Below are 176,751 nucleotides of genomic sequence, written 5' to 3' on the forward strand. Positions count from 1 at the left end.
GGAGGTGTTCGACGGTGATGAACTCGTGGCGCTTCTGGCGCGCCTCGACAAAGGCCATGTGCAGGCTGACTTCGAGTTCCTGGGCAATCATCAGTTTTCCTCCATGATACAGGCGAGCGGGTGTTGATGCAGGCGGGCATGTTTGCTCACCTGATCAACCTTGGTGGCCGCAATGTCCCGCGGGAATACCCCGCAGGTGCCGCGACCTTCGTTGTGAACTTTGAGCATGATTCGCGTCGCTTGTTCAGTGTCCAACGAAAAAAAACGTTGCAGAACTTCAATGACGAACTCCATCGGCGTGTAATCGTCGTTCAGCAACACTACCTTGTACATCCGTGGCGGTTGCAGCTTGCTGCGCAGTGCAGCAAGCTCACCGCCTTCCTGAATTTTGGTGGCCATGCGCTCGATTCTATACAGTCCGCTCCAATCTGCAACATCCAGTGGGCGCGAGATCACGACATCTTCGAAGACGTTGCATGCAATTTTCCTGCCTGCTCGATTGCTGCACTGCGGCATGGAAAATTGTTGACGGAAAAATTCAAACGGCGTAAAAAATCGCTGTTTGGATTCAAACCGTCTTACGGGTACCACGCGTGCCAGGTTGTTGAGCTCAAACAGGGAGACGGGGAGACCCGGAAATTTTCAGGCTTTTTGTAGGGATGTAGCAGACATGGCAATCGGTACTGTCAAGTGGTTCAATGATTCCAAGGGCTTCGGCTTCATTACGCCGGATGATGGCAGCGAAGACCTCTTCGCCCATTTTTCCGCCATCAACATGAATGGCTTCAAAACCCTCAAGGAAGGCGAAAAGGTTTCCTTCGAGGTTGTGCAGGGCCCCAAGGGCAAGCAGGCTTCCAATATCCAGCGCGCCTGACCCGGCGCCGATCTTCGATCGCGCAACGACCGCCTGATTTCAGGCGGTTTTTTGTTTTCGGGTGTTGTGGCTTTAGCCGACGATAATCTCGTCGCGTTTTTCCTTGCCCGTGTTGTCGGTCCAGTGCACCGCCAGGTGATCGCCTGCCTTGAGGTTGCGCGCCTTGAAGGTAAACAGGGGGTTGGCGGAGATCGATGTATTCAGCTGGCCGTCGATCAGTGGCTGTTTGTTCAGCTGGACGGAGAAAGTCTGGATGAAGTGCGCGGGAATCACCTTGCCCGTTTCGTCGCGACCTTGTCCGCTTTCCATCGGGTGCTGCATGAGAACCCGGATCAGGGCGTTGTCGCCCTGAATTTGTGCGCGAATCCTGATTTCCGCACTCATTTCAACCACCGCATCCGCCCAGGGTGACCTTGACTTCCCGGATGGCGACGTGTGTCCTGCCGTCGCTGGTGCGGGCTAGTGCGCGAATCCGGGTGGTTTCCGCCAGCTTGATCTGTACCTTGGCATAGGGCAGGGCGTTGCCGGCAAAATTGATCTCGGCGCACAAGGGCATCGGGTTACGGTCAGCCAGTAGCAACAAGCTACGCGTGCCAGACAGATTGCTGGCGATCTCGATGTCCACCTTGGCGCCGTTTTCGGCGATCTCCGGTGCGTTGATGACGATGTCGCGGCTCTCGGTGGCGCCGGTAAGGGCGAGCTGCTGCAGCGCGTCCGAGGTGCTGCGGGCGGTGAAGGCGCGGGTTTTCCATTCGCTGGCGAGGACGCGTTCCGGGTGCAGCAATCCTGTTCCGAGCAGCGGCAGGAGGAGACTGGCGCTGATCCCGTCAGCGAGAAATCTCCGGCGTAGTTCCCGGTGTTTTTCCATGACTGGATTCAGGGGGCTTGCCAGTGGCCGGACTTGCCGCCCATTTTTTCCAGCAGGCGGACGTTGTCGATACGCATGCCGCGATCGACCGCCTTGCACATGTCGTAGATGGTCAGCAGGCCGACCGTGGCGGCGGTCAGGGCTTCCATTTCGACGCCGGTGCGGCCGCTGCATTCGGCGGTGACTGCGCAATGCACGACAGGGGCGTCGGCGTCGATGGTGAATTCGACGCTGACCCGGGTCAGTGCGATCGGGTGGCAGAGCGGGATCAGTTCGCCGGTGCGTTTGGCGGCCTGGATGGCGGCGATGCGGGCGACGCCCAGAACGTCGCCTTTTTTTGCCGAGCCGTCACGGATCAGCGCCAGGGTTGCCGGCTGCATGCTGATGCTGCCGGCGGCGCGGGCCAGGCGGGAGCTTTCCGCCTTGGCGCCGACATCGACCATGTGGGCCTGGCCGGCGCTGTCAAAATGGGTCAGAGGGGAGTCGCTCACGGTGGCTTACGTTTGGTTACCAGGCGCCGGTCAGGGCGGAAAGAAGGCTGCGCTATCATAGCACCATGTTTTCGCCGCACCGCCCTCTTGCCCTTCTCCTTGCCGCCTTGCTGACGGTGCCGCCAGCGGCCGCGCAAAATCTGCCGGAACTGGGCGAGGTCGCCAGCGAGGAGTTGCCGGTGGCGCTGGAAAAGCGCATCGGCCTGCAGATCATGCAGGAAATCCGCCAGCGCGAAATCAGCTATCTCGACGATTACGACATCGAGTCCTACCTCAACCAACTGGCCGGGCGACTCGCCGGCGTCAGCAGCGATCCGGGCTTCGGCTTCGAGATTTTTGCGCTGACCGATCCGTCGATCAACGCCTTTGCCATGCCCGGCGGCTACGTCGGCGTCCATAGCGGACTGATCCTGGCTGCGCAGAGTGAATCGGAGCTGGCCGGGGTGTTGGCGCACGAGTTGTCGCATGTGACGCAACGCCACATCGCGCGGCAGATTTTCCAGTCCAAGCGCATCGGCATCGCCTCGATGCTGGCGATGGGTCTTGGCTTGCTGGCGGCGCGTTCGAATTCCCAGGTGGCGGGGGCGGCGATCGCCACTTCGCAAGCCGGCGCCATTTCCGCGCAACTGGCGTATTCGCGCGACTTCGAGCGCGAAGCCGACCGCATCGCCTTCGACATGCTGGGCCGTGCCGGTTTCGACGAGCGCGGCATGGCCGGCTTTTTCGGCCGCCTGCAGCAGTCAGTGCGGCTCTACGAGAACAATGCGGTGGCCTATCTGCGCACCCATCCGCTGACCGGCGAACGTCTTGCCGACATGCAGAACCGTGAGATCGGGCTCAACTACCGGCAGGTGCCCGACAGCCTCGACTTTCACCTGGTACGCGCCCGCCTGCGCGCCCAGCAGGGGCGGCCGAGCGATGCGGTGAAGGAGTTTTCCGAACAACTGACGGCGCGCAAGTTCGCCAGCGAAGCGGCGGCGCACTATGGGCTGGCGCTGGCTTATTACCGCAGCCGCGCCTGGGCCGACGCGCAACGCGAGGTCGATGCCGCTCGCGCGCTGGGTGAGGTGTCGCCTATCCTCGAGCATCTGGCGGCCGACGTGCGGGTGGCGGCCGGTCACGGCGAGGAAGGGCTGCGCATCTACCGGGCGGCGATCAGTCGTTTTCCGCGCAACATGGCATTGGTCTACGGCTATGGTGCCGCCTTGACCGAGCTGCGGCGTTTCGGCGAGGCCCTGAAACTGGCCGACGAACAACTGCGGGTGCGCGCCGACGACCTGCGCCTGCATCGCCTGCGCGCCGCCAGTTATGCCGGGATGGGCCGGCCTGGGGCACAGCATCGGGCGCTGGCCGAGGTTTTCGCGCTGCAGGGGCAGACGGCCGGGGCGATCGAGCAGCTTGAGCTGGCGCGCAAGGCGGGCGGCGATTTCTACGAGATGTCGGCGATCGACTCGCGGCTGCGCGAACTCAAATTGCGGCGTCTCGAGGAACTGAAGGAAAAGAACAATTGAGAGTAGAATTCCCGGCTTGATCCAACTACACGACGACCATGGAATTTGATCGCGAACTCGACGTCAAGGGGCTGAACTGCCCGCTGCCCATCCTGCGCACCAAGAAGACCCTGGCCGAAATGGAATCCGGCCAGGTGCTGCGCGTTCTCGCCACCGATCCGGGCTCCCTCAAGGACTTCCCCGCCTTTGCCCGGCAGACCGGCAATGAGCTGGTTGCCAAACGGGAAGCGGACGGCGTCTTCGAGTATCTGCTGAAGCGCAAATAAGCCCCGGATTTGCCGCGTTTTTCGAGGATCGGCGGGCGCCAGCGGGCGAACCCGCCGCTTGGCGTTTCGCCGATTGCGTCGAATATCTGGAAGCGGCCGAGCGCGATGACCTGCCCGCCATCCTGGCGCGGATCGAAGCACGGCCGGCGTGGACCGTCGTCGCCCTCGACTACGAACTTGGCTACCTGCTCGAGCCGCGCTCGGCGCCGCCAGGCTGGCGGCCCGGCGCGAAGCCGCTGGCGCGCTTCTGGCGCTTTCGCGACTGCCATCGCCTGACGGGAGAGGCCGCCGGGCAATGGCTGGCGGCGCAGACGAGCGGCGCCGAAGCGGGCGTTGGCGACTTGCGTGAGGCGCTAGCTGAAGCCGACTATCACGTTGCGCTGCGGCGCATCCAGCAATGGATCGCCGCCGGCGACTGCTATCAGGTCAATTTCACCTTTCCGTTCGAATTCGACTGGTTCGGCAAACCGCTTGACCTGTACGCCCGCCTGCGTGAGCGCCAGCCGGTGCGCTACGGCGGTTTTGTCGGCGATGCGCGGCAGGGCATCGTCTCGTTGTCGCCGGAGCTGTTCGTCGAACGCCACGGCGAGCGCCTGCTGACCCGGCCGATGAAGGGAACCGCGCCGCTCGATTCGCCGCCGGAAGCGCTGCGCGATTCGCTCAAGGATCGCGCGGAAAACCTGATGATCGTCGATCTCCTGCGCAACGACCTCGGGCGGATCGCCGCCAACGGCAGCGTGCGCGTCGAGCGCCTGTTCGCGATCGAGGACTATCCGAGCGTGCGGCAGATGGTCTCGGAAATTTCGGCGACGGTGGCCGGGCGCAGCTTCGGCGAGATCCTGACGGCGCTCTTTCCCTGCGGCTCGATCACCGGCGCGCCGAAGATCCGCGCCATGCAGATCATCGGCGAGCTGGAAACGGCGCCGCGCGGCATTTATACCGGGGCCTTCGGCTGGCTGGCGCCGGATGGTGACTGCCGTCTCAATGTTGCCATCCGCACGCTTGAACTGGGCGCTGATGGGCGCGGGAAGATGGGCATCGGCAGCGGCATCGTCGCCGATTCCGAGGCTGCCGCCGAATGGGCCGAGTGTCGCCTGAAAGCCGCTTTCCTGCGCGACTGCGATCCCGGTCTGCAACTGATCGAGACCTTGCGCCGCGATAACGGGGTTTATCCGATGTGGGCCGGTCATTACGAACGCCTACGCCGTTCCGCCGCCTGGCTGGGTTTCCCGGTCGACGAACAGGCGCTGTTCAAGGCGCTCGCCGAGCAGCCGACCACCGGCACCTGGCGGGTCCGGCTGACGCTGGACAAGGCGGGGAAAATCGAAGTTCAGTCCTTTCCGCTTGCCGCGACGCCGCCGCAAGCGCTGGGCGCCTGGCTGGCCGCAACGGTGATCGATGCCGACGACCCGCTGCGTCGCCACAAGACGACTGCGCGCGCCGTGTACGACGCGGCGCTGGCCGGCTTGCCGGCGGACGTGTTCGACGTGGTTTTTCTCAACCAGCGCGGCGAGGTCGCCGAAGGCGCGCGCAGCAATGTCTTCGTCGAGCGCGATGGGGTTTTGCTGACGCCGCCGCTAAGTAGCGGCGCCTTGCCGGGGGTGCTGCGGGCCAGCCTGCTTGCCCGCGGGCGGGCGCGTGAGGCGGTACTGCGGCCGGCCGATCTGGTCGATGGCTTCTGGCTGGGCAATGCCCTGCGCGGGCTGATGCCGGTCCGCCTGCAATCGGACCGTTAGCCCTTGCTGCGGCGCTTGTTCAGGTAGAGCAGGGCGAGCGAGACGAGGGCGCCGAGCAGCGCGTAGAGGAAGACCTTGCCGCCGATTTCCTGGTATTCGACCAGCACCGGCTGTTCGTTGTCGATGCGGTAGCGCACCGTGGTTTGGAAATTCCAGGCCGAGGCCTTGCTCTGCAGGCCGCCGGGCAGCGTCTTCCATTGCACGGTGATCATTTCGTAGGCCGTCTCGCCGCTCTCCTCGGCGGGGATCAGCGAGCTCACCCGGCCGTCGGCGCGGGCGGCGGCCAACTGGCCGACCGGCATGGCGCAGGTCTGGCCGTCGGCGCAGCGCACGGCGAGCGGGTAGTCGGGCAGCCATTCGCCGCCCTTCTGCCACGGCCAGAACATGAACAGCCCGAGTCCCCACAGCCAGACCAGGACGCAAAACACCATCAGGGCGCTGAAGATCGCCGAGAAGCGTTGCGTGTGCTGCGGTGCGCTCATCTCAGTTACCCAGCTTGGCCAGTTGCGCCTGCAGCTTGGCGAGCGTGGCGCCGAAGTCGGCGACCCGCTGCTTTTCCTGCTCGACCACGGCGGCCGGGGCGCGGGCGACGAAGCTCTCGTTGCCGAGCTTGGCCTGGGCGGAGGCGATCTGCTTTTCCAGCTTGTCGATTTCCTTCTTCAGGCGCTCCTTCTCGGCCGCGACGTCGATCTCGACCTTGAGCATCAGGCGCGTCTCGCCGACGACGGCGACCGGTGCCATCGCATCTTCCGGCAGGTCGGCGAGGATCTGCACTTCGGACAGCTTGGCCAGCGCCTGCAGGATAGGCGCGAACTCGGCGATCTCGTCACCGCCGCCGGCAACCAGCAGCGGCGTGCGCTGCGCCGGGGAAATCCCCATCTCGCCGCGCAGGTTGCGGCAGGCATGGGCCAGCGCCTTCAGGCGGTCGACCTTGGCTTCGCTGGCGGCGTCGATCTTGTATTCCTCGGCGCGCGGGTAGGCGGCGAGCATGATCGAGTCGTGCGTCTTGCGCCCGGCAATCGGCGCCACGGTCTGCCACAGTTCCTCGGTGACGAAGGGAATCAGCGGGTGGGCCAGGCGCAGGATGGCTTCCAGCGTGCGGATCAGGGTCCGGCGGGCGCCACGCTGCTGGGCGTCGTTGCCAGTCTGGACCTCGACCTTGGCGATTTCCAGGTACCAGTCGCAGAACTCGTCCCAGACGAACTTGTAAATGGCCTGGGCGATCAGGTCGAAACGGTAGTCGGTGAAGTGGCGCTCGACTTCCTGCTCGACGCGCTGCAACTGGCTAACGATCCAGCGGTCGGCGAAGGAGAATTCCAGCGGTGCGTTGCCGCCGCAGCTAGGACCGTTCTGCTGGTGGTCGAGCGCCAGATCGTGGCCTTCGACGTTCATCAGCACGAAGCGGGTGGCGTTCCACAGCTTGTTGCAGAAATTGCGGTAGCCGTCGCAGCGATTCAGATCGAACTTGATGTCGCGGCCGGGCGAGGCAAGCGAGGCGAAGGTGAAGCGCAGGGCGTCGGTGCCGAAGGCCGGGATGCCTTCCGGGAATTCCTTCTTGGTCTTCTTGGCGATGCTTTCCGCCTGCTTCGGGTTCATCAGGCCGAAGGTGCGTTTTTCGACCAGCGCGTCGACGCCGATGCCGTCGATCAGGTCGATCGGGTCGAGCACGTTGCCTTTAGACTTCGACATCTTCTGGCCTTCGCCGTCGCGGATCAGGCCGTGCACATAGACGTGCTTGAACGGAATCTTGCCGGTGATCTGCTTGGTCATCATGACCATGCGCGCGACCCAGAAGAAAATGATGTCGAAACCGGTGACCAGCACCGACGACGGCAGGTATTGCTTGAGCAGCGGGTTGGCGGCGTCGACGGCTGCGTCGCCGGTCCAGTCCAGCGTCGAGAACGGCCACAGGGCGGACGAGAACCAGGTGTCGAGAACGTCTTCGTCACGGCTCAGGGCGCCACTGTAACCAACCTTGGCGGCGGCGGCGCGGGCTTCTTCTTCGCTGTGGGCGACGAAGGTCTCGCCGTTCTCGCCGTACCACGCCGGAATCTGGTGGCCCCACCACAGTTGGCGCGAGATGCACCAGTCCTGGATGTTGTTCAGCCACTGGTTGTAGGTGTTGACCCAGTTTTCCGGGTAGAACTTGATTTCGCCGGAGTGCACCACTTCCAGCGCCTTCTCGGTGATCGACTTGCCGTCGTCGCCGGGCTTGGACATGGCGACGAACCACTGGTCGGTGAGCATCGGCTCGATGACGACGCCGGTGCGGTCGCCGCGCGGTACCTTCAGCTTGTGCTTGTCGACCTTGACCAGGATGCCCTGTTCTTCGAGGTCGGCGACGACCGCCTTGCGGGCGTCGAAGCGGTCGAGGCCGCAGTATTTTTCCGGCGCGTTATCGTTGATCCTGCCGTCCAGCGTCAGGATGGAAATCATCGGCAGGTCGTGGCGCTGGCCGACCGCGTAGTCGTTGAAGTCGTGCGCCGGCGTGACCTTGACGCAGCCGGTGCCAAATTCGAGGTCGACGTAGCTGTCGGCGATGATCGGGATTTCACGGTCGGTCAGCGGCAGCTTCACCATCTTGCCGATCATGTGCTTGTAGCGCTCATCCTCGGGGTGAACCATCACGGCGGTGTCGCCGAGCATGGTTTCCGGGCGGGTGGTGGCGACCACCAGGCTATCCGAGCCGTCGGCCAGCGGATAGCGGATCTGCCACATGAAGCCGTCTTCCTCTTCCTGTACGACTTCCAGGTCGGAAACGGCGGTGTGCAGCTTCGGATCCCAGTTGACCAGGCGCTTGCCGCGGTAGATCAGGCCTTCGTTGTAGAGGCGGACGAAGGTTTCGGTGACGACCTTGTTGAGGCCGGCGTCCATCGTGAAGCGCTCACGCGTCCAGTCCGGGCTGGTGCCCATGCGGCGCATCTGCTTGGTGATGGTGTTGCCCGAGTATTCCTTCCACTCCCAGACCTTTTCCAGGAACTTCTCGCGGCCGAGGTCGTGGCGCGAGATGCCTTGCGCATCCAGTTGCCGCTCGACGACGATCTGGGTGGCGATGCCGGCGTGGTCGGTGCCCGGCTGCCACAGCGTGTTGTGGCCGCGCATCCGGTAGTAGCGGGTGAGCGCGTCCATGATCGTCTGGTTGAAGCCGTGGCCCATGTGCAGCGTGCCGGTGACGTTGGGCGGCGGCAGCTGGATGCAGAAGTTGTCCGACTTGCTGCCGTCGACGCCGGCGGCGAAGTAATTGCGGGATTCCCACTCGGGATACCAGCGACGTTCAATGTCGGCGGGTTCGAAGGCTTTGGCGAGTTCCATGGGCTTGTTGCAAAAGGAGAAAACCGGCGATTATACCGGAGCGCGCCCCGCCCTTCGCCGCCTTCTCAGCGCCGCCGGTGGCGTTTCTGCATTTCCGGGTCGCCGAGCAGTTCGGCGACGGTGCTGGCGACGATCTTCGGAATCTCGGCGAGCAGCCGGGCTTCGATGCGCCGGCCGAGTTCTTCGGCGAGGGCGGCGCCCCAGTCGGTATCGAGCGGCGGCACCGGCGTCGTCGCCGGATTGCCGGCGGCGGGCGCCTTCGGGGGTGTCGGGCGCGGTGCGGGTGGGGGCGGTACGGCAACGCTGGGTGCCACGTCGACCAGCACCGGGATGTCATTTTCGACGTCGATGGCGTCGGTGAGCAGCGGCACTTCCTCGCTTTCGCCGCTGCTGTGGCGGCGGTGCATCAGGGCGTCGGCGCGGGCCAGGATCGGGCTGGGCATGGCGTCAGCGGTCCTTGAGGTCGAAATAGCTGACCTCGCAGCCCTGTTCCTTGTAGTAGCGGACCCGTTCGCGCGCCGCCAGGCGTTCGGCCTCGTCCTGGCCGACCACCTCGATCAGGCTCTGGAAGCGTTCGTAGGCGCGCGGTACTTCGTTCGACAGGTTCATCAGCCGCTCGTCCTGATTGACCTCGTCCAGGCGGTCGGCGATCAGGATCGGGGTTTCCGCCGCCAGCGGCGAATCAGCGCGGCAGTGCGGCACGAAGGACAGTTGATCGCGGGTCCACAGCAGGCGGTCGACGCCGTCGGCGACCGCCCGGTCTGGCGCATAGACCAGAATCGGCTTGCGTTTGGCCCAGGCGCCGGCAATCAGCGCGCAGGCGGCGGCGATTTTGTCGGAGGCGCCGTGGTAAAAGAAGACCTTGGTCAATCGGGCGTTCCCGCGCGTTGCAGCAGATACTGGGTGAGCAGGGGAACCGGCCGCCCGGTGGCGCCCTTGTCCTTGCCCGAGGTCCAGGCGGTGCCGGCGATGTCGAGGTGCGCCCAGTCGTATTTCTTGGCAAATCGCGACAGGAAGCAGGCGGCGCTGATCGCACCGCCCCAGCGGCCACCGATGTTGGCCATGTCGGCGAACGGGCTCTTCAGCAGTTCCTGGTAGTCGTCCCACAGCGGCAGGTGCCAGGCGCGGTCGCCGGTTTCCTCGCCGGCTTCCTGGAGGTCGCGGGCGAGGCCGTCCTTGTTGGCGAACAGGCCGCTGGCGACGTGGCCGAGGGCAACGACGCAGGCGCCGGTCAGGGTGGCGACGTCGATCACCGTGTCCGGGTTGAAGCGCTCGGCGTAGGTCAGCGCATCACAGAGGAGGAGGCGGCCTTCGGCGTCGGTGTTGAGGATTTCGACGGTCTGTCCGGACATCGTGCTGACGATGTCGCCCGGGCGCGTTGCGTTGCCGTCGGGCATGTTTTCCGCCGCCGGGACGATCACCGTCAGGTTGAGCGGCAGGGCCATGCGGGCGACCGCCTTGATCGTGCCGAGGACGGCGGCGGCGCCGCCCATGTCGTACTTCATCTCGTCCATGTCGGCGCCCGGCTTCAGCGAGATGCCGCCGGAATCGAAGGTGACGCCCTTGCCGACCAGGACGACTGGTTTGTCCGACGCCTTGGCGCCCTTGTGGTGGAGGACGATCAGCCGGGGTTCGGCAGTGGCGCCGCGCGCTACCGCGAGCAGGGCGTTCATGCCGAGTGCGGCCATCGCGGGGCGATCGAGGATTTCGCAGCCGAGGCCGAGTTCTTCGGCCAGTGCCTGCGCCTGTTCGGCCAGGTAGGCGGGGTTGCAGACGTTGGGCGGCTGGTTGCCGAGGTCGCGTGCCCACTGGCAGCCTTCGCCGATCGCCAGTCCCTGGCGCAACGCCTCTTCGGCGGCGGCGAGTTCGCTGCGCCGTTCGACGATCAGGGTCAGCCGGCGCAGGCGACGCGGCTCGTCATCCTTGCTGCGGTAGTGGTCGAAACGGTAGCCGGCGGCGAGCGAGCAGACCACGGCCTGACGGATGCGCCAGGCGGCATCGCGCTTGCGGACGGCGATTTCGGTGAGGAACAGGGTGGCGTCCTGGGCGCCGGTTTCGCCGACGGTCTTCACCGCCAGACGCAGCGCGGCGCAGTATTCCTTCTCCCGGAAGTCCTTTTCCTTGCCCAGACCGACCAGCAGGACGCGTTCGCCCAGAGTGCCGGGGACGTTGTGCAAGAGCAGCGTGCTGCCAGCCTTGCCGTTCATGTCGCCGCGCCGGAGGATGTCGCTGATCATGCCGCCAGCGGCGTTGTCGATCAGTTCGGCCGACAAGGTCAGCCGCCGGTGTTCGAAAACGCCGACGACGACGCAGTTGCTTCGCTGCTTTTCCGGGCTTCCGCTTTTTATGCTAAATTCCACGCGCTGCTCCTGTCCCAGGGAAATATCGGCATCCCGTGGATTATCCACGCAATTTTTCGGTTTCGTCAAAGCATGATATTCGAACGCGCCGCGCGGCGCGAATTCGCCCAGGCAGCGGCCGGCATCGTCGTCGTTTTGCTGGCCATCGTCACTTCGATCCAGTTGATCCGCCTGCTCAAGGATGCGGCCGGCGGCGAGCTTGCGCCGGAAGGCGTGCTGGCCTTGCTCGGCTTCGCGCTGGTCAAGTTCCTGCCGATGCTGCTCAGCCTGACCCTGTTTGTTGCCGTTTTGATGTCGCTGTCACGAATGTACCGCGATTCGGAAATGGTCGTCTGGTTGAACAGCGGCATGTCCCTGACTACCTGGATTCGGCCGGTGTTGCGTTTCGCGTTGCCGATCATGCTGACCGTCGCTGTCTTGTCGCTGGTTCTGGCGCCCTGGGCCAATCAGGCGCAGAGTGAGTTTCAGGCCGGTCTTTCCGCCCGCTCCGAACTGTCTTCGGTATCGCCCGGTACCTTCAAGGAAGTACGCGGCGGCCGTCAGGTTTATTTCATCGAACGGCTCGACGATGTCGCGGGCAGGATCGGTAATGTTTTCGTGGCCTCGGTGCAGGAGGGCAAGCTCGGTGTCGTCATGTCCGATTCCGGTGCTCAGGAGATTCGGGAGGACGGCAGTCGTTTCCTGGTTCTGCAGCGCGGGCGGCGCTATGAAGTCGAGCCGGGGAGTGCGGCTTTCCGGATCATGGATTTTGAGCGCTATCTGGTGCGCGTCGAGGATGCCGAAGTCCAGCCGAAGGGGCCGTCGCCGCGCCGCATGCCACTGCTGGAATTGATTCAGGAAAGCGGGCCGGAAATGCGTGGTGAGCTGTTATGGCGGGTTTCGTTGCCGGTGGCGGCGGTCATCCTCGCATTGCTGGCGATTCCGCTTTCCTATGTCAATCCGCGCGCCGGACGTTCGGCCAACATGTTGATTGCCGTGATTGTTTATGCCATCTACAGCAACCTGATCTCGATCTGCCAGGCCTGGGTGGCTGGCGGCAAGCTGCCGTTCGCGGTCGGTGTGCTGTTGCCGCATCTGCTGATGCTGTTGCCGCTCGGACTGCTCTTCTATCGTCGTACTTTCGGGGCATTTACCTGGCGGAGGCAGCGATCCTGATGATGCGCGGCATGACCTATCAGCGCTATCTGGTGCGCGAGACGATGCTGGCCATCCTGCTCGTGCTGTTTGCCCTGGTCGCCCTGTTCAGTTTCTTCGATTTCGTCGAGGAACTGCGCTGGGTGGGGCGTGGGCGATACGGTGTCGGCAGTGCCATGCTGATCGTCACGGCGGCGTTGCCTGGCCTGGTTTATGAACTGATCCCGGTGGCCTGCCTGATCGGCACGCTGTACGCGCTGGCAACGCTCGCCCGGCATTCGGAAATCACCGTCCTGAGGGCTTCCGGCCTGACCACCGGACAATTGCTGCGCACCCTCTACCGGGCGGCGATCCTGCTGGCGCTGGCAACCTTCGTTCTGGGCGAGACGCTGGTTCCGCTGAGCGATCGTCTGGGGCAGGAGGTCAAGGCCGGTGCCATGAACAAGTCCTTTGCCCAACAGGGCTTCATCAGCGGTGTCTGGGTCAAGGACGGCAAGGATTTCATCAATGTGCGCAATGCGGTGAATGAAAGTTATCTGGAAGGCGTGCGCATCTATCGCTTTGATCAGGACAACGCGCTGCGCTCGGTGACCGAAGCGGCTTCGGCTTCCTACGTCGAACGCAGTGGCTGGCTGATGAAGGATGTCGTGCGGACCGAACTGACGGGCGATCAAGCAAGTGTCGTCCGCCTCGCCAGCGATCTCTGGCAATCGTCGATCACGCCGGCCTTGCTGTCGGTGCTGATGGTTGCGCCGGAGCGCATGTCGCTTTACGACCTGTTCGGCTACACCCGCCACCTGTCGGCCAACCGGCAGACCACTGAACGCTACGAGATCGCCATCTGGAAGAAGATCTTTTACCCGCTGGCCTCGCTGGTGATGGTGACGCTGGCCCTGCCTTTCGGCTACTTCCATGACCGGGTCGGCGGCGTCAGCCTGAAAATCTTTGGCGGGGTCATGCTTGGCATCGCCTTTTACGCGCTCAATGGCCTCTTTTCCAATCTCGGTGTGATCAACGCCTGGCCTCCATTCGCCAGCGCGGCGGCGCCGTCGGCGCTATTTCTTCTGGCTGCCGCGAGCCTGATCTGGTGGGTCGAGCGGCGCTGAGTCGGCGCGGACGATGCGGGTTCCGGCAATCCGGTCGTGCAGGAAGAGCCCTTCACGATCGATGAGCGCCCAGAAGATGCCGATGCCGAACAGGCAGATGCTGGGCCAGGCTGCCATGTAGCGCAGGATGGCCTGCAGCGGGCGCGGCGGCGCGCCGCTGTGGTCGACCAGGCGTAGTTTCCAGGTTTTCATCGGCAAGGTCTGGCCGCCGTGCAGCCAGCACCACACGAAATACACCAGCAAGACCAGGAAGATATGCAGCCATTGCTGTTTGCCGCTGGGTTGAAAGCCGAAACCCTGCAGTACGATTTGCGGAAACAGGAAAAAAGCGATCAGGATGGCGAAAACAGCCAAGCCTTCGTAGAGCATGGCGCCCAGGCGGCGGCCGATGCTGGTGGGGTCGTGAATCATCGTCGGGCGGCGGGGCTACTGCGGCAGCGGCGTTGCTTCCTCGCTGGCGGCAGGTTCCGGTGCGGGTGGCGGGGCGAGAAGGATAGCCGATTTGTGGCGTTCGCGGACGCCCTGTTTTTCCGCTTCCGGCAGGTTCTTGTAGGCTGTCCATTTCTTCTTGATCTGCTCCTGATGTTCGCTCGGCAGTTTGGACAGGTCGCGGTAATTGTCCCGCGCCCGGTTGCGCTGTTCCGGCGTCATCTTGGTCCAGTCGCGCATTCGTTTCTGGACGCGTTCCTGCTCCTTGGTGCCCATCGTCGGGTAACGGGAGGCGGTGCTCAGCCATTGCTTGCGGCGGATGTGCTCCATCTGGTTCCAGTCACCGGCGAGCGGCATCAGGATTTTGCGCTGCTCGACACTAAGCCCCGCCCAGTCCGGCTGCGGCGGGGTGCCGATCACTGCGCTGGTCGGAGGGTTGGCTTGCGCCGGGAGGGTGAAGGCCAGCAGCGCGGCCAGGATCATTCCTCCGAGAGCGCTTCTTCCGCCGTATCGTCCGTGTTGTCTATGAGCCATGCGAGAAATTCATTGTCCTGCAGTACATCCGGTGGAAGATCGTCGGCCAGCAGGGCGCTGTCCGTCGCGGCGATTTCGGCGACATACTGTTCGCTGTGCCAGTAAAAGGACATCCACATGCCCAGCAGCAGGCCAAGGATTGCCAGTCCTTGCCGGAGTCCGGCCGGTAGTGAGCCTCTGCCGAAGGCGGCGGGGAACGAGAATCCGCTCGTGGTATTCGCCAGCAACTGGCTTTCCGCCTGCTTCTGCCGCGCCAGTGCCAGATGGCGGGCAGCCTCCAGGCGCCGGGCGCTGGCCGGTGAAATGTCCTGCAGGCCGTGGTCGAGTGCCTGCTTGATGCGATATGCCTGTCTTTCTTCATTCATAACTTGATCCCCTTCGCCGACAAGGCGGCAGCCAGCGTGTGCGTGGCCCGCGAGCAATGTGTCTTGACGCTCCCCTCAGAGCAACCCATCGCGTTCGCCGTCTCGGCAACATCCAATTCCTCCCAGTAACGCATGACAAAGGCTTCGCGTTGACGTGGCGGCAACTTTTTTAGTTCATCTTCGATCAGTGCCAGCGTTCTTGCTTGGTACAGCTGGCTTTCCGGCGTTTCAGGGTGGTCGATTTCCTGGCTGGACTGGAGTATTTCAAGGGGGTCCTGGTCATCATCGTCGGAGGTGAAGGCCGAGAGTGCCGTGGTCCATAAGGCCCTGACCTTGCTGCGCCGAAAGTGGTCGCGGATGGTGTTCTGCAGGATGCGCTGGAAGAGCAGGGGGAGTTCCGTTTCCGGGCGGTCCCCGTATTTCTCGGCGAGCTTCATCATCGCATCCTGCACGATGTCGAGCGCGACTTCCTCGTCTCTGACCGCATACACGGCCTGTTTGAAGGCGCGCCGCTCGGTGTTCTCGAGAAAACTTGAGAGCTGGTACGGGGTGGCCAGGGTGGGGCTTTCTGACTGGGGGTTGGGGTCGTAGGGTCAAGGATTGAATCTTGACCGCACGGGGGGGTGTCGATTAAGGTTATGCCCTTTTAGGTTAACTGCTTTTTGGGCTCGAGTATGATGATCAGCGGTGCGGAAATTGTAATCAGGTGCCTGCAGGAAGAAAAGGTCGACTGCGTGTTCGGATACCCTGGCGGTTCCGTCCTGCACATTTACGATGCGCTCTTCAAGCAGGATCAGGTCAAGCACGTTCTGGTGCGCCACGAACAGGCCGCCGTGCATGCGGCGGATGCCTATTCGCGCTCCTCGCAGCGTGTCGGCGTGGCGCTGGTGACTTCCGGTCCGGGTGTCACCAATACGGTGACTGGGATCGCCACTGCCTACATGGATTCGATCCCGATGGTCGTGCTGTGCGGCCAGGTGCCGACTGCCTACATCGGCCAGGATGCCTTCCAAGAGTGCGACACGGTCGGCATTACCCGGCCCTGCGTCAAGCACAACTTCCTGGTCAAGGACGTCAAGGATCTGGCGGTCACCATCAAGAAGGCTTTCCATATCGCCGCCACCGGTCGCCCCGGTCCGGTCGTCATCGACATCCCGAAGGATGTCACGGCGCAGATGTGCGATTTCGAGTATCCGAAGACGATCCAGATGCGCTCGTACAATCCGGTCGTCAAGGGGCATCTCGGTCAGATCAAGAAAGCCGTGCAGATGCTGCAGGAAGCCAAGCGGCCGATCATTTACACCGGCGGTGGCGTGATCCTGTCCGACGCTGCCGACAAGCTGACGCAGCTGGCGCAGAAGCTCGACTTCCCGGTCACCAACACGCTGATGGGCCTCGGCGGCTATCCTGCCACCGACCGTCAGTTCGTCGGTATGCTCGGCATGCACGGCACCTTCGAAGCCAACAACGCGATGCACTACGCCGACGTGATCCTGGCTGTCGGCGCCCGTTTCGACGACCGCGTGATCGGCAATCCGGAGCACTTCGGCGGTGAAAAGCGTCGCGTCATCCACATCGACATCGATCCATCGTCGATCTCCAAGCGGGTCAAGGTCGATGTGCCCATCGTCGGCAACGTCGCCGACGTGCTCGACGAAATGCTCAAGCTGCTCGACGGCGGTTGCAAGACCGATCCGGAAGTTGCCGACTGGTGGAAGCAGATCGACGAATGGCGCGGCCGCAAGTCGCTGGCCTATCGTCAGACCAAGCACATCATGCCGCAGTACGTGGTCGAGAAGCTTTACGAAGTGACCGGTGGTGACGCCTTCATTACTTCCGATGTTGGCCAGCACCAGATGTTCGCCGCGCAGTACTACAAGTTTGACAAGCCGCGGCGCTGGATCAATTCCGGCGGTTTGGGCACGATGGGCGTCGGCCTGCCGTATGGCATGGGCGTGCTGATGGCCAACCCCGGGGCTCAGGTTGCCTGCATCACCGGCGAAGGTTCGATCCAGATGTGCATCCAGGAGATGTCCACCTGCAAGCAGTACGAACTGCCGGTCAAGATCATCAATCTGAACAACGGCATGCTTGGCATGGTCCGCCAGTGGCAGGAGATGTTCTACTCCAAGCGCTATTCGCAGTCCTACGTCACCTCGCTGCCGGACTTCGTCAAGCTGGCCGAAGCCTACGGTCACGTCGGCATGCGCATCGAGAAGCCGGAAGACGTCGAGCCGGCGCTGCGCAAGGCCTTCACCGAGCACAAGAACGACCTGGTCTTCATGGACTTCATCATCGACCCGGGTGCCAACGTCTTCCCGATGGTCGCGGCGGGCAAGGGCCTGACCGAAATGATCCTGGCCGAAGAACTGTAAGCAGGGAAAACGCATGAGACACATCATTTCCATCCTGATCGAAAACGAAGCCGGCGCCTTGTCCCGGGTGGCTGGCCTGTTCTCGGCCCGCGGCTACAACATCGAATCGCTGACCGTGGCACCGACGGAAGATCCCTCGCTGTCCCGGATGACCATCCTGACCTCGGGCTCGGACGACGTGCTCGAGCAGATCACCAAGCAGCTCAACAAGCTGGTCGACGTGGTCAAGGTGGTCGATCTCTCGGAGGCCGCGCATGTCGAGCGCGAGCTGATGCTGATCAAGGTCCGCGCCACCGGCAAGGACCGCGAAGAGATGAAGCGGATGGCCGACATCTTCCGCGGCCGCATCATCGACGTCACTGAATCGACCTACGTCATTGAACTGACCGGGGCGAGCAGCAAGCTGGATTCGTTCATCGCCGGGCTGGATGCCGGCCTGATTCTCGAAACCGTCCGTACCGGTGTCTGTGGCATCGGTCGCGGCGATCGCATTCTCAAAGTCTGATTTATACCCATAAGAGGATTCCATGAAAGTTTATTACGACAAGGACGCCGACCTCTCCCTGATCAAGGGCAAGAACGTCACCATCGTCGGCTACGGCTCGCAAGGCCATGCCCACGCCCAGAACCTGCGTGACTCGGGCGTCAACGTCACCGTCGGCCTGCGCAAGAGCGGTGCTTCCTGGGCTAAGGCCGAAGGCGCCGGCCTCAAGGTTGCCGAAGTCAAGGATGCCGTCGCTGCCGCCGATCTGGTCATGATCCTGCTGCCGGACGAGAACATCCCCGAGGTCTACAAGAACGACGTCGAGCCGAACATCAAGCCGGGCGCCACCCTGGCTTTCGCTCACGGCTTCAACGTGCATTACAACCAGGTCGTGCCGCGCGCCGACCTCGACGTGATCATGGTCGCCCCGAAGGGCCCGGGCCACACCGTGCGTTCCGAATACCTGAAGGGCGGCGGCGTGCCGTCGCTGATCGCCATCTACCAGGACAAGTCCGGCAAGGCCAAGGACATCGCCCTGTCCTACGCGGCTGCCAACGGCGGCACCAAGGGTGGCGTGATCGAGACCAACTTCCGCGAAGAAACCGAAACCGACCTGTTCGGTGAGCAGGCTGTTCTGTGCGGCGGCGCCGTCGAGCTGGTCAAGATGGGCTTCGAAACCCTGGTCGAAGCCGGCTACGCGCCGGAAATGGCCTACTTCGAGTGCCTGCACGAACTGAAGCTGATCGTCGATCTGATGTACGAAGGCGGTATCGCCAACATGAACTACTCGATCTCGAACAACGCCGAGTACGGCGAGTACGTGACCGGTCCGGAAGTCATCAACGCGCAGTCGCGCGAAGCCATGCGCAACGCCCTGAAGCGCATCCAGACTGGCGAGTACGCCAAGATGTTCATCCTTGAAGGCCGTACCAACTATCCTTCGATGACGGCGCGTCGTCGCCTGAACGCTGTCCATCCGATTGAAACGGTCGGCGGCCAGCTGCGCGACATGATGCCGTGGATCAAGAAGAACAAGCTGGTCGATCAGTCCAAGAACTAATTGGATAGTCGCCGGCTCCACGGAGCGTCGTTGCTTGGGCTCGCCGTACTAAGGTACTGTCTTCGCCCGCGCGCCTAGCTCCGTGTTCGCTTTGACACTTTGGGCGGTGTAGGAATCTGCACCGCCCAAATTGTTTGTGGGAAGGGTGTATCCTTGCACCGTTCCAGCTTTTCCCCCATTGTCCATGACCGAACTCAAACCCCGTAAGACCCTCTTCAATCCCGGGGTCAAGCGTCGCGGCATTTACCTGCTGCCCAACTTGTTCACCACGGCGGCGCTGTTCGCCGGCTTCTTTGCCATCGTCCAGGCGATGCAGGGCGACTTCGAGCGGGCAGCGATGGCGATCTTCATCGCCATGGTGCTCGACGGCCTTGATGGTCGCGTCGCGCGCCTGACCAACACGCAGTCGGCCTTCGGCGCCGAATATGATTCCCTGTCCGACATGGTCAGTTTCGGCGTCGCGCCAGCGCTGGTTGCCTATGAATGGGCGCTGCGCGACCTCGGGCGCATCGGCTGGATCGCTGCCTTCATCTACTGCGTCGGTGCCGCCTTGCGTCTGGCGCGCTTCAACACGACGCTGGAAGTGATGGACAAGCGCTTCTTCCAGGGCTTGCCCTCGCCGGCGGCGGCGGCGCTGGTCGCCGGCCTGGTCTGGGTGATGATCGTCGCCGGTGTGCCGGGCGGCGACGTGCGCTGGATCGCCTGCGCGCTGACCGTGCTGGCCGGCGTGACGATGATCTCCAACATCCGTTACTACAGCTTCAAGGACGTCAATCTGAAGAAGAGCGTGCCTTTCTTCTCGATTGCCGCGATCGCGCTGGTCTTCGCGCTGGTTGCCTACAGCCCGGAAATCGCGCTGTTCGCCTTCTTCGTCGGCTACTGCCTGTCCGGCTACATCCTGGCCGTCGTCGGTTTGTTGAAGCGCAAGCCGGTCTGAGACTCACGGAGTACCCATGAAACAACATCTGGTCATTTTCGACACCACCTTGCGCGACGGCGAGCAGAGTCCCGGTGCGTCGATGACGCGCGAGGAGAAGATTCGCGTCGCCCGCCAACTGGAAAAGATGCGCGTCGACGTGATCGAGGCCGGCTTCGCCGCCGCCTCGCCCGGCGATTTCGAGTCCATTCAGGCGATCGCCCAGGCGATCAAGGATTCGACGGTCTGTTCGCTGGCCCGCGCCAGCGAGAACGACATCGCCCGCTCCGGCGAGGCGATCCGCCCGGCCAAGTCGGGCCGCATCCACACCTTCATCGCGACCAGCCCGATCCACATGGAGAAGAAGCTGCGCATGAGTCCCGACCAGGTGGTCGAGCAGGCGGTCAAGGCGATCGGCTGGGCGCGGCAATATACCGACGACGTCGAATTCTCGGCCGAGGACGCTGGGCGTTCGGAAATCGACTTCCTGTGCCGCATCTTCGAGGCGGTGATCAAGGCCGGGGCAAAGACGATCAACGTCCCCGACACGGTCGGCTACAACATTCCCTCGCAGTACGCCGAGACCGTGCGCCAGTTGATCGAGCGCGTGCCGAATTCGGACAAGGTGATCTGGTCGGTGCACTGCCACAACGACCTCGGCCTCGCCGTGTCCAACTCGCTGGCCGCCGTGCTGGCCGGCGCCCGTCAGGTCGAATGCACGATCAACGGCCTCGGTGAGCGGGCCGGCAATGCCGCGCTGGAAGAAATCGTCATGGCCGTGCGTACCCGCGCTGACGTCTTCCCGGTCGAGACGCGGATCGACACGACGCAGATCGTCGCCGCCTCCAAGCTCGTCTCTCAGATCACCGGCTACCCGGTGCAGCCGAACAAGGCCGTCGTCGGTGCCAACGCCTTCGCCCACGAATCCGGCATCCACCAGGACGGCGTGCTCAAGCATCGCGAGACCTACGAGATCATGCGCGCCCAGGATGTCGGCTGGACGCAGAACAAGCTGGTGCTGGGCAAGCACTCCGGGCGCAACGCCTTCAAGTCGCGCCTGCAGGAACTGGGGATCGAACTCGACAGCGACGAGGTCCTGAATGCCGCTTTTGCCCGCTTCAAGGAACTGGCCGACAAGAAGCACGAAATTTTCGACGAAGACCTGCACGCGCTGGTCTCTGACGAAGTCGTGACGCCGGAGCAGGAGCATTACAAGCTGGTTTATTCGCGGGTCACTTCGGAAACCGGCGAGATGCCGCAGGCGACCGTCATCCTCAACGTCGGCGGCGTCGAGCACAAGGCCGAAGCCAGCGGTGGCGGGCCGGTCGATGCGACCTTCAAGGCCATCGAAAGCATCGCCGGCAGCGGTGCCGAGCTGCTGCTCTATTCGGTCAATGCGATCACCACCGGCACCGATGCTCAGGGTGAGGTGACGACGCGGCTGAGCAAGGGCGGTCGCATCGTCAATGGCAACGGTGCCGATACTGACATCGTCATCGCGTCAGCGCGTTCCTACCTGAATGCACTGAACAAGCTCGAATCGACGCTCGACAAGGTGCGCGCCCAGGGCGACGACATCTGAGTCACCGCGCCCCGGCGAAAGACCGCGTCACGACGACGCGGTTGCCGAGGGGTGGCGGGTGGCGCGCAAATACATCACCGCCGAGAAGAAGATGAGCACGGCGAGCACGGTTTCGCCGACAGCCAGCCATTGTGACAGGCCCTGCTCGCTGGTCGCCCGGGTCAGGCCTTCGAGCAGGTAGAGCTGGATCAGCAGCGACAGCCACTTGTAGGTGTAGCGCTTGCCGCGCAGGATGCCGAACAGCGGGGCCAGCAGGATGATGGCCTTGAGCGTCAGCCACGAGCCGCCCGGGCGCAAGGGCGCCAGCCAGCCTTCCCAGGCGAGGCAGAGGAAGATCAGGGCGATCAGCGCGGCGCTGGTCAGGTTCTGGTAAAAGCGCGCGTTCATGATTTCCCCAGTTGGACGACCAGTCGGGCCAGGCGCTGTCCCTGGACGAAGGCCAGGCGGCTTTCCTCCTCGCTCAGGGTCGGGTCACCGCTGCCGCCAGCAACATGGCTGGCGCCGTAGGGCGTGCCGCCGCTGCGCGTGGTCGATAATTCCGTTTCGGTATAGGGCAGACCCAGTAGCAGCATGCCGTGGTGCAGCAGTGGCAGCATCATGCTCAGTAGCGTGGCTTCGTTGCCGCCGTGCTGGCTGGCGCTCGACGTGAACACGCAGGCCGGTTTGCCGGCCAGGGTACCGTTCTGCCAGGCAGCGATGGTGCCGTCCCAGAAATATTTCATCGGTGCTGCCATGTTGCCGAAACGGACCGGGCTGCCCAGCGCCAGGCCGGCGCACTGCTCAAGATCGGCGGCCTCAACGTAGGGTGCACCTGCGTCGGGGATGCCGGGGGCGCTGCTTTCGCATACGGTGGAAACCCTGGGAACGGTACGCAGGCGGGCCTGCGCGCCGGCAACCGAATCGATGCCGCGGGCCAGGCGTTCGGCCAGGGCGCGGACCGAGCCACGGTGGCTGTAATAGAGGACGAGGATGTCGTGCATGGGGCGGATTATAGCCGCCGCGTTCAGTCCTCGCTGTCGGGCAGCAGGGTGAAGATTTCGACGATGCCGGTCTGTTCGCTCAGCGCGCCGGTCTGGACCTCCCGGATCTGCAGGTTGTCCTGTTCGATCAGCAGTACCATGCGTCGACGATTTTCCGCCAGGCTGCCCGCCGGGGTGATCAGCGATTGCGCCGGTCGTACCGGTGGAGCCTCCGGCAGGAGCAGGGCGGTGAGCGGGGCTAGTCCGCTTCGGCTGGGGTCGGCGATGCGAGCGGATAGTGCCCGCGTCGCCAGCACCTGCAGGCCGATTTCGATATGCTCGGGGTTTTCCGAAATTGCCCAGCGGACGATGCAGACATGCCAGTTGTCGACGCGCGGGGAAAATTCTTCGCGCGGCTGGATAGCGACGATGTCGCCGACGCGCAGCCGGGCCGTGCTGCCACTCATGTGCATCAGCGCATAGCCTTCCGGGCTTTCGTTGGTGACCATCCACTCGCTGACGTCGTCGCCGCCTTCCTCTCCTTGCAGCAGGCGGTGCAGCCCCTCCAGGCCAAGGCAGAGCCGGGCGCGATAGGCGTGGCGGCGCCGCGGAAAGCGGCGTCTGGCCGGGGCGCCCCAGAGTTTTTCGAGGCGGCGCATGACGCCGCGTCCGGCGGGTTCGTCTGCGATTTCCGGCAGGCCCAGGCTCTCGGCTGTGGTGCCGGCGGCGAGGGTGCTGGCGATGTTCCGTACCCCGGCGGCCAATTCACCTCCTGCAAAATACAAGGGTCTGATGCCTTCGCCGGGTTGGCGTCGCACCAGGGCATACGCCGGGCTGTCGCGCTCGAGGTCAATCCAGAAGACATCGTCACCGGGGGCGTCAGGCGGGGCCTCGGCGAGTTTGACCAAGTGTCCGAGGCGTTCGGTCAGGCTGCTGATCAGCAGCAGTTCGCCGGAGGAAAAGGAGGCTGGTTGGGCGATGGCCTGCAGCAGCGTGTCGGTGTACAAACGCTCGATGCTGGTGTTGCCGGCGGTGCCGCTGCGTTGTTCGATGCCGAGCCGGCGGGCGGTGCGGTAGGCGGCGTTGAGTTGCTGCCAAAGACCGTTGCCGGGTGGTGCTGCGATCAGGTGGTGGATGTGGATCTGGGTGGCTATCGTCTGGGCGGCGCGCCGCAGCGAAGCCTGCATGCGCTCGTCGGACAGATGGTCCTGCGGGTTGTAATGGGCGGCCAGTGAATTGAAATATTCCTGGGCCAGCATTTCGAGCAGTGTCAGCAGTGTCTTGATTTTCTGCCGGGTTTTGCGGCTGACCGGCAGAGCAGGGGGCTGCAGGCTGGGCAGTTCGGCTTGCAGCACGGATTCGGCATGGCCAAACAGCAGGTCGAGAAGTTTGACGTGAGGCGACGGTCCGATGGCGGCTTCACGCAGTTTGAGTACCTGCTGCAGAAGTTCGTCGGCGTCTTCGGAATGGCCGTGGGCGAGGGCCAGCCATTCCAGGATGCCCTTGACCAGTTCCTCGCTCTCCGGGGGAGCTTCCTTGTTTGTGCTTTTTGCCATGATTTGTAAAGAATAGCAAAAACTTACGCCCCCGACACCCGGTAGTGCTTGGGTATCTGGCGGGGCGGGTCTTAAGTGGCTTGTTTTTCATCGACAAACCGCTATAATCTCGCGTCTTTTTCCCAGCTTACGAAAGTATTCACATGGTCGTTATCCGTCTCGCACGTGGCGGCGCCAAGAAGCGCCCGTTCTACAACATGGTCGTCACCGATTCCCGCAATCGTCGCGACGGTCGTTTCGTCGAGCGCATCGGCTTCTACAACCCGGTCGCTTCCGGTGCTGCCGAGCAACTGCGCATTGCTGGCGATCGTCTGGCCTACTGGCTGGAGCAAGGCGCACAGCTGTCGCCGACCGCTGCCCGCCTGGTCAAGCAGAACGCCAAGCAGGCTGCCTGAGTTTCGTAACACCTTGTCCAGCAACGATATTGTCGTTCTTGGCAGACTTGCCGAGGCGTACGGAATCCAAGGCTGGATCAGGTTGCATCCTTACGGGGATGATCCGCTTGGCTGGCGTCGCATTCCGGTCTGGTATCTGGGCCGGGAAGGTGGGCCGTGGCGCGAGGCTGAATTGAATGGCCTGAAGGCGCACGGCGACGGCTTGGTGGTGTCGTTTGTCGGCATTTCCGACCGGACGGCGGCGGAAGGGTTGAAGGGTCAGTTGATCGGCGTGCCGCGTGAGGCCCTGCCAGAAACCGGCGACGACGAGTTTTACTGGGCTGACCTGCTTGGTCTGGCGGTGGTGAACGAAGAAGGCGCACTGCTTGGCAAGGTTGCCGGTCTGATCGAGACCGGTGCCAACGATGTGCTGCAAGTGGTAAATGAGGCCGGCGAGGAGAGGTTGTTGCCTTTCGTCGACGCGGTCGTGCTGGATGTTGACCGGCCGGGCGGCGTGATCCGGGTGGCCTGGGGTTGCGACTGGTGATCCGCTTCGACGGCGTGACCTTGTTTCCGGAGATGTTCGCAGCGGTCACGGAAAGCGGGATTACCCGCCGGGCACTGGAAGAAGGTCGTTGGGTCTGGCAGGCGTGGAATCCGCGCGATTACGCGGAAAACGCCTGGCGCCGGGTTGATGACCGGCCTTTCGGTGGCGGTCCGGGCATGCTGATGCAGGCGGCGCCGCTGGAAAAGGCGATCGCTGCGGCGAAGGCGGCTCAGGCTGCGGCAGGTTTCCCGGCGAGCCGGGTGATCTACCTGTCGCCGCAAGGTGCACCGCTGACCCATGAGCGGGTGATGCGCCTGGTGAGCGGTGGCGAAGGGCTGATCCTGCTCTGCGGCCGTTACGAAGGTATTGACGAGCGTCTGATCGAGCGCTGTGTCGATGAAGAAATATCGATCGGGGATTTCGTGCTCTCCGGTGGCGAGTTGCCGGCGATGGTGCTGATCGATGCCGTCGTCCGCCAGTTGCCGGGGGTGCTTGGTGATGCCGCCTCGGCGGTGGAAGATTCGTTTGTCGATGGTCTGCTGGATTGTCCGCACTACACCCGTCCCGAGGTTTACGAGGGAATGCCGGTGCCCGAGGTGCTGGTTTCCGGTGATCACAAGAGAATTCGTCGCTGGCGGCTAAAGCAGTCGCTGGCGCGGACCCGGAAGCGCCGTCCGGAGCTGTTTGCCGAATGGCTGGCGCAACGCAGTCTGACTGCGGAAGAGACGCAACTCCTCGCGGAAATTTCCGGTGCGGAGCAATGCGGTGAGTAATGTTTTACAAAAAGGATCTCACATGAACCTGATTCAACAGCTGGAACAAGAAGAAATCGCCCGCCTGGGCAAGACCATTCCCGAATTTGCCCCGGGCGACACCGTCGTCGTCCAGGTCAAGGTCAAGGAAGGTAACCGCGAGCGTCTGCAGGCTTACGAAGGCGTCGTCATCGCCAAGCGTAACCGTGGCCTGAACTCGTCCTTCATCGTCCGCAAGATTTCTTCCGGCGAAGGCGTCGAGCGTACCTTCCAGACCTATTCGCCGCTGGTCGCCTCGATCGAGCTGAAGCGTCGCGGCGATGTCCGTCGCGCCAAGCTGTACTACCTGCGCGAGCGTTCGGGCAAGTCGGCACGCATCAAGGAAAAGCTGCCGGCGAAGAAGGCTTCCGCCTGATCGACGGTTCGCAGCAATATCTGAAAAGGGGCTTCGGCCCCTTTTTTTGTTGACTGCGAACGATAAAAAAGGCGCCGCGGCGCCTTCGGGATGCTTGTCTCGGCGCGCTTCAGCCGGTCCGCTTGTCGCGCTCGATCAGCGCGTAGGCCGAGTGGTTGTGAATCGACTCGAAGTTTTCCGACTCGACCACGTAGCTGTCGATACGTGGCTCGGCGTTGAGGCGGGCGGCGACGTCGCGGACCATGTCTTCGACGAACTTCGGGTTGTCGTAGGCGCGCTCGGTGACGTACTTCTCGTCCGGGCGCTTCAACAGGCCGTAGAGTTCGCAGGAGGCTTCCGATTCCACTAGCTGGACCAGTTCCTCGACCCACATGAAGTCGTTGGTGCGGGCGGTGACGGTGACGTGCGAGCGCTGGTTGTGGGCGCCGCGCTCGGAAATCTTTTTCGAGCAGGGGCAGAGGCTGGTTACCGGTACGACGACCTTGACCGAGGTGACAATCTCGCCGCCACAGATGTCGCCGATGAAGGTGACGTCGTAGTCGAGCAGGCTCTGGACGCCGGAAACCGGTGCCGTCTTGTTGATGAAGTAGGGGAAGTTCATCTCGATGTGGCCGCTTTCCGCTTCCAGGCGGACGACCATGTCGCGCAGCATGGTCGGGAAGTTCTCGACCGAGATCTCGCGCTCGTGCGAGTTCAGTATCTCGACGAAGCGGGACATGTGCGTGCCCTTGAAATTGTGCGGCAGGCTGACGTACATGTTGAACACGGCGATCGTGTGCTGGATGCCTTCGGCCTTGTCCTGGACCTTGATCGGGTGGCGGATGGCCTTGATGCCGACCTTGTTGATCGCGATCTGGCGCGTGTCGGCGGAGCTTTGTACGTCGGGGATGGAAGTTGGGGTCATGGGGCTGTTCTGTCCGTTAGAGCGGGTTGTCGAGGCGTTCGCGCACGCGGTGCACGATGCCTTCCTTGTCGAGGCCAAGCTCGGCGAGGAGCTGGCCTTGTTCGCCGTGATCCACGAACTGGTCGGGAAGACCGAGGCGCAGCACGGCAGCGTTACTGCCAAGTTCGCCGAGCAGGCGTTCAATTTCCGAGCCGGCGCCGCCGATCACGGCATTTTCTTCGATGCTGACCAGCAGCGAATGGTTCCCGGCGAGTTCGCCGATCAGCGCGTTGTCGAGCGGTTTGATGAACCGCATGTTCACCACCGTTGCATCGAGCGCCTCACCGGCGGCGAGCGCCGCCGGTACCAGGCTGCCGAAGGCGAGCAGGGCGACCTTGCTGCCGCGACGCAGGACTTCGGCCTTGCCCAGCGGCAAGGTGTCGAGCTCGGACGCCGCTTTCTGGCCGGTGCCGCCCCCGCGCGGGTAGCGGACCAGCGTCGGGCCGTCGTGGGCGAAGGCGGTCGACAGCATGCGCCGGCATTCCGCTTCGTCGGCCGGCGCCATGATCGTCAGGTTGGGGATGCAGGCGGCGAAGGAGAGGTCGAAGCTACCGTGGTGGGTTGGCCCGTCGGCGCCGACCAGGCCGCCGCGGTCGACGGCGAAGACGACCGGCAGCTTCTGCAGCGCGACGTCGTGGATCAGCTGGTCGTAGGCGCGCTGCAGGAAGGTCGAGTAGATGGCGACCACCGGCTTCAGGCCTTCGCAGGCCAGGCCGGCGGCGAAGGTCACGGCGTGCTGTTCGGCGATGCCGACATCGTAGTAGCGGCCGGGGAATTCCTGGGCAAAGCGGACCAGGCCGGAGCCTTCGCGCATCGCCGGGGTGATCGCCACCAGGCGCGGGTCGGCGCGTGCCTGATCGCACAGCCAGTCGCCGAAGACCTGGGTGTAGGTCAGCTTGCCGCCGCCCTTGCCGGACTGGATGCCTTCGCCGGGCGCGAACTTGCCGACGCCGTGGTAAAGGATGGGGTCGCTCTCGGCGAGCTTGTAGCCCTGGCCCTTCTTGGTGATCACGTGGAGGAACTTCGGTCCCTTGATGCCCTTGAGGTTTTCCAGGGTCGGGATCAGCGCGTCGAGGTCGTGGCCGTCGATCGGTCCGTAGTAGTGGAAACCGAATTCCTCGAACAGTGTGCCCGGGGCGATCATGCCCTTGACGTGCTCCTCGGCGCGGCGTGCCAGTTCAAGCAGCGGTGGGGCGAAGCCGAGCATGTGGCGACCGGCGGAGCGGGCAGCGTTGAAGGTCTTGCTCGAAGTTAGCCGGGTCAGGATGTTGTTGAGCGCGCCGACCGGCGGCGAGATCGACATCTCGTTGTCGTTGAGGATGACCAGCATGTCGGCGTCGGCGACGCCGGCGTTGTTCAGTGCCTCGAAGGCCATGCCGGCGGACATCGCGCCGTCGCCGATGATGGCGATCACCTGGCGCGCCTCGCCCTTCTGCTTGGCGGCCAGCGCCATGCCCAGCGCCGCCGAGATCGAGGTCGACGAATGGCCGACGCCGAAGGTGTCGTATTCGCTCTCGCAGCGCTTGGGGAAACCGGCGATGCCGTGGCGCATGCGCAGCTTGTTCATGCCGGCGCGGCGCCCGGTCAACACCTTGTGTGGGTAGCACTGGTGGCCGACGTCCCAGACCAGGCGGTCTTCCGGCGTGTTGAAGACGTAGTGCAGGGCGATCGTCAACTCGACGGTGCCGAGGTTGGACGACAGGTGGCCGCCGGTGCCGGACACCGATTCGATCAGGAAGTCGCGCAGTTCGCCGGCCACCTGGCCGAGTTGCTTGCGCTCCAGGGCGCGCAGGTCGGCAGGGCGGTCGATGGTTTGCAGCAGCGGGTAAGTCATGTTCAGAATAGCCTGTGGCAGATGAAGTCGGCGAGCTGGATCAGCCGGTCGGCGCGCTGGCCGAAACAGGCGAGCGCTGCCAGCGCGTCGCTACGCAGTTCGTCGGCGTAGGCGCGGGCGCGTTCGAGGCCGAGCAGGGCGACATAGGTCGGTTTGTCGGCGGCTTCATCCTTGCCGGCGGTCTTGCCAAGGGTGGCGGTGCTCGCCGTGCAGTCGAGGATGTCGTCGACGACCTGGAAGAGCAGGCCGGCGCGCTTGGCGAAGCGGTCGAGCTGCAGCCGTTCGTTGTCGCTCAGGGGGGCGCCGGCCAGCGCGCCAAGCAACACGGCGGCGCGGATCAGGGCGCCGGTCTTCAGCGCGTGCATCAGTTCCAGTTCGACCTGTTCGAGCGGCTTGCCGACCGAGGCGAGGTCGATCGCCTGACCGCCGGCCATGCCGCGCGAGCCGCTGGCATGGGCGAGGAGGGTGATCATTTCCAGTTGGCGCTCGCCGAGCGGTTGGCTGGCGAGCAGTTCGAAGGCCAGCGTCTGCAGGCTGTCGCCGACGAGCAGCGCGGTTGGCTCGTCGTATTCGACGTGGCAGGTGGGCCGGCCGCGGCGCAGGACGTCGTCGTCCATGCATGGCAGGTCGTCGTGTACCAGCGAATAGGCGTGGATCAGTTCGACCGCGCAGGCGGCGACGTCAAGGCGGCCGGCATCGGCGCCGGCCAGTTCGCCGGCAGCGAAGACCAGCAGCGGGCGGACGCGCTTGCCGCCGCCCAGCGTGGCGTAGCGCATGGCGTCGTGCAGGCGTTGCGGAATCGTTTCGGCGGCGGGCAGGAAGCGCGCCAGCGCAGCTTCGGTACGGCCCTGCGTGGCGGCCATCCAGTCGGCAAAGGAAAGGCTCACTGGGCCTCCAGGGTGTTGCGATCGACGTCGCGGGCGACGCCGTTCTCGATGATGCGCACTTCTTCTTCGGCTTTCGCCAGCAGGTTCTGGCAATGCTGGATCAGCGCCATGCCGCGCCGATGCGCGGCAATCGATTCTGCCAGTTCGAACTGGCCGTTTTCCATGCTGGCGACGGTGGCTTCCAGTTCGGCCAGGGCGACCTCGAATTTCATCTCGGCTATCGGGGTGGGATCCATGACTTGGTCGTTCAGGAAACATATGAAAATACTCCATGCGGGGTATTTCGGTCAAATTCAGGATAAAATCGACATCCTTTTTTTAACCCGCTGGAGGCTAGGAATGTCCGACATGGCGACTTCGTCCCGGTTGGCCCCTGCAGTTTCCCAACTGCCGGTGGACTGGTATTTCGATGAACGGATTCATGCGCTGGAGAAGAAGCTCATCTTCGATGCCGGTCCGGGCTACGTCGGTCACCAGTTGATGGTGCCCGAAGCGGGGAATTACCGTACCCAGGAATGGAAAGACCACGGCCAGATGCTGCTCAACGGCGGCGCGGTCGGGCCGAATGCCGGCATCTGGCAGATGTCCAACGTCTGCCGCCATCGCCAGGCGATCATGCTGCAGGGCGCTGGCAAGCTCGACGGGCCGGTGGTCTGCCCGATTCACCGCTGGACCTATGAGCCGTCCGGCGAACTGATCGGCGCCCCGCATTTTCCGCAGAATCCCTGCCTCAACCTCGACAAGGTCAAGCTGGAGAACTGGAACGGCCTGCTCTTCAAGGGGCCGCGTTCGGCCAACGTCGATCTGGCCGGCATGCTGACCGCGCGTGATTTCGATTTTTCCGGCTACAAGCTCGACCACGTCGAGATGCACGAGTGCAACTACAACTGGAAGACCTTCATCGAGGTCTATCTGGAGGACTACCACGTCGTGCCCTACCACCCGGGGCTGGGCAACTTCGTCACCTGCGACGACCTGAGCTGGCAGTTCGGCGACTGGTACTCGGTGCAGAAGGTCGGCATCACCTCGCTGCTCAAGGAATCCACTTCCGGCGTCTATAACCGCTGGCAGAAGGTGGTCCGCGAATATTACGGCGACCGTGGGCAGACGCCGCCACAGGGCGCGGTATGGTTGACCTACTACCCGAACATCATGGTCGAGTGGTATCCGCACGTGCTGGTCGTGTCGACGCTGATCCCGCAGGGTGTGGACAAGACGATGAACGTCGTCGAGTTCTACTACCCCGAGGAAATCGTCGATTTCGAGCGCGAGTTCATCGAAGCCGAGCGCGCCGCCTACATGGAGACGGCGATCGAGGACGACGACATCGGCGAGCGCATGGACCGCGGCCGCAAGGCGCTGCTGGCCGACGGCAGGAACGAGGTCGGCCCCTACCAGAGCCCGATGGAGGACGGCATGCAGCACTTCCACGAGTTCTACCGGCGCATCATGCAGAAGGAAATCGAAGGCCGCTGAGCGGATTTTTCAGCCGCTTCCGCGGTCGACCGGGGCGTCGGGTAGAATCCGGCGCCCTTTTTCATTGTCTTTGCCGGTCGTGGCCCGAAGCCTGGCTGCGCCGTCCGAGTCGAGTCACGCATGCAATCCCTGTGGATGATCGCCGCCAGTTTCCTGTTCGCCTGCATGGGCGTTTGCGTCAAGCTGGCGGCGCAGACCCATTCGGCGGTCGAAATCACCTTCTACCGCAGTTTCATCGCCCTGCTGCTGATGTTCGGGCTGGTTCGCCTGCGCGGCGTCCGGCTGGCGACGCCGCACTGGCGCTGGCAGATCACTCGCGGTCTGGTCGGCTTCTCCGCCCTGTTCGCCTATTTCTACGCGATCACCCTGCTGCCGCTGGCGACCGCGGTGACGCTCAACTACACCTCGGCGATCTTCCTCGCGCTCTACCTGGCGCTCGCCGGCTGGCAGGTGCGACGCGGCATGCTCGGTGCGCTGGCGCTCGGTCTGGCCGGCGTCATTCTCTTGCTCAAGCCGACCTTTCAGGCCGAGCAGCTGGTCGGTGGTCTGGTCGGCCTCGCCTCCGGCGTGATGGCCGGGATGGCCTACTTCAGCGTGCGCGAACTGGGGGCGCGCGGTGAATCGGAAATCCGCACCGTCTTTTATTTCTCGCTCGTCGCCAGCGTCTGTGCCGCCGTCTGGCTCGCCTTCGGCGAGATCCACCCGGTCGACGCCGACAGCGGCCTGCTGCTGTTCGGTGTCGCCGGTTTCGCGACGCTCGCCCAGCTGGCGATGACGCGCGCCTATTCGCGCGGCAAGACCCTGCTGTCGGCAGCGCTGGCCTACTCCACGGTGATCTTTTCCAGCCTCGCCGGCATGCTGTTCTGGGGCGAAGTGCTGCCGGCGTCGGCGTGGGCGGCGATCGGCCTGATCCTCCTGTCGGGCATCGCGGCGACGCATTTTTCCCGTGCCAGCCCGGTGGAGCAGGATTAAACTGGGGCCACAACAACAACGGAGCAAACCATGATCGTCATCGACCACAAGGCCCACCGGGTCAATGTTTCGGTGTTCGGCGAATTCACGCTGGCCGACTATCGTGAATTCGAGGAAGTCGTCAATTACAAGATCAAGTTCGAAGGTCCGGTCGACCTGTTCTTCGACCTGACCAAGATGGGCACGCTGACGCTCGACGTCGCCTGGGAGGAAGTCAAGTTCTCGCGCGCCCATGCCAACGATTTCAATCGCGTCGCGGTGGTCACCGACAGCGAGTGGGTGACCTGGAGCGCCTGGATTTCGCAGACCTTCGTCAATGCCGACGTGCAGGTTTTCGACGATCCCGCCGCCGCCGACGAGTGGCTGGAAGGCGAGGCTTGAGCTTTGGTCCGCTGATCCGTCCGGCGCAGTTGCAGGCGCAGCTCGGCGAGCCCGGTTGCTGCATCGTCGATGTCCGCCATCAGCTGGCCGATGTCGGCTACGGCGAGCGGGCTTACAACGAAGCGCACCTGCCCGGCGCCTTCTTCCTGCATTGCGACCGTGACCTGTCGGGGCCGCTGAACGGCCGCAACGGGCGCCATCCGCTGCCCGATCCCGAGGTGCTGGCCGGCAAGCTGGCGGCGCTCGGCATCGGCAGGCAGACTCGGGTGGTCGCTTACGACGACGGCAACGGCATGATCGCCGGCCGTCTCTGGTGGCTGTTGCGCTGGCTCGGCCACGATGCCGTCGCTGTGCTCGATGGCGGCTGGGCGGCGTGGTGCCAGGCTGGCGGGGCTTTGAGTACGGCACGACCGAGTGCCGTGCCGGGCGACTTCCAGCCGCGTTTGCGCCCGTGGACGGTCGCTGTTGACGATGTCCTGGCCGGGTTGGGGGCGGCGGACCGGCGTTTGATCGACGCGCGAGCCGCCGACCGCTTTCGCGGCGAGAACGAAACCATCGATCCGGTGGCCGGCCATATTCCCGGTGCGAGCAATCGCTTCTTCGGCGACAACCTCGGCGCTGACGGCTTCTTCAAGCCGGCGGCCGAACTGGCCGCCGAATGGCGCGTGCTGCTTGCCGGCGATGCGCCGTCGGCGGTCGTTCATTACTGTGGTTCGGGTGTTTCCGCGTGCCAGAACATCCTCGCCATGGAAATTGCCGGCCTGCCCGGTTCGCGGCTCTACGGCGGCTCGTGGAGCGAGTGGTGCGCCGAGCCGGCGCGGCCGGTCGAGCGCTGAGCTTCTCGTTCAGGCCTGTTCGAAGAAGTGGTGGCGAACCCTGTCGTCGAGCAATCGGCGGCAGCCGGCTTCGTCGCAACATTGCAGCCGGGTGTGCAGCGTTTCGGCGATGTTCAGGAAGATGGCGGCGAGTGTCGGGTCGAAGTGGCTGCCGCTGTCCTGGCGAATGATCTCGATGGCGGCGGCGAACGGCATCGCCTCCTTGTACGGGCGGCGCGAGACCAGCGCATCGAAGACATCGGCAATGGCGAAGATGCGCGCCGCCAGGGGAATGTTTTCGCCACTCAGAGCGCGCGGGTAACCTTTGCCGTCCCATTTTTCGTGGTGGCCGGCAACCACGGCGGCCGCCTCGTCCAGCCAGCCGATGCCGGCGACGATCGCCTCGCCTTGCGCGACGTGGGTGCGCATGATCGTCATTTCCTCGGCGTCCAGCCGCCCGGGCTTGAGCAGGATGGCGTCGGGGATGCCGATCTTGCCGACATCGTGCAGGAAGCTGCCGACGATCAAGGCCTGCATTGCCGCTCGTTCCAGTCCCAGTGCTTCGCCGATGCAGGCGGCGATCCAGGCCACCCGGTAGTTGTGGGCGCCGGTGTCGGAATCGCGACGGGCGACGGCGCGGCCCAGCGCTTCCATCATCGACAGGTGCGATTCGAGCAGCGCTTCCGCCCGCCGCGAGTTTTCCGCCGACAGATGGACGACGAAGGGATAGATGGTCAGGCCGCAGAGCAAGGAGGCGGCGGCAACGATCAGAGCCATGGTTAGTGCGCCGCGCATCAGTTCTTCCTTCTGCCATTCCGGGACGATGCGCACGCCCTCGAAAAAGCCCGCCGGGCGCTTGGTATCACGCCCTTCCAGGGGGACGAAGATGCGCAGTATCCAGCCATGTTCGGGCAGCTTCAGGCTTTGATAACTGGGTGTCCGGTAATTCGGCCGGCCATGTTTGGGCAGCAGCGATTCGACGGCTTCGCCCGCCGGTGTTGTGGCCTCGGCCAGCTTGCGGCCGTCGGCATCGTAGATTTCGGCGATATCGAACAGGCCGCCGGTGATCGCCAGCGCCGCCTCGTCGGCACGCAGCGGCAACTGCTGTTCGGCGGGGAGGGCGAAGCTGTCGCGGTCGCCCAGGATGTGCCGGGATTCCTCCATGGCCAGGGAGACCATGTTTTCCTCGGCGATCTCGCGCGAAATCAGCCAGGCGAGGGGGGCGCTGATCAATGCGAGCAAGATGCTGATGGCGGCAATGCGGCGGGCGGCGCGTTGTTTGAAGGTGTTCATCGGAAGTTGGCGGCAGGCGAGCCCGGAAACGTTATCCGGTGATTACAGCACGCCAGCCTGAAAGGAAGATGAATGCGCCCAAGTCAGCCGCCGCTGCCGAGGCGTTCGAGGGCCCAGGCGACATGCTCGCGCACCAGCGCCGAATCATCGTCGGCGCGGGTGCGCAGGGTGGTGATCGCCTCGGCCGCGGCCGGGCCGTTGCCGAGCCCGACGGCGATGTTGCGCAGCCAGCGTTCGTGGCCGATGCGGCGGATCGGGTTGCCGGCCAGGCGGTCGTTGAATTGTTGTTCGCTCCAGGCGAACAATTCGATCAGCGTGGCCGAATCCAGACCGTGGCGCGGCGCGAATTCCGGGTCGCCGAGTTGGGCGAAACGGTTCCATGGGCAGCAGGTCTGGCAATCGTCGCAGCCGTAGATGCGGTTGCCGAGCAGCGGTCGGAATTCCTCGGGGATGGCGCCGGCCAGTTCAATCGTTAGGTAGGAAATGCAGCGCCGTGCATCGACCACGTAGGGGGCAACGATGGCGCCGGTCGGGCAGGCATCTAGGCAGGCGCGGCAGCTGCCGCAGTGCTCGTCGACCGGGGTGTCGGGCGGCAGCGGCAGGTCGCAGTAGATTTCGCCGAGAAAGCGCCAAGACCCCCGTTTCGACAACAGCAGGGTGTGCTTGCCGCGCCAGCCGAGGCCGGCCTGGCTGGCGTATTCGACTTCCATCACCGGTGCCGAATCGGAAAACACGCGGTAGCCGAAGGGGCCGGCGATTTCGCCGATGGCGGTGGCCAGCTTCTGCAAGCGGCTGCGTACCACCTTGTGGTAATCGCGGCCCTGGGCGTAGCGGGAGATCGCCGCCTGGCCGGGATCGTCGGCCGCTTTGTCGTGCGGCAGGTAGTCGAGGGCGGCGGCAATTACCGTGATCGTGCCGGCCTCCAGTTGCTGCGGCTGGGCGCGCAGTTCAAGGTGGCGCGCCATATAATCCATCTCCCCGTGCATGCCGGCGGCCAGCCATGCACGCAGCCGGTCGACGGCGGCGCCCGGTTCGGCGCGGGCCACGCCGATTTCGGCAAAACCCAGTTCCCGGCCGAGTTCGCGGATGCGTGCCTTGAGGGCGACGTAGTCCAGTTTGGAGTCCTGATCATGCATGGCACGGATGTTACCGCCGTTTTCGATCTGCCCGACGAGGCGGCGACCCAGCGCCTCGGCGCCGACCTGGCGCAGGCGCTGCAGCCAGGCCTGGTGATTTACCTCGACGGCGACCTCGGCGCCGGCAAGACGACGCTGGCGCGGGCGCTGATCCGGGCGCTTGGCCACAGCGGTCCGGTGAAGAGTCCGACCTATGCTTTGGTTGAAGTTTACGTAGTTTCGAGTTTATACTTGTATCACTTTGATTTTTATCGCTTCGAGTCACCAGAGGAATTCCTCGATGCGGGGTTTGGCGAATATTTCAACGAAGCAAGCGTTTGTCTGGTCGAGTGGCCCGACAAGGCGGCTGGCTGCGTTCCTTCGTCCGACCTGCGCATTCGCCTGCAACACGCTGGTGACGGACGGATTGCCGAACTCGCAGCCAACTCGGAAAGGGGGGCCTCGTGCGTAAGAACCATCGCCTCGATCCGCGCCGCCGGCAACTCCTGCGCTACGCCGGAACCGCGCTAGTCCTTTCGGTGACGCCGCTGTCCGGCCGGGCAGCCAGTCGGCCGGCGATCGTCGCCGTACGCATCTGGCCGGCCGCCGACTATACCCGGGTGACGCTGGAGCATGACGCGCCGCTCAAGTTCACCCATTTCACCGTTGAAAATCCGGATCGCCTGGTCGTCGATATCGAGGGGGTCGAGTTCAACGGTGTGCTCGAGAGCCTCGCCGGCAAGGTTGCGGGCGACGACCCCTACATCCGCTTGCTGCGTGCCGGGCGTTTCAAGCCCGGTGTCGTCCGTCTGGTGATGGAGTTGAAGACGCGGGTCGCGCCGCAGGTCTTTTCGCTGACGCCGGTTGGCGAGTATGGCCACCGCCTGGTGCTCGACGTCTATCCGGAAACGCCGCTCGATCCGTTGATGTCGCTGCTGGAAGGGCGCCAGGAGGCAGTCGAGCCGCTCAAGCCGGGGCAGGATCTTGCCGGCAGGGAGCAGAAGCCGGTCGAGGTTGTCGAAAGCCAGCCGGCGAAACGTTCTGGCAAGGCTGTCGTGGATCGGCTGGTGACGATCATGCTCGACCCCGGCCATGGCGGCGAGGATCCCGGTGCCGTCGGCAAGCGCGGCACCCATGAAAAGAACGTGACGCTGGCCATTGCCCGCCGTCTCAAGGCGCGCATCGACGCCGAACCGAACATGCGCGCCGTGCTCACCCGCGACGGCGATTTCTTCGTGCCGCTGCAGGTGCGCGTGCAGAAGGCGCGGCGCATCCAGTCCGACCTCTTCCTGTCGATCCACGCCGATGCCTGGATCAAGCCCGACGCGCGCGGTTCCTCGGTCTTCGTCCTGTCCGAGAAGGGGGCGTCGAGCACCCAGGCCCGCCTGCTGGCGCAGAAAGAAAACAGCGCCGACCTGATCGGCGGCGTCAATCTGGCGAAGACCAAGGACGTTTTCCTCGCCCGCACCCTGCTCGATCTGTCGCAGACGGCGACCATCAACGACAGCCTGAAGCTCGGCAAGTACCTGCTCGGCGAACTTGGTTCGATCAACCACCTGCACAAGACCAGTGTCGAGCAGGCGGGATTCGCCGTCCTCAAGGCGCCGGACATCCCGTCGGCGCTGATCGAGACCGCCTTCATCTCCAATCCGGAAGAAGAGCTGCGCTTGAAGGACGACGCCTATCAGGAGCAGATGGCCGACGCCATCATGCGCGGCATCCGCCAGTACTTCATCAAGCATCCGCCGGGACCGAAGGCGAGGATTGCCAGGGTTGGCTGATGCAGCCCGCGCTGTTCGCTGAACTGCGGCGTCTCTACGCGGCTGCCGATGTTGCTGGCGACGCCGTGCAGCTGCCGCTGCTTGACGCCACTGCCACGGCCCGGGCCTTGCTCATCGAATTCCCGCAGGCCAGCGACTGGCCGAGCGTTGGTGCAACCCTGAGTTATCTCGCCGACGAACTGGCCCTGCCACGGCCGGCCCTGTCGGTCTCTGCTGGCGGCGCGTTCACGCTCTGGCTGGCTTTCGCATCACCGCGGCCGCTGCCGCAGCTGGCGGCGTTTTTCGATGGTCTGCGGGTGGCCTGCCTGAGCGATCTGCCGGCTGACCGACTGCGCTGTCATCCCTTGAGCGGGCTTGCAACCGTGCCGGTGGTGCCCGCTTTTGACGCCGTGGTCGAGCGCTGGTCGGCCTTCATCGATCCCGGCATGGGCAGCATGTTCATCAGCGAGCCGGGCCTGGAGTTTCCGCCGAATTCGGAACGACAGGCCGAAATGCTGGCCGCTCTGCGGGCGATCGACGACCGCCAGTTTGCCAGGGTCATGGCCCAACTGCCGACGCCACCCCAGGCGGCTATGGACGCTTTGCCCTTGGCCGGGCATTTCACCGACCCGGCGGCTTTCCTGCTGGCGGTGATGAACGACGCAGCGGTGCCTATCGGCGAGCGGATCAACGCGGCCAGCGCCTTGCTTGTGGCAGGCCGACGCTGACGCCTTAGAACAGTTCGATCTCGCCCTTGGCGATTTCACGCGCAGCGAGGCGCCCGTCTTCAATCAGCTGTTCGTAGCAGGCGACCTGGTTGCGGCCGTTGCGCTTGACGTAGTAAAGGGCCTCGTCGGCGCGTTCGATGACGTCGCTTGGCGTGTCGCTGATCAGCAGGCGGCTGAAGCCGATGCTGACGGTGACGTGGCCGACGCGACTGAAAACGGTTTGCTCGACGTCGTGCCGGAAACGTTCCAGGCTCGCTGCTGCCGACTCGCGGTTGGTTGGCTGCAGCAACGCGATGAATTCCTCGCCGCCGAAGCGGAACAACTGGTCGTCGAAGCGGAAGCTCTGGCGCATCACCTGCGACACCATGATCAGCACCTCGTCGCCGATCAGGTGGCCGTGGGTATCGTTGACCCGCTTGAAATGGTCGATATCGCAAACCGCCAGCCAGTGGTTGCTATCCGCTTGTGCTTGGCGACGGGCCGGTTGCGGCGCGTTGCCGAGTCGGCGGTCGGTGCTGGCCTGACCGAGCAGTTCGAACAGGTGCTTGTCGAAGGTCTTGCGGCTGGACAGCCCGGTCAGCGTGTCGGTTTCGCCGTAGTCGAGAAGGCCGATGTGATTGCCGAAATATTCGATCAGTCCCATCAGCGTGACGCGCAGGTCGGCGGAAAAATCTTCAGCCATCTCCAGATCGATGAAATAGATCGGGTCGTCGAGACGCATGATGGGAAAGATCACCCGGTGCGAGCCATCGTCCAGGTGTTCGAGAACGGCGGAGAGTTCGCGTCGGCAGCGCAGTAGCAGGGGGTCGCGTTCGATCGGCTGGCTGAATTGTGCTTCGGGCAGGTAGGCGTTGCGCAGGAACTGGCCTTGCGGCCCGAAGCCGGCACAGGAGAAGACGACAGTCTTGCGTTTGCTGGCGTAGCAGCGGTAAATGCTCACCCGGCGTGGTGCAAACAATTCGGTCAGCGCATCAACCATGGCCGAATTGATTTCGGTGCGGTCGCGGCGCGCCGAAATGCGAAGGACATGGTTGATCAGGTTGAGCATCATCGGAAGAGGCCTGGCGGTTTTGCCGGATTATAGCGATGGCAGATCGGGCAAGGGGCTGTTTTTCCGTTGTTTTGTCGGCATTCAGGGGGCTAGCCGGTATAATCGCGGTTTTTTCCGCCAGCCTTCGATGCGCGTTTTTCGCGGTTATTCCCGTCCTGTTCCGGCACCCGTTGCACTGGCCATCGGCAATTTCGATGGCGTGCATCTCGGCCATGCGGCCCTGGTTGCCCGCCTGGTCGAGGTTGCCCGACAAGGCGGCGTGGTGCCGACGGTGCTCAGCTTCGAGCCGCATCCGCGCGAGTTTTTTGCCCCCGACTCAGCGCCGGCCCGGCTCAGCACCTTCCGCGAAAAACTCGAACTGCTGGCCGACAGCGGTATCGCCCAGGCGATGATCTGCCCTTTCAACCGCGCCTTCGCTGCGCTCAGCGCCGAGCAATTCATCGAAGCGGTGCTGGTGCGCGGGCTACAGGTCCGGCATCTGGTGATCGGTGACGATTTCCGCTTCGGCAAGGGGCGGGTCGGTGATTTCGCCTTGCTGCAGGCCGCTGGCGAACGTCACGGTTTCACGGTCGAAGCGATGGGCAGTGTCGTTGTCGACGGCGAGCGCGTCTCCAGTTCCGGCGTGCGCCAGGCGCTGGCGGCTGGCGACATGGCGCACGCGGCGAAGCTGCTTGGCCGCCCCTACATGATGGACGGTCAGGTCGCGCACGGCCAGAAGCTCGGCCGTCAGCTCGGTTTCGCGACCGCCAACCTGCGCATCAAGCACAATCCGCTGCCGATGACCGGCGTCTTCGCGGTCGAGGTTGCCGGCCTGGGGCCGACACCTTTGCCCGGCGTCGCCAACCTCGGCGTCCGGCCCACCGTCGGCGGCACGCGGCCGCTGCTCGAAGTGCATCTGTTCGATTTCGACCGCGACATCTACGGCGCCCACATTTCGGTGCGCTTCGTGCACAAGCTGCGCGACGAGCAACGTTTTCCCAATTTCGACGCCCTCAAGGCGCAGATCGCGGCCGATGCCGCGGCGGCGCGGGCTTTTTTTACCGCAAAGACGCAAAGGCGCTAAGTTGACGCAAAGATTTTTTGGCGATGCGCTGGATGAATTGAGCAAGCAGGTGATTGGTGCCGCGATTGAAGTGCATCGTCATCTGGGGCCGGGCTTGCTTGAAAGTGCCTATGCGGACTGCCTGATCGTTGAACTCGCGGAGCGCGGGATGGCGTCTGAGAAAGAGGTTCTGTTGCCCCTGCACTATAAATCTGTGGTGGTAAACAAGGCCTACCGAATTGATTTGCTGGTTGAGCAGTCGCTGATCGTCGAACTGAAAGCGTGTGATCAACTGTTGCCTGTACACTCCGCCCAACTTCTGACCTATCTCAAGCTGACAGGGTTGCAGTTGGGCTTGCTGATGAACTTCAATCACGGGCTGATGCATCAAGGGATCAAGCGCGTGGTCAATGGATTTTGAAAACTTTGCGTAAACTTTGCGCCTTCGCGCCTTTGCGGTGGATGTTAAAAAATGGCTGATTACAAAGACACCCTGAACCTTCCCGATACCCCGTTCCCGATGCGTGGCGACCTGCCCAAGCGCGAGCCGCAATGGGTCGCCCAGTGGCAGGAGAAGCAGTTCTACCGGAAGATCCGCGAGATTTCTGCCGGCCGGCCGAAGTTCATCCTCCACGACGGCCCGCCGTATGCCAACGGCGACATCCACATCGGCCACGCGGTGAACAAGGTGCTGAAGGACATCATCGTCCGCTCGAAGACGCTGGCCGGTTTCGACGCGCCCTATGTGCCGGGCTGGGACTGCCACGGCATGCCGATCGAGATCCAGATCGAGAAGACGCACGGCAAGGCCATCCCGCGCGAGCAGGTGCAGAAGCTGGCGCGTGCTTACGCTACCGAGCAGATCGAACGGCAGAAGAAGGACTTCATCCGCCTTGGCGTGCTCGGCGAGTGGGATAACCCGTACAAGACGATGAACTTCAAGACCGAAGCCGACGAGATCCGCGCCCTTGGCGCGATGGTCAAGCGCGGTTTCGTCTATCGCGGCCTGAAGCCGGTGAACTGGTGTTTCGACTGCGGCTCGGCGCTGGCCGAAGCGGAAGTCGAATACCAGGACAAGAAGTCGCCGGCCATCGACGTGGCCTTCGCCGCCGCCGAGCGCGACAAGCTGGCGGCCGCCTTCGGCCTGGCGGCCCTGCCGGCCGGTGAAGCCTATGCGGTGATCTGGACGACGACGCCATGGACCATCCCCGGCAACCAGGCGCTCAACGCGCACCCGGAAATCACCTATCACCTGGTGCAGACCGAAAGGGGTTGCCTGATCCTCGCCGCCGATCTGCAGGAAGCTTGTCTCGCCCGCTACGGCTTGACCGGTACCACCGTTGCCGCCTGTAAGGGCGCGGCGCTGGAACGCATCGCCTTCCGCCATCCGCTCTACGACCGCCTGTCGCCGGTCTTCCTCGGCGACTACGTGACCCTCGACGCCGGCACCGGCATCGTCCATTCGGCGCCGGCCTACGGTCTGGAAGACTTCCAGTCGTGCAAGAACTACGGCATGCACAACGAGCAGATCCTGACCCCGGTGCAGGGCGATGGGACGTTTGCCGCCGACCTGCCGTTCTTCGGCGGCATGAACGTTTGGAAGGCCAACCCGGTGATCGTCGACAAGCTGGCCGAAGTCGGTGCGCTGCTGAAGCACGCCACCATCGAGCACAGCTACATGCACTGCTGGCGCCACAAGACGCCGCTGATCTACCGCGCCACCAGCCAGTGGTTCGTGCGCATGGATGCGCCGGACGTCGACAGCCAGGGCGTCGCCGCCACCGAGCCGGCCGGCCACACGCTGCGCGAAGCCGCGCTGCAGGGCGTCGAGGACACCGCCTTCTATCCCGCCTGGGGCAAGAACCGCCTGCATGCGATGATCGCCAACCGCCCGGACTGGTGCATCTCGCGCCAGCGCAACTGGGGCGTGCCGCTGCCCTTCTTCACCCACAAGGCGACCGGCGAACTGCATCCGAACACGCTGGAACTGATGGAAGCCGTGGCCAAGCGCGTCGAGCAGGGCGGTATCGAAGCGTGGACGCAACTCGACGCGGCCGAACTGCTCGGCAATGACGCCGTCGACTACGTCAAGACCACCGACATCCTCGACGTCTGGTTCGATTCCGGCACCACCCACATGAGCGTGATGCGCGGCTCGCACGCCGAGCTGGGCTGGCCGGCCGACCTCTACCTGGAAGGCTCCGATCAGCATCGCGGCTGGTTCCATTCCTCGCTGCTGACCGGCGCCGCGATCGACGGCCGCGCCCCGTACAAGGCACTGCTGACGCACGGGTTCGTCGTCGACGGCAAGGGCCACAAGATGTCGAAGTCCAAGGGCAACGTCATCGCGCCGCAGCAGGTTTCGGACAAGATGGGCGCCGACATCCTGCGCCTGTGGGTGGCCTCGACCGATTACTCGGGCGAGCTGACCATCTCCGACGAAATCTTGAAGCGCGTCGTCGAAGGCTATCGCCGCATCCGCAACACGCTGCGCTTCCTGCTCGCCAACGTTTCCGATTTCGACGCCGCCGCCGACATGCTGCCGGCCGACCAGTGGCTGGAGATCGACCGCTACGCGTTGGCGCTGACCCGCCAGTTGCAGCAGTCCTGCCAGGGCGATTACGAGCGTTTCGAGTTCCACCGCGTGGTCCAGGCGCTGCAGGGCTTCTGCTCGGAAGACCTCGGCGGCTTCTACCTCGACATCCTCAAGGACCGCCTCTACACGACGGCACCCAAGTCGCTCGCCCGCCGCTCGGCGCAGTCGGCGTTGTGGCACATTACCCAGGCCTTCGTCCGCCTGCTGGCACCGATCACTGCCTTCACCGCCGAGGAAGTCTGGGCGGTGCTGACCGGCAATGCCGACGACTCGGTGATGTTCCAGCAATGGCATCAACTGCCGGAACAGACCGGCGAGAGCGAGCTGCTGGCGAAATGGGCGATCGTCCGCGAAGTGCGCAACGACGTGACCAAGGCGCTGGAGGCTCGCCGCGAGGCCGGCGAGATCGGCGCTGCGCTGCAGGCCGCGGTCGAAATCCGCTGCTCCGGCGACAAGTTCGCCGCGCTCTCGGCGCTCGGCGACGACCTGAAGTTCGTCTTCATCTGCTCGGCGACCTCGCTGATCGAGTCTGCCGAGGAATCGGTCACCGCCACGCCGCTGACGCACGCCAAGTGCGAACGCTGCTGGCACGTGCGCGAGGATGTCGGCGCCGATCCGGCACATCCCGGCCTGTGCGGGCGCTGCGTCAGCAACCTGCACGGCGACGGCGAGGTGCGCACGCATGCGTGAAGCCCGGCACTGGTACGCGCTGGCCGGCCTGATCGTCGTCCTCGACCAGATCAGCAAGTGGATTGTGCTCGGTACCATCGGGCCGGGTGAGGTCATCTACGTCGCACCTTTCTGGAACTGGGTGCTGGCCTTCAACCCGGGCGCTGCGTTCAGCTTCCTCGCCGACCAGCCGGGCTGGCAGCGCTGGTTCTTCACCGTGTTGGCGCTCGGTGTGTCCGGCTGGATTGCGCTTGAACTGCAGAAGCACCCGGAGCATAAGCTGATGGCGCTGGCGCTGACCCTGGTCATGGGCGGCGCGCTCGGCAACGTGATCGACCGCGTGCGCTTTGGTGCCGTCGTCGATTTCATCCAGTGGCACGCCGCCGGTTTCTACTGGCCGGCCTTCAATATCGCCGATTCGGCGATCACCGTCGGCGCCGTGCTGTTGATCGTCGCTTCGCTGACCCACAAAGAACAGAAAGAAAACGCATGAGCACCACCGTCCGCCCCGACAGCTACCTGACCCTGCATTACCGCGTCACCGCCCTCGATGGCGAGGAATTCCTGTCCACCTTCGACATGAGCCCGGCGACGCTGCAGATGGGCAGCGGCCAGCTCGCCGAAAACCTCGAAAGCGTCCTGCTTGGCCTGAATGCCGGCGAGCATTACGTGTTCGAGCTGGAACCGGAACAGGCCTTCGGTGTGCACAACGAACGCCTGGTCGAGCGCATCGCCCGCAGCGGCTTGCCTGCCGGCATGGAACTCAAGGAGAATTCCGTCGTCGAATTCACCGCGCCCAATGGCGCGACCTTCGCCGGTTTCCTGCGCGAGCTTGATGAAACCAGCGCCCTGTTCGACTTCAACCACCCGATGGCGGGCAAGACGATCCGCTTCGAGGTGAAAATCATCGGAATCATGTAATGCAGGTCATCCTTGCCAATCCCCGAGGCTTCTGTGCCGGTGTCGAACGCGCCATCACCATCGTCGAACGGGCACTGGAAAAGTTCGGTGCGCCGATCTACGTCCGCCACGAGGTGGTGCATAACAAGTTCGTCTGCGACGACCTGCGCGCCAAGGGCGCTGTTTTCATCGAGGAACTGGCTGAGGCCCCGGCCGGTAGCACGGTCATCTTCAGCGCCCACGGCGTTTCGCGCGCGGTGCGCGACGAGGCAGAACAGCGCGGCCTCAAGGTCTTCGACGCGACCTGTCCGCTGGTCACCAAGGTGCACCTGGAAGTCGGCCGCATGCGCAAGGGTGAGCGCGAGATCGTCATGATCGGCCACAAGGGCCACCCCGAGGTCGAAGGGACGATGGGGCAGAGCGATGGCGGCATGTATCTGGTCGAGACCGTCGATGATGTCGCGCAGCTGCAGGTCCGCCTGCCCGAACAGCTTTCCTACGTGACCCAGACGACGCTGTCGATGGATGACGCCCGTCGCGTCATCGACGCGCTACGCCAGCGTTTCCCGGCGATCCAGGGGCCGAAAAAGGACGACATCTGCTACGCCACGCAGAACCGCCAGGACGCGGTCAAGGCTTTGGCCGAACAATGCGATCTGGTCGTCGTCGTCGGCAGCCCGAACAGTTCGAACTCGCGCCGCCTGAAGGAAGTCGCCGCCGGCCGCGGCATCGACGCTTACCTGATCGACAGTGCCGTCGAGATCGAAGAAGCCTGGCTGGTCGGCAAGCAACGCATCGGCGTCACCGCTGGCGCCTCGGCGCCGGAAATCCTGGTCCAGCAGGTGGTTGATCGGCTCCGCGAGCTGACTGCTGCTGAAGTCGGGCAGTTGCCCGGCGGTGATGAAGGGGTTGCCTTCGCTTTGCCCAGGGAACTGGCCTGAAATCCGGGCGCCGGCATCAGCCGGCGCCCAAAGCACCCCATTACCAGCAATTTGCCGGCGTTTTGGCGCCAGTCTGATTAATGGTCAGGGTATCCTTGTTGCAGCCTTTCCCGCTGAGCTGATCACCAAGCGGTGTGGCCTGCAGGGCAAAAGTCGTGACGGTTGGAGCGGCACTGAATACAACGTTGTAAGAAGCTGCCGCAGTGCCCTGACAAGCTGGAGCTGGTGCTCCGACATAGGTCATGTTGGGCGTCTTGTAGCGTTCCATCTGTTGCGCATGTTCCATCAGGCAGGACTGGATCGCTGCCCGCCGTGACGTGCGTGTGTGCTCGTTGTAGGCGGGCAGGGCAATCGACGCCAGGATGCCGATGATTGCCACGACGATCATGATTTCCACCAAAGTGAAGCCCTTGTTTTGCTGTTTCATGTTCAATCAATCCCTGATGATTTCGCGCCAGGAGAGGCGACCGCGCGGCTGGACGCCGGTGTTGACCCGCTGATGTCCCATGGTGGCACCATCCTGACTGTTCGTCTTGCCGCTGCCGCCGACAACGAGTTGGCCGGTTGAGGAGTCGCCGGTAAAGATCGCTGCCTGACTGACCATGCCGATATCCATGTCGAGCGAGCCGATCGCCGTACTACCGCTGTAGCTGCTGAAGAGGAAGAAGCTTTCGCTCAGGCTGCCGCCGGTGAAGGCATTGATCGCGTTCAGATAACCTGTACCGCCGGGCTGGCAGGGGTCGTCGGCGACCGGGACGTTGGAACTGACCAGCAGCACCGGTTCGGTGAAGCGATAGAAGGCGGATGGGGTAGTGATGCGTTCGCCTTGTGCCGTATTGGCGGGAGGCGTCAGCCAGTCGATGTACCAACCCTTCCAACCTGCCATGTCGTGCGATATGACATTGCCGTTGGTGTCGAACTGGATCACGGCAGGCTTGAAGCTGCGCACCGTCTTGCCTTCGACCGTGAAGACCGAATTCAGACCGCGTGGTTTCAAAAAGTTGCGACCGGCAATCGTCGTGCCTTCGTCAATGATTGCGTACCAGCTTTGCACCGCCTTGTCGGTGGGGTCGCCGTTGCGGAAATAGGCGCCGGTGCCGAAGAAGAGGAACAGCTTGCCAAGGTTGGGGTCGGTCCGCAGATAATTTTTCGCCATCGTGATCTGCGACGTGATCGGTTGCAGATTGCCGGCGGCATCCTTGGCGACGAACATGGGGGCGCCGTTGTGGGCGACCTTCCACTGATTGTCGTTGCTGCTGGTGACGTCGAATTTCCAGACATTGCCCTTGAGGTCGCCGGCGTAGATGTAGTCGACATAACCGTCGGCATTGGCATCGTAGACGCCGGGAGTTGCCAGGCCGTTGTCACCGGCAATGCCGGTACTGATCTTGCGGACGGCACCGGTTTCCAGATTGATGATGTAGAGAACCGCCTTGCCGTCGGTGCTGTTGTAGCCGTTGCCGACGATGGCGACGGTGGTGTCGTCGTTCATCTGAGCAATGATCGGCTTGCCGAGCATGTAACCGAGATCCTTGTCCGTCGTGCTGACGTATTCCCAGATAACATTGCCGGTGCCGAAGCTGGCCGGGGTCGTGATGTCGAGCGCGAACAAGCCCTTGCCGCCGCGACCCAGCGTGGCGACGGCGTAGGTCTTGTTCAGGAAGGTCTGCGATTTTTCACCGATGGCGATCTCGCCATCGACGAAGAACTTGTGACCATAGGTGGTCTGACTCAATTGCTCCAGCTTGCTGAGCATGGGGCTGGGGATGTAGGCGAACAATTCGACGCCGGTGTCAGCGCTGAAACCGTGCAGCATGCCGTCGTTCGCGCCAACCAGGACCAGTTTGCTGTCCTTCGAGTAATTTGGTGAGGAGTGAACGATGTCGCCAAGCAGCGAACCGCGGTTGCGCATGGTGCCGCCGTTCTGGACTTCCTTGCTGCGGTCGCCTCGAACGAAGGCGACGACGTCGCTGCTGACGAGTGCAGTTTGGTCGGTGGGGCTGAGGTTGCTCCAGAGGAACTCCTTGGCCGCGCTCCCGGATGTCGTGAAAATCTTGCGCAGGTTGTGGGCCGGGATTTTTTCCGAGGACTTCCAGGTGGGGGTAGTGGCAACGCCGCTGTCAGTAACCGCGTAGGCTTCCAGCTCGCCGGTCCACTTGTTGGTGTTGAAGTTGGCGCCGAAGACCAGCGAAGATGTCGTCAGCTTCGTGCTGTTGGTAGCCACCGATGCGGAAGAGCTCTTGCGGTTCACGATGTCGTTCAGCATGTCGGTCAGCGCATCGGCAAATTCCACCGGGTTCTGGGCGCTGAAGAAGGCGCCCCGGCTATTGACCGCCGCATGCAGCAGGTCGTCAATCTTGCCTGGGTTGCTGCTGGCGGGGTTGTTGGGCCAGGTGATGTTCTGCGCCGGATTGCCGATGGCATTGAAGGCAGTATCCGGATCGACGCTGCCTTGCACCCCGAGGCCGACACCGAAAGTCACCATGTGCTGCCAGAAGGCCGGGTCACGGGTCGTGGTCGGCACGGCATTGACGAGACCGGTCGCCCCTGTGGATAGATCGTTTTTCCAGTAATAGGCGGCAACATCGGCCAGGGTGTCGGAATAGCCGTCGGTGAAAGGCGATTCACTGATGAACTGACCACTCTGGCCGTTCGGGCCGGTGTGCAGCGGTCCGTCGCTGTTATCCTGGTTGCCGGTTGCCGTATTCGCGGCAGCATCGTTCCAGTAGCCGTCGGTCATCAGGATGGTGTAGCTCTGGCGGCAGGCGAGGCTCGTGCCGCCGGTGCTTCCCGGTGTTGAACTCCATGGTCCCCGGTCATCGTTCCAGCTGTAGTACTGTCCGACATCGTCAAGTGCCCGGCGCAGCGGGGTGCCCTGGGCCGGAATGTTGTGGCTGTACAGATTGTTGAAAAAATTATTCCGATCGGTGCCGGAAAACTGACGTACCCCACTGATGATCGTCCGCCAGTTTGCGCCGTCAACCGCAGTGCTGGCTTTGTTGATTGCGCCGAAACCGACGCGCAATCCCGTTCCCTGACTGAAGAAGGCCTTGCCGATACCGGCGCGGGCGGTCAGGACGCGCGAGCGGTAATAGGTGTACCAGTTGGCAAAATTCTGGATTTCCTGGTTGTAAGTGCAGACGCCATTGGTACAGTCGGTGCGCTTGTCGCGCCCCTCACCGGAATAGGTTGCGGTGGCGGGCTGTATCGTTACCTGGGTGTAGTTGTTGATGTTCCAGATGCCGCCACCGTTGTAGCGGAAGTAGGTGGCAGGCCAGAAATTCCGGTTATTTGTATCAAAATTACAATTGTTCGCCGCGGTGCAGCTGATCCAGCTGTTGCCATTGAAATTGGTGTTATTGACCGTCAGATTGCGGCAAAAGGCAGCGCCTACCCCGCTTCTCATCGGGTTGTGCAACGCGCAGGTTGTTGAAGCCGGGCCAAAAACCTGGGTGCCGTTAGGGCTCCATGGGGTATAGGTCACCGACGGGTTGTAGTAGACCGAGTTGATTTGTGGGGAACGCGCCAGTCGGGCATAGGGGTTGTTCCAGTCGACGGTGACGACGGCATTGGTGTAGTCACTTGGTCCGTAAACGTTGTCAGCACGCGGGAAAACGTAATAGGCGGTGCCGCCAGCCCAGACCCATCCCACATTATTGACCCAGACCCACTGGCCTTGGGCAGTCAGTGTGTACTCGTCTGGCATGATTTCAAAATGCATCGAACCCGAGTCGTCAAGGATCATCATGACGTTCGGGTCGGCTGAGGTGCCGGTCTGCAGTGGCGTGTCCGGAATGTTGAGGGCGGCGTGGCCGAGCGAGAACGTGGCCAGGGTGAGCCCGGTCAGCGAGAGTCTGCGCAGGCTGCGGATCAAGTCGGTGCGGCGTTGGTTCATGATGGTTTCCTCGGTACTGGCACGTTGGAATCAGCGTGTGAAGAAGACGGACTGGAGAATGACGTTGGCGCGACCGTCGCCAGGGTTGCTGATGCCGGTGACGCGGAAGCGATGGCAGGAACAGTCCTGTTCGACTGCGGTACAGGAATCGTACTTCTTGTCAGGATTGAGCCCGGGATAGCAGGGGGCATCGCCACCCAGGTATTCGATCAGAAAGCGCGGGGCGTTGCCGGCCACGGTGCCCAGGTTGGTCGCCAGCGGTGTCGCAGCGGCCATCAGCGTGCTCATGTCGACATCGGCAGCCCAGTTGGGAGGGCAGTTGCGACTGGGGGTCGGAATATAGCCGGCCTGGGCAGCGGCGAGCGGTGCGCAGGGAATGTCCGCCGGTTCGCTACCGGGGGCCAGCGAGATGGCTGCCTGTTCGCCGGCACGCAGGGCGGCCTCGGCAGCCTGGAAGGCCAGGCTCTGGTCATAGGCGATGGTGCTCATTTTCTCTTCGAGGGCGATCCCGCGGATGCCGGAAATTCCTAGAATGCTCATGAGCACGAGCATGATCAGGGCGACGAAGAGGACGATGCCGCGTTGTCTGGCCGGCGGCATTTGCGAAACTGGCTTGAACTTGGTCTTCATAGGACTTCCCGCGAGCGAATCTGAACGATGCTGGAAACCTGGCGCTCAATGGTGTTTGCCGGGCAGACGGTGACTGGGCCGGGGTTCTGGATGGTGCCGGGGCCGCACAGGGTGAGGGTGACTTCGACGGCAGCCACCGGATCGTTGTCGGTGATCAGCCATTCGGCGTCGGTCGGCATGGCGGCCACGGAACTGGCGGCCAGGGCGTTGCTGATGCGGTTGCGGCGCAGATAGCGCAGTTGCATGTCGTAGACGTTGTCGACCATTTCGACATCGGCAACCGGGATTTCCGACAGGGCGCGGCGATACAAGGAACGGCCGCCGCGCGGGTTGGTGCCGATGAACCAGAAACCGCTTTCGCTCGAGGCCAGCGACCCGCCGTCGAAATTCTTGTAAACGTCCTTGCCGACGCAAGGTGTGTCGGTATAACCCAGCCCCTTGGTGCAGTTGCCCGGCGCGCCGGTTCCCGTGTTGTGCACGACGGTGGAGTTGCCGTCCTGCAGGTTGGTGATCTGGAGCACTGCAGCATTCTCCTTGCCGCAGGCCAGCACGATGTCTCCTGCGGCAAGGCTGTGGGGAACCGTGATCTTGAACTGGGCAGATTTGGGGTTGTGTCCATAAATGCCCAAGGTCTCGTCACCGCTGCGGGTCAGCAGCAAGGCGTCGGTATTGGCCACCCGGTTCGCCGGATTGCCACCGATCAGCGTCGCCGCCTGGGCGCCATCGTAACCACGGATCGGCGTATTCCAATAGAGGCCGACGCTTGCCGCCGCCGGGTTTACCGTGCTGACCAGCGGCAGGGCACCACAGGGATTGCTGCCGACTTCGCGGATTTCGCGTGCCAGCAGATCGACCGAGATGCGGGCGCCTTTCTGGATGTCGGCAAGGCTTTCGGTGCTCCGGAAAGTGTGCTGGTTGGAGAGCAGGATGCCGGCTGCGCCGAGCATCAGGATCAGGCCGACGGCCATGGAGACCATCAGCTCGATCAGGGAAAGGCCTTTTTGCGGGTGGGTGGCGGTTGTTCTCATAGCCGGCTGCTCGTGGCGAGGGTTTCGGTAGCGCTGCCGCCGGCGCTGGTGTCATCCCAGCGTACCGATACGGTGCACAGTGTGTCGGTGCCGGTAGGGGCGCAGGCGATCTGTCCGCAGGTGGTAGCGGCGTTGCCGAGGGCGTTCTTCAGTCCTTGTATCCAGTCGCGTTGAGCATTGGCCATTCGGCTACCGCCATTCGGGACGGCGCAGGTCATGGCCATCGAGTAGTTGGCGGCGTTCTGACGGTCTGCCCGGATGGCGTCAAACATGTAGTTGCTCATGATCACCGCCTGGCTGCGTTGCACGCTGCTCTGGCCGCCCTTGAGCGCCCGCATCTGCAGTCCGGCCATGCCGAGTGCGCCGATGGCCAGGACGACCACGGCAACCAGGACTTCAATCAGGCTGATGCCGCCCTGTCGTCTGAAGCTTGTTTTGTTGTGGGGAAGATTCATCGCTGGAGCTCACTGGTTGATGAGAATGACCTTGCCACTGCCCAGGATTTCTATCTTGCGTGTCGTGGTCGAGTAGGCAGTGGACTTGATCTCGATGGCCTTGCTGGTCGTTGTTTCTCCGAGCTTGCCGTCGGGCTGGAAACGGAGGTTGGTGAAGGTGCTGGTGACGGCTACTTTGGCGTCGGTGCCAAGCAGTGCCGAGACCACGACGTTGGCGCTGTCGCTGGTTGGGGCGACGCTCCAGCGCTGACCGTCGGTCACGCTGGTGATGGTGATGCTGACCGGGACCTGACGGTTCCTGGCTTCTGCTTGGGCGATGGAGAGCAGTTCGAGGATTTCGTTGGTGGCGGCACTTACCCGGTTGCCAGCGATCATGCCCTGATAGGCTGGCGCGGCAAGGCTGGCCAGAATGGCCAGAATGGCAACGGCGACCATCATCTCGATCAAGGTGAAGCCTGATGCTCGCTGGCGATGGAGAGTGATGTTCAAGATGGCCTCTCGGTGAATCGGATTATGACAGACGGAGTGTAGTTGCGAGTTTTCGTGCCGAGAAGAACCAGGTGGCGAAAGGTTGTTGTGGGCGGATAAGCGGTAATTGCTGAAGATTTCCGTTGCGCTTGCATGTGTCGGTTTTTGTGTTAAAATCGCCGGCTTTAGTTCATTACTTACCTGGATTCCATTCATGGCCAACAGCGCACAAGCCCGCAAGCGCGCCCGTCAAGCTGACAAGCAGCGCGCCCACAACGCAAGCCTGCGTTCGACCCTGCGTACCGCGATCAAGAGCGTGCGCAAGGCGATCCTCGCCGGCGACAAAGCCGCCGCACAAGGCGTTTTCCAGCAGTCCGTGTCGGTCATCGACCGCATTGCCGACAAGAAGATCGTGCACAAGAACGCAGTTTCCCGCACCAAGAGCCGCCTCTCGGCTCAGATCAAGGCGATGGGCGTTGCCGTTGCCTGATTGACGCGTCCTGCTCAATGAAAATGGCGCCTGCGGGCGCCATTTTCATTGCTCTGCCAGTTTCTATTTCTTGCCGTCCAGCGGGCAGACGCCGTCGATGATCTGCAGATCGTTGTCCTGGGCGAAGTTGAGCATGAAGCGGTAGGCCATCGGCTCAATCTCGCCGAGGCGGCCATCGACGAAGACAGCCTTGTCGCCGTTGTAGTCACCGGGCCCGACATACGGCGAGTAACGCATCTTGCGTTCGGCGCCGAACGCCGACATGACGCCACAGAGGCGTTCGGCCCAGTCGCTGGGCCGGAATTTCCTGCCATCCTTGGTCACGCCGACGATGACGAAGGTGGTCGATTCTTGAGTTGTCATTGTGTACTCTGCTTATAGGGGATGCGACCTTGCGTGTCCGCGCATTCTAGCAGAAGCGGGTGGTCTTACCATATCTGCGGGCCCCGGCCGGTGAGCCGCCAAGGCGCCCGGGGCGGGCGTTTGCGCTGGAAGCGCGGATGCAAAAAGGCCCATCGACCGCAGTCGATGGGCCTTTTTGCTGCTGCTTTGCGCTATCCGTTCAGCCGCAGGTGCCGACCGCGCCGCAGGCGGTGCAGAAGTCGCAGCCGTCCTTGCGGATCATCGTGTGGTTGCCGCATTCGCTGCACAGCTTGCCCTGGGTCGGCAGCACCTTGTTGCTGGTGGTGTCTTCCGGTGCTTCGAGGATGCCCATCTGCTGCAGCGGGAAGCCTGCTTCGTCGAGCACGCCGAGCATGGCGTAGCGGTGGATGATCAACTGGGCAATATAGGCGACGGTGGACGGCCAGGTCTGCTGCTTGCGCGAGCCGGGAACGAAGGCCATGAAATCGCCGAGCGGCTCGGAGTAGTCGAGCAGCTTCCTGAGCTTCATGCCGATCCAGGCCGGGTCGATGACGCGCATGTCGAGCGAGAGGAGCTTGCACAGGCCGTCGAGGGAGCGTGGGTAGTTGCCGGACAGCCACATCGAGTAGGGGCGGGTGACGCCGTCGGGCAGGGTGATTTCCTTGAGGCCGAGGACGAAATCCTCGCCGGTCGACGGGTTGTTGACATCAACCGTCCAGGACAGCGTGCCGTCGGTGCCGGTCTTCGGCTCCTTGGTCGAGAACAGGGCGTCCTTGACCGGCGTCGGGCCGTCGTGGCCGAGGGCGCCGAGCTGGTTGACGCGCCAGTGAATGACCTGGGCCATGGCCGAGACAACGGACGGCATGCGCTTCTTCTCGCCGTGCGGCGGCATGTGCATTTCGAAGGCGTCGCCCGGCGTCTTGGCCAGGGCTTCCAGCTTCATCTCCAGCCAGCCGTGGTCGTTGGCGCGCATGTCCATCGACAGGGTCTTGGCGACGGCGCCCAGACCGCGCGGTTCGGCCGGACCGTTGGCCCAGACTTCGAACGGCCAGGCATGGCCTTCCTGTTCGACGTGGCCGACGAAGAGGGCGAACTTGCCGATCGGCGAATCGACCATGTAGGTCCAGCACAGGTTGCCTTCCGGCAGGTTCGGGCGGCCCGGCCAGCGCAGGCTGGAGAGCACCGGTGCCGGCAGGTTCTTGATCGACAGGCGGCGGTTGGCGTCGGTGACGAAATCCTGCGGCGACTTGTCGTCGTCGGCTTCGGTCTTGGCCGGTTCGACCGACAGGACGGAACCGAGCACGCTGTTCGGACGATAAGTGGCGAGGCCCTTGAGGCCGGCCTTCCAGGCTTGCATGTAGAGATCCTGGAAGTCTTCGTAGGGGTAGTCGCCGGGAACGTTGACCGTCTTCGAGATCGATGTGTCGATGAACGGGGCGACGGCGGCGACCATGTCGGCGTGCGCCTTGGCGGAAATTTCCAGCGCCGTGACGAAGTATTCCGGCAGCTTGGTCACGTCGCCGCCCTGGTGCTTGTATAGGCGCCAGGCGTAGTCCTCGACCGAGTATTCCTTGATCGTGCCGTCCTGCATCCGCTTCTTGCGGTTGTAGGTCCAGGAGAACGGCGGCTCGATGCCGTTCGACGCGTTGTCGGCGAAGGCCAGAGAAATCGTGCCGGTCGGCGCGATCGACAGGAGGTGCGAGTTGCGCAGACCGTGCTTGCGGATTTCGGCCTTGACGTCGGCCGGCAGGCGCGAGGCGAAGTTGCCGCCGGAAAGATACAGTTCGGCGTTGAACAGCGGGAAGGCGCCGCGTTCTTTAGCTAGCTCGACCGAGGTCAGGTAGGTCGTGTCGCGCATGAATTCGCTGATGCGGGCGGCCATCGCACGGGCTTCCGACTTGTCGTAGCGCAGGCGCAGCATGGCCAGCGTGTCGCCGAGACCAGTGAAGCCGAGGCCGACGCGGCGCTTGTTGGCGGCTTCCTGCTGCTGGCGTTCGAGCGGCCAGTGGGTGGCGTCGAGGACGTTGTCGAGCATGCGGGTGGACACGCGGCAGACCTCGGCGAAGGCGTCGAAGTCGAACTCGGCCTTGCTCGAGAAGGCGTCGCGCACGAACAGGGTCAGGTTGATCGAACCCAGGCAGCAGCAGCCGTAAGGCGGCAGCGGCTGTTCGGCGCAAGGATTGGTGGCCTCGATCACTTCGCAGTAATTGAGGTTGTTGTCCTTGTTCATCCGGTCGAGGAACAGGATGCCCGGCTCGGCGTGGTCGTAGGTCGATTTCATCACCTGGTCCCACAGCTCGCGGGCGCGCAGCTTGCGATAGACCCAGGTGCCGTCGTCGCGCTGGTAGGCGCCGGCCGCCTTCATGTCGGCGTTCGGTTCGGCGCGATGGGCCAGCTCGACATCGCCGTCAACATCGACGGCCTGCATGAAGGCATCGGTGACGCCGATCGAGATGTTGAAGTTGGTCAGGTCGCCCTTGTCCTTGGCGTGGATGAATTCCTCGATGTCCGGATGGTCGCAGCGCAGCACGCCCATCTGGGCGCCGCGGCGGGCGCCGGCGGATTCGACGGTTTCGCAGGAGCGGTCGAAGACGCGCATGTAGGAGACCGGGCCGGAAGCGCGCGACTGCGTGCCCTTGACGCGGGCGCCCTGCGGACGGATCGACGAGAAGTCGTAACCGACGCCGCCGCCGCGGCGCATGGTCTCGGCGGCCTGGGCGAGCGCGGTGTAGATGCCGGGGCGGCCGTCGACGTTTTCGACGATGGAGTCGCCAACCGGCTGCACGAAGCAGTTGATCAGCGTCGCCTGCAGGTCGGTGCCGGCGGCGGAATTGATGCGGCCGGCCGGGATGAAACCGTTTTCCTGGGCCCACAGGAAGCGCCCTTCCCAGTGCGCACGGTCGGCTTCCTGCTCGACCTGGGCGAGCGCCCAGGCGACGCGCTTGCGCACGTCGTGGACGTTGGTTTCCTTGCCCTTGGCGTACTTTTCGATGAGCACCTCGCCGGAGATTTCCTGCTCGGGCAGCGGCGCGAATTGCGGCGGTGCAGGAATGTCGGTCAACGACAACTGCTCGGCGATTTTGCTCATTGAAAGCTCCTCTCGGTAGGTGTTGTTTGGTTTGGAATGGCCGACAATCTACTAGATATAGTGCTATCGAGCAACACGTTGACTAAATGCGGTATTTTCTGCATTAGCCGCAGGTGCTGCCGTCATCGCCGGAAAAAGCCCGAAAAAACAAGGCGTGGGCGGTAGCAGGGGGGGGGTCACCAGAGCGCCAGAAATACTTTGCGGCGGAGCACTGTTTCTTGCTGGAAGTGAGGGGGGGGCGAACGAAAATATGCACTTGCCCTGCCGCTTCATGGCAATATCATGGACTGCTTATCTAGATTGACTTGAGTGCTGGCGCGTTTCACGCCGCATCGACCTGCTTCTTCATGACTTCGTCCCTGCCGGATCAACACGAAACCCTGCGTCGCTGGCGCCTGATCCTCGGCCGCTATGCCGAGGCGCCGATGTCTTCCTGCACCAGTTTTTCCGGCCAGGACTGGCAACTCGATCAAACCCTCGATTTCCTTTACGGGCGCGAATACGAAGGGCGCGGCCTGGTGCGCGGCGGGGGGGGGGCGCTTGATCCGAGTCAGATTCAGGCGGTCGACTGGCTGAACCGCTCGCGCAAGCTGTTTCCCCGGGATGTCTACGAGCGCATGCAGACGCAGGCCGTCGAGCGTTACCAGATGACCGAATTGCTCAGCGACCCGGCCCTGCTCGAAGCGCTCGAACCGACACCGGCGCTGACCAAGGCCTTGATTTCGATGCGCGGACGTCTTTCCGGGCAGATGCGGGATGCGGTGCGGCAGATCATCCGGCGCACCGTCGACGAGATCACCCGGCGCCTGCGCCAGGACTTCGTCAATGCCCTCAGCGGCCGGCGTAACCGGCAGCGGCGCTCGTCGCTCAAGGATTCGCGCAATTTCGATGCGCGGGCAACCATCCTCGCCAACCTCAGGCACTTCGATGTTGGGAGCAAACGCCTGCTGATCGAGCGCCCCTTGTTCAACGCCCGCGTCAAGCGCCATCTGCCCTGGGACGTCATCCTCTGCGTCGACCAGAGCGGCTCGATGCTCGACTCGGTCATCTACAGCGCCGTCCTCGCCGGCATCATGGCCAGCCTGCCGGCCGTCCGGGTCAAGCTCGTGCTGTTCGACACCAGTGTCGTCGACCTGACGCATCTCGCGCACGATCCGGTGGAAGTACTGCTCACCGTGCAACTGGGCGGCGGCACCGATATCGGTCGCGCTCTGCGCTATTGCGAAACCCTGGTCGACCAGCCACAACGGACGGTTCTGGTGCTGATCAGTGACTTCGAGGAAGGGGCGCCGCCCCTGCATCTTCTTGCTGCCGTGAAGCGCCTCGCCGAATCCCGCGTCACCCTGCTCGGCCTGGCCGCGCTCGACGATGCCGCGACCCCCATTTACGACCGGCTGATGGCGCAGCGACTGGCCGATCGCGGCATGCAGATCGCCGCCCTGACGCCGCCCCATTTTGCCGAGTGGCTTGCGGAAGTCATGCAGTAGATGCTCGCCTGCCAATCATTGATATTTCAATCAAGGGACGCATCGCTTTGCTGCGTTCTGCATGAGGAATGATGTGTCTCTTATAGACCAAGGAAATCTGGCTGCGCTTTTTTACAGCACCAAGGAAATGAAACGGCGGGCGCTCAAACGCGTGTCGATTGGCACGATGAATGTGACCAGCGGCAACATCGTTGCCTGCGATCCCATCGTGCAGCCTGACGGCGAGCCGTTTGCGCGCCAGGTGGCACCGGGTAGTTATGCCGTCGAGTACGTCGAAGGCAATTCACGTCCGGCTTTGCTGGTGCTGTGGCTACGCAAGCGCCAGGCAATCGATCCGGCGAAGATCACCTGGGAGATGGCCCTCCTCGCCGACCAGAATGCTGCCGATTTGGGCGAAGACGAATACTACGGTTACCCGGTCGACGCCGGTTGGGGATGCTTCATGGACGCCGATGCCGGGCGCGCCATGGCCGAACGGGAGGAACGCGCCAAAGCGGAAGACCCCGATTTCGACAACTACTACGAGGCCTTCCTGGCGGAAAAGACCGAGGATTGCGACGCCTTTGTCCATTGCCCATCGGGCGGGCAGGATGCAAGCAACATCATGCTGTGCACGTCTGGCTGGGGCGACGGCTACTATCCCAGTTACTGGGCATTGGACAAGCAGGGCGAGGCGGTCGCGCTCGTTACTGATTTCGGCGTCATCACCAACGGCGATGCACGCAGCTCAGAAGACATCGCCGATGAAGCCTATCTGGCCAGCCTGTCGCCCGAGAAACTGGCGGCGCTGGAGGCCATGACGGCCGCGATTGAGGCCGGCGATGCCGACACGGCAGCAGCGCTGTGCGCCAGCGGCCTGGTCAGCGCCAACCAAATCATTCCGTCCACCGGCGACACCGCCATCCTGGATGCCATCCGCCTTGATCAGCAGGCCGTCCTCGCCGCATTGCTCGACGGCAAGCCGTGTCCGGATGTGCCGGGCAAACTCAAGCCCAACCCGCCCGATTACTTCAACTACGCCACGCGCTTGGGGCGTTTTTATCAAAAGAAACGCAAACCCCGCACGCCGGAGTCGCTGGATATCCTGCGTCGGAACGCCGGGCTGGCCGAAAAGCCAGGTCGGCAGGTGAGCGCCGCTTCCGCTGCGGCCTTGCTCGCTTCAAGCGACATCCGCCTCGTCCCGACCGGCGAACTGCTGACGCGTTACTCGCTGTACCGTCTGCCTGGCTACGCCGAAGCTAACAAGCAGTCACCGCAGCCGTTGATCGCCGTGTGTGACGGCAACCTGACGCTGGATAGCCTGGACCTTGATTTCCCCGACGACGTTTCCGCAAGCCCGGCCGTCGGTTTCCTGGTCACCGGGAAGCTGACGGTCACCGGCAACATCACCAGCCAGAACAGCAAGGCGCGCAGCCTCGTCGTTCTCGGCGACCTGCATGCCGGCAATGTCGCCACCAGCGGTGCCGCCCTGCTCGTGCGCGGCAACGTGGTCGTCGATGGCGTCTGGTGCGGGAGCGGGGTGGGGGAATCCTGTATCGACGGCGACTTCGTTGCCCGCCTGCTGATCGCCGATCATCACCGCTTTGCAATCGGCGGCGCGACGCGCGCGCCCAGGGCTGCACCGGAAAACACCGGTGCACCGGTCCATTGGTCGCAGGCGCTCAAGGAGCCCAAAGGCGACGTGCCGATCCATTTTGTCCTGAACGAAGAATGCCTGGACGACCAGGCCTGGCCGTTCAATTTCGCTGTTTTCCTTCAACGCCTGCAGGCCGGCTTGCCGGTACTTCATCCCGACTGCTGCGAAGGCTCGCCGAAACTGGCGCGGTGGCGCAAGGGCAAGGATTTTTTCACGGATGCCGAAGCGGACTACTACCGCGCTCACTACGAACGCGCCGCAAAGGCTTACAAGCAGGCCGAAGCAGCCGGCTGTCCGACCGCGCTCTGCCGCTACAAACGCGCCCTGAGCCATTTCAAGGACAAGGAACCGAAACAGGCGATCCCGCTGTTCTCCTGGTGCATCGACAACAATGCCTATCTCGGCGAGTCTCTGGTCAAGCGGGCTGCAGCGCAAATCATGCTTGTCCGTCAGGGGGAGCATGACGATGAAGCAGCGGCCTGCGCTGCCGCGCGGGCCGACTGCGCGCGCGTCATCGAAGCCGAAGGTTTTGGCCGTGAACGCAGCCTGCTCGACGCCCTGACCACACTCGGCGACGCGCTGTATCAGGCAGACGAGTTCGAGGCAGCCCTGGCACCGCTGACCCGAGCCCTGGAAATCGACAGCGCCGACCACGCAGCCAACAGCAACATGGGCAACTGCCTGTGGCATCTCGATCGCAGGAGCGAAGCCTTGCCCTATCTGGACAAAGCCATCGCAGCCGATCCAGATGAAGATTACGCCCACCTGATCAAGGCTTATTGCCACCTGGAACTCGAAGACTTCGCCGCCGCCGCGCAGAGCCTTTTCAACTATCTGGAGCGCAGGCCGGATAACCCGTCCGCCCGCGAACATCTGATCCGCTGCCTGGTCATCCTGGACCGCCTGACCGACGCCCAGGCCCAGGCTTTTGAAATGGACGAGCGCCATCCCGATCACTACCTGGTGAACGCCGACGGCATCATGGCCGACGCGTTGCGCAATGTGGGACGACATGAGGAAGCACTCAAGCACGCCGAGTTGTCGGCCAGGGCGAACCCGACGCCCGGTCATCATTTCTACATCAAGGGGCTTTGTCACTACGACCTGCAGGACATCGACGGCGCGCTCGCCAGCTGGCATGCCCTGGCTGAAGTCGAACCGGACAACGTTTATGTCCTGAACCGGCTGGCCATCGGCTATCTGTCGAAAAATCCGGACACCGCGCTGAGCTATCTCGACAAATCCCTGGCAATAGACCCCGACTTCGCGCTAACGCTCAAATTGCGGGAGGCGTTCGTCAAAGCACAGCCATCGCTGGCCTCGCGCCTGCGCGGCATGTTCAGCCGGAAGTAATGCCCATGTCGCGATCTGATCAATACTGCCCTGTCAAACTGGGCGATTCGTGGCCGGATGCCCAGGCGGCACTCGATACGACAGCAGCCTTGGAACCCTATTTCAACGATCCGGCGGTGCAGTCGGGCTGGCACATCAATCTGTTCGAGCGAGGGATCTGGCTCTTTCTCGATGACGCGTTGCGGATACGCACGCTGCGTTTCGATGCCCCGTTTGCTGGCGCGATAGATGGCGTGCGTATCGGCGACACAAGCCGGCAGGTCCGTCAGATAAAAGGCAAGTTCGATCGCAAATGGCCGGTCAATGATGGCCGGAAAACCTGGTTGTACGACTCGCCGTTCGTCAGGTTTGATTTCAACGTCGCCAGCGATACGGTTGAGACGATCTTCTTGTGATTGATCGATTCTTCCCGATGGCGGCAAGCCATGCGCCGGGCAAAAATCGGCCGGTTTTCCGGTTGACCGTGGAGTCTTGCTGAAATGCACTGGATTGTCGCCTGTCGCGCCTACGACGACGAGACCCTGGCCACGCTCGCCAATCCGGGGCTGCTGCGGCGCGCCTACAAGGATGTCGAAGCGGGCAAGCTGCGCTGGCTGGAAGAGGGCGCGCAAGGCGGCGTCATCGAAGCCGATGGCCAGCGCGTCAAGCTCGACGCTCAGGGACCGCAAAAGGCGAGCTGCGATTGTCCGGCACCCGGCGTGTGCAAACACATCCTGGCCGCCGTGCTGTGGTTGCGTGCACAGCCCGTCGCCGACCAAAACGCCGTTGCCGGCGGGAGCGACGAGGTCGCCAGCGCACCGGACCCCCTCGCCGATCTGCTCGCCAGCCCGGGCGACCTGGTGCTCAAGGCCGCTGGCGTTGGTGCCGTGCGCCGGGCGGCCGAGATGCCCGTGATCGAGGCCGAATGGCACGTCCAGGGCGGGGCGCTGGTGATCACCCTGCCTGAACTGGGGGCCAGTTGTCGCTGGATCGTCGGCGCCGGCTTTGCCGGCATGGTGTCGGAAATCGCTGCCAGGGAACGCAAGCTCTTCCATCTGCTGGCCGTTGCCGCCGTGCGCCGCGCCGCCGGTCTGCCGGCCTTGTGGGTCGCCTCGCTGCCGGTTTTCGACACCGCCGCGTTGAGTGGGCGCGAGCGGGCTTTCCTGGCACAGCTGCGGGGAACGCTCGACGAGTTGATTCGGGCCGGACTTTCCCATGTCGGTCGGCAAACCTCGGCGCGTCTGCTGGCGCTCAACATGTCGGCGCGCGCCGAAGGCCTGCCGCGCCTGGCCGCCCTGTTGCGCAACCTGGGCGGGATGGTCGGCGGGCTGGCTGGCCGCGACCATCGCGTCGAAGAACATGATGTCCTGCGCCTGATCGCCCAACTCCACGCCTTGAGTGAGGCCCTGCTCGCGATCGGCGAGCTGCGTGACGCAGCGACGGCAGCCCGCATGCAGGCACTGCGCGGACGCTTGCAACGCAATTATGCGGCTGGCGGCGCGCTCGACGTGCTGCCGCTCGGCGCCTGGTGGTGGCAGACCGACGGCGGCGCCCGCGGCCTGACGCTGGCGATGTGGGATATCGCTGCGGCGCGTGCCGTGCAAGCGGTGCTGGCACGGCCGGATGGCAGCGATCGCGGATTTGACCGTCAGCGGGCGTGGTCGCAGATGATCCTGTGGGACGGGGCCGGCAGCGCCGAAAGCATCGGCAGCATGCCGTGGCATCTGGAAGCAGTGCGCATGGCGGAAGACGGACGTCTTGCGGTCGGCGGTGCGACGCAGGCCACGGCGCTGTCGCCCTGGTCGGCCGACGATGCGCGCCTGGCCGCTATCGGCTGCCGCGACTGGACCGACGTCGGTGACGCGCTGCGTGCCGCAGGCGGCCTGGCCGGGCAGGGCGCCGATCTGATCCTGCTGCGCCCGGCCAGCGTCGGCGAGCCGTGGCTTGATGAGGCGGCACAGCGGATCGAGTGGCAACTGCTCGATCATGCCGGACGTGCATTGACCCTGCTGCTGCCCTGCGAGGAGCGCACCCGGCAACGGATGCTCAACCTCGAACGCCTGCACGCCCGGCGGGCGCCGGTGCACGGCGTGCTGGTGCGGGTCGGCGACGCAGCGCGCGGCGAGCTGGAAGTGCTGACGGTCCTGAGCGCCGACCCGCAGGGCATGCTGCAAACGATTTCCCTCGATTACGCGCATGAAGCTGCGCCGCCCAAGGCCGGGCTGGGGCAGCGCATCCTTCGTCTGCTCGAGAAACGGCGTCAGCAAAAAGCGCCACCAACACTGTCCACGCCCTCCGCTCTGGCGCGTCTCCTGACGCCCCTGCTGGCTTTCCTGGAAACCCAGGCGGCCCTGGGGCGACTGGTGCTGAGCGTTGCCGACAGCGAACGCCTGCAGGCCACGGCCGCCGCGCTTGGCGCCGTCGGTCTGGAAAGCCTGCGCCGCAGCCTGCTGGCGCATGCGGCGGCGCCGACGGCGGGCAGTCTGCTGCAGCTTTATTACCTAGGACAGCGCCTTCTGGCGATGGAAGGCCTGAGCAGCAGCGAGTTCTAGTGGTTTATTGCGTGCCCCTGGCGGGGCGAAATCCGGATGTGCTGATCAAAAACAAGGAGGTCAAGGAGATGAGTTTGTTACAGAAGATGAGGGACGTTTTTTCCGACAAGAAGCAGAGCGATGGCCTGAGCAGCGCCCAGCAGAAGTTGCTGAGCGAGGCCTTCGCCTCGCTGGCACCGGCCGGCAAGAACCTGCCGGCGAAAGCCATGCGCTACCTGCTCGAAGGCGTCGATGAAGACGTCCTGCTCGATCTCCAGAACGCCGGTTCGCCACATCCCGGCATCCTGCTGGGCGAGCCGGGGCGGCTGCGCTCCTCCTTCTCGGGCTATGACAACAAGGTCGAGGAAAAGAACGGAGAAAGCAGCCTGAAAGCCCGTTCGGCCTTCTACGCCACGCTTGAAGCAGCAACGATGCCGCACGCCCTGATGGTTCGCCTCGGCAAGCTGCTGCAGTCGGCCGATGGCCGCAAGTCGCTGGAGCCGATGGGTTCCCAGGTGCCGGACTGGTGTGATTACCTGGTCAACGACGCCTTGTACGCCAGTTTCAACCGTAGCTGGCTTTCCTCTGACGACAAGAAAGCCTTCCCTCACGACCGGCGCGCCTTCACCGTGCCCAATCTGGCCATCATGCTCGAGCTTGAAGGGGTGCCGGACTGGCAAGTCCTGCAACTGGCCTTCGAGCGCAATGGGCTGGACAACTACTATCAGGACCGGTTGGACTTCCTGATCAGCAATCCGGCGACATTCGACTTCATGCTGAGCAAGCCTGAACTGGTGAAGTACCTGCCGAGCAATCTGAGCGCACTGGGGCGGACCAAGCTGGCCGAGTGTCTGGGCGCCAGGCCGGCCGAGAACGAGCTGTTGTCGGTGATACTGGTGCTGCTCGCGGTCGATGGCGCCAAGGCCGTCCGGGCCGAGGCCGCCAGCCATCTCGAAGGGGTGCCGGAGCGCCTGCGTCTGGGCTGTCTCGCCGGCTTCCTGCTGCAGGGTGACAGCGGGCAACGCCAGTACGCTGCCGAATTGTTTGCCCGCTGGCCCAGCGCCGAGGTCAAGGCAACACTGGAAGCTGCGCTGGCCCAGGAAAAAGGCAAGAGCGTTCAGCAGGCCATTCGCGGCGCCTTGAGCCGGATCGATGCGGTCGACGAAGCGGCGGCCCAGGATCTGCCGCCGCTGCCCGCGTGGACACCGCTGCCCGACGAGCCACTGGGGCCGGAATTCGAGAAAATACTGCTGGCCAACCGGGTTGAATTGCTGGAAAGCCTGCGCCAGGACGCCGAAGAGGAAAAAAAGGAAAATGCCACCAGCACCAGTAGATGGAAATCATCCTGGCGGCAAGATATCTACAAGGAATACATGCAGCTGACCGACGCGCACTTGCGTGTCGCCGTGCAGGTGATGAACGGTCAGCCCGCCAGCAAGCAACTGGTCGGAAAAATCAAGGCGCAGGTCTGGAAGACCCTGGACCATCAGGATAAATTCCTGGAGTTGCCCGGTCTGAGCGGCGTGCATCTGATCCGCTGGCTCAACTACGCGGACGCCGAAGGCGATTTCTGGCGCCACGAGGAGTTCCAGCAATGGCTCACCCAGCAGGAAGCCGGGACGGTCGACCTGCGCGCCATTGCCGACGTGGTGCAACGCAACGGCGGCGCTCTCACCGCAGTCGCCAGCGCCGCCCTGGTCGATTACTGGCGCGCGCCCACTGCCACTGAATTTCTGCCGCCGGACTGCGTCTGGCCGTTTTTTGCCGAGCATCCCGAGTTTATCGACATCGCCCTCGAGATCGCCGCACCCGCCGAGTTCGAAAGCTACCGTGGCACCCCGCGCCTGGGCGCGACCTTGCGTACTCTGGAAATTTTCCCCGTCATCCCCGGGCGCTGGTTGCCGCGCCTGATGGAAATCGCGCTGGGCGAAACCCGGGCCTACCGGGGAGATGCCCAGAAAGTGCTCGCCCGCGTGCCCGAGATCGGCAAGCAGGTGCTTGAATTCCTGACCCACTCGAAGAGCGAAATGCGCATCGAAGCTGCTCGCTGGCTGGCCGATCTGCAATATCAGCCGGCGGTCGAAGCGATCAGGAAGGCGCTGGTCAAGGAAAGCCGGGAGGCCGTGCGCGCTGCCTTCCTGACCACGCTGGAAGCGCTGGGCGCAGACATCGCCGCCTACATTGCCCCGGACGTCCTGCTCGCCGAAGCGAAGAAGGGGCTGAAAGCCAAGCTGCCGGCCGGCCTCGACTGGTTCAATCTGGATGCGCTGCCGGCCTGCCAATGGGCGGACGGAACGCCGGTCGAGGCGGAATGCATCAAATGGTGGGTGGTCTTCGCCTGCAAGCTCAAGGAGCCGGGCGGCAACGCGCTGCTCACGCGCTACCTCGGCCTGCTCGACGCCGCCAGCCGCGAAGCGCTGGGCCGCCACATCCTCCACCAGTTCATCGCCCAGGATATCCGCCATCCCAGCGAAGCCGAATGCATCGCCCACGCCGACGCCACGGCTCCTCGCCGCTGGCAGCAGTGGCAGACCTATTACCAGCGCAACAAGGACGAGTTCTACAACCGCAGCCAGGAACAGATCTACGCTGAATGCAAGGCCAGCAAGGCTGCCGAATACCTCGGCAGTGCCATCGGCGAAAAAGGCATCCTCGCCTTGTCCGCCTACGCGCCCGGCCACGAAGCCGTCAACTTGCTGCGCCAGTACATGCGTGATCACTACCCCCGGCGGGCGCAGATCGAAGCCATGCTCGAAGGACTGGCACCTGGCAACGATCCTTTCGTCATCCAGCTCCTGCTCGGCCTCTCCCGCCGCTATCGCACCGCCTCGGTGCAGGAGAAGGCGCGCCTGCTGGTGCAGCAGATCGCCGACCGCAACGGCTGGTCAGCCGATCAGCTCGCCGACCGCACCATCCCCACCGCCGGCTTCGACGACAGCGGCAAGCTCGAACTGCATTATGGCGACCGCCTGTTCACCGTCACCCTCGACGCGGCGATGAAACCCGAACTGCGCAACGCCGAAGGCAAGGTCATCAAGGCCCTGCCCGAACCCCGGCAGACCGACGATCCGGACAGCATCAAGGAAGCCAAGGGGCAATTCTCGGGCTGCAAGAAGGAACTCAAGCAGGTCATCGAATTGCAGACCGCCCGCCTCTACGAAGCCCTTTGCGTCAGTCGCCTCTGGCCGCAGGCCGAGTGGCGCGAATACCTCCTGCAGCATCCGGTGGTCGGGCGCCTGATCCAGCGCCTGATCTGGCTGGAAACCGACGCCCAGGGCCAGCCGCTGCAAAGCTTCCGGCCGACCGAGGACGGCACGCTGATCAACACCGACGATGACGAAATCACGCTCGGCGAAGGCAGCCTGATCCGCCTCGCCCACGCCTCGCTCGTTACGCCGGACAGCGCCAAAGCCTGGCAGGCGCATTTCAAGGACTACAAGCTCAGCCCGCTCTTCGCGCAGATGACCCGGCCCTTGCCCGAGATCGCGATGACCGATGCTGAAGGCAAGCCGGTTCAGGAAATCGCCGATCGCCAGGGCTGGCTGAGCGACACCTTCACCCTGCGCGGTGCCTTCAACAAGCTGGGCTACCAGCGCGCCGCCGCCGAGGATGGCGGCTTCTTCGATCATTACTTCAAGGAGTTCGGTGCCGCCGGCATCCGCGTGGTGGTCGAATTCACCGGCAACTGCCTGCCCGAGGAAAACGTCGTGGCGGCGCTGCGCGTCCTGCGTTTCGAAGATATGCGTGGTGGCCGCTGGCGGGCTGAGACGCTGGACCTTGCAGCCGTGCCGGTGGTCCTGCTGGCCGAGGCCTATGCCGACTATCTGGCGGTAGCCAATGTCTGTTCCGGTTTCGACCCGGAATGGGAAAAGAAAAGTCCGTGGTGACCGGGTAATTTCTGCCTTGAGCCTGCCCTTCCTCCCTTTTCCAAATTCCTGGGAAATACGATGCCTGACGAGCTTTACGACCAATACAGCGACGAAATTTTCTATGCCAACACCCTCGCCGGCGCGCAGCCTGACAAGGTGCGGGCGATCTACATCAGCTACGAACCTGGCGATTGCATTTCGCTCAAATTCCCCGAGTTGCGCTACCTGAGCTATTGCCAAGCCACGCCGGACTGGGGGGGCATAACTCGGCTGAAAAAACTGGTGCATTTCAGCTGCAAAGGCGCCTACGGCAAAATTCCGCAAGCGCTGCACGAACTGCTGCAAGGAAACACCGGGCTGATCGAACTGGAGATCGACAATACGGGACTGCATCTGGACGACCGCCTTGCTGGCATCGGAACCTTCAAAAACCTGCGCGCGCTCGAACTCAACAACATCGAGCTGCCAGCTTTCCCAGCCGGCATCGGCCAACTCGGCGAACTGCGCCGACTTTCTCTCGCCAATAGCGGATTGAGAAATTTCCCGGACGTACTCTGCGAACTGCACCATCTTGAAGAGCTTGATCTTTCCGGCAATCCGATCAGCGAACTGCCCGAAGCCATCGGCCAACTGCATAAATTGAGAAAACTGGACATCACCCAATGCGCCCTGAGCAGCCTGCCCGAATCGCTTGCCGACCTGCCCGATCTCGAATCCGTGCTCGCCACGGGCAACACCTTCACGCAACTCCCGTTCGGCCTGAAAAAACTCAAGTCGAAGCTGGTCGTGGAACTTAAATACCGCGCGCTCTACGACGAAGTTGCCCGCAAAAAACACCACCGTCTCGGACAAAAGCCGGCGATTTTCAAGGATTTCGGGTTCAAGCTGATGGTTATCCAGAAGCTGATGTACGACGAAAAAGTGCTTCGCCCCATCTTCGACGTCTACGACTTTGCAGCAAACCACTCCGCCCGAAAAATCGACCTCGAAGGCGCGGAAGCCTACGGCGTCATCCCTGAGGTGCGCGACCATTTCCTGAACCTGGAAATCCCGCTGGCCCTGCTCGAAGACATCAAAACGCTCTACGCCGACGGCGGTGACGAAATCTACGCCCAACTCGCTCCGCGCTGGGGCGGCGAAGACGACTTTTTCAATGTTAACTCAGCCGCCGACGCCAAACTGCTGCCTAACCTGAAGGAAGTCACCTCTCCTTTCTTGTCCGGCAAAGCCATCAAGCAACTTGAAAAACTGGCGATTGAGGTCGATTGCTGAACGAAGCGGACGACCAAGTGCGTTGTCACGGTCAACCCGAAAATCGTTGATTTTTGGCATTGGCGACCAAAGTGCCTCGACTGAGTTGAGGCATTAAAACCGAAAGAATGTTAAACGGAGCATGTTATGGATTTGATGAGCAAAATCAGGGAATACGTCGCCAGCCTGGCAGGCAAGCAGCCGCCTGCCGTGCCTCGCGATTTGAGCAAGGAACAACAAAAGTGGCTTGAACAGGCTTTCGCGCCGCTCGCCTGTGCCGACAAGGGGATGCCGGACAAGGTGCTGAACTATGTTTTAACGGGTGGGAACGAGGCTGTTCTGCATGAGCTGCGGCAATCGAAGGAACTTGGCTCCCAATTGGGGCAGCCGGGCCGTCTGCACGGCAGTTACCACGGCGGCGGAAAGCTAACCGAAAAGAGCATGGCGGCACGCGCCAGGTTTTATGCCAGTCTGGATGCCGATGCGCCGCCTCTTGGTGTGATGGTCCGCTTGGGCAAGGTGCTGACCATGGCGGATGCCGGCGAGTCGCTTGAGGATCCGGGGGCGCCGGTGCCGACATGGTGCCAGTACCTGGTCAATGACGCCATGTTCGCCAGTCTGAACCATTACTACGTGAGCAGTGACATGAAGGCGCTCCTGGAGAGCAAGCGGGGTGCGTTCTCGCTCCCCAATCTCCTGGCGATGCTCAAAAGCGAGGAGGAGGAGGGCAACAAAGTCCCTTCGGAACTCACTGTGCTGCAATTGGTGTTTGAGCGCCAAGGGCTGACCAATCCCGACAACGACGCCCTCGAGGTGATTGTCGATCACCCCGCAACGCTGCAATTCATGCGCGATTACCCGCAACTGGTGGCAGTGCTGCCGCGCGTTCTCGCTGCTGCCGGGCGTGTGCTTCTGGCGAATTTTCTCGGGCGGCACAAGGAGCTCGCCGCCGAATGCAAGGAATTCGGCGTGGCGCTGGTGGCGCTGGCCGTCGATAGTGGCAAGACCGTGCGTGCCGCAGCCACGCCCCATCTGGACGGCTTGCCGGAAGAGTTGCGGATGGGACTGCTGGCCTTCTTCCTGCAACGGGGCGAGGGCACGGTGCGACAGTACGCGGCTGACTTGCTGGTCCGCTGGCCGTCTCCCGAGGTTCGGGCAACGCTGGAAGCTGCGCTGGCAGAAGAGAGCAGCAAGAGCGTTCAGCACAGCATTCGCGGCGCCCTGGGCCGGCTTGACGTGGCCGACGACTCCGACGGCCAGGATTTTCCCCCGTTGCCAGACTGGACGCCGTTGCCGGATGAGCCGCTGGGGCCTGAGGTCGAGAGCCTCCTTTTGGCCAATCGGCGTGAATTGCTGGAAAACTATCGCCTGGAAGCCGAAGAGGAGAAGCGGAAAAACGCCGCCCAGAAGGGGCGGGATCACACCTGGCGACAACGTCAGTACAAGGAGTTCATGGCGCTCACTGACGACGATTTGCGCCTTGCGCTAAAGGTGATCAACGGTCAGTCAACCGACAAGGAGTTGAGCACCGAACTCGGCGCCGATCTCAGGGAAATCCTGGAACATGAGGGAAAAATCTTTGCATTGCCCGCTTTTGGGGGGGCGCATCACATCCGTTGGCGGAGCTACTTTGACGAGGATGGCGATTTCTGGCCGTTTGATGAATTTCATCAATGGCTCTTGAAACAGCCGGTCGGTTCGGTCGATCTGCGCGCCCTTGCCGATGTCGTGCAACGTTCCGGATATTCGTTGGAAACAGTGGCTCGTGCATCACTGGTCGATTTCTGGCGTAATCCTCCCGCATTTGAAGTTCTCCCGCCGGAATGTGTCTGGCCTTTCTTTGCCGAGCACCCTGAATTCATCGATGCCGGCCTGAACACTTCCGCCCGGTTGGACGCCACGATACGGACCATCGGTACCTTTCCGGTGATTCCCGGTCGCTGGTTGCCGCGTCTGATGGAAATTGCGCTGGGCGAGGCCTGGGAATGCAGGGCCGAGGCCCAGAAGGTTCTTGGCATCGTCCCGGATATTGGTAAATATGTACTGGAGACGCTGACCCATTCGAAGAGCGAGATGCGTATTGAAGCCGCCTGCTGGCTGGCCAATCTGCAATATCAGCCGGCGGTCGAAGCGATCAGGAAAGCTTTGGTCAAGGAAAGCCGTGAAGCCGTGCGCGCCGCTTTCCTGACCGCGCTGGAAGAGTTGGGCGCAGATATTGCCGCCTACATTGCCCCGGACGTCCTGCTCGCCGAAGCCAGGAAGGGGCTGAAAGCCAGGCTGCCGGCCGGCTTCGACTGGTTCAATCTGGATGCGCTGCCGGCCTGCCACTGGGCGGACGGCACGCCGGTCGAGGCGGACTGCATCAAATGGTGGGTGGTCTTCGCCTGCAAGCTCAAGTGGCCGGGCGGTAACCCGCTGCTCCGGCGCTACCTCGGCCTGCTCGACGCCGCCAGCCGCGAAGCGCTGGGCCGCCACATCCTCCACCAGTTCATCGCCCAGGACACCCGCCACCCCAGCGAAGCCGAATGCATCGCCTACGCCGACGCCTACGCTCCCGGTCGCTGGCAACAATTCCAGGGTAACTACAGGCGGACCAAGGACGAGTTCTACAACCGCAGCCAGGAACAGATCTACGCTGAATGCAAGGCCAGCAAGGCTGCCGAATACCTCGGCAGTGCCATCGGCGAAAAAGGCATCCTCGCCTTGTCCGCCTACGCGCCCGGCCACGAAGCCGTCAACTTGCTGCGCCAGTACATGCGTGATCACTACCCCCGGCGGGCGCAGATCGAAGCCATGCTCGAAGGACTGGCACCTGGCAACGATCCTTTCGTCATCCAGCTCCTGCTCGGCCTCTCCCGCCGCTATCGCACCGCCTCGGTGCAGGAGAAGGCGCGCCTGCTGGTGCAGCAGATCGCCGACCGCAACGGCTGGTCAGCCGATCAGCTCGCCGACCGCACCATCCCCACCGCCGGCTTCGACGACAGCGGCAAGCTCGAACTGCATTATGGCGACCGCCTGTTCACCGTCACCCTCGACGCGGCGATGAAACCCGAACTGCGCAACGCCGAAGGCAAGGTCATCAAGGCCCTGCCCGAACCCCGGCAGACCGACGATCCGGACAGCATCAAGGAAGCCAAGGGGCAATTCTCGGGCTGCAAGAAGGAACTCAAGCAGGTCATCGAATTGCAGACCGCCCGCCTCTACGAAGCCCTTTGCGTCAGTCGCCTCTGGCCGCAGGCCGAGTGGCGCGAATACCTCCTGCAGCATCCGGTGGTCGGGCGCCTGATCCAGCGCCTGATCTGGCTGGAAACCGACGCCCAGGGCCAGCCGCTGCAAAGCTTCCGGCCGACCGAAGACGGCACGCTGATCAACACCGACGATGACGAAATCACGCTGAACGAAGGCAGCCTGATCCGCCTCGCCCACGCCTCGCTCGTTACGCCGGACAGCGCCAAAGCCTGGCAGGCGCATTTCAAGGACTACAAGCTGACGCCGCTCTTCGCGCAGATGACCCGGCCCTTGCCCGAGATCGCGATGACCGATGCTGAAGGCAAGCCGGTTCAGGAAATCGCCGATCGCCAGGGCTGGCTGAGCGACACCTTCACCCTGCGCGGCGCCTTCAACAAGCTGGGCTACCAGCGCGCCGCAGCCGAGGATGGCGGCTACTTCAATCATTACTTCAAGGAGTTCGGTGCCGCCGGCATTCGCGTGGTGGTGGAATTCACCGGTAACTGCCTGCCCGAGGAAAACGTGGCGGCAGCGCTGCGCGTCCTGCGTTTCGAAGATACGCGGGGTAGCCGCTGGCAGTCGAATAACCTGGATCTCGCCAGCGTGCCGGTGGTTCTGCTGGCCGAGGCCTATGCCGACTATCTGGCGGTAGCCAATGTCTGTTCCGGCTTCGATCCGGAGTGGGAAAAGAAAAGTCCGTGGTATTGATCGCGATGTGTTCTTGACAGGTTAAAGATGAGCAAAACAACTTCTTCTCCTTCGCAGGCCGTGCGCCTGCCGCCGGAGCAACGTTACGCCGATGAACTGGCGCGGCTCGCCGAACATGATGGCGAGCCGCGCCCGGCCGGCTGGAAACTGTCGCCCAAGGCGGTGCGCCGCTTCATCATCGGCGATGAAAAACTGGGCGTGACGCGCAAGTTCTACGGCGACGATCCGCTGGTCGACCGCGCCATCGTCACCTTGATGGGCCATCAGGGCCTGATGCTGGTCGGCGAGCCGGGGACCGCCAAATCGCTGTTGTCGGAGTTGCTGTCCACCGCCATCAGCGGCGATTCCGGCCTGACTGTGCAAGGGACGGCCGGCACCACCGAGGATCACCTGAAATACAGTTGGAACTACGCGCTGCTGCTCGCCGAGGGGCCGAGCCAGCGGGCGCTGGTGCCGTCGCCGTTGTATCAGGGCATGCGCCAGGGCAAGATCGTCCGCTTCGAGGAAATCACCCGCTGTCCGCCGGAAATCCAGGACGTGATGATTTCCCTGCTCAGCGACAAGCAGTTGATGGTGCCGGAACTGGGCGACGACGCCCGCCTGCATGCGCAACGTGGCTTCAACGTCATCGCCACCGCCAACCTGCGTGACCGGGGCGTGCATGAGATGTCCTCAGCCTTGAAGCGGCGTTTCAATTTCGAGACGGTGCGGCCGATTCGCGACCATGCCTTCGAGGTCGAACTGGTCACCGCACAGGTGCAGCGCGAAATGGTCGGCAGCGGCGCGGCGGTGGCCTTGCCGCAGGATGTCGTGGCGCTGCTGGTGACGACCTTCCAGGAATTGCGCGCCAGCCAGACCAAGGACGGCGTGGCGCTGAAGAGTCTGGATACGGTGATGTCCACCGCCGAGGCGGTCAACGTGGTCTATGCGGCGGCGCTGGAGGCGCAGCATTTCAACGGTGGCAAGCTGACGGCGCGCGAGATTGCCGGGCAGTTGCAGGGCGTCGTCCTCAAGGACAGCCTCGACGACGCCAAGCGCGTGCGCCACTATTTCGAGACCGTGGTGCGCGAGCGCGGCAAGCGCGACGGCAACTGGAAGGCCTTTCACGACGCGGCGCGGGCACTGTGGCAATAGAAACAAGCGAATTGCCGCGCGAACTACGGGCCGCGCAGGCCGAACTGGCCGGGTGCGATGGCCTGTATTTCGCGCCGGTGCGGCATCACAGCCCGGCCTGTACGCTGGCCTTGCGGCATTTGCTGCACGAGGTGCGGCCGAGCGTCGTCCTGGTCGAGGGACCGGACGATCTCGATCACCTGCTGCCCCTGTTGCAGGACGAGCGCACCCGGGCGCCGGTCGCCTGGTTGTGCCAGAGCGGGCAGGCGGCGGCCGGCCGCGACGAAGCAGCAACGGAGGACGGAGATGATGCCGGCGACGACGAGACCGAACGGCCGGCGATGCGCACCTCCTTCTTCCCGTTCTGCGATTACAGCCCGGAATGGCTGGCCATCCGCGAGGGGGCGGCGCTCGGCGCGCAGGTCGCGCTGATCGATCTGCCCTGGGCGCACAAGGCCTGGCAGGCCGAGCACGACGCCGCCGGCCTGAGCCTGATGCATGAGCGGCATTACGCACACAGCCGCTATCTCAAGGCGATGGCTGCTCGCCTGGGCTGCGTCGACCATCACGAACTGTGGGACCGCCTGTTCGAACTGCGTTCGCCGGCCGCGCTGGCCGACTGGCGGGGATTCTTTGCCGACGTCTTCGCCTGGTCGGCGATGGCGCGCCAGGACTACGAGCCGGAAGTGCTCGAAGCCGAACTCAGCCTGCCGCGCGAACGCCAGATGGCGGCGCATATCCGCGCCTGGCGGGAAAAGTGCACCGGCAACATCGTCGTCGTCACCGGCGGTTTCCATACCCAGGAGCTGATTTCCCGCTGGCGTCAGGCTGGCCGGCCGGAGAAACTGCCGGCCAGCGCGTCGGCGGAAGGGGGCGCCTGGCTGATCCGCTATGCCTTCGAGAGCCTGGATGCCTTGAACGGCTATTCGGCAGGGATGCCTTCGCCGGCCTATTACCAGCAGCTCTGGGAAGCCTTGCAGACTGCCGATGACGATCCCTGGCAGCGCATCGCGGTCGATCTCCTGAGCCGCTTCGCCCGCCAGCAACGCGACGTAGACCAGGCCGACGCCGCGTCGACCGCGCTGGTCCAGGAGGCCGTGTTGCAGGCCACGCGGCTGGCCCAGTTGCGCGGCAACGCCGGGCCGGGACGGCAGGATGTGCAGGACGCCATCCGTTCCTGTTTCGTCAAGGGGGCGGATGACGATGGTACGCGCGGCATGCTTGGCGACTTGCGCCGCTTTCTGGCCGGGACGCGCATCGGCGACGTGCCGCCCGGCGCCGGATCGCCGCCGCTGGTCGAGGATGTTCGCCGCCAGGCGAGGTCGCTCGGCTTGCAGCTTGACGACAGTGTGCCGCGCAAGGTCCGTCTCGACCTTTATCGCAAGCCGTCACATCGTCTGCGCAGCCGCTTCTTCCACGCGATGCGTTATCTCGAATGCCCGCTGGTCCGCCATCTGAGCGGCCCGGATTTTTACGGCAACGCCCAGTTGCACCTGCTGTTCGAAGAATGGGAGGTGGCCTGGTCGCCGCTGGTCGATGCGCGCCTGATCGAACTGAGCAGCGCTGGCGCCAGCCTTGAAGCGGTGTGCCTGCAACGCCTGGAGGACGATGCCCGCGCCCTCGAAACGGCGGGCGCGACGCGCAGTGCCAGCGCCGCCGTCGGCCTCCTGCTGCGCGCCTGCCTGATCGGTTTGCACAGGCGTCTGCCGCAGCTGTTCGAACTGCTGTCGACGCAGCTTGACGAAGATGCCTCGCTGGCCTCGGTGGTCGATTGCGGTCATCGTCTGCTCACCCTCTGGCGCGCCCGCGAACCGCTCGGTGTCCAGGCGCATCCGTTGCTCGGCAGCCTGCTCGGCCGGGTCTGGCCGGCGGCGATGTTCCTGCTTTCGGAAATCGTCTGGAGCGATCCGGACACGGCAGACGAGCGTATCGGTCAGCTGCTTGCCCTGCGCGAACTGGGGAAGCTGCTCGAAAATACGGAATTCCACGGGCAAGCGGAAAAATTGATCGATTTTGCCATCCTCCACGCCCGGCTCGTGGCTCTGCTCGCCGATCCAGCCACGGCGCCAGGCATCGCCGGCGCGGCCGCCGCCATGCTGTTTCTCGACGGTCTCGGCGACGAAGCGCGGCTCGAGCAGCAGCTTCTGCTGCATTTTTCGCCCGGCGTGCCCGAACACCACGCCGTGCGTTTTCTCGGTGGTTTGATGCAGGCAGCGCCGGAACTGCTCCTGCGCCTGCCGTCCATGCTGCAGCGGCTGGACCGCTTGATCGCGGCCTGGGAGGGCGAGGATTTCATCGCCCATCTGCCCGATCTGCGCTTTGCCTTCACCCGCCTGAAGCCGCAGGAAAGCGCCCGGCTGGCGGAAACGATCGTGGCGTTGCATGGTCACGGGCCGGAAGCCGCCGCCAGCTTGTTGCCCTGGCATGGCGAAGTCAGCGAGGCCGATCTGATGGCGGGCAGTCGCCTGCAGCAGGTGCTGGCGCATGAGTTGAACCGGGACGGCCTGGGGGCCTGGATTTAGGCTGCCACGGTCAACCGGAAAAAACGCCGTTTTTTCCGGTTGACCGTGCGAGTACTCGAGTTACAAGGCGAGCAGCGTCTGCGCGTGGTGCGCCATCATCCATTCTTCGTTGGTCGGGATGACCAGCACGTCGACACTGCTGGTGCCGGCGCTGATGTGCAGGTCATGGCGGGCGTTGGCTTCCGGGTTGAGCAGGATGCCCAGCCACTGCGATTGTAGGCAGACGCGGCGGCGCACTTCGGCGGCGTGTTCGCCGATGCCGCCGGTGAACACCAGCGCATCGAGGCCACCGGCTGCTGCGGCCAGCGAACCGAGTTCGCGGGCGATGCGGTAGCAGAAGAGATCGACGGCTTCCTGCGCTTCCGGCTTGTCGCTGGCGAGCAGGGTGCGCATGTCCTGGCTGATGCCGGAGACGCCGAGCAGGCCGGATTCCTTGTAGAGCATTTTGGTCATGTCCTTGACCGACAGGTTCTTGGTTTCCATCAGATGCAGCACGACGCCGGGGTCGAGATTGCCGCAGCGCGTGCCCATGACCAGACCGTCGATGGTCGAGAAACCGAGCGTCGTGGCGACGCACTTGCGATTGACCATGGCCGCCATGCTGGCGCCGTTGCCGAGGTGGGCGACGACGACGCGGCCGGTGGCGCGGCTGGAGTGCTGGGGCAGGGCGCGGGCGATGAACTCGTAGGACAGGCCGTGGAAGCCGTAGCGCTTGATGCCTTCGGCGGTGATGCTGCGCGGCAGGCCGAAGGTCTGGGCGACTTCCGGCTGGCTGCGGTGGAAGGCGGTGTCGAAACAGGCAACTTGCGGCACGCTGGGGAGCAGGGCTTGCAGGGCGATGATGCCGGCGACGTTGTGTGGTTCGTGCAGCGGGGCGAGGGGAATGAAGCTGGTCAGGTGGGCGAGGACGGTGTCGTCGATGATGGTCGGCTGCGAGTAACGCTCACCGCCATGCACGACGCGATGGCCGACGGCGACGATCTGCCAGTTGGCGTGGCTGGCGGTGAACCACTTGAGCAGGGCATCGAAGGCCTGGGCATGGCTGACCTTGCTGCCTTCCAGCGTCTGGTCGGCGATATGTTTGCCGGCGCGATTCCTGGCCAGCATTTTGGTGGATTCGGCGCCGATGCCGTCGATCTGGCCGGAGACTTCGGCGTCGGGCGAAATGGGATGATCGAGCGAAAAGAGCGCGAACTTGATCGACGACGATCCGGCATTGATCGTCAGGATGCCTTTTTTCATGTTCAGAGAGTTCCCTTGTTGCGGTTGGCGTGGGCGAGCAGGGCAGCGATCACGCAGGACGCGGTACGCGTCTCCGCCGTGTCGGCGCGGCTGGTGAGGACGATGGGGACTTTGGTGCCGAGCACGATGCCGGCGGTCAGCGCGTTGGCCAGGTATTCGAGCTGCTTGGCCACCATGTTGCCGGATTCGAGGTCGGGGACGACAAGGATTTCGGCATGGCCGGCCACCGCCGACTTGATGCCCTTGGTGCGGGCGGCGACGAGGGAAATGGCATTGTCGAAGGCGAGCGGGCCGTCCAGCAGGCCGCCCTTGATCTGGCCGCGGTCAGCCATCTTGCACAGGGCGGCGGCGTCGAGGGTGGACTGGATTTTCGGGTTGACCGTCTCGACCGCCGAGAGGATCGCCACCTTGGGTTCGGGGATGTCGAGGATGTGGGCGAGGTCGATCGCGTTGCGGATGATGTCGGCCTTTTCCTCCAGCGTCGGCGCGATGTTGATCGCCGCGTCGGTGATCAGCAGGGGGCGGTGGTAGGTCGGCACGTCCATGACGAAGACGTGGCTGATGCGGCGGTTGGTACGCAGGCCGTTGGCGCGGGCGACGACTTCGCTCATCAGTTCGTCGGTATGCAGGCTGCCCTTCATCAGGGCTTCGGCGTCGCCGGTCTTGACCAGCGATACGGCAAGCGCCGCCGAATCGTGGCTGTGTGCGGCGTTGACGATGCGGATGCCGGAGAGGTCGATGGCGAATTCCTCGGCGATGGCGCGGATCTTGTTTTCCGGGCCGACCAGGATGGGTTCGATGATGCCGGCCTGGAAGGCGATCACCGGCCCGCGCAGCGATTCGTGGTCGCAGGGGTGAGCGACCGCGGTCGGAATCGGCTCCAGCCCCTTCACTCGCGACAGCAACTGGGTGTAACGGGCGTGCTTGTCGTCGATGTGGATTTCCGGCGCCTGCATTTCCTGCAGGCGCGACACCTTTTCGCTCGGTGCCAGCACTTCCGCCGTGCCTCTGACCACCGGCAGACCTTCCTGATTGGAGCAGACACAGTCGAAGAGGATGTGCCGGTTGTGGTCGAACTTTTGCCTCACCGTGACGGTGATGACGATGCGGTCGCCGATCGTCACCGGCCGTGCGAAATGCAGTGCCTGGTCGACCAGGATCGTGCCCGGCCCGGGAAACTGGGTGGCCAGCACGGTCGAGATCAAGGAGCCGCTCCACATGCCGTGGGCGATCGCCTCGCGGAACATGCCGCTTTCCGAATACTTGGGATCAATCGTCGCCGGGTTGATGTCGCCGGTCAGGATGGCGAACAGCTTGACGTCTTCCGGCATCAAGGTGCGGGTCAGGCTGGCGCTGTCGCCGACCGCGATTTCGTCGTAGGTCTTGTTGCTCAGGTAACGGGCTTCGGGCATCTTGCTGCTCCAGCGGTCAGGTTCAGGCGCGCGCGCTGGTGCGCCGTTCGCGGGCGGCCAGCGGCGACGGAATGTCGATTGCCATGCCCGGGTGCAGCGCCTGCAGGCTGTCGACCACCCAGAGATTGGCTTCGTAGGTAAATTCGCGGGCTTCCAGCGGGGCGCCGGTGGCGGCCTCGACGAACAGTGCGACTGCGGCCGAGCGGCTGACGCCATATTCGCAATGGACCATCATCGACATCTCGAACGGCGCGCCGTGAATCTCGCGCACGAACTCGTCGACGCGGCGCGCCATGGTCCGGTCGAAGAGGCCGGGCAGCGGCGGCATGTATTCGTCAGCCGGCACCGCGTCGAAGAAGGAGAGGCGCAGCACGTGGCGGAACAGCGGGTCGAGCCGGGCTTGCGGCGTCGTCGGGTCGGTGATCGAGATCACCGCCATGTAGGGGTTGCCGGAAAGCGATTCGGCGAGCTTGCGCGAGGTGTAAAAGACGCGGTTGATGGTCATCGTGGGCCTGTTCCGGGAAAAAGGCGAAAGGTCATTCCATGAAGACGGGGTCGGAGAAGACCAGCGTGCCGTCCTTGCGCATCATCAGGTTGTCCGCCTTGATCAGGTCGGGCAGGGCGCCGTACTCGCCGGAAAAGGTCTCCAGTGCCTGCAGCGACTCGCGTACCGTATCGGCCCAGCCCATCGGCGTTGCGCTCAGGTGGTGCAGCGCGATGCGGCCCATGTCCTGGGCCAGGTTGCGCCACATCATGCAGGCATCGAAATAGGCGGTCGAAATCTTGGTCGCTACCTCGGCCGTCTCGCCGCTGCCGGGCAGCGGATAGAGCCGCTCCACCTCGACGATGTGGAAAGGGAAGCCGCGACTCGACTTGCCGGCGGTGCCATGGTCGGCGTAGACGATAGGGAAGTGGCAGCCGGTCGGCCGGTCGGGCGCCGTGCAGTAGGCGTAGTCGGTCGGCGAGGAGAGGATCTTGTACACCCTTTCCTGGCCGTCGACGGTATCCGCCTCGACGACGATGGTACTTTCGCCGCGACCGATTTCCTTCCTGCCCTTGAGCAGGGGATGGTCGGGAACGGGGTCGGGAATGATCGGGGTTGTCGGTTCGCTCATGTCGTATCCGCCGTTTGGGGCAGGCATCAGCATAGCGCAGGACGACACCAGCCGTCCTGCGCTGCTGGCATCAGGCGACGATATGGGCGCCGGCGTCCACGTAGATGGTCTGCCCGGTCATGCCCGACGATCCCGAGGTGCACAGGAAGGCGGTCAGGGCGCCGACTTCGTCGATGGTCACGGTGCGGCCGAGCGGCGCCTTCTGGGCGTCGGAGTCGAGCAGGTTGTTGAAGTTGGCGATGCCGGAAGCGGCACGCGTCATGATCGGGCCGGGCGACACGGCGAAGACGCGGATGCCCTTCGGACCCAGATCGTAGGCCATGTAGCGGACGGCCGATTCGAGCGCTGCCTTGATGATGCCCATCACGCCGTAGTTGCGCACCACGCGCTCGGCGCCGAGGTAGGACATGGTAATCAGCGAACCGCCGTGCGCCATCAGCGGCTCCAGTGCCTTGGCCATGCGCAGGAAGCTGTGGCAGGAAACGTTCATCGCCGCATCGAAGCCGGCTTCGGAAGCGTCGATGACGCGGCCGTGCAGGTCGTCGGCGTTGCAGAAGGCCATCGAGTGGATGGCGAAGTCGATTTCGCCGAAGGCTTCGCCACATTCGGCGATGACGCCTTCGAGGCAGCCCGGCTCGGCAACGTCGAGCTTGAGGAAGCGCTTGGCGCCGAGGGCTTCAGCCAGCGGCTGGGTGTATTTGGCGGTCTTCTCGTTCTGGTAGGTGATGGCGATTTCGCCACCGAGATCGACGATGGCACGGGCCACCGCGTAGGCGATCGACTTGTCGTTGGCGATGCCGGTGACGATGCCCTTCTTGCCGGCCAGGGGCAGGGCGGTGGTGGTATTGCTGGAACTCATGGCTTGCCTCGCGGAGGGGTTGTCGTGAAAGCATTGGTGCGCATGTTGCGCTGCACCATGCGGCGCAGATTAGCACGTTTTGTCGCAAGCAAATGTGACGGGCTCCTGCGACTTTGTTGCAGCAAGGGAATTGGCGTTTCGCCATAAGCCAGGGCGAGGCTCGGCAAGTCGCCGGCGGCCCGGGGAAACGCAGCCCGGCAGCAGCGCGTGGCAGATGCTGCGCCGCGATGAAAAATTACTTCGGCATTGCCTGTTCTGCTGGAAAAGCTGATCTATATCAGTGGATTACGAAATTGTGACGGGGAATTTCCGGCGCTGACCTCGCGGTTTTTTGATCCAGCGCAAATCTGCGCCGGGACAAAGCACTAGAGTGTTGTGGTCTGTTTCCCTGGGGATGCCTACCGTGTCTGTCTCAGCCGAGATTTCCCGTCTGATCGAGCCGATCCTGCAGCGCCACGCGCGGCGACCGGACCGCCTCGTCCAGATTCTTCGCGAAGTCCAGGAAGCACTGGACTTCATTTCCGACGAAACCGCCGCCCATCTCGCCGAGGCCCTGCAGATGTCGTACGCCCAGGTGCAGAGTACGCGCGATTTCTACGCCTTCTTCTACCGCGAGAACCGTGGCCGCTACCGGGTTCTGTTCTCGGACAACATCACCGACCGCATGGCCGGCAACCAGGCGCTGTTCGAGCACATGCAGAAGCGCCTCAAGCTCGAAGCGGGCAAGGTTTCGGACGACGGGCTGGTGAGCATCGACTATTGCTCCTGCACCGGCATGTGCGACCAGGGGCCGGCGATTCTGGTCAACAACCGGGCGATCACCCGGATGACGCTGCGCCGGGTCGACGAAATCTGCGACCTGATCCGCGGCCAGGTGCCGCTCGACAAGTGGCCGGCCGAGTTCTTCCGCGTCGATGACAACATCCGCCGCGCCGACCTCCTGCTCGGCACGCCGCTCGAAGCCGGCAAGGCCGTCCGCGCTGCGCTGGCCCGCGGCCGCGACGGCATGCTGGCCGAGATGAAGCTGTCCAACCTGCGCGGTCGCGGCGGCGCCGGCTTCACCACCGCGGTCAAGTGGGAAGCCTGCCGCAATGCGCCGGCGACGCCGCGCTACATCGTCTGCAACGCCGACGAGGGCGAGCCCGGCACCTTCAAGGACCGCGTGCTGTTGCAATCCTACGCCGGCCGCGTCTTCGAGGGCATGGTCATTGCCGCCTGGGTAGTCGGTGCCAGCCAGGGCTTCCTCTACCTGCGCGGCGAATATCTCTACCTCTTGCCGCAACTGGAGGCCTACCTCGCCGGGATGCGCGCCGCCGGCCTGCTCGGCCGCGACATCGGCGGTGTCGCCGGTTTCGATTTCGACATCGAGATCCACCTTGGCGCCGGCGCCTACGTCTGCGGCGAGGAAACCGCGCTGATCGAATCGCTCGAAGGCAAGGCCGGCCGCCCACGCGTCCGGCCGCCTTTCCCGGTGACGTCGGGCTACATGGGCAAGCCGACCGTGGTCAACAACGTCGAGACCCTGTGCAAGGTCACCGAGATCGCCCTGCATGGCGGCACCTGGTACGAAGCGATCGGCACCAAGCAATCGACCGGCACCAAGATCCTGTCGGTGGCCGGCGACTGCGCGCGGCCCGGGCTCTACGAATACGCCTTCGGCGTGCGCATCGCCCAGGTGCTGGAAGACTGCGGTGCCCAGGAGGCGATCGCCGTCCAGGTCAGCGGCGCCTCCGGCGTCTGTCTGTCGGAACGCGAGTTCGGCCGCCGGATCGCCTTCGAGGATGTGCCGACCGCCGGGTCGTTCATGATCTTCGGCAAGCAGCGCGACCTGTTCGAGGTGGCGCGCAACTTCGCCCATTTCTTCGCCCATGAGTCCTGCGGCTTCTGCACGCCGTGCCGGGTCGGCACCGTGCTGATGAAGGAGATCATGGACAAGATCGCCGACGGCCGCGGCACGCAGTACGAAATGAACGAACTGCTGCGTCTGCAGGCGGTGTTGAAACCGGGCAGCCACTGCGGTCTCGGCCAGACCGCCGGCAACGCGGTCGCCGACACGGTGCAGAAGTTCCGCCCCGCCTACGAACGGCGGCTCGCCGAAACCGACTTCGTCCCGGCTTTCGACCTCGATGCCGCCCTGTCGCGCGCCCGCGAACTCGCCGGCCGCGACGATGCCGCCGCCCACCTCGGAGAAGAAGCATGAGCGACACCAGCCACGCCAACAGCTTTTCCATCGACGGCCAGCGCATTCCCTTCACGCCTGGCCAGACCATCCTGCAGGCGGCGCTCGCCGCCGGCGTCTATATCCCGCACCTGTGCCACCACCCGGACCTGAAGCCGCACGGCAGTTGCAAGCTGTGTACGGTGATCGTCAATGGGCGCAACGGCTCCGCCTGCACGCAGATGGCGATGCCCGGCATCGAGGTCGAGAACAACACGCCGACCCTGAACGACCGCCGTCGCGTGCTGCTGCAGATGCTCTTCGTCGAAGGCAACCACTTCTGTCCGGGTTGCGAGAAGAGCGGCAACTGCCAGTTGCAGGCGCTTGCCTACGACCTGGAAATGGTTTCGCCGCACTTCCGCCATGCCTTCCCGGCGCGGCCGGTCGATACCTCGCATCCCGACGTCTGGCTCGACCTCAACCGCTGCATCATGTGCGAGCTGTGCGTGCGCGCCAGCCGCGACATCGACGGCAAGGACGTGTTCGCCCTCGCCGGGCGCGGCGCCGAATCGCACATCGTGGTCAATTCGCCGAGCGGCCTGCTCGGCGACAGCGCGCTGAGCATCGACGATGCCGCCGCCCACGTTTGTCCGGTCGGCGCCATCCTGGTCAAGCGCGTCGGCTACGCGGTGCCGATCGGCGAACGCCAGTTCGACGAACAGCCGATCAGCCGCCAGGTCGATTACCTGGCCCGCCGGCACATCGCCATCGTGCCGGTGGCCGAAACCGAGGAGCGCTGAAATGAACGCACCGATGAGCCCGCGCAAGCTGCGCGTCACCACCACCTCGCTGTCCGGCTGCTTCGGCTGCCACATGTCCTTCCTCGACATCGATGAACGATTGCTCGAACTGGCTGCGCTGGTCGAATTCGACCGCTCGCCGATCACCGACATCAAGCACTGCAGCCAGCATTGCGACCTGGCGCTGATCGAAGGCGGCGTCTGCAACGCCGAGAACGTCCATGTCCTGCGCGAGCTGCGCGCCAATTCCAAGATCCTGGTCGCCTTCGGCGCCTGTGCGGTCAATGGCGGCCTGCCGGCGCAGCGCAACCACCTCGACGTCGGCCACTGCCTGAGCCAGGTCTACCGCACGCCGGACGGCAGCGCGACGGCGATCCCCAACGATCCGGAACTGCCGCTTTTGCTCGACAAGGTCTATCCGGTCAATGAAGTGGTTCGCGTCGATTACTTCCTGCCCGGCTGTCCGCCGTCCGCCGACACCATCTGGAAATTCCTCACCGACCTGCTGACCGGCCGCACGCCGCGCATCGAGCACCCGCTGCTCAAATTCGATTGATCGGAGCACCTCATGTTTGAACTGGAAACCGCCGCCCATCCCGAAACCCTGCGCCGGGTCGCGATCGACCCGGTAACGCGGGTCGAAGGCCATGGCAAGGTCACCCTGCTGCTCGACCAGGACAACAAGATTCACCAGGTCCGCCTGCACATCGTCGAGTTCCGTGGCTTCGAGGTCTTCATCGAAGGCCGCCCCTACTGGGAAGTGCCGGTCACCGTGCAGCGCCTGTGCGGCATCTGCCCGGTCAGCCACCAGCTGGCCGCGGTCAAGGCGATGGACCAGATCGCCGGCTACGGCCCGCTCACGCCAACCGCCGAGAAGCTGCGCCGCTTGCTGCATTACGGCCAGATCGTGCAGTCGCACGCGGTGCATTTCTTCCATCTGGCGTCGCCCGACCTGCTGCTCGGCTTCGACAGCGATTTCACCCGTCGCAACATCGTCGGCGTCGCGCTCGATTTCCCGGAGATCGCCAAGCAGGGCGTGCTGCTGCGCAAGTACGGCCAGGAAGTGATCCGCCACGTCGCCGGCAAGCGCGTGCATGGTACCGGCGCCATTCCGGGCGGCGTGAACAAGGCGCTGAGCGTCGCCGAGCGCGACGAGATGGCGCGCGACATCGAGCAGATGATCGCCTGGACGCAGGGCGCGATCGACATGGTGCGCCGCCTGCACGAGACCAATCCCGGCTTCTACAACGTCTTCGGCGAATCGCCCGGCAACATGATGGGGCTGATGCGCGCCGATGGCGCGCTGGACTACTACCACGGCACGCTGCGTGCCGTTGACGCGGCCGGGCAGACGATTTTCGACGGCGTCGACTACGCCGATTACCAGCAGGTGCTGCAGGAAGAGATCAAGCCGTGGAGCTACATGAAGTTCCCGCACATCAGGAGCCTGGGCGCCGACGACGGCTGGTACAAGGTCGGCCCGCTGGCCCGTGTCCAGGCGGCAAGCTTCCTGTCCACGCCGTTGGCCGAAATCGAGCGGCAGAAGATGATGGCGCTGGGCGGCGGCAAGCCGGTACACGGTACCTTGTTCTACCACTGGGCGCGGCTGGTCGAAGTGCTGAACGCCGCCGAGATGATCCGCGACCTGCTGCACGACCCCGAGATCCTCGGCACCGACCTCATGGCCGACCGCGGCGAGCGCCGTTACGAGGCGGTCGGCGTGATCGAGGCGCCGCGCGGCACCTTGTTCCACCACTACCGCGTCAATGAGGACGACCAGGTCACCTACTGCAACCTGATCGTGTCGACGACCAACAACAACCAGGCGATGAACGAGGCGATCCGCACCGTTGCTCGCCAGTATCTCGACGGCCGCGAGCTGACCGAAGGCCTGCTCAACCACATCGAATGCGCGATCCGCGCCTACGATCCCTGCCTGTCCTGCGCCACCCATGCGCTGGGCAAGATGCCGCTGCTCGTCGAACTGGTCGATGCCGGCGGGACCGTGCTTGACCGCCTGAGCCACGGCCTGTGACGCCGCCGGTTGTCGTCTTCGCCGTCGGCAATCCCAGCCGCGGCGACGACGCCATCGGGCCGCTGCTCTGCGCCCGGCTCGATAGCTGGCTGCTGGCCCGCGGGCTGGCCGACGGGGTCGAGTTGATCGAGGATTTCCAGCTCAACATCGAACACGCGATCGACCTGCAGGGGCGCTCGCTCGCCTTGTTCATCGACGCCGCCGTCAATCAGGCGGCGGCGGTGCTTTTCCGGCAGATCGGGCCATCGGCGACGATCGCTCATTCCTCGCACGCCTTGCCGCCGGAAGCCGTGCTCCAGGTCTATCTGCAGACCGAAGGCGCGGCGCCGCCGCCATCCTTCGTCCTCGCCGTGCGCGGCGAAGCCTTCGCTCTCGGCGAGGCGCCCGGGACTGCCGCTGAGGCAGCGATGGACGAGGCCATGCAGAAGCTTGAGGCGCTGTTCGCCACGCCGCAACTGGCCGCCTGGCAGGCGCTCGCCGGCTGAGCTTCAGGCCGCCGGTCGGGCCGGGGCGACGCGTGGCAGCGTGAACCAGAAGGTCGCCCCCTCTCCTTCGACGCTATCCACCCCGATCTCGCCGCCCATCATCTCGACCAGCTGGCGCGAGATCGACAGCCCCAGGCCGGTGCCGCCGTAACGCCGCACCGTCGAACCGTCGACCTGCGAGAAGGGCTTGAACAGACGGCTCATCTGCTGTGCCGGGATGCCGATGCCGGTATCGCGGATGACGAAACGCACCCGGTCGCCGTCTTCCGGCAGGATGTCGAGGTCGACGCGGCCACTGCTGGTGAACTTGATCGCGTTGCCGATCAGGTTGTTCAACACCTGGCGCAGTCGCCCCGGGTCGCCGCGCAGGGTTTTCGGCAGATCCGGCGACAGCTGTTGGGTGAAGGCGAGGGACTTCTCCTGGGCGAGTACCGCCAGTAGCTTGCAGGTCTGGCTGACCAGATCGGCAAGCGGGAAATCGATGCATTCGATCGGCAGCTTGCCGGCTTCGATGCGGGCGAAGTCGAGGACGTCGTTGATCACCGACAGCAGCGCGTCGGCGCTCTCGCCAATGACGTTTGCGTACTCCTTCTGTTCGGTATCGAGCGGCGTGTCGAGCAGCAGCTGGGTCATGCCGATGATGCCGTTCATCGGCGTGCGCAGTTCGTGGCTCATGTTGGCGAGGAATTCGCTCTTGGCCCGGCTTGCCTCGCCAGCGAGCGCCGCCGCATGGTGTTCGGCGGCGAGCACGCGCTCGTTGGCAATGGCCAGCGCGAACAGGTTGCCGATGTGGTGCAGCGTCTCCTGGCGGGCCGGGGCGCGCGTTGTCTCGGTCGCACCATGCAGGCAGAGGACCCCCAGGCAGCTGTCGCCAAGCAGCAGCGGAACGACGCAGCGACCGTCGGTCGTCACCGCGTCACCGACACAATGTCTGGCGACCATGATCCGGCTCTTCGTTGCCGCCTGCTTGCACAGTCGGCCGTCCAGATTGCGCCCGCCATCGCAGCACGGAATGCTGCCGTCGGGGGCGGGCAGCAGGATGCGCGGCGGTGCTTCTTTGTTCAGGCCGGGCAATCCTTGCAGCAAGCGCAGCGCTTCGTCGAGGCGCTCGGCGATCGCGCCTGGCTGATGCAGGCAGCGGGCAATCGCAAACTTCACTTCGGCCTCGCGGCGGGCCTCGCGTTCGGCCAGTTCGCGTTCGCGGCGCTGGCTGATGTCGGATGAAGTGCCGCGATAGCCGCGGAAGGCGCCGTCGCTGCCAAAGACCGCCACGCCGCTGCTGACGATCCAGACCGGGCGACCGTCCGGCAAGGTCAGCCGGTGTTCCAGGCGGTGGAAGGCGTGGCGTGCCTGCAGGTCGGAGGCCAGTGCCTGGCTGCGGGGATGTTCGGGGTCGTCGTCGGGAACGACGAAATCGTCGAGCCGGGTGCCGAGCAGGGCTTCCTGTGGCAGGCCGAGCAAAGCGGACACGTTGTCGGTCAGGAAGCTGAAATGCAGGCTGGCGTCGGTTTCCCAGAACCACCAGTCGGAACTGGTCGAAAACAGGTCGGCAAAGCGTTGCTCGTTTTCGGCGAGCGAGGTTTTTGCCGCCTGCTGCTCGCGTTCGATGCTGCCGGTCAGGCGGTAGAGGGCGAAGCCGAGCAGGGCCGCCAGTGCGCTGGCGGCGCCCAGCGCGAGCAGCAGCTTGCCGCCGCTGGCGGCGCGCTCGCTCGTGGTGTCGCGCAATACGGCCAGTGAGGCAACCGGCTGTTGCCGGTAATCCGGTAGCGGCAGCAGGGTCGCCGACCAGCGCCGGTCGCCGTCGCTGATCGCGAACACCTGACCGGCCTGGCCGCCGGGGTGGGCGTTCCAGGCGCTGGCCAGGGCAGTGGGCAGGGGGGTGAAATGGGGGTGAAAAACGGCGATCGCCGGCTGGTCGTCCCAGTTGCCTTCGTAACCCAAGGTCTGCTTGCCGGTGTCGAAATTGGCGCGGTCGACATGGCGCTTGTCGATCGCGCTGATCAGGGTCAGACCGAGCGTTTTTTCGATGTCGGCGAAGAAACGGTCGACCTCCAGGCCGAGTTCGATGTAGCCGAGCAGTTCGCCGCCTGCGTACCAGGGGTGAACGTGGCGCAGGGTGTAACTGCCGAGCGGGCCGAGTTCCAGACCGCGCGTCACCTTGTCGTAAGTAGCGGCGTCGACCAGGGTCTGGCGCTCGATGCGGTCGCCGCTGCGCTGTGGGGCATGGACGCGCAACAGGACGCGGCGCTCGGGGGTGATGAAGTACCAGTGGCTGATGCTGAATTCGCCGGCGATTTCGCCAAAGCGCCGCTGACTGCCGGCCAGTAGCGCGGCCGCGTCGCCGCGCCGCATCGCCGCACGCAGTTCGGGGTTGGCCATGGCTTCGCTGGCGAACCAGTCGAGGTGCTGACCGTTATCCGTCAGCCGTTGCTGCCAGGCGCGGCTAGCCTGGGCTGCGGCCTGGCGGGTCAGCTCGCTTTCCAGATGGCGCAGGTGGAGGGCGAAGGCGGCGACGAAAATCGCCACCAAGGCGCACAATGCACAGGCAACCGGGATCAGGATGCGGCGACGGTAGGGAAAGCTGGGCGGGACGGAAGCCATCTGCATGCCGCCCGGGGCCGGGGCGATATAGGGTTGCCGGGGTGGCCCGCCGGCGCGGGAGCAGGCGGGCCGGGGAAGGTCAGCGATAGACCAGGACCGGAATCTTGGAGTGGGTCAGCACCTTGTTGGTTTCGCTGCCCAGCAACAGTCCGCTGATCCCGCGCCGTCCGTGCGAAGCCATGAAGATCAGGTCGCAGCCGGACTTCTCGGCGGCTTCGATGATCGCTTCGTAGGGAATGTCGCTGGTCGCCGAGGTGGTGGTGCATTCGACCCCGGCTTCGGCGCACCAGGCAGCGACTTCGTTCAGGTATTCGGCCGCCTGCTGCTCGGCCATCTGGGTGAATTTTTCCGGCGTCGTCGGATCGATCAGCGCGCCCTCGCCGAAATAGGCGATCGGATATTCCGGCTTGGCGTAAAACACGGTGATGCGGGCGCCGGCTTCGCTGGCGAAAGTGATGGCGCGCTTGGCGGTGGCCCGGGAAAGTTCCGAACCGTCGGTGGGAACCAGGATGTTCCTGAACATGGCTTACCTCCTGAGATGGTCTGCTGGCGTTGCTTTCCGCCCTTTATGGGTTCATGCTACGCCAAGTCGGGAGGTTTTCAAACATGCGACTTGGCTTTTTCGGCGCCGCTGGCGAAGTGACCGGTTCCTGCACCCTGGTCGATACCGGGCAAGCGCGTTTTCTGGTTGATTGCGGCATGTTCCAGGGCGGTGCCGAGGCGCGCGGCAAGAACGAGAGGGCGCTGTCCTTCGGTTTCGACGTCCGCCGGCTCGACTTCGTCCTCCTCACCCACGCCCACATCGATCATTCCGGCCTGCTGCCCCGGCTGGCGATGCTCGGCTTCCGCGGCCCGGTGTACACCACGCCAGCGACCATCTCGCTGCTCGAAGTGCTGCTGCCGGACGCCGCCCACATCCAGGAGAAGGAAGCCGAATGGCTGCTGCGCAACCGCCACCGCCGCGGACGCAGCGAACGCGGCATCCTGCCGCCGCTGTACACGGTGATGCAGGCCCAGGCAGCATTGAAGCTGCTGCGTCCGGTGTCCTATGACGAATCCTTTTCCCCGCTCGCCGGCATTGGCGTGCGTTTCCGCGATGCCGGCCACATCCTCGGTTCGGCCTCGCTCGAAGTGACCGTCGCCAGCGGCGGGCGCAGCCGCCGGCTGGTTTTCTCCGGCGACCTCGGCATGCCCGGCCGGCCGGTGCTCAACGATCCGGCGCCGCCGCCGGCGACCGCCGATGCGGTACTGATCGAATCGACTTACGGCAACCGCCTGCACCGTTCCCTCGGCGAAACCGAGGACGAGATCGTCAATGCCTTCGCCCGTACCCGCGCCGCCGGCGGCAACATCGTCATTCCGGCCTTCGCTGTCGGCCGCACCCAGGAAATCCTCTTCATCCTCACCGATCTGGTGCGGCACGGCCGGCTGCCGGCGATGAAGGTTTTCGTCGATTCGCCGATGGCCAACTCGGCCACCCGCATCACCCTCGAACACAGCCAGCTGCTCGACGCCGCGACGCGTGAGCTGATCGCCTGGCAGCAGGCGCATCCGCACAAGATGGACATCGAGTTCGTCGCCGACGTCGAACGTTCGCGCCAGTTGAACGACATCCGCCACGGCGCGGTGATCGTCTCGGCGAGCGGCATGTGCGAGGCCGGGCGGATCAAGTACCACCTGCGCGAGAACCTGCGCCGTCACGAATCGACGGTGCTGATCGCTGGTTTCCAGGCCGCCGGCACGCTCGGCCGGCGCCTGGTCGACGGCGCCAAGCTGGTCCGCATCTTCGGCGAGCCGGTGCCGGTCAGGGCCAAGATCTGCACGGTCGGCGGCCTTTCCGCGCATGCCGACCAGGCGGCGCTGCTCGACTGGCTGGCCGGTTTTCACAAGGCGCCGGGCAAACTGTTCGTGGTGCATGGCGAAAGTTCGGCGTCGCAGGCCTTCGCCGACGCCATTCGCGTCCGTTTCGGCTGGCACGACGTGCAACTGCCGCAGGCGAACAGCTTCGTCACGCTGTAAGATCGAATCTGAAGATGTCAGGGAGAATTCCATGTCAGGCAATCCGGCAACACAAGACCGCAGCATCGACCTCGACGGGCTGAGCCCGGTCGAAACGGTGGGCAAGGCAGTGAGCAAGGCGATCGATCCGTTTGGGGCGACCACCTCGCTGCTCAACGCGCAGATGGCGTGGCTGATGCATCCGCAGGAGCTGACGCGCGCGGTCAATGCGCTCTCCGCCGACCTGCTCGCGCTGCAGGCGCACGTCGCCCGGCGGGCGCTCGGCATTCCGTCCGAGGACGTGATCCGGCCGAACGCCGACGACGCCCGCTTCACTGCGCCGGTGTGGACCGATTCGGCGTCCTGGGACATCGTCAAGGAGTGGTACCTCGCCTTCACCCACCGTCTGCAGGACATGCTCTTCGAAACCCCGGGTATGTCGGACAAGGAGCGGCGGCGGGCGGCGTTCTGGTCGCGCAAGTGGCTGAACATGGTGGCGCCGACCAATTTCTTCTGGACCAACCCGGCCGCCCTCGAACGCGCCGTCGCCACCCAGGGCGAGAGCCTGCGCCGCGGCTGGGCCAACTTCCAGCGCGACGTCAAGGCGAAGAACATCCAGATGGTCGAGCCCGACGCCTTCACCGTTGGCAAGGACCTGGCGACGACGCCGGGCAAGGTGGTCTTCCGCAACCGTCTGGTCGAACTGATCCACTACACGCCGACCACCGAGCAGGTGCGGGCGATGCCCATCGTCATCGTCACGCCGTGGATCAACAAGTTCTACATCCTCGACCTCAACGCGAAGAAGAGCCTGGTCAAGTACCTGACCGACCAGGGCTTCTCGGTCTTCATTACCAGCTGGAAGAACCCGGATGCCGAAATGCGCGACGTCCGTTTCGACGACTATCTGCTCGAAGGCGTCAATGAAGTGGTGCGCGTCGCCAGTGAGTTCTGCAAGGTGCCGCAGGTGCACCTGGTCGGCTACTGCATCGGCGGTACCCTGGTCAGCACCTACATGGCCTGGGCCAACAAGCGCTTCGCCGCAGAGCAGATGCCGGTTGCCCACTGGACGCTGTTCACCACGCTGACCGACTTCTCGCACCCCGGCGACATCGACGTCTTCATCGACGACGCCTGCGTCGCTGCGCTGGAAGAGAAGATGGCCAAGCGCGGCTACCTCGACGGTGCCGAAATGGCGACCTCGTTCCGCCTGCTGCGCTCGAACAGCCTGGTCTGGCAGTACTGGGTCAGCAGCTACCTGCTCGGCGAAGCTCTGCCGCCGTTTGACGTACTGTTTTGGAACGTCGATGCGACGCGCATGCCGGCGGCGATGCATTCCTATTACCTGCGCGAGATGTACCTCAACAACAACCTGATCAAGCGCGACAAGCTGAGCATTGCCGGCGAGCCGATCGACCTCGACCGCATCGTCCAGCCGCTCTACGCGGTGACTGCCGAGGACGACCACATCGCGCCGTGGAAGCAGTGCTACCGCATCCGCAAGTACGTCAACGTCAAGGCGCCGGTGCGCTTCGTGCTCTCCACCTCCGGGCACATCCTCGGCATCGTCAATCCGCCGGTCAGTCCGCCCAAGCGCGCCTACTGGATCGCCGAGCCCGAGCGCAACGAGCACTGGGAACACTGGCTTGAGCGCGCCGACAAGAAGCCCGGCACCTGGTGGGAGGACTGGACGGCCTGGCTCGGCGAACGCAGCGGCGAGCTGGTCGACGCCTACCCGGCAGCCAACCGCAAGTTCCCGGCGCTGGCTGACGCGCCCGGTACCTACGTCCTCGAGAAATGACGGCGCTGGCGCACATGGCTGGTGGCGCGGACGCCGGCGAAGACCTGCGGCGCATCGTACGCATCAACGAGGAGGTCAAGGCTGTCGTCGCCGTCGCCTTCCGCATCAACCTGATGGCGCTCAATGCCATCTTCCTGGCCAAGCGCGCCGGCATCAATGCGCGCGGCTTCGGCGTCCTCTCCAACGAGCTGCGCGTCTTCTCGCAGGACCTGCGCACGCAGATGCAGGCGCTGACCGCGCACATCCACGCCTGCGTGCGCGATGTCTCGGTCGTCCTCCAGGACATCCGCAACACCCGGCTGTTGCGTACCGCCGTCGCCGGCGTGCCGGCGCAGCGCCTGGACGACCTGGTACGCCGCCGCGAGCGCGCCAACGCCGAACACCAGCTGCACCTGGCGACGCTGCGCCAGCAGTTGCGGCGGGCGCTCGAAGACGCCTTCCAGCTGGTCGAGCTGGGCGGCGTGCTGGCCAAGTCGGCGAAGATCGAGGCAGCTTACGGGCAGGGCTTTGCCGCGGCGCTGACCCAGGTTTCCGGCGAATTCGACGGCGTCGTCGAGGAAATACGCAATTCGCTGCAGGCGCTGCAGCGTTCGGATTTTTTCAAGAACAATTAAATTGAGCGAGGCGGGGGCGGGGTGAAGAAGACCAGTACCATTTATCAGGACGGCGACCACAAGTGGGTCGCCATCGTCCGTGACCCGGAGCGGCCGGGGCATCTGATCGACACCAACGAATACCTGGTCAGCCATGGCGGCCAGGGCATGCTACTCGACCCCGGTGGCGCCGAAATCTTTCCCGCCGTCTTCTCGGCGCTCGCCGGCGAATTCAATCCTTCCGCGCTGACCGCCATCTTTGCCTCGCACCAGGACCCCGACATCTGTTCGTCGCTGGCGCTCTGGCTGGAATTCAACCCCGGCATGCGCTGCTACGTCAGCTGGCTGTGGGCTGGCTTCATCCCGCACTTCGGCGGCGCGCCGGAAACCTTCGTGCCGATTCCCGACGCCGGCATGGAGATTGCCCTCGGCGGCCTGCCGCTGCAGGCGGTACCGGCGCATTACCTGCATTCCTCCGGCAACTTCCACCTCTACGACCGCAAGGCGAAAATCCTCTTCTCCGGCGACGTCGGTGCGGCGCTCCTGCCGGCCGGCCAGGATGGCCTGTTCGTCGACGATTTCGACGCCCACATCCGCCACGCCGAGGCCTTCCACCAGCGCTGGATGGGCTCCAACGAAGCCAAGCGCCGCTGGTGCGAACGCGTCGCCGGGCTCGACATCGATTTTCTCTGTCCCCAGCACGGCGCCATCTACCGCGGCGCCGACGTGCAGCGTTTCATCCACTGGTTCGATGCCTTGCCGGTTGGGGTGATCGGCGGCTGAGGCCGGGCGCCCGTTTGGCGCCGGCGCGGCGGCAGGCGCGGTGACGCCTTTCCCCTCCCGGGAGTATGATGAAGTCAATGTCTGCCTCAGGCATGGCGGCCGTCCGGGCCGCTCGCCACGGGGTTTGGCGAAGCGCCGGGCGGCAGGTTGGCGACCCGGTAAACGACGGATGGGGGACGATGAGCGCAATCAGCCAAAATGTCGTATTCGATGCCGCCTGGTGGCGCACGCTCGTCCGGGCCGGGCTGGTCTGCGCGGTCTATTTCGTCGCCGGCTGGCTGGGGCTGAAGCTGCCCTATTTCGATTCACACATCACGCTCATCTGGTTGCCCACCGGGATCGCCGTTGCTGCGCTGCTGCGCTGGGGAAACGCGATGTGGCCGGGAATTGCGCTGGCCGCCTTCCTGGTCAACTTGGCGATCGGCGCTCCGCCATCGCTGGCCGCGGCCACCGCCGTCGGCAACACGCTGGCACCGTGGTTTGCTGCCAGCTGGTTGCGGCGGGTCGGCTTCAATCTGTCGTTCAGCCGTCAGGTCGACGTCATCAACTTCATCGCCGCCAGCAGTTGCGGCATGCTCATTTCGGCCACCGGTGGCGTCATCTCTCTCTACCTCGCGGGTGAGGTGAGTGGTGACGCCATCGGCATCGCCTGGCTAACCTGGTGGGTCGGCGATACCGTCGGCGTACTGCTGGCCGGTCCGCTGCTGCTGCCGCTGACCTGGGAAAACCTCGCCCGGCTCGGCGGCAAGAAGCGCAGCCTGGCGCTCTGGTTCGTGATCGCCGGCATCGTCGCCTGGCTGGCCTTCGTCATGAACTACGGGGAGGCCGGCTTGCGCCTGCCGATCGCCTTTCTGACGCTGCCACTGTTTGCCTGGGCGGCGCTACATTTCGGCGTGCTGGCGGCGGCCGTCGCCTGTCTGGGCTTTGCCATGGTCGCCGCCTGGAGCGCCTCAGCTGGCGTCGGCGCCTTCCATTTCGGCGATGGCCAGCTCGGCCTGATCCTGCTCTGGAGCTACATCGCCACCACCCAGCTCACCGGCCTTTCGCTCTCCGCCCTGAAAACCGAGCGCGACCACGCCGAGGGGGTGCTGTTCAAGAGCGAAGCACGCCTGCGCCTGATGACCGAGAGCGTCAAGGACTACTCGATCATCATGCTCGATCCGGAAGGGCGCATTGCCACCTGGAACGAAGGCTCGAAACATCTGGAAGGCTACGCGGCCAGCGAAATCATCGGCCAGCCGATCGCCGTTTTCTATCCACCGGAAGACGTGCGCCAGGGCAAGCCGGAGCGGCTGCTGGCGCTCGCGGTCGCCGAGGGGCGGGCCGAGGATAGTGGCTGGCGGCTACGCAAGGACGGCAGCCGTTTCTTTGCCGAAATGGTCCTCACCGCCCTGCGCGCACCAGGTGGCGAATTACTTGGCTTCTCCAAGGTGACGCACGACATCAGCGAACGCAAGCGCGCCGAGGACGAGCAGCTACGCCTCGGGCGTGCCTTGCGCCTGCTCAGCGACTGCAACCTGATGCTCGCCCACGCCAGCGACGAACAGGCGCTGCTCAACGCGCTTTGCCGTCTCGTCGTCGACAAGGGCGGCTACCTGATGGCCTGGGTTGGCTTCGCCGAGGACGACGCGCGCAAGACCGTTCGCCCGGTCGCTCGCTCCGGTCATGAAGACCATTACCTGGAAAGCGTTTTCGTCTCCTGGGATGGCCAGTTGCCGGAAGGCCTGGGACCGACCGGCACGGCGATCCGCAGCGCTCGCACCTGTGTCAGTCAGAACGTTCTCGACAATCCGCGGATGGCGCCCTGGATCGAGGCGATCCGCCGCCGCGGCTACCGCGCCAGCATCGCGCTGCCGCTGATCTGCGAGCACCGGACGATCGGCGCGCTGACCATCTATTCCGCCGCCAGCGACGCCTTCCAGGCGGAAGAAGTCGGTTTGCTCGAGGAACTGGCGCGCAACCTCGCCTTCGGCATGGAGATGCTGCGCAGCCGGGTCGAACGCGACAGCGCGCAGGCGGCGACGCATGCCAAGAGCGTCTTCCTCGCCAACATGAGCCATGAAATCCGCACCCCGCTCAACGGCATCCTCGGCATGGTGCACCTGCTCCGCCGCGACGGCGTCAACGAAAAGCAGGCGGCCCGGCTCGACACCATCAACACCTCGGCCGATCACCTGCTCAGCGTGATCAACGACATCCTCGACCTGTCGAAGATCGAGGCCGGCAAGCTGACCCTGGAAAATACCGAGCTTGCCGTCGAGGCCTTGCTTGCCAACGTCGCCTCGATCGTCAGCGCCAAGGCGCAGGCCAAGGGCCTGAAATTCCTGCTCAACAGCGAAAAGCTGCCGCGCAAACTGCGCGGCGACCCGACCCGCCTGACCCAGGCCCTGCTCAACTATGCCAACAACGCCATCAAGTTCACCCAGGCCGGCCAGGTGACCCTGCATGCCGGCCGGCTGGCCGAAGACGAGAACTCGGTGCTGCTGCGCTTCGAAGTCGAGGATACCGGCATCGGCATTGCACCGGAGGCTTGCGCCCGCCTGTTCGACGCCTTCGAGCAGGCGGACAGCTCGACCACCCGGAAATACGGCGGGACCGGCCTCGGCCTCTCGATCACCCGGCGGCTGGCCGAGCTGATGGGCGGCGGTGCCGGTGTCAGCAGCACGCCGGGGCAGGGCAGCCGCTTCTGGTTCACCGCGCGGCTGCTCAAGGACCACAGCGCCGACAGCAGCGGCACCCAGCCGGCTAACGTCGCTGCCGAGAAGGTCATCGCCGAGCGCTACTCGGGCACGGCCATTCTGCTGGTCGAGGACGACCCGATCAACCAGGAAGTGGCGCAGGAACTCATCGCTACCAGCGGCCTGCACGTCGACACCGCCGACGATGGCGAGCAGGCGGTCGCCATGGCGCAGGCGAAGGACTACGCCCTGATCCTGATGGACATGCAGATGCCGCGCATGGACGGCCTGAGCGCAACGCGGGCGATCCGCCAGCTGCCCGGCCGGCAGACGACGCCGATCCTGGCGATGACCGCCAACGCCTTCAACGAAGACCGCGCCCGCTGCCTGGACGCCGGTATGAACGATTTCCTGGCCAAGCCAGTGGTGCCGGAAATCTTCTTTGCCACGCTGCTGCGCTGGCTGGAGAAATAGGTGCCCTTCAAGGCTGGGCAGATGCGCTTGCCGGTATGTCTGGTGGCGCTGCTCGGCTGCCTTCAGGCAGCCGCTTCGATGCCGGTCGATCTGTGCCGGCAATATCACTAAGAGAATCCGGAGTTATCCCGATGCCAAGGCAGCAAATGTCCGCCCCTGTTGCAGATGCCGCCCAAGCTGTTCAGTGGCCTCAAGCTGCTTGCCGCGTGTAATTACCACATCAATCAGGATGCCCGGTCCGGGCCGGCGGCAAGCGGTGCTTTCTTCTTTCGGGGCGAGCAGGTCGTTTCCGGTGTGCTGAGACGCGAACTGAGTAATCATGAAAGACAGTTCCTACGACCAGTTGGAGCAACTGGTGAATGCCTATTTTCATCAGGATTGGCCTGATGAGTACGAGGATGAGGCGTCGGTGCTTGCTGGGTTTGCGTCTGGCAACTGGTCGGATGACGTTCAGCAGACCATCGCCCAGATTGATCACTACCTTGCAGCGCATCCTGTTGGGTTGAGCAAGGCTTTCGTGGCTGACTTCAATCCGATGATCGTGATCGGTGCCGACGATGCGGAAGCCGCGCGGTGGCTGGTGTGGGCGCGCGACTATCTGATACAACACCTGTCCAGCGCCCCGGTACGCCAGGGATAACGACGCCGTCGCCCACCCTTTCGATGAGGATTGTCCGGACTGGCTGAGCCGGCGAATTTGACGCGCTGCGGCCAACTTGCTCCCCTCCCGGTTTTGATATTCATCAAGGTTCCCCTTGCGGTGCCCGGCGGAGAATGCCGGCGAACCCCAACTGGAGCCTGTGCATGAGCATTCGTGAATTCCTGATCGACGATCACCGTCATTGCGACGATTTCTTTGCCGCTGCCGAGCAGGCGGTCGAGCGCGGCGACGCGGCGGCTGCCGCGGCGGCCTTCGGCCAGTTCCGCGAGGCGCTGCTGCGCCACTTCGCCGCCGAGGAGCAGACGCTGTTCCCGGCCTTCGAGGCACGCACCGGCATGCGCATGGGGCCGACGCAAATGATGCGCATGGAGCACGAGCAGATGCGCGGGCTGGTTGAAGTTGCCGAAGAAGCGCTGGGCGGCGGCGACCTGGAGGAGTTCCTCGGCCAGGCGGAAAGCCTGCTGATCATGATGCAGCAGCACAACATGAAGGAAGAGAACGTCCTCTACCCGATGTGCGACCAGCAACTGGCCGGCGAGCCGGCGGTGCTGGAACGCCTGCAAAGCGAGCTGGCCTGATGGATATCCCCGCCGAACGCACGGTCGACGCACGCTACCTGGAGCCGCCGCAGCCCTTCGTCGACACCATGGAAATGCTGGCGACGCTCAAGCCGGGCGAGGAGATGCTGCTCCTCCTGTTCCGCGAGCCGCATCCACTCTACCGCGTGCTGCAGCAGAACGGCCACCGCTGGCGGACCGAACTGCGCGACGACGGCACCTTCGCCGTGCGCATCACCTGCTGAGGCAACCGTGGCCAGCGGCATGCTCTCCTTCGACCAGGTGCCGCCGCTGGCGGCGCCGTTGCGCTTCTTCGTCACGGCGCCGCTGTTCATCGCGCTCGCCGGGCTGCTCGCCGTGATCGACGGGCCGGCCATCCTGGCTTCGCGGTGGACGCCGGCGGCGCTCGCCGCCACCCATCTGCTCACCGTCGGCTTCATGCTGCAGGTGATGCTCGGCGCGCTGATCCAGGTCCTGCCAGTGGTCGCCGGCGCCGCCCTGGCGCGGCCGCTGCTGGTGGCGCGCGTCGTCCATCCGGCGATCAGCCTCGGCGCGCTGGCGTTGGCCGGTGGCTTCCTGTGGTCGGCGCCGGGCTGGCTGCACGTTGCCGGCACGCTGCTGGCGCTGGCCTTGCTGGTCTTCGTCGGTGCTGCCAGCAGCGCGTTGTTCCGGGTGCCGTCGACCAGTCCGAGCATCCGCGGGATCAAGCTGTCGCTGGTCGGGCTCGCCGTAGTCGGCGGCAGCGGCCTGTTCATGCTGCTGGCGCTGGCCGGCGGCTGGTCGGTGCCCTTGCTGGCGCTGGCCGATCTGCACGCCGCCTGGGGCCTCGCCGGCTGGGCCGGCGTGCTGTTGGCGGCCGTGGCCTACGTGGTGGTGCCGATGTTCCAATTGACGCCGGGTTACGCGGCGCGCCCGGCGTGGTGGTTCCCGGTCTGCCTGTTTGCCGTGCTGCTGTTCTGGAGCGCCGCGCTGGCGTTCGATGCCGAATGGCCGGCGCGGCTCGGCCGCTTGCTGCTCGCCGCCGGTGGCGCCGCCTTCGCGGTGCAGACCCTGCGCCTGCAGGCCAAGCGGCGGCGGGCGCGGCCCGATACCACCTTCCGTTACTGGCAGTTCGGCCTTTACGGCGCGCTGTCGGCGCTTGCCATGCTCGGCGCCGGCGCGCTGTTCCCGGCGCTCGCCGACGATCCGCGGTGGACGCCGGCTTTCGGCCTGGTGTTGCTGCTCGGCGCTTTCGTGCCGCTGATCGTCGGCATGCTGGCCAAGATCGTTCCCTTCCTGCTCTGGCTCGACCTGCAGAACCACGGCCTGGTCGGCAAGGCGCTGCCGCCGATGAACAAGCTGCTGCCCGAGGCGCCGATGCATCGCCAGTTCCAGGTTTTCGCCGCCGCCGCCGGGCTGGCGCTGCTGGCGGTGTTGCTGCCCGAGTGGCTGAGCCGGCCGGCCGGTCTGCTGCTGATCGCGGCTGCGGTCTGGCTCGCCGTCAACCTGCTGCGGGCGGCGTGGCGGCACGGCCGGCAGTTGCAACAGGCGCCGGCATGAATACCTACCTGTTGCTGCGTCACCTGCACATCACCTGCGTCGTTCTCAGCGGTGCCGGTTTCCTGATCCGGCTGGCGTGGATGGCGAGCGAGTCGCCGCGCTTGCGCCAGCGGCTGACGCGCACCTTGCCGCATGTGATCGACAGCGTGCTGCTCGGCAGCGCTTTGACCATGGCGGTGTGGAGCAGCCAGTACCCTTTCTCCCAGGGCTGGCTGACCGCCAAGCTGTGCGGTCTGCTCGCCTACATCGGACTGGGCACGATGGCCTTGAAGCGCGGCCGGACGCGCACCGCCCGCCTGTGCTACGGCGCGCTGGCGGTGCTCGCCTACGGCTATATCGTCGGCGTCGCGCTGACCCGCAATCCGTTCTGGCTATAACTTGCCGAGCTTGCGGTAGAGCGTGTTGCGGCTGATGCCGAGCTGGCGCGCCGCCGCCGAGACGTTGCCGTTGGCCTGGTCGAGCGCGCGCTGGGCGAGCTGGCGGCCGACTTCCTCGAGGCTGCCGACCGGGTTTTCCAGCGGCGCCGCCGCCCATTGCGCTTCGCCGACGGCAGGTGCCAGCGGCGCTTCGAACAGCTCTTCCGGCAGGTGCGATTCGTGCACCGTCGTCTCGTCGTCGTCGAGCAGGGCGATGGCGACGCGGATCACGTTGAACAGTTGGCGGATGTTGCCCGGCCAACTATAGCGTTCGATCACCTGCAGCGCGCCTTCGGTGAAGCGCACCGGGCCGCGCTCGCAGCTTTCGCTGGCGGCCAGTTTGGCCACCAGTTGGCGCAGGTCGCTGCGCTCGCGCAGCGGCGGCAGGGTCACGCTCATGCCGTTGAGACGGTAGTAGAGGTCCTCGCGGAAGCCGCCGCGGGCGACTTCCTCGCGCAGCTTGCGGTGGGTGGCGCAGACCAGCGAGATATCGACCTGGATCTCGCGCGTGCTGCCCAGCGGCGTCACCGCGCGTTCCTGCAGCACGCGCAGCAGGCGGGCCTGCATGTTCATCGGCATGTCGCCGATTTCGTCGAGGAAGAGGGTGCCGCCGTGCGCCTGCTGGATCTTGCCCGGCGCGCCTTCCTTGCGTGCGCCGGTGAAGGCGCCGCCCTGGTAGCCGAAGAGTTCGGATTCGATCAGGCTTTCCGGGATCGACGCGCAGTTGAGGGCGACGAAGGGGCCGTCGGCGCGCGGCCCGCTGTTGTGGAAGGCCTTGGCGAACATCTCCTTGCCGGCACCGGATTCGCCCTGGATCATGATCGGGATGTCGCGCCCGAGCAGGCGCCGGGCGCGGTCGATCGCCAGTTGCAGGCGGGCGTCGCCGGTGTTCAGGGTGTCGAGCGTCAGCACCTGCGGGCAGGGCGCTTCGCTGCGCCGGGCGGCGGCCGGCCGGCCGCCGCTGCCGCTGCCGCTGTCGGCGTCGTAGACGCGGCCGGCGGCGGACGGCGCGGGCAGGTTGCCGCGCAGTATCAGGTTGATCGTCCGGCCGTTCACCGTGATCGTGCTGTGGCCCTGGCTGTTCTGCCGCTGGCGGTCGATCAGCGTGCCCAGGTTGTGTTCGAAGACCATCGAGAAATCGCGCCGTACCGCGTCCACGCGGCGGATGCCGAGGATTTCCAGGCCGTTGTAGTTGATTGCCTTGACCTGACCGTCCGGGCTGACCGCCGCCTGGCCTTCCTTGGGGCTGCCCAGGTAGTCGGGACGGGAATGGAAACAAACGATGATGTCGCCGGCGTGCGCCGACTCGAACAGGCGCTTTTCCGCCAGCGCCGTGGACAAGCGGGCGAGGCCCAGGGTGTGGCGCTGCGTCGCCCGGTAGTCGCCGGAGATGTCGAGGACGCCGATCAGCGCGCCGTCCGGGCCGAAGATCGGGCTGGCGCAGCAGGTCAGGAAGCCGTTGTGTTCGAGGAAGTGCTCGGCACCCAGCACTTCCACCGCACGTTCCTCGGAGAGCGCGGTGCCGATCGCGTTGGTGCCGCGCTGGTTCTCGTCCCACGAGGCGCCGGGGGCGAGGGCGACGCGGTCGGCGCGGTCGACGAAGTCGGGGTCGCCGACGGTGTCGAGCAAGAGCCCGTTGGCGTCGGCCAGGATGACCATGCTGCCCGAGTCGCGGATCTGCTCATAGACATGTTCCATGATCGGCCGCACCTGTTGCAGCAGGTAGCGGTTGCGGTACTGCTCGCTCTTCAGGGCTACCCGGTCGAGCGACTCGACGCCGGGCAGCGCGTAATTCTCGGTCAGACCGAAGCGCCGGCAGCGTTCCCAGGAACGCAGGATCAGCGGATCGATCATTCCCGCCGGCAATTCGCCACGCTCGAAAAATGCCTGGCGCGCCTCGCGCAGGCGTGGGCCGTGCAGGCCGGCCACCACTTGTATCTGTCCCATCTTCTCTCTCCTCCGTCCCCGGCTCTGTTTTATCTGTTGTTGTTTCATAACGTAGCACCTGCCCATTTAAGGAGCAATTTTCTGTGCCACGACGCAATCGTTAAAGCTAGAAACGTGCCATGTTGTTTTCAGGGAAGTATTGCCCAGGCTGGCGGCAAAACTGGGGAAAGGCCGCATTTCCGGGTGACTGGCACAGGGCTTGCAGACAGTCCCGGCACAAGCTGTCGTTTCGCATTCACCAAAGGAGACCCCGTGAAGTATTCCCACCTTTCCCTCGGCGCCCTGCTCGCCACCCTGTGCCTGGCTACCTCGTCGCTGGTTTTCGCCCACGGCGATGTGGTACCGCAGGCGGTCGACACCACCGGCCTCAAACAACTCGGCGCCGACTGGCAGACCGCCAACCCCTACCGCGAAGACAAGACGGCGGTGCGCATCGGCGACTCCGCCTTCAACCAGAACTGCGCCCGCTGTCACGGCCTGGGCGCCGTTTCCGGCGGCATCGCCCCCGATCTGCGCTACCTGCCGAAGGGCGACGAAGGCGACGAAATCTTCATGCAGCGCATCCGCAAGGGCGCCGTGCGCGACGGTCGCGTTTACATGCCGCCGTTCGAGGGCACCCTGTCGCAGGAAGCGATGTGGGCAATCCGCGCCTGGCTGGAGACCGTCCATGAAGAATGATCGCCGCCGCTGCCTCAAGGCGCTCGCCGCGCTGCCCCTGTGCCTGGCCCTGCCGGCCGTTGCCGATGCGCTGGAGACGATCCGCCAGCGCGGCCGCCTGCGCATCGCCGTGTATAACGACTTCCCGCCGTACTCGCTGGCCGGTGGCAAGGGCATCGACGCCGACCTCGGTCGTGCCATCGCCGCCCGCCTCGGTGTCGCCGCCGAAATCGTCGGTTTCAACGCCGACGAAGACATGAGCGACGACCTGCGCAACATGGTCTGGAAGGGCCATTACCTCGGTACCCAGCCGGCCGACCTGATGCTCCACGTACCGGTCGACGAAGGCCTGGCGCGGGCCAACGACAAGGTCCGCATCTTCGGCACCTACCACCGCGAAAGCCTGGCCGTTGCGCGCAATCCGCAGCGCGTGCCGGCGCTCGCGGGGTCCGCCGCGGTGGCGCTGGAAGTGTTCACCCGCGAAAAGATCGGCGTCGAAACCGCCACCCTGGCCGATGCCTTCCTGCTCTCCGTGCTCAACGGCCGGCTGCGCGAGAATGTTGTGCACTTCACCAGCGTCGCCGAAGCCAGCCGGGCGCTTGCCGGCGGCCAGATCGCCGCCGTCCTCGCGCCGCGCGCCGAACTCGAAGCGGCGCTGTCCGGCAGCCAGCAGGTGGTGCTTGAAAGCGCCAATTTCGCCGAACTGAAGATCGACGGCTGGCCGCTCGGCATGGCCGTCAAGGCCGAGGAAGCAGCGCTCGCCGAAGCCGTCGGCGCCGCCGTTGCCGACCTGCGCCGCGACGGCAGCATCGCCGCCATCTTCCGCCAGCACGGCATCACCTATCAAAACAACTGAGGTCATCATGCGCGCCACCTCCTGTTTTCTCCTTGCCCTGTTCGCTGCCACCGGTGCCAGCGCCGAGCCCTTTGCCTACGTGCCGAACGAGAAGAGCGCCAGCGTCAGCGTCATCGACACCGCCAGCGACACCGTCGTGCGCCAGTTTCCCGTCGGCGAACGGCCGCGCGGCATCGCCGGCGGCACTGGCCGCCTCTACCTGACCGACGGCAAGAGCAACAGCCTGCTGATCGTCGACAGCGCCGCCGGCAAGCTGGAACGCCGGGTCAAGGTCGGCGACTCGCCGGAAGGCGTCAGCCTGTCGGCGGACGGCAAGCTGCTGGCGGTGGCCGTCGAGGACGACAACGTGGTCGCGCTGCTCAGCGCCCCGGCGGCGAAGGAACTGGCGCGCATCAAGGTGCTGGGCAAGAACCCCGAGCACGCCGTGTTCAGCCCTGACAGCCGCTGGCTCTACGTCAGCGCCGAGGACGCCGAACAGGTCGATGTGATCGATGTCGCCGCCCGTCGCCAGGTCGGCAGCATCCCGGTCGGCCTGCGGCCGCGCGGCATCGGTTTCCTGCCCGACGGCAGTCGCGCCTACGTTGCCTGCGAGCTGGCCGACAAGGTCTACGCCATCGACGTCGCCAGTCACAAGGTGCTGGCCGAAATTCCGGCCGGCAAGTATCCGAACGGCGTCGCCATCCATCCCGACGGCAAGCGCGTCTACATCTCCAACGGCCGCGATGGCTCGGTGATGGCGATCGACGTCGCCAGCAACACGGTGACCGGCACTGTCGCCGTCGGCAAGCGCCCCTGGAACATGGCCATCACCCCGGACGGCGGCAAGCTCTACGTTGCCAACGGGCGCTCGAACAGCGTTTCGGTGATCGATACCGGCCGCTTCGAGAAAACCGGCGACATCGCCGTCGGCGAACTGCCGTGGGGCGTCAGCATCCGATGAGCGCCGCCCGCTACACGCTGCCGGCGATCCTGCTGCACTGGGCGCAGGCGATCCTCATCGTCTGGCTGCTCTGGCTCGGCTGGACGATGACCGATCTACCCAAGGGCGTCGAGCGCAGCGCCGCTTACGGCCTGCACAAATCGCTCGGCCTGCTCGCGCTGCTCCTGGTGGCGCTACGCCTCGGCTGGCGCCGCTTCCACCCGCCGCCGGCCTCGCCGCTGCAGGGGCCGCTGGCCAAGGTGGCTGGCGCCACCCACCTGGCACTTTACGTCTTCCTTGTCCTCGCCCCGCTTGCCGGCTACCTGGCCTCGGCGTTCATGCCTTATCCGGTCAAGTTCTTCGGCTACGAACTGCCCCGCCTGTTCGCCGCTGACGAAGGACTCAACGCCGTTTTCAAGCAACTGCACGTGCTTCTGGTGTGGAGCGGCGCCGCGCTGATCCTTCTGCACCTCGCCGGCACGCTGAAACACCTGCTGCTGCGCGACGGCACACTGCAACGCATGTTGCCCGGTGCGCTGTTGCGGAAATGAACAGGTGTTGAGAAATGGAGCAGGTGGACTTGGGCAGAATGCCTTTCAGGCGGGCGGCTTTGGCTGCAGAGCCGCTGTGTTCCGCGCCTGACGCGCGGGCGTACTTTCTTCTTGTTTCGCCAAGAAGAAAGTAGCCAAAGAAGAAGGCGACCCTAGGTCGGCGCCCGCTGCGCGGGTACCCTGCGCTACTCGGTCCTGGCGGGGGCTGCGCAACTCGGGGCTGCGCCCCTCAGACAGTGCTCGCCCTTTTTCCGCCAGGCCCTGCGTTGCTCGGCGCCTCCCAAGGGGCCCGGTAAACCGATCGCTGCTGAAAGAACAACGCTCTTTCAACCACAAACCATCACATACCGCTGGTTCTCGGGGCCCCCCTGAGAGGCGCTGAGCAACGCAGGCGTGCCGGGGGAAGTCGGCGAGGACTGTCTGAGGCCCGCAGGGCCGAGTTCCGCAGCCGCCCGGCGCGCCGAGTAGCGCAAGGGACCGGGCGCAGCCCGGCGCCGACCTGGGGGTGGCCTTCTTTTTGGCTACTTTTTCTTGGCCACACAAGAAAAAGTACGCCCGCGCGTCCGGCGCGGAACCCGGCGTTTCAAATGCCAAAGCCGCAGTCGAATCTGTTCTTCGAGATAACGGGGACGGACCTCGATTACTTATCACGCCAGCAGGGTGAACTGCGGCGCCTTGGCCGCCTTCCGGTCGAACGTGGCGGTATATCTGGCCCCCAGGCGCTGATGCGCACGACCCAGGAGGTAATCGGAAAAATCGGCCGTACCCTGCCGATAGTCCTGCAAGGCGAGAATGCCGAGATCGGGTGCTTCGATCTGCAACTCGCGGCAGGTCAACAGGGCGGCCAGGGCATCGGCAACCTGCTCGCGGGTGTAGCCGTAGGCCCGTGACAGAACCCAGCCCACTTCGCACAGGACAATGTGGCCGATGATGCCTGGCTCGGCAGCGGAAAGCTGCTGCTCGATCAAGGCATTGGCTTGTGCCGATTGCGCCGGGTCGTCCTGGGTCAGGTAGCGCACCAGCACATTGGTGTCGAGCCCGATCATGAACGACCGGAAGCGGTAATGGCCGCGTCCATCTCTTCGAGCGAAACGGGCTGGGCCGGTTTGGGCAGCATGCCTTTCAGGCTGGCAACGGGCCGGGTTGCCGAGAGCAGGAACAAACGTCCGTCGTCGCCGAAAACGAACTCGACCCGGTCGCCGGGGTGCAACTGCAGCGCATCACGCGCCGGCTTCGGGATCGTGATCTGCCCCTTGGATGTCATCGTTGCGAGCATGTTCCTTACCATTTTTGCGTTTGTACAATCGAAAGGAATCCTAGCACTCGCGATAGCTGCAGGCAATTTGTCTTTGCCAATGCAGCGCTGGAAAGCCGTTGCTTTGGCTGATCAGCGGCAATCACCTGATGCTCGTGGCGTCCGGGAGATGACGTCACTCACCGGAATTTCCCGTCATCGCTCAGGTCTACACTTTTCCCGCCCCGCGTGGGCTGTCCTGGAGAACGGCATGGCCTGGCGTTTCGTGTTCCTTTCGTGGCTGCTCGTGGTGGCGCTGTCATCGGTTGGTGTTGCGGCCGAGCTGCAGCGCAGCGAGAAGGCGGCTTTCCGGGTGGTCGAGCTGACGCGGGGGCTGGAGCATCCGTGGTCGGTCGCTTTCCTGCCCGATGGGCGTTTTCTGGTCAGCGAGCGGCCGGGGCGCTTGCGGCTGATTGCTGCCGACGGGCGGCTCGATCCGCGGCCGGTGGGCGGGGTGCCGGCGGTGGTGGCGCGCGGTCAGGGCGGCTTGCTCGATGTCGTGCTGCATCCCCAGTTTGCCAGCAACGGCTGGGTCTATCTGTCCTACGCCGGGGGCGGCGAGGGCGGTGCGGGAACGGAGGTGGCGCGCGGGCGGCTGGTGGGCGACGCCAGCGGCAGCCGGCTGGTCGATCTGCAGGTGATCTATCGTCAGCAGCCGAAGTCGCTCGGCCGCGTGCATTTCGGTTCGCGCCTGGTGTTCGGCGGCGACGGCATGCTCTACATCACCCAGGGCGACCGCGGCGAGATGGAGCGGGCGCAGGCGCCCGGCGATCTGGCCGGCAAGCTGGTCCGCCTGCACGACGACGGTCGGGTGCCGGCCGACAATCCCTGGCGCGGCGTTGCCGGCGCCCGGCCGGAGGCCTACAGCACCGGTCACCGCAGCATGCAGGGGGCGGCGCTGCATCCGCAGAGCGGCGCTTTATGGACGCACGAGCACGGGCCGCAGGGTGGCGACGAGATCAACGTGATCCGGCCCGGCCGCAATTACGGCTGGCCGGTGATCACCTACGGGGTCAATTACGGGCTGGGGACGAAGATCGGCGTCGGCACGCATCAGCCGGGCATGGAGCAGCCGCTGTACCAATGGACGCCGTCGATTGCGCCGTCCGGCATGGCGTTTTACACGGGCGGGCGGTTTCCCGGCTGGCAGGGCAATCTCTTCGTTGGCGCGCTGAAGGCGCAGGCCTTGCTGCGGCTGGCACTGGACGGCGAGCGGGTGATCGGCGAGGAGCGCCTGCTGGTCGGCCAGGTCGGCCGCATCCGCGATGTCCGGCAAGGGCCGGACGGCTTTCTTTACCTGCTGACCGACGCGGCGGACGGGCGGCTGCTGCGGCTGGAGCCGGCCGCCCGGCCGTGAGGCTCACTCCAGCGAGAGCACCCAGGCGATCGCCTGCCTGAGGTCGTCGTCGCTGATCTTGTCGGCGGGGTGGGGCAGCATCGGTACCGTGCCCCAGTTGCCGGAACCGCCGTGGCGGACCTTGTCGAAGAGGGCGGCGGGCGCCTTGGCGTCGCCCCGGTATTTGGCGGCAACGTCCTTGTAGGCGGGGCCGACGCGCTTGGCGTCGACGGCGTGGCAGGCGACGCAGCGCGCCTTCTTGACGATGGCTTCGCTGGCGTGGGCGGAGAGGGCAGGGGCGAGCAGGCTGGCGGCGAGGCAGAGGCCGGCGGCACGGAAGACGGATTTCATGAAAACTCCGGTTATTCGAAAAAAAGGGGGCGGTCGCCCGCCCCCGAAACTTCCCCGCAAAGGGACAGTGGAGGAGATTCGCTCAGAAAAAGCCGAGCTTCTGTTCGGCGTAGCTGACCAGCAGGTTCTTGGTCTGCTGGTAGTGGTCGAGCATGACCTTGTGCGTTTCGCGACCGATACCCGATTCCTTGTAGCCGCCGAAGGCGGCGTGGGCCGGGTAGGCGTGGTAGCAGTTGGTCCACACGCGGCCGGCCTGGATGGCGCGGCCCATGCGGTAGGCGACGTTGCCGTTGCGGCTCCAGACGCCGGCGCCAAGGCCGTAGAGCGTGTCGTTGGCGATCGCCAGGGCTTCCGCTTCGTCTTTGAAGGTGGTCACCGCGAGCACCGGCCCGAAGATTTCTTCCTGGAAGATGCGCATCTTGTTGTGGCCTTTGAACAGCGTCGGCTGGATGTAGTAACCGCCTTCAATGTCGCCGCCGAGGTGGGCGCGTTCGCCACCGATCAGCACTTCGGCGCCTTCTTCCTTGCCCAGCTTGAGGTAGGACTCGATCTTGTCCATCTGGATCTGCGAGGCCTGCGCACCCATCATCGTCTCGGTGTCGAGCGGGCTGCCCTGCTTGATCGCGGCAACGCGCTGCAGGCAGCGCTCCATGAACTTCTCGTAGATCGATTCCTGGATCAGCGCACGGCTCGGGCAGGTACACACTTCGCCCTGGTTGAAGGCGAACAGCACCAGACCTTCAATCGCCTTGTCGAGGAAGCCGTCGTCCTTGTCCATCACGTCGGCGAAGAAGATGTTGGGCGACTTGCCGCCCAGTTCCAGCGTGGCCGGGATCAGGTTGTTGGCGGCGGCCTGGGCGATCACGCGGCCGGTGGCGGTGGAACCGGTGAAGGCGATCTTGGCGATCCGCTTGCTGGTCGCCAGCGGCATGCCGGCTTCGCGACCGAGGCCATTGACGATGTTGAGCACGCCCGGCGGCAGCAGGTCGGCGATCAGATCGACCAGGATCAGGATCGAGATCGGGGTCGATTCGGCCGGCTTCAGCACCACGCAGTTACCGGCGCCAAGCGCCGGAGCGAGCTTCCAGGCGGCCATCAGGATGGGGAAGTTCCACGGGATGATCTGGCCGACGACGCCGAGCGGTTCGTGGATGTGGTAAGCCATGGTGTTCTCGTCGATTTCCGAGATACCACCTTCCTGCGAGCGCAGGCAGCCGGCGAAGTAACGGAAGTGGTCGACGGCGAGCGGGATGTCGGCGGCCAGCGTTTCGCGGATCGGCTTGCCGTTGTCGACGGTCTCGGCGTAGGCGAGCAGTTCGAGGTTGGCTTCGAGGCGGTCGGCGATCTTGAGCAGGATGTTCGAACGGGTCGCTGCGTCGGTCTTGCCCCACTTCGGGAAGGCCGCATGCGCCGCGTCGAGCGCCAGATCGATGTCCTCGGCGGTGGAGCGGGCGGCTTGCGTGTAGACCTTGCCGTTGACCGGGGTCACCACGTCGAAGTACTGGCCCTTGACCGGCGCGGTCCACTGGCCGTTGATGAAGTTGTCGTACTTGGCCTTGTAGGCGATTTTTGCGCCAGCGGCGCCGGGGGCTGCGTAGATCATTTTGTCTCCAGTGTTCTCGAAATGGGTTGCGGACAAGTCTTTGGAAATCCGGCGTAGCTTCGGGAGCGAGGCTGCGCCGTGACTCGTGACCTATCATTCGCACGCCGCGTGCCAGCCCGTTCCTGGTTTTGCAAAGCGTTTGTTAATCAATGGCTTGTGCGCTTTGTTCAGGTGTCTGTCGAGGGCCGGGCTGCTCCATTGATCAACGGCTGTTCAAATGTGGAGCAGTGGCCGGGCACGCTTGGGTAGCAGGCTTGCAACAACAATTCCGTTGTCACATGACGTTGTCTTCGCTATCCTTCCGGCTTCCCATTTCGCTGCCACCGCCATGTCCATCGACCTCGTGCGCAACCTGTTCTCGAGCGACACGCGCCTGTATGCGCTGTCCTGGCGGGACGAAGGGATGCCGCAACTGGAAGTCGAATGCTGGTGGGGGCGAGAGAGCCTGTCCGGTGGTTTCGAGTACGTCATCGACTTGGTGTCACCGGACGCCCGGCTCGGCCAGTCGCGTTTCCTCGGCAAGGCGCTGGCGCTGGAAGTCCGGCTGGCCGACGGCAGCACCTTCAAGCGCCACGGCTACGTGCGCTGGGCGGCGACGCTCGACGCCGACGGCGGTTTCGGCCGCTACCGGCTGATCGTCATCCCCTGGCTCTGGCTCACCTCGCGCGGTCGCCATCACCGGGTCTTCCAGGAACGCACCGTGGTCGACATCGTCGACACCGTGTTCGCCGACTACGCCGACATCGCCGCCTGGCAATGGGGCGACGAAGTCGCCGGCTTCCTCGCCGACACCCGGCCGCGCAGCTACTGCGTGCAGTACAACGAATCCGACTACCAGTTCGTCTCCCGCCTGCTCGCCGAAGAAGGCCTGGGCTGGCGCATCGAAGCCGACGACGCCGCCCCCGGCGGCCACCGCCTGACGATCTTCGCCGACAGCCGCCTGCTGCCGCAGGACCCGGTCTCCGCCAGCGGCCTGCGTTACCACCGCAGCGATTCGCAGGAAGCCCAGGACGCCATCCTCGCCTTCGGCGAACACCGCCGCCTGCTCGCCGCCAAAACCACGCTGCTCTCGCACGACTACAAGGCCAAGCGCGCCATCGCCGCCAGCGTGCCGACCGCACAGCCGGTCGGCGGGCCGCATGCGCCGCTTCTCGAGAACTACGACGACGCCGGTCCCTACGCCTTCGCCAGCCTGGCCGAAGCCGAACGCTACGGACGGCTGGCGATGGAAGCGCGCGAAGCCCGCTACCTGACCTGGCTCGGCCGCGGCAGCGTGCGCAGCCTCAGCGCCGGCACCTGGATCGCCATCGGCGACCTGCCAAGGGCCGGCGATCACCGCTACCTGGTCTGCGAGGTGAACCACGCCGGCATCAACAACCTGACCGCCGCCGCCATGGCCCGCCTCGCCGAACGCCTGCGCCTCCCGCAGAACCTCGGCCAGGACGACCCGCTCTCCGGCGGTGACGCCGTCGAACCGATCGCCGCGCCGAGCAAGGTGCCCGCCGAACTCCTCGAACTCGCCCGCGAACGCGGCTACGGCAACAGCTTCACCGGCCTGCACGCCGACCTCCCCTGGCGGCCGGCGCTCAGCGACGACACCGGCCTGCGCCTCAACCCGCGCCCCACCGCCCCCGGGCCGATGACCGCCATCGTCGTCGGCCCCAACGGCGAGCAGCGCCCGAACGGCGTCGAAGAAATCTGGTGCGACCGCTACGGCCGGATCAAGATCCGCTTCCCCTGGCAACAAGCCGAACGGCCGGACGACCGCGACAGCTGCTGGATGCGCGTCCTGCAACGCCAGGCCGGCCCCGGCATGGGCTGGCAATGGCTGCCACGGATCGGCCAGGAAGTGCTGATCGACTTCCTCAACGGCGACATGGACCGCCCCTACGTCCTCGGCGCCCTCTACAACGGCAAGGGCGCCGGCGGCATCCCCGCCACCCCGGGTGGCAGGCCGGGCGAAAGCGATACCAGCGTCTTCGACCCCGCCACCGACCACCGCCCGGCCGGCCAGGGCAACCTCGCCGGCGGCAACAGTCCCGCCTGGCACGGCGGCGCCAGTAACAGCCACCGCCACCCGGCCGCACTCGGCGGCTTCAAGAGCAAGGAATTCGGTGGCCAGGGCTTCAATCAACTGGTCATGGACGACAGCGACCGCCAGCAACGCATCCAGCTAAAGAGCACCCAGCACAGCAGCGAACTCAACCTCGGCCACCTCATCCACCAGGCCGACAACTACCGCGGCAGCTTCCGCGGCACCGGCGTCGAACTCCGCACCGACGCCTGGGGCGCCCTACGCGGCGGGCGCGGCGTGCTGATGAGCACCTGGCCGCTCGCCGTCCCCGGCACCCCGGCCGGCGACTTCGCCCCCGGCATGGCCCTGCTCAGACAAGCCGACACCCTGGCCCGCACGCTCAGCCAGGCGGCGAAGACCCACCGCACCGTCGAACTGTCCAGCGCCATCGGCAGCACCAGCGCCGGACAAAGCGCCATCGACGACCAAGCCGCACCGATCAAGGCCCTGCACACCGTCGCCAGCGGCATGGTCGACGCCAAGGACGAAAGCCAGGCCAGTGCCGACGCCCAGGCCAAGACCACGACGGCCGACACCGACAAACGCCCGCACCCGACCGACCCGGCGATCCTGCAAGCCGCCCGCGCCAACTTCGCCCACATCGCCGGCCAGAACCTGCAATACGCCAACGACGAAACCACCACCTTCGAGAGCGGCGAAGACAGCAACCTCGCCATCGCCGGCAAGGCCAGAATTCACACCGGCCAGGCCATCGGCCTGGTAGCCGGCGCCATCCGCCCGGGCGAAGGCAACAGCGGCATCAAACTGATCGCCGCCAAAGACGACATCGACCTGCAGGCGCAGAGCGACGAAATGAAGTTCCAGGCCAAGCAGGACCTGAGAATCGTCTCCGCCAACGCCCACGTCGACTTCGCGGCGGCGAAGAAGATTCACCTGGCGGTGAAAGGCGGCGCCAGCATCACCATCGACGGCGGCATCACCGTGCAGTGCCCGGGGACGATTACGGTGCATGCGAGCAAGAAATCGTTCAGTGGGCCGACCAGCTTGCGGCACGAGTTCAAGCAGTTTCCGAGTACTGATTACGATGAGGGCTTCATCGTCACCGACGCACTCACTGGCAAGCCGATCCCCAATTTTGGCTATCGCATCACAACCGAAGGCGGACAGGTGATTCGTGGCAAGACTGATGCAAACGGAGCGACTCAGGTTGTCAGTGCTTCTGCTCTCGAGCAACTGAGAATTGACCCAGACCCTGTTCCCCTGGAAAGACCCGTTATTCCGAAGGTTTGAATCTATGGTAGCTGCCAACAGCAAAACTCCATCCCCCATGGGTATTTCCCATGCCAGCCCGACCAGTTATCTCAATCGCAAGGAAGTTGGTGCCGGTCTTGAGATGCCCGGCATCATCATCTTCGTGCATGGCGTGAATAGTGAAGGAGAGTGGTATGCCGATGCGGAAAAGCATTTGCTGGACGGATTGAACAAGCGGCTAGGCAGGGAGGATTTGCAGCCGAGGGCGTTCGACAAAGACACTGCGCGACCTCAACTGGGCAGCAGCGAAACCTCGCCGATCATCCACTTCTTCTGGGGCTATCGCTCGCCTGATGGCCAGGAGAAGGAATGGAGAGTCCCGCTACGTGACAAGTGGCGTAAATCTGCGTGGGGGAAAGACTACAAACCAACGCCCCCTATGTACTGGGGCGGCGGCCCCTTCCAGAACGGTTGCAACAACCTGCCGCTCCTGTGGTCGGAGCGCGGATTCAGTCGGCGAATTTGGGTCGCTTTCCTGCCGATCAACGTGCAAAGCATGAATCCCGAGGTCGATCGACAACTGCAGGACGCTCCGCCACGCAACTATTACGCACATGCTGCCGGCCGCTTGGCCGATCTCGTGCGCAGGGTTCGTGGCAAGTACCCGGCGGATACCATTACCTTGATGGGGCACAGCCAGGGTACGCAGATCGTGCTTGGCGCAATGGCCTTGCTGGAGCCGGAAAACCAGGCGGACGGCGTCATCTTGATGAATGGTCCCTATGCGCTGGAGTCCAAGGTGACCGACAGTCTTGCTCAGGGTAACGATGCCCCGACCGAGAAGGCGCGCCGGAATACCTTCGAAAATATCGTCAAGCATTTCATGAAAGGCTACCGGCCGTTATCGGATGAGTTGGTTGCGCAGTTGCGGGTCGGTCTCACGAAGGAAAGGCAAGCCTGGACGCCGAAGCAGGCAGGTGAGCGCGACAACACCGGACGCATTTACGTCTATTTCAATCCGCACGATCGGGTAATGGGGAGTACCGCACTGCAAAGCATGGGCTGGCAAGGCTTGCCCGACAGCGTACTGAACAAGTTTCCCGGAACGCTTTATCAGCGCATCCTGGCTCGCACCACGGCCTGTGGCGGGGAACCCGGCAAAGCCTATCTCTGGCCGCGTGATCTGAATGGAAACCCCGGTCCATTCTGGAACTTGATGAAAAAAACCAAGGGAGTGATCCGCACTGACATATGGACGACACCCGATCAGAACCAGCAAGTCAGCATCAATGCCGAAGCTGTACCAGAACCTATTGCCGCCGAGGAAATGCTCGGGTTCGATACACAGTCTCACCAGGAGAAAGAATGGAAACGTCACGATGATTATCCGTTCTATCGGGATATTTATGACCGGGAGGAATGGGTCAAGGAAGATGAAACTCCTTACGACAACATGCCGCGCTATCGACTGGAAACTCAGGAAGAACTGGAGCAACGGATCGGTAACTATATTCCCGAACCGACCGACCACAGCACCTTGCCCAAACATCAGCAATTTCTCAGCCGAGTTGTCGCCTACGACGTGCCGATCGGCTTTTGCCAGAGCCATCAGGACAAGGCATTCTGGAACGAACTCAACCTTCTGGCGGACTGGCGCTTATCCGACGCTTACTTTTCGACCGGCAAGTTGAACATTCCTCCCATGCCAGCCCTGATTGACATAGAAACCTACGGTGATTTACGAAAGCAACAGGAGCAGACTGCTGCGCTATGGAAAACCCAGAACAGGGATACGGTGCTGGTATGAGCAAATTGCTTCTTGGTGGTTTCGTGACCTTAATTGCCGGTTGTGCTTCCGTTGCCTCGATCAGCACCGGCACAGGCGTCATGCCGGTTCATCAGCGCCCCACTTACAACAGCCCGCAACAAGTCATCTACCGGATCGACGACTACCGTTATATTACCCTGGAAAATTATCGTGACTGCCGGGTTGGCGGAATCATGAAGTGGAATGATGACAGGAAGAACCTGCATGCCGTGATAGAAAAATATCCGACCTGGGGATCTGGTATATGGCAAGGAAAATTCAAAATAGATCCGGGAGATGAACGCATTGCAATTGCAACTTTCGGTTGCGGAGACAAAAACTGTCACGTGTGGATCAATTTCTCGAATGATGGTGGCCTTACTTGGGATGCTTTTTCTTCGGAAAGCTTTTCTCATTCATATTACTCACCGAATAGAAACTCCTATACTAGGTCAGACATCGAGGCCACGGAAGTTCGTGTTACGAAGGACGGCTATATATATGTCATTCCATCTCACAAGACCTTTTACTACCGGAAACATCTGGATGGGAGCAAAAATCAGCGCCTGGAAGGCATCAGCGGTGACGAACGTTGCTGGCCTGACGATAGTTTGAAACTGGGAATTAAAGAGCATATTGATTGGGTTGAGTCGTGCGAAGGAAATCGCGTTCGAAAGCCGCCTTTCCCACCTTTGGAACCAGGAAAATACGACAAGTATGATTTGTCTTCCATTCCTGATGTTAAAACCCCCTCCAGACAGGATCGATTCACCTGTGACCCGTCGCTGAATCCCGTTGTTGAGGAAGAATAAATTGATAGGCCTGGACGAAATGCGTGAGTTGTAATCGTCAGGCTGCAAACTGACAGGGCAAGTGAATTTCAGAAACAATGGGAAGCGGCCGTAACATCATGGAACAACCAGAACAAGGATATGATTCTGGTATGAGCAAATTGCTTCTCGGTGGTTTCGTGACCTTAATTGCCGGTTGTGCTTCCGTTGCCTCGATTAGCACCGGCACAGGCGCCATGCCGGTGCATCAGCGCCCCACATACAATAGCCCCCAACAAGTCATCTACCGGATCGAAGACGACCGCTACATCACCCTGGAAAATTATCGTGACTGCCGGGTTGGCGGAATCATGAAGTGGAATGATGACAGGAAGAACCTGCATGCCGTGATAGAAAAATATCCGACCTGGGGATCTGGCATATGGCAAGGGAAATTCAAAATAGATCCGGGGGATGAACGTATTGCAATTGCAACTTTCGGTTGCGGAGACAAAAACTGTCACGTGTGGATCAATTTTTCGAATGATGGCGGTCTTACTTTGGATGCTTTTTCTTCGGAAAGCTTTTCCCATTCATATTACGCACCGAATAGAAACTCCTATACCAGGTCAGACATAGAGGCGACAGAAATTCGCGTTACGAAAGATGGCTATATTTATGTAATTCCTAAGCATAAAAAATTTTTCTACCGCTATCGCCTAAATGGAACAAAAGATCAGTCCCCAGATGGAACGGCAACAGGCGATGAGCGTTGCTGGCCTGGTGAGGGTTTAAAATTAGGAATAAAAGAGCATATTGATTGGGTTGAGTCATGCGAAGAAAATCGCGTTCGAAAGCCGCCTTTTCCACCTATGGAGCCCGGTAAATACGACATGCACGATCTTGCTTCGATTCCCAATATAAAAACGCCCTCCAGACAGGAGGAGTTTACCTGTGACCCGTCGCTGAATCCCGTTGTTGAGGAGGAGGAAGAATAAATCGATAGGCCTGGACGAAATGCGTTACATGTGATCGTCATTTTGCAAACTGACAGGGTAAGTGAGTTTCAGAAACAATGGAAAGCGGCCGTAACAGCATGGAACAACCAGAGCAAGGATACGGTGCTGGTATGAGCAAATTACTTCTCGGTGGTTTCGTGACCTTAATTTCCGGTTGCGCTTCCGTTGCCTCAATCAGCACCGGCACAGGCGCCATGCCGGTTCATCAACGTCCCACTTACAACAGCCCCCAACAAGTCATCTACCGGATCGATGACCACCGCTACATCACCCTGGAAAATTATCGTGACTGCAGGGTTGGCGGAATCATGAAGTGGCATGACCAGCGCAAGAACTTAGAAGTGGAAATGGGGCGCTATAAGAATGAGGGAAAAGGCTTCTGGCCAGGGCGTTTCAGTATCGAGCCCGGCGAAATGAAATTTGCCATTCCGAATTTTTGGTGCGGTGAAAAATGGTGTTATTTGAGTATTGTTTTCACCAACGATGGCGGCAAAACATGGGATGCCTTTCGTGGTATGACGTACTCAAGCAATTCTTTTGAGGATAAAAAAGAAAGAAAAAAAGTGGTTGATACCGATGTGCGTGTTACAAAGGATGGGTATGTTTATATTGTACCGATGCATTTGGATTACTATATCAGAAGGCGTTTTGATGGTTTTGAAAATGGAAAACCGTGGGGTTTTGGTAGCGGCGAGCGTTGCGAATTAATACGTCCTCCTAATATGAGTACTTCTGAGCATTTGGCTCTCACAAAAGCTTGTGAAGAATCTCGAAGAAAGAAACCACCATTTCCTCCGCTCGAGCCGGATAGATACGATGAATATAATTTTTCGTCGATTCCACTCGTCAAAACCCCTTCCGGGCAAGAACGATTCGCCTGTGACCCGTCGCTGAATCCTGTTGTTGAAGAAGAATAAATCGATAGGCCTGAACGAAATGCGTGATATTTAATGGTTTGGCTCACCAGATAACGTGGAGCGTGGATTGCCGAAACAGCGAGCCGAACGTAACGCCATGAAACACCCAGAACGAAGATACAACGCTGGTATGAGCAAATTATTTCTCGGTGGTTTCGTGACCTTAATTGCCGGTTGTGCTTCCGTTGCCTCTATCAGCACCGGCACAGGCGCCATGCCGGTGCATCAGCGCCCCACATACAATAGCCCCCAACAAGTCATCTACCGGATCGACGAGCACCGCTACATCACCCTGGAAAATTATCGTGACTGCGGAGTTGGCGGAATCATGAAATGGCATGATGACCGGAAGAATATGCATGTCGTGATCAGTCGTATCAAAAACGGCGGCAAAGGATTTTGGCCGGGTATTTTCAGGATTGAGCCGGGTGAAGAACGTTTTGCTGTCCCTTCGTTTGGTTGCGGAGACAGAAACTGCAACGTGTGGATAAATTTTTCGAATGATGGTGGCTCAACCTGGGATGCTTTTTCGTCAGAAAGATATTCAATGTATGCTGCCGAGATGGCGTCGGAAAAGCAATCTGTTATAGACACAGAAATTCGCGTCACAAAAGATGGTTATATTTATGTAATTCCTAAACATAAAAAATTTTTCTACCGCTATCGCCTAAATGGCACAAAAGATCAGTCCCCAGAGGGAACGGCAACAGGCGATGAGCGTTGCTGGCCTGGTGAAGGTTTAAAATTAGGAATTAAAGAGCATATTGATTGGGTTGAGTCATGCGAAGAAAATCGCGTTCGAAAGCCGCCTTTTCCACCTATGGAGCCCGGTAAATACGACATGCACGATCTTGCTTCGATTCCCAATATAAAAACGCCCTCCAGACAGGAGGAGTTTACCTGTGACCCGTCGCTGAATCCCGTTGTTGAGGAAGAGGAAGAATAAATCGATAGGCCTGAACGAAATGCGCGATGTGTACTCGTCGGGTTCTCAAGCTGACAGGACAAGTGAATTGCAGAAGGAGCGGAAAACGAGCGTAGCGCTATGGAATACCGCCGGCCGCTGCTGCCAATCACCCAACTGTCGCCACTGAACTTGCTCCCAACGAACTCCTCGAATTCGCCCGACAGCGCGGCTAGGACAACGTCTTCACTGGCCTGCGTCCCGAGCCGCGCTTCACTTCCCCCGGTTCCCTCCCCTCCTATGACCCACAAACGCATTCTTACCTTGGCGCTTTCGGCCATTGGCGCCATTCCAGCCATGGCTGCCGAGCCGCTGGATATTTGGCAAACAACTTTCAAGTGCGGAGGTCGGACGCTGATCCTGGCATCCCGCTGCAGAGCAGCCGCCGAGCCCATGGCGCTCAACGATTGCCAACCCGGGCAGACCTTGTCCAATGGCGTCACGCGCATATCGCTGCCTCACGCATCTCCAGCCAAGGGGGCTCCCGCGGTTTTCGCCGTTGCGTGGTCGTGTGTGTCAGTGCTGGGGCGGCCATACGTCGCCTTGTCTTACGCTTCCGGTCAGGGCCGGGGAGAGGGTGACGAGTCGGCCGAAGTCTTCGATCTCGATCTCCAGGCGATCAGAGACCATGCTGTGCAGGTAGCGGTGTTTCGCCAAGAGGCCAAGAGAACGCGTGGTCGTGTGCGCTCGATATTCCCTGAGAACTAGGCGCGAAGTGATGACTCTTTGCTAACCGCGATTCTCTCCGTCGCCGCCCACTTCGCTGCGGTTTGCCCTCGGTGAATCCAGTGCTAACCAAAAAAAAGGGGCGCCCGGCAGGACGCCCCGAAAAGATGCAGAAGCACCTCACGCAAGAAAACCAGGCCCGACGCGCCGTTGCTGCGGCGCGTCGGGGCGGGGTCAGAAGCTGTGCTTCATCCCCATGGCGAAGCCCTTGACGCCGACGCCGCTGAGGCCGAGCGAGTTGCCCATCGGGTTGATGGTGAAACCGGCGTTGTCGTCGTTCCGGATCTGCGCGTAGTCGGCGTACAGTTCGGTCCGCTTGGACAGCGAATAGCGGGCGCCGATCGCCCATTTGCGGGCGTTGGCGTCGTTCAGCGTGCGGTCCTTGACCTGGCCGTAGCTGGCCAGCGCCTTCAGCTTGCCGAAGGGCATTTCGGCACCGATGAACCAGTTGCGGCGGTCGTATTCCTGGCCGGCGGCGAGGCCGCCCAGGTTCTGGTTGCCGGGCGTCGCGGCGTCGAGGTCGATGTTGCCGCCGATCAGCGAGTTGGGGTCGCCCTTGATGACGTCGTAGACGCCGGAGACCTTGATCGGGCCGAAGTCATAGGAGGCGCCGCCGGTCAGCACGTAGAGGCGGCTGTTGGAGTAGCCGACGGCTTTCGTGGTCTCGTAGTCGAGATCGACGCTGAGCGGGCCGTTGGCGTAGATCAGGTTGGCGGAGAACAGGCGGTCGTCGCCGTTGTTGCCGCCGTTGGCGACGCCGCCGACGGTATGGACGCCGTTCAGGCTGCCTTCGTCGCCCTGGGTGTTGGTCGCCGTCGCCAGGATCAGGGTGAAGCCATTGAAGGCCGGCGAGACGTAGGCCAGCGCGTTGGACGCGCGGTCGTACTGGGTGGTCAGCGAGGCGAAGTTGCCGACCGAGTAGTTGCCGAACGGGTTGTACTTGCCGTAGATGCCGTAGCGCAGGCCGTCGAGGTAGCCGGCGACGACCGTGCCGAAGCCGCCGGTGACGCCGATGAACTGATGTCCGGCCTGGTTCATGCCGGCGCCGATGTCGGGGCTGATCCGGTACTGCAGGTCGAACAGGGCCTTGATGCCGTTGCCGAGGTCTTCCGTCCCCTTGAAGCCGATGTGGCTCAGCGAGCCGGCGCTTTGTACCGCGCGTTGCGACTTGCTCGGGACGACCGCGCCGTTGTCGCCGCTGCGGTACATCCAGCCCATATCGACGTTGCCGTAGATGGTGACATTGCTCTGGGCCAGGGCGCCCGCCGAAGCGGCGGCCGCGATGGCCAGCGCGATGATTTTTTTGGTCATGGATTGTCTCCAGGTGATTTGCATTGATGTGTGCCGTGCAGGCTCCCGACCCGCCGACATTCCCCCGTTGCCATCGCCAGGCGATGGTGAGGCGCGGCCTTTAGTGCGAAGCGCGTGCCAGCCGGTGCCGGCTCTGGGCGATTCTGCGGAAACCCTTGCCTGGGCAGCGTTTCTGCAAGTTTTGTCAGCCCGCTGGTGAGCCGGGCGGCGGCGCTGGTCGCTCATTTTCCGGACAGTTGTTCAAGGATGGAGCGCAACGGAACAGCTCGTTTCCGGCGACGCCAGACGAAAAAAAACCGGCCACGCGGGCCGGCTGTTCGTGAGCGCGGGGGCCTTACTCGCGGTAGAAGCCGACGCCGATCAGGCTGTCGCCTTCGCGGCGGATGAAGGTGCGCTTCTTTTCGACGGCGTTGGTGACCGGGTTGCGCCAGACGTAGTCGACCGTGCCTTCGCCCTTGGCTTTGGCCAGGTCGAGCATCTCGCGGATCAGCGGCTTGCCTTCGACGTCGTGCAGGTCGCTGGCGTCGGTGCCGGTCCATTTCGGGTTCATGCCGTGGGCTTCGAACTTGCCGCTGCCCAGGTTGACGGCGAAGACGTAGAGGTCGTCATGGACGAAGCGGCCCTTGGGGTCGTTGAAGCTGCCCAGGGCGGCGGCCAGGCCGCGCTGGCGGATTTCGGCGCTGGCCGCGTCGAGCAGCTTGCGCGCGTCGTCGGCACCGGCGCGGACGGCGTAGTAGCCGACGCCGAGAATGTAGTCGCCCTGGCGGTGCAGCCAGGCGAACTTGGGTTCGACGCGGTTGCTCTTGCGGTTGAGCCAGACGTAACCGATGCGCGCTTCCGGCTGCTTTTCGGTGACCGCGATCATCTCGCGGAACAGCGGCAGGCCGGCGGCGTCCACGCTATCGAGGACCTTGAGGCCGATCAGGCTGTCCGGCGCGGCGCCGTTGGCGACGTAGGTGCCCTGGCGGTCGATCACGTAGACATAGAGGTCTTTCTTGACGAACTGCCCTTTCGGATCGCTGAAGGCGGCCCAGGCCTTTTCCGGGCCGTTGGCCTTGAGGTAGGCGACGGCCTCGTTGAACAGGGCGCGCGCTTCGCGCGGCGTCGCGTGGTCGGCGGCTGCGGCCAGGGTCGAGGCGGCAGCGAGCAGCAGGGCGCCCAGGCAGCGGGCGAGTGATGATGACTTCATTGTGGTCTCCGGGTGTGGTGATGGTTATGGATTCAGGCGCCGAGCGCGTGATGGATATCCACCAGGCCATGGCGGGCGGCCAGGTGGAGCAGTTTGAAATCGTTGTCGGCGTCGAGCTTCTGGCGGATCAAGGTGAGGTAGTTGAGGACCGTCTTCGGGCTCAGGTGCATCGAACTGGCGATGCCGCTGGCCGATTCGCCGTGCACCAGCATGCGCAGCACTTCGAATTCGCGCGGTGTCAGGTGGGCCAGCGCGCCGTCGCCGTCAATCGCCTCGGCGGCCAGGACCTGGGCGATTTCCGGGGAGAAGACGCGCTTGCCGGCGGCGATGCGGCGGATGCCGTCGATCACCTCGGCCGGTTCGCTGTACTTGGTCAGGTAACCGTGGGCGCCGCTGCGCAGCGCCTGGGTGACGTGGCCGGCGCCTTCGTGCATGGACAGGACGAGCACCTTGAGCGCCGGCTGGCGGGCGAGCATGCCGCGGATCGCTTCGATGCCGCTGCTGCCGCGCAGGCTGAGGTCGACCAGGGCGACGTCGGCGACGGTGCGCAGCGCCAGCGCGTTCGCCTCGTCGGCGCTGGCCGCTTCGCCGACCACCTGCAAGCCGGGCTCGGCGTCGAGCAGGCGGCGGTAGCCGTTCCTGACCACGGCGTGGTCGTCAACCAGAATGATGCGGATCATCTTGTTCTTCCTCCTTCGTCTCTTCCTCTTTCAGCGGCAGGCTGACCTGCAACTGCAAACCACGCCCCGGCGCTCCCGCCACCTGCAGGCTGCCGCCGACCATGTCCAGTCGCTCGACCATGCCGAGCAGGCCGCCCTGGTGCGCCGGGCGCTCGGTCGGCAGGCCGCGGCCGTCGTCCTCGATGCTCACCCGCAGGACGGCTGCCTGGCGCGCGACGCCAACCCGGCAATGGCGGGCGCCGCTGTGGCGCACGACATTGGTCAGTGCTTCCTGCACGACGCGGTACAGCGCCAGGCTGGCCGCCTCGTCGAGTTCCGGCAGGGCGCCGGTCAGGTCGAGCCGGAACTCGATTCCCGTCCCCCGTTGCTGCCAGTTGCCGACCAGCTCGCGCAAGGCGCCGGCCAGACCGCCGGCTTCCAGCCCGTGCGGGCGCAACTGGCCGAGCATGGCGCGTAGCTGCAGGCCGCTGGTGCGCACGTCGCGGCGCAGTTCGCGGGCGCATTCGGCCAGCTGTTCGCCGCTCAACTGGCCGGCGTGGCGCTCCAGGTAAGCGGTGGTGATGCCGATGGCGGTCAGCGTCTGCCCCATCTCATCGTGCAATTCCCTTGCCAGGGTCTTGCGCTCGGCTTCCTGGACCTCGATCAACTGGCGGGCGAGCTGGCGCTGGGCGGCACGGGCGCTGCCCAGGGCGGCGGCAAGAACGTCGATGGCACCGGCGACGCGGCTGAATTCACGCAGCGCGAAGGCCGGCAGGCGCGCCGTTTCCTCGCCGCGCGCCAGCCGCTGCAGACCGGCCTCCAGTTCGCGTACCGGGCTCAGCGCGCGGTGTGCCGCCCACCAGGCGACGAGCAGGGTTGCTCCAGAATAGAGCAACAGGGTGATGCAAAGTCGAACAGTGTCGTCCAGCCGCTCGTCGATTTCCGAATCCGGGTTGGCGGCGATGTACAGCGTCTGCCCGCCGATGTGTACCGTGCGCGGCGTCGGTCGCGCCGCTTCGGGGGCGAGCAGGGCGGCCAGCCAGCTGCGTTCGGCTGGCGGCTGCGCCGTCGCCTCGATGCTGATGTGGCGCAGCGGCGCATCGCGCAGCAGCGCCTGCACTTGCTCGGCCGTGGTGCCCGGCTGGCTGGCGGCGACCAGGATGTCGACCAGGTGGGTCGAGGCGGCGACTTCAGCGTCGAGATCGCCGCGCAGCGATTGCAGGTGGATGGCGACGGCCACCACCAGCAGGCCGCCGAGCAGGGCGCCGAGATAGCCCACCAGTCGTCGTCTGAGATCCATTGCGCCCCCTTTTTATTGTCATGGGTGAGGCGGAGCAGGTTTCGTACCGAGCGCGTTGCGGCTCGGGAATTTTTCCCGGTTTGCCAGGGAGCTTCTCCCGGGACGGGGGGCAAAAACGCTTCCTATACTCGGCTCGCCTGTCGGAATGGACAGGCCGCCCCCGATCCATCGGGAAGCAGACGACACCTTTCAGGAGACAATAAAGATGGCAACAACCCGGTTCAATCCCCGTCCGACCCTCATCGCCGCGCTTGTCGCCGCCACCCTTTGCGCCCCGGCGATGGCCGGCAGCAAGGTGAGCTGGGAAGACATCCTCAACGACGACAAGAGCACCCAGGACGTGCTGTCCTACGGCCTCGGCCTGAAGGCGCAGCGCTTCAGCCCGCTGACCAAGGTCAACACGAAGAACGTCGAGCACCTGGTGCCGGCGTGGAGCTTCTCCTTCGGCGGCGAAAAGCAGCGCGGCCAGGAAGCGCAGGCGCTGGTCCATGATGGCGTGATCTACGTCACCGCCTCGTACTCGCGCATCTTCGCCATCGACGCCCGCAGCGGTAAGCGCCTGTGGGAATACGAGGCGCGCCTGCCCGACGACATCCGCCCCTGCTGCGACGTGATCAACCGCGGCGCCGCCATCTACGGCGACAAGATCTATTTCGGTACCCTCGACGCCGCCATCGTCGCCCTCAACAAGGACACCGGCAAGGTCGTCTGGCGCAAGAAGTTCGGCGACCACAAGGTCGGCTACACGATGACCGGCGCCCCCTTCGTGGTCAAGGACCAGAAGAGCGGCAAGGTGCTGCTGGTGCATGGCTCGTCGGGCGACGAGTTCGGCGTCGTCGGCTGGCTGTTCGCGCGCGATCCGGAAACCGGCGAGGAAGTCTGGGCGCGGCCGATGGTCGAAGGCCACATGGGCCGCCTGAACGGCAAGGAAAGCACGCCGACCGGCGACAAGAACGCCCCGTCCTGGCCGCGCGACAAGGACGGCAAACTGGTCGAAGCCTGGCACCAGGGCGGCGGCGCGCCGTGGCAGACGGCCAGCTACGACGTGGACAAGAACATGGTGGTGATCGGCAGCGGCAACCCGGCGCCGTGGAACACCTGGCACCGCACCAAGGAAGGCGACGACCCGCGCAACTGGGACAGCCTGTTCACCTCCGGCCAGGCCTACGTCGACGCCAGCACCGGCGATCTCAAGGGCTTCTTCCAGCACACCCCGAACGACGCCTGGGACTTCTCCGGCAACAACTCGGTGGTCCTCTTCGAATACAAGGACCCGAAGACCGGCAAGCAGGTCAAGGCCTCGGCGCACGCCGACCGCAACGGCTTCTTCTTCGTCACCGACCGCGAGAAGCTGACCAACGGCGCCGGCTACCCGAACAAGCCGACCTCGCTGATCGGCGCCTGGCCCTTCGTTGACGGCATCACCTGGGCTTCCGGCTTCGACCTGAAGACCGGCAAGCCGATCGAAAAGGACAACCGTCCGCCCAAGGTCAAGGACGGCGCCGAGAAGGGCGATACGGTCTACGTCTCGCCGCCTTTCCTGGGCGGCACCAACTGGATGCCGATGAGCTACAGCCCGCAGACCGAGCTGTTCTACATCCCGGCCAACCACTGGGCGATGGACTACTGGACTGAGAAGCTGACCTACAAGGCCGGCTCCGCCTACCTCGGCCAGGGCTTCCGCATCAAGCGCCTGTTCGACGACCACGTCGGCATCCTGCGCGCCATCGATCCGAAGACCGGCAAGATCGCCTGGGAGCACAAGGAGAAGTTCCCGCTCTGGGCCGGCACCCTGACCACTGCTGGCGGCCTGTTGTTCACCGGCACCTCGGACGGCTACGTCAAGGCCTTCGACAAGCGTAACGGCAAGGAACTGTGGAAGTTCCAGACCGGTTCCGGCGTCGTTTCGGTGCCGATCACCTGGGAAATGGACGGCGAGCAATACCTCGGCATCCAGTCCGGCTACGGCGGCGCCGTGCCGCTGTGGGGCGGCGACATGGCCGACCTGACCAAGCAGGTGACGCAGGGCGGCTCGATGTGGGTGTTCAAGCTGCCGAAGGCGCTGACCCAGGCCCAGCGCTGATCGCGGGCGGCCAGCGGCCGCCTGCATTCATCCCCTGGCCGGTGAAAGCCGGCCAGGGTTGCCAACGCAATGGAAAGCAGACCATGTTGCGATATCTGTTCGTTGCCATGTTGTCCATGGCCGGTGTGAGCGGTGCCACGGCGGCCGAGGAAGGGGAGGACCCGCCGGTGATCAACGGCTGTCCGATCTGGTCGCACACCCGCTGCCCGGGCGGCGACCTGCGCCATGCCGACCTGTCCGGCAGGAATCTGGCCGGGGCCGATTTCCGGGGTGCGAAGATGGCCCGGGTCGACCTGCGCGGCGCCATGCTGGCCGGGGCCAACTTTGACGGAGCCGACCTGACCGGCGCCCGCCTGGGCAAGGTGGCAGCGCCGACCGCCAGTTTTCGCGGCGCCCGCCTGGTCGGCGCGGACCTTGAGCATGCCCGCCTGTTCCGGGCCGATTTCACCGATGCCGACCTGACCGGCGCCACCCTGGAAGCGGCCAAGGCCAACTTCGCCTGGTTCGAGCGCGCCCGCCTGGTCGATGCCGATCTGGAGGAGGCCAAGTTGTTCACCGTCAACCTGCGCGGCGCCGATCTCAGCGGCAGCCTCCGCCGCTTCACGGTATTCCAGGATGCCGATTTCACGGGCTGCACCGGCTGCCCGACCGACTGGTGATGAGCATGAGGAAACGTCTGCAATTTCTTTTATTCAGCGCCTGCACCCTGTTTTTCGCCGGTGCCGCGCCGGCCGGCGAAATCGCCCAGCCGCCGGTGGTCGACGATTCGGCCTTGCCCGCGCTGGGCACGGACTGGCGCGAGAACAATCCCTACCGCGGCCTGCCCGCCGCCTACGATGTCGGCCGCAGCGCCTACAACCAGTCCTGCGCGCGTTGCCATGGTGCCGATGCCGCCACCAATGCCGCACCGGCGCCGGATCTGCGCAACCTCAACCGGGCCTGCCGGCGCATTGTCAGTGCCGAACTGCAGGCCCGCTGCCAGGCGGACAAGGACGCCTACTTCGCCAAGAGCGTGCGCCAGGGCAAGATCATCGTCGGCGTCACCCACATGCCGCCCTGGGACGGTGTGCTCAAGCAGGAGCTGGCGTGGGCGATCCAGGTCTTCATCGAAGCGCAGGCGCAGGCGCGCGGAGCCCGCCAGTGAGGCGCTGCTCGGCCGCGCAAGAAAAACGGCGCCCGGGCCGAAGCCGGGGCGCCGCTGTTGCCGGGCCTTGTGCCCGGTCAGGATGGTGGCGTTCAGCCCTTGTGCAGCTTGAACACCCACACGGAACCGCCCTGTTCGAGGAAGTTCACGCGCTTGGCGACATCGCCACCCCACAGCGGCACGGCGCCGCCCCAGCCGGTGGTGACGGCGATCATCTGCTCGCCATCCTGTTCCCAGGTGACCGGCGGTGCGACGATGCCGGTGCCGACCTGGAAGGACCAGATTTCCTTGCCCGTCTTCGCATCGACGCCCTTCAGGTAACCCTCAGGCGTGCCATAGAAGACCAGACCGCCGGCGGTGGCCAGCGCACCACCCCAAAGCGGGGCGTAGTTCTTGTTCTCCCAGACGATCTTGCCGGTGGCCGGGTCGACGGCGCGCATGACGCCGATGTAGTCGTCGTGGATGGCCTTGATGGTGAAGCCGGCGCCGAGGTAGGCGGCACCCTTCTTGTAGGAGACCGGTTCGTTCCAGATGTCCATCGACCACTCGTTGGCCGGCACGTAGAAGAGGCCGGTCTGCGGGCTGTAAGCCATCTGCTGCTGGTTCTTGCCGCCGAGGAAGGACGGCGCCGAGAAGACGACCTTGCCCTTCTTGCCATCGACACCAGCCGCCGGGTCACCCGGACGACCTTCTTCGATGTAGTTCGGCCGGCCGGTTTCCAGGTTGATGCTGCTCGCCCAGGTGATCTTCTTGACGAAGGGGAAGGCGTTCAGCAGCTTGCCGTTGGTCCGGTCATTGACGAAGAAGAAGCCGTTACGGTCGGCCTTGCCGCCAGCCTTGATCAGCTTGCCGGTCTTCGGGTCCTTGTAGTCGAAGGAGACGAACTCGTTGACGCCGTCGAAGTCCCAGCCGTCGTGCGGGGTGTTCTGGTAGTGCCAGACGATCTTGCCGGTCTCGGGTTCGATGGCGACGGTGGACGACGAGAACAGGTTGTCGCCCGGGCGCAGGTGGCTGTTCCACGGGGCCGGGTTGCCGGTGCCGGCGAAGATCAGGTTGGTTTCCGGATCGTAGGTGGCGCCGTTCCAGGTGGCAGCGCCGCCGGTCTTCCACAGGTCGCCGGTCCAGCTGGCGTTGAGGGTGCCGGAGATGCCGTTTTCGATTTCCTTGCCGTCCTTGTCGTAGATGTAACCCATGTGGCCTTCGACGGTCGGGCGCGTCCACAGCAGCTTGCCGGTCAGCGGGTCACGCGCGTCGATGCGGCCGACGGCGCCGAATTCGCCACCGGAAACGCCGGTGATCAGCTTGCCCTTGGCGATGATCGGGGCGGCCGTGGCCGAGTAGCCGGCTGCGTAGTCGGCGACCTTCTGCTTCCAGACGACCTTGCCGGTTTCCTGGTTCATGGCCACCAGCTGGGCGTCGAGCGTCGCGAAGATGACCAGGTCGCCGAACAGTGCGGCACCGCGGTTGATCACGTCGCAGCAGGGCATGATGCCGTCGGGCAGGCGGTGCTCGTACTTCCACAGCTTCTTGCCGGTCTTCGCGTCGAAGGCGAACAGGCGGCTGTAGGAAGCGGTGACGAACATCCGGCCGTTGTGGATCACCGGTTGCGATTCCTGGCCGCGTTGCTTCTCGCCGCCGAAGGACATCGACCAGGCGGGAACCAGGTTCTTGACCGACTTGGTGTTGATCTGCGTCATCGGGCTGTAGCGCTGGCCCTGGGTGCCGAGGCCGAAGCTGACGACGTCGCCGACGGTTTTCGCGTCGTTGACGATGTCGGCATCGCTGACCGTGGCGCTGGCCGGGCTGCCGGCGATGGCGAGCGCCGCCGCGAGGGCGAGCCCGAACAGCTGCCGGGGAAGTTTGTGACTGTGCATGGAACGTCTCCTTGTTTGTGCGTTGATTCCGTCGCCGCCGTGGATCTTTTCCGGGATTGACCGGCGACGAAGTTGGCAGACTGCAAGCCCTGTGCCATCGCCTGCTCTGCCGGCCGCAAGCGCGTGGCAGCAAGGCTGGCGGGGGCAGCGCCGCAGCGTCGGCAGCCTTGGTCCGGCTGCTGAAATTGCACACACCTGCTCAAAACTTGCACAGCCGGCGGGCAGCAGGAGATTCTTGCGTCGGCGAGGGGCAGCGCTGATTCGCCGCGATCCGGGCAGTGTGGCGCCCGGCGGCGCTGCTCAGTCGGCGCTCAGGCCCGGCAGCCAGTGGCCGAGGCTGGCCCTGAGCTGGGCGAAATTGACCGGCTTGGGCAGGAAATCGTCCATCCCGGCAGCGCGGCACTTCTGCCGGTCTTCCTCGAAGGCGCCGGCGGTCAGCGCCAGGATCGGCACCCGGGGGCGCTGCTCTTCCTGCTCCCATTCCCGGATTGCCCGGGTCGCTTCGAAACCGTCCATCACCGGCATCTGGCAATCCATCAGCAGCAGGTCGAAGGGTTCGCCAGCGCGCACCAGGTCCAGCGCCTCGGCGCCGTTGCCGGCGCTGACGAAATCCAGCCCGAGCTTGCGCAGCAGGGCTTCGATGACCTTGCGGTTGGTCGGGTTGTCCTCGACGACGAGGAGGCGGGCGCTGGCATTGCCGCCGCTGGCGGCGGGCCCGCTCGCGTTGGCTGGCGCGGCGTCCGCTGCCGGCAGCAAGCTGTCTTCCCCGGCCGCGCCCAGGCCGGCGCGGATCGTGAACCAGAAGCGGGAGCCCTCGCCGTCGCGGCTGCTCACCCCCACCTCGCCACCGGCCAGGCGGGCCAGGCTTCTGACGATGGAGAGGCCGAGGCCGGTGCCGCCGTACTTGCGCGTGGTCGAGTCGTCGGCTTGCGAGAAGGGCTGGAAGAGCAGCGCCTGCTTGTCCTCGGGGATGCCGATGCCGCTGTCGACGACGGCGAATTCGAGCAGGGCGCCGGGCTCGTCGCGGCTGACTTCGCGGCCTTCGATGCGGATGCCGCCGTGGTCGGTGAACTTGATCGCGTTGCTGAGCAGGTTGGAGAGCATCTGGCGGATGCGCACGGCATCGGCCAGGTAGTGCTGTGGCGGCCCGTTCCAGCTGACCGTCACCGGCAGCTGCTTGCGCTGGGCGGTATCGGCGAAGAGGCGGACAGTTTCGGCGATCAGCAGCTGGGGCGTGAAGTCGATCCGTTCGAGTTCGACCTTGCCGGCCTCGACCTTCGACAGGTCGAGGATGTCGTTGAGCAGCGAGAGCAGCGTCTGCCCGGAGTTGAGGATGGTGCGTACATATTCCTGGCGTTCGTCGTCAGACAGGTCGGGCATCTGCAGCAGTTGCGCCATGCCGAGGACGCCGTTCATCGGCGTCCGGATCTCGTGCGACATCATCGCCAGGAACTGGCTCTTCGCCCGGCTCGCTGCCTCGGCTGACTGCTGCATCTTCTTGAGGTGGGAGATGTCCATGTAGAAGCCGACCACGTGCTTGGTCGGCGTCCGCCGTTCGACGACGCGCAGCCAGCGGTCGTCGCCCAGCGCTTCCTCGATGTCGGTGCTGCCGGCGGCATGCGTGGCCAGGCGCTCGGCCAGCCAGCGCTCGCTGCGCCCTTGCGCTGCCGGGTATACGCCGGCAGCGGCAGCGGCCCGCATGATCTCGGCGAAGCGGGCGCCGGGAACGACGGCGTCGCGGCAGGCGGCGTAGAGGTTGCGGTACTTCTCGTTACAGATGACCATGCAGTCGTTCTCGTCGAAAACGACGAAGGCCTCGTCGATGGTTTCAATTGCCGTGCGCAAGGTGTGTGCGCTCTCCAGCAGCGACTGTTCGGCCCGTTGCAGTTCATCGGAGACGGCGCGCTGGATCCGCAGGTTGTCGAGATAACCATTGAAGCCCTGGATCAGCGCGGCGATCTCGTCCTGCTTGGCCGGTTCGGGCAGCGGGGCGAGGGTGGCCTCGGGGTTTTCACGCAGGCGCTGGAATTGTTCCGAGACGGCGCGCAGCGGGCTGACCACGGTGCGGGCGAAGAAGCGGGCGAGCAGGCCGATGCCGCCAAGGCCGATGAGCAGCAGCAGGCCCGCCGCGGTGGCCAGGCGGTTGACCGGCGCGGTGTGCAGGGCGAGCGGGGTGGACAGCACGAGATGGGCGCCGATGCCTTCGAGCGGCCGCTTGGTCAGGATGACCTCCCGGCCGTCCAGGCGCAGTTGCTGGGTGGCCGGGCCTTCCCGGACCTGACTGAGCAGCGCCGGGTCCATCCGGGCGCCGAGCAGCGCGCGTTCGGGGTGGTACATCAGGCGGCCCTGCGGGTCGACCAGCATCAGCTGCAGGCCGGCCAGCGCATTGTCGGCCGAGAAGTACTCGCGCACCGCGTCATCGTTGAGGTTGATCAGCAGCAGGCCGACCGTGTCGGTGGTGCCGGTTTCCGGGGAAAAGTGGCGGATCAGCCGGGTGACCGTGATCACCTTCTTCTGCGCCGACGCGGTGTTGATGTTGTCCTCGATGCCGCGCCAGACCACTGCGCTCTCCGCGGCCGAGGCCTCATCGATCATCCGGCGCATCGCTTCGCCCTTGAGACCGCTGACGTTGAGCGTCTCGCCGACGTGAAAGTGTTCGCCGCGCATCGAGAACAGGTCGATCGAGACCAGTCCCTTGACCCGGACGAAACCGTTCAGGATGTAGCCGATCTGCGCTTTGGTGTTCAGCGTTTCGTAACTGTTCGCCGTTCCCTTGTCGGCGTCGCGCAGGGCGCCGGCGATCGCTTCGTTGCCGACGATGCTTGCCGCCAGGTCCTCGACCTGGTTGCGGTAGAGGCGCAAATAGGCCGCGGTGTCGGTCATCAGGCGCTGGTTGTATTCGCCGGCCTGGGTGATGACGATGTCGCGCGCGATCTGGAAGGCGGCCAATCCGAAGATCAGCAGGGGAACGACGCCGGCGACGAGCAGGTAGCCCACCAGCTTGGCGGTGATGTTGAAATGGGGCCTGGAAATCACGACGTTGGCTGGCCGGCGACGGACGCGGCCTTGATCAGTTGAGGGTGGCGGGGGTGACCAGGCGGGTGTCGATCAGCATCAGCGCTGGCACGGTGTCGCCCCTGATCAGGCGGCTGGCGAGCAGCACGCCCTGGAAACCCTGCTCGGCGGCCTGCTGGTCGACGGTGACCGCCAGCCGCCCGGCCCGCACTTCGGCAACGGCTTCTTCCAGCGCATCGTAGGCGGCGACCTTGACCTGGCTGCGCTGCGTTTCCTGCAGGTACTTGAGGGCGCCGAGCGCCATCATGTCGTTGGCCGCGAAAAGCAGGCGGATTTCCGGGTGGCGGGCAAACATCTGCTTGGTCACGGCATAGCCTTCGTCGATCTTCCAGTTGGCGCTTTCGCTGGCGACCAGGCGGATGTTCGGATTGTCGGCGAAGGCGCGGCGGGCGCCTTCCATGCGCTGGCGGGCGTTGTCGGCGCTGCGGATGCCTTCGAGGATGGCAGCTTGGGTGCCGGCCGGCGCGCCCTCGGCGATGAAGCCGGCCGAACGGTAGGCCGCTTTCTCGTTATCGACGCTGATGAAGGGAATCGCCTTGCCTCCGGTCTGGTGGATTGCCTCGGCGTCCAGGCGGTTGTCGATGTTGACCAGCTTGATGCCGGCGTCGCCGGCTTTTTTCAGCACCGGCACCAGGCGCTGCGAATCGCCGGGGGCGATGACGATGGCGTCCACGCCGGCGGCGATCAGGTCCTCGACGATCTGGATCTGCTGTTCGATCGAGGTTTCCTGGGCGGCGGTCTTCACCAGCAGTTCGATGTTCAGCTCCTGCTCGGCGCGCCGGGCGCCCTTTTCCATCTCGATGAAGAAGGGGTTGGTCAGCGTCTTCATCACCAGGCCGATCTTCTTTTTGTCGGCAGCTGGCGCTGCCTGGCTGGCCGGGGGGTTGGCGCCGCTAACGGTGGACAGGGAGGGGCCGCTGCTGTCGCCACAGGCGACAAGTCCAAAAAGTGGCAGAGCGAGGGCCAGTTGGCGCAAGAGTTTCATGATTGACCTCTCCGGGAAAGGAGATACGTTAGCATCAATTTGCCGGGGCAAAGCGCGCCACGCTGGTTTGCTGCAAATGGCAACAACTGCTCCAGGCTTGAACAGTTTGCCCGGGGCGCCGCGCGGCAAGGGCGGCCGGCGCGGCCTTTGCGCACTGGCACGGCACTTGCAGTCTCTCTTTCCATAACAGCCCGCAGGGCGAGAGTGGAGTGAGACATGAATCCAATGACAGGCTTGGCCGCCATCTTCCTGGCGGCGCTGCTGACGGTCCGGCCCGCGCTGGCCGGCCAGGAAGACGTCGACCCGCTGGGCTCGGCGCGCTGGGGCGACATGCGCTACCTGTTCCCGGAGCAGGCGACGATACGTTTCGATCCGCGGGTCCGCGTGCTGGCGCCGGAAGTCGCCGAGAACCCGATGCAGGTGCCGCTCACCGTGGACGCCAGCGAACTGGGGGCGGTCAGCGAGGTGATGGTGTTCGCCGACTTCAACCCGATCGTCGAGGTGCTGCGCTTCTATCCGCAGGCGGCGCCGGCCTGGCTGGGCTTTCGCATCAAGCTGCAGCAGTCGTCGCCGGTACGGGCGGCGGCGCGTACCGCTGACGGCGTCTGGCACGTCGGCGGGGCCTGGGTGACGACGGTCGGCGGTGGCTGCACCGCACCGTCGGCCAAGGCTGCGGCGCCGGACTGGCAGGCACGCCTCAACCAGGTCAGCGGCCGGCAGTGGGAAAGCGGCGCGCAGGCCGGCCGGGTCCGCTTGCGCATCGAACATCCGATGGACACCGGGCTGGTCGCCGGGATTCCCGCCTTTCACCTGGAACAGGTCGAGTTGCTGGCCGACGGCCGTTCGCTGATGCGCCTGCAACTGCACGAACCGGTCAGCGAGAACCCGGTGTTCACCCTCAAGCGCGGCGCCGCCGAGGGGCCGGTCGAAGTGCGCGGTCACGACAACAACGGCAATGCCTTCCAGGCGAGGATAGAACCATGAAGCGCTGGTTGCCCCTGGCTTTCCTGGGCGTCGCGCTGACTGCCGCCGGCGCCGATTTCGACTACCGCCTGCGCGCCGAGCGCGTTGCCGACGACGTCCATGTCTTCGTCGGCAAGACCGAGGACTTTTCCCCGGCGAACGGCGGCAACATCGTAAACACCGGCTTCATCGTCGCCCCGGGCGGCGTCATCGTCATCGACAGCGGCCCGTCGCGCCGCTACGGCGAGCAGATGCGCCAGGCCATCGCTGCGGTGGACCGGCGGCCGCTGGCGCTGCTCATCAACACCCACCATCACCCCGACCATTTCCTCGGCAACCAGGCCTTTGCCGATGTGAAGCTGGCGGCGCTGCCCGGCACCATCGAGGGTATCGCCAGCGACGGCAACGCCTTCGCCGAGAACCTCTACCGCCTGACCGGCGACTGGATGGCCGGCACCGAGGTGGTCGTGCCCAAGCAGGCGCTGGCCGGTGGCCGCCAGGAAATCGCTGGCCGCCGTCTGCGCCTGCTGGCGCTCGACGGCCACACCGGCGCCGACCTGGCGATCTACGACGAGGCGAGCGGCGTGCTGTTCACCGGCGACCTCGGCTTTCTCGGCCGGGCGCCGACGACGCCGCACGCCGACGTCGGCCGTTGGCTGGCGGCGCTCGACACGCTGGAAGCGATCACTCGCGAACCGGGTTTCCGCGCCGTCGTCCCCGGGCACGGCCCGGTGGCACGCGACGCGGCGCCGCTGCGCCAGACCCGCGCCTGGCTGAACTGGCTGCAGATGGCGCTGCGCCGTTCGGCGGAAAGCGGGCTGGACATGAACGAGACGATGGCCCAGCCGCTGCCCGCCGAGTTCGCCGGCCTGCCGGTGGCGGCCAGCGAATACCGGCGCTCGGTCGGTCACCTGTTCCCGGCGATCGAGCGGGAGGCGCTCGGTGCGCCGCGCTGAACTGGTGGGCGCGCTGCGCCCCCATCCGTCGCGGCCGGCACGCCGGCTGGGGAGGCTGATGCTGCTCTCGGTGCTGCTGCACGGCGGCCTCTTCCTGTTCATGGCGAAGAGCCGGCCGGCCTCGCCGCAGCCGCTGCCACAAATCGTCGCCACGCTGCGCCTGGCGCCGCCGTCGAACAACGCGGTGTCCCCGCCGGCCAGCGCGCCGGCGACGCCGCTCTCGCAGGTCCGGCGCTTGCCGGCGGCCGCGGCGAACCCCCCGGTTCCGCGGCCGCAGGCGAGCGCCAGGCCGGCCCGCAGTGAGCCGGCGGCGACCAGCCCGGCAGCCGCCAGGGCGGCGCCGGCAGCCGGCGCCAGCAGCGACGCGGCGCCCGGGCCGGCGCCAGCCGCCCCTGCCGTCGCCGCTGACGAGGCAACGCCCGGCAGCGTGCCGCAAGCCGCCGCGTCGGCACCGGCGGCGGCAGCGCTGGCTGCTTACCGCCAGCAACTGAGCGCACTGTTCGCGCAGCAGCGCAGCTACCCGCGGCTGGCGGCGATGCGCGGCTGGGAGGGCGAGGTCCGCCTGCGCCTGCGTGTCGCCCGGCGCGGCAACCTGGTCGCCGTCGAGGTCGAGCGTTCCAGCGGCTTCGACGTCCTCGACCAGCACGCCCGCGCGCTGCTCGCCGCCCTCGGCGACCTGCCGCCACCGCCTGGCGAGGGCGGCGAAATCCAGGTCGTCGTACCGATCAATTACAAACTCGATAGAACCACCTGAGGAAGCTCCGATGTCCCGCCGTCTCACTCTTTCCCCGCTCACCCTGGCGCTCGCCGCCGCCTTCGCCCCGGTGGTCGCCGCCGAACCGGTGGTCGAATTGTCGACCGTCGAGGTGGTCGGCAATTCGCCGCTGGCCGGGATCGGCATCCCGCGCCTGCAGGTGCCGGCCAACGTGCAGGTGGTCGGCGAGCGTGATCTGGCGCAATCGGCGGCGCTCAACCTGCCGGGGCTGATGGGCCGCCAACTGGCCGGCGTGACGATCAACGAGGTGCAGGGCAACCCCTTCCAGCAGGACGTCAATTACCGCGGCTTCACCGCCTCGCCGCTGCTCGGTACCGCCCAGGGTCTGTCGGTCTATCTCGATGGCGTGCGCGTCAACGAGCCCTTCGGCGACACCGTCAACTGGGACCTGCTGCCGCAGGCGGCGCTCGCCGGCATGGAAGTGGCGCCCGGTTCCAACCCGCTGTTCGGCCTCAACACCCTGGGCGGCGCACTTGCCCTGCGCACGCGCAACGGCTTCGATCAGCCGGGGACGACGCTGGAGGTGATGGCCGGCAGTTTCGGCCGGCGCACGCTGGGATTCGCCTCCGGCGGCCATCGCGACAGCCTGGGCTGGTACGTCGCCGGCGACGGTTTTGCCGAGGACGGCTGGCGCGATTTCTCCAAATCCGATGCCGGCCGTTTCTTCGCCAAGATCTCGCAGCGCAGTGCCAGCGGCGAACTCGACTTCAGCATGCTGCGCGCGCGCACCAAGATGACCGGCAACGGCCTGCTGCCGCAATCGATGTACGCAGCCGACCGGGCGCAGGTGTTCACCCATCCCGACGAGACGCGCAACGATCTTCTCCACCTCGCGCTGGCCGGGCGCCTCTGGCTGAACGGCGAGCAGAGCCTGTCGGGCAACGTCTACCACCGGCGCAACACGACGCGGACGCTGAACGGCGACGCCAACGACGAGTTCGAGGACAGTCCCTTCGATGGCGTTTCCGACGAGGAATCCGGCGCCAACAACCGGACCCGCACCCGGCAGCGTGGCGAAGGGCTGGCGCTGCAGTGGAACCTGAACGGCGCCCGCCACCAGATGACGATCGGCACGTCCTGGGACCGCGCCCGCATCCGCTTCCGCCAGACCGAGCAGCTCGGCGTCATCGACCCGACGCGCGGCGTTGGCGACCTCGAAGACGAGGAAGTCGAGAACGCCATCCGCGGCACCACCGAGACCGTCAGCCTCTTCGTCACCGACACTTTCGCCCTCAGCCCGGTCCTCCACCTGACCGCGTCGGCACGCTACAACGCCAGCCACGTCACCACCTTCGACCAGCTCAACCGCGTCGCCCCCAACCTCGACGGCGACCATCGTTATCACAAGCTCAACCCGGCGCTCGGCCTGACCTGGCAGGCGGCACCGACGCTCAACGCCTACGCCGGCTTCAGCCAGGGCAACCGGGTGCCGACGCCGATCGAGCTGGGCTGCGCCGACCCGGCCAATCCCTGCACGCTGCCCAACGCGATGGCCGCCGACCCCTACCTCAAGCAGGTCGTCGCCCGCACCCTGGAAGCCGGGTTGCGCGGCAAGCTGGCCGGCGGCATCGGCTGGAACGCCGGCGTCTTCCGCACCATCGCCGACGACGACATCCTGTTCGTCGGCACCTCGACCAGCGCCGGTTATTTCACCAACTTCGGCCGTACCCGGCGCCAGGGCGTCGAGCTCGGCATCGACGGCCGGCACGGCAAGCTCGACTGGTTCGCCAGCTATAGCTGGCTGCACGCCACCTTCGGCTCGGCGGCCTGCCTGCTCGCCGAGAACAACAGCTCGCGCGGCACCGCTGCCGCCTGCACGGCGAACGGCCAGGACGACGAGATTCTGGTACGCAAGGGCGACCGCCTGCCCGGCCTGCCGGCGCACAGCCTCAAGCTCGGCCTGAGCTGGCAGGCCGCCGACTGGCTGCGCCTGGGCGGCGACCTGCAGGCCTTCTCCGGGCAGTACGCGCGCGGCAACGAGAACAACGCGCACCGCGCCGGCAGCGCTACCGACGCCTTCGGCAACACGCGCGTCTTCAGCGGCAGCGGCCGCCTGCCCGGCTACGCCATCCTCAACCTCAACGCCGAAGCCCGCCTGGGTGGCGGTTGGGAGGTCTTCGCGCGGGTCGACAACGTTTTCGACAAGCGCTACGCGACGGCCGCCGCGCTGGCCGAAAACCCGTTTGCCGCCAACGGTGCCTTCCAGGTCGATTCCGCCGACTGGCGGCGCGAGACCTTCGTCGCGCCGGGCGCACCGCGCGCCGGCTGGCTCGGCCTGCGCTACCGCTTCGCCGGAATGTGAGCACGATGCGTCCGCTGCGCCTGCACACCCGCATCAGCCTGGTCCTCACCGGCTTGGCCGGCAGCCTCTGCGCGATCCTCGTCGGCCTCTGGCTGCACGGCGCGCGGCAGGGCATCCACGAGGAAATCGAGGCCGCCAACCGGGTTTCCGGGCAGTGGCTGGCGGTCCTCGTCGAACGCCTGCCGGCGAACGCCGCCGACCTGCAGGCGGCTCTCGCGCCGCTCGGTCGCATCCGCGCCAACGAACTGCAACTGCTCGATGCCGCCGGCCGCCTGCATTACCGCTCGCCGCCGCCGACCTACAAGGCCGGGCGGCAGGCGCCGGACTGGTTCGGCGAGCTGTTGCGGCCGCAGATCGCGCCGCGCGTGCTGGCGGTCGGTGAGCTGCAGCTACGTCTGGTACCCGATGCGTCGCGCGCCGTGATCGACGCCTGGGACGATCTCTGCGCCGTCGCCGGCTGGGCGCTTGGCCTGCTCGGCCTGCTCTTCGTCGTCGTCAGCCGCGCGCTGGACCGCGCCTTGCGGCCGCTGGACGAGGTGATGCGGGCGCTGCAGCGCATCGGTTACGGGCGCTTCGACCTGCGTCTGCCGGTCTTTCCGGTGCCCGAACTGGCCAGCCTGTCAAAGGCGTTCAACGGCATGGCCGACCGCCTGCGGGCGGCGGTCGACGACAACGTCCGCCTGGAAACCGAGCGCGAGCTGGCGCAGCGCCTGCAGTCCCGGCTCGAAGAGGAGCGGCGGCAGATCGCCCGCGAGCTGCACGACGAGATGGCACAGGGCATCACCGCGGTGCGCGCGCTGGCCGGCGCCGTCATCCAGCGCACGGCGGAGCAGCCGGTAGTGCAGGCGCCGGCGCAGCACATCCTGGCGGTGACCGGCGAACTGCAGGACGGCGTCCGCCGCATCCTGCACCGCCTGCGGCCGCTGCCCGGCGGCGAGCTGGCGGCGCGGCTGAACGACTATTGCGCCAACTGGCGGCGCCAGCACGAGACGGTGGCGCTGCAACTGCGCGTCGCGCTCGACGGCCACGAGCCGGACGACGCGCTGGCCGCGGCGGTGCTGCGCATCGTCCAGGAAGGGCTGACCAACGTCGCCCGGCACGCCGCCGCCAGCGAGGTCGAACTGAGCGTCAGCGGCGACGACGGCGTCCTGCGTGTCGCGCTGCGCGACAACGGGCGCGGCGCCGGCGGGCGCTCCGCCGCCGCCGGCTGCGGCCTCGGCCTGACCGGCATGGGCGAGCGGGTGGCCGGCCTCGGCGGCAGCCTGCAATTCTTCACCCCGGCCGGCGGCGGCTTCGGCCTGGTTGCGACGCTGCCGCTTTATTCCCTGGAGGAAGCATGAACGAATCCCTGAAAAACGTCCGCGTCGTGCTCGCCGACGATCACGCGGTGGTCCGCCTCGGTTTCCGGCTCTTGCTCGAAGGGGCCGGAGCGCTGGTGGTCGGCGAGGCGGCCGACGGCGAAGGCGCGCTGCGCCTGCATGGCGAAATGGCGCCTGACCTGCTGGTGATGGACGTTTCGATGCCGGGCGGCGGCGGCCTGTTGGCGCTCGAACGCCTGCGCGCCCGCGACCCGGCAGCGCACATCCTGATGCTCTCGGCGCATCAGGACGAGATCGTGCCGGTGCGCGCGCTGCGCCTGGGCGCCAACGGCTACCTGTGCAAGCGGGCGGCGCCGGCCGAGTTCCTGCGCGCCGTCGCCCAGGTGGCGGCCGGGCGCCGCTACCTCGATCCGGAGCTGGCGCAGCAGGTGGCGCTGGCCCAGCTCTCCGGCGCCGCGCAGCCGCTGGAAACGCTGACCGAGAAGGAACTGGCGGTCTTCCTCAAACTCGCCGCCGGGCAGACGGTCAACGACGTGGCCGGCGACTTTCACGTCAGCCCGAGCACGGTCGGCACCCACCTCTACCACATCAAGCAGAAGCTGAACCTGCGCAACCCGGCGGAGATCACGCTGCTGGCGGTGCGCAACGGGCTGATCGAAGCCTGAGGCGCAAATCATGATTTTCATGAGGTCGCGCTGGCAAAGCGCAGGACGGCAGGCGCCAGCCCGGCGCGAATAATGGACCGGTCACCGGCGGGAAACGTCGGCCAACTTATACCCCAGGAGAGAGACTCATGAACTGCCGCCCGACCCCCATCGCCGCCTGCCTGGCGCTCGCCTTCGCCGTGCCGGCGTCCGCCGACGACGCCGTGCGGCTCGACCCGCTGGTCATCACCGGCAGCCGCGTCGAGCAGAACACTTTCGACCTGCCGGCGGCGATCGACGTCGTCGATGTAGCGAGCGTCGGTGCGACGCAGGCGAAGGTCAATGCTTCGGAAGCGCTGGCCGGCGTGCCGGGGATCGTCGTCCAGAACCGCCAGAACTACGCCCAGGATCTGCAGATTTCGTCGCGCGGCTTCGGCGCCCGCACCGCTTTCGGGGTGCGCGGCATCCGCCTGGTCGCCGACGGCATCCCGGCATCGATGCCGGACGGGCAGGGCCAGGCGGCGACTTTCAACCTCGACCGCGCCGAGCGTATCGAGGTCATGCGCGGTCCCTTGTCGGCGATCTACGGCAACGCGGCGGGCGGCGTCATCCAGTTGTTCACGCCGGATGGCAAGGGCCGGCCGAGCGTCGCAGGGCGCTTCAGCGCCGGCAGCGACAGCAGCTGGAAAGCCGACCTGTCCAGCCAGGGCGAGGTCGGCGGCGTCTCCTACGTGGTCGATACCTCGCGCTTCGTTTCCGACGGCTACCGCGACCACAGCGCGGTCCGGCGCGACCAGTCGCTGGTCAAGCTGGGCGTCTCGCCGAGCCAGGACGGGCGGCTGACTTTCGTTGCCAGCAGTTTCAACCAGGTGGCCGACGATCCGCTCGGCCTCGACTGGGCGACCGCCCGCAGCAAGCCGAAGAGCGTCGTGCCGGCGGCGCTCGCCTACGACACGCGCAAGCGGATCAGTCAGCAGCAGGGCGGGCTGAACTACGAGCACCGTTTCGGCGAAGACAGGCTGCAGTTGTCGGCCTACGCCGGGCAGCGTTCGGTGATCCAGTACCAGTCGATTCCGACTTTCGTCCAGGCCAACCCGCGCCATTCCGGCGGCATCATCGATTTCGAGCGCAGCTTCGCCGGCGCCTCGGCGCGCTGGATCGCCCGCCGCCAGGTCGCTGGTGGCGGCCTGACGACGACGTTCGGTGCCGATTACGAGCGTTCGGTCGATGATCGCCAGGGCTTCGAGAATTTTGTCGGTGCGACGCTCGGCGTCAAGGGTGCCTTGCGCCGCGACGAGACCGACCGCGTCGCGGCGAGCGGCGTCTATGTGCAGAGCCAGTGGCAGGGCGAGCGCTGGAACTTCAGCGGCGGCCTGCGCCACAGCCGCGTCGCCTTCAAGGTCAGCGACCACTACAGCGTCGGCGTCAATGGCGACGACAGCGGTTCGGTCGATTACCGGAAGACGACGCCGACGCTGGCCGCGATGTACGCGCTGACCCCGGCGGTCAATCTCTACGCCAGCGTTGCCCGCGGCTTCGAGACGCCGTCACTGAACGAGCTGTTCTATTCCGGTCCGGGCGCGACCTTCAGCTTCGACCTCAAGCCGGCCACCAGCACCCACCTCGAAGCCGGCATCAAGGCCATGCTCGGCGACAACGCGCGGCTCGACGTCGCGCTGTTCGAAGTGCGCACCAAGGACGAACTGGTCGTCGCCGCTTCCGCTGGCGGCCGTACCAGCTACATCAACGCCAGCCGGACGCTGCGCCGCGGCGTCGAGGCTTCTCTCGACGCCCGCTGGGCCGGCGGCTTCTCCGGCCGGCTCGCCTATACCGGCCTGCGCGCCGAGTTCGACAAGGCCTATACCGGTAGCAGCGGCGTCGTCGCTGCCGGCAACCGGCTGCCCGGCGTGCCGTCCTCGCAACTGTTCGGCGAACTGGCCTGGAAACACGCGGCGAGCGGTTTCCAGGCGGCGATCGAAGGCGTGGCACGCAGCCGGGTCTATGTCGACGACCGGAACGCGGCGCGCTCGGCGCCCGGCTACGCGATCGCCAACCTGCGCTTCGCCGTCGAGCGCAACTACGGCGCCTTCTCGGTCGGCAGCTTCCTGCGCATCGACAACCTGTTCGACCGCGAGTACATCGGTTCGGTGGTGGTCGGCGACGGCAACGGTCGCTACTACGAACCGGCGCCCGGCCGCGCCTGGCTGGCCGGGGTGAGCCTGAAGCACCAGTTCTGAGCGCGGCTCAGACGACGCCCTGGGCGAGCATCGCGTCGGCGACCTTGACGAAGCCGGCGACGTTGGCGCCATCGACGTAGCTGACCTTGCCTTCGGCGTTGCGGCCGTAGCGCAGGCAGGTTTCGTGGATGTCGACCATGATCCGGTGCAGCCGGGCGTCGACTTCCTCGCGCGGCCAGGAGAGGCGCATCGCGTTCTGGCTCATTTCCAGGCCGGAAGTGGCGACGCCGCCGGCGTTGCTCGCCTTGCCCGGGGCGTAGAGCACGTCGCTCGCTTCGAACAGCTTCACCGCCTCGGCGGTCGACGGCATGTTGGCGCCCTCGGCGACGCAGATCGCGCCGTTGGCGAGCAGGCTGCGGGCATCGTCGGCGTCGAGTTCGTTCTGCGTCGCGCAGGGCAGGGCGACGTCGACTGGCACCCGCCACGGCTTCTCGCCGGGCAGGAAAGTGGCGCCGACGCGCGCCGCGTAGTCGCTGACGCGGCCGTAGCGGTGGTTCTTCACCTCCATCAGTTCGGCGAGTTTTTCGGCGCTGAAGCCATCCTCGTCGACCACCGTGCCGCTGGAATCGGAGACGGTGACGACGCGGGCGCCGAGCGCCATCGCCTTCTCGACCGCGTACTGGGCGACGTTGCCGGCGCCGGAGACGCTGACGCGCAGGCCGTCGAAACTGCGGCCGCGCAGCTTGAGCATTTCCTCGGCGAAATAGACGGTGCCATAGCCGGTCGCTTCCGGGCGGATCAGCGAACCGCCGAAGCTCAGGCCCTTGCCGGTGAACACGCAGTCGGCGCGGTTCGAGAGCTTCTTCATCATGCCCGCCATGAAGCCGACCTCGCGGCCGCCGACGCCGATGTCGCCGGCCGGTACGTCGGTATCGCTGCCGATGTGGCGGAACAGTTCGCTGACGAAGGCCTGGCAGAAACGCATCACTTCGCCCGGGCTGCGGCCCTTCGGGTCGAAATCGGAACCGCCCTTGCCGCCGCCCATCGGCAGCGTGGTCAGTGCGTTCTTGAAGGTCTGCTCGAAGGCGAGGAACTTGAGGATCGACAGATTGACCGAGGGATGGAAGCGAACGCCGCCCTTGTAGGGGCCGATCGCCGACGAGTGCTGGATGCGGTAGCCGCGATTGACCTGGACCGTGCCGTGGTCATCGACCCAGGAAACGCGGAACATGAGCACCCGCTCCGGCTCGACCAGGCGGTCGAGCAGGCCGTGTTCGGCGTAGCGGGGATGTTGCTGGATGAACGGCCAGAGGCTTTCGATGACCTCGGCGACCGCCTGGTGGAATTCGGGTTGCCCGGGGTTTCGTGCGGCAACATCTTGGTTGAATTCTTCGAATGACTTGTAACGCACGCTGCGGGCTCCCTGGTTTTTTGCTTGGATCAGTGTGGTGTGGCGGCGGCCGGCTGGATGACTTCGACGACGGTCAGCCGGCGGCTGTTGCCGCCGGGGAAATCCCAATCGATTTCATGGCCGACACCGAGGCCGATCAGCGCGGCGCCGACCGGGGCGAAGACCGAGACCTTGCTGGCCGCCGGGTCGGCCGCGTCGGGATAGACGATCTCGACCTGGCGGCTGTTGCCGGTTTCCTGTTCGGTATAACGGACGCGCGATCCCATCGTGACGATATCGGCGGGTATTGAGTCGTCGGGGATAACAATGGCGCGCTCAAGCTCGTCGCGCAGATCGTCGGGCGGCTGGATTGCCATCAGGCGAACGAAATCGCTCTCCCTGATGATCAGGTTGTTCTGCTGCATTTATCTGAATTTTCTGGTGATTTTTGTTGATCGGTTTTTTGTGTCGTGGGATTCCGGATGGTAGAAGGAAGTCCAAGGCTTGATAAGCCGGCGACTTTGCACAAGACTGTTTCTTTTGGAATAACAATCGGAGTGCGCATGCACGACATCAACGACATGCTGCTGTTTGCCCAGGTGGTCAAGGCGCGCAGTTTTTCCGGGGCGGCGCTGCGCCTGGGAATTTCCAAGTCGCGCGTCAGCAAGTCGGTGGCGCGGCTCGAGGCGACGCTCGGTGTCCGCTTGCTGCAACGGAGCACGCGCCGCCTCAGTCTGACCGAGGTTGGCGAGGCTTATTTCGAGCATTGCGACCGCATCCTCGACGAAATGGCGCAGGCCGAAAGCACGATCGGCAGCCTGCACCGTGAGCCGCGCGGCAAGCTGCGCTTCAGTGCGCCGGTCGCTTTCAGCACCCTGCACGTGGCGCCGGCGCTGGCCGATTTCATGCTGCAGTACCCGGAACTGTCGGTGGATATGACGATCAGCGACCGCCTGGTCAATCTGGTGGACGAGGGTTACGACCTGGCGCTGCGCATCGCCCCGGCGCCCGGCGACAATCTGGTCGCCCGGCGGTTGGCGCCGATCCGTCGCAAGATCTGCGGCAGTCCGGCCTACCTGGCGCGTTGGGGCGTGCCGGAAAAGCCGGAGGATCTGGCCGGGCACAACTGTCTCGACTACACCTACCTGACGACGCAGGGCTTCTGGCATCTGCGCGGTCCGGCCGGCGACATCTCGGTGCCGGTGGCGGGCAATCTGCGCATCAACGACGACGAGGCGCTATCGCAGGCGGTGCTGGGCGGGCTGGGGCTGGCGCTGCTGCCGACCTTCATTGTCGGCAGCGAGTTGCAGGCCGGGCGCCTGGTCGAGGTGCTGCCCGGTTATGTGCCGGTCGAACGCTTCATCTACGCGGTGCATCTGCCGAACCGGCATCTGCCATTGAAGGTGCGCGCCTTCATCGATTTCCTGCAGCAGCGCTTCGGCGACGAGCCCGAATGGGATCGCCCGGCATTGCCGGGCAGCGAGCGGCGCTGGCTAGGGCTGAGCCGCTGAGCCTCAGGCGCGGTGGTTCATCAGCGCCTTCAGGCCGTTGACGTTGAGGATGCGGATGTGTTTTTGCTGCACCGCGATGTAGCCTTCTTCCTGGAAACGCGAGAAGGCACGTGACACGGTTTCCAGCTTGAGGCCGAGGTAGCTGCCGATTTCCTCGCGCGTCATGCGCAGGTAGAACTCGGCGTGCGAGAAGCCGCGCGCCGTGAAACGCTGCGACAGGTTGAGCAGGAAGGCTGCGAGGCGCTCTTCGGCGCGCATCGTGCCGAGCAGCATCATGACCCCGTGGTCGCGGACGATCTCGCGGCTCATCACCTTGTGGAAGTGATGCTGCAGGTTGTGGATCTCGCGCGACAGGCTTTCCAGCCGGTTGAACGGGATCGCGCAGATCTCGCTGTCTTCCAGCGCGATGGCGTTGCAGGTGTGGTGTTCGGTGCTGATGCCGTCGAGGCCGAGCAGCTCGCCGGCCATCTGGAAGCCGGTGACCTGGTCGCGGCCGTCCTCGAGCAGGACGTCAGTCTTGAAGAAGCCGCTGCGGATTGCGTAAATTGCGTCGAAGGCTTCGCCGGCGCGATACAGGTGATCGCCGCGCTTGATCCGGCGGCGGGTCGAAATCAGGTCGTCGAGACGCTCAAGTTCCTCGAGGCTGAGGCCGAACGGCAGGCAGAGTTCGCGCAGGTTGCAGTTGGAGCAGGCCGTCTTGATGACGGTTAGCGTCATCTCCTGATTCAGCGGGATTGGGCTTGGCATTGGCAACCTGCGTTGGCTTGATCCATGTCAACCGGAAATGCGATCCATCCCCACATAATCGGGCCTAAACTTGGCGCCATGTTCAATGAATTTCGCAACTGAAAACCTCGTCTTCGACCCACAGATCATTCGCCGTTTCGACGTAAACGGCCCCCGATACACGTCGTATCCCACAGCAGACCGCTTCGTCGAGGCTTTCGACGCCGAGGCCGCGGCACTCTGGCTTGGCAAACGCAACATCGGCGGTATTAGCCGACCGCTCTCATTATACTTCCACATCCCTTTCTGTAACACCATCTGTTACTACTGCGCCTGCAACAAGATCATCACCAAGGATCACGGGCGCAGCGCCAAGTACCTGAAGTATCTGGGCAAGGAGCTGGCGCTGCAGAGCGCTTCGCTGGAAGGCAGGGATGGCGAGCACGAGGTGATCCAGCTGCACTGGGGCGGCGGTACGCCGACCTTCCTGTCACACGATGAGATGCGCCAGTTGATGGCGGAGACGCGCAAGCATTTCAAGCTGCTCGACGGCGGCGAGTATTCGATCGAGGTCGACCCGCGCAAGGTCGACACGGCAACCGTGGCCCTGCTCGGCGAACTGGGTTTCAACCGGATGAGCGTCGGCGTCCAGGATTTCGACGAGCGCGTGCAGGTTGCGGTCAACCGCGTGCAGACCGAGGAGGAAACGGCGAACGTGATCAGCGCGGCACGCGCCAACGGTTTCAAGTCGGTGTCGATCGACCTCATCTACGGTCTGCCTTTCCAGAGCGTGATGGGTTTCAACCGGACGCTGGAGCGCGTCCTGGCGATGGATCCGGACCGCCTGTCGATCTACAACTACGCGCACCTGCCGGGGCTGTTCAAGCCGCAACGGCGGATTGCCGACGCCGACCTGCCGAACGCCGACACCAAGCTGCAGATTCTGGCCCTGGCGATCAAGAAGCTGACCGAAGCCGGTTACGTCTTCATCGGCATGGACCACTTCGCCAAGCCCGACGACGAGCTGGCGGTGGCGCAGCGCCAGGGGCGCCTGCACCGCAATTTCCAGGGCTATTCGACCTACGCCGATTGCGACATGCTGTCCTTCGGCATCTCGTCGATCAGCAAGGTCGGCCCCACCTACTACCAGAACGTCAAGACGCTCGACGAGTACTACGACCGGCTCGACGCACCAATGCTGCCGGTGGTGCGCGGCATCGAGCTGACCGCTGACGACATCCTGCGGCGTTCGATCATCCAGGCGCTGATGTGCCATTTCGAGCTGTCGATCGAGAGTATCGAGAGTTCGCACCTGATCGACTTCCACAAGTATTTCGCCGCCGAGATCGAGGATCTGCGCGAGATGGAGCGCGGCGGGCTGCTCAAGATCGAACGCGACTGGATCACCGTACTGCCGCCGGGGCGCATGCTGGTTCGCGTCATCGCCATGGCTTTCGACCGTTACCTGCGGGCCGATCGCCAGCGGACGCGCTATTCCAAGGTGATCTGAGCAAGGTGCCAGGAAGCTGCGGCGCGGGTTACACTGCGGGTTTTCCTGTTGTCAGCCTTGTGCCATGCCAGATTCCGGCTTCCTAGCATTGTTTCTCGTTGGTCTGCTCGGTGGCGCACATTGTGTCGGCATGTGCGGCGGCATCGTCGGCGCGCTGGCGATGGGCAGTCCGGCCCGCTGGTCGATGCACCTTGCTTACAACGGCGGGCGCATCCTTTCCTACGGCCTGGCCGGGGCGCTTGCCGGGGCGCTCGGCGCCGCCGGCCTGGGCCTCGAAGGGCAGGTGCCGGCGCGACTGATCCTCTACCTGTTCGCCAACCTGATGCTGATTGCGCTCGGTTTCTACCTGATCGGCGCCACCCAGGCGCTGGCCTTTACCGAGCGCCTCGGCCAGTCGCTGTGGCGGCGGTTGCAGCCGCTGACCCGGCGCTTCCTGCCGGCGACGCGGGTCAGCCAGGCCTTTCCGCTCGGCATGCTGTGGGGCTGGCTGCCCTGCGGTCTGGTCTATAGCGCGCTGGCGAGCGCCCTGTCGGCCGGTTCGGCGCAACGCGGCGCCTTGCTGATGCTGGCTTTCGGCGCCGGTACCCTGCCCAATCTGCTGCTCGCTGGCATCCTGCTGGCGCGCCTCAACGAATTCGTGCGCCGGCCGGTGGTGCGCTGGACGTCCGGGCTGCTGGTGCTAGGCTTCGGCGTTTATGGGCTGCTCGGTCTGCCCTATCTGCTGGAAGCGAGCTGAGATGGAATCCGACCAGACCCGGCAAGTGGTCGAGTTTTCAATCGCTGGGATGACTTGCGCTGCCTGTTCGACGCGTCTGGAAAAGGTCCTCAACCGGCAACCCGGCATGCAGGCCAACGTCAATCTCGCCGCCGAGCGGGCGCGCGTGCGCTTGAGCGGGGTCGGCGTTGAAGCCGTGATTGCTGCAGTGGCCAAGGCCGGCTTCAGTGCGGCGGTGGTCGACGCCGGCACCCGGGAGCGGGAGAAGGCGGAGAAACTGCGCGTCTATCAGAGCGAAATCCGCCGTTTCTGGATCGCTGTTGCGTTCAGTCTGCCGCTGGTCGGCCAGATGTTGTTCATGTTCGGCGAGCATGCCATGCACAACGAACTGCCGCGCTGGCTGCAGTTTGCACTGGCGACACCGGTGCAGTTCTGGATCGGCTGGCGTTTCTACGATGGTGCCTGGAAGGCGCTGCGCGGCGGTGGCGCCAACATGGACGTGCTGGTCGCGCTCGGCACCAGCATGGCCTGGGGCTTTTCGACCGTCGTGACTTTGCTGGGTCTGAGCGAGCAGCATGTCTATTTCGAGGGCGGGGCGGCGGTGATCACCCTGGTCCTGCTCGGCAAGCTGCTTGAGGCGCGGGCCAAGGCGCGTACCTCGGAGGCGATCGAGTCGCTGATCCGCCTGCGCCCGAAGACGGCGCGCGTCGACCGCGACGGCCAGTGGATCGAATTGCCGGTCGATGCGCTGATGCCGGGCGATGTCTTCCTGGTCCGCCCGGGCGAGAGCGTGCCGGTCGATGGCGAGGTGATCGACGGCGCATCGAGCGTCGACGAGGCGATGCTCACCGGCGAGAGCATGCCGGTCGGCAAGCGTGCCGGCGACAAGGTCTTCGCCGCCACCGCCAACGCCAGCGGCAGCCTGCGCTGCCGCGCCACCGGTGTCGGCGAGCAGACGCTGCTCGCCGGCATCATCCGCCTGGTCGGCGAGGCGCAGGGTTCGAAAGCGCCGGTGCAGCGACTGGCCGACCGGATTTCCGGGATCTTCGTGCCGGTGGTGTGCACCATCGCACTGGCGACCTTTGCCGGCTGGTGGTGGGTCGGCGGTGATTTCGCGACGGCGCTGGTCAATGCCGTCGCCGTCCTGGTCATCGCCTGCCCGTGCGCGCTCGGTCTGGCGACGCCGACGGCGATCATGGTCGGCACCGGGCAGGGCGCCCGTGCCGGCATTCTGGTGCGCAATGCCGAGGCGCTCGAACGCGCCGAGAAGATCGCCGTGCTGGCGCTCGATAAGACCGGCACGCTGACCGCCGGCCAGCCGCAGGTGACCGACGTGCTGCCCTTCGGCATCGGCCGCGAGGAAGCGCTGGAACTGGCGGCGGCGCTCGAGCATCACTCCGAGCATCCGCTGGCGCGGGCGGTGATCGCCGCCGCCGATGGACTCGAACTGCCGGCGGTGAGCGGTTTCGTCGCGACGGCCGGGCACGGGGTGAGTGGCGAGATCGGCGGCCGTCGTCTGCGGCTGGGGGCGCCGGGCTGGCTTGGGCTGGCCGGCGACGGCGCGGTCGAGGCGCTGCAGGGCGCCGGCAAGACGGTGATCGCGCTGGCCGAGATCGACGCCGACGAAAAAGTTACGCATCTCCTGGCCCTGATCGCCATCGCTGATGCGCTGCGGCCGACTTCGCGCGAGGCGGTGGCCCGCCTGCGCGAACGCGGCATCCGGGTGGTCATGCTGACCGGCGACAACCCGGCGACGGCGGCGGCGATTGCCGCCCAGGCCGGGATCGACGAATTCCGCGCCGGCATCCTGCCGGGCGACAAGGCGGCGGCGGTCAATGCGCTGAAGGCGGATGGCCAACTGGTGGCGATGGTCGGCGACGGCATCAACGACGCCCCGGCGCTGGCGGCGGCCGACGTCAGTTTCGCGATCGGCGCCGGCTCCGACGCGGCGATCGAGGCTGCCGACCTGACGCTGATCCGCAACGACCTGCTCGGCGTCGCCGAAGCCATCGCCTTGTCGGCCGCAACGCTCGGCAAGATCCGGCAGAACCTGTTCTTCGCCTTCATCTACAACGTTCTCGGCATCCCGCTGGCGGCGCTCGGGTTCCTCAGCCCGGTGGTGGCGGGGGCGGCGATGGCGATGAGTTCGGTATCGGTGGTGAGCAATTCGCTGCTCCTCAGACGCTGGCGTCCGGCCGGCGCCCGGGGGCGTTGACGGTGATGCCCAAACGCACAGCCGACCTCTTCCGCGCGACGATGGACGCGGCGCAGGTCGGGATTTTTGTCCTGGCGCGGGGGCGTTTCCTCTACGTCAATCCCTACATGTGCAAGTTGTTCGGCTATGCCGAGGTGGATTTCGTCGATCGCCTCGGTCCCTATGACCTGGTCGTTGCCGAACAGCACGCGCGGATCACCGAACAGCTGGCCCGCCGGCCGGGCAGCAGCAACGCCGACGCCACCGAGTTTACCGGCCGGCGCCAGGATGGCAGCCGGTTCACCATGTCGGTGCTCGGCATGCCCTCGCGTTTTGATGGGCAGGTGGTCGCGGTCGGTACGGTCATTGACATCACCGACCGCAAGCATGCCGAACAGCGCATCCGCGAACTGGCCGATTTCGATGCCCTGACCGGTCTGCCCAACCGGCGCCTGCTGCACGACCGCATCGAGCAGATGATTGCCGCCGCCGAGCGCGACAAGCACGGCGCAGCGCTGCTCTTTCTCGATATTGATCACTTCAAGCGGGTCAACGACTCGCTCGGCCACAGCGTCGGCGACGACCTGCTTTGCGCGCTGGCGCAGCGCTACGTCAAGGTGGTGCGACGGATCGACACGCTGGCCCGCCTGGGTGGTGACGAGTTCATCATCCTGCTGCCCGAGGTCAATGCCGCAGCGGCGGCCGATGTTGCCCGCCGCGTCCTGGAGATCGCCGCCTCGCCGTTTTCGGTCGGCGGTCATGCGCTGACCGTCACCTCGTCGATCGGCATCGCCCTCTATCCGCAGGACGGCAAGGACATCGACACCCTGCTCAAGAACGCCGATACGGCGATGTACAAGGCCAAGGACCTCGGCCGCAACACCTTCCAGTTCTATTCCTCGGATATGAACATGGCGACGCTCGAGCGCCTGATGATGGAGAGCAACCTGCGCCAGGCGTTGACCGAGGAGCAGTTCGTTCTTCACTACCAGCCGCTGGTCAGCCTGTACAACGGCGAGATCGTCGGTGTCGAGGCACTGATCCGCTGGCTGCATCCGCGCCTGGGCACGATCATGCCCGACCGCTTCATCGCCGTTGCCGAAGATAGCGGGATGATCAATCCGATCGGCGACTGGGTGCTCTTCGAAGCCTGCCGACAGGCCCAGGCCTGGATAGCCGAAGGCCTGCAACTGCGGACGATGGCGGTGAACGTGGCACCGGTGCAGTTCCGCCAGGCCGGTTTCGTCGAGATGGTTGCCGGCGCCTTGAGTGCGACCGGGCTGGTAGCCGAGTGCCTGGAGCTCGAACTGACCGAGCGCACCGTGATGCACGACGCCGAATTCACCCTCGGTACCCTGTCGGCGCTGAAGCGGATGGGGGTCAGCCTGGCGCTCGACGATTTCGGCACCGGCTATTCCTCGCTCGCCTACCTGAAGCGTTTCCCGGTCGGCAAGCTGAAGATCGACCGTTCCTTCGTCATGGACCTGGAGACCGACGCTGACGATCAGGCGATCGCCTCGACCATCGTCAGCATGGGGCGCAGCCTGCGCTTGACGGTCCTGGCCGAAGGCGTGGAAACTGCCGAGCAACTGGCCCTGCTGCGCAAGATGGGTTGCGGCATGGTGCAAGGCTTTCACTACAGCCGACCGCTGGCCGCCGCCGAAATGACCGAGTTGCTGCGCCGCCAGCCTTTTCTCCACAGGGACTGAAACATGGAAAACACCGAAATCCGGATCGGCGGCATGAGCTGCCAGGGCTGCGTCAAGAACATCAGCGGCGTCCTCGGCGGCCTGCCCGGCGTCGCCTCCGCCGAGGTCTCGCTGGAAGCGGCGCAGGCACGCGTCGCCTACGACCCGCAACAGGTCAGCCGCGCCGAACTGCTTGCTGCCATCGAAGACGCGGGTTTCGACGCCGCATAATTCCGGCGATGACGGCACCGCCGGAAAACGACTGCCTGTTGCTGGCCCGGGCCTTGCCCGAATCCGATCTGCCGGCGACCTACGGCCTTCCCGACCCGACCCGGCTGCCGGCCTTGTTGCGCTGTTTCACCGGGGTCTATGAGGCGCAGTATGCTCTGCCGTCCGAGCTGCTCGCGCGCCATGGCGAGCATCCTGCGATCAGGGCGGCGATCGTGGCGTACGCTGCCGGCGAACCGCTGCTCCTCGTGCGCTTCTCCCGCGCCCGCCTGGCTGACCTGCTGGCGATACTCCTGCAGCAGGGTTTTGCCGGGTTTTCCCAGGTTTGCCGCTTGTCTTGAATCCCGATTGACTTGTGTTCCGCGCGTGACGATGCTGTTACTGCTTGTAACGGAATCGCAAATGCGATAGATTCGCGTCTGCAATCAAGCAAGCCAGCCTGAAGCCAGCCAGCTTTTCCCCAACCGTTTTGCCGTTGGGATGTCCTGGCCGCTTCCCTCTGCTGGCAGCTCTTGTCCGGATGTCCCGCCGCGGCCTCAATCCAGGATACGAGAGTGAAACGAAAAGCTCAGAAAGTCACGCTGCCGGCCAGTTTCCGGACCTTGCCCCAGACCCGTTCGTTGAAGAAGACCGGCATTGCGCTGGGTATCTCGACGACGATGCTGGCACCGGTTGCCGCGTTTGCCGCCGAAGCGGCGAGTGAAGCCGAAATGGCGCCGGTCACCGTCGTCGAACGCGTCATCGACCACAACCCCTACGCCGAGCCGGATGCACCCTACAAGGCGCGCGTTTCCGGCGACGAGCGGCGCAAGAGACCGCTGGCCGAGACGCCGGCCAACATCAGCGTGCTGACCAAGACGCAGATCGAGGATTCGGGCTACACCGACCTGCGCGACATCCTCGACGCGCAACCCGGCATCACGCTTGGCACCGGCGAAAACGGCAACGCTTTCGGCGACCGCTACATCATCCGCGGCCAGGAAGCGCGCAGCGACGTTTTCGTCGATGGTCTGCGCGACCCGGGGATGTCGATCCGCGAAAGCTTCGCCGTCGAACAGGTCGAAGTCTCCAAGGGGCCGAGTTCCAGTTTCGCCGGCCGCGGCACCGCCGGCGGCGCGATCAACTCGATCACCAAGCAGGCGACCACCGACTACGATTTCACCAAGCTCTCGGTCGGCCTGGGCACCGACGACCATCGCCGCGTCACCGTCGACACCAATTACGCGCTGACCGACAACGTTGCGGTGCGCGCCAACCTGCTCTACGGCTATGAGGAAGTGCCTGACCGCAATCCGGCCGACCGCGAGCGCAAGGGCGTCGCGCTGTCCACGCTGATCAAGCCGAACGAGCGTTTCGACATCCTGCTCGACTATTACGGTTTCCGCGGCGACGACCGCCCCGACCTCGGCGCTTATCTCTACGGCGCCTTGCCCAACCGCAAGCCGTTCAAGGACGCACCGGTCTATGCGCAGGATGAGGACTTCCTGAAATCCGACGTCGATACTTTCACGGCACGCCTGAAGTACCGCTTCAACGACAACGTCCGCCTGACCAACGCGACGCGCTGGGGCAAATCCGACAATGGCTATGTCGCCACCGGCGCCAGCTACAACAGCGACAGCAGCCTCAACCTGTCCACCCACCAGGGCTGGCAGGAAGTCGATTACTTCGCCAACCAGACCAACCTCTTCGTCGATACCGTGATCGGTGGCATGAAGCACGAGTGGAACCTTGGCCTCGAATACACCGACCATTCGGTGCTCAACGGTGTTTATTTGATGGACGGTACGACCCGGGTCAGCAATGTTCCGTTCAGCGCCATCGACGGCGGTGTTTCCCGCGTCAACATCCGCAAGGGCGACTGGGACATCGACTGGAACGTCAAGACGGTTTCCGCGTCGCTGATGGATACGGTCGATCTGACCGAGAAGTGGACGGCCTTTGCCGGCGTTCGCTACGACCATTTCAAGTACGACATGAAGGCGTTCTGGAACCACGACGCCAGCAACGCGACGCCCAACGTGCTCGGCAACTTCAAGTATTCCGACTCGCTGTGGAACGGCCATCTCGGGCTGACCTACAAGTTCCGCCCGGACGCCAACGTCTACCTGACCTACTCGACGGCGAGCGACGTCAACGGCGGCGAGTCCGACGTCGGCACCGGCAGCGGCTACGGTGGCGTCGTCGTCCTGCCCAACGGGACGAACAACGGCTATATCGGCGCTTCGCCGGAGAAGACCGAGAACATCGAATTGGGGACCAAGTGGAACTTGCTCGGTGGCAAGCTGCTGGCAACTGCCTCGCTGTTCCAGATCAGCAAGTCGGATGTCATGGAGGGCGCCGACTATGCGACGGTCGGCACCTTCAACACCGGCGAGAACCGCGTGCGCGGCATCGAGTTCGGCCTGGCCGGCAACCTGACCGACAAGCTGAGCGCCTTTGCTGGCGTCACCTTCATGGACTCGGAAGTGACCAAGTCGGCGAACCCGGAGAACAAGGGCAAGACGCTCAGCAACTTCGCCGACAAGACGGCGTCGGCGCAGTTGCGTTACCAGGCGACGCCGAAATTCGCCTTCGGCACCGCAGTCAAGTACGAGAGCAAGAAGTACGCGGGGCAGCCCGACACCGCCGCCGGCTACGTCACGGCGGCGCAAGTCGCCGCCGGCAGCCAGCCGGCGTCGAACCTCGGTGCCTACACCCAGCCGATCCCGGCCTACACGGTGTGGGACCTGTTCGCCGAGTACCGGGTGACCAAGGCGGCCAAGCTGCGCCTGAACGTCGGCAACGTCTTCGACAAGGATTACTACCTTGCCGGCTACCGTTCGGGGTCCTTCCTCTACAAGGGCGATGCCCGCAACGCCAGGCTGACGCTCAATTACGAGTTCTAAGCCGCCACTGAAGGAAACGGGCGAATCCGCCGGGTTCGCCCGTTGTCACTGCATGACAGAAAACCGACCACCACTGAACGCCATTCCCGCCGAGATCCGTTGCGCGCAGGATTACGAAGCGATTGCCGGGCATTTTCTGGCCGCCGACCGCCTCGCCTATATTGCCGGCGGCTGTGGCGACGAGACGACCTTGGCGGCGAATCGCGCCGCCTTCGCCACGACCCGGATCTGGCCGCGCCTGCTGCGCGACGTCGGCCAGGGGCATACGGCGCTGGACCTGTTCGGCCGTCGCCTGGCGCATCCGATCCTGCTGGCGCCGCTCGCCTACCAGACGCTGGTCCACCCGCAGGGTGAGATCGACGTCGCGCGCGGCGCGGCGGCGACCGACAGCGGCTTCGTGCTGAGCACGCTGGCCGGGCGAACACTGGAAGAGGTGGCGGCGCAGTCCGGCGCGGACCGCTGGTTCCAACTCTATTTCCAGGCCGAGCGCCGGCATACGCTCGATCTCGTCCGACGTGCCGAAGCCGCTGGTTACCGGGTGCTGGTGGTGACGCTGGACACGGCGATCAAGCTGCCCAGCCGGCGCGCCCAGCGCGCCGGTTTTGCGCTGCCGGCGGCGGTGGTTGCCGCCAATCTGACGAATTATCCGGAGCTGGCGCCGCCCGTCGTCGAGCGTGGGCAGAGCCGGGTGTTCCAGGGGGTGATGGCGCAGGCACCGACGCTCGCCGACCTCGACTGGCTGCTCGCCGAGACGAGCCTGCCGGTGGTGGTCAAGGGCGTTCTCCATCCGCAGGACGCGGTGCTGCTCAAGGAACGTGGCGTTGCCGGCATGATCATTTCCAACCACGGCGGCCGTTCGCTCGACGGCGTACCGGCCAGCCTCGCCGTACTGCCGGCGATCCGCGCCGCCGTCGGGGACGCTTATCCGCTGTTGCTCGACAGCGGCATCCGCAGCGGCAACGACGTCTTCAAGGCCCTGGCGCTGGGCGCCGACGCGGTGCTGGTCGGCCGCTTGCAGACTTACGCGCTGGCGGTTGCCGGCGCGCTCGGGGTGGCCCACCTGCTGCGCCTGCTGCGCGAGGAACTGGAAATTTGCATGGCGCAGGCGGGCTGCGCGACGCTGGCCGATATCGGTGCGGCGATGATTTTCAAGGAAAAGGAAACGAGATGTTGATTCCGATCGAGGGCGTCCTGAGCCAGGACGAAGTCAGGCAATTCCGCGAGCTGCTCGCTGTCGCGCCATGGGAAGACGGCCTGAAGACAGCCGGCACCCTGGCTCGCGCGGTCAAGCGCAACCAGCAACTGGCCGACGGTTCGCCGCTGGCGGTCGAACTCGGCAACCGCATCCTCAGGCGACTCGGCAACAATCCACTGTTCATCTCGGCGGCCCTGCCGGCGCGCATCTATCCGCCCAAGTTCAACCGTTACGCCGACGGCGGCACCTATGGCGCGCATGTCGATAGCGCGGTGATGCAGGTGCCGGGCACGTCGGTGTCGGTGCGCAGCGACCTTTCGGCCACCCTGTTCCTCGCCGAGCCCGACGAGTACGACGGCGGCGAACTGGAAATCGAGGGGCCGTTCGGCATCCAGGCGGCGAAGATGGCGGCCGGCGACCTCGTCCTCTATCCGTCGAGCAGCCTGCATCGGGTGACGCCGGTGACGCGCGGCGCGCGTGTCGCGTCGTTCATGTGGATCCAGAGCATGGTGCAGAACGACAGTTCGCGCACGCTGCTCTTCGATCTCGACCAGGCGATCCAGGGCATGACCGGCGTCGTGCCACCCGACGACGACCGTCTGCTCAAGCTGACCGCCGTCTATCACAACCTGCTGCGGCAGTGGGCCAAGCCCTGATTTCAAGGAGAAACGCGTGCTCAAACGACTGCTACCCATTCTTGCCATCCTGCTCGGTACCGGCCTCGCCCAGGCCGAGGAGAAGGTCCTCAACCTCTATTCGGCGCGCCATTACCAGGCCGACGAAGCGCTCTACGACAACTTCACCAAACAGACCGGCATCCGCATCAACCGGATTGAAGGCAAGGCGCACGAGTTGATCGAGCGCATCCGCAACGAGGGCGCCAACAGTCCGGCCGACGTCTTCATCACCGTCGATGCCGCCAGTCTGGCGGTGGCCGACGCCTGGGGCATCTTCGCGCCGGTCAAGTCGGCGCTGCTGGAGTCACGGATTCCGGCGCACCTGCGCGCCGACACCTGGTTCGCCTTCTCGACGCGGGCGCGCTTGATCATCTACAACAAGCGCAAGTTCAAGGCGGAAGACGTGCCGAGCTACGAAGCGCTGGCCGATCCGAAGCTGCAGGGACAGTATTGCAGTACGCCGGGCGGCCACGTCTACAACCTGACCCTGGTCGCCGCGCAGATCGCCCACCGCGGCGAAGCGGCAAGCGAGGCCTGGGCGCGCGGCCTGGTCGCCAACCTGGCGCGCAATCCGCGCGGCGGCGATACCGACCAGATCAAGTCGGTGGCCAGCGGCGAATGCGGCGTCGCCGTCTCCAACAGCTACTACCTGGTGCGGATGATGGCCTCCGAGCGCGTCGAGGACCGCAATCTGATGAAGCGCCTCGGCATCGTCTGGCCGAACCAGGACAGTTACGGCACCCACATCAACGTTTCCGGCGGCGGCATGGTGAAGACCACGAAACACCGCGAGGCGGCGCTGCGTTTCCTCGAGTACCTGGCGAGTGACGAGGCGCAACGCTATTTCGCCAACGGCAACAATGAATGGCCGGCGGTGCCGACGGTCAAGGTGGCCAACGAGGAACTCGCCGAACTGGGCAGCTTCAAGGTCGACACGACGCCGCTGCAGAACATCGCCAGGCAACTGCCGGCGGCCCAGAAACTGCTCGACCGCGTCGGCTATCGCTGAACGGCGAGCTTCAGGCAAAGAAAAACGGGAACCCGCGGGTTCCCGTTTTTCTTGTCGGTGGATTCTGGTTCAGGCAGCCATCAGGACCACCTTGCCCGGCTTGCCGCCCTTGTCCTGGGCTTCCTTCAGGCATTCGTGAGCGCAGGAGGCGCAGCGGCCGCAGTCGCGGGTGACGCCCAGTTCGCGGCGCAGGTCTTTCAAGGTGCGCGCGCCATCGGCGGCAGCCTGGCGAATCTGGCGATCGGTGACGGCATGGCAGACACAGACGTACATCAAAGGCACCTCGAAAGGTAATGCGAACAATTCCCATTGTATGCAGTTGAGAACGAATGTCAATACTCGTTTTTGTCTTGTGGCAAGCGTGACAAACTTCTCCTTGCGGGAAGGTCATACGCAAATACGGTGCCAGTAGTGACCAACAAAAAAATCCGCGGACTGGCCGCGGCTTGCTGACGAGTGGGGCGGGAATCAGCCTTCGCCCGGTTCCATGTGCGCCTGCAGGTAGTTCGGCAGGGTCACGTCTTCGATCAGCGATTGCTGGGTTTCCAGCCAATCGATGGCGGCCTCGCAGTGTTCGAGCAGGTCTTCGAGCAATTCGCGGCTGACGTAGTCCTGGGCTTCCTCGCACAGGGCGATCGCCTCGATCAGCAGCGGGCGCTGGATGGTTTGCTCGTACTTGAGGTCGCCGGCCAGGCACTCGACGACGTTTTCGCCGATCAGCAGCTTGCCGAGGTTCTGCAGATTGGGCAGACCTTCGAGGAAGAGGATGCGTTCGATCAGCTCGTCGGCTTCCTTCATCACCCGGATCGACTGCTTGTACTGGTAGTCGTTGAGCTTTTCCAGGCCCCAGTTGCGGAACATGCGGGCGTGCAGGAAATACTGGTTGATTGAGGTCAGCTCGTTCTTGAGGACCTTGTTGAGGATTTCGATGACCTTCTTGTCGCCTTTCATGTCGCGCTCCTCAGGCCGGGCTGCCCGAGCCCATCTGGCTCTGCAGGTAGTTGGGCAGGCCGACCAGTTCGATCAGGCGCAACTGTTTTTCCAGGAAGTAGGCGTGGTCGACTTCGGTGTCTTCCAGTTGCGCCGCCAGCATGTCGCGCGAAACGTAGTCCTGGGCCTTCTCGCAGGCGGCGATCGCCTTCTTGAGGTCGCCATCGACCTTGTACTCGACGTCGAGGTCGGCCTTCAGCATGTCGGGCACGGTCTTGCCGATCTTCAGCGCGTCGCGCTTCGAGAGGTCCGGCTTGCCTTCGAGGAAGAGGATGCGCTGGATCAGCGCGCGGGCGTGCTGGCGTTCGTGGTCGGATTCGTGGATCGACTTCTCGGCCAGTTCGTTGAGACCCATGTCGGCATACATTTCGCCGTGGATCAGGTACTGGTCGACGGCAGTCAGTTCGCCGGCCAGCAGGTCATTGAGGATGTCGATGATTTTCTTGTCGCCCTTCATGGCATTTCTCCGCAAGTTAGGAAATGGCTGGCTGGCGTGACGCGGCTGGCTTGCCGTGTGCCCGATTGTATAGGTTGCGACAGCGGGATGAGCCCCGGGTTCCCAGGAAAATTTCGTAAAAACAATGAATTACGAAACGTTATCATTTGCGCTTTCGGCGCAAGGTGTCAGCGGGTCACCCAGATATGGCGGGCGATGCCGTGTTCCAGCGCCAGTTCGACCTCGTCGGCAAGGATCACGGTCATCGGTTTTTGCTGCAGGACGCGGATCGGTCGCGTTTCGGCGAGGCCGTAGGCGGTCAGTTGCTCACGCTGCAAGGGGTCGATTTCCTCGCCCAGGGCGGCCAGTCTGACTTCGCTGCCAGGCGGAATGAAGGCGAGCGGCAGGCGGGCATCGTGTGGATGGGTCATCGGCGGTTTCCTACCAGAGGGCGCGCAGCGCGAAGTTGAACAGGCCGCCGACGAAGAAGGCGAAGGGGACGATGATGGCGACCATCGCTGCGGCGACGCGGACGCCCTGTTCCTTGACCATCATCAGCAGGCTGGCGAAGCAGGGGATGAACAGGGTGATGGTGATCATCCCGACGATGGCCTGGATCGGCGACAACTGGTCGGCCATGACGAACAGGCCGGTGGCGCCGAAGTCGCGGCGCAGGAAGCCCATGACGAAGGCGGCCGAGGCTTCCTTGGGCAGGCCCAGCCAGCCGGTGACCAGCGGTTCGCCGGCTTCGACGATGGCGGGCAGGATGCCGAAGCGGTCGAGCGCAAACATCAGGAAAGTGCCGATCAGAAACAGCGGAATGACCTCGATCAGGTACCACTTGAGGCGGCCGCCGGTTTTCTTGAGGACGTTGCCGGCGATCGGCAGGCGCATCGGCGGCAGTTCGGTGACCAGCGGAATGCGCCGGCCGGGAATCAGGCGGGCGGCGAGGAAGCCGGAAAGGAGCAGGACGCCGACCAGGGCCAGGGCCCAGATCAGTACGGCAACGAAGGAGAAGCCGCTGAGCATGCCGAGGACGACGCCCAGTTGCGCCGAGCAGGGAATTGCCAGGGCGAGCAGGAAGATGGTGATCATCCGTTCGCGCGGCGAATGCAGAATGCGCGTGGTCAGCGTCGCCATCGTCACGCAGCCGAGGCCGAGCACCATCGGCAGCACGGCGCGGCCGTTGAGGCCGATCAACGAAAACAGGCGGTTGGCGATCACCGTCAGGCGCGGCAGGTAGCCGGAATCCTCGAGTACGCCGAAGGCGATGAAGAAGGTGGTGACGATCGGCAGGATCAGCGCCAGCGCGTAGGTCATGCCCATCGTCCACAGACCGTACTGGCCGACCAGCAGGTCGCTGACCCAACTGCCGCCGAAGTTCTGGTCGATCAAGCGGGTGACGGCCGGGTTGAGGATGCCTTCGAAGAGGTCTTCCTCGAACAGGCCGACCAGCGTCGTCGCGCCGAAGACGCCGACGAACTGATAGACCGCGTAGAGCACGCCGAGCAGGATGGGAATGCCCCAGACCGGATGGACGACGGCCTGGCCGACCCGTTGCGAGAGCAGCGGGCTGCTGTTCACGGCGCGCCGGCTGACCGCCGTCGCCAGCGCGTCGGCGGCGGCGGTGCGTTCGCGGGCGAGCAGGGTTGGCAGGTCGCCGTCGGCGTTGGCGCGGGCGGTCTGGCGCAGCTTGTCGAGGCGCGGGTAAGCGGCGCCGGCGCGTTCGCGCAGCCAGGCTTCGACTTCGTCGTCATTGCCGAGAAAAAGGATGGCCAGGCCGCGCGCGGCGAGCACCGGGTGCGGCGCCAGTTCGGCGATCGCCGCAGCCGCGGCGGCGATGTCGCTTTCGCGTTCCGGATCGTACTGCAGCAGGCGGTCGGCGACCGCCGCCCGAGCCAGGCTGCCGGTCAGTTCGCCGATCCCCTCGCCGCCGGTGGCGACGGTGGCCAGCACCGGGATCGCCAGCTCTTCGGCGAGCGCGCCGACATCGACCATGACGCCACGCGCCGTCGCTTCGTCGTGCATGTTCAGCGCCAGCACCATCGGCACGCCGAGTTCGGCGAGCAGCGCGGTCAGCGTCAGCGTGCGGCGCAGGTTCTTGGCGTCGCCGACCTGGATCAGGCTGCGGCTGGATTCGTTGAGCAGCGCCCGTACCGTTGCCCTTTCATCGTCGCTGCGCGAGGGCAGGGCCAGCACGCCGGGGGTGTCGAGGAGTTCGGTGTGGCTGTCGAAGCGGGCACTGGCACGGGTGACTTCGACCGTGGTGCCAGGGTAGTTCGAAACGTTGACGTAGGCGCCAGTGAGGCGGTGGAAGAGGACCGATTTGCCGACGTTGGGGTGGCCGACGAGGAGGACGGCGTGGGCGCTGGATGATGTCATGCGCGCGATTCTACGCCGTCGCCTCCGGTTCTCCCAAGTCAGTCGGGCGGTCCAGCCTCAAGTAGCGCGGATCTCGATCCGCCTCGCCTGCCCCTGCCATTCGTAGAGTTCGACGCTTTCCGGGGCGCATTTGCAGCAGCCGCCGGCGCAGGGCGTGCCGCCCGGCAGGCGGCGCACCCGGCCCTTGCGTTCGAGCAACTCAAGCATGCCGCGCAGCGCTTCCGGCGCGGTGTCGAGCGATTCGGCCAGGTCGCGCAGGCTGGCGCGGTGTTGCTCGCGCAGCGACTTTTCGACCCGGGACAGGATCGTCGCCATCTCAGGCTTCCTGCGGCCGGGCGGCGGCCAGGCGGTCCGCCTTGTTGCCCTGCTGGCGCAGGAACCAGATGAAAGCGGCGGCCACAGACAGGACGGCGGCGATCCAGGCTGCCGAGACGGCCGGGGCGCGGCTGAAGATGCTCAACTGGTAGGCGATGGTTGCCATGCCGTAGGCGAGGCCGGTGGTCCAGGTGCCGACGAAGAGGGTCCAGCGCGTGCCGCTCTCCTGATAGACCGCAGCGATGGCAGCGGTACAGGGGAAGTAGAGCAGGATGAAGAGCAGGTAGGCGAAGGCCCCGCCGGCGCCGTCGAAGCGGCTGGCCATGGCGCCGAAGGTGCCGGTGTGGACTTCGTTTTCCTCGGCAACGGCGGCGGTGTCGCTGAGGTCGCCGACCGCGATGCCGAGCGGATCGGCCCAGGTGCCGAGGGCGTCGGCGAGATTGACGGGGATGGTCGCCAAGGCGTCGCCGATGGCACTGCCAAGCTCGAACGGCGCTTCTTCTTCGGGTGTCTCGCCGGCCGCCGCTGCATCGCCTGCGGCGAGTGCGGTGTAGGCGGCGTCGAGCGTGCCGACGACCGCTTCCTTGGCCAGCACGCCGGTGAAGATGCCGACGGCGGCGGGCCAGTTGTCGGCGTTCAGGCCGAAGGGCGAGAAGACCGGCGAAATCGTGCGGCCGATTTCGGCGAGCACCGACTTGTCGCTGTCCTCGTTGCCGTAGCTGCCGTCGGTGCCCAGCGCGTTGAGGAAATTGAGCACCAGCACCATCGGCACGATGATGCGGCCGGCGCGGATGATGAAGCCCTTGAGACGGTCCCAGGTGTGCAGCAGAATGCCCTTGACGGTCGGCAGGTGATAGGGCGGCAGCTCCATGATGAACGGCGTCGCCTCGCCCTTGAGCAAGGTCTTCTTGAGCATCAGGCCAGTCAGCACGGCGACCGCGATGCCGGTCAGATAGAGGGCGAAGACGACGTTCTGCGCGTTGCTCGGGAAGAAGGCGGCGGCGAACAGGACATAGACCGGCAGGCGGGCGCCGCAGGACATGAAGGGGGCCATGGCGATGGTCATCAGGCGGTCGCGGCGGTTTTCCAGCGTGCGGGTGGCCATGATTGCCGGCACGTTGCAGCCGAAGCCGACGATCAGCGGCACGAAGGACTTGCCGGGCAGGCCGACCCAGCGCATGAAGCGGTCCATGACGAAGGCGGCGCGCGCCATGTAGCCGGAGCCTTCGAGCAGCGACAGGAAGAGGTAGAGAAAACCGATCACCGGGATGAAGGTGGCGACGGTCTGGATGCCGCCGCCGATGCCCTTGGCGAGCAGCACGGTGAGCCAGGCCGGGGTGCCGACGGTGCTGAGCCATGCGCCGAAGCCGTCGACCAGCAGCGCGCCGGTGAATTGATCGAAGAAATCGATGAAGGCGCCGCCGATGTTGATCGTGAACATGAACATCAGGTACATCATCAGCAGGAAGATCGGAATGCCGAGCACGCGGTTGAGGACGACGCGGTCGATGCGGTCGGTGAGGTCGCGGCTGACCTTGCCGGTGACGCGCACGCAGCCGTTGGCGATGCGGTTGGCGCTGCCGTAGCGGGCATCGGCGAGCAGGATGTCGAGGTCGTCGGCGAAAGCGACAGCCGCCTCACGGGCTGCCGCAGCAAGCGCCGGGCCGGCTTGCTGGCAGGCGAGATCATCGCCTTCGAGCAGGCGGGCGGCGAGCCAGCGCGGCGTCACGCGGCAATCGGCAACTTCCGTGGCGATGCGTTGCGCCAGGCCGTCGATCGCCGTTTCCAGCGCGCTGTCGTAGGTGACCAGGCTGTGGCTGAAGGACGGCGCGTCGGCAGCCTTGACGATCGCCGTCTTCAGCGCGTCGATCCCGGTGCCGGCCGAGGCGATCACCGGGACGACCGGGAAGCCGAGTTGCCGGGCGAGGGCGTCGGCATCGACCTGCATGCCCTTGTCGGCGGCAACGTCGGTCATGTTCAGCACGAGCAGCAACGGCAGGCCCATTTCGGCCAGTTGTGTGGTCAGGTAGAGGTTGCGTTCGAGGTTCGAGGCATCGACGATGTTGATCACCAGATCGGCCTCGCCGGTATGGACGAAATCGCGCGCAACGCGCTCGTCAAGCGAAACTTCACGGTCGACGACGTCCAGCGAGTAAGTTCCGGGCAGGTCGATGACCTCGACCTGGCGACCGGCATGGCGATACTCGCCGCTCTTCTTCTCGACGGTGACGCCTGGCCAGTTGCCGACCCGCTGCTTGGCGCCGGTCAGGGCGTTGAACAGCGTCGTCTTGCCGCAGTTCGGGTTGCCGACCAGGGCGATGGTGATTTCCGGTTTCATCCCAGTTTCTCCACGTTCAGTCCGGCCGCTTCTTCCTTGCGCAGCGAAAGCTGGCAACCGCGTACCTTGAGTTCGACCGGGTCGCCCATCGGCGCCACCCGCGTGATGCTGATCTCGACGCCGGGCGTCAGCCCCATGCTGAGCAGCTTGCGGCGGTAGGCAGCGCTGCCTGCGCCGTAACCGGTCACCCTGGCGTGATCGCCGATCTGGAGTTCGCCCAGTGTTGTCATTTTCCTGCTCCCTGTTAGTCCGTCAGGCCCCGCCCAGCGGGGCGACCATGATCTTGTGCGCCATGCCGCAGCCCAGCGCGAAACGTGTTTCGCCGCGCATCACCACGACCCCGCCGCCTTCATGCTGGCGGACGCACAGTTCGGCGCCGATGTTGAGTCCCATCTCGGTCAGGCGGCGGTCCAGTCCTGCGCCGCCTTTCAGGGAAACCACCTGGACGCGCAGGCCGGGGTTGGCCATGCTGAGCGGAAAGGCTGTGGTGTTCATGCGTATCTCCTCGAATTGTGCGGCGGCGTTCAGAATTCCCAGGCCACACCGACCTGGCCGAAACTGCGCTCGCTGCCCCGGCCAACGGCGCCGGAAACCTTGAAACCGTCGAATACTTCGTAGCGCAGGCCGATTGCCTTGTCGGGACGGGCATGTTCCTCGCCAAAGATTTCCATCGTCAGCTGCACCCGCTCGTGCAACGGGTATTCGTAGCCGACCCCCCAGGTGCCGAGGGTTTCCGATTCGCCTTGCGCGCGGGTGCGGGTGCCGCCCAGGTTGATGTGCAGGACCTGGCCGCTTTCCCAACGGTAGGAAGCCAGACCGCTGACCGACCAGCTGTGCTCGGTAAATTTTTCCGGCGTTTCCCGGTCGTGAATGCGGGTGCGGCCATAATCGACGCGGGCGCCGAGCGACCAGCCGGTGTCGTTCTGGTAGGGCACCCACTTGGCGCCAAAGCCGACGCCGCGCGCCCGGCTGTCCGGGTCGGTGGCATGGTCGGTGGCGCGGGCGAGGCCGATTTCCATTTCCAGCTGGTCGATGAAACTGAAGCCGAACAGCGCTTCGGCACTGCGTTCGCGGTCGTCCTTGCCGAGCACGGCTTCGACTTTCATGCCGCCCTTGTCCAGGGTGCCGGCGTCATCGACGTTCATCGGGCCTTCGGCATGTGCCGGGGCGGTGATCAGGAGTGCAGCAGCGAGGAGGGTGAGCCGGGCTGGGGTTTTCAGAAAAACTTGGCTGGGAGTCTTCATGGTGGATTTCCGGTGAGTTCCGTCAAATGGAAAAGAGGGTTAAGGATGGGCGGTTGCGGGCTGGGTGACGAAGCCGATCTTGCCGAGGCCGGCGCGGCGTGCCGCGCTCATGGTTTCGGCGACGCTTTCGTAGCGGCTGTCGCGGTCGGCCTTGAGGTGCAGTTCGACGTTCGGGTCAAGGCTGACAGCGTCGCGGAAGCGAGGTTCCAGCATCGTCGCAGCGACGGCGTCTTCGCCGATGAAGATCCGGTTGTCGGCGGTGATCGAAACCTGCAGCGTCATCGGCTGGTCCGGCGTCGGCGTGCTGGCGGTGCGCGGCAGGTCGACCTTGACCGAATGCGTCATCAGCGGTGCAGTGATCATGAAGATGATCAGCAGCACCAGCATCACGTCGACCAGTGGCGTCATGTTGATCTCGGCGGTCGGCATCTGGCTGCCGGTACCGTTGAAGCTGCCCATCGCCATCTCATGCCCCTTCCGTTACAGCACGCGCGCGCATCGGGTGAATCTGGGCGCTGTTGGCGACCAGCGGCTTGCCGACCGTGAAGAAGGCGTGCAGGTCGTGGGCGAAGGCGTCGAGGTCGGCAAGGATGACGCGATTGACGCGGGTGAAGGTGTTGTAGGCGAAAACGGCCGGCAGCGCGACGGCGAGGCCGGCAGCGGTCATGATCAGCGCCTCGCCGACCGGGCCGGCGATCTTTTCCAGCGCCGCCTGACCGGTCATGCCGATTGCCACCAGCGCGTGATAGATGCCCCAGACGGTGCCGAAGAGACCGACGAAAGGCGCCGTGGCGCCGGTCGTGGCGAGAAAGGTGAGGCCGTTTTCCATGCTCGCCTGGGTGGTCGACAACTGCTGGCGTAACGCACGTTCCATCTGCTCGGCCGGGTCAAAGCGGGAAGACAGCCGGCTGCTCATGCCTTCGCAATCTTGGTTGCAACAGTTGGCCTGGGTGGCAAGCTGGGCGTAGGGGCTGTCCTCGCCGGCCTCGCGCAGCCTGGTGATGCCGTCACTGACGGTCGGCGCGGCCCAGAAAGCGGTGACGGCGCGGGCGGCCTTGCGCATGCGCCACCAGTCCCAGGTCTTGGCCAGGATCAGGTACCAGCTGGCGAGCGACATGGCGACGATCAGTACCGCCACGCTGTGCGACACGGTGTCGCCCTGCGCCCACAGATGGGCGAGGCCAAAGGCGTTTTCCTGAACGGTTTCCTGCATGCTTATTGCTCCAGTTTGAAGATGATGGGGACCAGGACCCAGCTCTGAACGGCGACATCGCCGCGTTTGGCCGGTATGAATTTCCAGTTGCGCACGGTTTTCAGCGCCGCTTCGTCGAGGCGCTTGCTGCCTGAGGAAGTACGGATTTCGACTGCTTCCGCAGTGCCTTGCGGGGTCACCGAAACGCGCAGGATCACCTTGCCTTCTTCGCCCATGCGGCGCGCCAGCGGCGGGTAGGGCGGCGGCGGATTGCGCAGGTAATCGGTGTCGAAGCGGGCCTGGCTGACCGCCGGTGGCACGGGTGGTGCGGGTGGTGACGGTTCAACTTCCGGGGGGGGGGCGATGGGCGCCAGTTCGGCGGGGGCGGCGCTGTTCGTCGTTTCGAGGACGGGGGCGGGGGCCTTGGGTAGCGGTGCCGGCTTACGTGGTACCGGTTGCGGCTGGACGACGGGAAGCGGCCTGGCCTGCGGTTGATCCTCGACCTGCGGTGCCGGCAGGAGATCAACGACCAGCGGCGTCTCGGCCATCTGCGGGGCGATCGTCTTGGCTGCCAGGACGGCGAGCAGGACGCCGACGTGCAGGCCGATGACGATGCTCAGCAAGCCGCCGCGCCGGGCGCTCGAAGGTTGATGAAGTGTGTAGCTCATGGCGATGTTCAGGATTTCCCTTGCTCGCCTGAAAAAAACCCTGGCTTGCTGGCATCTGGCGCGCTGGCGACGGGAAAGGTTTTACAACGGAGAGAAAGTTATTTGGTCAGGATCAGCTTGTTTTCACGGGTGACGCGCAGCAGGTAGCGCTGGCCCGCGTGTTCGATTTCGACGGTATTGGCTCCCTTGAGGATTTCCCCGCTCTCGAGTCGAGTCACGGTGCCCGGATTCGGCGCGATGTTCGCTGGCGGTGGGTTCTTCGGCTGACTGTTCATTTTGTTGCTGCGTAGGGAAGCGATGAGTGAATTTTATAGTAATAAGAACGATTGTCAATACCATTAAGAAGTAGATTCAGGATGAGATCGCCGCGTCGAGCATCAGCGAGTAGTCGCTCTGCCAGGCGTTCATCAAGACGCAGTCGTGCCGCGCACGACTTCGACCCGCTCGGTCAGGCCCTGCGTCATGAAGGAAACGGTGGCGCCAACCGGCTGCGCTGAATTGAAGCGCATGCCATCGACCAGCAGGACGATGCTTTCCTTGCCCCGGCCTCGGATGAGCAGGTTCTGCCCTTGCGCGCTGTCGTTGGCGGCGCCGCGGGGGGAGCGATTTCGTCGCGTTCGAGCGAACCGCTGGCGATTGGTATTCCCAGGTCGGCGGCGGCATAGCCCTCGGCGCTGACCTTGACTGTGGACAGTGTGCTTTCTTCGGCGTGGAGCTCGGAAAAGGCAAGGGATGCGGAAAGCAGGGGGGGCGCGGCAGCTTCATGACTGACTCAGTGGAGGCTGGTAGCCATCGAGCTGGCTTGCCGGAAGGAAAACTGCGCGCAGTCTATTAGGTGCGAATGGTTCGCGATTTAATTCAATTCAAATTTCATTTTATTAGAGATTTCTAATAAACTATTGGGATGCCGCTCGAGGTGGCGCCCGTTTCCAACCCCAACAGGAGTTCATTCCATGAAAAAATCCCTCATCGCTGCCGCTTTCGCTCTCACCGCCGGCGTCGCCCAGGCCGAAGGGCAGGCGGTCACCGTGATCGTCAATTCCGCCAGCACGATGAGCCAGGGCGTCGCCCTGGTACTGGCAACCCAGATGCAGGAGCAAGGTGGTCAGGTGCATATCCTGCTGTGTGACAAGGCTGGTGATCTGGCACTCAAGGGTGCCGGTGGCGAAGCGCTCAAGCCGAAGAATGTGACGCCGGCACAGATGCTCGACGGCGCGATGAAGAAGGGCGCGACCGCTTCGGTTTGCGCGCTCTACCTGCCGAACAGCGGTCATACGCCAGACCAGCTGAAGGATGGCGTCACCGCCGCCAAGCCGGACGCGATGGGCAAGGCACTGCTCGAACCGCAACGCAAAGTGGTTGTTTTCTAAGCTGGCTCGCACGTGAAAAATGGCGCTGGCTTTGGTCAGCGCCATTTTTTTCAGAAGCGCCATTCGACGTCCGGCTTGAACTGGCGTGCGCATGCCGGATGGCGGCGAGGCGTTCAGCGGCGATGTGCCAGATCAGCCTGCAACGCCTGCCAGCGCGGGCCATCCAGGATCAGTTTGAGGCGCTTGTAGGCGCCAGCCATGATCTCGCTCATCCGGATGCGGATTCTGGCGAGGCGTTCGAGGTCAGCGGCTGACGGCTGACGGAGGATTGCGGTTGTCGTAATCGTTGGCTGCCGCCTGCAGCCTTTCCTGGATCGGCAGCGCTTCGCCCATCAGGGCCAGGAACTGGGGCTGAATCTCGCTGCGTAGTGCTTGAACCTGGGCTTTCCGGTCGTCGTTGAGCGTTTGCGCCAGTTCTCCCTGAAGCAGAGAGCGTGGCGGGTGGGGAAGTTCCAGCAGGTCCTCGACCGGGTGGTCATGGGCGAATGCGCTGTGGTTCAGGCTGGCGGCGAGGATCAGGATCAGCAGATGGGTTTTCAATCGCGGGGCTCCGCTTGCTTGGCGGCCGGGTATCCGGCGTCCGCCGGCCGATGGCACAGGCGGCGGGCGAGCCGGTCGCGTTCGTTGGCCAGTCGCTCGCATTCGCGATGTGCGGCGCACAGGGTTTTGTCGAGCTGCCAGACCCGCTGTATGGCGGCCATCAGTTGCTGCTCGGCTGCCCGCGCCGCCATCAGCTGTTGCCCGAGTTCGACGATGGCCTGACCCGATTCGAACTGTCCGAGGCGCTGGCGCAGTGCATCACGCTCGTTCTCCAGCGCCTTCAGGCGTTCGTCCTGTTCGGCCAGACGGGTGGCGTGCAGTGTCAGCAGGCGCTTGCGGCTGCTGCGTGCCTGGCGCAGCGCGTGGCGCAGGGCCAGGTTCTCGGCGAGCAGGGGATTGCCCTGCGTGTTGTCGGGCCTTGTCTCGCGTTCGAGGATGGCGCGGTTTTCAAGCGGCGCAAGCATGCACTTTCTCCGGATCGCCGAGGCGCAGGCTGGCGCGCTCGCACAGTTGGCGTGTCTCGTCGTCGATCTCCAGATCGCAGAGATGGTCGAGCAGACGGGCGGCGTGTAAGGCCGACTGCCGGCAACCAGTTTCTTCATGAATCAGGAGCAGACTCAGGGTGGCGGCCCACAGATTGCTGTTCGGCATGCTATTCCTCCTCAGGCTGCGGCGCTGGTAATCATCAGCCAGAGCAGGAGCGCGGCGATACCGGTATTGATCAACAGACTGTTCATGATGTCACCTCCTCAATTGAGAATCGGTCTCAATATACCGATTGCTGGAAGCCTGGTCAAATAAGAATTGTTGCTATTTGTGCATGTGGAATCGGGTGGAGGGCGCCGGCGTGTGATCGGCGCCCTCCGGTGGAGCAGGCGGGGTCAGCGAGCTGCTCCGGCTTGCTCGGATTTGCTTACTTGGTCAGGATCAGCTTGTCCTGGCGAGTGATGCGCAGGCGGTAATCGGCGCCGCAGTGACGGATGCAGATTTCGTTGCAGTTGCCGAACAGGCTGTCGCTGGAAATGCAGCGGGCGGTGCAGACGCCGCTGGCCTCCCCGCCTGGGACAGGCGTCTTGTCGCGGTTCAGGCGCAGCGTGCCACGTGGGCCAGTGGCCTGAAGGAAGGGAATACGCAGGGTCTGCTGGTTCTGTTCCATGGTGAGCTCCTTTCAGAGACTTACATCCGGGTGGCGTAGTATTCGACGACGCGCTGCAGGTCGAGCGGGAAGGGGGCGGCGTCGCCGCCGGGCAGATGGCTGAGGCGCGCGGTGGTGGCGCTGTCGAGGGCGATCCACTCCGGGCGTTCCAGTACCGGGTCTTCCAGTGTGGCGCGGACGAGGTCGATCTTGCTGCCGGCTTCGGTTGGCCCGAAGGCATCGCCGACGCGCAGGCGGATCGAGGGAATGGTGACGCGTCTGCCGTTCAACTGGAAATGGCCGTGGCTCACCAACTGCCGGGCGGCTGGGATGGTCGGCGCGAAACCGGCGCGGAAGACCATGTTGTCGAGACGGCGTTCGAGTAGTTCGACCAGCTTGTCGCCGGTGGCGCCGCGGTGCTTCTTGGCGTCGGCAACGGCGCGACGGAGCTGGCGTTCGGTCAGCCCGTAGTTGTAGCGCAGCTTCTGCTTTTCCATCAATTGCAGGCCGAATTCCGATTTGCGCGCCGTAACCTTGCGCGCACCGTGCTGTCCGGGTGGCTGGGCTCTTTCCTGCATGGATTTGCGTGACAGCCCGGGCAGGTCGACGCCGAGGGCACGCAGGACTTTGAGGCGGGGGCCGGTATAACGGGACATGAAGTTCTCTCTGGATATTGTCAGTGGGTTTGGTAGCTGGTTTCGGCCAGGGAATGGAAATCGACGGGAATCGACGCCGGGTGGCAGCTAACCGCTTCCCAACCGCCGAGGACTTCCCGCAGCGTTCTTTTCAGGTAAGGGTTGAGGCCGTCGCTGTCAGCCACGCTGCGCAGATGGGCGCGCAGGGCTTCCGTCTTGTGGAAGGTGGCGCCGCGCAGCGCGGACGAGGACAGCAGTTGAATGACGGCAGCCAGCCGGAGTTCGAGGGGCATGTCAGCGTTTTCCATGGGGCACTCCAGACGTTTCGGGGAAACTGGCTGGCTTGCGGAAAAGACGCTAGCTGGCTAACAGAATGCGAATTATTCGCACTTGTCGTTCGTTTGTCAAGCGTTTTATGCCGATCGGCTTCGTGTCGTGTTGGCGATCGGTCGGCAGCAAGGCGGGGAGTCCGTGCGTGTTCCAGAAGGCGCTGGTCGTCCGTCGCGCCCTTGCCTGGTTCAGGAAGCTACACCAGCGAGCCGTCGTTCATTTCGTGGGTGGCGCCGGTTTGATCGCTTTGCTCAGATGCAGTTTGTCATCGTCAAAAAACAACGGGGGCGTCAATGCCCCCGTATCGTCAAAGCTCTGCCAAAACGCCACACCGTTCGTTACCAGAAAAAGACTCTAGCGGAACGGCATTGCGGGGCGAAGCTGCCTTTTGTGGTAGTTGCCCTGCGTTCAGCGGTCGGCGAACGGCTTCTTCTTGAACTTGCGTTCGCCGTCGAATTTGCGTTCGCCACCGAAACCGCCGCCCGGGCGACCTTCGTCCTGGCGCAGGTTGATCGGCACGCCCCGGATGCGGGTGCGCTTCAGCGCGTTCGCCGCTTCGGCGGGCATGCCGGCGGGCAGTTCGACCGTGCTCGATTCCTCGTAGAGGCCGATGCGGCCTATGAAGCGGCTTTCGATGCCGGCTTCGTTGGCAATCGCCCCGACGATGTCGCGCACTTCGACGCCATGGTCACGGCCGACATCGATGCGGTAGCGCACCATGTCGCCGGCCGGCGCCGGACGGGCCGGACGCTCGCTGCGCGGCGGGCGGTCTTCGAAACGCGGACGCTCGCCACGCTCTTCAAAACGCGGCCGTTCGCTGCGTTCGCCGCGCTCCTCGAAGCGCGGCTTGCGTTCGCGGTCGGCGAAGCTGGCCGGGCGGCGCTCGCTGTTGTCGTCGCGGAAGGGGCGCGGTGCCGGATCTTCGCCGGCAACCTGCAGCGGCTTGCCTTCCTGGGCCATCATGGCCAGCGCGGCAGCGACTTCCTCGGCGCCGACATCCTTCTCCTCACACAGTTGCGAGACGATGTTGGCGAAGAAATCGAGGCCTTCGGCTTCCAGGACTTCGGCGACCTTGGCCTTGAAGTCGGCAACCCGCTTGTTGGTCACGTCGGCGCGGCTGGGCAGGGTCAACGGCGCGATCGGCTGCCGGGTGGCACGTTCGATGGTGCGCAGCATGCGGATTTCGCGCGGCGCAACGAAGAGGATGGCGTTGCCGGTGCGGCCGGCGCGGCCGGTACGGCCGATACGGTGCACGTAGGCTTCGGTGTCGTACGGGATGTCGTAGTTCACCACGTGGCTGATGCGCGGCACGTCGATGCCGCGGGCGGCGACGTCGGTGGCGATGACGATGTCCAGCGCACCCGACTTCAACTGGTCGATGACGCGTTCGCGCATCTGCTGGTTGAGGTCGCCGTTCAGCGCGGCGGCGGCGTAGCCGCGGGCGTTGAGCTTGTCGGCCAGTTCGACGGTGGCGGTCTTGGTGCGCACGAAGATGATGGCGGCGTCGAAATCCTCTTCAACTTCGAGGATGCGGGTCAGCGCGTCGAGCTTGTGCAGGCCGGAAACCTGCCAGTACACCTGGCGGATGGCGGCGACCGTGGCGGTGGCCGACTTGATCTTGATTTCCTTGGGATCGACCAGGTACTTCTGGGCGACACGGCGGATCTGTTCTGGCATCGTCGCCGAGAACAGCGCGGTCTGGTGCTGCTCGGGCGTGTGTTCGAGAATCCACTCGACGTCGTCGATGAAGCCCATGCGCAGCATTTCGTCGGCTTCGTCGAGGACCAGGGTCTTCAGGTGGTCGAGGTTGAGCGTCTTGCGCTCAAGGTGGTCCATGACCCGGCCCGGCGTGCCGACGATGACGTGGGCGCCGCGCGCCAGTTGCTTCAACTGGATGGTGTAGCTCTGGCCGCCGTAGATCGGCAGCACGTGGAAGCCTGGCAGGTTCTTGGCGTAGCTCTGCAGCGCTTCGGCGACCTGGATCGCCAGTTCGCGCGTCGGCGTCAGGATCAGGGCCTGCGGCTTGGCGACCTTGATATCGATGGTTTCCATCAAGGGCAGCGCGAAGGCGGCGGTCTTGCCGGTGCCGGTCTGCGCCATGCCGATCATGTCGCGGCCATCGAGCAGGATCGGGATGCAGTGGGCCTGGATCGGGGAGGGAGTTTCGTAACCGATTTCGCTCAGGGTCTTGAGCAGGGATTCGCTCAAGCCGAGTTCGGCAAAGCTGTCGACGGTAGACGTCATGATGCTGTTCCTTTCCGCGCTGCCGGTTCGCGACGGGCAGCGGTATTCGCCCGAATCGCGGGCGGCCTGGGTGACCCCGACGCAGCCATGCCGGGGAAGAAATCAATGGGGTGAATCCTGCACAAGAACCTGAAAAACCGGGGGCTGCTCGGAATTACTGCGGGCGATGCATCAACGCATTGAACTGATTATTCTACCTTTTTTTTGCCAGTGCTGCCAGTTCGGCGGCACTGAAACCGGCCTGCAGGCGGGCTTTTTCATTCATCGGCGTGGCCGGGCGCGGCGCCTTGTAGGTATGCAGCAACTCGCGGTAGGTGATTTCGGCATCGTTTCCGCGCTGTTCGCAGAAGGTCCGGAACCAGCGGTCGCCGAGGCCGACGTGGCCGATTTCGTCGCGCAGGATGATGTCGAGGGCGCGCGCGCTCGCTTCATCGCCGTTCTCCGCCAAGCGTCGCTGGATCGGCGGCGTCGCGTCGAGGCCGCGTGCTTCGAGAAGGCGCGGCACCAGCGCCATGCGGGCGAGCGGGTCGTGGGCGGTCTTCTCGGCCATTTCCCAGAGGCCGGCGTGGGCCGGAAAATCGCCGTAATCGTGGCCGTAGCTGGCGAGCCGTTCGCGTAGCAGCGAGAAATGCGCCGCTTCTTCGGCGGCGACGCCGATCCAGTCGGCGTAATAGGCTTGCGGCAGGCTGCGGAAGCGGGCGGCGTGGTCGAGCGCCAGATTGATCGCGGTGAATTCGATATGGACGATGGCGTGCAGCAGCCGGGCGCGCCCTTCCGGGGTCGTCGGGCTGCGTTGCGGCACGGCTTTCGGCGGCACGATCTCGGGCCGCGCCGGCCGGCCGCAGTGCAGCTCGAGCGGTGTGGCGTCCTGCCAGTCGAGGCGGCCGGCGCGCCAGTCGGCGTCGACGCCGGCGGTCAGTGCCAGCTTTGCGTCGATTTCGGTGGCGGCCAGGGCCTCGGCCAGTCGTGCGAACAGCGATTCGCTCACGGCGCCGGGTTGGTGTAGCGCAGGTGGATGGCGTCGATCGCTTCGAGCAGCTCGCCATGCATCGGCGTCAGCGTTGCCGGCAGGGTTTCCTTGAGTTGCGCCAGCGACGAGGCGCCGATGATGGTGCTGGCGACGAACCAGCGCGAGCGGACGAAGCCGAGCGCCAGTTGCGTCGGCGTCAGGGCGTGACTGCGCGCCAGTTCGGCGTAGGCGGCGACGGCCGGAGCGACGTTGGGCTTGGTGTAGCGCTGGCCGAAATTCGGCCATTGCGTCAGCCGCCCGGCTGCTGCCGGATCGGCCAGGTATTTGCCGGTCAGGTGGCCGAAGGCGAGCGGCGAATAGGCGAGCAGGCCGACGCCTTCGCGGTGGCAGGTTTCGGTCATTGCCGTTTCGTGGGTCCGGTTGAGCAGGCTGTAGGCGTTCTGCGTCGACGCGATGCGCGGCAGCCCGAATTCATCGGCCAGCCGGGTGAATGCCATGATGCCCCAGGGGTGTTCGTTCGATACTGCGACGTGGCGAACCTTGCCCTCGGCCACCAGTTCGGCCAGCGCTTCGAGTTGGGCGCGGATCGGCGTGCATTCGCGTTCCTTGGCCGGGTCGTACTGCCATTGGCCGAACATCGGCTGGTTGCGCTCCGGCCAGTGCAATTGATAAAGGTCGATGTAGTCGGTCTGCAGGCGCTGCAGCGAGCCCTCGACGGCGGCGCGGATGTTGGCGCGATCGAGCGCCAGAGGGCCGCCGCGGATCCAGTCGAGGTTGCGGCTGGGGCCGGCGACCTTGGTGGCCACGATGATCTTCTCCCGCGCCTGCCGCTTCAACCAGCGGCCGACGATGCTTTCCGAGGCGCCGCAGGTTTCGGCGCGCGGCGGCACGGCATACATTTCGGCGGTGTCGATGAAATTGACGCCGTGTTCCAGTGCGTAGTCGAGCTGGGCGTGGGCGTCGGCTTCGGTGGTTTGCTCGCCGAAGGTCATCGTGCCGAGACAGACGTCGGGGACGGACAGCGAACTGCGCCCGAGCGGGCGGCGATGGAACAGGCTCATGGTCTTGGGCTCCGTGAAGTGTTGGGTCAGGGATGGGCGGTGAGCACGCCGTAGATCAGGACATGGCGCTGCAGCACCGGGTCGTAGCTGGCGGGGACGATGGCCAGCCGATGTGCGTCGGGCGAGGAGCAATGTTGCCGCACCCAGTTGGCGGCAGCTTCCCTGGCCGACGAAAAGTCGTCGAACAAGGCCTGCAGGCTGCTGTTCCTGACGGGCATGAACTCATTGCGCTGGCAGTCGAGCAGGGTGTCGGTATCGAGCATCTGCACGGCGTAGCCGGTTGCCGGGCGGCGCAAGGGAAGGCGGGAGATGTCGAAAGGGTCGCCGAAAGCGTTGTCGGGGAAATGCACTGCTATATATATGCGTGTTTTGAATTTGCGGAGGATGCTCAGGCGGGAATGTCGGGTACCAGCATCTGTTCCAGAATCAATATGCGGTCCTTGAGCACCAGCTTGCGCTTCTTCAGCCGCCGCACCAGCAATTCATCCGGCGGCGGATTTTCGATCAGATGGGTGATCACCAGATCAAGGTCGCGATGTTCCACCCGCAACTCGTTGAGTTGCAGCCGGATATCGCTGGTTTCCTCGTCGCTGAGCGGATGGAGAGACATGATGTGGCTCCTGACAGCATATGTGCTTTTGCTTAGAATAACCGAACCAAGAACAGGAGGAGAACAGTAATGCAGCACCACATCATCGTGTCGTTCGGCAAAGGCGAAGAATTCGAATACCGTCTGACTGACACCGGGGCCGCCGACGAGGCGCGTCAGTGGTTCGACCGCGAATTCGTCGCGCTCGAATGCGACGTCTCGACCCCGACCGGCAAGATTCTGGCAGTCGACCGTATCCTCAGCGTTGCCAAGTATGCCGGCGCCGGCCGTTTCCGCGAGCAGGCCGCCTGGGCCGAACAGTTCGCCCGCAATACGGCGGCCATTCTCGGACGTGACCTGATCCGGGTCGATGTCGAGCAATACAGTATCGGTTATTGATGAACAAGGCTTTCGTCCGCGAAAGCGAAGGGGATGACGACGAGGAGCTTCAACCAGCCTTGCGCATCCCTCCGGGAACCCGCAACTACATCACGCCGGCCGGGCATGCCCGGCTGAAATCCGAGCTGGAACACCTGGTCAAGCGGGAGCGCCCGCATGTCGTCGAAATCGTTGCCTGGGCAGCCTCGAATGGCGACCGTTCGGAAAATGGCGACTATATCTATGGCAAGCGCCGTCTGCGCGAGATCGATCGGCGCATCCGTTTCCTGACCAAACGTCTGGATATTGCCGAGATCGTCGATCCCCTGCGCCAGGGCGACAACGATCAGGTCTTCTTTGGTGCCACCGTTACGGTTGCCGATGCGCAGGGGGCAGAAAACACCTACACCATCGTCGGCATCGACGAGGCCGATGCCTCGCTAGGGCGCATCAGTTGGATATCGCCACTGGCCCGCGCATTGATCAAGGCGCGCGAGGGCGACTCGATTCGTTTCCAAAGCCCGGTTGGTATTCGCGAAATCGACATCGTCGAAGTCCGCTACCAAGCCCTCAATTAAGTTTTTTTCCGAAACGAGTTGACGCGCGGAATTTGATGTGTAGAATGCGCACCTTCCTTGCGGTGCCGGGGTTTTCGGCGGAGTGAGGCAGGCAGTGAGGAGAAAGAAATTTTTCTGAAGTGCTTGACGGAAGTGAGAAGTTGCTTCATAATCTCG

The 176,751-nt window shown here is 64.5% G+C and carries 168 protein-coding genes and 1 pseudogene (1 of these 169 cut by a window edge); 88 read left to right on the forward strand and 81 right to left on the reverse strand.

The window, feature by feature from the left end:
* Positions 1-91: the beginning of an ATP-dependent Clp protease ATP-binding subunit ClpA gene (gene clpA / locus ACE3OV_RS08715; protein WP_374326605.1), read on the reverse strand. Its footprint begins 2,168 nt before the window's first position; only the first 91 of its 2,259 coding nucleotides appear in the window; its start codon is at positions 89-91; its stop codon lies off the left edge, out of view.
* The gene (clpS, locus tag ACE3OV_RS08720; RefSeq protein ID WP_374326606.1) at positions 91-399 is read right to left on the reverse strand and encodes an ATP-dependent Clp protease adapter ClpS; all 309 of its coding nucleotides are present in this window, start codon (positions 397-399) and stop codon (positions 91-93) included. The genes clpA and clpS overlap by 1 nt, the downstream gene beginning before the upstream one ends.
* Positions 400-670: 271 nt before the next feature.
* Between clpS and ACE3OV_RS08725 the strand changes: the two genes are divergently transcribed.
* On the forward strand, positions 671-874 hold the full coding sequence (locus ACE3OV_RS08725) for a cold-shock protein (RefSeq protein WP_028994647.1): 204 nt from the start codon (positions 671-673) through the stop codon (positions 872-874).
* Between the two features lie 72 nt (positions 875-946).
* Here ACE3OV_RS08725 and soxZ read toward each other — a convergent pair whose 3' ends face one another.
* Genes soxZ through moaC form a run of 3 tightly spaced genes read right to left on the reverse strand, consistent with a single transcriptional unit; the run spans position 947 to position 2,233 of the window.
* Positions 947-1,258 carry a thiosulfate oxidation carrier complex protein SoxZ gene (gene soxZ, locus ACE3OV_RS08730; protein ID WP_374326607.1) on the reverse strand — a complete coding sequence of 104 codons (312 nt, stop codon included), beginning with the start codon at positions 1,256-1,258 and terminating at the stop codon, positions 947-949.
* A gap of 1 nt (position 1,259) precedes the next feature.
* The gene (soxY, locus tag ACE3OV_RS08735) at positions 1,260-1,742 is read right to left on the reverse strand and encodes a thiosulfate oxidation carrier protein SoxY (protein WP_374326609.1); all 483 of its coding nucleotides are present in this window, start codon (positions 1,740-1,742) and stop codon (positions 1,260-1,262) included.
* Positions 1,743-1,750: 8 nt separating this feature from the next.
* The gene (gene moaC, locus ACE3OV_RS08740; protein WP_374326610.1) at positions 1,751-2,233 is read right to left on the reverse strand and encodes a cyclic pyranopterin monophosphate synthase MoaC; all 483 of its coding nucleotides are present in this window, start codon (positions 2,231-2,233) and stop codon (positions 1,751-1,753) included.
* A gap of 65 nt (positions 2,234-2,298) precedes the next feature.
* Between moaC and ACE3OV_RS08745 the strand changes: the two genes are divergently transcribed.
* The 3 genes from ACE3OV_RS08745 to pabB are packed head-to-tail and all read left to right on the forward strand — an operon-like array spanning position 2,299 to position 5,746.
* On the forward strand, positions 2,299-3,744 hold the full coding sequence (locus ACE3OV_RS08745; protein ID WP_374326611.1) for a M48 family metalloprotease: 1,446 nt from the start codon (positions 2,299-2,301) through the stop codon (positions 3,742-3,744).
* A 38-nt stretch (positions 3,745-3,782) separates the two neighbouring features.
* Complete coding sequence (locus ACE3OV_RS08750) at positions 3,783-4,010, forward strand: sulfurtransferase TusA family protein (RefSeq protein WP_374326613.1); 228 nt, start codon at positions 3,783-3,785, stop codon at positions 4,008-4,010.
* Positions 4,007-5,746, forward strand: coding sequence for an aminodeoxychorismate synthase component I (pabB, locus tag ACE3OV_RS08755; protein WP_374326800.1), 1,740 nt, complete (start codon positions 4,007-4,009; stop codon positions 5,744-5,746). Before ACE3OV_RS08750 ends, pabB begins: the two co-directional genes overlap by 4 nt.
* Here pabB and ACE3OV_RS08760 read toward each other — a convergent pair.
* The 5 genes from ACE3OV_RS08760 to ACE3OV_RS08780 all read right to left on the reverse strand — a co-directional run bounded on the left by ACE3OV_RS08760 (position 5,743) and on the right by ACE3OV_RS08780 (position 11,418).
* The gene (locus ACE3OV_RS08760; RefSeq protein WP_374326615.1) at positions 5,743-6,228 is read right to left on the reverse strand and encodes a hypothetical protein; all 486 of its coding nucleotides are present in this window, start codon (positions 6,226-6,228) and stop codon (positions 5,743-5,745) included. The genes pabB and ACE3OV_RS08760 overlap by 4 nt on opposite strands.
* Before the next feature lies 1 nt (position 6,229).
* The gene (locus ACE3OV_RS08765) at positions 6,230-9,058 is read right to left on the reverse strand and encodes a valine--tRNA ligase (protein WP_374326616.1); all 2,829 of its coding nucleotides are present in this window, start codon (positions 9,056-9,058) and stop codon (positions 6,230-6,232) included.
* Positions 9,059-9,123: 65 nt separating this feature from the next.
* Positions 9,124-9,501, reverse strand: coding sequence for a hypothetical protein (locus ACE3OV_RS08770; protein WP_374326617.1), 378 nt, complete (start codon positions 9,499-9,501; stop codon positions 9,124-9,126).
* Positions 9,502-9,505: 4 nt separating this feature from the next.
* Positions 9,506-9,928 carry a DNA polymerase III subunit chi gene (locus ACE3OV_RS08775; RefSeq protein ID WP_374326618.1) on the reverse strand — a complete coding sequence of 141 codons (423 nt, stop codon included), beginning with the start codon at positions 9,926-9,928 and terminating at the stop codon, positions 9,506-9,508.
* Positions 9,925-11,418 carry a leucyl aminopeptidase gene (locus tag ACE3OV_RS08780; protein ID WP_374326619.1) on the reverse strand — a complete coding sequence of 498 codons (1,494 nt, stop codon included), beginning with the start codon at positions 11,416-11,418 and terminating at the stop codon, positions 9,925-9,927. The genes ACE3OV_RS08775 and ACE3OV_RS08780 overlap by 4 nt, the downstream gene beginning before the upstream one ends.
* A 72-nt stretch (positions 11,419-11,490) precedes the next feature.
* Between ACE3OV_RS08780 and lptF the strand changes: the two genes are divergently transcribed.
* Together lptF and lptG are read left to right on the forward strand one after the other, a co-directional pair.
* The gene (gene lptF / locus ACE3OV_RS08785; protein ID WP_374326620.1) at positions 11,491-12,573 is read left to right on the forward strand and encodes an LPS export ABC transporter permease LptF; all 1,083 of its coding nucleotides are present in this window, start codon (positions 11,491-11,493) and stop codon (positions 12,571-12,573) included.
* Positions 12,573-13,658: an LPS export ABC transporter permease LptG gene (gene lptG, locus ACE3OV_RS08790; RefSeq protein WP_374326621.1), complete on the forward strand. Its 1,086-nt coding sequence runs from the start codon at positions 12,573-12,575 to the stop codon at positions 13,656-13,658. The genes lptF and lptG overlap by 1 nt, the downstream gene beginning before the upstream one ends.
* Here the strand turns inward: lptG and ACE3OV_RS08795 are convergent.
* From ACE3OV_RS08795 to ACE3OV_RS08810, 4 genes and pseudogenes are all read right to left on the reverse strand, one after another.
* Entirely contained in the window at positions 13,608-14,069 is a 462-nt protein-coding gene (locus ACE3OV_RS08795) for an RDD family protein (protein WP_374326623.1), read from the reverse strand. The two genes, lptG and ACE3OV_RS08795, sit on opposite strands and share 51 nt — an antisense overlap.
* A gap of 15 nt (positions 14,070-14,084) precedes the next feature.
* A complete protein-coding gene (locus tag ACE3OV_RS08800) occupies positions 14,085-14,570 on the reverse strand; it encodes a DUF3106 domain-containing protein (protein WP_374326624.1) in 486 nt (161 codons plus the stop codon).
* The gene (locus tag ACE3OV_RS08805) at positions 14,567-14,986 is read right to left on the reverse strand and encodes a DUF3619 family protein (protein ID WP_374326625.1); all 420 of its coding nucleotides are present in this window, start codon (positions 14,984-14,986) and stop codon (positions 14,567-14,569) included. The genes ACE3OV_RS08800 and ACE3OV_RS08805 overlap by 4 nt, the downstream gene beginning before the upstream one ends.
* Positions 14,983-15,549: pseudogene (locus ACE3OV_RS08810) on the reverse strand (RNA polymerase sigma factor); the annotation flags it as partial. The pseudogene ACE3OV_RS08810 and the gene ACE3OV_RS08805, both read right to left, overlap by 4 nt.
* A gap of 111 nt (positions 15,550-15,660) precedes the next feature.
* On the opposite strand from ACE3OV_RS08810, the gene ilvB reads away from it, so the two are divergent.
* The 5 genes from ilvB (at position 15,661) to ACE3OV_RS08835 (ending at position 21,403) form a co-directional block, all read left to right on the forward strand.
* A complete protein-coding gene (ilvB, locus tag ACE3OV_RS08815; RefSeq protein ID WP_374326626.1) occupies positions 15,661-17,361 on the forward strand; it encodes a biosynthetic-type acetolactate synthase large subunit in 1,701 nt (566 codons plus the stop codon).
* Between the two features lie 13 nt (positions 17,362-17,374).
* A complete protein-coding gene (gene ilvN, locus ACE3OV_RS08820) occupies positions 17,375-17,866 on the forward strand; it encodes an acetolactate synthase small subunit (protein WP_374326627.1) in 492 nt (163 codons plus the stop codon).
* A gap of 22 nt (positions 17,867-17,888) precedes the next feature.
* Positions 17,889-18,905, forward strand: coding sequence for a ketol-acid reductoisomerase (ilvC, locus tag ACE3OV_RS08825; protein WP_374326628.1), 1,017 nt, complete (start codon positions 17,889-17,891; stop codon positions 18,903-18,905).
* Between the two features lie 184 nt (positions 18,906-19,089).
* Complete coding sequence (gene pssA / locus ACE3OV_RS08830) at positions 19,090-19,842, forward strand: CDP-diacylglycerol--serine O-phosphatidyltransferase (protein WP_374326629.1); 753 nt, start codon at positions 19,090-19,092, stop codon at positions 19,840-19,842.
* A gap of 16 nt (positions 19,843-19,858) precedes the next feature.
* Positions 19,859-21,403, forward strand: coding sequence for a 2-isopropylmalate synthase (locus tag ACE3OV_RS08835; protein WP_374326630.1), 1,545 nt, complete (start codon positions 19,859-19,861; stop codon positions 21,401-21,403).
* A gap of 27 nt (positions 21,404-21,430) precedes the next feature.
* On the opposite strand, the gene ACE3OV_RS08840 is transcribed toward ACE3OV_RS08835, so the two are convergent.
* Genes ACE3OV_RS08840 through ACE3OV_RS08850 form a run of 3 tightly spaced genes read right to left on the reverse strand, consistent with a single transcriptional unit; the run spans position 21,431 to position 23,918 of the window.
* Entirely contained in the window at positions 21,431-21,790 is a 360-nt protein-coding gene (locus ACE3OV_RS08840) for a DUF2069 domain-containing protein (protein ID WP_374326631.1), read from the reverse strand.
* The gene (gene wrbA / locus ACE3OV_RS08845) at positions 21,787-22,383 is read right to left on the reverse strand and encodes an NAD(P)H:quinone oxidoreductase (protein WP_374326633.1); all 597 of its coding nucleotides are present in this window, start codon (positions 22,381-22,383) and stop codon (positions 21,787-21,789) included. Before wrbA ends, ACE3OV_RS08840 begins: the two co-directional genes overlap by 4 nt.
* A 23-nt stretch (positions 22,384-22,406) precedes the next feature.
* On the reverse strand, positions 22,407-23,918 hold the full coding sequence (locus ACE3OV_RS08850; protein ID WP_374326634.1) for a hypothetical protein: 1,512 nt from the start codon (positions 23,916-23,918) through the stop codon (positions 22,407-22,409).
* 143 nt (positions 23,919-24,061) lie between these two features.
* Here ACE3OV_RS08850 and rpsP point away from each other — a divergent pair, with 143 nt between their 5' ends.
* Genes rpsP through rplS form a run of 4 tightly spaced genes read left to right on the forward strand, consistent with a single transcriptional unit; the run spans position 24,062 to position 26,006 of the window.
* Positions 24,062-24,313 carry a 30S ribosomal protein S16 gene (rpsP, locus tag ACE3OV_RS08855; RefSeq protein WP_374326635.1) on the forward strand — a complete coding sequence of 84 codons (252 nt, stop codon included), beginning with the start codon at positions 24,062-24,064 and terminating at the stop codon, positions 24,311-24,313.
* 13 nt (positions 24,314-24,326) lie between these two features.
* Entirely contained in the window at positions 24,327-24,839 is a 513-nt protein-coding gene (rimM, locus tag ACE3OV_RS08860) for a ribosome maturation factor RimM (RefSeq protein ID WP_374326636.1), read from the forward strand.
* The gene (gene trmD / locus ACE3OV_RS08865) at positions 24,836-25,612 is read left to right on the forward strand and encodes a tRNA (guanosine(37)-N1)-methyltransferase TrmD (RefSeq protein WP_374326637.1); all 777 of its coding nucleotides are present in this window, start codon (positions 24,836-24,838) and stop codon (positions 25,610-25,612) included. The genes rimM and trmD overlap by 4 nt, the downstream gene beginning before the upstream one ends.
* Before the next feature lie 22 nt (positions 25,613-25,634).
* Positions 25,635-26,006, forward strand: coding sequence for a 50S ribosomal protein L19 (gene rplS / locus ACE3OV_RS08870; protein WP_374326638.1), 372 nt, complete (start codon positions 25,635-25,637; stop codon positions 26,004-26,006).
* Between the two features lie 109 nt (positions 26,007-26,115).
* On the opposite strand, the gene folE2 is transcribed toward rplS, so the two are convergent.
* The 4 genes from folE2 to xseB are packed head-to-tail and all read right to left on the reverse strand — an operon-like array spanning position 26,116 to position 29,882.
* Positions 26,116-26,910 carry a GTP cyclohydrolase FolE2 gene (folE2, locus tag ACE3OV_RS08875; RefSeq protein WP_374326639.1) on the reverse strand — a complete coding sequence of 265 codons (795 nt, stop codon included), beginning with the start codon at positions 26,908-26,910 and terminating at the stop codon, positions 26,116-26,118.
* Positions 26,911-26,926: 16 nt separating this feature from the next.
* Positions 26,927-28,783: a 1-deoxy-D-xylulose-5-phosphate synthase gene (dxs, locus tag ACE3OV_RS08880; protein ID WP_374326640.1), complete on the reverse strand. Its 1,857-nt coding sequence runs from the start codon at positions 28,781-28,783 to the stop codon at positions 26,927-26,929.
* A 2-nt stretch (positions 28,784-28,785) separates the two neighbouring features.
* Positions 28,786-29,646, reverse strand: a complete 861-nt coding sequence (locus ACE3OV_RS08885) for a polyprenyl synthetase family protein (RefSeq protein ID WP_374326802.1) — start codon at positions 29,644-29,646, stop codon at positions 28,786-28,788.
* 20 nt (positions 29,647-29,666) lie between these two features.
* Positions 29,667-29,882, reverse strand: a complete 216-nt coding sequence (xseB, locus tag ACE3OV_RS08890) for an exodeoxyribonuclease VII small subunit (RefSeq protein ID WP_374326641.1) — start codon at positions 29,880-29,882, stop codon at positions 29,667-29,669.
* A gap of 127 nt (positions 29,883-30,009) precedes the next feature.
* Here xseB and ACE3OV_RS08895 point away from each other — a divergent pair, with 127 nt between their 5' ends.
* From ACE3OV_RS08895 to ACE3OV_RS08910, 4 genes are all read left to right on the forward strand, one after another.
* Positions 30,010-31,146, forward strand: a complete 1,137-nt coding sequence (locus ACE3OV_RS08895) for an aromatic ring-hydroxylating dioxygenase subunit alpha (protein ID WP_374326642.1) — start codon at positions 30,010-30,012, stop codon at positions 31,144-31,146.
* 120 nt (positions 31,147-31,266) lie between these two features.
* Entirely contained in the window at positions 31,267-32,118 is an 852-nt protein-coding gene (locus ACE3OV_RS08900) for a DMT family transporter (protein ID WP_374326644.1), read from the forward strand.
* Between the two features lie 30 nt (positions 32,119-32,148).
* A complete protein-coding gene (locus tag ACE3OV_RS08905) occupies positions 32,149-32,499 on the forward strand; it encodes an STAS/SEC14 domain-containing protein (RefSeq protein ID WP_374326646.1) in 351 nt (116 codons plus the stop codon).
* On the forward strand, positions 32,496-33,335 hold the full coding sequence (locus tag ACE3OV_RS08910; RefSeq protein WP_374326647.1) for a sulfurtransferase: 840 nt from the start codon (positions 32,496-32,498) through the stop codon (positions 33,333-33,335). The genes ACE3OV_RS08905 and ACE3OV_RS08910 overlap by 4 nt, the downstream gene beginning before the upstream one ends.
* 9 nt (positions 33,336-33,344) lie before the next feature.
* Here the strand turns inward: ACE3OV_RS08910 and ACE3OV_RS08915 are convergent, their stop codons facing one another.
* Together ACE3OV_RS08915 and queG are read right to left on the reverse strand one after the other, a co-directional pair.
* On the reverse strand, positions 33,345-34,607 hold the full coding sequence (locus tag ACE3OV_RS08915; protein WP_374326648.1) for an HD-GYP domain-containing protein: 1,263 nt from the start codon (positions 34,605-34,607) through the stop codon (positions 33,345-33,347).
* An 83-nt stretch (positions 34,608-34,690) separates the two neighbouring features.
* The gene (gene queG, locus ACE3OV_RS08920; RefSeq protein WP_374326649.1) at positions 34,691-35,743 is read right to left on the reverse strand and encodes a tRNA epoxyqueuosine(34) reductase QueG; all 1,053 of its coding nucleotides are present in this window, start codon (positions 35,741-35,743) and stop codon (positions 34,691-34,693) included.
* On the opposite strand from queG, the gene tsaE reads away from it, so the two are divergent.
* The 3 genes from tsaE to ACE3OV_RS08935 are packed head-to-tail and all read left to right on the forward strand — an operon-like array spanning position 35,738 to position 38,210.
* The gene (tsaE, locus tag ACE3OV_RS08925) at positions 35,738-36,253 is read left to right on the forward strand and encodes a tRNA (adenosine(37)-N6)-threonylcarbamoyltransferase complex ATPase subunit type 1 TsaE (RefSeq protein ID WP_374326650.1); all 516 of its coding nucleotides are present in this window, start codon (positions 35,738-35,740) and stop codon (positions 36,251-36,253) included. The genes queG and tsaE overlap by 6 nt on opposite strands.
* Complete coding sequence (locus tag ACE3OV_RS08930) at positions 36,187-37,503, forward strand: N-acetylmuramoyl-L-alanine amidase (protein WP_374326651.1); 1,317 nt, start codon at positions 36,187-36,189, stop codon at positions 37,501-37,503. Before tsaE ends, ACE3OV_RS08930 begins: the two co-directional genes overlap by 67 nt.
* Positions 37,503-38,210 carry a hypothetical protein gene (locus ACE3OV_RS08935; protein ID WP_374326652.1) on the forward strand — a complete coding sequence of 236 codons (708 nt, stop codon included), beginning with the start codon at positions 37,503-37,505 and terminating at the stop codon, positions 38,208-38,210. The genes ACE3OV_RS08930 and ACE3OV_RS08935 overlap by 1 nt, the downstream gene beginning before the upstream one ends.
* A gap of 4 nt (positions 38,211-38,214) precedes the next feature.
* On the opposite strand, the gene ACE3OV_RS08940 is transcribed toward ACE3OV_RS08935, so the two are convergent.
* The gene (locus tag ACE3OV_RS08940; protein WP_374326654.1) at positions 38,215-39,261 is read right to left on the reverse strand and encodes a GGDEF domain-containing protein; all 1,047 of its coding nucleotides are present in this window, start codon (positions 39,259-39,261) and stop codon (positions 38,215-38,217) included.
* 127 nt (positions 39,262-39,388) lie between these two features.
* On the opposite strand from ACE3OV_RS08940, the gene ACE3OV_RS08945 reads away from it, so the two are divergent.
* Genes ACE3OV_RS08945 through ispH form a run of 6 tightly spaced genes read left to right on the forward strand, consistent with a single transcriptional unit; the run spans position 39,389 to position 45,409 of the window.
* Positions 39,389-40,324, forward strand: a complete 936-nt coding sequence (locus ACE3OV_RS08945) for a bifunctional riboflavin kinase/FAD synthetase (protein WP_374326655.1) — start codon at positions 39,389-39,391, stop codon at positions 40,322-40,324.
* Between the two features lies 1 nt (position 40,325).
* Positions 40,326-40,724, forward strand: coding sequence for a GxxExxY protein (locus tag ACE3OV_RS08950; RefSeq protein ID WP_374326656.1), 399 nt, complete (start codon positions 40,326-40,328; stop codon positions 40,722-40,724).
* 51 nt (positions 40,725-40,775) lie between these two features.
* Positions 40,776-43,589 carry an isoleucine--tRNA ligase gene (gene ileS / locus ACE3OV_RS08955; RefSeq protein WP_374326657.1) on the forward strand — a complete coding sequence of 938 codons (2,814 nt, stop codon included), beginning with the start codon at positions 40,776-40,778 and terminating at the stop codon, positions 43,587-43,589.
* Complete coding sequence (gene lspA, locus ACE3OV_RS08960; protein ID WP_374326658.1) at positions 43,582-44,061, forward strand: signal peptidase II; 480 nt, start codon at positions 43,582-43,584, stop codon at positions 44,059-44,061. The genes ileS and lspA overlap by 8 nt, the downstream gene beginning before the upstream one ends.
* The gene (locus ACE3OV_RS08965) at positions 44,058-44,489 is read left to right on the forward strand and encodes a peptidylprolyl isomerase (RefSeq protein ID WP_028994685.1); all 432 of its coding nucleotides are present in this window, start codon (positions 44,058-44,060) and stop codon (positions 44,487-44,489) included. Before lspA ends, ACE3OV_RS08965 begins: the two co-directional genes overlap by 4 nt.
* A complete protein-coding gene (ispH, locus tag ACE3OV_RS08970) occupies positions 44,489-45,409 on the forward strand; it encodes a 4-hydroxy-3-methylbut-2-enyl diphosphate reductase (RefSeq protein ID WP_374326659.1) in 921 nt (306 codons plus the stop codon). Before ACE3OV_RS08965 ends, ispH begins: the two co-directional genes overlap by 1 nt.
* Before the next feature lie 40 nt (positions 45,410-45,449).
* Here ispH and ACE3OV_RS08975 read toward each other — a convergent pair whose 3' ends face one another.
* The 6 genes from ACE3OV_RS08975 to ACE3OV_RS09000 are packed head-to-tail and all read right to left on the reverse strand — an operon-like array spanning position 45,450 to position 51,906.
* Entirely contained in the window at positions 45,450-45,836 is a 387-nt protein-coding gene (locus tag ACE3OV_RS08975; protein ID WP_374326660.1) for a type IV pilin protein, read from the reverse strand.
* A 6-nt stretch (positions 45,837-45,842) separates the two neighbouring features.
* Positions 45,843-49,304 carry a pilus assembly protein gene (locus ACE3OV_RS08980; protein WP_374326661.1) on the reverse strand — a complete coding sequence of 1,154 codons (3,462 nt, stop codon included), beginning with the start codon at positions 49,302-49,304 and terminating at the stop codon, positions 45,843-45,845.
* Positions 49,305-49,334: 30 nt separating this feature from the next.
* Complete coding sequence (locus ACE3OV_RS08985) at positions 49,335-49,934, reverse strand: PilX N-terminal domain-containing pilus assembly protein (protein WP_374326663.1); 600 nt, start codon at positions 49,932-49,934, stop codon at positions 49,335-49,337.
* Positions 49,931-50,962: a PilW family protein gene (locus tag ACE3OV_RS08990; protein ID WP_374326664.1), complete on the reverse strand. Its 1,032-nt coding sequence runs from the start codon at positions 50,960-50,962 to the stop codon at positions 49,931-49,933. Before ACE3OV_RS08990 ends, ACE3OV_RS08985 begins: the two co-directional genes overlap by 4 nt.
* On the reverse strand, positions 50,959-51,417 hold the full coding sequence (pilV, locus tag ACE3OV_RS08995; protein ID WP_374326665.1) for a type IV pilus modification protein PilV: 459 nt from the start codon (positions 51,415-51,417) through the stop codon (positions 50,959-50,961). Before pilV ends, ACE3OV_RS08990 begins: the two co-directional genes overlap by 4 nt.
* A 9-nt stretch (positions 51,418-51,426) precedes the next feature.
* Entirely contained in the window at positions 51,427-51,906 is a 480-nt protein-coding gene (locus ACE3OV_RS09000; RefSeq protein WP_374326666.1) for a GspH/FimT family pseudopilin, read from the reverse strand.
* A 193-nt stretch (positions 51,907-52,099) separates the two neighbouring features.
* Here ACE3OV_RS09000 and rpsT point away from each other — a divergent pair, with 193 nt between their 5' ends.
* Entirely contained in the window at positions 52,100-52,375 is a 276-nt protein-coding gene (rpsT, locus tag ACE3OV_RS09005) for a 30S ribosomal protein S20 (RefSeq protein WP_374326803.1), read from the forward strand.
* A 63-nt stretch (positions 52,376-52,438) separates the two neighbouring features.
* On the opposite strand, the gene ACE3OV_RS09010 is transcribed toward rpsT, so the two are convergent.
* Positions 52,439-52,738, reverse strand: coding sequence for a DUF3579 domain-containing protein (locus ACE3OV_RS09010; RefSeq protein WP_374326667.1), 300 nt, complete (start codon positions 52,736-52,738; stop codon positions 52,439-52,441).
* A 199-nt stretch (positions 52,739-52,937) separates the two neighbouring features.
* Complete coding sequence (locus ACE3OV_RS09015; protein ID WP_374326668.1) at positions 52,938-55,826, reverse strand: adenosylcobalamin-dependent ribonucleoside-diphosphate reductase; 2,889 nt, start codon at positions 55,824-55,826, stop codon at positions 52,938-52,940.
* Positions 55,827-56,173: 347 nt separating this feature from the next.
* On the opposite strand from ACE3OV_RS09015, the gene ACE3OV_RS09020 reads away from it, so the two are divergent.
* The 9 genes from ACE3OV_RS09020 to ACE3OV_RS09060 all read left to right on the forward strand — a co-directional run bounded on the left by ACE3OV_RS09020 (position 56,174) and on the right by ACE3OV_RS09060 (position 75,503).
* Positions 56,174-57,313, forward strand: coding sequence for a VWA domain-containing protein (locus tag ACE3OV_RS09020; RefSeq protein ID WP_374326669.1), 1,140 nt, complete (start codon positions 56,174-56,176; stop codon positions 57,311-57,313).
* A 166-nt stretch (positions 57,314-57,479) separates the two neighbouring features.
* Complete coding sequence (locus ACE3OV_RS09025) at positions 57,480-60,302, forward strand: DUF4241 domain-containing protein (RefSeq protein ID WP_374326670.1); 2,823 nt, start codon at positions 57,480-57,482, stop codon at positions 60,300-60,302.
* 5 nt (positions 60,303-60,307) lie between these two features.
* Complete coding sequence (locus ACE3OV_RS09030; RefSeq protein WP_374326671.1) at positions 60,308-60,697, forward strand: hypothetical protein; 390 nt, start codon at positions 60,308-60,310, stop codon at positions 60,695-60,697.
* An 84-nt stretch (positions 60,698-60,781) separates the two neighbouring features.
* On the forward strand, positions 60,782-62,833 hold the full coding sequence (locus ACE3OV_RS09035; RefSeq protein WP_374326672.1) for a hypothetical protein: 2,052 nt from the start codon (positions 60,782-60,784) through the stop codon (positions 62,831-62,833).
* 68 nt (positions 62,834-62,901) lie between these two features.
* Positions 62,902-66,699, forward strand: a complete 3,798-nt coding sequence (locus ACE3OV_RS09040; RefSeq protein WP_374326673.1) for a DUF4132 domain-containing protein — start codon at positions 62,902-62,904, stop codon at positions 66,697-66,699.
* Positions 66,700-66,759: 60 nt separating this feature from the next.
* A complete protein-coding gene (locus tag ACE3OV_RS09045) occupies positions 66,760-67,953 on the forward strand; it encodes a leucine-rich repeat domain-containing protein (RefSeq protein WP_374326674.1) in 1,194 nt (397 codons plus the stop codon).
* 135 nt (positions 67,954-68,088) lie between these two features.
* The gene (locus tag ACE3OV_RS09050) at positions 68,089-71,868 is read left to right on the forward strand and encodes a DUF4132 domain-containing protein (protein ID WP_374326675.1); all 3,780 of its coding nucleotides are present in this window, start codon (positions 68,089-68,091) and stop codon (positions 71,866-71,868) included.
* Positions 71,869-71,895: 27 nt separating this feature from the next.
* Positions 71,896-73,002 carry an AAA family ATPase gene (locus ACE3OV_RS09055; RefSeq protein WP_374326677.1) on the forward strand — a complete coding sequence of 369 codons (1,107 nt, stop codon included), beginning with the start codon at positions 71,896-71,898 and terminating at the stop codon, positions 73,000-73,002.
* Complete coding sequence (locus ACE3OV_RS09060) at positions 72,993-75,503, forward strand: DUF5682 family protein (protein ID WP_374326678.1); 2,511 nt, start codon at positions 72,993-72,995, stop codon at positions 75,501-75,503. Before ACE3OV_RS09055 ends, ACE3OV_RS09060 begins: the two co-directional genes overlap by 10 nt.
* A gap of 60 nt (positions 75,504-75,563) precedes the next feature.
* Here the strand turns inward: ACE3OV_RS09060 and ACE3OV_RS09065 are convergent, their stop codons facing one another.
* The 5 genes from ACE3OV_RS09065 to fabI form a co-directional block, all read right to left on the reverse strand.
* Positions 75,564-76,745, reverse strand: coding sequence for an acetate/propionate family kinase (locus tag ACE3OV_RS09065; RefSeq protein WP_374326679.1), 1,182 nt, complete (start codon positions 76,743-76,745; stop codon positions 75,564-75,566).
* A 2-nt stretch (positions 76,746-76,747) separates the two neighbouring features.
* Entirely contained in the window at positions 76,748-78,157 is a 1,410-nt protein-coding gene (locus ACE3OV_RS09070) for a bifunctional enoyl-CoA hydratase/phosphate acetyltransferase (RefSeq protein ID WP_374326680.1), read from the reverse strand.
* Between the two features lie 22 nt (positions 78,158-78,179).
* Positions 78,180-78,662: a hypothetical protein gene (locus ACE3OV_RS09075; protein WP_374326681.1), complete on the reverse strand. Its 483-nt coding sequence runs from the start codon at positions 78,660-78,662 to the stop codon at positions 78,180-78,182.
* Positions 78,663-78,693: 31 nt separating this feature from the next.
* A complete protein-coding gene (locus ACE3OV_RS09080; protein WP_374326682.1) occupies positions 78,694-79,272 on the reverse strand; it encodes a hypothetical protein in 579 nt (192 codons plus the stop codon).
* 70 nt (positions 79,273-79,342) lie between these two features.
* A complete protein-coding gene (gene fabI, locus ACE3OV_RS09085) occupies positions 79,343-80,131 on the reverse strand; it encodes an enoyl-ACP reductase FabI (RefSeq protein WP_374326683.1) in 789 nt (262 codons plus the stop codon).
* A 394-nt stretch (positions 80,132-80,525) separates the two neighbouring features.
* Between fabI and ACE3OV_RS09090 the strand changes: the two genes are divergently transcribed.
* From ACE3OV_RS09090 to ACE3OV_RS09110, 5 genes are read left to right on the forward strand one after another with little or no spacing between them, the layout of a single operon-like run.
* The gene (locus ACE3OV_RS09090; RefSeq protein WP_374326685.1) at positions 80,526-82,331 is read left to right on the forward strand and encodes an NAD(P)H-dependent oxidoreductase subunit E; all 1,806 of its coding nucleotides are present in this window, start codon (positions 80,526-80,528) and stop codon (positions 82,329-82,331) included.
* The gene (locus ACE3OV_RS09095; RefSeq protein WP_374326686.1) at positions 82,328-83,089 is read left to right on the forward strand and encodes a 2Fe-2S iron-sulfur cluster-binding protein; all 762 of its coding nucleotides are present in this window, start codon (positions 82,328-82,330) and stop codon (positions 83,087-83,089) included. The genes ACE3OV_RS09090 and ACE3OV_RS09095 overlap by 4 nt, the downstream gene beginning before the upstream one ends.
* Before the next feature lies 1 nt (position 83,090).
* On the forward strand, positions 83,091-83,645 hold the full coding sequence (locus ACE3OV_RS09100; RefSeq protein WP_374326688.1) for an NADP oxidoreductase: 555 nt from the start codon (positions 83,091-83,093) through the stop codon (positions 83,643-83,645).
* Between the two features lie 12 nt (positions 83,646-83,657).
* Positions 83,658-85,124, forward strand: a complete 1,467-nt coding sequence (locus ACE3OV_RS09105) for a Ni/Fe hydrogenase subunit alpha (protein ID WP_374326689.1) — start codon at positions 83,658-83,660, stop codon at positions 85,122-85,124.
* The gene (locus ACE3OV_RS09110; RefSeq protein WP_374326690.1) at positions 85,121-85,609 is read left to right on the forward strand and encodes a hydrogenase maturation protease; all 489 of its coding nucleotides are present in this window, start codon (positions 85,121-85,123) and stop codon (positions 85,607-85,609) included. Before ACE3OV_RS09105 ends, ACE3OV_RS09110 begins: the two co-directional genes overlap by 4 nt.
* Before the next feature lie 3 nt (positions 85,610-85,612).
* Here ACE3OV_RS09110 and ACE3OV_RS09115 read toward each other — a convergent pair whose 3' ends face one another.
* Entirely contained in the window at positions 85,613-88,210 is a 2,598-nt protein-coding gene (locus tag ACE3OV_RS09115) for an ATP-binding protein (RefSeq protein ID WP_374326691.1), read from the reverse strand.
* Positions 88,211-88,289: 79 nt separating this feature from the next.
* Positions 88,290-88,733 carry a universal stress protein gene (locus ACE3OV_RS09120; RefSeq protein ID WP_374326693.1) on the reverse strand — a complete coding sequence of 148 codons (444 nt, stop codon included), beginning with the start codon at positions 88,731-88,733 and terminating at the stop codon, positions 88,290-88,292.
* A gap of 83 nt (positions 88,734-88,816) precedes the next feature.
* On the opposite strand from ACE3OV_RS09120, the gene ACE3OV_RS09125 reads away from it, so the two are divergent.
* The 5 genes from ACE3OV_RS09125 (at position 88,817) to ACE3OV_RS09145 (ending at position 96,537) form a co-directional block, all read left to right on the forward strand.
* Positions 88,817-90,229, forward strand: coding sequence for an MBL fold metallo-hydrolase RNA specificity domain-containing protein (locus ACE3OV_RS09125; protein WP_374326694.1), 1,413 nt, complete (start codon positions 88,817-88,819; stop codon positions 90,227-90,229).
* Between the two features lie 31 nt (positions 90,230-90,260).
* Positions 90,261-92,009, forward strand: a complete 1,749-nt coding sequence (locus ACE3OV_RS09130; RefSeq protein ID WP_374326695.1) for a PHA/PHB synthase family protein — start codon at positions 90,261-90,263, stop codon at positions 92,007-92,009.
* Positions 92,010-92,023: 14 nt separating this feature from the next.
* Positions 92,024-92,623, forward strand: coding sequence for a chemotaxis protein (locus tag ACE3OV_RS09135; protein WP_374326697.1), 600 nt, complete (start codon positions 92,024-92,026; stop codon positions 92,621-92,623).
* Positions 92,624-92,644: 21 nt separating this feature from the next.
* Positions 92,645-93,385 (forward strand): MBL fold metallo-hydrolase, encoded by a 741-nt coding sequence (locus ACE3OV_RS09140; RefSeq protein ID WP_374326698.1) that lies wholly within the window; start codon positions 92,645-92,647, stop codon positions 93,383-93,385.
* A gap of 179 nt (positions 93,386-93,564) precedes the next feature.
* Positions 93,565-96,537 (forward strand): MASE1 domain-containing protein, encoded by a 2,973-nt coding sequence (locus tag ACE3OV_RS09145; RefSeq protein WP_374326699.1) that lies wholly within the window; start codon positions 93,565-93,567, stop codon positions 96,535-96,537.
* 123 nt (positions 96,538-96,660) lie between these two features.
* Here ACE3OV_RS09145 and ACE3OV_RS09150 read toward each other — a convergent pair whose 3' ends face one another.
* Positions 96,661-96,858: a hypothetical protein gene (locus ACE3OV_RS09150; protein ID WP_374326701.1), complete on the reverse strand. Its 198-nt coding sequence runs from the start codon at positions 96,856-96,858 to the stop codon at positions 96,661-96,663.
* Between ACE3OV_RS09150 and ACE3OV_RS09155 the strand changes: the two genes are divergently transcribed.
* The 5 genes from ACE3OV_RS09155 to ACE3OV_RS09175 all read left to right on the forward strand — a co-directional run bounded on the left by ACE3OV_RS09155 (position 96,857) and on the right by ACE3OV_RS09175 (position 99,671).
* The gene (locus ACE3OV_RS09155; protein WP_374326702.1) at positions 96,857-97,177 is read left to right on the forward strand and encodes a contact-dependent growth inhibition system immunity protein; all 321 of its coding nucleotides are present in this window, start codon (positions 96,857-96,859) and stop codon (positions 97,175-97,177) included. The genes ACE3OV_RS09150 and ACE3OV_RS09155 overlap by 2 nt on opposite strands.
* A gap of 164 nt (positions 97,178-97,341) precedes the next feature.
* Positions 97,342-97,776, forward strand: coding sequence for a hemerythrin domain-containing protein (locus tag ACE3OV_RS09160; RefSeq protein WP_374326703.1), 435 nt, complete (start codon positions 97,342-97,344; stop codon positions 97,774-97,776).
* Positions 97,776-98,000: a DUF2249 domain-containing protein gene (locus tag ACE3OV_RS09165; protein WP_374326704.1), complete on the forward strand. Its 225-nt coding sequence runs from the start codon at positions 97,776-97,778 to the stop codon at positions 97,998-98,000. Before ACE3OV_RS09160 ends, ACE3OV_RS09165 begins: the two co-directional genes overlap by 1 nt.
* A gap of 7 nt (positions 98,001-98,007) precedes the next feature.
* Entirely contained in the window at positions 98,008-99,294 is a 1,287-nt protein-coding gene (locus ACE3OV_RS09170; protein WP_374326706.1) for a hypothetical protein, read from the forward strand.
* A complete protein-coding gene (locus tag ACE3OV_RS09175; RefSeq protein WP_374326708.1) occupies positions 99,291-99,671 on the forward strand; it encodes a SirB2 family protein in 381 nt (126 codons plus the stop codon). The genes ACE3OV_RS09170 and ACE3OV_RS09175 overlap by 4 nt, the downstream gene beginning before the upstream one ends.
* On the opposite strand, the gene ACE3OV_RS09180 is transcribed toward ACE3OV_RS09175, so the two are convergent.
* Positions 99,666-101,657 (reverse strand): sigma-54-dependent Fis family transcriptional regulator, encoded by a 1,992-nt coding sequence (locus ACE3OV_RS09180; protein ID WP_374326709.1) that lies wholly within the window; start codon positions 101,655-101,657, stop codon positions 99,666-99,668. The two genes, ACE3OV_RS09175 and ACE3OV_RS09180, sit on opposite strands and share 6 nt — an antisense overlap.
* Positions 101,658-101,909: 252 nt before the next feature.
* Here ACE3OV_RS09180 and pedF point away from each other — a divergent pair, with 252 nt between their 5' ends.
* From pedF to ACE3OV_RS09200, 4 genes are read left to right on the forward strand one after another with little or no spacing between them, the layout of a single operon-like run.
* Complete coding sequence (pedF, locus tag ACE3OV_RS09185) at positions 101,910-102,335, forward strand: cytochrome c-550 PedF (protein ID WP_374326710.1); 426 nt, start codon at positions 101,910-101,912, stop codon at positions 102,333-102,335.
* Positions 102,325-103,170, forward strand: coding sequence for a substrate-binding periplasmic protein (locus ACE3OV_RS09190; protein ID WP_374326711.1), 846 nt, complete (start codon positions 102,325-102,327; stop codon positions 103,168-103,170). Before pedF ends, ACE3OV_RS09190 begins: the two co-directional genes overlap by 11 nt.
* A gap of 7 nt (positions 103,171-103,177) precedes the next feature.
* Positions 103,178-104,110, forward strand: a complete 933-nt coding sequence (locus tag ACE3OV_RS09195; RefSeq protein ID WP_374326712.1) for a beta-propeller fold lactonase family protein — start codon at positions 103,178-103,180, stop codon at positions 104,108-104,110.
* The gene (locus tag ACE3OV_RS09200) at positions 104,107-104,640 is read left to right on the forward strand and encodes a cytochrome b (RefSeq protein WP_374326713.1); all 534 of its coding nucleotides are present in this window, start codon (positions 104,107-104,109) and stop codon (positions 104,638-104,640) included. The genes ACE3OV_RS09195 and ACE3OV_RS09200 overlap by 4 nt, the downstream gene beginning before the upstream one ends.
* A 647-nt stretch (positions 104,641-105,287) precedes the next feature.
* Here the strand turns inward: ACE3OV_RS09200 and ACE3OV_RS09205 are convergent.
* Complete coding sequence (locus tag ACE3OV_RS09205; RefSeq protein ID WP_374326715.1) at positions 105,288-105,686, reverse strand: PIN domain-containing protein; 399 nt, start codon at positions 105,684-105,686, stop codon at positions 105,288-105,290.
* On the reverse strand, positions 105,683-105,916 hold the full coding sequence (locus tag ACE3OV_RS09210) for an AbrB/MazE/SpoVT family DNA-binding domain-containing protein (protein WP_374326716.1): 234 nt from the start codon (positions 105,914-105,916) through the stop codon (positions 105,683-105,685). The genes ACE3OV_RS09205 and ACE3OV_RS09210 overlap by 4 nt, the downstream gene beginning before the upstream one ends.
* A 229-nt stretch (positions 105,917-106,145) precedes the next feature.
* Here ACE3OV_RS09210 and ACE3OV_RS09215 point away from each other — a divergent pair, with 229 nt between their 5' ends.
* On the forward strand, positions 106,146-107,291 hold the full coding sequence (locus tag ACE3OV_RS09215) for a PQQ-dependent sugar dehydrogenase (protein WP_374326717.1): 1,146 nt from the start codon (positions 106,146-106,148) through the stop codon (positions 107,289-107,291).
* A gap of 3 nt (positions 107,292-107,294) precedes the next feature.
* On the opposite strand, the gene ACE3OV_RS09220 is transcribed toward ACE3OV_RS09215, so the two are convergent.
* The gene (locus ACE3OV_RS09220; RefSeq protein ID WP_374326718.1) at positions 107,295-107,621 is read right to left on the reverse strand and encodes a c-type cytochrome; all 327 of its coding nucleotides are present in this window, start codon (positions 107,619-107,621) and stop codon (positions 107,295-107,297) included.
* Positions 107,622-107,703: 82 nt separating this feature from the next.
* On the reverse strand, positions 107,704-109,224 hold the full coding sequence (locus tag ACE3OV_RS09225) for an aldehyde dehydrogenase family protein (protein WP_374326719.1): 1,521 nt from the start codon (positions 109,222-109,224) through the stop codon (positions 107,704-107,706).
* 328 nt (positions 109,225-109,552) lie between these two features.
* On the opposite strand from ACE3OV_RS09225, the gene ACE3OV_RS09230 reads away from it, so the two are divergent.
* The 6 genes from ACE3OV_RS09230 (at position 109,553) to ACE3OV_RS09255 (ending at position 117,969) form a co-directional block, all read left to right on the forward strand.
* Positions 109,553-112,549: a type VI secretion system Vgr family protein gene (locus ACE3OV_RS09230; protein ID WP_374326721.1), complete on the forward strand. Its 2,997-nt coding sequence runs from the start codon at positions 109,553-109,555 to the stop codon at positions 112,547-112,549.
* Complete coding sequence (locus tag ACE3OV_RS09235) at positions 112,500-114,317, forward strand: DUF3274 domain-containing protein (RefSeq protein WP_374326723.1); 1,818 nt, start codon at positions 112,500-112,502, stop codon at positions 114,315-114,317. The genes ACE3OV_RS09230 and ACE3OV_RS09235 overlap by 50 nt, the downstream gene beginning before the upstream one ends.
* On the forward strand, positions 114,281-115,129 hold the full coding sequence (locus ACE3OV_RS09240; protein WP_374326724.1) for a hypothetical protein: 849 nt from the start codon (positions 114,281-114,283) through the stop codon (positions 115,127-115,129). The genes ACE3OV_RS09235 and ACE3OV_RS09240 overlap by 37 nt, the downstream gene beginning before the upstream one ends.
* 98 nt (positions 115,130-115,227) lie before the next feature.
* Positions 115,228-116,085 carry a hypothetical protein gene (locus ACE3OV_RS09245; protein ID WP_374326725.1) on the forward strand — a complete coding sequence of 286 codons (858 nt, stop codon included), beginning with the start codon at positions 115,228-115,230 and terminating at the stop codon, positions 116,083-116,085.
* A 98-nt stretch (positions 116,086-116,183) separates the two neighbouring features.
* Positions 116,184-117,023: a hypothetical protein gene (locus ACE3OV_RS09250; protein ID WP_374326726.1), complete on the forward strand. Its 840-nt coding sequence runs from the start codon at positions 116,184-116,186 to the stop codon at positions 117,021-117,023.
* A 97-nt stretch (positions 117,024-117,120) separates the two neighbouring features.
* The gene (locus ACE3OV_RS09255) at positions 117,121-117,969 is read left to right on the forward strand and encodes a hypothetical protein (RefSeq protein WP_374326727.1); all 849 of its coding nucleotides are present in this window, start codon (positions 117,121-117,123) and stop codon (positions 117,967-117,969) included.
* A 918-nt stretch (positions 117,970-118,887) separates the two neighbouring features.
* Here the strand turns inward: ACE3OV_RS09255 and ACE3OV_RS09260 are convergent.
* From ACE3OV_RS09260 to ACE3OV_RS09275, 4 genes are all read right to left on the reverse strand, one after another.
* The gene (locus ACE3OV_RS09260; protein WP_374326728.1) at positions 118,888-120,024 is read right to left on the reverse strand and encodes a porin; all 1,137 of its coding nucleotides are present in this window, start codon (positions 120,022-120,024) and stop codon (positions 118,888-118,890) included.
* Between the two features lie 334 nt (positions 120,025-120,358).
* Complete coding sequence (locus ACE3OV_RS09265) at positions 120,359-121,213, reverse strand: cache domain-containing protein (protein WP_374326729.1); 855 nt, start codon at positions 121,211-121,213, stop codon at positions 120,359-120,361.
* Positions 121,214-121,245: 32 nt separating this feature from the next.
* Complete coding sequence (locus ACE3OV_RS09270) at positions 121,246-121,893, reverse strand: response regulator (RefSeq protein WP_374326730.1); 648 nt, start codon at positions 121,891-121,893, stop codon at positions 121,246-121,248.
* Positions 121,871-123,172, reverse strand: a complete 1,302-nt coding sequence (locus ACE3OV_RS09275; protein WP_374326731.1) for a sensor histidine kinase — start codon at positions 123,170-123,172, stop codon at positions 121,871-121,873. The genes ACE3OV_RS09270 and ACE3OV_RS09275 overlap by 23 nt, the downstream gene beginning before the upstream one ends.
* A gap of 205 nt (positions 123,173-123,377) precedes the next feature.
* Between ACE3OV_RS09275 and ACE3OV_RS09280 the strand changes: the two genes are divergently transcribed.
* The 3 genes from ACE3OV_RS09280 (at position 123,378) to ACE3OV_RS09290 (ending at position 126,399) form a co-directional block, all read left to right on the forward strand.
* Positions 123,378-125,255, forward strand: coding sequence for a methanol/ethanol family PQQ-dependent dehydrogenase (locus ACE3OV_RS09280; protein WP_374326732.1), 1,878 nt, complete (start codon positions 123,378-123,380; stop codon positions 125,253-125,255).
* Positions 125,256-125,338: 83 nt separating this feature from the next.
* On the forward strand, positions 125,339-125,914 hold the full coding sequence (locus ACE3OV_RS09285) for a pentapeptide repeat-containing protein (protein ID WP_374326733.1): 576 nt from the start codon (positions 125,339-125,341) through the stop codon (positions 125,912-125,914).
* A 5-nt stretch (positions 125,915-125,919) separates the two neighbouring features.
* Positions 125,920-126,399 (forward strand): c-type cytochrome, encoded by a 480-nt coding sequence (locus ACE3OV_RS09290; protein WP_374326735.1) that lies wholly within the window; start codon positions 125,920-125,922, stop codon positions 126,397-126,399.
* A 92-nt stretch (positions 126,400-126,491) separates the two neighbouring features.
* Here the strand turns inward: ACE3OV_RS09290 and ACE3OV_RS09295 are convergent, their stop codons facing one another.
* The 3 genes from ACE3OV_RS09295 to ACE3OV_RS09305 form a co-directional block, all read right to left on the reverse strand.
* Positions 126,492-128,273, reverse strand: a complete 1,782-nt coding sequence (locus ACE3OV_RS09295; RefSeq protein ID WP_374326736.1) for a PQQ-dependent methanol/ethanol family dehydrogenase — start codon at positions 128,271-128,273, stop codon at positions 126,492-126,494.
* A 300-nt stretch (positions 128,274-128,573) separates the two neighbouring features.
* Positions 128,574-131,309, reverse strand: coding sequence for an ATP-binding protein (locus ACE3OV_RS09300; RefSeq protein ID WP_374326737.1), 2,736 nt, complete (start codon positions 131,307-131,309; stop codon positions 128,574-128,576).
* 34 nt (positions 131,310-131,343) lie between these two features.
* On the reverse strand, positions 131,344-132,333 hold the full coding sequence (locus tag ACE3OV_RS09305; protein ID WP_374326738.1) for a substrate-binding domain-containing protein: 990 nt from the start codon (positions 132,331-132,333) through the stop codon (positions 131,344-131,346).
* 216 nt (positions 132,334-132,549) lie between these two features.
* Between ACE3OV_RS09305 and ACE3OV_RS09310 the strand changes: the two genes are divergently transcribed.
* The 7 genes from ACE3OV_RS09310 (at position 132,550) to ACE3OV_RS09340 (ending at position 141,529) form a co-directional block, all read left to right on the forward strand.
* The gene (locus ACE3OV_RS09310; RefSeq protein WP_374326740.1) at positions 132,550-133,317 is read left to right on the forward strand and encodes a quinoprotein dehydrogenase-associated SoxYZ-like carrier; all 768 of its coding nucleotides are present in this window, start codon (positions 132,550-132,552) and stop codon (positions 133,315-133,317) included.
* Positions 133,314-134,252, forward strand: coding sequence for a quinoprotein relay system zinc metallohydrolase 1 (locus ACE3OV_RS09315; RefSeq protein WP_374326741.1), 939 nt, complete (start codon positions 133,314-133,316; stop codon positions 134,250-134,252). The genes ACE3OV_RS09310 and ACE3OV_RS09315 overlap by 4 nt, the downstream gene beginning before the upstream one ends.
* Positions 134,239-135,006, forward strand: coding sequence for an energy transducer TonB (locus tag ACE3OV_RS09320; protein WP_374326742.1), 768 nt, complete (start codon positions 134,239-134,241; stop codon positions 135,004-135,006). Before ACE3OV_RS09315 ends, ACE3OV_RS09320 begins: the two co-directional genes overlap by 14 nt.
* Before the next feature lie 10 nt (positions 135,007-135,016).
* Positions 135,017-137,329, forward strand: a complete 2,313-nt coding sequence (locus ACE3OV_RS09325; protein WP_374326743.1) for a TonB-dependent receptor — start codon at positions 135,017-135,019, stop codon at positions 137,327-137,329.
* 5 nt (positions 137,330-137,334) lie between these two features.
* Positions 137,335-138,669, forward strand: coding sequence for a histidine kinase (locus ACE3OV_RS09330; protein ID WP_374326744.1), 1,335 nt, complete (start codon positions 137,335-137,337; stop codon positions 138,667-138,669).
* Positions 138,666-139,313 (forward strand): response regulator, encoded by a 648-nt coding sequence (locus ACE3OV_RS09335; protein ID WP_374326745.1) that lies wholly within the window; start codon positions 138,666-138,668, stop codon positions 139,311-139,313. The genes ACE3OV_RS09330 and ACE3OV_RS09335 overlap by 4 nt, the downstream gene beginning before the upstream one ends.
* A 128-nt stretch (positions 139,314-139,441) precedes the next feature.
* A complete protein-coding gene (locus ACE3OV_RS09340; protein WP_374326746.1) occupies positions 139,442-141,529 on the forward strand; it encodes a TonB-dependent receptor family protein in 2,088 nt (695 codons plus the stop codon).
* Positions 141,530-141,536: 7 nt separating this feature from the next.
* Here the strand turns inward: ACE3OV_RS09340 and gdhA are convergent, their stop codons facing one another.
* Together gdhA and rnk are read right to left on the reverse strand one after the other, a co-directional pair.
* Complete coding sequence (gene gdhA, locus ACE3OV_RS09345) at positions 141,537-142,880, reverse strand: NADP-specific glutamate dehydrogenase (protein ID WP_374326747.1); 1,344 nt, start codon at positions 142,878-142,880, stop codon at positions 141,537-141,539.
* Positions 142,881-142,909: 29 nt separating this feature from the next.
* Positions 142,910-143,284, reverse strand: coding sequence for a nucleoside diphosphate kinase regulator (gene rnk, locus ACE3OV_RS09350; RefSeq protein ID WP_374326748.1), 375 nt, complete (start codon positions 143,282-143,284; stop codon positions 142,910-142,912).
* 138 nt (positions 143,285-143,422) lie between these two features.
* Here rnk and ACE3OV_RS09355 point away from each other — a divergent pair, with 138 nt between their 5' ends.
* A complete protein-coding gene (locus ACE3OV_RS09355) occupies positions 143,423-144,370 on the forward strand; it encodes a LysR family transcriptional regulator (protein ID WP_374326749.1) in 948 nt (315 codons plus the stop codon).
* A gap of 3 nt (positions 144,371-144,373) precedes the next feature.
* Here the strand turns inward: ACE3OV_RS09355 and fnr are convergent, their stop codons facing one another.
* On the reverse strand, positions 144,374-145,087 hold the full coding sequence (fnr, locus tag ACE3OV_RS09360; protein WP_374326750.1) for a fumarate/nitrate reduction transcriptional regulator Fnr: 714 nt from the start codon (positions 145,085-145,087) through the stop codon (positions 144,374-144,376).
* Positions 145,088-145,202: 115 nt separating this feature from the next.
* On the opposite strand from fnr, the gene hemN reads away from it, so the two are divergent.
* The 10 genes from hemN (at position 145,203) to ACE3OV_RS09410 (ending at position 157,200) form a co-directional block, all read left to right on the forward strand.
* On the forward strand, positions 145,203-146,606 hold the full coding sequence (gene hemN, locus ACE3OV_RS09365) for an oxygen-independent coproporphyrinogen III oxidase (protein WP_374326751.1): 1,404 nt from the start codon (positions 145,203-145,205) through the stop codon (positions 146,604-146,606).
* A gap of 64 nt (positions 146,607-146,670) precedes the next feature.
* The gene (locus ACE3OV_RS09370; protein ID WP_374326752.1) at positions 146,671-147,342 is read left to right on the forward strand and encodes a sulfite exporter TauE/SafE family protein; all 672 of its coding nucleotides are present in this window, start codon (positions 146,671-146,673) and stop codon (positions 147,340-147,342) included.
* A gap of 1 nt (position 147,343) precedes the next feature.
* Positions 147,344-149,536 carry a heavy metal translocating P-type ATPase gene (locus ACE3OV_RS09375; protein ID WP_374326753.1) on the forward strand — a complete coding sequence of 731 codons (2,193 nt, stop codon included), beginning with the start codon at positions 147,344-147,346 and terminating at the stop codon, positions 149,534-149,536.
* A 5-nt stretch (positions 149,537-149,541) separates the two neighbouring features.
* Complete coding sequence (locus ACE3OV_RS09380) at positions 149,542-151,224, forward strand: putative bifunctional diguanylate cyclase/phosphodiesterase (protein ID WP_374326755.1); 1,683 nt, start codon at positions 149,542-149,544, stop codon at positions 151,222-151,224.
* 3 nt (positions 151,225-151,227) lie between these two features.
* Entirely contained in the window at positions 151,228-151,434 is a 207-nt protein-coding gene (locus ACE3OV_RS09385) for a heavy-metal-associated domain-containing protein (protein ID WP_374326756.1), read from the forward strand.
* A gap of 8 nt (positions 151,435-151,442) precedes the next feature.
* Positions 151,443-151,772 carry a hypothetical protein gene (locus tag ACE3OV_RS09390; protein ID WP_374326757.1) on the forward strand — a complete coding sequence of 110 codons (330 nt, stop codon included), beginning with the start codon at positions 151,443-151,445 and terminating at the stop codon, positions 151,770-151,772.
* Between the two features lie 213 nt (positions 151,773-151,985).
* Positions 151,986-154,319, forward strand: a complete 2,334-nt coding sequence (locus ACE3OV_RS09395; RefSeq protein WP_374326758.1) for a TonB-dependent receptor — start codon at positions 151,986-151,988, stop codon at positions 154,317-154,319.
* 52 nt (positions 154,320-154,371) lie between these two features.
* Positions 154,372-155,493, forward strand: coding sequence for an alpha-hydroxy acid oxidase (locus ACE3OV_RS09400; RefSeq protein ID WP_374326759.1), 1,122 nt, complete (start codon positions 154,372-154,374; stop codon positions 155,491-155,493).
* The gene (locus ACE3OV_RS09405; RefSeq protein ID WP_374326760.1) at positions 155,487-156,170 is read left to right on the forward strand and encodes a Fe2+-dependent dioxygenase; all 684 of its coding nucleotides are present in this window, start codon (positions 155,487-155,489) and stop codon (positions 156,168-156,170) included. The genes ACE3OV_RS09400 and ACE3OV_RS09405 overlap by 7 nt, the downstream gene beginning before the upstream one ends.
* A gap of 16 nt (positions 156,171-156,186) precedes the next feature.
* Positions 156,187-157,200 (forward strand): extracellular solute-binding protein, encoded by a 1,014-nt coding sequence (locus ACE3OV_RS09410; protein WP_374326761.1) that lies wholly within the window; start codon positions 156,187-156,189, stop codon positions 157,198-157,200.
* 69 nt (positions 157,201-157,269) lie between these two features.
* On the opposite strand, the gene ACE3OV_RS09415 is transcribed toward ACE3OV_RS09410, so the two are convergent.
* The 15 genes from ACE3OV_RS09415 to ACE3OV_RS09485 form a co-directional block, all read right to left on the reverse strand.
* The gene (locus ACE3OV_RS09415; RefSeq protein WP_374326762.1) at positions 157,270-157,473 is read right to left on the reverse strand and encodes a (2Fe-2S)-binding protein; all 204 of its coding nucleotides are present in this window, start codon (positions 157,471-157,473) and stop codon (positions 157,270-157,272) included.
* Positions 157,474-157,668: 195 nt separating this feature from the next.
* Positions 157,669-158,151 (reverse strand): bacterioferritin, encoded by a 483-nt coding sequence (gene bfr, locus ACE3OV_RS09420; RefSeq protein WP_374326763.1) that lies wholly within the window; start codon positions 158,149-158,151, stop codon positions 157,669-157,671.
* Between the two features lie 10 nt (positions 158,152-158,161).
* Complete coding sequence (bfr, locus tag ACE3OV_RS09425) at positions 158,162-158,647, reverse strand: bacterioferritin (protein ID WP_374326765.1); 486 nt, start codon at positions 158,645-158,647, stop codon at positions 158,162-158,164.
* Between the two features lie 167 nt (positions 158,648-158,814).
* Positions 158,815-159,057, reverse strand: coding sequence for a ferrous iron transport protein A (locus ACE3OV_RS09430; RefSeq protein WP_374326766.1), 243 nt, complete (start codon positions 159,055-159,057; stop codon positions 158,815-158,817).
* 10 nt (positions 159,058-159,067) lie between these two features.
* On the reverse strand, positions 159,068-161,008 hold the full coding sequence (gene feoB, locus ACE3OV_RS09435; RefSeq protein WP_374326767.1) for a ferrous iron transport protein B: 1,941 nt from the start codon (positions 161,006-161,008) through the stop codon (positions 159,068-159,070).
* Positions 161,009-161,065: 57 nt separating this feature from the next.
* On the reverse strand, positions 161,066-161,323 hold the full coding sequence (locus ACE3OV_RS09440; RefSeq protein ID WP_374326768.1) for a FeoC-like transcriptional regulator: 258 nt from the start codon (positions 161,321-161,323) through the stop codon (positions 161,066-161,068).
* A gap of 1 nt (position 161,324) precedes the next feature.
* Positions 161,325-163,661: a Fe(2+) transporter permease subunit FeoB gene (feoB, locus tag ACE3OV_RS09445; protein WP_374326769.1), complete on the reverse strand. Its 2,337-nt coding sequence runs from the start codon at positions 163,659-163,661 to the stop codon at positions 161,325-161,327.
* The gene (locus ACE3OV_RS09450; protein WP_374326770.1) at positions 163,658-163,891 is read right to left on the reverse strand and encodes a ferrous iron transport protein A; all 234 of its coding nucleotides are present in this window, start codon (positions 163,889-163,891) and stop codon (positions 163,658-163,660) included. The genes feoB (ACE3OV_RS09445) and ACE3OV_RS09450 overlap by 4 nt, the downstream gene beginning before the upstream one ends.
* Positions 163,892-163,913: 22 nt before the next feature.
* Entirely contained in the window at positions 163,914-164,156 is a 243-nt protein-coding gene (locus ACE3OV_RS09455; RefSeq protein WP_374326772.1) for a ferrous iron transport protein A, read from the reverse strand.
* 29 nt (positions 164,157-164,185) lie between these two features.
* A complete protein-coding gene (locus tag ACE3OV_RS09460) occupies positions 164,186-164,905 on the reverse strand; it encodes a hypothetical protein (protein ID WP_374326774.1) in 720 nt (239 codons plus the stop codon).
* A 39-nt stretch (positions 164,906-164,944) separates the two neighbouring features.
* Positions 164,945-165,370 (reverse strand): ExbD/TolR family protein, encoded by a 426-nt coding sequence (locus ACE3OV_RS09465; RefSeq protein WP_374326775.1) that lies wholly within the window; start codon positions 165,368-165,370, stop codon positions 164,945-164,947.
* Between the two features lies 1 nt (position 165,371).
* Positions 165,372-166,118, reverse strand: coding sequence for a MotA/TolQ/ExbB proton channel family protein (locus tag ACE3OV_RS09470; protein WP_374326777.1), 747 nt, complete (start codon positions 166,116-166,118; stop codon positions 165,372-165,374).
* 2 nt (positions 166,119-166,120) lie between these two features.
* Positions 166,121-166,765 (reverse strand): energy transducer TonB, encoded by a 645-nt coding sequence (locus ACE3OV_RS09475; protein WP_374326778.1) that lies wholly within the window; start codon positions 166,763-166,765, stop codon positions 166,121-166,123.
* Positions 166,766-166,863: 98 nt separating this feature from the next.
* Positions 166,864-167,040, reverse strand: coding sequence for a hemin uptake protein HemP (hemP, locus tag ACE3OV_RS09480; protein ID WP_374326779.1), 177 nt, complete (start codon positions 167,038-167,040; stop codon positions 166,864-166,866).
* 132 nt (positions 167,041-167,172) lie between these two features.
* Entirely contained in the window at positions 167,173-167,499 is a 327-nt protein-coding gene (locus ACE3OV_RS09485) for a TonB-dependent receptor plug domain-containing protein (protein ID WP_374326804.1), read from the reverse strand.
* A gap of 219 nt (positions 167,500-167,718) precedes the next feature.
* Here ACE3OV_RS09485 and ACE3OV_RS09490 point away from each other — a divergent pair, with 219 nt between their 5' ends.
* Positions 167,719-168,135, forward strand: coding sequence for a hypothetical protein (locus ACE3OV_RS09490; protein ID WP_374326780.1), 417 nt, complete (start codon positions 167,719-167,721; stop codon positions 168,133-168,135).
* A gap of 243 nt (positions 168,136-168,378) precedes the next feature.
* Here ACE3OV_RS09490 and ACE3OV_RS09495 read toward each other — a convergent pair whose 3' ends face one another.
* The 11 genes from ACE3OV_RS09495 to ACE3OV_RS09545 form a co-directional block, all read right to left on the reverse strand.
* Complete coding sequence (locus tag ACE3OV_RS09495; protein WP_374326781.1) at positions 168,379-168,675, reverse strand: hypothetical protein; 297 nt, start codon at positions 168,673-168,675, stop codon at positions 168,379-168,381.
* A complete protein-coding gene (locus ACE3OV_RS09500) occupies positions 168,672-169,139 on the reverse strand; it encodes a hypothetical protein (protein ID WP_374326783.1) in 468 nt (155 codons plus the stop codon). Before ACE3OV_RS09500 ends, ACE3OV_RS09495 begins: the two co-directional genes overlap by 4 nt.
* The gene (locus tag ACE3OV_RS09505) at positions 169,123-169,326 is read right to left on the reverse strand and encodes a hypothetical protein (protein WP_374326784.1); all 204 of its coding nucleotides are present in this window, start codon (positions 169,324-169,326) and stop codon (positions 169,123-169,125) included. The genes ACE3OV_RS09500 and ACE3OV_RS09505 overlap by 17 nt, the downstream gene beginning before the upstream one ends.
* A gap of 262 nt (positions 169,327-169,588) precedes the next feature.
* Entirely contained in the window at positions 169,589-169,831 is a 243-nt protein-coding gene (gene hemP, locus ACE3OV_RS09510; protein WP_374326785.1) for a hemin uptake protein HemP, read from the reverse strand.
* Between the two features lie 20 nt (positions 169,832-169,851).
* Positions 169,852-170,466, reverse strand: coding sequence for a 30S ribosomal protein S4 (gene rpsD / locus ACE3OV_RS09515; RefSeq protein WP_374326786.1), 615 nt, complete (start codon positions 170,464-170,466; stop codon positions 169,852-169,854).
* Positions 170,467-170,486: 20 nt separating this feature from the next.
* Positions 170,487-170,753, reverse strand: a complete 267-nt coding sequence (locus tag ACE3OV_RS09520; RefSeq protein ID WP_374326788.1) for a hypothetical protein — start codon at positions 170,751-170,753, stop codon at positions 170,487-170,489.
* 430 nt (positions 170,754-171,183) lie between these two features.
* Complete coding sequence (locus ACE3OV_RS09525; protein WP_374326789.1) at positions 171,184-173,019, reverse strand: DEAD/DEAH box helicase; 1,836 nt, start codon at positions 173,017-173,019, stop codon at positions 171,184-171,186.
* Between the two features lie 193 nt (positions 173,020-173,212).
* The gene (locus ACE3OV_RS09530) at positions 173,213-174,007 is read right to left on the reverse strand and encodes a ferritin-like domain-containing protein (RefSeq protein WP_374326790.1); all 795 of its coding nucleotides are present in this window, start codon (positions 174,005-174,007) and stop codon (positions 173,213-173,215) included.
* The gene (locus ACE3OV_RS09535; protein WP_374326792.1) at positions 174,004-175,050 is read right to left on the reverse strand and encodes an aldo/keto reductase; all 1,047 of its coding nucleotides are present in this window, start codon (positions 175,048-175,050) and stop codon (positions 174,004-174,006) included. Before ACE3OV_RS09535 ends, ACE3OV_RS09530 begins: the two co-directional genes overlap by 4 nt.
* A gap of 26 nt (positions 175,051-175,076) precedes the next feature.
* Positions 175,077-175,400, reverse strand: a complete 324-nt coding sequence (locus ACE3OV_RS09540) for a hypothetical protein (RefSeq protein WP_374326793.1) — start codon at positions 175,398-175,400, stop codon at positions 175,077-175,079.
* A 38-nt stretch (positions 175,401-175,438) separates the two neighbouring features.
* Positions 175,439-175,660, reverse strand: coding sequence for a YdcH family protein (locus tag ACE3OV_RS09545; protein WP_374326794.1), 222 nt, complete (start codon positions 175,658-175,660; stop codon positions 175,439-175,441).
* 69 nt (positions 175,661-175,729) lie between these two features.
* Here ACE3OV_RS09545 and ACE3OV_RS09550 point away from each other — a divergent pair, with 69 nt between their 5' ends.
* Together ACE3OV_RS09550 and greB are read left to right on the forward strand one after the other, a co-directional pair.
* A complete protein-coding gene (locus ACE3OV_RS09550) occupies positions 175,730-176,038 on the forward strand; it encodes a hypothetical protein (protein WP_374326795.1) in 309 nt (102 codons plus the stop codon).
* The gene (gene greB, locus ACE3OV_RS09555) at positions 176,038-176,595 is read left to right on the forward strand and encodes a transcription elongation factor GreB (RefSeq protein WP_374326796.1); all 558 of its coding nucleotides are present in this window, start codon (positions 176,038-176,040) and stop codon (positions 176,593-176,595) included. Before ACE3OV_RS09550 ends, greB begins: the two co-directional genes overlap by 1 nt.
* Positions 176,596-176,751: the final 156 nt, after the last annotated feature.

The sequence above is a fragment of the Azonexus sp. genome (genome assembly GCF_041909095.1).
Classification (GTDB): domain Bacteria; phylum Pseudomonadota; class Gammaproteobacteria; order Burkholderiales; family Rhodocyclaceae; genus Azonexus.

Coding starts and splice junctions, on each gene's coding strand:
- clpS (WP_374326606.1), bottom strand. CDS start 399: ATGGCCACCAAAATTCAGGAAGGCGGTGAGCTTGCTGCACTGCGCAGC.
- ACE3OV_RS08725 (WP_028994647.1), top strand. CDS start 671: ATGGCAATCGGTACTGTCAAGTGGTTCAATGATTCCAAGGGCTTCGGC.
- soxZ (WP_374326607.1), bottom strand. CDS start 1,258: ATGAGTGCGGAAATCAGGATTCGCGCACAAATTCAGGGCGACAACGCC.
- soxY (WP_374326609.1), bottom strand. CDS start 1,742: ATGGAAAAACACCGGGAACTACGCCGGAGATTTCTCGCTGACGGGATC.
- ACE3OV_RS08745 (WP_374326611.1), top strand. CDS start 2,299: ATGTTTTCGCCGCACCGCCCTCTTGCCCTTCTCCTTGCCGCCTTGCTG.
- ACE3OV_RS08750 (WP_374326613.1), top strand. CDS start 3,783: ATGGAATTTGATCGCGAACTCGACGTCAAGGGGCTGAACTGCCCGCTG.
- ACE3OV_RS08760 (WP_374326615.1), bottom strand. CDS start 6,228: ATGAGCGCACCGCAGCACACGCAACGCTTCTCGGCGATCTTCAGCGCC.
- ACE3OV_RS08765 (WP_374326616.1), bottom strand. CDS start 9,058: ATGGAACTCGCCAAAGCCTTCGAACCCGCCGACATTGAACGTCGCTGG.
- ACE3OV_RS08770 (WP_374326617.1), bottom strand. CDS start 9,501: ATGCCCAGCCCGATCCTGGCCCGCGCCGACGCCCTGATGCACCGCCGC.
- lptF (WP_374326620.1), top strand. CDS start 11,491: ATGATATTCGAACGCGCCGCGCGGCGCGAATTCGCCCAGGCAGCGGCC.
- lptG (WP_374326621.1), top strand. CDS start 12,573: ATGATGCGCGGCATGACCTATCAGCGCTATCTGGTGCGCGAGACGATG.
- ACE3OV_RS08795 (WP_374326623.1), bottom strand. CDS start 14,069: ATGATTCACGACCCCACCAGCATCGGCCGCCGCCTGGGCGCCATGCTC.
- ACE3OV_RS08800 (WP_374326624.1), bottom strand. CDS start 14,570: ATGATCCTGGCCGCGCTGCTGGCCTTCACCCTCCCGGCGCAAGCCAAC.
- ACE3OV_RS08805 (WP_374326625.1), bottom strand. CDS start 14,986: ATGAATGAAGAAAGACAGGCATATCGCATCAAGCAGGCACTCGACCAC.
- ilvB (WP_374326626.1), top strand. CDS start 15,661: ATGATGATCAGCGGTGCGGAAATTGTAATCAGGTGCCTGCAGGAAGAA.
- ilvN (WP_374326627.1), top strand. CDS start 17,375: ATGAGACACATCATTTCCATCCTGATCGAAAACGAAGCCGGCGCCTTG.
- ilvC (WP_374326628.1), top strand. CDS start 17,889: ATGAAAGTTTATTACGACAAGGACGCCGACCTCTCCCTGATCAAGGGC.
- pssA (WP_374326629.1), top strand. CDS start 19,090: ATGACCGAACTCAAACCCCGTAAGACCCTCTTCAATCCCGGGGTCAAG.
- ACE3OV_RS08835 (WP_374326630.1), top strand. CDS start 19,859: ATGAAACAACATCTGGTCATTTTCGACACCACCTTGCGCGACGGCGAG.
- ACE3OV_RS08840 (WP_374326631.1), bottom strand. CDS start 21,790: ATGAACGCGCGCTTTTACCAGAACCTGACCAGCGCCGCGCTGATCGCC.
- wrbA (WP_374326633.1), bottom strand. CDS start 22,383: ATGCACGACATCCTCGTCCTCTATTACAGCCACCGTGGCTCGGTCCGC.
- ACE3OV_RS08850 (WP_374326634.1), bottom strand. CDS start 23,918: ATGGCAAAAAGCACAAACAAGGAAGCTCCCCCGGAGAGCGAGGAACTG.
- rpsP (WP_374326635.1), top strand. CDS start 24,062: ATGGTCGTTATCCGTCTCGCACGTGGCGGCGCCAAGAAGCGCCCGTTC.
- rplS (WP_374326638.1), top strand. CDS start 25,635: ATGAACCTGATTCAACAGCTGGAACAAGAAGAAATCGCCCGCCTGGGC.
- folE2 (WP_374326639.1), bottom strand. CDS start 26,910: ATGACCCCAACTTCCATCCCCGACGTACAAAGCTCCGCCGACACGCGC.
- dxs (WP_374326640.1), bottom strand. CDS start 28,783: ATGACTTACCCGCTGCTGCAAACCATCGACCGCCCTGCCGACCTGCGC.
- ACE3OV_RS08885 (WP_374326802.1), bottom strand. CDS start 29,646: ATGGCCGCCACGCAGGGCCGTACCGAAGCTGCGCTGGCGCGCTTCCTG.
- xseB (WP_374326641.1), bottom strand. CDS start 29,882: ATGAAATTCGAGGTCGCCCTGGCCGAACTGGAAGCCACCGTCGCCAGC.
- ACE3OV_RS08895 (WP_374326642.1), top strand. CDS start 30,010: ATGTCCGACATGGCGACTTCGTCCCGGTTGGCCCCTGCAGTTTCCCAA.
- ACE3OV_RS08900 (WP_374326644.1), top strand. CDS start 31,267: ATGCAATCCCTGTGGATGATCGCCGCCAGTTTCCTGTTCGCCTGCATG.
- ACE3OV_RS08905 (WP_374326646.1), top strand. CDS start 32,149: ATGATCGTCATCGACCACAAGGCCCACCGGGTCAATGTTTCGGTGTTC.
- ACE3OV_RS08915 (WP_374326648.1), bottom strand. CDS start 34,607: ATGAACACCTTCAAACAACGCGCCGCCCGCCGCATTGCCGCCATCAGC.
- tsaE (WP_374326650.1), top strand. CDS start 35,738: ATGCATGGCACGGATGTTACCGCCGTTTTCGATCTGCCCGACGAGGCG.
- queG (WP_374326649.1), bottom strand. CDS start 35,743: ATGCATGATCAGGACTCCAAACTGGACTACGTCGCCCTCAAGGCACGC.
- ACE3OV_RS08935 (WP_374326652.1), top strand. CDS start 37,503: ATGCAGCCCGCGCTGTTCGCTGAACTGCGGCGTCTCTACGCGGCTGCC.
- ACE3OV_RS08940 (WP_374326654.1), bottom strand. CDS start 39,261: ATGATGCTCAACCTGATCAACCATGTCCTTCGCATTTCGGCGCGCCGC.
- ACE3OV_RS08945 (WP_374326655.1), top strand. CDS start 39,389: ATGCGCGTTTTTCGCGGTTATTCCCGTCCTGTTCCGGCACCCGTTGCA.
- ileS (WP_374326657.1), top strand. CDS start 40,776: ATGGCTGATTACAAAGACACCCTGAACCTTCCCGATACCCCGTTCCCG.
- lspA (WP_374326658.1), top strand. CDS start 43,582: ATGCGTGAAGCCCGGCACTGGTACGCGCTGGCCGGCCTGATCGTCGTC.
- ACE3OV_RS08965 (WP_028994685.1), top strand. CDS start 44,058: ATGAGCACCACCGTCCGCCCCGACAGCTACCTGACCCTGCATTACCGC.
- ispH (WP_374326659.1), top strand. CDS start 44,489: ATGCAGGTCATCCTTGCCAATCCCCGAGGCTTCTGTGCCGGTGTCGAA.
- ACE3OV_RS08975 (WP_374326660.1), bottom strand. CDS start 45,836: ATGAAACAGCAAAACAAGGGCTTCACTTTGGTGGAAATCATGATCGTC.
- ACE3OV_RS08980 (WP_374326661.1), bottom strand. CDS start 49,304: ATGAACCAACGCCGCACCGACTTGATCCGCAGCCTGCGCAGACTCTCG.
- ACE3OV_RS08985 (WP_374326663.1), bottom strand. CDS start 49,934: ATGAAGACCAAGTTCAAGCCAGTTTCGCAAATGCCGCCGGCCAGACAA.
- ACE3OV_RS08990 (WP_374326664.1), bottom strand. CDS start 50,962: ATGAGAACAACCGCCACCCACCCGCAAAAAGGCCTTTCCCTGATCGAG.
- pilV (WP_374326665.1), bottom strand. CDS start 51,417: ATGAATCTTCCCCACAACAAAACAAGCTTCAGACGACAGGGCGGCATC.
- rpsT (WP_374326803.1), top strand. CDS start 52,100: ATGGCCAACAGCGCACAAGCCCGCAAGCGCGCCCGTCAAGCTGACAAG.
- ACE3OV_RS09010 (WP_374326667.1), bottom strand. CDS start 52,738: ATGACAACTCAAGAATCGACCACCTTCGTCATCGTCGGCGTGACCAAG.
- ACE3OV_RS09015 (WP_374326668.1), bottom strand. CDS start 55,826: ATGAGCAAAATCGCCGAGCAGTTGTCGTTGACCGACATTCCTGCACCG.
- ACE3OV_RS09020 (WP_374326669.1), top strand. CDS start 56,174: ATGACTTCGTCCCTGCCGGATCAACACGAAACCCTGCGTCGCTGGCGC.
- ACE3OV_RS09025 (WP_374326670.1), top strand. CDS start 57,480: ATGAATGTGACCAGCGGCAACATCGTTGCCTGCGATCCCATCGTGCAG.
- ACE3OV_RS09030 (WP_374326671.1), top strand. CDS start 60,308: ATGTCGCGATCTGATCAATACTGCCCTGTCAAACTGGGCGATTCGTGG.
- ACE3OV_RS09035 (WP_374326672.1), top strand. CDS start 60,782: ATGCACTGGATTGTCGCCTGTCGCGCCTACGACGACGAGACCCTGGCC.
- ACE3OV_RS09040 (WP_374326673.1), top strand. CDS start 62,902: ATGAGTTTGTTACAGAAGATGAGGGACGTTTTTTCCGACAAGAAGCAG.
- ACE3OV_RS09045 (WP_374326674.1), top strand. CDS start 66,760: ATGCCTGACGAGCTTTACGACCAATACAGCGACGAAATTTTCTATGCC.
- ACE3OV_RS09050 (WP_374326675.1), top strand. CDS start 68,089: ATGAGCAAAATCAGGGAATACGTCGCCAGCCTGGCAGGCAAGCAGCCG.
- ACE3OV_RS09055 (WP_374326677.1), top strand. CDS start 71,896: ATGAGCAAAACAACTTCTTCTCCTTCGCAGGCCGTGCGCCTGCCGCCG.
- ACE3OV_RS09065 (WP_374326679.1), bottom strand. CDS start 76,745: ATGAAAAAAGGCATCCTGACGATCAATGCCGGATCGTCGTCGATCAAG.
- ACE3OV_RS09070 (WP_374326680.1), bottom strand. CDS start 78,157: ATGCCCGAAGCCCGTTACCTGAGCAACAAGACCTACGACGAAATCGCG.
- ACE3OV_RS09075 (WP_374326681.1), bottom strand. CDS start 78,662: ATGACCATCAACCGCGTCTTTTACACCTCGCGCAAGCTCGCCGAATCG.
- ACE3OV_RS09080 (WP_374326682.1), bottom strand. CDS start 79,272: ATGAGCGAACCGACAACCCCGATCATTCCCGACCCCGTTCCCGACCAT.
- fabI (WP_374326683.1), bottom strand. CDS start 80,131: ATGAGTTCCAGCAATACCACCACCGCCCTGCCCCTGGCCGGCAAGAAG.
- ACE3OV_RS09090 (WP_374326685.1), top strand. CDS start 80,526: ATGCCTACCGTGTCTGTCTCAGCCGAGATTTCCCGTCTGATCGAGCCG.
- ACE3OV_RS09095 (WP_374326686.1), top strand. CDS start 82,328: ATGAGCGACACCAGCCACGCCAACAGCTTTTCCATCGACGGCCAGCGC.
- ACE3OV_RS09100 (WP_374326688.1), top strand. CDS start 83,091: ATGAACGCACCGATGAGCCCGCGCAAGCTGCGCGTCACCACCACCTCG.
- ACE3OV_RS09105 (WP_374326689.1), top strand. CDS start 83,658: ATGTTTGAACTGGAAACCGCCGCCCATCCCGAAACCCTGCGCCGGGTC.
- ACE3OV_RS09115 (WP_374326691.1), bottom strand. CDS start 88,210: ATGGCTTCCGTCCCGCCCAGCTTTCCCTACCGTCGCCGCATCCTGATC.
- ACE3OV_RS09120 (WP_374326693.1), bottom strand. CDS start 88,733: ATGTTCAGGAACATCCTGGTTCCCACCGACGGTTCGGAACTTTCCCGG.
- ACE3OV_RS09125 (WP_374326694.1), top strand. CDS start 88,817: ATGCGACTTGGCTTTTTCGGCGCCGCTGGCGAAGTGACCGGTTCCTGC.
- ACE3OV_RS09130 (WP_374326695.1), top strand. CDS start 90,261: ATGTCAGGCAATCCGGCAACACAAGACCGCAGCATCGACCTCGACGGG.
- ACE3OV_RS09135 (WP_374326697.1), top strand. CDS start 92,024: ATGGCTGGTGGCGCGGACGCCGGCGAAGACCTGCGGCGCATCGTACGC.
- ACE3OV_RS09145 (WP_374326699.1), top strand. CDS start 93,565: ATGAGCGCAATCAGCCAAAATGTCGTATTCGATGCCGCCTGGTGGCGC.
- ACE3OV_RS09155 (WP_374326702.1), top strand. CDS start 96,857: ATGAAAGACAGTTCCTACGACCAGTTGGAGCAACTGGTGAATGCCTAT.
- ACE3OV_RS09150 (WP_374326701.1), bottom strand. CDS start 96,858: ATGATTACTCAGTTCGCGTCTCAGCACACCGGAAACGACCTGCTCGCC.
- ACE3OV_RS09160 (WP_374326703.1), top strand. CDS start 97,342: ATGAGCATTCGTGAATTCCTGATCGACGATCACCGTCATTGCGACGAT.
- ACE3OV_RS09165 (WP_374326704.1), top strand. CDS start 97,776: ATGGATATCCCCGCCGAACGCACGGTCGACGCACGCTACCTGGAGCCG.
- ACE3OV_RS09175 (WP_374326708.1), top strand. CDS start 99,291: ATGAATACCTACCTGTTGCTGCGTCACCTGCACATCACCTGCGTCGTT.
- ACE3OV_RS09180 (WP_374326709.1), bottom strand. CDS start 101,657: ATGGGACAGATACAAGTGGTGGCCGGCCTGCACGGCCCACGCCTGCGC.
- ACE3OV_RS09190 (WP_374326711.1), top strand. CDS start 102,325: ATGAAGAATGATCGCCGCCGCTGCCTCAAGGCGCTCGCCGCGCTGCCC.
- ACE3OV_RS09195 (WP_374326712.1), top strand. CDS start 103,178: ATGCGCGCCACCTCCTGTTTTCTCCTTGCCCTGTTCGCTGCCACCGGT.
- ACE3OV_RS09200 (WP_374326713.1), top strand. CDS start 104,107: ATGAGCGCCGCCCGCTACACGCTGCCGGCGATCCTGCTGCACTGGGCG.
- ACE3OV_RS09205 (WP_374326715.1), bottom strand. CDS start 105,686: ATGATCGGGCTCGACACCAATGTGCTGGTGCGCTACCTGACCCAGGAC.
- ACE3OV_RS09210 (WP_374326716.1), bottom strand. CDS start 105,916: ATGCTCGCAACGATGACATCCAAGGGGCAGATCACGATCCCGAAGCCG.
- ACE3OV_RS09215 (WP_374326717.1), top strand. CDS start 106,146: ATGGCCTGGCGTTTCGTGTTCCTTTCGTGGCTGCTCGTGGTGGCGCTG.
- ACE3OV_RS09220 (WP_374326718.1), bottom strand. CDS start 107,621: ATGAAATCCGTCTTCCGTGCCGCCGGCCTCTGCCTCGCCGCCAGCCTG.
- ACE3OV_RS09225 (WP_374326719.1), bottom strand. CDS start 109,224: ATGATCTACGCAGCCCCCGGCGCCGCTGGCGCAAAAATCGCCTACAAG.
- ACE3OV_RS09230 (WP_374326721.1), top strand. CDS start 109,553: ATGTCCATCGACCTCGTGCGCAACCTGTTCTCGAGCGACACGCGCCTG.
- ACE3OV_RS09240 (WP_374326724.1), top strand. CDS start 114,281: ATGGAAAACCCAGAACAGGGATACGGTGCTGGTATGAGCAAATTGCTT.
- ACE3OV_RS09245 (WP_374326725.1), top strand. CDS start 115,228: ATGGAACAACCAGAACAAGGATATGATTCTGGTATGAGCAAATTGCTT.
- ACE3OV_RS09250 (WP_374326726.1), top strand. CDS start 116,184: ATGGAACAACCAGAGCAAGGATACGGTGCTGGTATGAGCAAATTACTT.
- ACE3OV_RS09255 (WP_374326727.1), top strand. CDS start 117,121: ATGAAACACCCAGAACGAAGATACAACGCTGGTATGAGCAAATTATTT.
- ACE3OV_RS09260 (WP_374326728.1), bottom strand. CDS start 120,024: ATGACCAAAAAAATCATCGCGCTGGCCATCGCGGCCGCCGCTTCGGCG.
- ACE3OV_RS09265 (WP_374326729.1), bottom strand. CDS start 121,213: ATGAAGTCATCATCACTCGCCCGCTGCCTGGGCGCCCTGCTGCTCGCT.
- ACE3OV_RS09270 (WP_374326730.1), bottom strand. CDS start 121,893: ATGATCCGCATCATTCTGGTTGACGACCACGCCGTGGTCAGGAACGGC.
- ACE3OV_RS09275 (WP_374326731.1), bottom strand. CDS start 123,172: ATGGATCTCAGACGACGACTGGTGGGCTATCTCGGCGCCCTGCTCGGC.
- ACE3OV_RS09280 (WP_374326732.1), top strand. CDS start 123,378: ATGGCAACAACCCGGTTCAATCCCCGTCCGACCCTCATCGCCGCGCTT.
- ACE3OV_RS09285 (WP_374326733.1), top strand. CDS start 125,339: ATGTTGCGATATCTGTTCGTTGCCATGTTGTCCATGGCCGGTGTGAGC.
- ACE3OV_RS09290 (WP_374326735.1), top strand. CDS start 125,920: ATGAGGAAACGTCTGCAATTTCTTTTATTCAGCGCCTGCACCCTGTTT.
- ACE3OV_RS09295 (WP_374326736.1), bottom strand. CDS start 128,273: ATGCACAGTCACAAACTTCCCCGGCAGCTGTTCGGGCTCGCCCTCGCG.
- ACE3OV_RS09305 (WP_374326738.1), bottom strand. CDS start 132,333: ATGAAACTCTTGCGCCAACTGGCCCTCGCTCTGCCACTTTTTGGACTT.
- ACE3OV_RS09310 (WP_374326740.1), top strand. CDS start 132,550: ATGAATCCAATGACAGGCTTGGCCGCCATCTTCCTGGCGGCGCTGCTG.
- ACE3OV_RS09315 (WP_374326741.1), top strand. CDS start 133,314: ATGAAGCGCTGGTTGCCCCTGGCTTTCCTGGGCGTCGCGCTGACTGCC.
- ACE3OV_RS09325 (WP_374326743.1), top strand. CDS start 135,017: ATGTCCCGCCGTCTCACTCTTTCCCCGCTCACCCTGGCGCTCGCCGCC.
- ACE3OV_RS09330 (WP_374326744.1), top strand. CDS start 137,335: ATGCGTCCGCTGCGCCTGCACACCCGCATCAGCCTGGTCCTCACCGGC.
- ACE3OV_RS09335 (WP_374326745.1), top strand. CDS start 138,666: ATGAACGAATCCCTGAAAAACGTCCGCGTCGTGCTCGCCGACGATCAC.
- ACE3OV_RS09340 (WP_374326746.1), top strand. CDS start 139,442: ATGAACTGCCGCCCGACCCCCATCGCCGCCTGCCTGGCGCTCGCCTTC.
- rnk (WP_374326748.1), bottom strand. CDS start 143,284: ATGCAGCAGAACAACCTGATCATCAGGGAGAGCGATTTCGTTCGCCTG.
- ACE3OV_RS09355 (WP_374326749.1), top strand. CDS start 143,423: ATGCACGACATCAACGACATGCTGCTGTTTGCCCAGGTGGTCAAGGCG.
- fnr (WP_374326750.1), bottom strand. CDS start 145,087: ATGACGCTAACCGTCATCAAGACGGCCTGCTCCAACTGCAACCTGCGC.
- hemN (WP_374326751.1), top strand. CDS start 145,203: ATGAATTTCGCAACTGAAAACCTCGTCTTCGACCCACAGATCATTCGC.
- ACE3OV_RS09370 (WP_374326752.1), top strand. CDS start 146,671: ATGCCAGATTCCGGCTTCCTAGCATTGTTTCTCGTTGGTCTGCTCGGT.
- ACE3OV_RS09375 (WP_374326753.1), top strand. CDS start 147,344: ATGGAATCCGACCAGACCCGGCAAGTGGTCGAGTTTTCAATCGCTGGG.
- ACE3OV_RS09380 (WP_374326755.1), top strand. CDS start 149,542: ATGCCCAAACGCACAGCCGACCTCTTCCGCGCGACGATGGACGCGGCG.
- ACE3OV_RS09385 (WP_374326756.1), top strand. CDS start 151,228: ATGGAAAACACCGAAATCCGGATCGGCGGCATGAGCTGCCAGGGCTGC.
- ACE3OV_RS09390 (WP_374326757.1), top strand. CDS start 151,443: ATGACGGCACCGCCGGAAAACGACTGCCTGTTGCTGGCCCGGGCCTTG.
- ACE3OV_RS09400 (WP_374326759.1), top strand. CDS start 154,372: ATGACAGAAAACCGACCACCACTGAACGCCATTCCCGCCGAGATCCGT.
- ACE3OV_RS09405 (WP_374326760.1), top strand. CDS start 155,487: ATGTTGATTCCGATCGAGGGCGTCCTGAGCCAGGACGAAGTCAGGCAA.
- ACE3OV_RS09415 (WP_374326762.1), bottom strand. CDS start 157,473: ATGTACGTCTGTGTCTGCCATGCCGTCACCGATCGCCAGATTCGCCAG.
- bfr (WP_374326763.1), bottom strand. CDS start 158,151: ATGAAAGGCGACAAGAAGGTCATCGAAATCCTCAACAAGGTCCTCAAG.
- bfr (WP_374326765.1), bottom strand. CDS start 158,647: ATGAAGGGCGACAAGAAAATCATCGACATCCTCAATGACCTGCTGGCC.
- ACE3OV_RS09430 (WP_374326766.1), bottom strand. CDS start 159,057: ATGACCCATCCACACGATGCCCGCCTGCCGCTCGCCTTCATTCCGCCT.
- feoB (WP_374326767.1), bottom strand. CDS start 161,008: ATGACATCATCCAGCGCCCACGCCGTCCTCCTCGTCGGCCACCCCAAC.
- ACE3OV_RS09440 (WP_374326768.1), bottom strand. CDS start 161,323: ATGGCGACGATCCTGTCCCGGGTCGAAAAGTCGCTGCGCGAGCAACAC.
- feoB (WP_374326769.1), bottom strand. CDS start 163,661: ATGAAACCGGAAATCACCATCGCCCTGGTCGGCAACCCGAACTGCGGC.
- ACE3OV_RS09450 (WP_374326770.1), bottom strand. CDS start 163,891: ATGACAACACTGGGCGAACTCCAGATCGGCGATCACGCCAGGGTGACC.
- ACE3OV_RS09455 (WP_374326772.1), bottom strand. CDS start 164,156: ATGAACACCACAGCCTTTCCGCTCAGCATGGCCAACCCCGGCCTGCGC.
- ACE3OV_RS09460 (WP_374326774.1), bottom strand. CDS start 164,905: ATGAAGACTCCCAGCCAAGTTTTTCTGAAAACCCCAGCCCGGCTCACC.
- ACE3OV_RS09465 (WP_374326775.1), bottom strand. CDS start 165,370: ATGGCGATGGGCAGCTTCAACGGTACCGGCAGCCAGATGCCGACCGCC.
- ACE3OV_RS09470 (WP_374326777.1), bottom strand. CDS start 166,118: ATGCAGGAAACCGTTCAGGAAAACGCCTTTGGCCTCGCCCATCTGTGG.
- ACE3OV_RS09475 (WP_374326778.1), bottom strand. CDS start 166,765: ATGAGCTACACACTTCATCAACCTTCGAGCGCCCGGCGCGGCGGCTTG.
- hemP (WP_374326779.1), bottom strand. CDS start 167,040: ATGAACAGTCAGCCGAAGAACCCACCGCCAGCGAACATCGCGCCGAAT.
- ACE3OV_RS09490 (WP_374326780.1), top strand. CDS start 167,719: ATGAAAAAATCCCTCATCGCTGCCGCTTTCGCTCTCACCGCCGGCGTC.
- ACE3OV_RS09500 (WP_374326783.1), bottom strand. CDS start 169,139: ATGCTTGCGCCGCTTGAAAACCGCGCCATCCTCGAACGCGAGACAAGG.
- ACE3OV_RS09505 (WP_374326784.1), bottom strand. CDS start 169,326: ATGCCGAACAGCAATCTGTGGGCCGCCACCCTGAGTCTGCTCCTGATT.
- hemP (WP_374326785.1), bottom strand. CDS start 169,831: ATGGAACAGAACCAGCAGACCCTGCGTATTCCCTTCCTTCAGGCCACT.
- rpsD (WP_374326786.1), bottom strand. CDS start 170,466: ATGTCCCGTTATACCGGCCCCCGCCTCAAAGTCCTGCGTGCCCTCGGC.
- ACE3OV_RS09520 (WP_374326788.1), bottom strand. CDS start 170,753: ATGGAAAACGCTGACATGCCCCTCGAACTCCGGCTGGCTGCCGTCATT.
- ACE3OV_RS09525 (WP_374326789.1), bottom strand. CDS start 173,019: ATGACGTCTACCGTCGACAGCTTTGCCGAACTCGGCTTGAGCGAATCC.
- ACE3OV_RS09535 (WP_374326792.1), bottom strand. CDS start 175,050: ATGAGCCTGTTCCATCGCCGCCCGCTCGGGCGCAGTTCGCTGTCCGTC.
- ACE3OV_RS09545 (WP_374326794.1), bottom strand. CDS start 175,660: ATGTCTCTCCATCCGCTCAGCGACGAGGAAACCAGCGATATCCGGCTG.
- ACE3OV_RS09550 (WP_374326795.1), top strand. CDS start 175,730: ATGCAGCACCACATCATCGTGTCGTTCGGCAAAGGCGAAGAATTCGAA.
- greB (WP_374326796.1), top strand. CDS start 176,038: ATGAACAAGGCTTTCGTCCGCGAAAGCGAAGGGGATGACGACGAGGAG.